Here is a 230,686-nt window from a genome sequence, read left to right on the forward strand (position 1 = left end):
CTGGCTTTACACTTCCGGCCCAATGCCTTATACTTGCGGTCCCTCTGGCTGAACCCCCACCGTTTTGGCGGTGAAACGGCCGGCATCTTAACACCTTGCGCAACATCCTATGATGCTTTTTCCGGACGAGAAGAAAGAAAAGAAAAGTGCTGAGCGCCCCAGACTACCGGCAGGCACGGTAGTCGATTATGAAATAGGTTTTTTATTTAACCTGGTATCCGGCAAGTCTACGCGCTTCGACCTGGAACCGATGCTGATCTATCGCAAAAACGGAATTCCCGAATACCGCCGTATTTCCATCAACACCGAACGCGGACTGGCGCTGTTGCAACCGCTGAGCGATGAGTTTTACAAAGATGTGCTGCAGTTTTCCGACAACCAATTACTGGACTGGATGACGCGCACGGGCAATCGGTTTATTCGCAATCATTCCGGCACGTGGGCTCACGTGTCTATTAAAGAGCTTGCCAACCTGCGCAAGCACTACGTAGAGTTGCTGCAAAAACTGTGGCCCGCGTTGCGTGCGTGGCCGCAACTATATATGCTCCGGTCATACGGACGCTTTAACCACAACAACGTTAAGCCGGTACAGCTGGCGGAGGCTCCTGCGAAGATAATGATCGCTGCCGACAGCAAAGGCAACGACATTGTGTTGCGCCTGAAACTTTTTCTCGATGGCGAAGAGTCCGAGCTAAAAATAGCGGGCGGCTGTTTGCTAGAAAAGGACGGCACGTTTTACCTGCCGCCGGACGCCGCAACGCTGGCCATCATCGACCAGTTTAAGAGTGGCCCGCTGGTATTCCCTAAGGAAGAGAAGCGAGACATCACACGTCGTTACCTGGTACCGTGGATGGAGAAATACGAAGTCACCATCAGCGACAAGCTCAATATCGACATCGTTCAGCCAGAGCCGCAGCCAAGCGTGTTGCTCAGCGAGCTGAATGAAAGCAACCTCATGCTGCGTCCACAGTTTGCGTATAACGAGGAGGTGATAGATTACAGTGATGCACAAAGTCACGTAACCGAGATCAACGGCGAAGTCAAGATCATTCAACGCGACACCCCGCGCGAAAAGAAACTATACGAATACCTGCGCTCACTGCACAGCGCATTTTCCAACCAGCGCAACAACCAGTATTATTATCTGCCTTTTGCCGACGTGATGAAGAACGGCTGGTTCATCACCATGATGCGCAAGGTGCAACAGGAAGGGTACGCCGTGCATGGCCTGCACGAGCTGAAAAAGTTTCGGTATAATACCAATCACGCGCAATTCATTATCCATGCCAGTACGGGGACCGATTGGTTTGACCTGAAAGTTACCATACGCTGGGGCGAGCTGGAGGTGACGCTTAAAGAGATTCGTCGAGCCATTCTCAACCGGCAGGATACGATCATGCTCGAAGACGGCACCCTGGGTCATATACCAGACGAATGGGTGAGTCAATACAGCTTGCTGTTGCGTACAGGCAGCGAAGACAATGGCACGCTACGCGTCAGCAAAATGCACTATACGCTGCTGGAAGATATCCTCGACAAGATCGATGGCGCCACCGTGCAACAGGACATTGAAGCCCGGAAACGTAAGTTGCTGGCATATGACGAGATTGAAAAGGTGCCCCTCTCGTCGCAGATCCAGGCCACGCTGCGTCCGTACCAGCAATCGGGATTCCACTGGCTGCAAGCACTGGACGAACTGGGCTGGGGTGGATGTTTGGCCGACGATATGGGTCTGGGAAAAACCTTACAGACAATATCCTTCCTGCAATTTGTAAAAGAGAAATACGTGGGTTGTACACAATTGGTGGTATGCCCCACGTCACTGATCTTTAACTGGGAGAATGAAATACGCAAGTTCTGCCCATCGCTGAAGTTTTATACCTACTACGGACTACAACGCGACTTTAAAGAAGAGCATTTCAAAGAATACGACGTCGTGCTCGCCACCTACGGTGTGGTGCGCAATGACCTGGAGCGCCTCACCGACTTCCTTTTTCAATATGTCATCCTCGACGAAAGCCAGGCCATCAAAAACCCGGATGCACGCGTAACGCGTGCCGTCGCGCAGTTGAATGCCGTGAATCGCGTCATCCTCAGTGGTACGCCGATTCAGAACAATACGTCCGATCTGTACGCGCAGTTCAACTTCCTGAACCCAGGTCTGTTGGGCTCACGCGAATACTTTAACCGGGAGTTTGCAAACCCCATCGACAAGCAAGGCAACAAAGAGAAAACGCAACACCTCAAACGCCTTATTCATCCTTTTACGCTACGTCGTACCAAAGAGCAGGTGGCGAAAGACCTGCCCGATAAAACCATTTCTGTGTTGTGGTGCGTCATGGAAGCGGAGCAGCGAAAACTTTACAACGCTTACCGCGATAACTACCGCAACCTGCTGTTGAAAAAGATAGACGAAGAGGGACTCGAGAAATCGGGTATATATGTGTTAGAAGGTCTGCTTCGCCTTCGACAGATCTGCGACCACCCGTCATTGATCAAGAACGCAGGCGACGACCTGAAAGCGTCTGTAAAAGTAGAAGAGTTAGTGCGCGAGGTACAGGAGAATGCGGGCATTCGCAAGCTGCTGGTGTTCTCACAATTCACAGAAATGCTGAACGTCATTAGTGAGGCGTTCGACGAGGCGGAGATCAGCCACTGCCGTCTCGACGGTAGCACGTCCCTGCCGAAACGCAAGGCGGAAGTAGAGCGCTTTACAGAAGACGAAAGTATAAAAGCGTTCCTGATCTCGCTCAAGGCTGGTGGCACAGGATTGAACCTGACGGTCGCCGACTATGTATACCTGGTCGACCCATGGTGGAACCCGGCCGCCGAACAGCAGGCTATCGACCGGGCACACCGGATCGGTCAGACGCGCAAGGTGTTCGCCTATAAAATGATCTGTAAAGACACGGTAGAAGAAAAGATACTTCAGTTACAGGAGCGCAAAAAGATGCTTGCCGACGAGCTCATTCACGAAGACGCCGGCTTTGTCAAGAACCTGTCGCGCGACGATGTTGAATTCCTCTTTGGCTAAGCCTTAGGATTGCCGGGATTATTTGGCCGGCGCCTGGTTTTGATTTTTGGCAAACACGCGGATGTTGCCGGCCAGCGAGCGGTGATACTTTCTTTCCTGCGGACTCATTTGCAGGAGCTCCGTCATAAGCTCCCGCACGAGCTCTTGCAGCTTTTCACGCTGCCCGGTCTCGCGCAGAAATTGACAGTATGCCAGGCGGTGGTCGTAGTTGGTGAACGTTTTGTTGAGATCTTCAAATATTGCCGCAGCAGTATCCGACTGGCCGGCATAATGATGCGACCAGGCATAGGCAATACGCGCCTGCGAATTCCGGAAGTCCTTTTCCGATTCCACCAGGCGGCCGACGGCCAGCACCTCGTCGAACGCTTTGTTAAAGAAGTAAGCCTCCATCAACTTCATGCGTAGCGTAGGGTCGTCTGCCATAAAGGCGCCGCTCAGACAGTCGTTGTACAACGCAATAGCCTCTGGCAACCGCCCGACAGAAACATAGGCGTCGGCCAGCAGGGTTTTATTGGCAACGTTGTCGACAAATTTTACTTGTTTTTCCAGTTGCTCGATGCGGTAATTGCTGTTTACCGCTTCGTTCAGTCCTTGCTTGAGGGTCTGTAAGTTATTCCGGTTATAGAAATTGTGCGCGAGGTAAAAAGCACAACCAATGCCAGGAACTAAAACAATGAGCCAATACCAATACTGGTCCGCACGGCTACGGTAGGCGTGATACAGGCAAATGGCCTGAAAAATGAGTAACGGTGTATAGAGTCCAACCATACCGCAATATGGTATAAATTTGCGAGATTTTTTACAGGAGCTTTGACTTCAACTCTTCTACGATGCCCATCAGCAACTCATCGAGTTGAACAATACTTTTTTGATGTTTTGGAGGATCGTTTTCCAGGCTGCCTTTTTCCAGCTCTTGCAAAATTGTTACAGCGTCGGGAATGTGCAGAAAACTAACGGGTGATTTTAGACTGTGTGCCTTATGACGGAGCGACGCCAGATCGTTTACAAGGGCGTAATCTTTAATTTCTTGTAAATGCTGCGGTATGCTTTTCAGGAATTTGCCCAACAGTTCCTGATACACTGCCTGATCCCCGTCGCTCAGGCGGATCAGTTGATCCAGGCTATACCGCGCACACTCCGCCGCAGGCGTTGTTACCGGCGATGTGGCAACCGTATCGCACCGCAGTTGTAACAGCCGTAATATCTTACGCAGCAACACCATCTCTTCAAAGGGCTTGGCCACGAAGTCGTTCATGCCGGCTTCTAAACATGCGTCCTCCTCCTCCTTGAGGGCGTTGGCGGTGAGCGCGATAATGGGCAGATTGTTGTGCAGCGCGTTCCGGATATAGCGTGTGGCTGTCAGCCCGTCCATCTCCGGCATTTGCATATCCATTAATACAATATCGTACGGATAATTTTTGATCTTCTGAATGGCCGCCTTCCCATTGTGGGCGACATCCACCGTAGCTTTCCAGCCCTCCAGGCACATCTTGGCCAAAAACGTATTGATCTCGACATCATCTACCACGAGTATGCGCAGACCGTCCAATACTTCGTGTGTGGGGATATCGTCGTCGTGCCGGATAATGTCGCTTTCGGAGCCTACTTGTAGTGGTAGCACTACGATAAAAGTGGTACCCTTACCGTGCACGCTCTTCACATCAATGGTGCCATGAAACTGGCTGATCAATTGACTGCAAATGGCGAGCCCTAAACCTGTACCGCCGTATTTACGAGTAACGGTGTTGTTCTCTTGCTCGAAGGAGTTAAAGATGCGTGAGGTATCGCTCATGCCGATGCCCGTGTCGGCCACGGTGAACTGTACAACTTCTATATCTTCATTTTTCTCCAGGAGCGAGCACGTAACCGATACATAACCTTTATCGGTAAACTTGGTAGCGTTGCTCACCAGGTTGTTTAAGATCTGCCCGATGCGCACCGGGTCGGATAGGTGTATCGGACTGACGCGTGGGTCGATACTATACTTGAGGGCTATATTTTTTTCTTCCGCCTTTTGTTGAAAGCCCGCGATGGTCATCGGTAACACTTGCCTCAGCTTCATGCCGATCTTTTCAAAGCGCAGTTTTCCGGATTCGATCTTCGAGACGTCGAGTATATCGTTGATAATGACGAGCAGGTTCTGCCCGGAAGAGACAATGGTTTGCAGGTAGTCGCGCTGGGTGTTGTCGAGCGAGGTCTTCATAAGCAACTTGCTCAACCCGAGTATCGCATTCATGGGTGTGCGTATCTCGTGGCTCATATTTGCCATAAACGTTTGCTTGGCGCGCAAGGCGTGCTCGGCTTTCTTTTTGTCGGTAATATCGCGAGACACGCCAAATGTGCCCATGATTTCCTGCCGCTCGTTTAGCAGGGGCCACTTGGAGCTTGTGATCCACCGGCTCGAGCCGTCCTCAAAGGTTTCGCGCTCTTCAATATTAATAAGCGGAATACCTGTGGCAATGATCCGCTGTTCATCAAAATAGGCCTGGTGGCTATGCTCCGCCGAAAAGAAATCAAAATCTGTCTTGCCCCACAGCTCCTCTTCATTCGTAGCACCCAACCAGGTGGCCTGCTTTTGACTACACCGTAAAAACCGGCTATTCCGATCTTTGAAGTAAATCTGATCCGGTGTCGTCTTCAGCAGGACGTCAAAAAGCATATTTCCCGAAAAATACGCTTCATTAATGTCCGCCGTGTCCATGTAGTCTGGGTAAGTACGTAAGGGTGCGGCAATTTTATCGCCAATGCTCAAGATAAGGTTTTTTCACCCTCTTTACGCATCAGAATTCCCAAAAATGGAATTCTGCATAGAATAGCATAATCGGTCTACACCTGTAGAAACCTACTTGGATAACTAAAATACAAATTTTATTCGTTCTTTTTACACCTAACAATCAGAGCGCATTCTCGTCGGTGTTCACCATAAACATTGCGGTAGGCACAAAACGTTTGAACAGGGAATCTTTCAACGCCTCGTCTATGGGCAATGTGCCGATTGCCTTGGCCATACACGAGAGCCAGGCCACGGCATCGTCTTCGGTAATGACATGGGGCATGTGGCGGGCTCGCAGCTGTGGGTGCCCGTGCTTTTCACTATATAGCGATGGGCCGCCCAAAAACTGCGTAAGGAACAACCGCTGCTTTTCTTTAATCTCTTCTTTATCGCTCTTAAACAAATGTGCGATCTGCTCGTGTTCAAATACCAGGTCGTAGAACCGGTCTACCAGTATGCGTATATTCTCCTCGCCCAGCAGTTCGAAATAAGTCGTTTGCATGCGGCAATATTGGAAGATTAAACATCGAAAAACAAGACATTTGTCATCTCTACCCGAGGCGGCACAGGTCGCTGAAATTATTGTTTACGATTTTTAATCAGTTGCCGCTCGAAGGTCTATAGGATGGATATCATAGCCCCGCCCGTACAATGTCTTTTGACAGATGTGCAGTTCGCAAATATCCGTGCGCGTTGCCGCGAAACAGTAGTTGTTTTTAGTATCTTGCCTGGCGTTCGAAAATCAGACACGTTCGCCATGCAATTTATGAACCGATACAAATTGTTTTTAGTAGCCGTTGTCAGCATGCTGATAAGCGCTTGCAGCGGACAGCGTGAGCGGGCGTTATCGCCCGCCGATTTTGACGAGGCCATTCGCGACGATGCGGGGGCTGTGGTGCTGGATGTCCGTACGCCCCGCGAGTATGCGGAGGGCTTTATTGCCCGGGCACAGAATCTGGATTTCAACAACAGCAATTTTACCGCAGCGGTAGAAGAGCTGGATAAAAACAAAACGTATTATGTATACTGCCTCGTAGGCGCCCGCAGCGCCGACGCAGCCACCTATATGCGCAGCCACGGCTTTAAATCAGTATACGAATTGAAGGGCGGCATTACCGCCTGGCAGCGGAGTGATTTGCCACTGGTGCAGGCCGGACAAGCCAACTTGCGCACGGATGCTATATCGATGGAGGCGTATCGCGCCATCATTGCATCGGACACCGCTGTACTCATCGACTTCTATGCGCCGTGGTGTGGCCCTTGCAAAAGGCTGGAGCCCATTCTGCAGGAGTTTGGCCGAGAGCACACCGGCCGTCTGAAAATCGTCCGATTGAACATCGACGAGAGCAAACAACTCGCCGGCGAGTTAGGAATAACGCAAATTCCGTTGCTAAAGCTCTTCAAAAGCGGTGAGGAGAAATGGTCTTACCTGGGGTTGCTGGATAAGGCAACGTTAGAAGCCGGCGCCGTACAGCATCTATAAGTGAATTACTATGGCCGAGTTAAAGACAAAGAAAACTGAAAAGTCGGTAGAGGAGTTTCTGGATGGCGTGCCCGCGGAAGATGTGCGCGACGATTGTTTTGCACTTGTAAAACTGATGACGAAGGTGACCGGCGAAGCACCGCGCATGTGGGGACCAAGCATCATAGGCTTCGGTCAATACCACTATCGCTATGACAGCGGCCACGAAGGCGACATGTGCCTGGCCGGCTTTTCGCCACGCAAGCAAAACATCACGCTATACGTTACGCCCGGCACCAGCACGGTCATGGAAAAACTGGGTAAACACAAAGCAGGCAAAGGTTGTATCTATATCAAACGCCTGCAGGACATCGACGCAAAGGTGCTCACAACCCTCATCGAGCAGTCGGTGAAGAACATCAAAAAACAATATCCGAGATAAAAAAAAGAGACCGGCGCCGCCGATCTCTTTTTTAAGAAGGCGTCAGGGGCGAGCCTTCAGACTCCCTGGTGCTCTGGTTACGACTCCGTAGCGACCTTACCAGACTCGGTCTTTGTATTCTTCGTTGCCAGTGTCGATACAAACTGCCAGTCGGCTTTGCATTGTTGTTGGAGAATGTAGGCATCACATACGAAGCTTCTGCGACTAAGCTTTGTAAAAAGCTTTTCCTTTTTCATAGTAGAATTTATACGGTAAAGTAGGCTTTATAAATTCATCCCGACGGCCGCACGCTGTAATGGTTTATTAAATCTTCTCCCCGAAAGTAACGCGCCGGGAATTGTGCAAATACGGTATGGGCTTACACAGGGTGTGGAATTTTTCATCACCGGGCAGGCCGCTAACCCTCATTTTTGCCCTGTTTACGCGGTTTTTTGAAAATGGCATTATTGTTCTAGGGTGGGTAAATACGGCAACGGACTAAGCCAACGCCGCGAATGATATGAAGAGACAGCTTGTACTTTCCATTAGCCTGTTGCTCGCAGCAGCAGCCACTCAGGCACAGACCCTGACCCCGAACGACCAGCCCACCCAACAATATCAGTATCAGACCAGCGCCACGCCCGTAGACTTGCAATACATGTCTTCGTCTGCGGAAGGTGACTACCGTATACGACAACTTGCTGCGCAAACGTATACCACAGCACAACCCGACAGCACCAAGCGACTCGCGGAACGCGAGATCCCCAATAGACTGCGCAAGGTGCTGCGCAAAGACGATCAATATGCGGGTTGGAACGACGCCGGTGTGTACCGCGACAGTCAAACCAATCTTTATGTGATCAGCATCGAAAACGAAAATCGCTCGATTACGTATAACCTGAATGAAGAAGGCAAAGCCGTGTTGGTCACGCAGTCTTACCGCTAACCCCGACTTCAACGACCGCCCTAACCGGCGACTATTCATATATATAAATAGGGAAAGGCCGTCCAGCAGGACGGCCTTTCTGGTTTAGCGAGTGCCTGCTTTGCCGTATCAGCAGGCATGTTGTACTTTTACGCGCTGCCGGGTACGGTGCCCGGCATAAAGTTTACGGATGAACGATAACCAACTTGCGCTCCGCACGGTCAACGTCTCCCGGTATGTCACGCCGCTGCGCGAGGGCGGATCGATGCCAGGCCTGGTCGAGGCGGATGATCAGTTTCTATATGTGTTGAAATTTCGCGGCGCCGGTCAGGGCACCAAGGCCCTCATTGCCGAGCTCATCGGTGGTGAAATCGCCCGCCTGCTGGGATTCCGCGTGCCTGAGATCGTCTTTGCCAACCTCGACATTGCGTTTGGCCGTATTGAAGGCGATGAAGAAATACAGGACTTGCTAAAAGCCAGCACCGGTCTCAACCTGGCGATTCATTACCTGTCGGGATCGATCACGTTTGATCCACTGGCTACTCCCGTTGATGCACGGCTAGCCTCACAGATCGTGTGGCTGGACTGCTTGTTAATGAACGTCGACCGTACCGCGCGTAACACCAACATGCTTTGGTGGCACAAAGAGCTCTGGCTGATCGACCATGGTGCCGCGCTATACTTCCACCATTCGTGGAACGACTGGCAAGAACCGCGTCGCCCGTTCACGCGGGTCAAAGACCACGTATTGCTACCGCAGGCAACGCTTCTGGAAACCGTCGATGCCGAGTTCCGGCAGAAGCTCACTTCCGAATACATCCTGGCGATCGTGCAGTGTATACCCGACGAGTGGCTGACCGACGATACCGTTTTTAACACGCCCGAAGAGCAGCGCCAGGCATATGCTCAATTCCTGGAAACGCGGCTGGCCCATTCATCATTCTTTGTAACAGAAGCTCAGCATGCAAGAGAATCGCTTATTTGAGTACGCCGTCATTCGCGTGGTACCCCGCGTGGAACGTGAGGAGTTCCTCAACGTTGGCGTGATCTTGTGGTGCTCCGCCGAAAAATTCTTACAGGTGCGCATTTCGCTGGATGAAACTCGCCTGAAGCTGTTATGCGCCAAGCTTGATATGGATGAGCTGCGTGCCTACGTGCGTTCCTTTGAGCGCATCTGCCAGGGGGGCCCCGGCGCCGGTCCTATTGGCAAGCTTCCACCGGTGGAGCGTTTCCGTTGGCTCACCGCCACGCGCAGCACGATAGTGCAATGCTCGCGCGTCCATCCCGGCCTATCGCCGGATGCATGCCAGATGCTGGACCGGTTATATGCCCAACTGGTACTGCCGGAGCATTAGCCGTTTATCAATTCTTGTAATGTTTGGGCATTGAAGGCAGCATACCCCGCCTGGTCGTTATCGAAGTAGATATAGCTGTCAATACCCTTGTCACGCCAGGCGAGAAGTCGCTTGGCCCATTTTTTCAGCATCGTGCGGCGATAGCTTCCCTGATATTTTGCGCCCGGACCGTGCAGCCGGATGTAGACAAAGTCGGCTGTCACCTCCAGCGGCGACAAATGGCCCGCTAATTCATACATGCAAAAGGCACAGTCGTGCGCCCGCAGGGCCTCATATACTTCGGGGGTATACCATGACATATTCCGGAATTCAAATGCTACACGCAACGTAGGTGGGAGTTGCTTCAAAAACGTTTGTAGCCGCTCGAGGTTTAGTTTCCATCCCGGAGGAAGCTGAAATAGCACGGGACCAAGTTTACGTCCAAGTCCGCGGGCGTTGTGTAGGAAAGCGCGCAACGGTTCACGGGCATCCGAGAGTTTTTTCATATGGGATATATACCGGCTGCCTTTCACAGAGAAGATAAAATTCTCCGGCGTTGCCTCTTTCCACTTCCGAAAAGTGGTGCGATCCGGCAGATGATAGAAAGAATTGTTAAGTTCTACCGTGTCGAAATAGTCCTGGTAATATGCGAACTGCTTGTCTGCCTTAATATCCTCCGGATAGAAAGTTCCCGCCCAGTGTTTATAGCTCCAGCCCGATGTGCCGATATAGATCTTACCTTTTCGCATTAGTGAAATACGGTTTGCTCATCAATCGCTCGCTCCAAAACCTTGCCGGTACACCCGTGTTGATAAAAATACACGCTAAAGCTCTTCGTAGCACCGTTACAGGAGCATTAGTCTTTCAACACACCAGCAGCGATCAGCGACCCAAAGAAAACAAACAGTAGGCCTGTTCCCAGATAGATGTAGGCCCAGAGCTGCATAGACAAGAAGAAAAAGGAATTGTCTTCTCCCATGGCTTCCCGCCGGCCGTTGACAATGAGGTAACTATCACGCGTCAGGTGGGTCCAAACACCTGCCCCTATAAATGCTAGGCCATAAATAACACTATTGTAAGTCACCGGCACTTCTATACCTGCGTATGAACTCAAGAGTGCAGTAATGCAAACAACGGCCAGTATGCTGGCCACCAGGTATACCGGAACAAGAATGCCTTTGTTTTTAAAAAAGAATATCATGGGGCATCAAATTTAATGGGATAACTCCAGTACTTCCGTCATTTCTTCCTTGTTCAAGCCTACCGGATTATTTTTATTATCAGTACTCGAAACAATTCTTTCCGTATCGGCAGCGGTCAGGCCGTATTGACCGAGTGTCGGTATGTGCATATCGACTGCCCAAATCCCGATGGTCTCCAGGAGATGGTCTGCATAATATGCGTCAGGCTGGTTTGCAATGGAAGTAAAAAGCTTGCCGACTGTGGTATATCGAGTCAGGGCTTCTTTATTTCCCGTCGTCCGCAGTTTGCGTACGGTCACCTGGTTGGTGACTCGCATTAACGCGCTGCAAATCACTCCGTGCGGAATAGGGAAGTATCCACCAATAGATGAGGCAAATCCATGTACCACACCCAGGCCGGCGTTTGCTAAGGTTACGCCTGAAAGATATGCCGCCAGCGCCATGTCTGCCCGGGCCTCGGGATCTTCGCCTTGCTGGTAGGCTCGGCGCAATGACCGGGCGACCAGTCGCAACCCTTCCAACGCCCATGCATCCGTCAGCGGGTTGGCTGCTGTGGACAGGTAGGATTCCAGTAGTTGGGTAAAAGCATCCATACCACTGGCGGCGGTCGTTGCCGGCGGACAGGTGATGGTTAAAAGCGGGTCGATAATCGCTACATCAGGCACAAAGTTGTTGTGGCGGAGCGACCGTTTATAGCCGTGCTCACCTACCTCTGACAATACAGCATTCTTGGTTGCCTCGCTGCCCGTACCCGCCGTGGTCGGTATCGCTACAAAGGGAATCTTCGATCCTGGATGATTGCGTGTACCTACGCCTTCCAGGTAATCTTTTACCGGCTCATTCAACGGGAGCATCGCAGCAATAGCCTTGCCCGCATCCAACACGCTGCCACCACCAATAGCGATGACTGCACGTATACCTTCACCGGCATACCGGCGCACTGCATCGTCGATCATCGTGGGCGTAGGCTCACCGTCAATGCGGTAATGCAGAATCTCACGTCCCGGCGCATCCAGCTGTTGCCGGATTGACGCACCCCAGGGCGAGCGTTCAAACGCCTGCGCACCCGTCACCAATAACACCTTATTACCATATGCCTGGGCGATATCCGATAGCATCGAGATTTTTCCTGCACCAAAGTGCAACTGTGGCGTGGCAGCAAAACTAAAGGCCTTCATAAAACGGCGATTATTTTGCAGCGGGGAAAAGCATCACATGCCTGATACCTTCCCGGGGCTTAGCCATCCAGGGTGCAACGGTATCACGCCACGTCAGGTAGTGGGAAGTCTCCTTGTGCGCAGCGACAGCTTGCTCGTTGGCATAGGCTTCGTAAAATACGAACTTATTTTTATCCTGTGCGTCTTGTAAGATGTCAAATCGAAAGTTGCCCGGTTCTTGAATGGACTGCTCATGGTTGAGGCGGGAAGCTTCAATAAAGTCGGCCACAAACTCGGGCTTTACGTGGACGTGTACGATGGTTGTTATCATGATAATGAAAAATAGGAATTATGTTCGGAGGAGGCTGATCTCGCCGGTCTTATTGTTAAAGACCATCTGCTGTACGGTGATCTGCATAGCAACATCTTCATCCTGGAGAATGTTCAAGCAGGCTTCGTTGTTCTGTGGAATGGCCTCCCGTAAAAGCGTCAGCGCACGATCGTACCGGCTGCAGGATGTCGCCTGCAGGATATTGCCGCCAGTACCATTCTGTAGCTTTTTATAGTCATTGGTTACGGCGATAAACTGCTCGCCTGTCTCACGTACGGCTGCCCGTCGCGGTGTGCGTTCGATGACGATATGTTCCTGCGCACCAATGCCCGACAGCAAAATCAGGCAGTCGCTGACAATCGGTGTTTGCTCCAGCATGGTGCGGGCGTCGGCGTACGAGTCTGCGGAGGTCAGCACGTCGCGCAACAGGAACGAGATCGGAAAGGCAACTTCCGGCGGGTCCTGACTCAGTACAGCATTGAGCGTAAGCGAAAACTTGCCAGGCTTCGTGCCTGACAGTGCACCGATAAATCCAGGCCAGCCAACCGTTTTAAATAGGGTCTCTCCATCGTGACGAAAATCAAAGATCATTGAGTGGCGACTCAACACGTTATTCTCCGTATGCCAATCCAGGTTTCGGCAGTGAAAGGTGGTCTCACCGGTATTCACGGCAAAGGCTGTGCATCCAAAGTACAATTTCAGAATATCGTAATACAGATTGGCCAGTAAAACCTGGTCTTCGCTAAAGCGGGAGAAAGATGCAACGCAGGCAATCTCCTCCAGGTAGTGTGCCGGAAGAATGTTCTTTTTATATTCGATCATCCCGGCCAGCAACATGGACTCCGCACCTTCAAAATCACGGAGGTAGCAGCTCAGCAGCTCGTCCATGTCTGTAATATACCCGGACAAAAACTGCCAGCGTTCGTGGGGTGTCAGATCCAGATCAATGATGTGCTCGCGGATGGGTGTCGTTTCAACGGGTGCCATAAGGCAAAGATAAACGTTCATCCCGTCTTTTTGTTCCCGCTTTTTTTCCTGAACGCGGCCGGTGTGATTTTAAATTCCTTTTTGTATAGGCGTATAAAGGAGCTTTCATTGTCAAACCCACTGCGCACGGCCACGTCGGCAATGGGATGCGCTGTACTGCGCAGCAGTTGAGAAGCCTTTTTCAGACGCATGTGCGTCAGGTATTGTATGGGAGTGACCTCATAAACGCTTTTAAAACACCGCAGATAGTGATAGGAAGAGAGGTTGGCGCTGTCCGACAGTTGTGCCAGGGTGATCTTGTCGTCCAGGTGTTTTTTCATAAAGGCCACCGAACGCCTCAGCTTGGCGGCCAGGTCTTTTTTGGTGGTCTCCAGGGACGCCTCTACCTGGTTGGGTGCCTGGTACCGGGGCAACTCGAACCACGGTTGCGTTGGGCGATTGGCCGGATAGCCGTGCTTCTCGCGAAACGCTTTACGTTCCGCGGTAAAGTCCCACCAGTTACGGTGTACAGTGGGATGTTGAGCATAGTGCACAATCAATCGGAATTGATCCTCCTGACAGGGATCGGCCCATGCCCCCAGGTGTCGCTCAAACTGGTCGGTAAGCTTGGCTCCGTCTTTTCCCTTTATATCGCGCAGCGAATAATATCCCATGGCAATCATATCGTGTGCAAAGCGAATACCGATCGACGGCAAACTCTGAAATTCGGACAGCGCATATAGCTCCATTGCCCGAATCTTCGATACACCCAGCAACGTCTGCAACTCCGCCACAGAATGATGATGCATTTCCTTCACCTTGATACCGTGTGCCCGCAATTTCTTTTTCTCCAGCGGACTAATATCTAATACGTTGGTGGCATCACTCATCTTCCGCGAAAGTTATCATATAGTGGTTGTTGTCCTGGACCGAAAATTCCGTGGCGCCATAAAACGTTTTTTCCAGTGGCGTCAGCACCGTAACGGTATCTTTGATCTGCTCATAAAATACCCGGATATTTTTCATCTTGACATATAGCAATAACGATCCACCATTCTCCCGGCGTACAATGGGATGTTGCCCTTCAATACTACGAAAAGTCTGAAACATAAACGTAGCCGTCCCACACGTCATCATCACAAAGGTCAGCCCACCGTCGTCGTCAGGCACCGTAACGGCCACAGCGAACCCCAGCTTTTTATAAAACGCCACCGTGGCGTTGATGTCATAAACAAAAATATTCGGTGATACAGACTCCATCATACTGTTAAAGGTTAATAAGACGTTCATCGCATGCGTACACAAAAGTACCACGCTCTGCCACGCGCCAATGTGCCAAAATTGCTAAAGTACAAGGCCTGACTCGAACTGTTGGCGAGGCCTGGGATCAGCCGCCACGTGCACAAATTAGAAAATGAACGACAATGACGCTCCGCGCACTGCCGTTCATTTTTGTTAAGAGATAGTTACCGCTCCGGCTCGGGTTCCCGCTTAATCCGCCGTATATAAAGATATCCTGCAACCAACACAACGGCAGCCCCCACCCAATTCCATGGAAACGGATTCCTCCGATCCAGCTCCGCCTCCTGATACGCCAGCACCCGCTCCATCTGCTTCTCCGACGAGCTATACTGCGTGTCATGATCACGAATCAACGGAATGCTATCCGCCCGCGGAAAGAATCGCCTTAATTCGGCGGCGGTCGGCACTAAAATATTAGCCTTCTTCATTGCCTCCGCAAGGGCGTGCTGCTTCGCCCGCATACCGTAGCGATCACTCGTATCATACTGCATACCTATATAATAGAACTTATACGCCTCCAGCATGGAATACTCAATCGCAATCGCGTCACCTAACTCGTTCAGAATATTCGCAAGAATCGGATCTGGCGCCGGGGTAAAAGGAAGACGTTCGTGCAATTGATACGTGGCATCCCACAACTTTTTCATATTCACTATAAATCGCTGTGAGGTGTCGGGCGATGCTTCGGTAATGCCGAGGTCAAGCACACGGTGCTGTTCCAGCCAGTCCGGGTCATTGCGTACGTGTAATTTCGCCTCCAGAACCTGCAGGTGAAACCACTCACTGCCATGGTGCCCCTCTGGAAAACGTTTGTTGGTAGCGCGCAATATGCGCAAGGCCGAGTCCGGCATATTGTTTAGCTCGTATACTGTGCCAAGGTTTGACAGGATGTTATACTCATGCGGATAATGTTTCACAAGACTCTGTAGAATGGCGAGCGACTCCCGGTAGCGTCCCGGCCGAGTCAGGTGGAAGGCTATATCCGAACGCGTTTTATAGTCGTCGGCGGGCACTGCGGATAGATCGTGTGAAGCAACAAAGTTTTCAGAAAAGACCCGGTTGAACGACCGGAAATAGGGTGGCTCGGCAAATGGATATGTCTGGGCAATATCGGTTCCGGCGAGGTCCCTCCCCGAAAGATTTACGGCACCATATTCATTCATGCATGCCTGCGCTCCTTGCCAGGAGATCAGCAGGAAAAGAACAGTGAGCTGTTTGCACATAGTTGTTAGGTTTAGGTGATCGTCCGCACCGGCTCTGACGGTCGGGCAACGCTTTTGGCTGGCGACCCTACCAGTGTCGACGGCATAATGTCCGCTAAGGCGCGAAAGTCACGGCTATAATAAAGATAATTATGGCAGACTATAAAAAGAAGCCCCGGCGGCTGCCGGCTATAGATGGGCTAAAAGTAGGCCCAGATAAAGTATTTTTGAATTAAAAAACGAAGAGGGCGCTTAGTATTTACGCACATAGAAGGTAATGTCCTTCAACATAATCTTCGTAAAGGCGAACGACAGCCCTTTGGCCACAAACGAACGACCCGGTTCCGGCAGGAAAAAAGATGCCGTATTGGGCACATTCAAACCCCAGGAGCCCGAAGGCTCCAGATCGCCCGGCAGGACCAGCGCTACGTGACCGACCGCCGAAGCGTTTTGATATATAGCCACCACAGCTTTGTTTTCATTCGCGGCCTGCTGCGCTTGCGTCAGTGTCTCTTGCAGGTAAGCAGGACCGAGTGCCGTCCAGCTACCGTTTTTTTTCAGGAAGCCCGCGATCTCACTCACTGTCATATAACGACCGGCCTTTTGCGAGAAAAAGTCGTTTACTTTATATACCGTATTTAACGTCTCTCCTTGCAGCTTGGTACAGTTGGTAGGCGTGCCGGTGTTATTTGGAGCACAGCCCTTAAACTCTTCCAACGAAGTATTCAACTCCTTTTTCCAGTTGGGATTCAGGCTTTGTGCTGACAGCGCAGAGAGCAGGGTGAGCAATAAGGCAAGGGTTGCAAACGTTTTCATACAGAGGATTTTGTACGTGTTTAAACCTCAAAGATATTGAGCGTTTGGGCTGCCTCCGTTTCCATGTAGGGTTATTGAACGAATCGCAACAAATCGGAACGAAAGTTGCGCTGCAATCCACTTAGGCCCACAGCGCAACAGTTGTGCGTGTACGGTTCACACTAGCTTCGTGCCCCGTGTTCCTTAGCCTCAGCGGCAAAGTCTTTTTTGGGAACGTTCACCTGGCGTGTTACCAGGGCGCTACGGCCACCCGCCAGATGTCGGTCATGATCCTGGCATCGGACTCTTCAGAATATTGGCGTACGACAAGTATTGCGTATGGAATGCGTTTGTCGAAACCTTTCGGCGGGCATAAATGCCGTCAGGCCAGCCGAGGAACGGCAACGTATAAAGCAGGTGGGAAGGTATTGGGGCAACTGGGCATGGCGTACATTAGTCGACAAACTGGCAAGCCTCGTCTAACAGTTCTTTCACAAACTTGATCTCGGCCAGCAATTGCTCTACCGATTTGGAAGGTTCTTCTTTGGCAAGCTCGTTGGCAGTCTCGCGCACCATGGCCAACTGGTATTTCAGCGCTTCGGTGTAGATCACTGTTCCCATTATCGTGATGTTTTAGAGATATGAATTTAAGGTTAAACTGCTTCTTCTACGCAAGAACCTCAATCTATTTTTAACCTCATTTTTCAGGTATATACTATCGGTCTTTCTACTTACACCGATTAGTTTTTAGAGATTTTTCGGCGTTTTTGAAGAGTATCATCATTTTATCCTTAAAAGTTAAACACATCCGCACGTACATTCTTGCACATAAAAGGTGTGAGGATTGGGGAAATATTAGCAACGTAAACATCCCCAACTTTCGGCTGTTAGCGCGATCGGATACCCCCACCGTCGCCATCGTTCTCGAATCCATGGCCGTCACTGCCTCCTCCTGAAGTCATCTATAGCGTTTATCCTTTCTTGACAGCAATTAAGAGCCCCGAAGCCCAGGCCTGCTTTGTTACCACAAAATCTTTTCGCTCCTCCAATTCCGCCACAAGCCGTATAGCCTTCTGATCATGCCCTTCTGGCCAATTCGCCTGCGGCAGCATATCATCAATAATATAGAGCCCACCCGGTTTCACCATGGCCAGCACTTCCTCCAATAACAAATACTTCCCATGCCAGGTATCGGCAAACACATAATCATATCGCTCCTTCAAATGACTCTTCACCCATTGCTCCCCGTCCGTGGTGACAAGTTTTACGCGCGAATCGCTTCCCAGGAACCGATCGGCAATTGCCAAAAAATCCCCATCGTGATCAATCGACACCAGTGTCGAATCAGCATCCATGCCGTCCAGTATCCAGGAGGTTGAAAGACCCGTGCCAGTACCCAGCTCCAGAAACTTGCCGCCTGGCTTCGATGCCGCCAGCGTGCGCAGCAGCGAGCAGGTAAGTATATCCGAAGCCATGGTAAACCCGGACGCCTTTGTGGCCTCATCGATGGCAGCGTAAGCTGCCGGCAAAGACTGTTGTATTGTTTCGTTCATAGATAGAAGATGTGATATATACACGCTGCGCTTCGCGTGTGCTAACGATCGCTTGCTTTTCACAGTAGAGAAGCACATACCAAACATACAATTTTCTGCGATATCACATACAACGAATGCTATAGTTACACGTATAATATATATCTTGATAACGATCATGTGTTTGTAAACAAGGTTCCATGACACAACAACTCACTATACGCACCGCAACACCCGCCGACCTCCCGACGCTCCGGGCCTTCGAGCAGGGCGTGATCCTTGCTGAGCGGCCCTTTGATCCCACGCTCGGTCCCGACCCCTTACGCTATTATGACCTGGAAGGAATGATCACGGCGACACACATCGAATTAATCGTAGCGCTGTTGGGTGATGAGATCGTCGGCAGCGGCTACGCTCGCATCGAACGCGGAAGACCCTATCTAAACCACCAGTACCACGCCTACATCGGATTCATGTACGTCGTCCCCCAGCATCGAGGCAAGGGCATCGCCAACGCCGTGCTCGAAGCGTTGCAACGATGGTCCGTCAAACAAGGAATCACGGAAATGCAATTGGATGTGTATTATGAAAATACACCAGCTATAAAGGCCTATGAAAAGGCCGGCTTCATCAAACACCTCATCACCATGCGCAAGCCGACGGCGGACGACTAGCCCTGAAACCTACTTTAGTTTATACAGCTCACTCCCGGCCAGCAAAAATGCCCCGGAGCCGTACTCCTGGTAGTTGTCGATCGTCACCTTATCCGGCGAGGCGCCAATGGGCTGTACCCACTGCAACTTTCCCTCAGCCGTTACATACTGATTTAGTCCTGCCCAGGCTTTCTTCACTACCGGTAAATAGTCCTTTGCCGACAACACATCATTATTAATTCCCCAGGTCAACGCATAACAGAAGAACGCCGATCCACTCGTCTCCGGATGCGGTACCTCTTCTTCATCCAATAGGCTCGGGCGCCACAAACCATCCTTCGATTGAATCTTCTTCACTGCGGCGGCCATCTCGCGCAGCAAACTGACGTAGTCGTTATAGCGCGGATCGTCTTTCGGCAGGTACTGCAATACGCGCACCGTGCCGGCCATCACCCAACCATTGCCCCGTGCCCAAAAGGTCTTTTTGCCGCGCGGCGTTTTCTTATCAAAGAAACTCTTGTCGCGATAAAAGAGATGCTCTTCTTTATCGTAAAGGAAGGCGTGCGTATCCCAAAACATCGTGTTTAAATAGTCGCGGTACTTACGCTCACCCGTTACAGCGGCCAGACGTGACAGGACCGGCGGTGCCATAAACAAAGCGTCGCACCACCACCAATCCTCGCGTCCAGGCTTGGCGTCGAGTATAAGGGAGTCAAATGTATGACGGATGTCGGCGATCATAATGGGGTCTTTCTTCTCGGCATAGAGCGCCAGGTATGTTTGTCCCCTGGCGTGATCATCGGCATGGCGGAACCGTTGTGCAAGCTTCCAGTGAAACGATTCGGCCCATGCGGTGGCCGCGTCGCGGTAGTGGGTGTCGCCCGTGGTTTGATAGGTGGCGATGACGCCGGTATAAAAAGCAGCGCGTGCCCAGTCGTTTTCATTCTTTGCGTTAAAAGGGACCGGGTTGGCCAATTGCCAGTCGCATACACGTTTCATGACATTGGCAATGAAGGGCTTGGTCATCACATCGGACGACTTTTGTTGCCCCTGCGTGACAAAGGAGAGGAACAACAGGACGATACAAGCGTAACAGGTAGTAAATCTTTGCATAACCTAACCTACACATTTTGCACATGAGTTTCCAACCGCTCATCATAATAAACGGCATGCCATCCGCTTGTCACAGAACACCCCGAAGGTTGTCATTTTTTGCCCACCCGCATCTGCAAAAAATGTAATAGGTTTGTCCTATCAATATGATTAACAACCCTAAACACAAAATACCATGACAACAGAAAGCAAAGCCATCGCCGTCACCGTAGAAGCCATCGTAAAAGCACCCGTAGATAAAGTATGGACTTGCTGGAACGAACCCAAACACATTACCCAATGGGCTTTCGCTTCGGATGACTGGCATGCACCCCATGCGGAAAACGATCTGCGCAAGGATGGTTCATTCAAAACGACCATGGCCGCCAAAGACGGTAGCATGAGTTTTGATTTTGAGGGCGTATATACAGCGGTAGAAACAAATAAGCGGATCGCCTATACCATGGCCGACGGCCGTACCGTAACGATTGAATTTACCCCGGAAGGGCAGAACACACGTGTAGTAGAAACATTTGATGCGGAGACGCAACACTCCGTGGATATGCAGCGTGCAGGTTGGCAGGCCATCCTCGACAACTTTGCGAAATATACCGAAGCCCAATAATCAAAGATGCGTTCGCTCAAGAGCCTGAGGATATGCGAGAAAGGGCATCGCTACTATAAGAGCACCGACTGCCCTACATGCCCGGTCTGTGCCCAGGAAGCAAAGCCCACCGAAGGATTTATGGCAGGCTTGAGCGCACCGGCACAGCGTGCATTGGCAGGTGCCGGAATCAATACACTCCAGCAACTCGCTAAAAAAAGTGAAGCCGACGTCCTTGGCCTGCATGGCATGGGGCCGGCCAGCATACCCAGGCTGCGACAGGCACTCGCCAATGCAGGGCTCTCCTTTGCAGCCAAAGAAACCCAATCAATAAAAAAGGTGCGCCGTTAACCGGTGCACCTTTTTTATATGCAATGCGATGTAAACTATGCGCTAGTCCCTAATTACTTATTCTTTTCTTTCAGCTTGTTGCCCTGAGCGTCGAACTTCACGATCTTCTTGTCACGGAACAGTTGATGCCTGTACCGCTAATTCATCAGCGACTTTTTCCGGTGTAACGAAGTAGGGTTAGAATGGAACCTTTAACTCTTTGCTTAGCGCTGTCTTAGCGCTGTTGTTCAGCACAAGCTGTATCTTATATGCATACGTGTTGTTGATCACGACCTGACTATCCGAAAATTCCTGTTCTGCCGGGAGAAGGGATTGATACAGACTGAATGGCTCATTATTTTTTCTACGGTATATGTTAATCTTAACGGCAGGCTCATCGTATTGCCATTGCAGTGTGATGGTTTTGTTTTCACGGTTGATGGTGGCGGTTAGCGCTGTTACGGCTTTATGTATTCCCGATTCTGCAACAATCGCTCTTGACGTAACCTTGCTTGAATTTCCGGCACTATCATAAGTTCGGATGGTATACAGGTATTTTTCCCCGGGGGAGATGGTATTATCTACATAGTTTGTCTTAATTTCATGAGCAGACCATGTCAGTAAAAGCAGTTGTGCGGAATCACTCATGGCTGTCCTGAGTAAAGCTGACTTCGCTATATCGCTGCTGGAGCTGTTAATCCAGGTTAGCGTAATTCCTGCTTTGCTCATCGTTATCCTGGAAAACACAGGTGGTGTTGGTGATATCATATCCGGTCTTGTTAATTTGACATAACCGGAATATTTCGATGTGTTATAATTTCGATCGACAGCCACAATCTTGTAGAATATGTTCTTGTTTAGTACATCGATACGGATGGTGTCTGTAAACGTGTTGCCATGGGTAATCTCCTGAGTAACCTCTATAAATTCGTGGCCTGCATCATGTGCGGAAAAGAGACGGTAGCCCAACAAGTCGTGGTCGGCGTTTTCTTTCCAGGTAAGAATCACCAGTCCGGCGGAATCGATATTTCCGGTCAGCCCTATGGGTACTGCGGGCGGTGTGTTGTCTTCAGCATGAACGAAATAGGGGTAAGAATGGGATAGCTCAATACCCTGGTCATCCACTACTTTTATCTGGTAATAATTGCTGGTAGCGGAAATGGCATCGGAAAACTCACGTGTTTTGGGGCTAAGTGCTTTAGACGTTACGCTGCGGTAAGGGCCTTCCGCCTTTTCTGATTTGCTGATGATAAAGCCACCGATACGTGCTTCGAACGAAGCAGGAAATTCCCACTCAATAACAACATTATTCTTTTCGGGTTTTACCTGAGTGATGACGATAGTTCCAGAAAGATCATTTTTCCCTGTACCCGTTACAATATTTGAAGGAGGACCAGTTTCTCCAAAGGGGGTGATTCCCTTCACACGGTACCGGTAAGATAAGGTGTTGTTAGCGAGCGAATCGACAAAGTGGGCTTGTTCCGCAGACGTTGACTCACTCATGGGGATGTACGGCAGTCCGGTGATGGCTGTGAACTGTTTCTCGTTCTCATCATACCGTTCAATAATATAAGCGGAGTATATACCCCGGTGTAACATAAGCGGCCAGGAAAGCGTGACGGTTTTGTCACCGAACGTGGCGCTCAGGTCATTGAAGGGTTGTAATGGTTTTGCTGCCACAACATCAACAACAATCACTCCAGGCTCAATTTTTATTGTTTGTATTGTATTGGCCAATGCAATTTTATAAATGTAGCGGACTCCGGCCTGGGCGGTTGAATCGCTGAAGAATAATCCTGCCGCGTGGGCTATGCCAGGTGTTAAATCGCACATCAGCATCAATAAACCGAATTGATTTTCCAAATCGTTGTGCCTTTGTAAAATAGAAGCCGCATCATTTTCTTTCAAGGTTTTGTCTTCACGATACATCAATTCCTGCAGAACGGCAGCATCTTCATTTATAACAGCAAGCTTTGCTAACCTTTCCCTGGAAAGTGGTTTAATACCAGCCTGTAGTGTCACCGGTACAGCGGATTGCAATGTGCCATCGTCCGTTAATTGAAACCGCTCTAGTGTATAGCCGTATTTGTTGCCGAGTTGCCATACTGTAAAATCTGTAGGTGCCCAGCGTAGCGATACCCGGTCGGGCTTTACATGCGAGAGGACTTTGATGCCATGCGGTACCGGGTGTTGTGCCTGTGCAATATGAAAGCAGAGCAATAAGCAGCAGAACACACCTGATGTAAAATTCAGGAATGATTTTGGTATAGACAGTATAGTATTTTTTTTATTCATTCTTGTAAATAGACGGTACGTTTAAAATTGAATAACAATCTGTTTTTGCGTGGTGATTTGATCTTTGCCGGGTAAAGCGTATGAAATGGTTACCGGATAAGATCCGGACATCAGGTCCGTATATCCTGTGGCCCTGAGCAGCCGGGTTACGGCCTGAGGTACGCTGCCGCCTGCTATAGCCCGTGAGGCGGCTTTGTTCCTCAATTCATCGTAGTCTCCAAAACTGATGAAGGAAAGAAAATACAATATTTTGACCAGACCGCTTTTGGACGTAGATATGCCGGATGAAATATTAATTTCCGTGAGAATATAGTTTTCCTGTTGGTTGTATAACGATACGGCTCGTAGTGGCCGTACACCAAGCGAGTCTGTGTTTCGTCTGGTAATAGATACGCCCGGATCGAGGGGGTAGGTATCATACATCATTGGGGAAATGACATTCTTCATCCAATTGTTTTCATAAGAGGCTGTGAGCTGAACGAGGGGTTTATGATGATTGGGGTTTCCACGGATTTCAAGATTGTCGAATGTCTCCGAAAGAGTCAGGCGTTTGCCGATCACAGCGATATTGCCAATGGCTACATCGAAAAGATTCTGCGAGGTGGATGCTGCAGCCAATTTTTCACTGAAGTTTCGGTATTGGCTGGTGCGAAACGCGCTGGTATAAATATCTTTCTCAAGACTTTGCACAATAGTTCCTTTCAGTGTGTTGGAGCGTGTATTTACCTCATTACCCTCCCCGGCATCTTTTTTGATGTTGTCTCTTTTTATGTTCTTGTCCACCTCATCGCTCGATTCGGGTTTCTTTATGAACGAAAATCTATACACGGTCTCTTTGTTCAATCCTTCCGGGATATTGAAGTCTACTGTTGCTTGAGTGACGTTGTAACGAATCGGAGCTTCGATGACGTTACCGGATGGTTCCTTGAAACGCGCGAGGTAAATCCACCGTACACTGTCGGCGGGTGAAGGTTGAAAAAGGTAGGCTTGTCCGTGGCGGAGTTTTACGTATCCCTGCCCGTATTCATCAGGAAAGAAGTTGTATTGATTTTTGACCGGGTAACTGTACACCACATTTTCTTCGGGAATAAAATCGGGGGCAGCACCGGTAACAAAGTTCACGGCTTTGGTTTCGTAGTCAATTTGGTTGTTTTCTTTTAGGGCTTCCCAGTTTCCATTGTTCAGTTTCTTTTCCCAATGGATTTTTACCAAGGCTTGCAGGGATGCCTGCGGCGGGAGTATTTCTGAGGTACGCAAGGCAAGCGCGTCTTTTTTAGCATTCCACTCCCGGGTGCCCGCTAGATTTTGACCGTTGTGTTTAATATTGAATTCGTCCAGAACGATCCGGTAGGTAGTTAGCTCATCCTGGTTGTTGAGCATGCTAAGCTCAGATTCCATGGCCGTGTTGAACGTTACCTGTGGAGAGGTAAAGACACTTACATCGTTACTCCCGGCGTCGGGTTTTAAATCAGCGATTACTACTATATCGCCCAGTTCGCCGCCCGGTGTCGAGATCTCACACTCGTCGCCAACGACGATTTTTATGTTGAACCTGCCGCTTACCAGACCGCCCAGCACAGAGTACCTTCCCGCCATCTCGCCTTTTAACCAGGTTGGGTTAGGCAACTTGGCTTGTAACAAGGCTGCCGCACCCAGACTAAGGAAGTCGATTTTTTTCCCTCTTACTCTGATGCCAACTTTTCCTTTCATGAAAACATAGGCCTGGCCGGATGCATACCATCCGTCAAAGCCTATTCTATCCGTAGAGCCCAAACAAGTGGCGTTACCGAAATCACGGATCATGACATCGGCTCCGGCACCTATTGAGAACACGGCATAGAATGGCCTGATCTTATCCTTTGAATCGTATCCTGTCTGGAAACGCAGACCCAACGCAAAACCTCTGCCCATTGTCAGCGTTGTTTCATCCTGTACAAGTGCTTCTTCGCGCTCCCCCATGATCTCACGAAGCTCTGGCGGGGGTGGAGGTAATTGTTCCAGTTGTGTTCCCGCCATAAAGTATCCCTGCGCCACGGCAAGGTTCGCCACATCAACGCCTAGCATCTGGGACGGACGGCCCATGTAAATGTACCAGTCGCGCGAATCAACGTGGATGACAGCTTCTCCCATCATGTTGTTGGCACCCGTTCCGCGTACTTTGCCCTCTAGGTTCAGGTACGTTTTCAGGTTGGCATGGAAGACGCCATTGTCCTGGTCGTAGATCATATTGAGGTCGGCAAATACTGGAGCGGGCACGGGTCGTGTATCGGAAGCTCGCCCACGCGATTCTGTGGAAGTGAGGAAATAGCCTGCGCCCTTAAACTGTGCATACCGTAACCCACCGGAGGTATTGAAGGCTACTTCAAGCACGGCATCGGAGTTGAAGGCTTTTTCGTTTCCGGCAATCAGTGTAACTCCTGCCATGAAGGAGAGACCTGCACGGGCATCGGGTATAAATTCACTTTGCGTTATGCTGTTGCCGGCTGAACCAGTTGAAGTTAATTGCGTGAAGTCTGGCGAGAAGGCCTGCTTGCGTGTCATCTTGTACGATGCTCCACCAATAATGCCGTTGATGGCTAATGGAGGAACAATGGGGATGGCTACAGTGGGTACATAAGCATCTAAATGCCAGTAGCGGAAATTATCCTTGCTGCCAAAATATCCATTGACTTGTATGCCTCGCTCCAATACTTTTTTGATCGAGAGGCTTAAGCTGCCACGGAAGCCATCACCAAACTGAGGGTCGTCATCAAACATCGTAAGCTTCCCGGAGATCGCGAATGCCGTGGTATTGCACGCCAGTGCTATTTCACTGACTTTTATACCCGCAAATTTCCATTCTTGCTTTTTAATCTCGCCATTACTGGTTGCAATAACCGTTTCTTCAACTTCAGCAGCGATATGGATTCTTGTACTGGCGGCGAACCCTTTTGCATCTTCTGCCATGAAGTTTATACTCACGCTAAAAGCCAATTCAAACTTGCCATCCACTACCTGCGGTACAATGTTATCGATACGGATAGCAAATCCCACACTTTCTCCCTGACCCTGACCCAGAAGCGAGAATTGTGCTCCATGTACATAAGGACTTTCCGAGGACAGCGCAAGATTCTGGAACTCGATGCCACTGCATTTCATTTTTCCATCCGCTATGGAAATTGATCCATTCAGAATTGCTGAGGGAAGAAGCTTTCCATTCTTTCTTTCAATGGAGATCATGGAGCCTTCGCCCAGTTTAATTTTAGCTTTTAGATGCTTTGTTGTATATTCAGTATCAGCCGATGTAATAATTGAAAATAAATAATTGATGTAATTCTCGGATTGATGAATATCAGCCTTATAAATAAGGGGTTTCTCTTCTCCACCTAAAAAAGGCACCGCGATTTTGCCGTTCATTTCTCCTCCCACGAGTCGATTCTGTACAAACTGCATGGATAAATTTTCCACTGAGAAAGCCCAGCCATCTGCCGATCCTGTTTTTGCAGTTGTTAGTGGTGGTGTTTGTCCGGGAGGGGCATCGGATGGTGGTGTCGGAGACGAACCTGTTCCAAGAGAAAGCACGTTAGTACCGGCAACAGTACCGGAAACACCGGTTTCGTCAATGATGAGATTACGTGCTGCTATTGTCGTGGGCGCGCTTCCTGACAGGCCATCGATGTGCACACGTAACTCTTGTAGATAAAATCCTTTCCATAGATTTTCCAAATCACCATAGGGTTGCTGATACCCGGCGGGGAAAGTGAATGAAGGTGGATTAGCATAGTCACTAAAATCAACTACAGCATTTTTTACTTCAAAAGTAATATCATCAATATTTTTAATCTTAAATGGTAAAATATTAACATTGACCATCCAGTTACTAAGATCCGATACGTTTGTTTCAAAACTTGCAACAACGTATTTTCTGTTCGCAACAGAATCCGGAAAGCTTGTGCCCGGACTGGTTGTGTTATGAGCAGGAATAATGATGTTATCATTAAATACAAAATTACCTTTTATATTAACGGACTTAAATCCACTGCAATCAAACTCAACAAAATTTGATCCGTCAGCAGGAAGCTCCAGCACAGTGTTGTCATTGATATTTACCCATTGAGGTGAAGCAAGAGCAAGTTTTGTTTCTGAGAGCGAAGCAAGACCGTTTTTATTGAACTCCACATTGCGCGCGCGAAAAGCTATTGATCTTGTAGTGCCCGGAATAGTGATGGAAGCATACGCACTGAAGAACCATCCTTTGCCATCCCAGTAGGCACTGTCGATAGCAATAACATAAATTCCGTTGCCGATCTGGCGTGCGATACCGATGGGGAGATCGGCAAGGTCTTCTTCGGCGAAATTGTCTGTTGTTTTATTCTTGTCCACAACATCTTTACATGTTTGGTGTATGTGACGCTCCAGCGGGCTCATAGGCTTGCCTGCATTTATGATCGGGTCGTCCTGCGAGAAGGAAACCGAGTGTATGAAACAAGCAACTAGTGTTAGTACTGGTATAAGACGAGGTATAAAGCACTTCATCGGCCAATGAGATACACAATGGAGGCGCGTAGGCAATCGGCTAAAGAAATTCAATGGCGGTTTTTCTACGTGAAAGAGTAAAGGCATGTTTGTACATGTTAAGGGTGATCTGAGCAAGGACTACAAACATCCTGATAATATAGAAAGGGTGAAGTGTAATTGCGTCGAATACCTTACCGGTAATTATGTAATATCAATTAGTAAACAGGTATCATCATCCGTTTGCAATGGATGGATTTAGTTATAAAGGAATGGTGATTACCAGAAAAAGATACATACAGAAAGCAGCCACCTGTTGTTATCGTAGCTTTGTAGAATCGCAATCTGTAAAAAAATCACTCCATGCTTACATGCAGGCATAACAAACCATACTGGCATATCCTCGTTATTTTCTGTGTCTTTTTGTGTTGTAATTCGCACATCATACGCGCGCAGGAAAAAACTGCAGCGGTTCATTTACTTGAGGTCTTCAGGGTTCATACCACGGTGAATGAAGATCCTGCTAATGATGATGAATTTCGCTGGAAGCTATGGTTGAATGACCGGTATCAAGGGTGTATTGAGGTTAATGGTGATAATGGATATCATGACAGGTATATGACTTTCCTTACGGATTCTCGCTATGATGTCACACAGCCGTTGGTATTTACCCTTGAAACCTGGGAGAATGATGGAGGAGGCTCATGTGTTTATGAAAGCAGTGATGAGGCGCACTGCGGTCCTACAAATTTTTACCTGACACTTGCGAACTACGAGCCTGGAGTGATGCGAACTTTCGAAATGAGCCCTTGCAGGAGGTTCACACTATGGATAAGATTTATCTATGGTGTTCCGATACCGAAAAATGTCACGGTGTTGCCGTCAGGTGAAACTTCTATATGCGATGAAAGACCGTGGATTACATTAAGCTCGGACAACTTCATTAATCCAGACTATCTTCCAAATACTACGTTTGTCTGGCAATACCGGTCAAATAGTACCCGGATATGGAGGGAACTGGGCAGAACTATAGGAAATCCAACGTATTCGTTTAATAATATACGAGACCTCAGGTTCATTTCTCAACAGACGACGAATGATGTGGAATTCAGCGTGAAATTGATTTATCGTACCAGTGAAGGCTCCATACGCTATGGTGAGCCCACGCCGGCAAGCGCAGCCATTCATATAAGCCCGGTAGCACCGGATATCGGTGGTGAGATCTCAACCTATCCCACCTGCTTTGGAACAGATACCGGGAGGATAGAGGGCTATGTCAGTGGATTATTCTCCAGCTATAATTATATTCTGCGCAATACTACACCCTGTAACCCCAACATACCCGGCAGTTGCGGAGGGGATAAATCAGGAACGATAGACCTGGAAAATGTTACGTCCGGATCCTTTTCAATTGAGGATGTTCCTAAGGGAAGTTACACCCTCCTTATTACAAATCCGGGTGGCAGTTCCGGTGTATGTTATAATACGCGCGATGTAACGATAGATGAGCGGCCCTCCCTGCAATTGGTCGTAAGCGGTGTTGATCCGGTTTCGTGTTACGGAAGTTCTGATGGCACAATACGGTTATCGGCTACAGGGGGAAAAATTCCCTATGGAAATTACTCGCTCTCAAAAGCAAGCGGAGAATTTCTTTCAACCAATTCAACCGGAGATTTCACCGGGCTAACAGCAGGTACGTATATAACAAACATTACCGATGCCTGTAACCAGCTAGATCCTTCTACCATTGCTACTGTGGTGGTTCCTGAACCAGTTCGTGTAAACGCTGCGGTCACGGTTACATCACCAACCTGTAACTCGCCTGCCAATGGCGCTGTGCAAGTGGCGATTAACCAGGGAGAGGGCGACTATGTATTTAAAATCCTGCAAAGCGCCGAGCCCGTGGTGGAGGAGAACGCTTCAGGAGTGTACTGGTCCGCCGCTCATCTTCCAGGCGGTACATACACGGTGGAAATACGTGATGCCCAGCGGTTGCAGTGCGAAGGCTTTGCGGAAGAGATCGTTTTATCACCACCGGAAAATTTTGAGCTTACGCTACCCAACGCTGCCAAAGACGATGTCGATTGCTACGGCCGCAACAATGGCAGCATTTCCCTGCACAATGTTGATCTGAGCGGAGATTATAAATATAGTTTGCTGACATCCGTACAAGCAGAGCTGCGCGTCTTAACCACGACACCTACTTTTGACAATCTCTCCGCCGACCGTTATACCCTGGTGATGCAACGAACCATCGAGGGCTGCAGCGACCGCGCAGAATACCCGGCCGTACTGGAAGTAACACAGCCCGAACAACCGGTAATTACGCTCGACAAAAAAGATATAAGCTGTCATGGTGAAATAGACGGTGCCATCATTGCCTCGGTAGCCGGGGCAACGCCATCCGACAAATATAGCTGGGAAATGCAATTAGGAAATACCTGGGCTTCATTAAATCATTCGGAACGCACGCTCACCCATCTTGAAGCCGGCACCTACCGCATGCACGTAACCAACGATTATAACTGTACCGCGACCGCGCCGGAGGTGACGGTCGTTGAGCCGGCTGTGTTGTCCATCTCCAGCGTGAGCACGCAGGATGTAGTCTGTTTTGGAGAAAAGGGACAGATAGCAACTGTTTTACAGGGTGGCGTCGCACCGTATGTGTACGAGTATACATCCGCCACCGGGGAGGTTGTTAATGCATGGTCGTCGGTAGCGTTAGTCGGTAAAGGTGTTTACACCTTGCGTGGCCTGGATGTAAATGGTTGCGCTGTGAATCTTGCAACACCACTGACCATCACGGCTCCGGATGTTCCGCTCAGCATGTCTCTTTCGCCTTCCGACTACAACGGGTTCAATATTTCCTGCACGGGTGCTTCCGATGGCAATGTGACGATTGACGCCAACGGTGGTAACGGAGGCCGTTATTCAGGATATGAATACTCGTTGGATAAACAGGTGTTTCAAGCCAGTGCTCACCTGGCAAACATCGATGCCGGCAATCACACCTTTTTTGTGCGCGATGAACGTGGCTGTATCGTCCATTCGGATATTCTTATGACCGCCCCTGCATCATCCTTACAGGCACAGTTGCTTGGCAAGAAAGATGTACGTTGTGCAGGCGATATCGATGGATTCGTTTCCATCGATGTACAGGGAGGTATTGCCCCCTATACCTATACAATGGGAACCAGGTCGCAATCAGATGGGACATTTTCTCCGCTTCCTTATGGGAACTACACGATTCTTATTACAGACCGGAACCATTGCGAATTGGAGTACCAGGCTTCCGTTGACGTGCTGATTCCTCCCATGGATGTGCAACTACAACATACGGATGTGACCTGCCATGGAGGGAATGACGGATCCGCACAGGCCTTGGTTACGGGTGGTATGCCTCCGTTAAAATATATGTGGAGTGGACTGACCGCTGAAACCTCCGGGCTTTCAGCCCTTGCAGCCGGTACCTATCAGTTTACTGTAACAGACCAGGCGGGTTGCATGCAGCAGCGTGAACTGATCGTTCGTGAACCCGACCAATTGATTGCGCGGGCATCCGCTTTTTCCGTGTGCCCGGCCAAAATCAATGGCGAGATACGACTAGCAGCGGAAGGAGGAACGCCTGCATATCAATATTCTTTAAACGACGGCTTGCTTTACCAGCAGGAATCGCTTTTCGTGGTGCCTGCAGGTACTTATGCCTTGCGTGTCAGAGATCAGCATCATTGCGAAGTTGCGCTTCAGGCCGAAGTAACAATGAGCACGAACGCTGCGCCCGATCCTAACTTCATTGTAGCGATGACACAACAGGCCTCTGATACATTACTGATCAAAGAAATCAGTGCGCCTAAGCCTGACAGCACATGGTGGACGTTTGATCCTGCTATTAACGTTGTGAATGAAGATCGCGAGTCACCGCTCATCACCGTCAGCGATCCGGGTAGTTACGATGTTACAATGCAGGGTTTTTTTGGAGGGTGTGATTACATCAAAACGCTTACACTCACCATTAGCCCCTTTGATCCGGAAGCCAAGGTGGTGAGCAAAATTCCAGTAAGGGTGATTAAGACTTTGGTAGTCACGCCAAACTCCAACAACGGGCAATTCGATGTTACGGTGGAACTGGACGCCAGGCAGCGGTTGACCGTAACGGTATATGATATGCTGGGGGTGGGCCATTATCGACAGCATTGGGATAAGACGTCCGGCATTGTTACATCTGTAGATATATCCGGCACAGCGGCTGCCGGTGTGTACGTACTTCAGGCCGTGACAGACACGGATGTCCGGGAGATTCGCCTTGTCGTGAACAAGTAACGTGTAACCGGTAGACCATGCACAGGATGAACACAAGCGCTACATCAACCCCGGGTCGTGCGGGATTATGTATGAAGTTGTTGAAATTTACTTTCATAAGCGCGATGCTGGCCCTGGCGCCATCATATGTCACAGCCCAGTTTTACCCCGTTCAGGTCACCACCCAACTGGCGCCACCGTATGCGGTTTACCTGGCTGATTATGCCATGCCCGGTAATGATAAACTCAGCCTGGTGGTGTTGCAGCGTGATTTGACCAAGGCGTCTTATCAGATAAGACTCCAGGTTTCTATCGCGCTTAACGGAAGTGTAATCATGCGGACTTCCAGGACATTCAATCCTCCCCCTATTACACTGGATCCGGGTATTCCCATGGTCATCCGCGGAGCCGACCTGCAGCCGTATCTCGACAGCCGTAACCTTGATTTTATAGGTTACAGCCGCACGGAGTATGAACGAACCAGGGCATTGCCGGAAGGTAGTTATCAGATCTGCTTTACCGCATACGACTACAGGCGTCAGGATGTGCCGGTGAGCGATCAACAAAATTGCAGCTTCTACTGGCTGGCTAAAAGTGAGCCACCGCTTATTAATTTCCCTGCGTGTGGCACAAGCTTGCCATTGAAAAATCCGCAGCAGATTGTTTTTTCCTGGTTACCGCGAAATACGTCATCGCCTAATTCATCTGCGGAAACCGAATATGATTTTGCGTTGTATGAGATGCGTCCTGACGGGAGAGATCCAAATGACGTTGTGCTGAGCTCACAGCCCGTCTATCGAACCGTCACCGAAATGACCCAGGTGGTGTATGGCCCCGCCGAGCCGGTTTTAATTCAGGACCTTACGTACGTGTGGCGTGTGCGGGCCATCGATAAAAATGGAAGAGATCAGTTTCGTAACAGCGGTTATTCGGAAGTATGCACGTTTACGTATGGTGGAACAGACATAGCGGCGTGGCAACCCATTAGGAAAATAGAAGCAGAAGGTGAAAGCGAGAGCAAGGGAAAGGCCTGGTGGGAGCCGCAACAGGTGGATGGCTATAGAGTAAATTACAAAAAAACGGGTTCTTCACATCAGTGGTTTTCTGCAAATTCCGATAAGCCTGAAGTTTTACTGTTTGATCTTGAACCCGATACCCGCTATGAAGTGCGTGTACAACCGCGTGTTGGCAAGGTATATGGACCATACAGCGACATAAAAGAATTCAAAACATTACCGATCCGTGTATATGAATGCGGAGAATCACCCGGTAATACACTGCCACTGGGCAAGCCCTTACTGTTTGCTACCATCGGGATGACAATCGATGTACAGGGAATTACCATGACCATCAAAGACGTGAACGTACCGAACGCGGACGGTATATATAATGGTCTGGGCGAAGTGAGTATACCGTATTTCGGTGGGGCGTCATTTAACGTAACCTTTTCCGGTCTTTATATCAATGAAAACAGGATGGCTCAGCAGGGACGCATCGAATTCATGACCAAAGGTGTAGAGGCTATGATCGAGGAGCAGCTCGCTGAGCAAAAACGCAAAGAGCTTGAAGAGCAACAAGAAAGGAATCGGGAAGATTGGGCAGGCACCGACTTTTATAACAAAATATTCTACTACGATGAGATTGTCATCGACAGCATGTACGCCAATGACCACGGCGAAGTTATTGTTGTTGATGAGAAAGGAACTGCCTATGTGAACAAAGATATCTCCGCCATTCTTGCCGATGCCCCGGACAAGGCCATTATCATTGAGGATAAAAATGGCGACCAGTGGGTGGTGCAGAAAGATGGGAAAATAACAAGAGTGCCGGCGGGTGGTCTGTCGCCTGCGATGGATGTAGTGGTGAGCGAGGAAGCATTAGACCTGGTGAAGGAAGCGTTGCACGCACTGCATCTTGAATACAACGGTGAAACCATGGCAACCATCGAGCGCGATTTGACCAATCGCAGAACTACCCTGGATGATTACACCAAAGAGTATAATCGCAACATTCTAAAAAGTGCTTTAACGATAGGAGAGACTACCCCACAAGATACCAGTGCGGTATCGGGCGGTCCTCTGTTCTTTGATTTTGAAGAGGTCGACCCTTCTCCGGGCGGATCAACCGACGAGGAATTTACACGATTGTCTGTTGCAGCCGAAGAGAAGGAGCTTGAACGAAACCGCGGCGTGCTCCTGAACTTCCTGGGAAATAATGACAACATAGATCAGGTGAACAAGCTTGTGGCCCAGGAGCTGGAAGTTAAGGGCAGTCCCGTATCAGAATACATAGAAAAAGAAAAACAGAGCCAGACTTCATCCGATAATATGAAAAGTAATATCCGAAGCGCCATTATCGGGTTGATTGATAGCGTATTGAAAGAGACAGCCAGGACCAAAAGTAAAGCCGAGTTATGATCAGGAGTATACTCTCAACCACAGCGTTGATTTTGTTGTCAGTGTTTTCATTGCGGGCTGGCTACAACCCGAACACGCTGGCCAAACAACTGAAAACAAAATACGAACAACTGGAAGCGTTTAACGACCGGAACGACCGCGAAGGCCGCCCGGAGTTGAATCAATATATCATCGAGCTGAACCCCGATTGGATAGAAGAACGGGGATCCAGCTGGCTCCAGTCGGAATACACATCGCTGGCGAACATGCTTCGCGGGTTCAACAATGGCCGTAAAGATAACCTGAGGTTTTATGTAGTAGCAGTATTCGGCATCGGCTTTCCGATCAAAAAGGATGTCAACCTGCAAAAATTGCCTCAAGTCCTTAGTTCAAAAAAATACTATCAGCTCCGGGGCCTTTTGAACGAGTCGGATTTCTATGCGTCACGTGATATTGTCTACCGAAACGATGAAATGGGTATTGGTATACGAAACGATATCCTGGATGCTATGGAAGCCAAGGGGCATACAGAACGTGTATTGTATTATTATACCGAGATACAGTTCTATGACCAAAAGGGTGAGAATCGCTACTATTCAATAGATCATCTAACTGTAACCGGAGCCCTGCTGCCCTTCGATAAGAAAATCCGCTCCAAGGCTCACCAGGGCTGGGCTCATCCTGATGACCCTTCTTTTCCTCTTGCTTCAAAAGGGCTGGACGCCGGGAGTCGGATAAAATTATCCGTAACCAACCTCATCACGGCCATTGGTGTGGAGTATGACGCAAAGGGTTCGTCAACCACGGGCATCGTGAATTGCGGGAAAGATACGGAAAGAGCGTTTACTCGTGGTACGGAATATCACAACGCAGTAAAAAGTATGGCGCAGTTGCTCGATGCCCCCACCGGTGAACAACAGGTTAATTCCAGGTTTTGCGTCGTAGACAAGCCCAATAACTTTAAGGATCCCAGGCTCCGTGACCTGGTTCTGCCCGATGTTGTGTTCAACACCGAGATTCTTCCGGATAAGCTCAACCTGCTGGAGAAAAAAAGCGATTACAGAATGTACGTTGTCTTCAAGGAAGTACCGTTTGTCATCCCGGAGGATAAACGGGAAGAATTTGCCCAGGCGGTAAAAGCGCAGTCTGTTGTTGTGGCACAGCAGCCCAAAGCAGTTGTTATCGTCGTTCCATATTATTCATGTACTGACAACGAGATCTATGTAGGAGCTGATGATCGGAACGTAATGGGGTTAAAGGTTGACCAGGAGTATGTCTACCCTATGCTGTTGATGCCGGCCTCTTTCGGCAAGAGCGAACAGATGAATTTGTTAATGAACGCAGCCCTGATACGCGAAAAAAGTTTCCGAAGCGGTTTCGAGCAAGCCTTCAGGCAGATACCGAAAGACCACATGACCTATTTGGGCTACCTCTTATGGAACGGTCAGCATATTTATAAGGAGTATCCCGAGAACGGGGTTACCGGGTTTTCAAATTTTGCAGACGTTCAGCTTTTGGTGGACGACCGTATGGAGAAAATTATGCCGTACCTCAACTGCTATCAAACTTTAGAAAATGACCTGCAGTTAGTGGATCCCAAATTGAACCCCTACCGTGATCGTAACTTTTATTATAAAAAGTACCATAAATGCCTTGAAGAAAACGGGGAGGCTATCGGCAAAATCCTCTCTCAGCAACCAGTCGTCGGATTCAAAGAATTGAATGCCGGCTTGTGTACCATTCGCCAACGCATATTGGCCGGGGAAGACGGCATGCTCGCCGCCATGAACTATATTCAGGCATCGTTTCACAGCAAGGGCGTAAAATTCTGGGTTAACAACAAGGGCGAAACTACACTGGAAGATGTTGACCTGGATAATGACATTTTTTACGGGAATAAAAACCCATACGCCAAGAAACCCTGGATATTGACCGCGATCGATGCAGGTTCGTTTTTGGCTTCTTTTGTCGGCCTGGATTTTATTTTCGATGCGGCCGGTGGTGTTGTTTGCCTGGTTATTGACGATGGCAACGGAGCGGCGGTGTATGCGGCCAGTATATTCGTGCCGGCAGCCATTATCAAAAGCTGGAAATACATAAAAGAAGTAAGAAAGATTGGCTCGTTAAGCGAAGAAGCATACAAGCTATCGTCAAAGTCCGGAGTTGTTGTGCACACACCCACGGGCCCGGTAGTGGCTCAATTGGGTGGCTCGGTGAATATGGTGCCCACAGCCAACGATGGAACCGATCTTCTCCGCACCCTGGGCATCGCGGACGATGAGGTGTTGACCATGGCCAAGTCAGATCCATCTGTTGCGAAGGCATTGGAGGAAAGCATGACTGCACGCCAGGGGGATGTCGTAATTTCTCGCCCGGAGCAGCAGATACAGTATAGTGTAGACGAGCTAAAAGTAAAGGCAAACGACAAAGCGCTGGTGAAACAATACAAAGAAGCTCGCAGGGCCGATCCTTCTCTTGATTTTATTTCCTTTCTGCGCCAGATAGAGCCAAAAGTAATATTCCAGGTTGATCCGGTGCTGGCGGATGTTGCTAAACACGTAAAGTACGATCCGGATTATTTTTATGTATTTATACACGGCACGGAATACGATGGATTTGCCCTTCATTTGGCAGACGGAACCGGAGTGTTAATTCCTCACGAAGAGGTTGCCGATTGGCTTATATTACAAAAGAACTTTGTTGACGCCATAACAAAAGAGGGCAAGAAGATCAAGCTTATTTCGTGTTGCGCCGCGGCAAACAGATCGGCTCAGGATCTTTCAGCCAGGCTACATGAACTTTCTAAAACGGAAGGGTCTTCCATTAAGGGAGCGTCTCCGCTCATTGAAGCGCCGGATGTTGACTATGGGGTGAATATACGCTATAGCGACACCGGCACTATTGAGCTGATTGAAGAAGGGTCTACGCTTCCAAATGGAAAATGGTATGCTTACAAGGACGGAAAGGCTCTTGGCCCTATTAAAAAGAACCCAGATATACCGCAGTATACCGGCAAAATCAATGTTTTGACAGTAGGGTTCAGACAAGTTCCGGATATTAACGTAGCTTCTTTAGGCAGAGACGCTGACATACTTACTTCTATCAAAAGAATAAAGCCAGTCACAGGCTGGTTTGATGTAGTTGTTCATGCAACACCTGACCGATTCTGGGTTCTTCATAATGGTAGTTGGGTGGGTATTACACATCGCGATCTCTTTAATTATCTAAAGCAATTTCCGGCTTTTGTTGAAGCTCAGGGTGTACGTCTTATCTCGTGCGAAGCTGGAACAAAAGAATTAGCTCAGAATTTTGCAAACAAAGCCAAGAAGAACGTACGGGCTGTATCTGGTTCCAGGATAGGTGTTGCTGGAAACGGAGATGTCGTATCCCTGTCGGGTGAAGGGCATTGGGCCGAGTTTAAAAAAGATGAATGGGTCATATCGTTTGATCATGCTTCTAACGTCCCGGCAAGCTATAAAATCAGGAAAGCAACTTCCGCGGACGATGCCACATCCTTGGGAATATTCGATGATGCTGTTGCAGAATTACCGGTCGCTTACAGAAATCTTAATTTTGATATCACCAAATTTCTGGATCATCCGGATGTGATTAAGGTCAAAAATGAAATACAGAGTAAAAATATACATCAGGCGTATCCTGATTTAACAGTTGATGAACTGACCGCCATTCGCCTGTATTCCAATCATAGTACTGAGCTCAATGGCAAGTTGGCCGCCGGAGGTACGCTGGATGAGTATCATAAAGGCTTTTATCATTTGCTTAACAGTGGTAGAGAAAAATTGGCACGCCCCATGGCGGGAACCTTTTATTCAGGGGTGAGTGGAGCCGGGGTTGACAAAGCAATGAAATGGGAGTTGGGCGATAATGTAAGCCAGCCTATTGTCACTTCAGCCTCAGTTGATCCCGGCATTGCTGCAAGATTTACCTCTGATGTAATATTGCAAATCAAAAATCCTATGGGTGCCGACATAGCGGGAATTGCATCGTTGGAAGAAAAGGAAATACTTATTCAGAAAGGATATGAATTTACCGTTACAAATATAGAGTACAACGTTTCTTTTCTGGAAAGAGTATCCGGCGGGCTTGTAGACCATGGCAAGTCAGGCCGGAAAATTTACCTTGAGCCCTCCAGTGCAGTCAGTGAGCTTGACAGGAATATCTACAAATTCAATGGGTCGGATGCACCTGATCTATTGAAGAAATGGGTCAACGATGCGAAAGCCGATAACGACCAGGGGCTATTGAAGGATCTCCTGGAGAGGAAAAATCACCTTCCCGGGCAATTTATAGGGTCTTCAGGCAGGCAATATCAAGCTTCATTGCCTAACCGCTTCAGCCAAACTGAGAAAGAAGGAGTGATTTGGTTCACAGAGCAACAACGTGCACAGTATGAGATTGTAGTAAAAGACGGTAAACCATACCAAAATGGCATTAGACTCAACGAAGGTGCAACAGATCCGAACGATCGGGATAAATATAAATTTGTTATGGCTTCTAATGGTAAAATATACGGAGCCCGGGAAATGGATTTTCCAGGGGGAGGGCTTGCCCATTCTTCCTTCTTGGGTAAAGATATAAACGTAGTGACGGCCGGATACTTAACCGTAGATGGTGGAAAGTTGGTCATTGAAAACTATAGCGGTCATTTCCATCCCCCCATTGATTCGCTTATGCACATGGCGCGTGAGCTTGGGGCAAGGGGAGTTGATATTAAAATCATTGATATAGTAAAACGTGATTAATGCGGTTATATAAGCATATATTTCTTTTTATTGTAGCTTTACTAGTAGGAAATTGTACTTTTCTGATCGCTCAAAATCTCGAAGTCATCAGCCTTAAGAAAGGAGGGGAAGTATCCGGTTCGCTGAACGTAAATGCAGTTGGATATAAAGCCTTTGGTATTGAGCAGCGCAGAGACCCGTTTGCGTGGTATCTTTCTGGCGGCCTTAACCTGACCCTTTTTGGTTATGCAGCGCCTTTCTCTTTTAGCTACAGCAATACGAACAAGAGCTACAGCCAGCCATTCAATCAGTTTAACTTTGCCCCGCAATACAAGTGGATAAAGACATACACCGGTAACACCTCTATGACCTTTTCTCCCTATACCCTGGCTGGTCATGTTTTTTTCGGTGGAGGTGTTGAGCTCAGTCCCGGTAAATGGCGTGTGGCCATCATGTATGGACGACTTCGCAAAGCAGTATCCATTGATATCGCTGATACACTACACTATGCGAATGCTGCCTATAAACGTATGGGGTACGGCCTTAAGGTGGGCTATGAAGCGAATGGCAATGCAATAAGCTTTAATATTTTTAAGGCAAAGGACGATCCGGCTTCGTTGCCTTTTTCCTTGCCTGAACATGTCATTACACCACAGCAGAATGTGGCCCTGGGTATATCGGGGCGTAAAACTTTGTTCAGGAATATTTTTGTGAATATCGAATACGCTGTATCTGTTCTGAACAACAATCAGCATGCCAACATTGACAGGGTAGACAGTATTGGTACAGGCAAAAATATCTTACAGAGCTTACTGCCCGGAAATACAACCAACCGGTATTTCGATGCTGTCAATACGAGTATAGGGTATCAGGGAAGAAGCTACACGGTTCAGTTCAAATATGAGCGCATTGCTCCGGAGTATCATACGCTGGGGGCTTATTATTTTAATAATGATATGCGCAACATCACGGTAGTTGCAAATACCCGATTGCTAAAGAACAAGCTGACACTGGGCAGCAACGTTGGCGTACAGCGAAACAACCTGGATGGCACCCGTGCTTCTACCAGCAGCCGGGTTGTGGCGTCTGTAAATGTTCAAATAGCCCCGACACCCCAATGGAACGCGTCTGTCAACTACTCGAACTTTTCATCTTTTACAAAAGTCCGCCCGCGCTCCGAGCCATTTTTCCATCCGGAACAGGACTCCCTGAATTTTTACCAGATCAGCGAAACCATGAATGGCAGCATGGCTTATTCTTTTGGTAGCGAGAATGTCAAACATAACATCTCATTCAACGGGAGTTTTCAAAAAGCAAGCAATGCAGCTTCCGGAACCGCACCTCCGCAGCTTTCCGATTTTTTAAACGGCTCATTGTCGTATGGGTTCGCATTAACTCCAGCTAACCTGGCTATGTCTGTTGCATTAGCTGCCAGTACAAACAATACTTCGGGCACCACGACATCATTCTTTGGCCCTGCCATAAATGCATCAAAATCAATTTTCGGAAAGTCATTAAAAACATCCTGGTCTGCCGCATACAGTGAAACCAAAGCAGCAGGCAGTGCTGCTTCCAGCCCTATAGTGAACAGTCAGTTAAGTTTTACGTATACTCCGGCGGGTAAAGAAGGTGATGGAGAAGACAAAAAATCAAACGTGTCGTCAAAGAGTAGTTTTAGCGTAAGAGCCAACATGCTGCGTCAATTGGGGGGGAATAATGCGCGGAACGCTTTTACAGAATGGACAATCACATTTGATTACTCTTATTCGTTTTAAATAGAGGTTTCGGTGTGAATATTTTTACAGTTCAAGTGCATTGTCATGAACGTAAGTTCCAAGTGTATAAAAGTAAGCCGGACGGTACACACTGCTGAAAAACCCGCGACTCGGATTCATCGTGTTGCTTCCCTTCCATAAGGCTTCGTGCAGTTCAAAGCATGGTTAATCCCATAATCAGAAGACTTAATCGGTGAATTGATTTTCATTGTGGAACGGGATTAATAATTTTGTATTGGAACTATGCCGTATGCCGGTGTCACATCGGAGTTTACAGGTATCAAAACCGGGTAGTTTTTTCAGGCTCAGCCCAGGCCTATTGTTTGTTGCCAAAAGCCACTTTCTCATTTTTAGTCTACGGAACTTACTTAGGATGCATAAAAAATTATATCTTCTATTGGTACTGCTTAGTGGATCGTTCCTCTGCCCGGGCCGTGACGTGTTATCTGAAGATACCCTTAAATACAATGAGATTGGCAATCCATATATCATGGACCCAATGCAGGAACTGCAAGCCGGCACACCACAAACCTGGTTCATCTGGCAGAGCCGGGAAAAGATTGTATATATAAGCAATACTGCTCTTCTTCTGGAGTATGATGGCACAAACTGGAAGAAAATAAACATCAATAATGGCAGGGTAGTGAGTATGGACAGTGGCCCCGCCAACACAATCTATGTCGCAACGGATTATGATTTTGGCTATTTAAAAGCCGACAGCAGCCGGAAGTTTGTCTTTGCGTCCTTGCTGGCAACTTTGCCGGAGCAATATCGCGAAAATATAAAAATGTTATCCTGCATCGCTACCAGCAAAGGCGTTTATTTTATCTCGAAAAGCTTTGTTTTATTGTTTAAGGGCAACACTGCGCAGCCCGAAGTCAGGAAGGCGCAGTCCGAAATCATACGCACCTTCAGGATTGGAGATGAGGTTTATGCCTTGCAAAAAGGTATCGGTCTGACACAGATTTCAGAAAAAGAACAGCGACCAATCCCGGGATCAGAGTTTCTGGATGATGAAGGCATGATTGGCATGTTTAAACAAGTTGACGGAAGTTTTTTGATTTGCACCCGGATTGGGAAGTTCTATCGCTATGATGGCCACACCTTCCGATTTTCATTCTCTCTCTCCCGGACGTATGATATTAACCACCGCTGTTATCAACCCGTAGTACAATTACCGGATGGCAGGTTTGCCTTTGCAACCCGCACGCAAGGCATTGTCTTGTTTTCCAAAGATGGAACATTTATTTCCTCAATCGATAGGTCTTCTGGGTTGCGGACCAATTTAGTGAATGCACTGAAGGTCGACAGCGATGGATCATTATGGGCTGCGCTGGATAATGGTGTGAACAGAGTAGAGATATCCTCGCCACTCACATTCATGGATGAAAGGTCGGGCCTGGAGGGCGCGGTGCTCCGGATTGTCCGTCATAAAGGGGTGTTGTATTTCGCAACGATGACCGGCCTATTCAGGCACGTTACCGATCAGCCCAGGTTCACGGTGAAGCCATGGAAGAATCTTCAGCACACAATGTGGGATATGTATTCGGAAGGCGACTTACTTCTGGTGGCAACAACGTTTGGAGTTTACCAGGTGACGGAAGGTGAGCCAGTGTTGTTGACCAGCAAAGATCATTACTGTAGAAGCATTGTCCGGTCAAAGAAGATGCCGGATGTATTTTATGCAGGCACATCAACCGGTATTCTAATTATCAGGCGCATATCCACTATAAAATGGGAGATGATCAGGGAGATCAACTTTGCGCGTGGTTTTGTTCTGGATATAAAAGAAGATACCCGGGGCGATCTCTGGACAACGGCCTACAATGATGGTTATTACCGGATAAAGGAACCCGTGCCGAATGACAGCAGGCAAACGGATGTTGCGCCGGCGGCGGTGCAACGATATGACCTTTCTCACGGGCTTCAGCTGATGCAGGGGAATAAAATCTTCGAAATAAATGGTGAGCTGGTCTTCAGTTCCGGCAACAAGCTTCTGCAATACGACGATCAAAAAGACAGGTTTGTTCAACAACGGGTCGTTCCCGACAAGGAAGATACTATCAAGTTCCAGGTCTTCCGGGTAAGAGAAGATAAGAACAAAAATATCTACATCAACCTCGGTTTTGGCGACAAAAATCGCGTAGTGGTCATTGATAAATTCGGGAATCTAATTCCCAATCCTTTTTTTGCCAAGTTGGAGAAAAGAACGCTGTACGACATCCTGATAGATTCTGATAGTATTGTCTGGTTGGGGGGACCATCGGGTATTACCCGGATAGATTTACATTGTTGGAACGGCACAGTCATACCGGCTTTCGAGACGATGGTGCGAACCGTTACCCTGAACCAGGATTCTATTCTCTTCGGCGGTCGCCATGACGATAACTTTAGCATTTTGCTGCCGTATCAGAAAAGTAATGTGTTGCGCTTTGAGTTCGGAGCACCTTCTTTCGATGATGTAAAGGAGAATCAGTTTCAATATTTTTTAGAAGGATACAACCAGGATTGGTCTGAATGGACCCACGAATCCTGGAAAGATTATACCGACTTGCGGGAAGGCAATTATCGCATGCATGTGCGGGCAAAGAATGTTTACAACATGATAGGAAAGGTGGCTATTCTGAATATAGTCATTTTGCCTCCGTGGTATCGCACCTGGTGGGCGTATCTTTTTTACGCTGCTCTTGTATTGTTTGCTGTCTGGGGCTTTGTGCGGTGGCGGCTCACGCGATTATACCGGGAAAAAGCCCAGCTCGAACAAATTGTGTCGGACCGAACAAAGGAGCTTGCCACCAGAAATGTACTACTGGAAGACCAGACGCAAAAGCTTCAGGCACTGGATAACGTCAAGTCACAGTTCTTTGCCAACATTTCGCATGAGTTCCGCACGCCGCTTACATTAATCCTGGGGCCTCTTGAACAATACATCAGCAAACCAAGTGACACAATGCCCAATGAGACTATGCGTATGATGTACAGGAATAGCAAAAGACTCCATCAGTTGATCGACCAGCTTTTGGATATTACGAAACTGGATAACGGATCCGTCCGGCTGACCGTGGTGCAACACGATATCTGTAATTTTATGCGAATGCTATTGCCCGGGTTCAACGTGCTGGCGATACAGAAGAAAATCGACTTTCAATATGCTCTCCCTGAAACATCCTGTTTGCTGTTCTATGATTCAGACAAACTGGAGAAGATATTGTACAACCTTTTGTCCAATGCGTTTAAATTCACACAAGAGGGTGGCACGGTTACTATAGCCGTATCGTTTTCCGAAAAAGACAAAAACTTTACGAAGAAGATCGATGCCGTCCCGGAATGGATGCAAATTATTGTGCGAGACTCCGGCATCGGGATGCAACCAGGCGAGCTGCCTAAAATATTTGACAGATTTTATCGTGTTAATGCATCGGGCACCAGTGAATATAGTGGAACCGGCATTGGCCTGGCGCTGGTGAAGGAGCTGGTAAAACTCTACGGCGGCACGATTGAGGTATCAAGCGAAGTGGGCAAGGGATCAATCTTTACCGTTATCCTGCCGGTAGCAGAACACACGCTACCACAACATGAAATCTCGGATTTTACGCTTATTACCGAAAAGACAATTTTTACGGATCACTTGCTTACGCCTGAACGGTATGACGATGAGGAAGAAATTGTTGATCCTGATACTGAGGATGAAAAAGTCACGGTGCTTGTAGCGGAGGACAATGCGGATCTCTATCATTACATTAAAAATGCGTTGAAAGACTATTATGATTGCATCCCGGCTCTAAATGGAAAGGAAGGCATGAGTAAGGCGTTGGCCATAATCCCCGACCTCGTGATTACCGATATCATGATGCCCGAGGTAGATGGACTGCAATTTTGCCATCAACTCAAAACGGATGAACGTACCAGCCATATTCCGGTAATCATGCTTACGGCAAAGGCAGGTCAATCTTCGAAGATAGAGGGTTTAAAGACAGGAGCCGATGATTACATCAGCAAACCATTTGATATAGAAGAACTGAAACTAAAGATTCAGAATCTTATTGCCTTGCGTAATTCGTTGCGGATACGCTACACAAAAAAGGTGGGCGTAGAACCTGGCGAGATTACAGTAAATTCACTCGATGAAGTCTTTCTGAAAAAAATCTTAACCCTTATAGAAGAAAAAATGACGGATTCCACCTTTAGCGTGGAACGGCTTGTGGACGAATCAGGTGTAAGCCGTATGCAATTACACAGGAAACTTAAGGCGCTTACGGGGCAGTCGGCAGGCGACCTTATACGGACTCTTCGCTTGAAAAGAGCAGCACAATTGCTCCGAATGAACAGCGACATTATATCGCAGATCGGATACCAGGTTGGCTTTAGCGATCATTCGTATTTCGCAAGATGTTTTCGTCGTCAATTTGGAATGTCTCCGTCAGATTACGCCGCTCGCACCTTCGCCGTTTCCAACGTATACACGGAGTCAGGGGAAATTTCCTGATGTTGGAGTCTCTTCGATTTTAGAAGTTTGGTTCGTTGGGAAAAGTTAAATTTCTATTTTGTTGTTTTTCTAAATTCAAAAGGAGTGGCTCCATAGTGAGAACGGAAGCATTTTGAAAAGTAAGAGGAGTCGGAAAATCCAACCGCAAACGCAACACGGGTTATCGGTTCATTGCTCGTCTGCAATAAAAACGCAGCCTTATCCATGCGCATTCGTTTTAACAGATCGGCAGGCGGAACATTAAAGATGTTTAGAATTTTACGGTATAGATGCCCGCGACTCATGTTCATTTTATCGGCAAACCCTTCAATCGTAAACCCGGGGTTCCCTAAATGTTGTTCAATGCACTGAACGGCCTTGGTTGCCAGTGGTAAGTCGCCAAGGTTTATTTTTCCCATGTCGGCCCGTGATTGGCTTCCGGCTGCTTGCTTGAAAAGAATTTTATGAATTTCTATTTCGTATTTCACCTTCGCAGCCAGCTGCTCCATGTTGACGATGCTTATTCGTGGAACCCCGGAGGTGTTTATGTGTACGCGATCCGATTGCGTGTGAGGAAAAATCTCGAAGTACAATCGCTTTATCTCAATCAGGTGATCTTCTATTTTGCGGGTAAGTTGGATGCTCTCCTTTTTTATAGATTCGTTCCCGTTTTTGCGTGATGACACATCCTGGTAAACCCCCAGACCCAATTGAAACTCTCCTTGATCACTATATTGTAAAATCACACCGCTGAATTCCATCGTCTTGTATTGCCCCGTAACACAACGCATGCGCCCCAACAATTTCATAACATGCGGCCCTTCTTTATCATACAACGGATTGTTCACCTCCATCAGGTAGCCTGACATTTTTTCATTGATCCTGAAAATGTCGTCCGGGTGGGTGATGAAAGAGATAAATTCATTATCCCAGCATCCCCGGGCATGTCCAAGAATCTCCTTTTGCCTTTTATCTACATAGGTACATTGTGTGTTAAAATCATGCACCATTACGATCACATAAGGCCATAGCTCCAGGTCACGTACAAGATTTTCAAGACGAACTTTGCTAGGATGCTCAATTAGTTGGAGGCGGGATGTTAACGATTGCATAAAGGGTTAAGATGGCTTTTGCTATTGCTTTTGCAACATTAATTTTACCGCCACAAATTTCCTTTTAGTGGTACAAAATTGATAGATTTTGGTACATACGTACCGGCTCCTAATGGCTTAGTATGAGATTTTTGCAATCAAATACGTGATCAAATCTCTATATGGTAATCAACAGCCACAGGCGTGACCATCACAGCCGGAATACTAAGGAAAGTCCAATCCTGCCACCACCGCTATTGGTAACGCTGTTACAACAGCCACATCGTATGCTTCTCGAACGATCGTTTGGAATGCCCGTGCGCACGATTCGTATTCCGTAGCCGAAGCCGTATTCGATTTTGGAAACATCCTGGACCGTTCCGTCTAATGTGGTACCAGGACAACGGGAGCTATAACCATAAGTCTTATTGCCAACGGACTAATTACAAGTCCTTCGGGTTATTGCGGGGGTGGTAACCTGGAAAAGCAGAGTAAGTTTTAAATAATAATATATGGAAGTAGGAAAAAAATCAATGCTAATGAAAACTAAACCTTTGTTAAATGTCCTTCGCGCATGTCATGTTTTTGTGAAAAGAACTTTTCCGGTAATCATTTTGTCGGCTATATTTCTTTCTTGCAGCGACCTGAATATGACAGATGTTGAGTCGCAAAAATTGAACAATGATAGAGCAGCATCTAACAATGCGGTAGATGTTTACACTCCGTTGGTATCGAATGATACGTTGAATTTTCGAAGACTGGATCTTTACCTGGAAAAAGGCCCGGCTGCCACAGGTTTCATTTTAGTGGTGGTACGTTCTGTTCCATACCACTATAGGGTTGACAGTGTGGCGGTACCGGTGAGTAGCCTGTCAGCCGGATCATCCTGGAATTCGTTCGTACTTTCAGGGAGAAAGATTCGTAAGGGAGAGAAGTATAAAATATATGTTACGCGTTCGAGCCCACATAACATAGCTACTGGCGATTACATCGCCTGGCGGTGCAGCCCCAACAATAGAGTAGATGCCTATCCCCCTGGACTCAGTGACGTTAATCCTGATCGTATCTCGGATTATGCATTTCGCACGTACGCGGATGATGCCATCGATCAGGAGCAATCGAGCGCATCAAGTCGTTTTTTTGTAGGAAACAAACAACCCCGTTGGCAGGAGTTTGTGGCTGACTACCCCAGGGTGAACCTCACCAGTGTGCAACTTTACCTTGGCGTCGGACCTGCCATAGCGTTAGCCGATTCACTGGAAGTGCAGGTAAGAGGTTTAAGAGATTCAAACGCACTGGATTCTGTTATATATAGAACTGTCGTTCCCACAGCGTCATTATTAGTTGGTCGCCATTGGAACACCATTCCGATACAAGGGCCTCTTCGGCGCGGTCAGCGTTTTGATATTGTACTGAGAAGGCGAGGGGTGCATAATGCCCCGTGGGGTAATTACATTTACTGGTATCGCAGTACCGGGGTGCAAGACCTCTATCCGCTTGGCAGTGCCGGCCCTTTTGTCAACCGCAACGTAGATTTTACCTTTAAGACCTTTTCAAAAGGTGGCGTTGATCAGCAGCAAACGACCGCGTATGATAGTACGGCAGTCAATAATTCTAGTGTGCTTTGGCAAACATTTACACCCATGAACCAATAATCGAAATGTTGATACATCACTAAGAAATAGCTTGAAAATAGAATAGTCAGGCATCAATGCCTGACTATTCTTACATGGCCCATAGGCTATGCGTTAACCCCTAATTACTTGTTCTTTTCTTTCAGCTTGTTGCCCTGGGCATCGAACTTCACGATCTTCTTGTCGCTGCCTTGTGTTAACTCAACAGCGTACATCATCTTGCCATCTTTTGTTTTGCGATAAGCTTTGCTTACCGTCCAGCCAGAGTAATCCTGACCTTGGATTTGGTCCTGCACAGTTTTCGGCAGGTCGCTGGTAGCGATTACTTCCTTGTCTGTGTACTCGTCTTTTTGTTTGTCTTGTTGTGTGCTGCGGTACTGGTCGCTGCTTTTTGATGTAGAAGTGGTGTCCTGTGCATACGTAGCTACTGCACTTCCGAGCAGTATGCAGAATCCAAACATTACCTTTTTCATACGAATTGTCTTTTTAGTTTCTTGTAGATAATTAAACCTACTCAGCATACTGTAAATATTGTGCCCCTGACGAATTCAGGGAGATAACGGCAATTGAGGTTCCCTGTGGACAAAAAAGCTGTGGTATTTATCCTCAACTATCCCCAAATTGAATCATGCAGCACAGCGCAGTGTGGCGGATCGCGTTATGATTGCTTGCGTGCCCGCTTGTTTGGATTGTATGACGTACGCTTTTGCAATTTGCCAGTCTTCTTTTGTACTGTCAAGGCAGCATTCGCCTCCTTCGCTTCACGCCGCCCCAACTCCACCGCATCGGTCTTTTTATCAAAAACTTTCTCCGCTTTTGCGGCGCCTTCTTTTTTTACAGCCCACTGGTCACCGTGATATGGAATCACATACCGATCTTCTCCGTGATGCTTTACATCCGTCGAACGCGAATCCGGCGAAAGGCTATCAGTCTCTTTCCCCCGATTAGCGGCCCAATCCTTGGCACGACTCGTGGCCGTAGCGATCGCAATACCTTCTGGCATATCAGTTCCCGCAAGCAGCGCGTTGGCGATTTCAACGGCCTTATTGCGCACTTCCGCCGGCAAATTCTTCATCGACGGTGGATAATTTTTTTTATTCCATGGCATACGCGTAATATTTAGTGTTACCAGGAAATGCCTAAAATTGTGCCAACTGCTATTTATACAACGCCACAAATGCTTTTAACGCCGCCGACTGCGGCACATCCTTCCGATAGATCAGCACCGTGGATAATGTATCCAATCCTCTTCCCAACGGAAAAGTATTGAGCTTCCTCCGCCCGTAAAATTGCTTCACCAAATCCTCCGGCAATACACTGATTCCTACACCCGCTTCCACAAAATTTACAATACCCTCCATCGTATTCATGATGGTACAAGTATACCTACTCACACCTCTGGCGCTCAACCAGGCCTCCAACCGCCCCCGGTAACTACACCCCTGATCAAACACCACCACCCGCACTGCCTTTGCTGCCAATACCGTTTTAATGTCTGTATTCGCAGCCGTGATCAACACCAGCTTATCTTTCTTTACGTGGCGCTCCTCCAACTCCGGTATATCAATTGGCGCAGAGACAAAGGCTGCGTCCAGCTTGTAGTGCAATACATCCTGAGCCAAATCACCGGGAAAGCCCGATTTAAATTCCAACAACACATCGGGATATTCTGTTGCAAACTGGTTGATCATCCCTGGCACCTTCAACGCCAGCGTCGTTTCAATACACCCAATCTTGAGCTCGCCCACTACCTGCCCCGCAGAACGTATCTCATGACGGGCTTCTTCCAGCAAATGATTGATCTGCTTGCTATAGTACAGCAGCTTCTCGCCCGCGATGGTAAGACTCACCTTTCGCGGACTGCGCGATAAGAGCTGCGCATCAAAGGTTTCTTCCAGCGCTTTGATCCGTGCCGTCACATTCGATTGCACCGTATGCATCGCATCGGCTGCCTTGGTAAAATTTCCATGAAAGACGACAGCTTCAAACAGTTTTAGGTCGTGGATATTCATAGATCATAAATAGTGATAGTTAGCATAAATATTAATCGTTTCTAAAGATTGATTAAAGGTACTTCTTTTGACCATGCAAAACACATTTTCGCTATGACACAACGAAATCCTATTCATTACCGCACCACCCAGGCCGACGGCCTGAACATCTTCTACCGCGACGCCGGAGCTCCCGAGGCACCCGTCATCCTGTTACTTCACGGGTTCCCGACGTCGTCGTTTATGTTCCGTGATCTTATTCCTGCCGTAAGCGACCGATATCGGGTCATCGCCCCGGACTTGCCAGGCTTTGGCTATTCCGCCATGCCGCCACGCGAACAGTACCCTTACACGTTCGACAACCTCGCCCGCACAATGCAGTCCTTTGTCGACACGCTGAAGCTTAAGCGGTTTGCGATTTATGTCTTCGATTATGGAGCACCGGTAGGCTATCGGCTGGCATTGGCGAACCCTGAAAAGATCGCCGCCATTATCTCCCAGAATGGTAATGCCTATGAAGAAGGACTCAGCGAGGGCTGGGCACCCATTCAACGTTATTGGCAGGATCCCACGGCCGTCAATCGCGAGGCCCTCCGGCAATTCATAACGCTGCAACTAACGCGATTCCAATACGAAGAAGGCGTAACCGACAAATCCTTGATCGCGCCGGAAACCTATACACTGGATCAATACTTTCTCGACCGCCCCGGAAATGCTGACATTCAGCTTGATCTGATGGGCGACTATAAAAACAACGTAGCCCTCTACCCTGCATTCCAAAAATATTTCCGCGACAAGAAGCCGCCAATGCTTGCCACCTGGGGTAACAAAGATCCCTTCTTCCTACCTGCCGGCGCCGAAGCCTATAAACGCGACAATCCAAACGCCACGGTTCATTTTTACGATACGGGTCATTTCGCGCTCGAAACACACAGCGCTGAGATTGCCGGAGCGATCATAAACTTTCTGAAACAGGTGCCGTGGTAACAACGTCCTAATACAGAATCTGCAGCCAGCCCTTCACTTTTTTTGTGATTGGCTGACTGCCTGGCCCCATGTAGGAGAACTCGATCATATAATAGTACACCCCGGCGGGTGGTATGTCGTTTTTAATGCGGCCGTTCCACACAGGTGAATTGGTGCTGTAGAGTCTGTGGCCCCAGCGATCATATAGGTTCATGTGGTACGACAGGGACGGACACTCGACAGAGAATACAAACGAGTCGTTCTCGTCATCGCCATTCGGCGTTATAACGTTCGGAGCGAAGTAAGGACAGACAGAGCAATCAAACGTTGTGACGGTGATCTCGTCACCGGTAATACAATCGTCCTGAACGAGCTTAACGGAATATTGCCCGGCGCTTGCTATGCTTACGACACGTTCGTCAGAACCGAAGTTCCACTCCACAGAGCCGGGAATGTCGTCTGGAATCTGCAACAGCAACACATCGCCCTGGCACAGTTCCGCCACCGGTGCGCCGAGGTCCAGCAAGCCGTGCACGTGAGCCTCGAGCGTTTGCGTGAGCGTACCACAGTCCGTCTCGGCCGTGAGCGTAACTGTATAGTCTCCCGGCCGGGTATACTCATGTATTGGATTTGCCTCCGTGCTGGGGGTGCTGCCGGTGTCACCAAAATCCCATTGGAAGGTAGCATTCGGATCCTCCGGGATAAGTCGGGTGGCAAATAATACACCCAGGCCCGCACAATCCTGGTCAACATCGATCACAGCCTGCGTGCCGCCTACCGCGATTTCCTTTTGCTCCACATCGGCATTGCAGTCGTGTTGGCGGTAAGCCATCTTTGGGCGATATGTACCTGGTTTTTCGTATGTATGCGCGACACGCCCCATCGGCTCATAGGTAAAAAATGGTTCAGTACCGTCACCGAAATCCAACTCCCACCATACATACCAGCCATTTGGGTTACTCGGGAGCTCGTATTCCTGATACGGCGAGATGTTTTCAAAAACAACCTCCAGGCCAGAGCAATCCGCCTGCATCGTGAAGTCCACATGTTCGGCCAGCGAGGCACCGATCGTGGGGCAGCCCGGTGTGCCCGGCACAGCAGTCTGAAAGTAAGACTCGATGAAATTGGGTAATCCCCACGAGCCACGTATGTAGCAGGGGAGTTTGATGTAATTGTGAATATGGCCGCTCGCGGCGCCGATATCGTTAGGATTGGTAAATACGCCAAAGTAAAAAGTAGTAAAGAACCCGTCGCTCCCTTCATATACATAGTAGAGCTGTCCGTCTGGGCCAAGCTGCATAGCGCCTTTGGTGTTCGAATCGGGTACAAAGTAGCGCTGGTCGATTATCTCTTCCGGGGTGCCAGCTTCCAGATTATATTGTATAATGCCCGCGTAGGTAGCAACCCCTGCCAGGCAATGCTGGTATAAAGGCGTTTGCTATCGGGCGAAAAGGACAGCGCATACGAGATGTCGCCGGTTAGGACAAAGTCCGACTGTACTTTGCCCGTGAGGCCGTCGAACCTGAAGAGCTCGGTATCGATCCCGTCCGCATAGTAGGTCATGAAACTGGCGGCAGCAAGCCGTTTCCCGTCGGGCGAAAACCGGAGGTAGCCCCGTCCGCCGCGATGGACCTGCCCCGTGCGCGATGTGACCGGCGTCGGATTCAGACCGGCATCGGTAACGGCATACGCAAAAAAACGGTTTGACAGCGTCTCGTGCGCCACCACCCATACATCGTGTCCGTTTGGATGATAGACTGCCGCGATCTTTTCCGCTGCCGGATACAACAGCTGTTGTTTCTTCATGGTAACGTCACCATAGCCATCGTTTAAAGACATGTCCACGATCGAGTAGCTTAGGCCATCCCGGAAACCGTCTTCGGCGCAATCGGTGGTAAAAATATAATACAGATTTGCATTACCGGGGTGCGGTACAATCAACGCTGCCTGAGTAGAAGAGATGCTTCCCCAGCCTTCGCAATTTGCACCCAGGCCACGCCCGTTGGGCAGTATGCGGCCCTTTCGATCCCAGACAATATCCCCATCCGTACTGAGAAGCCATTCGCCTGTAGGCGTGCTGATCGTGGCATTCCCCTCCAGCCCCTGGTGTGGCGATGGTATAACCCGTGGCGGCGAACAGGAAAAGTCGAGGCCGCCCAGTCCACCGAAAATCCAGTGTGTGGCCTCACGTTGTGACAACGCTACGGTGCCGCTGAGCGTAAAAAGAATTGTCAGGATGTTACGGAGCAGGTACATTTTAATCAATAGAAAGACATTTTGGATGGCCATAAAAATGCCACGTACCCGCTACGAGTGTGAAAAAGGCACAGGTGGTTACGGGGCATGGACAATTTTTTGAACGAGCACAGCGTTCTCAAACGAAGTATAAGCAAATACTCGGCCGTTTTATATCAGCCCGGAAAGGGGCGTAACCAGAACAGTTACACTCGATTCCAACCCTTTCTTTAAAAAACAGTACTGGATAGTATGCACCTTAAAATGCTATAGAACGAAAGGTATTAAGCCAAAATGGTACGAAATACAACGCGGTGGCGCAGTGGCGCATGTAACACCGGGTTGTGTGAGCCGGCATAATCCTTGTTGATTAGTCCGCACTGAATGTTAAGTTTACGCCGAATTTTACACGTGTATAGTAATGAGCTTTAAATTTGAGACGGTCGCACCACGCGAATCGCTGAGCGCCGTCGTAAAAAATTTTTTCGTACTTGAATTTTCCAACGACACTCCCATAACAGATTTATTGTTGCCCGATGGTCTTCCCTCGTTCTTCTATATAGAAGCCGATAAAGCCGTCGAGACCTTTTTCGGCGACGACACCCAGCTTTTTCCGTTGCAAAACGGCTTTTACGTCGGCTACTCCAACACCGCTGTCAGGTTTATCCACACCGAAGCCAAAATTGCCGGCGCGTCCATCTACCCGGTGTTTTTTAACCTCATTTTCGGCAAAAGCCTGATGAGCATTCTCAATCAGTTCCAGCGCCAGGACGAACCCAATGTGCTCATTCCCGTCTCATCCCTGATCGCCGGCTCCGGGGATAACTATAAAGAGATCTTTGGACTCTTCGAAAATTACATGGAGCAGCAGTTGGCCAATCATCCCTTCAACAACGAGTTTTTGCAGATTTATCGGGAGCTCACCAGCCCTGGCGGCTACCGCCTGAAGGTAGAGGAGCTGGCCGAACACGTCGGTTATTCCACCCGCCACCTGCACACCCGCTTCCAGCAACATTTTGGCATGGCACCCAAACAGTTTATCAAGCTGGTGAAGTTTAACCACGCGCTGAAATATATCTATGAAAAAGACGAAGCCAGCAGCCTCGCATCCATTGCCGAGGTCGTAGGGTACCACGACCAATCTCACTTCATCCGCGATTTCAAGGCTATCTGCGGCAAAACCCCCAAGGAAATTGCTTCCGCTCCCGGGTCACTGGCAAACAAATTCCGGTTGTTCTAAAAGACTTGATACTATTGTAATAGATAGAGAGTACCCCTGAAAACCTTTTCAGGGGTGTTTCGTTTCTACGGGATAACAGATACCTTTGTATCGCAATACATGTACAACCCTTAAAAAAGAGGGACTATAAACGTGCTCGCCTTTTAATACCATATCCTCACAAAACTCTCCCGCGCCCGGGAGCTGAAATGGTATTTCCTTTTCTGTACTGCCAGACTATATAAGCCTCCCTACCGGGAGACCGGGATTGTTTTGTTCTTTCACATTTGCCGCCGGTAGATTCGGCTGGCCCACCGGAGCGTTGGCGTAGGCGGGTTGGTCCGGCAAAGCCATGCTGTTTTTTTACTCAAACGAAAGTACATATGACAATATCAAGAAAATATGGGCGGACCTATCACTATCCTTTCTCGCCAGGCACAACAAGCGACGACCGCATCAGTCACCACTACTGGGCAGACATACGCAGACTAAAAGCCATTGTGCATACGGAGAAGCTGGACGGCGAGAATAATTGCCTGAGCCGGTATGGCGTCTTTGCCCGCTCGCACGCCGCGCCGACAACTTCCGCGTGGACGAAAGCAATACGCGAACGATGGGCGCTGCTGAAGAATGACCTGGGCGATCTGGAGATTTTTGGCGAGAACCTCTACGCTGTACACTCGATTGAATACAGGCGACTGGAACATCATTATTATGTGTTTGGAGTACGTATACTCGACACGTGGCTGAGCTGGGAGGAAGTAAAGTTCTACGCCGCAATGTTTGACTTTCCCACCGTGCCGGAGCTTTGCATTGTCTCGCCGTGGAAAGAAGAGGTATACCGGCAGGAAGTACTGGAACTGGTGTCGCAACCCAGTCTGCTGGACTCCCGCGACATCCATACCCAAGTCCCCTGTACATGCGAAGGCGTAGTAAGTCGGAACGCTGCCGAATATGCAGTAGCCGACTTCCCGCACCACGTATGGAAATACGTCCGGAAAGGACATGTGAAAACCGACGAACATTGGACACGCCATTGGCGACGTGCTCCGTTCGCCTGGGAATATCGGATCGGATCGTAAATAGAATACTGTATGGAATGGTCAATAACAACAAATAAAGACTGGTCGACCCTGGAACAAACGTTCCCGTGGGTGGCCGATATGCAGCACGTGCCGCAAGACCCCCTACACCATGCCGAAGGGGATGTAGCCATCCACACACGCATGGTACTGGAAGCGCTGCAGGCAACGGCACGATACCAATCGCTGGCACCACAACAACAGCAGATTCTGTGGGCGGCGGCGCTGTTGCACGATGTGGAGAAGCGCTCTACTACCCAACAGGAGGGGGACCGCATTATCTCGCCGGGTCATGCACGCCGTGGCGAACGCACGGCCCGTGAAATACTATATACCCAGGTGCCCACGCCGTTTGTTATACGCGAGCAGGTTGCGGCCCTGGTACGGTACCACGGTCTGCCCTTGTGGATCCTGGAGAAGCCCGATCCTCTCAAGAGCTTGTTGGAAGCATCCTTGCGCGTACAGATGCCGTTGCTGGCGCTGTTAGCAGAGGCCGACGCTCGCGGACGCATCTGCGCGGATCAGCAAGACCTGCTGGAGCGCATTGAGCTTTTCATCGCTTTCTGCGAAGAACAGCACTGCTGGCAAACACCGCGTCGCTTTGTCAATGGACTGGCGCAGTTTACCTACTTCCAAAAGGAGAATGGTTCGCCGGAATATATTCCGTATGACGACCTGAAAGGTGAGGTAATGATGTTGTCGGGCTTACCCGGCATGGGCAAAGATACTTTCTTACAGAAACACTATCCGGGCCTGCCCGTGGTCAGCCTGGACAACATTCGCCGCCAGCACAAGCTAAAGCCTGAGGACACCGCTGCCACGGGCTGGGCGGTACAGCAGGCAAAAGAGCAAGCCCGGGAATACTTGCGCCAGGGGCGGCCCTTTGCCTGGAATGCTACCAACATCACCCGCTCGGTGCGCACCCAGTGGATCGACCTCTTTGTGACATACAAAGCACGGGTTCGGTTGGTCTACATCGAGGTGCCTTACAAAGACTGGCTGCACCAGAACAAGAACCGGGAGCACGCCGTGCCACAAAAGGCGCTGATGCACCTACTGCAAAAACTGGAAGTACCCGCGCCGCACGAAGCCCATGAGGTAACGTATGTCGTATAGATGCTTCTGGAAATAAAGAGCCTCGAACATCTGTTCGGGGCTTTTTCCATGAAAAAAATTTCACGCAAAATCTCCTGCGCAAAAAGAGTGCGTAGTCCTGTATTTCCTTTGTAGCGAGGAACACGTACGACATGCGTGACAATGATGAAAGAGGTTATTTTGAACAAGCTGAAAGACCTGGAGCAGCAATTTGATGTAAAGATCCTGCTGGCGTGTGAATCAGGAAGCCGGGCATGGGGTTTTGCTTCGCCTGATAGCGACTACGATGCCCGGTTTATTTATGTGCACAAAAAAGACTTTTATTTGTCGATCGACGAGCGGCCGGATGTACTGGGCCTGCCGGTCGATGCGGTGCTCGATATCGGCGGCTGGGAGCTGCGAAAAGCATTACGACTTTTTCGCAAGGCCAATGCCCCCTTGTATGAATGGTTACAATCGCCGCTGGTATACACCGCACAGGACAACTTCGTGGCCGACATGAAAGAGCTGATGCCGCAGTATTTCTCGCCACGGGCAGCCATGCACCACTACCTCAGCATGGCCAAGGGTGTTGTTGAATACGAGCTTGCTGCACCGGAAGTACGGCTTAAGAAGTATTTTTATGCACTCCGGCCCATCTTGGCTGCCCGGTGGATTGCCGAACGGGGTACTGTGCCGCCCATCATGTTTGCGCAGCTGCGGGCATCATTGCCGGCGGCGTTGAACGACATAGTAGACGACCTGTTGCGGCAAAAAGCTATAGCATGCGAAGGCCACACCATCGTGCCGGTACCAGCGCTGAACCAATACCTGCTGGAAGAAGTAAAGTTTCTGAAGCAGGCGGTGCCGCCGGCTACAGAACCTGTCGCCGACAGCGAGCCTTTGCACACACTCTTTCGAAAATATGTAGTATGACTTTACAAGAATTAGAATATGATAGGGCACATCTCTTACTAAAATGTGTCAGCGGCAGCCAGGCATACGGCCTGGCGCTGCCGCATTCTGATACTGATATCAAGGGAATTTTTATACTGCCCCGTCGTGCATATTACGGAATGACGTACATCGACCAGGTTAACAATGAAACCAACGATGTCATGTACTATGAGATCGGCAAGATCGTCGACCTTCTGGTAAAGAACAATCCTAACATTCTGGAGCTGCTCAGCACACCAGACGACTGTGTAGTATATCGCCACGCTGTGCTGGCGCAATTGCGCCCGGAAATGTTTTTATCGAAGCTATGCAACCAAACCTTTGGGCAGTACGCGTATGCACAGATCAAAAAAGCGCGCGGTCTCAACAAAAAGATCTTAAATCCTGTCGCGGAGGTACGTAAAACCATCCTTGACTTTTGCTATGTATTGGTAGGTCAGGGCGCATTGCCCCTTGCCACATGGCTAGCCCAAAAACAATACCGGCAGGAAGATTGTGGCCTTATGCGCGTAGACCACATGCGCGAGGTATATGTCTTATTTCATCAGTCGCAAACCGGGCGTAAGCTTTCCGGTATTTTCTCCAGCCCGGCGGCCGACGAAGTATCGCTCAGCTCGATACCGGCTGGATCAGAGCCTCAGGCAACGGTATATTTTAACAAAGACGGATATTCGGTGTACTGTAAAGAATATCGCCAATATTGGGAATGGGTGAGTACGCGAAACGAAGCCCGTTATGAGAGCACCCTCAACCATGGCCGTCATTACGATGCCAAAAACATCATGCACGTATTCCGGATACTGAACATGGCCGAAGAAATTGCCCGCGAAGGACGCGTGAATGTTCGTCGTCCGGACCGTGAGCAGCTGCTGCGCATTCGCGCCGGCGAGTTTGCATATGAAGACCTGTTAAAACAAGCCGAAGAAAAGGTGCACCTGGTAGATCATCTGTTTAAAATGGCAGATTTACCCGACGCACCGGACATCCACCATGCCGAAGAGGCGCTCATAGGCATCCGGGAAGAGTTTTATACACAGTCATTCGACTAACGTCACGGATGAACCGCGTCGCAGTGTATTCTGTATCTCCGAGACCGTATCGGTGTGCCGGATGAGGGCGGCGATCTGCTCGTCGGTGGCCTCGCCCTCGACCTCAGCTTTATACTGAAAATTATATCCGGGCTGGCCCTCGGCGCTGAACTCGGCCGAAGCTTCCACCGTTACGCGGCGGATCACGAGGGCTTGCCGATGGGCCTCCCGGTAGAGATCGTTGCAAAAACACGTAGCCAGGGCCAGGCACAACAACTCGCCGCCGTTCACACCCGATCCAAGCCCGGCAACTTTACCTGGAATCGAAAGGTCACGCGCAACACCGTCCGATTCAACCGTTACAGCGTGGTAATTAAAATGATTTTCAAGCTTTGCCGTCACTTTCATAAACTGTGCTACAACGAATATACAAAAATCCAGGCTACCGCTCTTAAAAAAGAAGAACACCCATAGGTTCCAAAATAATATTATTTACATTTATGAATTATATTAAGATATAGTGCTTTGTCCCGGATTATATGAAAGGAACTTATCTCGGTGAATTTGAGGAGATCGTCCTCCTGGCCGTCGGAATCCTATACGACGAGGCGTATGGCGTCAGCGTGCGAGCGGAGGTAGAGCAGCACACCGGCCGCGTGATCAGTATTGGCGCGGTTCACACGGCCCTGCACCGGCTTGAGGAGAAAGCGTTTTTACAATCGCGGTTTGGCGAGGCCTCCGACGTGCGTGGTGGCAAACGCAAGCGCCTTTTCCGAATCACCGCCGAGGGCCTCCAGACCCTGCGCGACGCCCAGGCCCTGCGCAGCCAAATGTGGTCGCTCTTGCCAAAAGCTGTACTCAAAACCATCTGACCACATGAAACACACGCCACCCACGCTTATTAAGAAGATGCTCCGCTGGTTTGTGAACGTCGACTTTCTCGAAGAGATAGAGGGCGACCTCGACGAAATGTTCCAGCAACGTGTCACGTCTCATGGCATTTGGTGCGCTCGCTGGCACTATCTGCTCGAAGCCTTTCAAACCTGTCGGCCCTATACCATGAAAAAGAAAAGCCATGTGGCCCACGAAGTTGTACACCTGGTTTTTTTAAAGCTCGCCTGGCGCAACCTGGAACGGCGCAAAGGGTATGCGTTGCTAAACATCACGGGCCTGGCCGTTGGGCTTGTCAGTTTTATGTTGATCATGCAGTACATCGTGTTCGAGCAAAGCTATGATACTTTCCACACACGCGGCGAAGATCTTTACCGTGTCGCGTTCGATTGGGGAGAAACGGATTATACAGGAAACAACTCCAGCCGCTATGCGGGAAACGTACCAGCCATGGGACCGGTCTTAAAAGAAGAGCTACCAGGCGTGGAAGCCTATACGCGCTTTGTACCCGTCAACACGTTCAAACCCTATACCACAGTCACATACCGCGTCAACGATCGTATTCTCTACAACGCCAGCGCCGAGAACGGCTTTTTCGCCGACAGCGCATTCTTACAACTGTTCTCGTTCCCGATCCAACAGGGCGATCGTCATCCACTCACCGAGCCTCATGCCATTGCGCTGACACAATCCTTCGCCACGAAAATATTTGGCACGGCTATGCCTAACGACATAATCGGCCAGACACTTGAAATCGACAATGGCGAACGCGCCCGTTATACCGTAACCGCTCTTTTGCAGGATGTACCGGCTAATTCGCACATCCGTTTCGATTACCTGATCTCCTACGCCACGATCCAGTCCGCGCGACTCGACGAAAATAAATATTGGAGCCAGTTTTATACCTACGTCCGCTTTACCCCACAGGCGGCGAATAACCCACTCACGATTGATACGAAGCCACTACTGCACAAGCTATACGGCGACGACCACCACATCTCGATTTTCTTCCAACCCCTTCAGAAAATACACCTGCACTCGCACTTACGCGAAGAGCTCTCCCCAGGCATCTCCGCGCAGCACCTCATGTTCCTGACCATCATTGCGTATGCGATAATCGCCATGGCTTGGGTGAACTATGTCAACATGTTTCTGTCGGGATCGTTAGAGCGTGCCAAAGAGATCGGAATCAAAAAAATCTTAGGCTCTACCCGTGCACATCTCGTGGTGCAATTTCTCGCGGAGTCCGTTGTGATTCACATGGTCAGCATCGCACTCAGCGTGTTGATGCTCTTGTTGATCCATCCCTCTGTAGAGGCGTGGCTGGGTGTTGACTTGCCGTTGCCCTTCCTGGAAGACACGCAGTATACCTGGATCACGGGGCTCAGCATCGCCGCGGGCTGTGCTGTAACGGGGCTGTATCCTGCGCTCATCGTCTCGGCACAACCCATACAGGCGCTGGGCGCAAGGGTGGTACGTTCCGCGCAAGGCACCGGCATGAAAGCCGGTCTGGTATACTTTCAATTTGTAGTGGCATTTGTAGTATTCTCCAGCGCCGTCATAGTGGGCCGCCAGGTACGGTTCATGAAACAGGCCGACCTGGGCGTCGCCCTCGACAACCGCATTGTGGTACGCAGCCCGGGTACGACAGACTCCGCCTATGCAGGCCATGTGCAGGCATACAAGGAACGCCTGCAGGCATACCCCTTCATTCGCTCCGTTTCCTTTGCTTCGGCAGTACCGGGAATGAAGCTGAACGAGTCCGGTTATGTACGGCGCGTACAAGGACCCTCGATCGACGATAATAATGTCTTTAAACTGCTGGTCGACCAGGACTTCTTTCGCACGTACGACGTCCGGTTGCTGGCGGGTCGTCCTTTTTCCGATACCTTCTCCACCGAGACGCAGGCTGTCATTATCAACGAAGCCGCGCTCAGCATTCTGAAATTCTCTACGCCGGCCGAAGCCCTGCACCAGCGCATACGCTGGCGACGCGAGGAGTATGAAGTCGTGGGCGTATGCTCGAACTACAATCATCACTATCTGCAAACAATCGTCGAGCCCTTAGTCTTGTGTTACAACCCGGCCCCTGGAGGCTTTGTCACACTCCAGGTAAAACCTGGCCACGATGCGGCCGCAATAGCGAGTGCAAAACGCGAGCTGGCCACCCTGTTTCCCGATGCGCCGTTTGAATACGAGTTTATCAAAACGTCATACGATAAACAGTATGCCGTGATCGACCGCTTTGAAACCGTCGTTCAGTTTTTTGCAGCCATTGCCATCGTGATTGCCTGTGCGGGTCTGTTTGCCCTGGCGGCGCATCACGTCCAATATCGCACCCGTGAGATTGCTGTACGCAAGGTCTTTGGTGCACGTACTGCGCAAGTCATTACCTGGCTCACTGCGAAGTATGTACGGATTGTGTTGGTCAGCGCCGTGTTGGGAAGCGTCATTACATTTTACGCCATGCGGCAATGGCTGCAAAACTTTGCTTTTGCCGTCACGCCGGGAGCAGGCGACTTTATCGGACCACTGCTGGCACTCCTCACCATTACGCTGGTAGCGGTGGCTTATCCCTGTGTCAAAGCCTCGTGGAAAAACCCTGCACGTACGTTGGCGCACGGATAAGAAGAAAAGCAACGTGCTACTTTCCGCCATCATCGTGTGGGAGGGGTTGAATCCGATCAAAAAAGCACCGATATTGATCGGCGCTATGAATTATCTCAAGATTGCCCTACGACTGCAAGCCCGCTACAAGTGGTTTACACTCCTGAATATCACAGGGCTGGCCCTGGGCATGCTATGCAGCTTGCTGGTCTTTCTGTATGTCGGCAGTCACCTCGAGACCGACCGGCATCATGAAGATGCCGAGCGCCTATACCGTGTCGTACTGGACATTCATACACCCGCCGGTCCCATCGAGCATGAAGAAGGCACATCGCTGCCCCTGGGCCACGCGTTGCAGTCGACGTATAGTGCGGTGGAAGCCGCGGCCTTTTGCATGCGGTTCTATGCCGCGCCGACTATTACCATCACCACACCTGCGGGCAGCGACCATTACCAGGAGGACGGAATCGCGGCGTATGCCGACAGCACCTATCTTCAACTATTTCATCACGAATTTGTTCAGGGTGATAAACACACGGCACTGACGCGGCCCAAAAGCGTCGTGCTCTCGCAACGGCAGGCGCTCAAATACTTCGGCCGAGCCGATGTCGTCGGTCGTACGCTCAACATCAACCACACCGTCGACCTTACGGTGACGGGCGTCTTCGCCAATGCCGGAGATCGTTCAGCTCTGAACGTTGACGTGTTGGTTTCCCTACCCACACTCAAGATACTCAGCCCTCAATATCAGGATCAGAACTACACGTGGATCGGCGGTAGCAAGTGGACTTTTATAAAACTGAAAGCGGGGCAGCGGCCTTCTACACTCGAAGCCCAGTTACCGGCCTTTGTTGCAAAACACCTCGGTGCCGATTTCCGCCACTGGCAATTCCGCTTGCAGCCTTTGGCTGAAATACACTTCGATACCCGCTATGATGGCGTCGTCAGCAAGCCGGTAGTATGGACCCTGGCAGTGGTAGCCCTCGCATTGACCGGACTGGTATGCATGAACTACGTCAACTTGTCTATCGCGCAGTCGGGGTCGCGTGCAAAGGAGATCGGTGTACGCAAATACCTGGGTAGCAGCAAACGCCAATTGTTCATTCAGTTTATGATAGAGACAGCCATCGTCGTGTTGGCCGCCGCGGGCTTGGCGTTAATCGCAGTCTACATCACATTGCCATTCATTAATCTTTGGCTGCAGGTGGATCTGACGTTGACGCAATTGGCATCCTTTGGAGAGATTGCCACGATACTGTTCTCCTGTCTGGCGCTTATATTCCTGGCCGGATACTATCCTGCTGTAGTATTATCGGGCTTTAATCCTATCCGCGCCCTGGCCGGAAAGGCCGGTGTCCTGAACGGTAAACAGCAATGGCTACAACAATCGCTGATCTGCTTTCAATACACCGTCGCCTTCCTCTTTATGGCGGCTACGGTCGTTATGCTGCATCAAATACACTTTCTTCTACAAGAAGACCGTACAGGCGTGCCTGCCGAGGCCGTTGTAACGATAGGCTTACCAAAAGCCGACCTCTCCCGGCGGCAGGCTTTTCGCGATGCCTTACTTACTATACCCGGCGTGGAGGGAGCCACACTGCAACATCAAGGTCCACTGGCCGCATCGTTAGACGGGGGTTTTATAAAGTACGATAACCGTTCCACGTGGGAAGAATTCATCGTACGCGACCGCTGGGCCGATGATCACTTTATGGAAACCTATAAGCTGCCACTGGTCGCAGGTCGTAACATCGTGCTACAGGATTCCACTACCGAAACCCTTGTCAACGAAGCGCTGCTCCAAAAACTAAACATCACGAACCCTCACGACGCCCTGGGAAAACAAATCGTGCTGGACAATGCCGGCCTGACGGCGACCATCGTCGGTGTCGTACAAAACTTCCATCACCGATCCCTCCAACATGAAATTGAGCCCGTAGCGATCTATCCGCTTCGGGCAGCGCTTAGCCAAACCGGCATTCGATTGTCGACCGACCATACCCAGGCGACACTCGAAGCGATCGCTGTTGCCTGGAAAAATATATTTCCCGACGACGTGCTGCGCGTCTCTTTTCTCGACCAATCCATCGCCAATCTATACCGCACCGAACGCATCACGGGTAAGCTCATGACCATCCTGGCCGTTGTATCCGCGATTGTTTGTAGTATTGGTATACTGGGTTTATCAGCCTGGTCGGCATTGCGTCGCACACGTGAGATCGGCATACGCAAAGTACTGGGCGCTTCCACCGCCGACATCCTCGTGATGCTGGGCCGGCAATACCTGGTGCTGATGGTCGTGGCCATGATGCTGGCACTTCCGGTGGCCTATAGCATGATGCATCGTTGGCTCGAAGGTTTTGCCTACCATGTGCCGCTTACGTGGACAGCTTTTGTTATACCGTCAGTACTTCTGGTCAGCGCGACGCTGGTGTTGGTAGCCGGGCAATCACTGCGAACCGCCCGCACCAGTCCCAGCCATTCGTTGCGGAATGATTAAAAAAGAATTATACCGCCGACATGTGTACAATTAAAAAAGTCGACGTACCTTTGCCTTGCAATTACCTCTTGTATCACCCTATAATTATAGAGGATTATGTTTGCCCTGAAATTACATATCGCCCCGATCCGGCAACGGTAAGCTCTCTTACCGGCATATACTGCCGTGTTTTCTTCCTTTAACAAATTATTATTCTAAAAACTGGCTGTAAGCCTGCCCGTTTGTACGTGCATTGTTTTTTGCGATGTACACAACCGGAAAGAGATTGTCTTGTCCCGTTCGTAACAACGGGACCGGCACCCACTTTGCGCAGGCCCGGGCCGTATATCCCTATGGGCAAACAAAAATTAACGATAAAAGACCTCGCGGTCATCGACTTCCCAACCGATGTGACACGAAGCCTGGCGCTAAACATTATGAACCGCCACTTCAAGCACACATCCAACGACGAGAAGTTAAATCTTATCCTTGACGTGCTGCAAAACCCCGGTAATTATACCGACCACAGTACGTTAAGCATCCTGGCGCTAAAACTTGTCGCCAAGGTGCCGGTAGTACAACCGTTTAATACCTATACTCTTGCCGACGAACCGGCACACTTCGACATGTTTGGCAGCAAACACATCGAGCTCAGCGCCGTGCAGCAAATGGCCTTGGCGATGCGGCTGCCGATCGCGGTAAAGGGTGCGCTCATGCCGGATGCCCACCAGGGCTATGGCTTGCCGATTGGCGGCGTACTGGCCACAAAACAGGCCGTTATGCCGTACGGCGTCGGTATGGATATTGGCTGTCGCATGGCGTTGACCATCCTCGATGCGCCGGGCAGCTATATCGACCGACATGTATACGAGCTTAAGAAGGCCCTTGGCGCTGAAACACACTTCGGCAACGACGGTGCGCTCGAGACGATGCAAGATCACGCCGTGCTCGACCATCCGGACTTTCAGCTTACGGCACTACTGCGCAAAATGCACGGTAAGGCTGTACGCCAGTTGGGCAGTTCCGGCTCGGGCAATCACTTTGTGGAGTTCGGCACGTTGACAATTGAAGAAGGCAACCGTCTGCAGCTGCCGGCGGGTACATACGGTGCACTGCTGTCACACTCGGGCTCCCGCAGCCTCGGTGCGAACATCGCGCAGGCGTATACCGCCATTGCCATGGACCGCTGCCGCCTGCCGCGCGAAGCCAAGTCCCTGGCCTGGCTCGACCTCGACAGCGATGCCGGCCAGGAGTATTGGCTGTCGATGAGCCTGGCCGGTGCCTATGCACAAGCTTGTCACGATCGTATTCACGCCAACCTGTGCCGGGCCCTCGGGCTGTCGGCACTGCACACCGTGGAGAACCATCACAACTTTGCCTGGAAGGAAACCTTGCACGACGGCGAGACCTACATCGTCCACCGCAAAGGCGCAACGCCTGCGGCACCCGGCGAGATGGGAATCATTCCCGGCAGCATGACCACACCGGGTTATGTTGTAAGCGGTAAGGGTAACGAAGCTTCGCTCAACTCGGCCGCGCACGGCGCCGGTCGGCAGCTGTCGCGCCAGCGGGCCAAGAACTCGATCACGATGAGCAGCTTGCGTAAGACGCTACAGCGTGAGAAAGTTACGCTCATCGGAGGCAGCGCAGAAGAAGCACCCGAAGCCTACAAGGACATCGAGCTGGTCATGAGCAGCCAGGCTACACTGGTAAATGTAGAAGGTATATTTCAACCCCGGGTCGTTCGTATGGCCCGGGACTAAACCTTAAAACAATGGAGATAGCAATAAACGATATAGAAGATTACAGCGGGCGCTTCCGCGTGCGAAGCGAACGACGCCGGAAGCGGGCGGTGAAGGAGGCGTACGACAAGAATCTGCTGCGGTTAGGACGGGAGTGGGACGCCATCCGCCGTAAACGCTATAGCGTAGGATGGGATGAGCTAAATCCGCCGGTCCAACGAGGCTATGTACGTTTCTTTGTGCTGCGCGACGATATAAAACGTACGAAGCAGGCTGGTTTTTTTGAAAATCTGTTGGCAAAGATTAACGTCAGGCAGTATAGCCACCGCAAGGATTTTTTAGTGAAGCGGAGACGGTATGGCAAGAAAGTATATGCATCGCGCGAGCATACATTACCCCTGGTGGAATCCTGGGAACTCCAGAGAAAAAAACTGACAGCGGAAGAGTTGGCGTTCTTTTCGGAAGAAACGATATACCATACCCGACAGCATTGTTCGCGGATAGCCTATCGCTTTACAGAGCCCTGGCGGTTTATCTTGCGCATCCAGCCCAACATGATTACGAAGGTTCGCAAAATGAACGTGGACCTTGATCGTCGGGAGGCCGATTTGGATCGCTATTTCTCGTTCGATAACCGCCTGGACCACTGGGTGAAACTATTGAATGGGAATGCATATAAATGGCATAGCGGTCCGCCGAAGCAGCCCAACCCATTTCTCAATCGCTCCTTCGCTGACATCCTGTCGGAATATTATCCGGAGCCAATGCTTCGGATTACGCATAAAGATTCCCAGACCCCTGGGAATCTTTATTTTTATCAGGCGAATGTACCCCCGCCAGTGAGCCGGCCGTTTCCCCGCGAAGCGGGCCTTCCGCGCCATTTTAGCTCTATTTATATAGAGAAGATCGAGCCTCTTTCCCCTGACCGCTTTCTACCAGTAAAATTCATCAAATTGAACCGTCAGGTCCACTAGTCACTCCTGAAAAATCCGGTACGATGCCCATTAAATACCAGAATATAGAATAGATATTCAATAGTTTATCAATTCTTAATCAATAGATATTAAAATACTATATAACTATTGAATATGTCCTGATAAATTCCTTTTCCTTATAATTTTAATTATTCAATATATTGACAGCTGCCTCTCTTTTCGTAAATTCGATTCAGACACTGTTGCAATTTTGAATGTTGTCGAAAATCCCTCTCGTTACCCTAAAACCAATCAAATATGCCTTTTCTCGAAGGACCATTCGCCTTTACCGGTAAGTTAGACATGCTGAGCGCCTACCGCATGCGCGGCGTCGACAAGATTGTCGTTCGTCGCAAGGGCGGGCCCAGCGCCGAAAAAATAAAAACGAGCCCGAGTTTCAAAAATACGCGCCATACCATGTCGGAGTTTGGCGGTTGCTCACGCCACGGCAGCTATGTGCGGATGGCGATGCATCAACTCCGGCGTTTGTCAGACTATAATTTCGGCAGCGATATCAATAGTGTCATGCGCCAGGTACAACTCCGTGACGGCACGGGTGAATGGGGTCGCCGTCGTATTACGCTCTCCGAAAATACGCGTTTGCTCGAAGGATTTTCAACCACTAAAAAGGCGCCCAGCTTTGACTCGATTGTTCGCACGCCGGTATATTACACCGTAGATCGCGTCAATCGTTCAGCGCGTATTGAAATTCCCGAGTTGTTGCGTGATATTAATTATTTCCCACAGAACAACCATGCGATGTTTCGCCTGAAGGTTACGTTGGGTATTGTGCCGGATGTGACGTTTGATGTGGCCGCGAAGGAGTATCTGGCGCCGACATGGTATGATCCTTCCTACTATTCGATCGCTCGTTCGACAGATTGGAATCCTTCGTTGAAAGGAATGCAAAGTACGGTACTGGAATTAGCCATGGATGTTCTTCCGCCCGATAACCGGTGGACGTTAATGTTATCGATCGGTATTGAATATGGAGCCTTTCGGGAGAGTGGAAAGATTGAAGAAGTGCCGCGATTTGGAGCGGCAAAGATCCTGGCATTGCGCGGGAAGGACGATGCGTCTGGGGATGGGGCTGGAGATGGAGAAATGGGGGAAGAAGAAGTGCCTGTGGTGGATGAAACGGTGATGGAAGACGTGCCTGTGGTGGACATCGGTAAGAAGTCGGAAGGGTATCGGAGAGCGGAGGTGCAGTATGTGTATACTATGAAAGAAGCTGTTGCAGCGAAGCCGGAAGTTAAAGTTTATAGTTATGCTATATCAGTCGCGTGGCATGCAGATACAGATTTCGCAACAGACAAGATGCCAATGCTTGCGCCGGCAATTTCAGGTGACCAGCGCAAGCTTAGGCGTACTAGGCGTTCAGCGACCGATAAATATTCTTCAATTGCCGTAGGTGTCGTTGCGTGTGCACAACAAAAAAATTCAACCACTCATAACGCGTCATATATCCCAGTGTCGGAAAATCGAAGTCCATACACAATACAGTTAAGTCGAGATCGGTTGCCGCCCTGGTATGCTTCGCCTCTAAAGCACGTAACGTCTTTATTAACCCCGCTTTATCATGTGTCACCTGTTTGGGTAATACAAACTCCGGCGATTCATATTTTGCTTCGAAGTCCAGAAAAATATCGTTAATAGGAATCACCTTCTCGTCGATGAACCGGTTGGCCGCCGCCGTATGTCCATCGGGCATAGCTTCGATTGAAATGGAAATGTGCTCCGCCACCTGTCCCGCGTTCCAACCGCCTTCAGGAGGTGTCTGATCTATTTGTGCATCTGCAAACTTGCTCAACGTTTCACAAAAATCATCCAGCACGTCAGTAATTCGTTTCGTGAGTGATACAGGCTGTGCAGGAACATACCCGGGGCGCAAAGGCACAAAACAGCGCATCGTGTCGCAGCCATATTCCTCCAGGCAATACCCTTCAGGGTCGATGTCCGCGTGCTTCATCAGCGTATCAAAGGTGGTCGTTATCGCTGGAATGTTTTCGCGCCATTTGCGTACAGGTAAGGCAATAAAGTACCCTTTACGAACGGTAATGGATCTTGTACCCGGTACTGTTTGTTGAGCGTCGACCAGGCTCGCAGCGGCGTAATACAAGATACGCCCTTGAGGATCAGCATGGGATACGCCATAAAACGTTTGGGTGGGAATGTCGCCAAGCATTTCCCGGAGGGCATCAAAGGTACCCTGGATGCCGTCGGGGAACGAAGTAGCCTGCAGTGTTACAAGTTGAATATCGTGGGGAAGGTGTATGATGTCCATAGTGGTGCGTTTTGTGTCATGACAAATCTCCGAAGAACGGCCTGCCCTTGCGCGGTGCAAAAAGGACTATTGCAGGGGGATGACGCGCCGCGGCGGTACAATTCATGCAGCATACTCGGTGCCATAACGCCCAACATCGACTCGCCGGCGCGTCAAGGTATACGTCAAAAAAACCGTCCGGTGATTGTTCGTTATCGGCCATTAAAGAATACACAAAGGGCCATTTTTTGGCGGCCAAACGCATTTATTTTTTTGGCACAATAATTATACTACGTTTAGGAAATAATTCTGTCGCCATGAAGAAATACCAGCTGGGCGAGTTTGAAGAGATCGTGATGCTGACCGTAGGTGTTCTGTACAATGAAGCTTACGGCGTGTCTGTCAAAAAAGAAATCGAAACCAGGCTTTCCCGTAAGGTGAGCATGGGGGCTCTGCATACGGCCCTGAAACGTCTGGAAGACAAAGGCTACCTGCGTTCGTTTGAAGGCGAGGCCACCGAAGAACGGGCGGGTCGTCCCAAAAAGTACTTGCAAATTACCGCCCTGGGTAAGCGGGCGATGGAGTATACGCGCAGCACGCGCGAGGAGCTTTGGAATGCTATTCCGAAGATTGCCTTTAAAATTTCGGGTTAGTATATGAAGCCCACGCCCCGGCCGCCGCATCTCTTTCTGCGTTTTTTTCGCTGGTACTGCAACCCGCAATTGCTTCGCCATATCGAGGGCGATTTGATAGAAATATTTCATGAGCGGGTGACGCAGCAAGGGGCGCGCCGTGCGTCACGGCAGTTTATGATCGACGTGCTGTTACTTTTTCGGCCGGGTATTGTCCGGCCCCTCTCATTACAACAAACTCTAACTCCTGGCTATATGTGGAAGACCAATATGACGCTGGCGTGGCGTAACCTGTTGAAGGGCCGCGGCTATTCCTTTATCAATATCTCGGGTCTGGCCGTCGGTATCGCGGTGGCGATGTTGATCGGACTATGGGTGACCGACGAGCTTTCATTCGATCATCACTTTACGAACCACGAACGGCTCATGCAGGTCATGATGCGACAGTCGAACCAGGGAAAGACCTATACGGGGGTGGTCATTGCGCCGAATGTATCCGGACCGCTGCGCACGGAGTATCGCGACAAAATAGAGTCCGTAGCGCTGGTAGGCTGGAACGTCGACCACATTGTGGCGGATGGCGACAAGAAACTTGTGAGCGAGGGAATTTGGGCCGAAGCCACGTTGCCCGATATGCTGACATTGGAAATGGTGCATGGCAGCCGTCAGGCATTGCGCGATCCTTCTACGATGTTGATTTGCCGTTCCCTGGCCCAGGCGTTGTACGGCGACATCAACCCGGTAGGAAAACTGTTACGCCTGGACGACAGCCAGGAACTGACGATCGGCGGCGTATACCAGGATCTTCCAAACAACACGTCTTTTGGTGCCACGCGGTTCATGCTGCCATGGGAGAACAAACACAATTGGATCACCGGCGTGACGACCTGGGACGACCATGTCTGCTCGCTTGTCGTACAACTGGCAGAAGGCGTCGACCGGGCACAGCTTAGTGACCAAATCAAGACTATCCCCACAGCGCACATTCCCGACTGGCGTGAAGAAATCATGCTTTACCCCATGGAGCGCTTGCACCTGTACGGCGACTTTAATGAAAGCGGCGTGCAAGACGGCGGGCGGATCGAGTTTGTGTGGCTCTTCGGTACGATCGGTGCGTTTGTACTGCTGCTGGCATGTATCAACTTCATGAACTTGTCTACGGCGCGAAGCGAGAAGCGCGCCAAGGAGGTAGGAATTCGCAAAACGATTGGCTCGGTGCGACGGCAGCTGATCAGTCAATTTCTGACCGAGTCGATTGTAACGGCATTTAGTGCGTTGCTGGTGGCACTGATACTTGTGCAGTTGTCGTTGCCGTCCTTTAATACCCTGGCCGGTAAACGTATTATACTGCCCTGGGGTGATCTAAACTTCTGGATGGCGACACTGGGCTTCACGTTGCTCACCGGCGTCCTGGCGGGTAGTTACCCGGCATTTTATTTGTCGTCGTTCAAGCCGGTGAAGGTACTGAAAGGCACATTTAATGTCGGTCGTTTGGCCTCGGCGCCGCGGCGGGTGTTGGTCGTTGTGCAGTTTACGGTATCCATCACATTAATCATCTGCACCGTGGTGGTCTTTCAGCAGATCCAATTTACCAAGGACCGCCCGGCAGGGTATAATCGTAACGGGTTGATTTCCGTCCCCATCAGGACGCCCGCACTTGGCAAGCAATTCGATGCTGTACGTCACGAGCTGCTGCAGACGGGAGTTGTGGAGAATCTCGCGCAGTCATCGCAGTCGGCTGCCAGTTTCGGCAACAACACCGGTATTGAATGGCGTGGAAAAGATCCCGACGAAGTAATATTCTTTTTTAACGTCACGATCAGTCCGGAATTTGGTGAAACGATTCAGTGGAAGGTCAAAGAAGGCCGGGACTTCTCGCGTGCGACACCGGCTGACTCGTCTGCCGTCATCGTAAACGTCCGCGCCGCCGAGATTATGAACCTGCAACCTTCACCGATCGGCGAAGTCATCAAACATGGCGACCAGGAATATACCATCATTGGTGTAGTCGATAACATGGTAACACAGACACCCTATGAACCACTAAAGCCCGCCATATTCTTTATGCGCGGCTGGATGGGCACGATCACGATACGGCTTAATCCCCAGGTACCCGTGCAAGAGGCGCTCGCGAAAATTGCTCCCATCTTCAACAAGTATAATCCGTCCGCGCCATTTGACTACCGCTTTGTAGACGACCTTTACGCCGACCAGCTGGAGGCTGAGCAGCGCATCGGTACACTATCCGGTATATTTGCCGGCCTCGCCATCTTCATCTCCTGCCTTGGATTATTCGGCCTCTCGTCCTTCGTAGCCGAACGCCGTACGAAAGAGATCGGCATTCGCAAAATCCTCGGTGCCACGATCACCAATCTTTGGCACCTGTTGTCAAAAGAGTTTGTGGTGTTAGTGGTCATTTCCTGGCTACTTGCCATTCCGTTGTCGGCGTACTACATGTACGACTGGCTGAAACAATTCCCATATCGCATCACACTGTCCTGGACCACCTTTGCGCTCGCGGCCCTGGGGGTAATGGCCCTAACGTTGATGACGGTAAGTTACCAGGCAATACGAGCGTCGCTGGCGAAGCCGGTGAATAGCTTACGGTCGGAATAACAGAGATTGGGTAATGAAGCGATAGGGTTGAGCTTGGCGATTGCTTGGGATTTGCTGGCGCAAGTTTAAGCACCGAGCGTTAGCGCAGGTGCGGAACTTGCGCCAGCCCCACATACCCCATTTTGTTTTGTCGAAAATACGGGGATTTTCCCGTGGTACAGACGTGTACAATCCCGTGGCGGCCTGGCTGTACGGGCTCTAAATTTGAGCCATCAATACAGTCAGGAACAAGCATAGATGGGCTCTGTTCCTATAGTAGGACTGGGGGAGAAGTACTCAGGTGGAGTAGCTCTCCCTTTTTTTGTTTGTCGGTTTTGTTCTATTTCCCGCAGACGGGGGTGGGTAGTTTTGGTGTATCATTTAAACATTAAAACTTTATGAACACGACAAAAGAAACAAAGACGGTTTTGGTTATTGGCGGTAATGGTAAGACCGGGGCGCGGGTAGTGCAGCGGCTGGAGGCGTTGGGGTATGCGGTACGCGCGGCGTCGCGGTCGGGAAAGACGCGGTTTGATTGGAACGATCAGCAGACGTGGCAGCCGGCGATGGAAGGTGTACAGGCGATGTATATTACGTTTCAGCCTGACCTGGCGGTGCCAGGATCAGTGGAAGCTATTCATGCCCTGACACAGATGGCGAAACAAAATAATGTGCAACAGGTGGTGCTGTTGTCGGGGCGTGGTGAAACGGAAGCCCAGTTGTGTGAAAAAGTGGTGATCGATACCGGTATGCGCTGGACGATCGTACGGGCAAGCTGGTTTAATCAAAACTTCAGCGAGGGACATTTGGTGGAGCCGATTCAGGCGGGATATGTCGCGTTGCCGGCGGGCGATGTGAAGGAACCGTTTATTGATACAGACGATATTGCTGATGTGGTGGTGGCAGCGTTGACGGATAGCCGCCACGATGGCCAGGTATATGAAGTGACGGGGCCGCGCCTGTTGACATTCCGCGAAGCAATGCAGGAAATTGCTGTTGCCACCGGGAGAGAGATCGTGTTTGAACAAATCCCGATGGAGTCGTATGCGTCGACGTCGGGGCAGTATGGTTTACCTGACGATTTAATCTGGCTGTTGCGCTATTTGTTTACCGAGGTACTGGACGGCCGAAACGAGTATATTTCCGATGGCGTGGAGCGCGCCCTGGGACGCAAGCCAACAGACTTTAAAGAGTTTGTGCGCAAGAATGCTGCTACAGGTATATGGAACCCGGTACCGGAGGCTTAATGCCGCGCCGGGTTTCAGGATGGTTGTTGCCGCCGGGCGATAGCTTCCTTGATACTATATACCACAATGCCCAGGCCAATGACAGTCAGGCCGCTAAGTACCATTTTATACCCCGTTGAGATCAGGATGCCGGCCCACATGGCAATGGCAATATATACCGGTATGGGGAAGAATGGCATTTTGTAAGGAAAGCTCTTGCGTTTTTCACGTAGCCATAAGAGTCCGATAGCCTGTCCGATAAATTGTATGAGAATGCGCATCGCCAGAATAGCGCTGATGACGTCGTGTAGTTTAAAGAGCAAGCTGAACACAAAGGCTACGGCACCCAGTGACAAAATGGACACGTAGGGAAAGTTGCCCCGGGGGTGCAGGCGTGCAAAGGGTTTGAAGAATGCACCATCGGCCGCGGCAGCGTACGGTATACGACTGTAGCCGAGGGTGGCCGAAAATACAGATGCGAAGGCGACCAGTAGTATGAGGCACGTGGCAATGTTGGCAGCATTCGGGCCGAGCAGCCTTTCCATGAAGAGGCTCACCACAAATCTGCTGTCTTTGGCTTCCTGCCAGGGGATAACGCTGACGACACTGATGTTCATCGTCATGTACAAGACGAAAATGCCGGCAATGGAGAGGAACATGCTGCGAGGAATGTTGCGCGAAGGATTGGTAATCTCACCACCCAGGTGGCATACATTGTAATAGCCGAGGTAGCTGTACACGGTCTTGACAGAAGCAAAGCCAATGGCGGAGACGAATGCAAAATTAAACGTGAGGCCATCGTTGAGGTGTTGTATTGGTGCGATGAAGTTGCCGTGGGCAATACCGCCACCGATAATCCACAGCATGGTGCCGATGACCACTACCCATAGGAATACGCTGATCTTGCCGATGGCTTCTATGCGGCGGAATAACAGGAAGACAATCGCAGCGACTACGGTACCGCTGACGGCTTTCGCGGCGAGTGGCGAAAGGGGAACGAGGTATGAGAAATAGTCGGAGAAACCGATGGCGGCGGAGGCAATGACCAAGGGCGCCTGAATCATGGTTTGCCACACAAACAGAAAGCTCATGATCTTTCCTGGACCGCGGGTGCCGTATGTTTCTTTGAGAAAGTTATAAGAGCCTCCGGCGCGGGGAAAGGCGGCGCCCAGCTCGCTCCAAACCATGGCGTCGATACACGACAGAAATGCACCAGCCAGCCAGGCGTATAAGAAATAAGGGCCGTTCATGGTAGCAATGACCATCGGCAGCGTAATGAACGGGCCGATACCGACCATGTCGGTCATATTGATGGCTGTGGCTTGCAGCAGTCCCAGCCGTCGATCTTGCGCCTGTTCAGCCATGGTAAAGGTTTAACCGCATAGGGTATGGGTTTGTGTAAGATTTCTATAACTACAAAATATAAATTATCGTTCACGGGCTTGCCGCTGTACGTCAAAAACTGCCGGGACAATCACAACTAACTTCCGGGAAAGTCGAAAAAGAAGTATATTCCATCGTTTCCGGAACCTACAGCCAGCCATGATATCCCATTCCCACCACCACCCCCGGCATCGCGCCGCCCTGACAATGTTGTTCTACCTGGTATTGCTGTTGTGGCCGGTGTGGTATGGATGCAGCCGACCGGACGAGGGCTATTCCCGATGGGATGTCGTAGGTGGAAATTTCTCAGGGAATAAATATTCGTCGCTGACGCAGATCGATACCACCAACGTAGACCAGCTGCGTGTGGCCTGGCAGTACCATGCCGGCGATACCGACACGGCGGCACATTCGCAGATACAATGTAATCCCATTATTGTAGACGGTGTATTGTATGGCACTTCGCCGAAGCTGACATTATTTGCTGTCGACGCAGCGACAGGACAAGAGCGGTGGCGGTATACACCTTTTGACACGATTGCCGGCGACAAGACCGGACACTTTATTCTCAACAACAACCGTGGGGTAACGTACTGGTCCGACGGTCAGCACGATCGCCGTATCTTTTATACTGTGGGGCCCTTTTTGCAGGCTGTCGATGCTACGACCGGCAAACGCATCATGAGCTTCGGCCGCGATGGCCAGGTGGACTTGCACACGGGGCTCGGCGAGGCTTTTCAAGAGCTCTTCATCACGCATACGTCGGCTCCGTCTATCTACAAAGATCTGATCCTGACGGGAACGCGCGTATCCGAAGCGATGGACGCTGCACCGGGTCATATCCGCGCGTTTGATGTACGCACAGGCGAGCTAAAGTGGATCTTTCACACCATTCCGCAACCCGGAGAGCCTGGTCATGAAACGTGGGACAATCCTGACGCCTACACGCTGACTGGCGGCGCCAACAACTGGATGGGCATGACCATCGACCATGCGCGTGGCATCGCCTATGTGCCGACCGGCTCTGCCTCCATGGATTTCTATGGTGGCAAGCGCACCGGTTCCAACCTCTATGCTGATTGCCTGTTGGCATTGGATGCCAACACGGGCCGGCGCCTGTGGCACTTTCAATATATACATCACAATACATGGGATTGGGATCCGTCGTCCTCTCCGGTGCTGGTCACGGTAACACACGGGGGTAAAAAGATCGACGCAGTTGTACAGACGACGAAGACCGGCTTTGTTTTTTTGTTTAATCGCGAAACCGGCGAGCCGTTATTTGACATCGTCGAAACACCTGTCGATACCGTGACTCAACTGGAAGGCGAGAAGCTCTGGCCGACGCAGCCGATACCGCAAAAGCCGGCCCCGTTCATTCGACAGACTTTTACGGAGAATGACATCAATCCCTTTCTGCCGCCGGCCGAGCAACAAGCCATACGCGAAAAATTAAGCAAGCTGCACACAGGGCGCATGTTTATGCCGCAATCCAAGGACGGCACCATCATCTTCCCCGGACTGGATGGCGGTGGTGAGTGGGGTGGCCCTGCAGTAGATCCGACAACGGGTGTGCTGTACGTCAACGCCAACGAAATGCCGTGGGTGCTGCATATGCTCGATGCTGAAAAGACGGAGGCCGTCGAAAACTACGGTGCTGCCGGCCAACGCCTTTACCGGCAACATTGTATGGCGTGTCACGGCACCAACCGGCGGGGAAGTGGTAATTATCCCTCGTTGTTAGAAGTAAGTAAGAAATATACACCGCAGACGCTGGTGGAGTTTGTCAATACCGGCCGTCGTATGATGCCCGGCTTTCAGCATCTCAGCACGGAAGAGAAAAATGCTATCGCGGTGTATGTTCTCAACCTGAAGGAGCGGCAGGAGCAGCCTTATGAGAAACAGTTATCGCCGGCAGAAGCTTTTCGGAAGCTGCCCTATAACATTTCTGGGTATAATAAATTTGTAACATCGGAAGGATTACCCGCCATTGCGCCGCCCTGGGGCACGCTTACGGCTATTGATCTAAATACGGGCGAGCATGTTTGGAAAAAGGTATTAGGGGAGGATGAGGAGATGAAAGCATGGGGGGCTACGGTCACGGGTACAGAGAACTATGGGGGCCCCGTGGTGACGCAAGGTGGATTGTTATTTATCGGTGCGACCAAGGATGGAAAGCTACGGGCATTTCACAAACGCACGGGCACACTGTTGTGGGAGGCTTCCTTGCCGGCGCCAGGCTTTGCGACACCGGCTACGTACGAAGTGAATGGGAAACAATACGTCGTTATTGCTTGCGGGGGAGGGAAACTGGGTACGAAGTCGGGTGATTTGTATGTAGCGTTTGCGCTGCCTTAGTCGCTGCTACCGCCACATCCGCTGCAGCCGCTGGAACATCCGCTGTCGCCACCGCTGCTGTCGCTGGAACAGCCACTGTCACCCCAGTCGCCGCCGGACTCATTGTGATGATGCGCGCTATGATCATTGTCGTTATCGCTACCGAAAGAATAGTAAGGGAGGCCAATGGTCGTATAGTCCGTATCGTCGTAGAGAACTGGCGTGGCTTCTGCTAACGCAGCAATGAGGATCGACAGAAGCTACGGGACTGCTCCTTAACGATTATGGTCTTGTATCGTGAGATCGCGTAGAATCGATTTTGTCAAGCTCCATAGTTTGATTGCCTCGTAGTCTTTTGAGGAGATTCGGGTGTGGATGTCAGGGGTATTGGTTTTGTAGATGGTGAAATAGCTGTGGTAGTCTTTTACGCTGACATCGTTCCAGTTTAGCTGGCTGCCATTTGGAAAGATAATACCTTGTTGATTGAGCGTGTGATTATATAGAATAACGTCTTGGTCATTGTAGAATGTGTCGGCGAGATTCTCCACCAGCGGAGCGCAGTAATTATCCCAGCAGATATTTAGGATATCGTTGAAGATGTCCAGTTGTGATGCTCTGAAGTAACTTCGAAGGGTGACCTTAAGTTCGGTGTTGTTTTGGGTTTTAAAGGCAATAACATAACGTGTGCCGACCGATATTTCATACCAGATGATTTGTTCTACGCGCCACCGAAAGTCGATGATGTCTGCTTTCTCTATTCGCGTAAATTCCTTGCCTTTCAGGTCTTTGTTCTCAAAGGCAACATAGTCGGGGGCCAGGATCAGCTTTCTTGACCGATCGAGTAAGTGAGTTTTGAGTATGAACTCTTTCAAGCGAGTATAGATAGAAGATCAAATATAGCCTAAATGTTAGAGGATTTTAATCGCCTCATTTAAAATACTCGAAAAGAAAGCCTTCGTATAATGCTGTCCGGCGCCGTTGGTTAAGAGGATGATGGTGGTGCCGGTGGCGGGTTCAATGAAAACGAAGGATTGGTATTTGAGCGTACCGCCGGGGTGACCGACGAAGGTACGGTCGCCAAGTTGGAATTGCATGAGTCCGAGACCGTAGCGGTCGATGGTGACATCACCGTAACGGAGGGAGCGATCGCCCATGGTGGTCCAGGTGGTCATTGCGGTCATGCTTCCTTCCTGGAGAATGGTTTTCCCGATGAATACTTTTTTTAACAGGGTGGCAAGATCATCTGCGGAAGCGTAGGCGGCGCCATCGAAGCCATAGTGTTCCTGCCACGCGGAGACGTTTTGGGAGGATAGGGCGTTTTGGGCGTAGAAGGCCTGGCCATACATGTCGCCCGTATCGAGTCTTATGCCGGGTAGGCCTATTGATACATAAAAGTCGTTGAATATTTTCTGAGCGGGTTGGCCGCTTGCCTGTTCGAGAATTTGTTGTAGCAGGATATAGTTGCTGTTGCTGTAGCGAAATTGTCCGAGTGTATAGTTGTTGTCGGATGGGATGAGGGCAATTTTTTCGCGGGTCGTGGCCAGGGCAGTGCCGTTGAGAGTGGCTTCAAGCCAGGTGGGGTTTTGTGTGTAATCGGGAATGCCGCTGGTATGATTAAACAAGTGGCGTAATGTGATGGCGGAGAACCAGGAGATGGTGGTAAGATCTTTTGCTGCAATATAGTGGCTGATGGGCTCATCCAGGTGGAGGTGACTCTGTTCAACGTATTTCATGATCACCAAGGCAGATAAAAATTTGGTTGTGCTGCCGATGCCGTACGTTTCGATTTCTTGAATATCGGGATGTGGACTTTTGTAATGAAGGGCATATGTACCGGTATCTTTTTGAATTAAAACTGTGAGCGTGGGCAGATTGTTTTCGCGCGCCAGTGCTACTATCCGCTCTTTGGGATCGCTGCTGGTGGCGGGATTGTCATCGTGGCAGGCAGACAGCGATATGAGTAGGGCGAATGTGGGAAAGCATATGCCTCGTTTGATGCTTTTAAGGGGGGAGCGGTGTGTCATGTCGTGAAGATGTTCCTACACGCGCAATAGTTTCAATCGTTCGTCAACTTGTACGTTGACGGACAATCTTACAGTAATACAAATCGTAGTGTTATTCGGGGAGCAGGGCTTGCTTTTCGAGGTTGTCGCGTAACTTCCGTATGCGTGCCTGTAGTGAAGGTATAGGCTCGTGTGCGACGACTGTCAGTGTCTCCTGAAAAGGATCCCTGAATTCCGGATATATGCGCGAGAGATCGTAAAGGCTCTGCAGGGCGTGCACGCGGACCAGCTTGCTTTCGTTGGGGTTTCGTGCCCAGTACTGCAATATTTTCCAGACTTCGTCCGCTTCGTCCGGTAACAATGTAACGCGTACGATGAGCTGAGCCAAATGCCATCGTAATTCCGGATGATCGGACGTTGTAAACAGTCGCAGCAGGTCGAGCTTATGGGGGCGTAGAAATTCCTGATGTTTGACTGTGACTTTTTCTATGGCGTCGGCCGCCCGGAGTACCAGGGGTCGTTCATGGTGGTATAGAAGCTCAAACAGCGAGTCGAAGGAAAGCTGGTCTTTGATGCGCGCGAGCAGCACCTTGTTTTGGCGGTTTGTGCGCATGAGCAACGTTGTCAACGACTGGTCCATAGTTTACAAAAGGGCATTGTAAAAATCGTGCCGTGTTACCAGTAGCGTCACGCGTTTTTCCAGTGGATGACCACGTGTTTGTTGCAGCGCCGTACGGCGTCGATAAACCGCTCAAGATCTTTTTTTCTGAGCAGTAATATTTCCTGATCGTCAAGATCAATAGCAGGATCGAAAGCAATCGAATAGCGATCGAATCGCATGCCGCCGATCAACGTTGCGCGATAATTCAATTGCATATTATGGACATGAGCAATGCGCTTGATGCTGGCCAACGGTACCGATTTATTTTTTCGGAATCCTTTCAGGTATACAAATTGCTGATCGTAGTATAGATCATATGTTCGGTTGATCACACCGTACATCCAGGCGAGCAGGACAAGCAAAAAAATGAATGCTACGATGTTTGCCGAGCTTGAATGTTTGTAGTCGGTGGCGGAGAACAAAATCATCAGAACCAATAACAAAGCCACGGGCACCGCAAGCGCGTTTAGAATATTGATGGGGCTTAACAGTCGCATAATCTTTGTCGTCTAATAATACCGAAAAATTGATGCAGGTAACTTCCGGTGTTTTTGCATTCACCTGGAAAATTCCCCAAAAAGGGTATTGTCACATGTTAGTGGACGGACTTTTTTTGTGTTGCGTTAAAAGACACCGCATCTTTGATACAATTCCTTTGACTATGTCGGCTAAAACTCTCTCTGTCAAAACACGTCATCTGTTTCGCTTTGTTCTTTTTGTCACGTTCAGCGTGGGCCTATTGACAGGTTGCCAGGATGACGGACCCGGGGCGTTTGCCACAGTCGAGACATCGTCGATGTCCGACGTGACGCCAATTTCCGCGACGGGTGGCGGTACCGTCGTTGACGCGGGCGGATCGCCCGTTTCCTCGCGTGGTGTGGTATGGAGCACGCAGCACAACCCCACGGCTGATCTGCCCACCAAAACGGATGATGGCACGGGTGAGGGCGGCTTTGTCAGTCTGTTAACAGACCTCGTGCCGGGCACGACCTACTATGTGCGCGCCTATGCCACCAATGGTACGGGCATTGCGTATGGCGAGGAAGTGACATTCCTGGCGAACGAGCCGTTCACAACATTGGATAATGCGCTGAAGGCTAAAATGAATGAGCTTGCCATACCCGGGGTGTCGCTGGCCATCGTTCGCAACGAACGGCTTGTCTACGCGCAGTCGTACGGTTACGCCGACAAGGAAGCAAGCCAGGTGGCTGTAAATGTAGATCGTTATCGCATTGCCAGCCTGTCAAAACCGATCACGGCCATTGCCATCCTGAAACTATCGGAAGCAGGTTTGCTTTCGTTGGACGACGCTGTCTTCGGCGCTAATGGCATCCTGGGCAACGACTTCGGTGCACCACCCGTGGGTTCGGACAAGGATAAGATCACCGTGCGGCATTTGTTGAATCATACCTCCGGATGGATCAACTCACCCGATGATCCCATGTTTCGGGCGGTTAATCTGACGCAGGCACAGCTGATCAGCGACCTCCTGGCGAATCGACCGCTGGCCTATACTCCCGGCACGCATAATGAGTATCTCAACTTTGGATATTGCGTACTGGGCCGCGTAATCGAGAAGGTTACCGGGCAGTCCTATGAAGTTTATAGTAAAGCGATGCTCGCGCCCATGGGTATAGCAGACATGCAGATCGCCGGTAATACATTGGAGGCACGGCTGCCGGGGGAAGTGAAGTATTATCAGGCTGAGTTCAGCCCGTATAGTATGAACGTTGCACGCATGGACTCACATGGCGGCTGGGTGGCATCGGCAACGGACCTGGCGCGTTTTATGGTGCGTATCGATCGGGGGACGCATGTACCCGATATCGTTTCGTCGTCGTTGCAGACAATGTACTTTAAAGACAACTCCTGGGTGCATGCTGGTTCGCTGCCGGGGACGTCGTCGCTTCTGGTGCGGTTGGATAATACGTTTAGTTTTGTGGTCCTGGCGAACACGCGCACGGAGGACAATTACAATCGGATTCTGCAGGATCTTTATACGATTGTCCGGGAGCAGATTTTAATGCGGGACGTATGGCCCTCGTATAATTTGTTTGAGAAGTAGATGTTGCGACAGGTAGCGGTGGTGTGTCGGGAATGGTTTTTTCGCCGTATAGGACACAACCAAGACGAGATATGAAAGCAGTTACGATCCATGAATTTGGCGGCCCCGAGGTGCTGCAGGTGGAAGAGGTAAAAAAGCCTTTGCCACGCGATAATGAAGTGCTGATCGAAGTGCATGCTTCGAGTTTAAATCCGGTAGATGCAAAGTCCATTGAGAAGGATTCCTACTACCGATCGCAAATGCATTTACCGACCACATTGGGTATGGATGTGGCAGGTGTGGTGGAAATGGTGGGTGACAAAGTGAAACATATTCAGGTGGGCGACCGGGTATTTGGGCAAGCGAGTGTTTTGCGGGAAGGCTCCGGAGCATTTGCAGAATATGCGGTTACGGCGGAAGATTCGGTTGCTGTGATGCCGGAATGCCTGGGGTTTTTAGAAGCGGCGGCGGTGCCGTTAGCGGCGACGAGCGCATACGAGGCGATCTTCGAACATATGAAGCTGCAGGCCGGACAACGCGTGTTGATTCACGGCGGATCCGGTGGCATCGGTTCGTTTGCGATTCAGCTGGCCAAGCATGTAGGTGCATACGTTGCGGCCACGGCTTCAGGCGATGGTGTGGAATTTGTCGAAAGCCTGGGCGCTGATGAAGTGATCGATTATCGTAAAGATGCCTTTGAATGGAAGTTGCGCAACTATGATGCCGTGCTCGATACCGTCGGCGGCGGCATCTATAATCAATCGTTTCATGTACTTAAACGCGAGGGCATTATTGTGTCGATGTTAATGAAGCCCGACGAAAATGCGATACGGCAATTTGGCGTGCGGGCCGTATTGGAGATGACCCATATCGACCGAAAGGTGCTTACAAAAGTGGCGAAGCTGATCGACGAAGGCGTTTTGAAAGTGCACATTTCGGCGATCTATGCGCTAACGGAAGCAAAAGAAGCTTACCGCGCCAAGGACAAGCACCAGGTCCTGGGCAAAATTGCCATTGATGTGAAACGAGGTAATTATGTAAGTGTGTAGCGATTTGTAGAAGATCGGAAGCAGCCGGGAAAAGCACTACACGGTAACCGTGCCTGTATGAATTATTTTTGCAGGCACGCTATTTATGTCTGTACGAATGTCGATCTGGAAAATAGTGTGGGTAAAACATCCCGAGATGTGAATTTCCGGATAACTGCCGCCACTATATTTGACAGCCTTGCCGATCAATGATGGGTAAGTGTGCGATCGATACCAGAGGCTGTTTTTTTGAAAAAAAAGAACAGCCTCTTCTTGTTTTTATACCGTTCAGCGTTCAATTCCAGTAGACATCAAACTACTCCAGGAAACGTTGATAAGCTTCGATCTTCCTCGCCAAACGTTCTGCCAAATAGCGACTTCCGGCCTTCAGCTCATCGTAGATCAACTGAGCTTCGGCTCTATAGGCTTTTTTCTTTTCATTGTCCCAATAGAACGGTGGCGCGTAGAGGTTGGTGATGCGGTCAGCCATTTTTACAGCCCAGACTTCCTTTGGTTGCTTTTTGATGCGGGTTAGACTGTCGAGCATTTTGGCTTGCTTGTCGGCAATGGCATCACTTTTGGTGAGTGCGAGCACACCCTCGGCAATCGTGGGACCGAATTGGCTGGACAGCTCGCCGTACGTCAGCGCAGTATCCTCCAGCGTGTCGTGCAGAATGGCGCAGTGTATGGCGAGGTGGATATCGAGGTCCTTTTCGATTGCTGAAGCCGTGAGTACTTCGAATGCCACGCTTCCGACATGGTTCATGTATTCGATTTGTTCGCCCGGGTTGGAGCCGCCGTACTTTTGTCCGTTGTGCATGCGGGTTGCGAGCTGCCAGGCGTCCTGCAGCGCGTCAATGGGCCATGGGTTGGTCATAGTTGCGAAATGATAAAAGTGTGAAAATTTGTGAAAGATCTGTCGGGAATTGCCACGGTCTGGGTCGAATGCCGGTCGGCGGGGAAGATATCGTATCTTCGTATAACAGGGTATACGGAAAAATGCACTATGGGTTACATTCGCGAATATTACGAACGCATCATCCAGTTGAGCGAACCGGAGTGGAGCTTTATTGCTTCACATTTTCATCAGCACGTCTTTGCCAGGGGTGCCGTGATCACCCAACAAGGTGAGCTGGAAAACTATCTCTCTTTTGTCGAGCGTGGTGTCATACGGTTCTATATACCGGGCGCTGAACAGGAGCTTACCTTCAATTTTAGCGTGGACTCGCGGCATCACAAGTGGGCAGGCGCTGCAATTATTTGTAGTAGACAGTAAGAGCACATATGATAGTATGGATGCCGCCCGGCGTCAGGAGTACTTCCCAGAAGATGATACTGGCATTGTCGAAACATTTATCAACGCGCAGGTCGTGGCACAGTCGGATAAAAATTGGGATGACGAAGAGGGGTGTTTGAGTATACCTTCATTGAGTCGTGGCGTCTCACGACCGTGGTCGATTACGGTTGACTATTTCGATCGGTCGTTTATAAAACAGACACACACATTTGCAGGTGCCACCGCGCGGATGATTCAGCATGAATATGATCACACGCGGGGGGTATTATACCTGGACTATCTGAGTGTCTTTACGCGACAGCGAATGCAGCGTAAGTTGCGAGCGATTGTGCGCGGGCATATCGAAGTGGATTACCCCATGCGTCGGGGCCTGTGACAAGCAGGCGTGTGCTCTCTCGACTCCGATAGAAATATTTTGTAGAAGAGCGAACCTTGATAGTAAAATTACGTTACCTTTGTTTCATGAAGTCCGCAACACGCCTTATTATTAACGTAAAAGATTTCGCAGATCAATTCTGCGAGTGGACTGTTCGTGCCCGGCGATATCGAAGTCTATAAGCAAAAAATATTACTGAACATAAACCCGGGTCTATAAAGCCCGGGTTTTTTGTTTTAGGGCAGAATTTTATACGGAAGTAAAGCAGTGTTTAAATAGAAATGTAAAACGATGATGACACCTGTAACTTTGTACAGGCCGGTAGGCGGAAATGAGCTGATGCGTATTATTGAAACTGGCATGGCCGCCTTTCCACCCAGGCTTTATTGGCAACCTATTTTTTATCCGGTATTGAACGAGCAGTATGCTTGTGAAATCGCAGAACGTTGGAATATGCGCGATGCTGATGGCGACAGTGCAGGCTTTGTAACGGCATTTGAAATACCAGTGTCATATTTTAAACAATTCGAAGTGCAGACAGTTGGACTTGCCCATCACCAGGAACTGTGGGTTCCGGCCGAAGAGCTGACTGTATGGAACAGTCATATACTATCCAGTATTCGCGTGACAAAATCTTATTGCGGAAAACAGTACACTATGCCGCAGGAGATTCGTGTTTGTTTAATTCAGAATGGACTTTTATGATATCGGTATTTGCGATATTGCGTTCATACTGATATCTTTGTATTGAAGTTAAAAATCGACAGCCATGTCAACTATTCAAAAATTCATTATTGCTACGAGCCACATCATCTTAATAGTAGATGGGGAGGCACGGGTATTTCCGGATGAACGAGGATAGTTGCTACGTTATAGCATACTGCAAAAGCCTCTCCCATCCGGAGGGGCTTTTTTGTTGCTTCCCCGGTAATGCAGTACAATCCATCACAGAGCATCATACGATGAAACGTATCTTAAAATTTATAGTCGAAGACATTAGAAACAAGCCGGAGCGATAAGGCTATTGGGAAGATTCTGTGCTTACCCGAAAGCCCCTCACTGCCGGTGAGGGGCTTTTTTCTTGTGTTTTTGGCAACGCTTAACATTTATTACAATTATGAAACGACATACACACATTCGAAATATAGGGATCATGGCACACGTTGACGCGGGTAAGACGACCGTTACGGAACGCATGCTGTATTATACCGGCATGATTCACAAGATGGGAAATATCGACGACGGAAATACGATGATGGACACAGACCCGCAAGAATCGAAGCGAGGTATTACGATCTCCTCGGCTGCTATCACTACGTTCTGGTCGGTTGATAGTATACGGTATCAGGTTAACCTGATCGATACGCCCGGTCACGTTGATTTTACAGCAGAGGTAGAACGATCGCTACGTGTATTGGACGGTGCTGTGGCCGTATTTTGTGCGCGCTCGGGCGTACAGCCACAATCAGAGACAGTATGGCGTCAGGCGGATAAATACAACGTGCCGCGGATCATCCTGGTGAATAAGATGGACCGGCAAGGTGCCGACTTCCTGCGTGTCGTACAGGAGATTGAAACACGGCTTCCTGCGTTGCCGGTGCCAGTACAGTTGCCCCTCGGGGCGGAGGATTCCTTCTCGGGCGTGATTGACTTGATTGCTTTGAAGACACTGGTGTGGAACGGTGACGATGGTAAGTCGTATAGTGTGACGGCTATTCCCGCAGCATATGTTGCGGAAGTGATGCACTGGCGTAAGAATCTGCTGGAACAACTTTCGTTAGTGGACGATGCGATCTTTGCAAAGTACACCGCGGGAGCTGAGGTCAGCGAGGTGGAGATTCGTCAGGCTTTGCGCCGGGCTACTATAGGCTTGCAGTTGGTGCCCGTATTATGTGCAGCAGCGTATCGTAACCGTGGTGTGCAACCTTTACTGGATGCGATCGTGTCGTATTTGCCGGCACCCGCCGACAAGGGTATTGTGCATGGCGTTGCGCCGGATAGCGACGATCAGGTTATCCGTGAAACGACGCTCGACGCACCCGTGGCAGGATTGGTCTTTAAGGTCGTGACGGACGACTATGTCGGCCGGTTGGCGATGGTGCGGATTTACACGGGCGTGTTGCAAAGTGGCAGTTATGTTGTCAATAGTCGCACGGGTAAGCAGACGCGTGTCAGTCGACTATTGCGTGTGTTATCCGACCGGTTCGAGCCTGTCGAATCACTGGATGCCGGCGATATTGGCGCACTGGTGGGCCTGAAGGATGTGAAGACGGGCGACTCGTTGTCGCATGCGCTGCATCCGATTCAGCTTGAGCGTATGGATTTCCCGGTGCCGGTGTTTGGCTATGCCATTGAGGCAAAGGTTTCGAAAGATGTAGGCAAGCTTAGCGAGGCGTTGGCCCGGTTGCTGGACGAGGATCCAACCCTGGCGTTGGAAGTCGATCCGCAGTCAGGACAGACCATCCTGCGGGGCATGGGTGAGCTTCACCTGGAAGTCGTGCTGGAGAAACTCGCGGCAACGTATGGCGTCGAGGTTAACAAGGGTGAACCGCAGATTGCCTATCGCGAAGTATTGACACATGCCGTTATACACCGTGAGGTATTTAAACGCCAGAATGGAGGAAGTGGCAATTTTGCCGAGATACAGTTTGAGCTATCGCCTGCAGCCGACGGCGCGACGGGGCTTGAGTTCGTGAGTGACATCAAAGGTGGTGTTGTTCCGAAGGAGTTTGTGGCCTCCGTCCGAAAAGGTTTTGAGGAGGCAATGAAAAACGGTGTGCTGGCAGGCTATCCTGTCGAATCCATGCGCGTGCGATTGTTCGACGGCAGGATACATGAGAAAGATTCTCATGCGCTGGACTTCGAAATGGCCGCAAGCATAGGCTTTAAGGAAGCCGCCCGGCAGGCCCGGCCTAAATTGCTGGAGCCAATCATGCTGGTCGATATTCTCACGCCAGAGGAGTTTACCGGTGCGACAACGGGTGACTTGAACAGACGGCGCGGTGTCATCCTGGAGATCGGTACAAAGGCCGGTACGCAATGGATACGCGCGGAGGTACCGTTGGCCTCTTTGTTCGGGTATGTTACGGCCCTGCGTACGCTGTCATCCGGACGAGCATCGGCCTCCTTAACGTTTAGCCGATATCAATTGGCGCCGGAGAACGTCTTGGACAGGGTGCTGCGTGGTTGATACATTGGTGAACAGGCTTCCAATTGGGAGCCTGTTCTTTTTTAATGCCGGGCATAGTATTTAATGGCTCATAACGGCTATGGCAAAACCTGGGGAGATGCAGGAATGGACAAATTGGTCGGGGTCGTTACGTTTTACATCCCAGGAATATGTGCGTCCGGAAGATGAAGATATGCTGGCTGCAGTGATTCGCCGCAGCCATGCCGCCGGGAAAAAAATACGGCTGGCGGCAGCGGGACATTCGTCCTCGCCGCTGGTAGCGACTCCGGACACGTTATTACACTTACATCATTTTAAAGGACTGGTGTCTTACGATGCCATCAGGCGAACGGCCACATTTCGTACGGGCACTACCATACACGAGGCAAACATGGAATTGCAGCGGGTCGGGCTGGCATTGTTCAATACGGGTGATGTGGATGTACAGACGCTGGCGGGCGCTATTGCGACCGGTACGCATGGCAGTGGCCGGGCCTTGCAAAACCTGGCGTCGATATTACAGGGTGTGCGGATGATCGATTACGAAGGAAATGTCCAGGTGTTTTCGGAGGAGACACATGCTGATGTGATGCGCGCGATGCGCGTGTCGTTGGGGGCGTTGGGTATCTTTACGGAGATCACCGTTAGTGTGCTGCCGTTGTTCCGGCTTCGACGATTGGAACTGTGTACCGATGTCGAGACGTGTCTGGAACATTTTGATGCCCTGTCCGAGGAGAACCGGAACGTGGATTTTTATTGGTATCCGCGCAGCGATGAAATCAAGGTGCGGGTGCTGAATGAACCGGGACGTGGCACCAGGTCCTTTCCTGTTAGCTTTCGCTGCGTAGACGAAGAAGAGGGATTCGTGGGCGAGATATTGCCGCGCAAACGTACCCTGAAGTTTGATGAGATGGAGTATGCGTTGCCACGCGAGCGAGGTATGGCATGCTTTCGTGAAGTGCGGAAGCGCATGAAAGATAAACACCGGCGAACGGTGGCATGGCGTGTGTTGTATAGAACAATTGCAGCAGACCAGAATTATCTGAGTCCGCACTACGGCCGGGACAGTGTATCAATATCGCTTCACCACAATGCCGGCCTGCCATTTGAAGCGTTCTTTAACGACATTGAACCGATCTTTCGTGCACACGGCGGCCGACCGCATTGGGCAAAGAAACATAACCTCCGGGCGGAGCATCTCCAGGGTTTATATCCGGAGTGGAGTACTTTTCGCGCCATACGGAAATCATTTGATCCGGAAGGATGTTTTATGAGCGATCATTTGCGCGAATTGCTTAATCCTGAAGACAATGGCTGAACAAGCGCTAGGTAAAAAGACATGGGCATTTGCGGCCGGGCATATTCCGTTGACGTCGACGGGTCATGAACCGACTTTTACCAGTCATGATAAAATTGCAATTCTAAACACGTCGGCGCAGGATGCTGACATTACGATCACGATATTTTATGAAGATGAAGGCCCCGTCGAAGATCATGTACTATGTGTGAAAGCGCGGCGGATCCGCAAGATTCGTTTTAATGATCTGATCGACCCCCTTCCCCTTCCGTTGGATAAACCGTTCGGATTTATTGTACAATCCAGCGTCGCCGTGGTTGTACAGTTTAGCCGGATGGATACCCGTTCACGCAGTGCGGCGGTTTTTTGTGTAACACCTTTTCACGCATCCGCGTAATATACTTATGGACGAAACAAACGGTGCCCTCGGCATTCTCACCAGCATGATCACCCCGGCGGTATTGATCATGGCAAGCGGATCCTTAATCATGACAACCTCCCAACGGCTTAGCCGCGTTATTGAACGTGTGCGAAAAACGTCACAAGAGTTTATGCAGATCGAAAAGAGTCACGATCCGGAGTCGGCCAATGAGGCCAAACGCCGGATTCTCTATACGTTATTGGAAAAGAGTGCGCGGCGTAGCAAGCTGCTGACACGCGCCATGACATTTTTATATCTCAGCCTGGGGCTTTTTGTTACAACCAGCCTAGCAATCGGTGTAGTCGCCATTACACATCTCCGGTACACCTGGATTCCGACCGCGCTGGGCATGATTGGCGCCAGCTTTTTGTTTTGCGCGTCGGCCATCCTGATCATTGAATCACGGCTTACATACAGCGTCATTGCTGATGAGGTGGATTTTGCGATCGAAACCAGCCGGCCCAATGCGCCGGAGTTTGTAAAAAAAGCGGTGCGCAAAAGCTGGCGTAATTTGTTTAAGCTATGAGATTCCGGATATCAATCTGCCCCGCATACGGGTATAGGTGCTCCCGGCAATGAAGGTGATGCGCCCACAGGTTCTGTGGGCGCAAACCAATAAGAAACAATCAGCAGGCTCACCATAAAGAGCAATACGACAAAGAAAGTTTTCAGTGTAGGCCTCATATTCCCTAAATCATCATTTACGAATATCTATTTTACCGCATAGGGTAAGGACAGATTCCCGGACAGCACACTGTAGACCGTGTAGACACCTAGCATCGGCAGTGTTTTGCCGTGGCCGCCTTCGGGTGCGCTGATCTGCATGTAACATGCGACGGCATCAAACTTGAAGTTTACTTTGTTGTTTACCCGATACGTCGGCACGGCCATGCGGATGGTATTGCCTTCGGTCACAATCTGAAAGCCGGGTGAGTCCATATACATGTGCATGCCGGGTGCTGCCGTAGAAGGGCGTTTGATGGACTTGTCGCTGGGGTCGAATTCTTTGACGGACAGGCCACCTTTTACACGGTCATCTTTTACCAATATTACCCAGTGCGGATGCCAAACAATGCCTTCACTGGCATTGGTATAGTTGCCGTCCAGATCTTCGTCCCATAGCGGAGTGTCGTCGAAGTCGGGGTGCGACGTGAGTGCCATGGCGACAATGCCCTCGGTCTTCGAGAAACCGATGTCTTCCGCCGACAGCGTGGTAGGGAAAACATAGCCGAGCACGGGTGCGCCATCCAGTTTACCGACGGGCTTCGGTACCGTTTTACCGGCGCTGCCTTTTACAATGATCTCAAATTCCAGCTGTCCCCATTTTTTGTTGTGGGTGACTGAGGCCGATGTAATAATGAAGTCTGGGTTTTCTTCGGCAGATTTACATTTTTCGCAGGCTAGTGCGGTGGAGAATGTAACGATGGCATATATGCATGCCAGTGTCCTGAGAGCATAGTTCATGATCTTGAATGTTGAGGTGTTAAGAAGAAATTATAGGATAACGTCTGTAAAAGTAGTGTGTTACAGGTGGGCCTGTAAAGGAAGAAATTCGTGTGAAAGCTGTATAAATGCTAGGGGTTGCGCCAGCTTTCCGGGCTCGCGAGATTTACAAATACCGAGCCGGACGTATGAGATATAGCTGCTATTTTTCTGCCGCCGTAAAATCATTATTTTAGAGCATGGTAACATTTGATTATTTCCGTGACGTCGCCTTGTCTTTTCCGGAGGCTACAGAAGAGCCGCATTTTGAAAAGATATCGTTCCGCGTGCGGAAGAAGATTTTTGCCACCTACGATGCCGGCAATAACCAGGCGTCACTTAAGTTGTCGGAAATGGACCAGGACATTTTTTCGACGGCCGATAAGGCTATCTATCCGGTCGCGAATAAGTGGGGAAGGCAGGGGTGGACATTGGTAGAGTTGAAGAAGGTGAAAAAGAAATTGTTTCAGCAGGTTTTAATGACCGCCTACTGTACCGTTGCGCCCTCAAAATTGGCTGAACAGGTGGTTGGAGAATGAGCTGTTCCAGAAAAAGTTAAAGATTTTTGAAAAAAAATGCCGGAATATGTCCAGAAGCGCTATGTCGATTGTCAACTGGGCATACAATCAAAATTTCAACATTATGAACAATCGACTTAATCTCTGGGAAAAAGGACAAGCAGCCGTAAAAACGCTTTTTGGTATGGGCGGTTATCTAAAAAAATCACCCATTGGCGCATCTCTTCGCGAGCTGATAGAATTTCGTTTGTCGCAGATTAACGGCTGCGCCTACTGCCTCGACATGCATTATAAAGATGCACGTGCGCACGGCGAGACGGAACAACGGTTGTATGGCCTGAGCGCATGGCGTGAAGCTCCTTATTATACCGACCGCGAGCGTGCCGCATTGGCTTGGGCCGAAGCTGTTAACAAGTGCGATGTGTCTGACGCCGTGTATGCGGAAGCATTGAAACAGTTTTCAGAAGAAGAGCTGGTAGACCTTACGCTGGCAGTGGCGTCGATCAATGCCTGGAATCGTTTCAATATTGCTTTCCCGCAAAATATTGGGACCTACCAGGTAGGCCAATTCGGTTAATTTTGAGTTTTTAGTGAAACATAAACGAGAACCTTAACCTTAAACGTATGAACGAGTTCTTATTGATCATTCACCGGGACCTGACCAGTAAAGACGCAACGCCGTCGCCAGAGCAAATGCAGCAATCTATCAAACCCTTCCAGGATTGGATCGGTGGCATTGCGGCGCAGAATAAACTGGTGACGCCGCCGCGGCGCTGGGATCTGACGGGTCGCGTGGTGAAGCAAGACAATGTCGTGCTGAACGGACCGTATGCTGAAATCAAGGAGTCAGTCGGTGGGATGTTGTTTATACGCGCGAACGACTACGAAGAGGCGGTGGAGATAGCCCAGGGATGCCCTATTATTAAATGGGGTGCTGTAGTGGAAGTACGTATGGCGGCGCCCACAATGTAAGTTGCAGTAAAAGAATGTCTTTGTAGTTTTACCCGGGCATTCCTACTGAAGATGGACGATAAAGCCTTGATACCGCATTTGTTCAGAACGGAGTACCGGAACATCGTTTCGGTACTTTCGTATTTGTTCGGTATTCAGCACATCGCGGTTGCCGAAGACCTTGTGAGCGATACATTTCTGACGGCCACCGAACACTGGAGTTTGCATGGCGTGCCGGACAATCCCACGGCCTGGCTATATACGGTCGCCAAAAACAAAACCCGGAACTACCTCAAGCGGAATACGCTCTTCGAGAAGCAACTTTCGCCAGAATTACGCTATACCACGGAGAAGGTGGAGGAGCTTGACCTGGATCTGTCTCATAAAAACATTGCCGATAGCCAGTTGGCGATGATGTTTACTATCTGTAACCCTGTAAACTCAACGGAGGCGCAAGTGGCTCTCGCGCTAAACCTGCTGTGCGGTTTTGGTACACAAGAGATCGCCGATGCTTTCCTGACAAACAAAGAGGTGATCTACAAACGCCTGAGCCGTGCCAAAGAGAAATTGAAGGAATCCAATATCCGGATTGAGCAACCTACGTTGACGGAAATACATGAACGGCTTGATACGGTCCTTACGGCGTTGTATCTGCTGTTCTCAGAAGGATATTACTCCACGTCTCAGAACACCACGCTACGCAAAGATCTCTGCGTGGAGGCTATGCGGTTGTGTGCATTGTTGCTTGATAACGACATTACCTGCAAGCCGCCGGTAAATGCGTTGCTGGCATTGATGTGTTTTCATGCTTCGCGATTCGACGCACGGGTAAATGAGCAGGGAGAATCAATTTTGTATCAAGACCAGGACGTGGGATTGTGGAATCGTGAATTGATCGCGCGTGGCACCTATTTTTTAAATGCCGCTTCGATCGGTACAGCGGTAACGCGTTACCACTTAGAGGCCGGAATTGCTTACTGGCATACGCGGAAAGAAGATACTGTCGAAAAATGGGAGAACATTCTAAGCCTGTATAACGATGTGTTGATCCTGGAGTATTCGCCCATTGCTGCCTTGAACCGTACGTTTGCGTTATCAAAAGTACATGGTAGGGAGGTGGCGATTGTAGAGGCGGAGAAACTAAAGCTTACGACCAACCCGTTTTACTACTCTTTGTTAGGCAATCTATACACCGGTATCGACAATCGTAAAGCCTTGCAACACTTTGAGACGGCGGCGAATCTGACTATTTCTGCCGCAGACAAGGCAACCCTGCAACGCACCATCGCGCGACTGCTGGAATTGTCACGGTAGGCATATATTTAAACAATATGGAGTGGCCTTATAACCTAAACTTCAGCCGGCGTAACAAGAAACGATGGAAGGTCTCGTAGGGGCAAAAAGTACCAGTCGCGTACCGTTTTTGCTAATTCGCGACGTGTGTCGATGCCATAGCTTTGTATCATCAACCAATAACAAACAAGGTTATGAAATACAAAGCAACAGCACTCGCATTATTGATACTGGCAGTGATTTTTTCTGCCGGTGCACAAGTGAAGCCCGAAAACGATCCGCACGTTTTTGTACAGGTACGTGACTTTTTGAAAGCCTTAAATACAGGTGGTGGAAAGCCGATAGAGCAATTAACACCAGTAGAAGCACGGGCGGTGCTGGTCGGTGCGCAGAAGTCGGTGACAGTAGACTATTCCGGTATACAAGAGTCGGAGCGTAAGATCACGCAGGATGGTCAGACGGTCAACATTCACGTGGTAAAGCCGGTGGGTGTTAAGGCCAATGCGCCGGTTTTTATCTTTATACATGGTGGTGGCTGGGTATTGGGTGATTATCCCACACACCGCAGGCTGGTGCGCGACCTGGTAGTCGGCAGCGGCGCCGTGGCGGTATTCCCCGATTATACGCCGTCACCGGAAGCGAAATACCCGGTCGCGATCAATCAGATCTATGCTGCTACAAAATGGGTGGCTGAACATGGCCATGAAATCGGCGTAAACGGTCGCAATCTGGCGGTGGCCGGAAACAGCGTGGGCGGTAACATGGCGGCGGTGATCGCGCTGATGGCGAAGGATAAAAAAGGTCCGGCGATCAAGCTACAAGTGTTGCTCTGGCCTGTTACCGATGCGAGCTTCGAAACAGCTTCGTATAACGAACTGGCCGAGGGTTATTTCCTGACGAAAAACATGATGATCTGGTTTTGGAACAATTACACAACTGATCCCGCACAACGCAAAGAAATCTATGCGTCACCCCTGCAAGCCACCGTCGCACAGTTAAAAGGACTGCCGCCGGCCCTGGTACAAACGGCTGAGAACGATGTGTTGCGCGACGAAGGCGAAGCGTATGCACGCAAGTTGGATGAAGCCGGTGTACCCGTAACACTCACCCGTTACCACGGACTGATCCATGATTATGGACTGCTCAATCCCATTGCCCATGTACCGGCCGTTCAGACGGCTGTACTGCAGGCTGCTGCGACGTTGCGTAAAGCATTGGCAGAATAAGGAAAATAAGTCGGTTGAAAGAAGGCTGTCTACGTAGGCAGCCTTTCTTTTTGTCATCGTTTTGCGTAATATAGATGGTGGTTGTGTGCGATACGTGTCAGCGGTGATTTTCCTTCAAGGGTAATGCACAAAGTGCCCTACGTTTTATCAGAATAGGATATGGCTATCGAAGAAGCATTGATTCATATTGCCGAAGGTCTTACGCGGACGAACATCGCCAGCAGGATGTCGCTGGCGGTAATCAGCCTGCCAAAAACATTGGTGGAGCGAGCAGACCTGGTAATAGTTCTTTCCAACGAAGCGTATGAGCTGTATATGTTGCGCGTGATGCAGGTATCATTGATGATGGAGTACAATTACCTGGAATATTGTGGTATTCCGTTGTTGGCCAGTTCATGCGTAAAACGCGACGATATTGTTATCAAAGTGGCAGCGGAACACGAGCGCTGCGAAATAGATCGGTTGCGTACATTGGGGAATCGGTATGTGGTCGTATCGGAGCCTGTGTTGCGTACAAGTTATCTACAAGACGACGATACGGGCGACCTTTCCTTGTCGGTCCTGGTGGGCTTCGTCATGGACGCTATTTTGCTTTCTCTCCTGGTCATTTTCACTTAACCCGTGTCATTCCTGACGTTGGTAGAAGCCGGTTTTAGGAATTGAACAGCAAAGTTTGAATCTTTGACTGAATTTTCATTTTTATGTACTCCAAAAACTGGCTGATATTAAAAGACGACGCTAAGAAGACCTTTGAAGTCTGCGGACAGGACGGCAATACAAATGCCTTCATGAACCGAACGATCGGCATGCAGCGCCTGGGCATGCTGGTGAGCGGTATTACACCACCGGTCAGCAATACAAACTCAAACCGGGTTTCCATAAAGGTGCAGGGCTATACGCCGGAAGAAGGATTGGAAGAGCGGTTGATGGTTCAATACCGTGCGCTAATGAAGGGATCAATCGACGAGGAATAGACGACGATGAAATTGACTGCGCTATTCGACGACTTTTTTCATAGCGAGAAATCGTCCGGGTTAGTACTCATGGGGTGTACAGTGGCATCGCTGGTGCTGGCCAACTCGGCATGGCAAGGTGGATATTTGGCTTTTTGGGATTATCCTGTGTTTGACCACAGCGTTTCACACTGGGTCAACGACGGATTGATGGCCATCTTTTTTTTGCTTGTCGGACTGGAGTTGGAACGGGAAGTCTACATTGGAGAACTCTCCACGCTACAACAGGCTTTGCTGCCGGTAGTTGCCGCCCTGGGCGGTATGCTTGTGCCGGCCGGTCTTCATTTTGCTATTAACTATGGTACGCCTACGCAGGCAGGCGCGGGTATTCCCATGGCAACCGACATTGCTTTCGCACTGGCGGTGTTGTCGCTACTGGGAAGCCGTGTGCCGGTATCGTTGAAGATTTTTTTAACAGCATTGGCCGTGATTGACGATCTCGGTGCCATATTGGTTATCGCCATTTTTTACACGGGCTCGCTGGCCTGGACAAACTTATTGATCGCGCTCGGCGTATTTGGTGTATTGTTAATCTTGAACAGATGGAAAGTTCGTAACCTCATACCCTACCTGATTGGCGGTATCGTGATGTGGTATTTTATGTTACATTCAGGTATTCATGCAACCATTGCTGGCGTGTTGCTGGCGTTCGCCATACCCTTTGGAAATGGTGATGAAAAATCTACTTCGTATATTCTACAGCGTTTTTTGCACAAGCCTGTTGCATTTTTCATTTTACCGGTTTTTGCGCTGGCCAATACAGCCGTGACGCTTCCTGCAGACTGGATACATTCATTGGTAGAGGCCAATAGCCTGGGCATCTTTGTCGGCCTGGTTGCCGGCAAGCCGTTGGGGATTTCAATATTTTCATATGTCTCGTCGTTGGTAAAGCTGACGCGTCTTCCGGAAGATCTTTCGATGGGACAGATTATCGGCGCAGGTTTTTTAGGCGGTATTGGATTTACGATGTCGATTTTCATTACGTTGCTGGCGTTTGATGAACCACGCTTTATCAGCGAGTCTAAGATTGTTATTCTTCTTTCGTCGGTGTTGGCGGGTATCGCGGGATTTTCGCTTTTGAAGCTATTTTTGCCAGATGCAACCAAGCGCAGCGCAAAGCGTTAAAGTGTAGATGTAATCTGGTTACCGGCAATATGTAGGAACCGAGGATGAATGATGCAAATGGTACATCCGACAGGGGGTGATCTAAAACAACTTATCTTTGTAGACTAACCATATCCTAATTCATGAACCGCAGAGCTTTCATCGGCCGCTGTATGGCAGCGTGGGCCACGTTGCAACTTCTTCCGCAAAATCTGTTTGCTGGAATTACCAACGCAGGAAGTAATTTCAAACGGATCTACTCCAGCAACGAATTGAAGAGTGAGTTCTTCAAGTTTTTCAAGAATGTATTTAACCTTTTTCCGGAAGAAGAGATCCACAAAATGATCTCGGATGCAACAACAAAGAAACCAGATGACAAAAGTATTTACCTGACGGTACAATCGAAGCTCGGGGATATTACTCCGATGTTTTCGTCCTTCCGGTATGCACTGCCAGCACTCAACAAGCAGAAGGACGAAATGGCGCGAGAGACCCTTGACCTCCTTGGTAAAGAAGGCACCTATAACGGCTACCTGGAGATCGGATCATCCGGCCGTTACCTGGACTACCTCGAAGAAGAAGTAGACATCGAAGGGAAGCGTTACTATGCCGACGGCAAAGAACCCGGATACGGCGTAACAGAAATGATCGACCGGGGTCAGGTAGCCATTGGCGCAACGTATATTCCACTGGCAAATTATCAAACAAAATACGCGGAGATTATTCCGAAGGAAAGTCTTGACCTGGTCACCATTTACATCGGCTTTCATCATTGTCCGCTGGAACTTCGCGAACCCTTTATTTCCTCTATCCGCGATACTCTACGTGTGGGAGGAAAACTTATCCTGCGTGATCACGACTGCGATACTGAAGAACAGATGACGCTGGTGGCATTGGCCCACGATGTCTTCAATATGGGCACGAATGAATCGTGGGAGTATAATAGCAGCGAAACCCGAAATTTTTATTCCCTTGCATTCATCTGCGGGTTCGTTGAAAAGATCGGTTTCCGCTTTGACAAGCGCACGTTGTTCCAGGAAGGTGATCCTACCAAAAACGCCCTGATGTTATTTACTAAAATCTGATTCATGAAGAGAGTATGGAAGCTGTTGCGGTTTATCGTTGATAAACTGCTTCTGGTTTTGTGCGTGCTGTGGCGCCTTTTGAAACGATTTATCCGGTGGATTCACAGCCGTAAACGGTATGCCATTCCGTTTTATTCATTGGCGGCATACACTGTATTTGTTGTTCTCCTCATCAAACTTTCCGGAGATTCTGGCTATAAAAAAACTATTTCCAATAAACGTGTCAACGATGTGACCGCCATCAACCCTATACACGTAGGCCGGGAAATACAACCGCAGACAATAGAAGAAATTGTAAAAGCAATTCGGGAATCCAGCGGACCCATCTCGATTGGTGGTGGCCGTTTCAGCATGGGCGGACAGACTGCTTATGAGAACAGCCTGCACATTGACATGCGGGAATTCAATAAGGTATTGCATCTTGACACGATCCACAAACAGGTTACGGTACAGTCGGGTATTGCGTGGCGAAGCCTGCAACAGGTAATTGATCCGTACAATCTTTCCATCAAGATCATGCAGACGTATGCTAACTTCACGGTAGGAGGTTCGATTTCCGTTAACTGTCATGGGCGGTATATTGGACATGGCCCTATTGTATCGTCTGTATTGGGAATCAAACTGATTACTGCATCGGGTGAGATCGTAGCCGCAAGTCGTAATCTTAATCAGGGCGTCTTTGCCGCGGCGATCGGAGGCTATGGAGGTATTGGCGTGATCGCGGAAGTAACGTTGCAGTTGGCGGATAACGTAAAAGTGGAACGTCAGGTTGCTGAGGTTAGCCCAATCGATTACAATTCTTTCTTCAATTCTACCATTCGAAACGACTCCACCGTAATCTTTCAGAACGGAGATCTTTATCCACCGGACTTTGACTTGATCAACAGTGTGGCCTGGCGTGCTACGGAGAAAGCACTTACGGACACCGTGCGCGTTACCCCTGCCGGGGAGAAATACTGGCTCGAAGCGCAGATGATGAAGATTGTTTCCAGGGGGCATTTCGGAAAATGGATGCGGCGAAACATGGTTGATCCGTACCTCTACAGTGATGAAAAAGTAGTTTGGAGAAACCGGGAGGCGAGCTATGATGTCGCGGAACTTGAACCCGCTTCGCGCGAAGAAGATACGTATGTGTTACAGGAGTATTTTATTCCCGTACGCAATATCAATTCTTTTATTCCGAAAATGAAAGCGATTTACGATCGCTACGATGTGAACGTAATCAATGTATCTCTACGTCATGCGTATGCGGATACGTTAACATACTTGTCGTGGGCTCCGGAAGAGGTCTTCGCATTTGTGATCTACTACAAGCAAGGGACGGATGACGCTTCACGGGAAGAAGTGAAACAATGGACTGTCGAAATGACGGATGCTATCCTGAGTGAAAATGGCCGCTGGTATTTGCCGTATCAGCCGCACGCATCGACCGAACAATTTAAGAAAGGCTATCCGCGCGCAGCCAATTATTTTGACCTGAAAAATAAACTTGATCCACAGCATCGTTTTACGAACAAGCTGTTGGATAAATACAATCCGTATGTAGAACAGGCCATTGAAAAGCAACGCGCTGGAATCAAAGGCTACTACAAAGACGAGGCGCAGTCTTTTCTTACAGTGCCTGAGTGGTATCTGGTGTTCAATCCGAAAGAGTATGCTGACTTCCTGGAGGCTGGGAACGATCCATCCGATTTCCCATTCTATCGGTCCATCGATGAATATTGGACGCTCTACGACCGTTCGATGAAGCTGGTATCCGAGGCGTATCCATACAATGATGAGTATGTCACGATGCTCAACGTAATAGGAGCGAGCATAACCATGGAGTATGCTGCCAAGATGATCTATGAAAATACCGTGGGCCGGGTGTTTTCCTGGTTTTCGAATGGAACACTATCGGATCAAGAGAAAGTGATTATCGAAGCACAGCGCGCCTACAGCGACATGATCTACGATAAAGCGTGGTATGAATTCGGGTTCATGCCATGGGTGGGGAAAGTATGGGCTACGTCAAATACCGCGAACAGCAATTGGTTTAGAAAAGTTGAACGCATGTTGTTTTTTACAGCGGAGTTCGCTTTCAAAGCTGTGTATGCAGAACTTATTGAATGGGCTGCGAAGGCCAATTATGAAGAGCCCGTTACGGAAATCTATCTCCTGACGTCAGTAGCCGATTCTTTACAGACTTCCGGGTTAAAGGTGGTTTACGAGCAGGATGATAAAAAAATTGTTTCCATCAAGCGATGGGGTGATTTCACAAGGCAAATTTTACGAATAGCGAACAGGGATATAAAGATTATTGAGGTTGCAGGGAATGATGAAATTGTAGTTTCAATATTGGGAAGAAAAGATACAATGCCAGATGTTAAAGCCGAATTGCTATATACCTCTGAGGTCGTGACGGATGAAAGTCGCGCGCGGTATGTTTATTTGCTGCCGGTAAATGAGTTGCTGGTTTTTGTTGGTGAAGCGAAAAGGAAGGGGTTTGAGATAGAGCATGTTTTTGATTATTGAAAATGTCTTGTGGGGCGTTCCGAAAATAATGATTTAGACCAGTAAAGAATGGAGATATTCGGATTTGTATTGATGGAGATTATATTCACGGGCGTTGGATGGGCGTGTCTTCATGTATGGTATAGGGACAGGAAGAAGGTTGAAGAGATAAAAAATGAAGAATATGCGGGCGAATATAGTTCAGTAGGCAGAGTAATGGTCTTGAATTTAATTGCAGGTATAGGCGCGCTAACGATGTTTGGGATGGTGATTTTTTTGTTGGTTACTTGGATTTATGAGGCAGTAGCAAATTGAAGTTAAAGTGAATAGCCCCGGCAAGAATCGAACTTGCACCACAAGGTCCGCATCCTTGTATCCTGATCCATTAGACGACGGGGCAATGAGAGAGTGTGAGTGTGGGCGTGAGAGCGAAGAAGAAACAGCATGAGTGTGTTCGCTCTCGCTCTCACACTCACGCTGTTTCTAGTAGGGTAACCCGGATTCGAACCGGGGAGCTCCTGCGTCCAAGGCAGGCGAGGACGGCCTGACTCCTCCATTACCCTATGTATTAAAAATAAAAAAGCCTCCCGTTAGAGGAGGCTTTTTGTGATGAATGCAGTGCTGTTACAATGTCATTGATCCAGTATACACAATAGTGTAGCCTCCCGGTCCGGTAGAAAGGGTCGGCGCGGTTGACGTACGATATGTATATTGGTTGTTTTCATGATTCAACTATACGAGGTTGTATTGTTTGGGTTGCCTGTTTGATGATATTTTTTTATTCTGCTGTTTTTTTTATTCCTAATTTTTCCACGGCATCACTAAGCGTTGAAGCAAATACAACGGTATTACCCCGATTGCTTTCGCGAACAAAATCGTGGAGGCTTTTGCTGGTGTAGTGTGTGAAGTCGCCAATGATTGCCATACGCCGTGAGTAGTTTACAACTTTTTGCAGAATTTCACCGGCTAGTCCGCTGCGGAGATCGAAGAATGAGTCGTGCAGCGTCGCCTGGTGGACGACGATGACGTCGGCTGGTAAATTCATCATGGCTTCCAGGAACTCCTGGGCGCTTTGGATCACTGGATTGTCGGTCGATATTTCAGCGACAGGTTCGCGATGATCAATGTGCAATACGTGGTTCATTTGTCTCTTTCAAATTTAAATGTATTGTGGCGCGGAGGGCTTTAACCTCGATCTTCCACTCCGTAGTGTAAGTGGACGCATTTTTCAGCGACTATGCTATCGCGCCACCGGCATAACCTAAGCGCTGGATATAATTACCCAGGCATACGGGCTGCCCTATGTGGAGATTTCTGGTAACGCTCCAGTCCGTCCCGTCCCGATTGCTATCGGATTAACGGGATGCTTCTACTTAGTTAGCTTAATCCCCATTTAAAACTGCTGCAAACAAAAAAGCCCCGGGAGCAGTACCCGGGGCTTTTATATTTATTAAAACCTGATGCGATCTACAATAAATAGTATTTCCCCGAATGGGCATGACAATCCGCAAAGTCGCAGCTGCTGTTGAATCGCAGTTCGATTGCTAAGATGTTGTTACCCGGTTTCATACTCGTGTTAGCGCTGTTATCTTATGTTGTCTGATGCTTTACGGAAAAGCTGACGGCAGGGTTTTATAATTGTTGTGATTTCTCTCACAAAGGCACTCCTGCCGTACAGGCGAGACACGCATTGGCAAAGGCATCATATTCGTCGTACGCTGCGCCTGGCTTGCCGAACAAGGTGATGATGCGGTCGATCCGGACTTGTGCACCGGTGTCGAGCGTAATGAACATGCCCTGCCCGGGAATTTCTTCCAGCTTTTCCACGCGGCCGATCTGTTCCTCGACTGTTTGGCCTTCGCCCCAGTAAAAGATCTTACCGTGCGTGCGCCTGGTCATCTGTTCTTCAATGACTTCGCGGACGTCGTATGAAACAGGTGTGTATGAAGTGCTCATAATTGTATTATTCTACAGTGATAACGGCGAAAGTATTGAAAAAATTCCATAGCGGCCATATGGCCTCATGCCGCCGCCACGCGTTTCAGAATGTATCCAACGGCGCGGATATTTTCAATGCGCAGGGCGGTATCGTGGCTGAGGTATTTGCGCAGTCTGGATACAAACACATCCATACTACGGGCCACAAAAAAGCCGTCGTCTTCCCAGATGGTTTTAAGAAACACATCGCGCTCGATAACCTTGTCCGGGTGGCGGAAAAACAGTTGGAGCATGCCACACTCTTTGTAGGTGAGGCGCGTGGAGACACCGCCCGCGGTGAGCAGTAAATTGTGAATGTCAAGGGTGGAGTCGGCGATCTGTAGCACGGAGGATCTGTCGGCCGAAATTGTTTGGTTGCTGCCGGTGCGTTTCAAAATGGCCTCAATGCGGTATTTAAACTCTTCCAGGCTGAAGGGTTTGCTGACGTAGTCGTCAGCGCCGATCTGGAATCCTTTGATGCGGTCTTCGGTCTGGTTTTTAGCCGACAAAAATACGATGGGTATACCCTGGTTGTATTTGCGGATTTCGCGGGCCAGGTCGAAGCCATCTTTCTCGGGCAGCATGACGTCGAGGATGCAGAGGTCGAAGATGTGGTTGTGAAAGGCAGTCAATCCTTTTTCTCCCGTAGTATACAATTGAACGGCCCAGCCATGGGTACTGAGCGAGTCTTTGATGAGGAAGCCCAGGCTTTCGTCGTCCTCGACGACCATGATCTGTTTGGCGATGCTCATGCGGCGGGCAGAATGATTTGTACGGCGGTTCCTTTATGCAGCTCACTCAGGAGGTTGACTTTTCCCCGGTGTGATCGGATAACGCTTTTTACAAAGCTCAATCCCAAGCCAAAGCCCTTTACGTCGTGTACGTCGCCCGAGCGCACGCGGAAGAATTTCTCAAACACTTTAGTTCGCATGCTTCGGTCTATGCCAATGCCTTCGTCGACAATGTGGATGGCGATGCCTTCCCGGCAGTCACTGGTGCGTATGAGGATATTGGGCCGCTGCCGGGAGTATTTCTCGGCGTTGTCGATCAGGTTACTGATGGCCTGGGCCAGCAGCTCGCGGTCCGCGAGAATGGCGGTGTTACGTTCGGCGTGAAGCTCGACGATCAGTGATCCGTTGCGCTCCTGCACTTTGAGTTGAAAGGCTTCGACACACTCGCGAATCAGTTGGTGTACGTGCACCACCTCGAGCGTGGGTCTACGGACGTAGTCGACGGAAGCTCCCAGCAATACCTGGTCGATCTTTTGTCGCAGGCTTTCATTTTCCTTTAAAAGGATGTCGACGTATACGTGCAAGTTATCAGGTTCGGGGATTTTTTTCTTGAGGATCTCGCCGGCGATGCGCACGTTGGTTACAGGAGTTTTAAACTCGTGCGTCATGTTGTTGATGAAGTCGTTTTTCAGGGCCGCAAATTTCCGTTCGCGTAATAGCGAATAGATCGCATACGCGAAAAATCCCATCATCAGCAACAGGGCGAGCGTGGAGAAAATCCAGATATCGAGTTGGGCGGCGACGAAGCTGTTCTTTTTCGGAAAGTATACGGCAAAATTCTTTTCGTCGGTAGACGCTTCGCGCGCTGTGTCTTCCGGGGCGGACGTGGGCTGCGTTGCGGAGATATAATTGCCATACACCAGCGTGTCGTCGTGGGCATTGTAGACGCCAAGCTCGTAGTCGAGGTTGAGGCTTCGGACGAGGAACTCCTTTTGAAGCTGGTCGTCGAGCAGCTCGCTGTCGAGTTGGCTACTGGTTACAACGAAGTAAAAATTGGAGGAGAGTTTCTTGACCTCGGGGTTGCGGGCTACGGAGTCGGCTACCCGTTTCAACGCCACTTGTACACTGTGATCGAATTGCTTTTCGGCTACGTCAAAGGCTTTGCGGAACCAGTATACCTGTAGAATGAGCAGGCAGGCCAGTACGCAGGTGCCAAAAAGAATAATGCGGCCCAGATGTTTATTATTCATACGTCAAGATACTCGTTTATTGTGCCCGTTGTATACCGCCGCTACCTCCTTAACACTCCATTAACACTTATTTACACTCCTTAACGCGGCGGTCCGTTGCGTTTTGCTAGCCTTACAACATAATTCAACTCCCTATGTTTACGACTAAGGACTACCGCATATTGTTTTTGTCATTGGGGCTTCTCGTGGCCGGGTATGGCTGTATGCTGTACGATCCGGTTGCCCAGGGTTTTGGCCCGCTGACCCGCTGGGTGGCACCGCCGCTGTTGCTGGTCGGGTTTGTTTTACCTGTCTTCGCCATTCTTGGCACAGGATTTACCAGCCCTGTTTCGTGGTCCTCCCTGCGGAAAGAAACGTGGAAACACCTGTCGGGGTTTATGGTTTTTGTCGTGGCCCTGACGACCTATTTGGTGACGCTGGAGCCGACGGCGAGCGTGTGGGATTGCTCGGAGTTTATTGCCACTGTCTACAAGCTTCAGGTGCCGCATACTCCCGGTACACCGCTGCTGTTGTTAATCGGCCGGTTGTTTTCAATGGCCGCCGGAAGCGATGTTTCCCGTGTGGCGGTATGCGTGAATGCCATGAGCGCACTTTTTTCCGCACTAACGATATACCTGGTCTTTTACCTGATCTTCTATTTTGGTGAGAAGATGGCTGCTACGTGGAATGTTTCGCGCGGTGTGATCGCCATGGCTGCGGTGGGAGGTAGTTTATGTCTGGCCTTTTCAGATTCTTTTTGGTTTTCGGCAGTAGAGGCGGAAACGTATGGACCCGCGTGTTTTTTTCTCGCGCTGCTGCTGTGGCTTATGCTGCGAAGCTATGACATACCGGAGGCGCTACGCGGTCGGTGGCTTGTGTTGATCTTTTATATTACCGGGTTGGGGTATTGTATCCACCCGATGAGTGTGCTGATCCTGCCCGTGTTGCCGTTGGTGTGGTATACACGCACGCGCCCGCTCACAGGGTGGAAGGTGTTGGCGACAATGATCGCGGGGCTTGTTCTGATTGTGGTTATTAACCGCGTGGTGGCCATTGGTATTTTTGAATTTGCGTTCCGGTGGGACCTGTTTCTGGTCAATGTATTGCATCTGCCATTTTATACCGGTGTGTTTGCATTGCTTGCTGTGATTACGGGTGCGGTGGCGTGGGGTGTGCGGCGATACCCCGCCATTCGCCCCTATACCTGGGCAACCGTGTTTTTGCTGTTGGGTTTTACGCCGTATCTCATGCTTTTTATCCGGTCGAGCCATAACCCGCCGATCGACGAAGGCAATCCTGAAAACCTGCCGCTCAGCAAAGCGTATATGAACCGCGAGTCTTACCCGACCAGTCCGTTGCTGACAGGGCCGTATTTTGATGCGCAGGTCACCGAGGTTACTGCAGGTCGGAGTATGTATTACAAAACGCCGGCGGGTTACAGAGTAGCGGGCACGTTGTCTGATTATCGTTATGATCCGGCCCGGACAACGTTTCTACCACGGATGTATAGCAACGACCCCGACCATATCAAAAATTATCGCAGATTGGCTGGCTTGGCAGAAGGAGAGGTACCTCACTTCCGCGACAACGTCAGGTTTATGTTTTCGTATCAGCTAGGCTACATGTACTTCCGCTATTTTCTTTGGAATTTTTCCGGTCGGGAGGGCGATGTACAAGGAAGTGACTGGTTAAAGCCGTGGGATGCGTTGCACGTGGCCGCGGAACCCCAGTATGAGAATAGAGCCCGCAATCAATATTGGGCTATACCGCTGGTGCTGGGCATCGTGGGACTGATTGTGCAGCAACGAACCGACCGCAAGGGGTTTGTCGTAAACCTTTTCTTTTTCCTGTTGACAGGGATCATTCTGGTACTTTACCTCAATTCGCCACCCAGTGAACCGCGCGAGCGCGACTATATTTACGTAGGCTCGTACATGGCCTTTGCGCTCTGGACAGGACTGGGTATGCTCGCCCTGGCACGTATTCTGCCAGCAGGACCTGCCGCGATGGTATGCGTCGGTGTGCTGGCCTTGGCTATGCCTGCGTGGATGGCCTGGCAGAATTGGGACGATCACAACCGCGCGGGTAGAACCTTTCAAATGGCCAACGCCCGTAACGTATTGGATAGCTGCGCGCCAGGCGCAATCTTGTTTACCGGCGGTGACAACGATACGTTTCCATTGTGGTATTTGCAGGATGTGGAAGGCTTCCGCACAGATGTGCGGGTGGTGGTGCTGAGCTATTTTAATACGGACTGGTATGTCAACCAGTTGCGGCGTCAGTATTATGACTCACCGCCTTTTGCGCTTACCCTCACAGAAAAGGATTATTTACAATATGGCATCAACGACGTGCTGTATGTCCGTCAGTCGGTGAAAGGAGCGATCGACCTTCAGAAATACCTGCAGCTCTTGCACGAAGAGCACACGGCCCTGCGCGTGCAGTCGGCTGGTGGTGATGCATATAACATACTGCCTTCTTCGGCTATTAAATTGAGGGTGGATACAACGGGCATCATCAAGCAGGCGGGATATACACCGTTGCCCGAGGTAATATTTAACGTTAAAGGTAGCTACATGACTAAGAACACGTTAGCGTTTTTAGATGTTGTGGCGTCGAATCACTGGAAGCGGCCAGTCTATTTTAACTTCACTTCGTTGCACTCGCTCGACCTGGAGCTGGAGGAGCATGTGATTCAAGAGGGCCAGGTATACCGGCTGGCACCGATCGAGCAAGCAGGAGACGAGCCCGTAGTAGATACAGAACTTAGTTATCGAAATCTGATCGAACGGGCCGATTATACAAACCTGGCGGACGCCCAGGTCTATTTTAATACGGAAGACTACCAGGCCCGCATGATTGCGCCGGTGCGTATGTCTGTGAATACGCTGGCGACAACACTGCTTCGGCAAGGCGACCGCGACCGTGCAGGCGATGTATTACAAGCGGCACTTGACAGACTATATCCACCACACCTCGATCCGGGCTACGCAGGTCTGCAAGCTGCAGACCTGTTACAGGCCGTCGGGAAGACTGACTCGGCCCGGACACTGTGTGCCAGTTTGTTTAATTTTCAGTATGACCGTGTGCAGGCGAGTCTGCGGGAGCATCGCACGGTGGATCAGTTAGATCGTTATCTCGCGTGTCAGTCGGCAGAACTGCTGCATCAATTAGGGCAGGAGGAGTATAAAGCCAGACTGGCGGATTTAGGCGTATAGGTTTTAATCTATATACTTTTATTTATACACTTCCGTATCGGGATGAAACTGTTTCCAGCTATGCCAAAACTCCTGGTACGCCGGGAGTGACTTCAGTTCAGCCTGGCCTTGATCGGAGATCAAAGAGTCGTTTTGCATGACAAATTGTGCTCTCGCGGGTCGTTGAAATACGGCGAAGGACTGATTATCGGACGCTAATGTCACCACAATGGGGATACTGCCGAGGCTGTCATGCACGATGCGGACTTCCTTGAGTTGATTCCAATCATATGCTTTGGCGTGACCGTTGACGACGACGCCTACCACCCACGACTTGGCATTCCACGAACCTGAATCTGTTCGTGTAAGCTCTCCTCTGCTTTTGCCTTTTTCAAAGCGGCCGAGCGTATCATAGCTGTCCTTAAAAACAACATCTGCCTGCATCACTTTTCCAAAAGGGTACAGGTAGAAGAATCTCTGTAACGTAAGCTGCGTAGAATGCACAGCGGGCAATACAGTCCCTTTTAATGGACCAGCGACGGCTTCGCCGGTTGCCTGTCGCCACCAGCTACCCGTGGAATTGTCTTCAAACATGGCATTAAAATGATCCATGCCTACCAGGCGGAAGTTTTCAGGCCGTCCGTCTACAACGGGCTGGAATACCCGGCCTGTACGGCACACATTGCAATAGGTGACCATAATGGGGGTGCTACCGAGCGAGTCGCGGACCTGGTGATGGTATTGGATGTACCGGATGGGATATGCCTTTGCCTCGCGGCCGTCGCTCACGGCGATGACCAGGCTGCTGTCGCTCAACGCGCTTTCGGCTTTTGATCGGAAGGTAAGCGTGGCAGGTTGTAAAAACATGTGGTCTGCCGTCATTTGAAAGTTAAAGAAGTAGACAATCAACAGAACCGGTAGTGCCGCCACGATGGGTATCCAGCGTTGCAGAGTACGAAAGGCTGATCGGGCGCTGATGAGGATCAGCAACAGGAATAATCCGCGGAAGAACCAGCGACTGGTATATAAGAAATAAGCCACGTCGAGCGTCTCCCGTTGTTGACTGCCGGGCATGGGCATGATGAAGTATACATTGAGAATCTCAAAGAGGCCGAGGGCGATGAGGCCGGCGTAATATAGTTTCTTCATCGGAGGTTGATGGTAGGGGTTGTAGTTTGCGTGGCTGTTCCGCGTATGCCGGGTAAATGGATGTGTGCCATGATGGTTATGCTGGTTGGGGTGGAACATAGCCCTGGGTGGCGAGTCGCTTACCCATGGGCTCGTATTCGCGCGGGTCGGTGGGCGTGAGTGTAGCCAGTCCGTCGACGTAGCGGTTAAACATTGAAAAGGCAGCGGCGATCAATACGGTGTCGTGTATGTCGCGGTCCGTGGCGCCATGTTCGCGGGCTTTACGCACATCGTCGTCGGTTACGTGTTTGCCATTTTGCTGTACTTTGCCGGCAATCGTGAGCAAGGCTTTCATCTTGGCAGTTAGCAGGGGGCTGTCCTGTTGGTTGATGACGCAGTCGACAATTTCCTGTTGGTCGGCATAGAGCTCGCGTGCCGCCGCGGCGTGACTGCTCATGCAAAACATGCAGTTGTTCCGGGCTGACACATGGGTAGCGATAAGCTCCCGCTCGGCAGGGGTTAGCGGCGAAGGGTCGCGGAGCAGGACTTGCGCCAAGGCATATAGATGCTGCGCGGTCTCGGGGCGATACAGTGCCAGGCTTCGAATGCCGGGTATGCCTTCTGGTACGGCGATGTGTGCCATGGGTTAATCGGTTTGGGGTTTATGGGAAGAAAAAGAGCGTGACAAATCCAAGGATAAAGATACCAGCGAATGCCAGGAGGGTATTGCCATAGCCATGCAACGCTGAGACAAAGACGCCTACAAAAAAGATTGCAATGGCCGTGACAATGCGCCCGATATTAAAACAGATGCCAGTATAGGTGCCGCGGATGTGTACCGGGAACAGCTGTGGTATATAAATGGACAGCAATCCCTGGCTGATGCCAAAGAATAGCGACAGCGCGGCCAGTTCAGCATAGATAACCGGCGAGAATGTTTTGTTTAGACCAAACAAGATTCCCGAAAGTATAATGCAGCCGGCGAAGCAGAGCATCATGGCACGGCGCACACCGAGGCGGTTGCAGACCCAGCCGGAGATAAAACCACCGGTCAGGCCACCGGCTCCCAGTAACATCATGGCCATGCCACGTTCGGCCTGTCCGGTGGAGGTCGTGAGCAGGCTTTGTACCCACGTGGGTATCCAGGAGAACATGCCCCAAAGTCCCACCAGCATAGACCCGAAAATGGCAGCGCCTTTGAACAGGTTACTATGGTCGGCCGGTGTCGGCCTCAAACGGAGAGCTCCCGTCGGAGATTTTGATTGTTTCCAGTGCTCAGACTCCTTTACTAATAATAAAGACAAGATGGCAACGGTAATCGGCAGCGCGCCCAGCAGGAACGCCATGCGCCAGTCTTTAACGAGGTAGTTTACCAGTCCCGCGGAGAATATCCCTATGGGGAAGCCGATGGAGTCGATGCCGATCATGACGGCGCGGGTCCGCTCGGGCCAAATTTCAAACAGCAAAGTAGGAGTAATGACAAGAATACCTCCTGCGGCAAATCCCGATAATAGCCTGAACACAACGACCAGCTCCCAGGACGGAGCGGAGCTGATCAACATGGTGAAGATTCCGTATACGCCGACAGAAAGGGCAAGGCTTTTCACGCGTCCGATCCGGTCGCTGATCCATCCCCACATAAATCCACCCGCGGCCCAGCCCGCGATGTAGAGCGAGTTAATATACGCGCTGATGTGATTAAACTCGTCGCCCGTTACCTGGCCCGACAGGTCTTTTACTACGACGGGCAGATATACCGACATGAGTGTCGAGATCAATCCTGCCGCCACGTTACTCAACAGGCAGAGCGTAAACGAAATCCAAAGCAGCATGCCGATCTTACCGGTGCCCGCGCGTTCCTGTGTCATGATATTATCCATTATCGCAACAGTTCATACATGATGTCTATGGCGTAGGACTTATCTTTTTCAGATGGCTATATCCCTGTGGGAGTCGCCGATAGCCGTTTGTTACCAGGCGCTCGGCAAGGGTGTTATAGTAGTCGGTCGATTCTGGCAGGCGTGTGGCCATTCCATCGACATACCGGTTGTAAAGACAGAAGAGGGAGGCAATGAGTACGGTGTCGTGTATTTCGACGTCGGTAGCGCCGGCATCTTTTGCCTGTTGAATAGATTGCGTGGTGACACTCTTGCCACTTTGTTGTACGTGTCGTGCGATGACCAACAAGGCTTTCATTTTTTCACTCACGGGTGCGGAGCCGATGTCGGTTTTGATGGCACGGGTGGTGTTGCTTTCTCCCAGCAACTTGTCGGCAGCAGCGGTGTGGGCCGTGGTACAAAAGGTGCATTCGTTACCGTAAGAGACGATCGTGGCAATGAGCTCGCGCTCGGCTTCGGTTAACGTCGAGGGTCCGCGCAGGAGCAGTTGGGTCAGCTTGCGTATAGGCTGTGCGCTGTCCTGACGATATTCCAGCAGCCCCGTAATGCCGGGCAAGTGTTCTTCCAGGGGTATATGTGGCATAAAAATGTTTTTTAGTGTGCAGGGTTGATGCTTCTGATGGCATGTGCAGCAGGCGCCTGGAGATGGGTTATCCGTAGTACCTCATGGGATGTGGGAGTATAACAACAAACGGGATTACGGAGCGAAGGCGATTCATGGCTCACATCATTAGTTTAGGTGTAGTTAAACTAGCCAGAATATAGCAGAAATCAAAATCTGACACGTAAACATCCGCCGATTGCAACGGCTTCCCGGTAAGGTTGCAGCGGAGCATTTTTTTGTTGACCGGTAGAGCGCAAAAATGCCAATTCCGTATCTTTCGCCTGCAAATTATTAAAGCCAAAGAATCATGAGCATCAAAAGAATGTCCATTGCCCTCCTGTCCGCGTTGGTATTGTTGGCGGCTTGTAGCCGTCCGAAGCCTGCCGAAGAGGCTGCCCCACAGCCGGTAGAACCGAGCTATACCCAGGAAGCGGTGAGCTATAGCCTCGATACAACAACCATGAACGGGTATGTTGCTTACAATCAAACAGATTCGACCAAACGCCCCGGCATCATTGTCGTGCCGGAGTGGTGGGGTGTATCCGACCATGTAAAGACGAGTGCCAACGAGCTGGCGAAGCTGGGTTACGTAGCCCTGGTGGCCGATGTATACGGGAACGGCAAAACGGCCGATAACCCGACCGATGCCGGCGCACTGGCAACTCCTTTTTATCAGAATCCTGTATTGGCAAAGGCTCGTATCGACGCCGCGATTGCCAAACTGAAAACGTATAGCCAGGTAGACACCACCCGGATCGGTGCAATCGGTTACTGCTTTGGCGGTGGCGTATTGCTGAACACAGCCCGGTTGGGTGATGCCGATCTGAAAGCTGTTGTGAGCTTCCACGGTACCCTGATGGGTGGCGTGCCGGCTAAAAAAGAAACGCTGACGGCGAAGATCCTGGTGTGCCATGGTAACGCCGACCCGCTGGTGAAGCCAGCAGAAGTAGAGGCCTTCAAGAAAGAGATGGATGGCATCGGTGCTACCTATACCTTCAAGGCGTATGACAGCGCGCAACACGCCTTCACCAATCCTGCTGCTACCGAGCTTGGCAAGAAGTTTAACTTGCCGATTTCGTACAATGCGAAAGCAGACTCTGCTTCCTGGATCGAAATGAAGACGTTCCTGGCAGACGCACTGAAATAATCGGGGCATTACCCACGTAAACAAAAGGCCGGATCGTACCGGCCTTTTGTTTTTTTAAGACATCTGAATCCTTCCGCGTATTTTTGTATCATGTTTGCACGGGATGAAGCATCACGTACCAAAGAGGAGTTCTGGACTACGTTTGGGAAGTATATGAGCCCCATCCCTTCTGCCGAGGGGTTTAAGATCAATTGGGTGAACTATCACACCAGGCTCAAAGACGTTTACTTCCGGATGGACATCGGGCGAAAGGCCGCGATCATCAGTATATCCATTGAGCACCGGGATCCGGCGCTTCAGGAATTGTACTTTGAGCAGTTCCTGGAACTGAAAAGTCTTTTGCATGCTACGCTGGAAGAAGAATGGCAGTGGCAACTGCACGTGCCCTTGGAGGAAGGGAAAGTGATTAGTCGAATTTTTATGGAGCTGCCGGGTGTTTCCGTTTTTAACAGAGACCATTGGCCAGAACTAATCTCGTTTTTTAAACCCAGGATTATCGCCCTCGACCGTTTCTGGGAGGATGGAAAATATAGTTTTGAGATGTTGAAATGACTACGATGGTAAAGCCTGGATAATGAAAGTACTCCCGTGCATCGGTTTGTTGGTATTTTTTATAGCGGCTCCCGCGTTTGGGCAGCGGCCCGATAAAAGATTATTGGTGCGTATTCTACAGGTGCCCCAACGCGTAATCATCGACGGCAAACGTGTAGTCTATTATGAATTACAGCTCAAGAATATCTCGTCCGATACATTTCATTTAAGAAGGGTAGAGATTTCCGGTGCGGGCCCATTGCTTTCGATCGAAGGAAGTGATCTGGATGAGAGAATGAGTGACGTGGTTCTTACTCCACAACATACGTCCACACTTTATATCGAGTTGGAAAATTTGCAAGCTGACGACAGCCTTCTAAACCATCAGCTGGAGTATGCGTTTCCAATTAAAGACAAAGAACCCGGTGTCTTTCGTTTGTCGGTTGTTACTTCCATTGCAAAGGCTCCTGCTCCTGTTTTATCCGCCCCGTTGCGCGAAGGGAATTGGGCGGCCATCTATAGCCCTGTGTGGCAGCGTGGCCACCGACGAGTATGCTTTACCTTCGACGACACAGATTATCTGCCCGGACGTTTTGCCATCGACTTTGTACGACTGGATTCCGTCGGGCGCTATGCTTCAGGAAATGAGGACAGTGTGGCCAACTGGTATGGATATGGTAATGCAGTGTATGCCGTTGCCGACGGCGCGGTCGTTGCCATGCGGACCGATTTTACAGAGAGTCCGACGTTGTCGGGGCATCCCGCGTATGCGGCGGCGGATGCGACGGGTAACTTTGTTGCGGTCGACATCGGGCACGGCCAGGTTGTTTTTTATGAACACCTGAGGCCGGGAAGCATTCCTGTATCGCGAGGTCAGAGAGTTCGTAAAGGACAAGTGCTCGGCGCGATTGGCTTTACCGGACAGTCAACCGGGCCGCATCTTCACTTGCATGTTGCCAATGCGCCCTTGCCGCTGCGCGCGGAAGGTCTGCCATTTGTATTTCTGGATTTTCAATTAGTAGGACGCTATCCGGATTTCGGTGTATTTGGAAAATCAGTTTGGTCATCTGTAAAAGCTTCAGCCCGCGTGGTGCGCGAACGTCCAGCGCCCAACACTGTCATTCGTTTTACGCAAAGGTAATAATTGACAGAAGCCTGCTTGTTGAGAGCAGGCTTCTTTGGCGATCGTTACTCTTTATTTTGTCAAGGTCAACAAGAGGTCATCCAATCTTTCGAGGGTTGACATCATTCCTTCCTGCATACCCATGTTGAGGACGGTCTCCAGCGCTTCGAGCGACTTGTATTTGACCACGGTTTGCACGAGAGTCTTATCGCTGCCCGCCGGGGTGAATGTTACCACCCATTGAGCACGCGGGAGGTCGGGGTTTATAGCGCCGGTCTCATCGCTGAACGCATCAACCGTTTCGTAGCTTTCGATCGGTGTGATCTTCGTATACTCCGTGCGGCCCCAATACTCCGGTCCTTGCGGGTCGATCATGGCGTATAGCCAATAGCCGCCTTCACGGAAGTCCATGTGTTTTGTTTTTGTTTTTAGTGGTTTGGGCGCGAACCATTGGTTAAGGAGCTCGGCCTTTGTATGGCAATCCCACACCAGTTGACGTCCGGCGGCAAATTCTCTTCTGATGGTGAGTGTGTTTTTTTCTTTGTCAGCAATGAAATCGAATAACAGGTTGTTTTTCATGGTTCGTTCTTTTTAATGATGGATAATAAATTGTCTAATTGATTATAGCGGTCCTCCCAAATCTTTCGAAATTGAGCTAACCAATGATCTATCTCTTTCATCTTGTCAACTTTTAGTTCGTAGTAAATCTCGCGTCCCTTTTGCGTGGCGGTAATGAGCTCGCATTCATTCAGTACCTGCATGTGTTTGGAGATCGTAGGACGAGCAACATCAAAGTTGTCAGCAATAGCGCCGGCAGTCATGGTTTGTGACGCCAGCAGCACCAGTATCGCCCTCCGCGTGGGATCGGCAATAGCTTGAAATGGGTCTCTTCTTAGTTTCATTTTTCACCTGTTTACTGGTTATGTAGCTATGTGGCTACAAATATAACGTAAGTTGAAGTTAAATGGCTACATATTTATTGAATTTTTTTTAAAACGTCCAAAATAGGCTAAAAAGCAACTTTTTAATCGATTTAGGTACTAGCCTAACGGGATGCGAGGGCTGTCTTCATCTTTGAAATTGATAATGAAACCTGTGTTATCGCTATAGAACCGCCATCCTGCCTGACCCAACTTTACATCATCAAACAAAATTTAAGATCATGAAAACCAATATGGAGATCAGTCTGATGACAGCCATGTTCGCATTGTTCATCACGATAGCGAATGCACAGCACAGCGATGAAACCGGCTTTAAAATGCCAGCCTTGAACCCCCAAAGTAAACTCGCCGGACTGAATGGTAATCACGTCGGAGTACGGGTGCCGGATTATGCGGCGGCCATTAAATGGTACACTGAAAAACTTGATTTCCGGGTGATCCATCAATGGGACTACGCTGATGAAAAACTGGCTTACTTGGCACCGGCCAACACCAATGATTTCTGGTTGGAGATACTGGCCGGCGGCAAGCTTGTTGAAAATACCAAGTATGATGATCTGGGCAAAAGCCTGGAGGAAGCCGGCTATCACCATATCTGCATGCACGTGACGAACCTCGATGCAGTACTGGCAGAAATGAAAAAGCGTAACGTGACCATTGTTGGTCAGACGTTTTACCTGGAGGCAATCACGCGCAGGCTGGCGTTCATACAAGACCCATGGGGAAATATGATCGAGCTTGCCGAGGTTGTTAAGAAATAATAGGAGTTACGTTCCAGTCTATTCGTAAAAACCTGCCTGCGGTATCTACTATATCACGGGTAGTAAAAACACCCCCAATACCAATGGATATCAAACAAACACAGGCTTTTTCAGCTATAAATAAGGCTACCGAAAAGGCACAACAATTAGGCGTTAACGCCAATATTACCATCCTGGATACCAGCGGTCATCTAAAGGCATTTCTGCGTATGGACGACGCGTTCCTGGGCTCTATAGACATTGCTATGGGCAAAGCCAAAACTTCCATGTTGTTCCGCATGAACTCTGAAGCTGTTGGTGAATTCCTAAATCCCGAGAACGGGACTTACGGAATGACCAACACCAGCGGCGGACTGGTAGGTTTTAAAGGTGGGATGGCGGTAAAAGCCGCCGGAGAAATCGTTGCATACATCGGTGTATCGGGCGGTAGTCCCGATCAGGACTTTGTGATTGCAACCGCCGGAAGTGAATTATAAACAATACAAATCCATTAAATCATGTCAAACAAAAAAACAATTCTGATTACTGGAGCGGGCTCTGGTTTTGGCGAAGGAGCAGCATACGGTTTCGCAAAATTAGGCCATAAAGTTATTGCCGGTGTCCAAATATCCCCACAGGTAACAGCCATGCGCAAAAAGGTTGAAGAACTCGGGCTTCAAAACAATATCGAAGTCTTTAAACTGGACATCCTCGACAAATATGATATCAATGTCGCGTTGAAATATGATATCGACATCCTGTTTAGCAACGCCGGCATAGGTGAAAGCGGTCCGGTATTTGAAATACCTGTAGAGCTGGTGCGAAAGAACTATGAAACGAACGTCTTTGCTCCGCTTGAGCTTACCCAACAATTTGTAACCAAATGGATAAATGCGGGTAAGGGCGGCAAAGTTGTATTCACCTCGTCCATGGGTGGACTGTTCACGCCATCAGGGTATGGCATTTATGTTTCAACGAAACATGCGTTAGAGGCCGTTGCCGAAGCATTGGCCGATGAGCTGAAACCGTACAATATTAAAGTACAAACCATTAACCCAGGTGCCTACTTGACCGGGTTTAACGAGACCATGGCTGAAAATGCCTTCCGTTGGTTAGATGATAAAAAGAACTTCACCAAACGTGCCGATATGAAAGCAAATTTTGATTCGCTGTTAGGTACGCCGCAAGGCAGGCTTGACCCGACCGAAATGATCGACGCCATCATCAAGATTGTTCCTTCCGATACCGGCAAGTTCCGCAATGTTGTACCTCGGTTCGTAGAAGATATGCTGAAAGAGCATCAGTTGAAGGCCTGGGAAAACATCATTTAATACGACTACTCCCTTAAAATTTTTGGCAGTCGGCCATTGGCCGGCTGCCTTAGGGGTACGCGGCATAAGCGGTAAACAGGCCGGCAATCCGATACTGGCCGCGCAAGCCATTATCAAGATCGTTGAAACTGGAAATCCGCCATTACGTCTGCTGCTCGGGAGCGATGCTTTGCAGGGAGCGAGAGAAAAACTGGCTAAGCTGACAACCGACTACGATGCCTGGGAAAAGACCACGCTCAGTTGTGACTTTATCGATTAACGTATTGATAAGAAGTATACTATGAATAGATTTGTGTAAACCAATCATTGCTGCTCGTATGGCAAAAACAAGTCTCGATAGCAAAGTAATAGATACCTTGCGTGACCTGCCGGATATGATCCCGGTGTTTAGAGAATTTTATCAGGACTGGACGATTCGCGTTTTTAACCGCGAACAGCATGAATGCCGCAATTACTTATCGCCCAATCGCCGCGAATTTTATAAGGCACTTTTTATAACCAAAGGCTCTGGTGTATTTACAATGGGATTGAAAACCTATTATATTGATGAGCCGACCCTGCTGTACATTCACCCCAACGATATCATTTCGTGGAAGAACTTATCAGAGGATCCGGGCGGTTATTATGTTCTTTTTAAAAAGGATTTCATAAATCATCATTTACAGCTGAAGGCTGTTATCGATAAGTTTGGTTTGTTTACACAAAAAGATAGAAGCGTTATCCGTTTAACCGAAAGTGAGGTGCCGCGTATTACCCAGTACTTTGAGAAAATGCAGGAGGAAGAATTGTCCGGAGGCGATTTTAGGGAAGATGCCATGCAGGCTCTCTTGCAATTGCTAATGGTGGAAAGTATGAAACTGGCCCGTTATCCTAAGCCGGATTCGGTCACCGAGGATTATACCCATGTTCATCATTTTTTTAATTTACTGGAGACAGAAACTGCAGGCATTAATTATAGCGCTCCCATACGGATTAAAACAGCCAAGGAGTTTGCGGGAGTCTTGAATATGCATCCTAATTATCTGAATGCCCTGCTAAAAAAACATACCGGACAAAATGCAAGTACGCATATACGCAATCGCATATTGGATGAGGCCAAGGCGCTGCTTATACAAACTGACTGGAGCTTACAAGAAATTGGTTACAGTATAGGCTTTGCGGAGCAACCTAATTTTAACCAGTTCTTCAAAAAAAATACGGGATTTACCCCTGCCGAGTTTAGAAGAAATTCCTAACGAAATTCCATTTTCTTTTGTCACGGCAGCAACGTGTGATTGCTTTGATCCGAAAGCTGCCGGAACCTGGCATTGTCTTATCCGGCAGCGTAGATCTGGAGTTGATGGTGGTCGACTTCGTCGGAGAGGGGAGAATCGAATACCCAAGGCCTAAGCGCCGCTTTTACAGTCCCGACTTGTCGGGATCCACTTACGATCTACTCTCCGATATATAGTCGAGGTGGTTGGAGTCGAACCAACGTGCAACCAGCTACGGTTCCGACACGGTATAAGCGTGAGCCGATACACCTCGTATTTAGAGTCAGCGATCCCGACTCTGTCGGGATGAATATCTGCTTTGCAGGCAAACCCCTTAAACCTATTGGGTACGCTGACGTATAGGCAATACATTGCCAGGCTTCTTTCAACAGTATATAGTGCAGTTGAACAAAGCGACTAAAAAACAAAAGCCCCAGGCGGAGGCCCAGGGCTTTTTGTTAAGTATCTATAGTGTTGCTATATCATAACAATTTTTCCGGGCATGTCCATACCTTTTGCTGATAGCATATATGCTGATAACAGTTGTTGTTCGATATGATGTGACCCGTTTTCATTTTTGAATTGCTGATACAAAGATAAAGTAACTTTTTTTCGATAAGACAAAATATTTATTAAAAAAAGTTAACCGTCCTTTGTTTAATGATGTCAATCTTCCATTGGCCGCGGAGCCGAGGTAGCTCGACGGGCAATAATTTTTTTGTCGCCCTGTTGAATAAAGAATCCTGCCGGGTTTTCATCCTTGTCACGTTCAAACGTTATTTCCATGTCCGTGCCTTCGATAAGGAAGTGATCCTTTTTTATAGGGCGTATGGGTGACTTAGGATTTGACCCTGCCTGGATTGTTAATGCGCCGCCTTCGAGTGTAATATCGATTGGAAATTTTGGTGATTCATAGTGCCCGGTATACTCCCGTTGCTGTGCAGGAGTTAATGTGATGAACGACTTTTCAAACGGGAGAACATAGGCGGGATTCAGGACGACGTTGGTGGTATGTTGGATGATGCTTTGCATCGGATACCGGGCGCCGTTGGTGCAATAGGCGATGGCCAACGAGTCTTGAGGGTAATAGACCAGCATGGCGTGCGAGGCGATGTATCCGCCTCCATGGCCCCAGCCTTGCAAATCGTTATAGGGCATTTTCATAATACCCAGACCGTAGAACCCGTCTGTGGCTGCCATTTCTGTTAGTCTCGGGGATGGGATCAGTCGACCGGAGAACAGCGCAGTAATAAAAAATGCCATGTCGGTGGGTGTGGATACGATGCTGCCCGCGGCGCCCGGTACGTTCGTGCCGAATGATCCTTCCTCGACAGATTGCCAATGGTTATTGTCAAACTGAAAAGCTTGTGCTCTATTTTGGATAGTGTCGGTGGTATTCTTTTGGTAGAATGTATTCTTGAGTTTCAGACGATTTAAGATTCGCTTTGATAGTATAGTTGCGAACGGGGCTTGCTCCAGGTCTTCCAGGATGTACCCCAGCAGCAGGTAATTGGAATTGCTGTATTGGAAGCGCTCGCCGGGTACGAATTCAGGTTGTTGCGCTGCAATGGCGGATACCATTTCCTGACGGGAGTCATCCCGGGGCCGGGCGGAGGAATCGCTGATTTGTGTAAAGTCGTGAATGCCGCTTTGATGCGCTAGCATTTGCCTGATCGTGATGGATGACGCGTTCGCCACTTGCGGAAAGAACCGACTGAGCTTGACTTCCAGCGAAAGCTTGCCTTCGTCCGCCAGTTGCAAGATCATCGTAGCGGTATATATTTTTGTAATCGACCAGGTATGATATTTCGTATTGACATTGGGTGGAAGTGGACGGTTGGCGACGTGCGCGCGGTATCCAAAAGCGTTGGCATATATAATTTTCCCGTTTCTGGCCACCGCGATGCTTCCCATTCCCTGGGATTGATCGGCGAGCCAGGTACAAAGCCGGTCAAGTTTTTTGTTTTGTTCCAGTTGCGCGTAGGTAGTGGTGCTAAGGCATAGCGCGGTCAGGGCAATAAGGCATCCTGCCCCTCGCCGGGCGATTTTTTTATTTCTCATGATGTATTAAATTTTAATTGTTGCGGGTTGGTTTATGCCCTTAGAATTTTTTCGACGTCTTGCAGATAGCCGCTTCCCACAGGAATTTCATGGTGTGATATCCAGAGCGATCGTTTTTCGATCGTGGTTATTTTGTGTTTTGCAATAATGAATGACCTGTGTACGCGTATAAAATCTCTGCCCTGTAACAGGGTTTCCGCTTCGTTCATAGTCAGGCGGGAGAGGATACGCTGCTTTTCGGTTACAAAGCGTACATAGTTCCCATCGCTCTCGGCAAAGAGAATTTCATTCGTATCAACTTTTAGCTGCTCATAACCGCTTTTGATGAAGATGGTGTTGACGCGGTCGGTTGCATGTTTGCGCAGGGTAAGTTGTTGTTGCGCTTTGTTACAGGCTTTGAGAAAACGTTCTAATGAAAACGGTTTGAGCAGGTAGTCGATGGCATCCAGTTCGAAGCTCTGCACGGCATGCTGGCTGTAGGCTGTTGTAAAAATGGCCATCGGTGGGTCGGGCAATGTGCGGATAAAATCGGTGCCCTTGACGTTGGGCATTTCGATGTCCAGGAAAAGCAGGTTTATGTTGTTGGGTTGAATGAACGCGGCGGCTTCAAAGGGATTGACAAAATATCCTTCCATGCGGAGAAAGGTGACCTTCTCGGCGAGTGACCGGATAACTTCCAGGCCGATGGGTTCGTCGTCGATGGCGATAGCACGTAGCATCAGGCAGTCGTCAAAGGTAAGGTAAGCGAAACTACATATTCATTGCCACGGATGCCGTATTCCAACTGGAATTTATCTCCAAACATTAGCTTCAATCGTTCCATCACATTCGGGATGCCAACACCCGACTTCTCGCGCACGATGTTGTCGGGATGTACGCTGTTGCGCACGTTCAGGTACACATGCTTCCGATCGCATCGCACGACAACGGTCACCCAGGACTTGCCCACATTGCTGATGCCGTGTTTAAAGGCGTTCTCCACAAAGGCTATCAACACCATTGGCGGAATATCACCCTCGCAGGCCTCGTCGTTGATGTCAACCTGAACATCGACATTCTGTAAAAGATGTGTCCGCAGGTTTTGAAGCCCAACATAGTTTCGCAGGTAGCTCAATTCTGATTTCAGCGGAATATAGTCCAGTTGGTTTTGATGGAGCATAAACCGCATCATGTCGCCGAGCTGCTGGATGCCTGAGGCCGTCGTCATGGCCTTTTCCATGAGCGCATTGCCATAGAGTGTGTTCAGGCTGTTAAACAAAAAGTGGGGATTGATCTGGTAACGAAGGCTATTGAGGTCTTCCCGTGATTTTGTCAGCGCCTGGCCCACCTTTACGATGGCCAATAACTTATCCTTTCGTTGTTGGAACAGCAGCCAGCTAATTGGCGAAATCACCAGCAAGTTGATCATAACCATGGAGCCATAGATATGTATTCCGTTGCCGCGTAAACCGAAGGTCGCAATAAAGGGCGCTGTGATGACAAACGCAGCCGCAAGCAATGCAGTCAATATCCACCATCCGGGTTTTACCGACAGTCGCGGGAAAAGGTAGTATATATTGAAAAGGAACATGAGCAATGCGCTTGGGATAAAGGAGAATCCCATAAACAGGAGGGCGTGTTTTCCGGGCGTGCCGGGCAGGAGTATCAGGAATGGGAGCAGACACAAATACACGGTGATGATGGAGGCGATCTGGTTTGCCATGATCAAACGCGCTTCTTTTCCGGGCGAATCCCGTTCGAGGTAGTGTATTCCGCCCTCGCGAACGGCCAACAGCATGGCGATTATTCCCACCCAGGCCAGGGAACGATTGAAGCCTGTCCAGAGATTGGTCATAGGCCGGTCATTATACCCAAACCAGGCGAGTATGTCAAAGCCAGCACCTCCATAGTTGAAGACATGGGGATGTGCTACCCAGGTTAGATAGTCGATGGCCCGCCCCAACATGAATGCGATACCGGCTAACAACAACAAGGTCACGGGTATGACTCGTATGATATTTCGCTTGGGCCCGGCAATGTGTTGGGCGGCATATAGCACAGCACCGGATATCGCGAGGTACGCCAGAAAAACAAATACGATCTGGGCGATCTGCGGGAAGAGAATATTATGATGATACGAAAAGCCCTGTATGTTATTTTCGAGGTACTGGGTTTCATGCCATTGCCTCCTTTCTTCCGTCAGACTTTGATTGATCCAGAGGAATTTGATGATAGAGGCGATCACCAATAAGAAGACAAATACAAACTCATATGTCCTAAAGCGTATTTTCATGGTGCTATAAAAATTACACAACAAGAATAACGGGTTTACCTGCGCGTCGCTGTAAAATGTTACGAACACCGGGAAAAATGTGACTAACCACCCGTATAAAACGAAAAACCGCGCCGGAGCTATGTCCGACGCGGTTTTTTTATGGGTCTATCGCTGTAGTGCCGAGGCTTACAGGCTGCCCGATTTCTTCACGATCTTGCCCAGTCTGCCCTTCAGATCTTCGAATAATGCTTCCGTTGCGTCCTGGCAAAGCGGCTGGATTTTTTCTACGTTCATGATCGGTATACCGGCTGCCGCAGGTACTTTACCTTTTGATACAGCGCGCTCGCGGATGCGGAACACTTTGTCGCACTTCTTGTCGTAGAGGAACATGTTAAGGTATGCTACAGCACCGGCAGCAAAGCCCATGGCGCGTGACTCGAATTCATAGTCCATGCTTACAAACAGGATACCGTCGGCGTTCGGGAAGATCTTTGCCAGATTGCAAGGGTCTTGTTTTGCCTCGCTCAGCAGACCCTGTTTGTCACCGTAGGCCCAGATCATGCCAGGTATGATCGCATACTGGATACCCATGGCTTTGTTAAATCCTTTGGAGGTATCGGCGAGCATAACGGACTTGTACGCCTGGTAGTCGGCGTTACTGCTGATCTCTTTTGCTTCGATAAGTTTGAACGGAAAATCTTTTGCGAACTCGTTCACAAAGCGATCGTAAGCTTTTTCAACCAGGGGCTGCAGGTTGAAGGCCGGGTCTTTCATCAGCGATTCGCCGATGGTGGACATGCCGGTACCACCGATTTTTTTGTCACCAAAGAAGGTCACCAGCGCCACCTTTTTTTCCTGGGCAAAGGATGTTGTGAAGGCCAGTAACAACAGGAGTACTGGTAAAGTGCTTTTTTTCATGCGGGTTAGGTTTAAAGATGATATATTGATCAGGCGCAATGATAGAGAATTGAGTATATTTTACTACAGCAAAAAAGAGGTAAACCTTACACGTGCCAGGAGCGTATACGTTCCATAGAGGGGTAGTTGTACGCCCCAGGTCTCGCCTGGCTCGATTTTTTTTAGACGAAGCTAAAAGGATCGAATGGGCTTCAAAATCGGCATTAATTTATATGAAAGAGAATAGGCTTGTCGTCGTAGGGGGCGGTTTCGCCGGAATAAACTTAGCCAAAAAGCTTGCCGGCAAGGATCAGTTTAAGGTCACAATTGTTGATAAAAACAATTACCACTTCTTCCCCCCTTTATTGTACCAGGTTTCCACTGCGTTTATTGAGGCGTCGAATATCAGTTATCCCTTCCGTAAGCTGTTTCAGGAACGGGACAACATCCGTTTTCACATGGGCAGTCTGATAAAAGTGAATCCAGAGAATAATACTATTGAGACAGACACCGGGATATTGCCCTATGATTACCTGGTGCTGGCCGTGGGTACCGAGACCAACTTCTTTGGGAACCAGAACGTCATGCGCTGTGGCCTGCCGATGAAGACCATCGACGACGCATTAAACATCCGGAACCACGTTCTGCTCCGGCTCGAGGAGGCGGTTCGCGCTACCGCCCTGGAGGACAAGGCACGGCTCAGCAATATCGTTTTGGCGGGCGGTGGGCCCACGGGAGTAGAAATGGCTGGTATGATGGCGGAGCTTGCCCATAAAATTGCGGCTAAAGACTATCCTGAAGCAGCCTCCCGCATTGGCAGCATATACCTGATCGATGGTTCGCCCACGTTGCTTGGGCCGATGAGTAAGATGGCACAAGAGGAATCCTTTAAGGTACTTTCTAAGTTCGGTGTAAAGATCATGCTGAATACGTTGGTGAAGGACTACGTGAATGAAACTGTCATTCTTTCCAATGGTGAATCGATCAAAGCGGCTACGCTTATCTGGACATCGGGCGTTATCGGGCGGGAAGTGCCGGGTCTCCCCCCTGAAGTAGTGGCGAGGGGCCGACGCTTACTAGTAGACGAAATAAACAGGATAAAGGGCTATACTAATATTTTTGCCATCGGCGACATTGCTTATCAGACTGCCGACCCGGACTATCCCAACAGCCATCCACAGTTGGCGCAGGTGGCTATTCAACAGGGTACGCTTCTGGCAGAAAATCTGTTGCGTATAGACCGCGGCCAGACGCCGAAACCGTTCCGGTATAATAACAAAGGCAGCATGGCGATCATCTCCAAGTTCAAAGCCGTGGTAGATTTACCGAAAGGATCTTTCAAAGGATTCTTTGCCTGGTTGGTGTGGCTGTTCATTCACATCATTCCGCTGGTAGGCTTCCGCAACCGGGTGAAGCTGGCGTTTAACTGGTTGTTTAGTTTCCTGACAGATGATCCTACGTTACGCCTGATCATTCGACCCAGGAAAAAGGAGATATCCACACAGCCTTGTGTGAAGTAGCCGGTAATTCTTACATTGACTGGGCAGCGTCGCCCTACCAGGTGGGAGCTTCGCAGCAGATTTGTACAATTCCGCAAGGGAAAGGTAAATAGAGGGCACTAATATGATCCTGTGTAGGACGCTATTAGTGCCCTTTTTTGCGGCTACTAAAAAGGACTTTGTAGCAGGTTGAGATTTTTACCGACTACGCAAAAAGACTGCGTAGTATACCCGCAGCTTTGAGCCATTATGTTATTGACCATTACAACAACGCGCACACCCGCAACCGATCTTAGCTATTTGCTGCACAAACATCCAGGGAAGCTACAAGCCGTGGAGCTGTCGCAAGGAGTTGCCCACATTTTTTATCCACACGCGGACGACGACAAATGCACGGTTGCCCTACTGTTAGATATCGATCCGATTGGCCTGGTCAGGAAATCGGGCGAGGGTGGGCCGGACTCCTTTACACTGGGGCACTATGTAAACGACAGGCCGTATGTAGCATCCTCCTTTATGAGTGTAGCCATTGCCAGGGCTTTTTCCACGGCCATGAATGGCACGTGCCAGAAACGCCCCGAGCTGGTGGATGTAACGATGCCTTTTGAGGTGACTATTTCCGTTCTGTCTGCCGCCAGGGGCGGCGAGCTCCTAATCAGACGGCTGTTCGAGCCGCTTGGCTACGCCGTTACAGTAGAACAGTATGTCCTGGACGATAATTTTCCGGAATGGGGTCAGAGTAAATATTTTACGGTGACCCTGAAGGCCGACCTGAAGTTAAAAGATTTATTGTCTCATGTATATGTATTAATTCCTGTGTTGGACAATGAAAAGCATTACTGGGTTAGTCAGCAGGAAGTTGAAAAGCTCTTGCAAAAAGGCGAGCGCTGGTTGCGAGATCATACGGAGAAGGAGCAGATCATTAAACGGTATTTACGAAATATAGGGGGCCTGGCAAAAAATGCCCTGGCCCGGTTGACGGATGATGCACCTGAAGGAAGCGCGCATGACGATGGCGAACGGGATATTGCTAAAGAGAAGCTTCATGATAAGCGGTTGAAAGTCGTACTGGATGAATTGGTGTCGTCTGGTAGCAATACCGTCGTTGACCTGGGATGTGGCGAAGGCAAGCTGCTGAAGATGCTGCTACGGGAAAAGCAGTTCAAAAAAATTCTCGGTGTTGATGTTTCGTATCGTACGTTGGAAAAAGCGGCCCGCCGTCTTGTCTTTGATGAGATGCCACCGAAGCAAAAGGAGCGGATTGAGATCATGCAAGGGGCGCTTACCTATCGCGACAAGCGATTGGTGGGCTTTGATGCTGCCGCTATTGTGGAGGTTATCGAACACCTGGACCTGAATCGCTTGAAAGCCTTTGAACGCGTTGTCTTCGAGTTTGCAAAACCTGGGACAGTGGTGTTAACAACACCCAACCGCGAGTACAACGAACTTTTTGAAACGATGGAGGCGGGAACCATGCGACACACGGACCACCGGTTTGAATGGACAAGAGTCGAATTTGAAACCTGGGCGACAGACGTTGCGAAGAGAAACAACTATAGTGTATCGTTTAAGCCGGTTGGCGATGTCCATGAACGGGTTGGCGCTCCCACACAGATGGCAATTTTTAAAAGAAAAGTTGATGGAAACGAGGAGTAAAGAATTAAAGATACCAGAGCTTTCACTGGTGATGCTGATTGGCGTTAGCGGTTCGGGGAAGTCTACCTTTGCGAAGAAACATTTTAAAGAGACGGAGATCGCGTCTTCGGATCGTTGCCGTGCGATCGTATCGGATGACGAAAATAAACAGGAAGCAACCGATGATGCCTTTGCGTTATTGCATTATATCGCAGCCAGGCGATTAAAGAATGGTTTGCTGACGGTTGTGGATGCTATCAATGTTCAGCCCGAGTCGCGGGCATCTTTGGTTCGCCTGGCGCGTGAATACCATTGTATCCCTGTCGCTATTGTGCTAGACGTGCCGGAACGAGTATGTGAAGCACGAAATGCTCAGCGTCCTGATCGCAATTTTGGTGGACACGTTCTCTATCAGCAACGGTCGCAGCTGAAGCGGTCGCTGCGGAAATTGAAAGATGAAGGGTTTCGTCATATACATGTATTAAAGTCGACAGACGAGATTGAAGCGATTTCGCACATTGCACGTGAAAAGCTGTATAACGACAGGAAGGAACTTGGCGGGCCGTTTGATATCATCGGCGACATCCATGGATGTTTTGATGAACTGATGGAACTGTTGACCAAACTTGGCTACGCCGTTGTGCGTGTGGCGGTACAGCACCGGAACTTTGGCTTTCAGGTTATTCCACCTGCGGGGAGGACAGTGGTTTTCCTGGGCGACCTCGTGGACCGCGGACCCAAGTCGCCGGATGTATTGCGACTAGTCATGAGCATGGTACATGCTGGTACTGCATTTTGTGTGCCCGGGAACCACGATATTAAATTGCATAAGTATCTTCAGGGAAAGAACGTACAAGTACAGCACGGCCTGGAGAAAACGGTTGAGCAGCTTGCGCAGGAAGACGATGGTTTTCGCAGTGATGTCAAAGAGTTTTTATATGACCTGGTAAGCCATTATGTATTTGATCGTGGCAGACTGGTCGTTGCGCATGCCGGATTAAAAGAAGAAATGCAGGGGCGGGGAAGTGGCGTCGTGCGCACATTCTGTCTGTACGGGGAGACTACTGGTGAGATCGATGAGTTTGGTCTGCCTGTCCGGTATAACTGGGCTCTGGAGTACCGTGGCAAAGCTATGGTTGTATATGGACACACGCCAGTGCCAGAGGCCCAGTGGCTCAACCGGACCATCGACATTGACACGGGATGTGTTTTTGGAGGTAAGCTTACGGCCCTGCGGTATCCGGAAGAAGAACTTGTTTCGGTACAAGCCAAACAAGTATACGAGACGCCCGTCCGGCCAATCGACTTTGAGCTCCACCAGCAGATGCTGACCCACCAGCAATCGCACGACGACGTGTTGGATATTGAGGATGTCACGGGCAAGCGCATCATTGCCACACGCCTTCGAAACAACGTAACGGTAAAGGAGGAGAACTCCATTGCCGCGTTGGAGGTCATGAGCCGGTTTGCCATCAATCCAAAGTGGTTGATCTATCTACCACCCACAATGTCGCCTTCCGAAGCCAGTGAGCTGGAAGCTTATCTGGAACATCCCGTGGAGGCCCTGCAATATTTCCGCAGTCAGGGAATTGAAAAGGTGATCTGTGAAGAGAAACATATGGGTTCGCGGGCGGTGTTGATTGTAGGCAAAGACGAAGAGGCCATCCGAAGCCGGTTTGGCGTCGAGCACGAAGGCATCGGCGTGTGTTATACCCGCACGGGTCGGAATTTCTTTAATGACCCACGTCTTGAGAAAGAATTTTTGCTGCGGGTGAACCAGGCGCTTACAACGTCCGGATTTTGGGACACGCTGAATACCGACTGGGTTTGTCTCGATGCTGAGTTAATGCCGTGGTCGGTAAAAGCGCAGGCGCTGCTAAAGGATCAGTATGCTGCAGTAGGGACTGCCGCAACGGCTTCGCTGCGGAACGTCGTAGATGTTTTGGGTCAAACAGCGTCCCGGAACATAGACGGTATTGAGCAACTGTTGTCGAGGTTTCAACAGAAGCAAGATTTGATTGACGACTACAAAACGTCGTACCACCAGTATTGTTGGCCGGTAAACGCGGTAGACGATCTGACGCTGGCGCCGTTTCATATACTGGCGACGGAGGGTGCTGTGCATACAGACAAGAGTCATGCCTGGCACATGAATACCATTCAGGTGATCTGCGATGCCGACCCTGCGTTGTTTTTGGCAACTACGCACAAGATCATCGACGTGTTTGATGATGGGCAGGTAGACGAGGTGGTTCACTGGTGGACCAATCTTACCGGACAAGGTGGCGAAGGAATGGTGATCAAGCCGTACGATTTCGTTGCCATTGGCAGGAAGGGTTTGGTACAGCCGGCGATCAAGTGCAGGGGCAAAGAATATTTGCGCATTATATACGGCCCTGAATATACCGAGGCGGAAAACCTGGACCGGTTAAGGAACCGGAATCTTTCGTTTAAGCGATCCCTGGCGTTGCGTGAGTTCGCCCTGGGTGTAGAGGCGCTGGAGCGGTTTGTACGTAAAGATCCACTGCGAAAGGTGCACGAGTGTGTGTTTGCTGTTTTGGCGTTGGAAAGTGAGGAGGTAGATCCCAGATTGTAAAAAGTAGAGCCCTGGCAAACGTTTACAGGGCTCTCTTTTTTAGAAAATTCTTGTGTGCGACAATTAACGCTGTACTTTTGCGGCCGACATGAGTAATACACTGAAAAATCAATACGACAGTATAATCTTCGACCTCGACGGAACGCTGTGGGACAGTACCGCGAACGTGGCGCTGGCCTGGCAGGATGCCGTGAACAAGGTCGACTACCTGAAGATAGATATGACACAGGAGTTAGTGCGATCGATCACCGGCATGACATACGATGCCATCTTCGATAAACTCTTTCCAGATTTGAATGACACGCAGCGCGCCGAAGTAAAGGCACAGTGTGGTGAGAGCGAGCTGCGAATCTTGCACGCCAAAGGTGGTGACCTTTACCCACAGCTGGAAGAAACATTAAAAGATCTGAGCGCACGCTATAAACTATACATTGTAAGCAACTGTCAGTGCGGTTACATCGAGTTGTTTTTGGACTTGAACAACCTCCATCAATACTTTTTGGGGCATCAATGCTATGGAACGAAAAGCCGTCCCAAAGCCGACAATATTGTTGACGTTGTAACCGATCACGGCTTAAAAAGATCGGTGTATGTCGGCGATACGATGGGCGACTACAACGCCGCTACGCAAGCCGGTGTGCCCTTTATTTTTGCCAACTACGGGTTTGGCAAAGTTCCAGACGGCATGGTGGCGACGATCAGCAGCATTTCAGAAATGAAGACCTTGTTATAAGTCCGCCTGATCGATATGAATTATGGAAGGTAATTCATTGCTGTCTTCGATATGAAGCGTACTAAGAAGAAGCATCATTGACAGGGCGCTCTTAGCTATTGTTTTCCGGCAATGCGTTGAAAGCATTCCGCTTATCGTTCATCCATGCGTCTGCCGCTTCTGACGATGTCATGGCTTTTCGCATTTCATTCATGGCTTCGATGTGTGCGACATCGCCTTGCTGGACTCTTTCGCGGGCATGTTTGCTCACCATCATGGCGATCTCGTCAAAGCTACTGGCGCTAAAGGTCTGGTCGCAGGCGCCGCCTAATTGTTTGCAGGTCATTGTCTTCATAAGGTGACATTTAATGCCTGTAAGATCGAATATTTTGTCGGATTCACCATCGCACGTTGGCAATAAGGCGATGCGCTATACCTCGTCGAGTAGGCTAAGGAATATGTGGTCATTGAAATGTCAGGCTTCTTTTTTGTGGGCAAAGAATGACCGCGTGCGCGCATACGGAGTCACGTCTTTCGCAATGTATGTGTCAGTGAGACATTTATAGGGTTCGATTTAGCAATTCTATCAGGAGAATATTATCCTAACGGAGAAATTTCCTGGGAGAGCGTGGTATATATAACAAGTTAAATATCCGGCCTTGGTACTCAGCATATACGTTCAGAGCTCAGCCTGTCGGTTTGTGCGATCTCTTCGTTGCGGATTCATGCAACGCATCACTACTATAGATGGCGAATCTTGCAGCTGGATAGAGAAATATGTCAAAACGAACGGTCTTATTACAAGGCCAGGCGCCGAATATTATTTTCCCGATGCACTGGAAACGCTGTAGAAAGCAATTGTTCCCGAAAAACACGCATCAATACGCGAAATCCTTGCTGACAGTAGATTATGGCATTTCGTCGAGGTGTGTAAACGTTGGACGCACAATAGCTTTGCTGCCAACAAAAACATATTCTAACCATGAAAAAAATTTTTACAATCTTGATGTTCTGCTTTTTTGCTGCAGTTGCTGTTCAAGCACAGGACTACAAAAAATTCAGAGTAGGCGTTGGTGGCGGTTACGCTAGCCCCAGCGGCGAAGGTGCTAAGGGCGGCGTGCTCTTTTACCTCGAACCTGGCTACCGTGTGTCGGACGATCTGATCGTAGGTCTTCGCATGGAGTGGGCATTGATGGCCCGTGGCTATTCTGAGTCTCTTGGTAGCGACGAAGCAGATTTTGACATCGCTTCTGCCAGCTCATACACCGTAAACGGTCAGTACTACTTCAAAAAAGGTGGCTTTCGTCCTTTCGTGGGCCTGGGCTTGGGTATCTATAAATATTCCGCTGTTGAGTTTGATGGCGATGATGATGAGTCTGTAGAACTGACAGGTTCTGACGGAAGCAAATTCGGTTTCTACCCACGCGTAGGTTTTGACGCTGGCCACTTCACACTTTCTATCGACTACAACATTGTTGGCGCAACGAAAGTCGATGGCATCGAAGGTGACTTCAAAAACAGCTACCTGGGCATCCGTGTCGGTGGCTTCTTCGGCGGTGGAGCAAAATAATTTCCGCTGTCCATAAAATTAAAGAATAGAGTTTGGAAGAGAGGCTGTCGCAAGGCAGCCTTTTTTTTGTGCACGAGGTAATTTCAATTGGATAAATCGGAAGTTGTGCCGGGTATATAGCCATGCAGCGATCATTTGCAATTCTCGCTGAGAATAAGGACATTAAGTCGCGAATAGCCATCACTCGGTAGACGGGGATGGCTATCTTTATTATTCCACTACAAATGAATATGTTGATCAGAAAATCTATCGCGCCTTTATCGTTGTTTTTTCTGGCGCTGGTGACTACTGCTTATCCCGCAATACCGCGCCAAAATGCCAAAACAGTTATTATCGCGGGTAAAGTAATTTCGCCGAAAGCGAACTCATCTATCGCGCTATTTATTAACCGGGTCGGGTTTGGGCAGGAGGAGCTCAAGGCTTCCGTCGATGTCGCCGGAAACTTTATGTTTAAATTCGAGGCGTATGTGCCTACCGATGCCTGGGTAGCTTATCAAACGAACTTCCTGATTTTATTTCATCCCGGTGATAGTATTTACCTGGAATTCGATGGTACCACGAGTGACCGTACTGCTGCTTTGAAGAGTGCAAAATTTAGCGGTGATGCGGCCGCGAGCAATAAAGGCGTAGCCTTGTTTCAGCAGGCATATGCTGAAAATCCTGTTTCTTGGTATAACTATGAAAAACATACAATCAGAATAAAGAATTCTACGCCATCGCAGTTTGTTCAATACTGTGATTCGCTAAAGAACGAGATACTTAATTTCTACGCCGCTTTTGTTAAAAAGCAAGGGCTTAATCAGGAAGCTGCCCGTTGGTCAAAGCTTTATGCAGGTAATCGATACTATCATGATCTTACATATTTCCCGGGTGACCATCGAGCTGCCCTGGTGCTGAAAGAATCTGAATGGGATGTCCCCTTAAAGTATTATGACTATCTGCAGACTTATGATGATGTAAAACTAGCGCTTGTCAGTGGAGATGCTATTAGTAATTATATCAACCACTACGCATATACGTATATACGCGGGCATTCGTCGGCTGACGCTGCCGCCTTAAAAAGATCGCTAACAAAAGGGCAACAAGATTCTATAAAGCTTCGGAGCATTGTGCGATACTCTAAAGACCCCTTAATCAAGGAAATCGCCCTTTGTTATTTTCTAAACGGTTGGCTGGAGCAGTCGGCGCTTGGAACATTCGAGAAAAATCGGAGCCTGATCGATGCGAACCTTACGCAACCATTCTTGCGTGAACCCTTATTTAAAAAGTATGCACTGAAGAAGAAGGAGGTGGAAGGTCTGCCGGCACCCGCCGTGGAGCGGTTGGTGAGTGGTGTTTCTTTTGTCGACAGTGTTATTCAACAGAACAGAGGGAAAGTGATCTATATTGATATCTGGGCTACGTGGTGCGGCCCTTGCCGACAGGAATTTCCGTACGCCAGAAAGCTGGAGGATGCTTTCGGCGACAACGTCGTGTTTTTATACCTGTGCCTGGAGTCCAGTGAGGATGCGTATCAGAACCTGCTTAAGAAGTATGCACACAAAGGAATTCACAAGTTTTTAGATGAAGAGCAGAGCAAAATACTACGGGCGAAATATAAAGTCCAGGGTGTCCCCCACTACATGTTGATCGACAAAGATGGGCACATCGTTACCATGGACCATTCTATCAAGCCCAGTGCTGATGAGACACCGGCGGCCATACGTGGCTTATTGTAAATAAGAATCAAGCCGGAAGGTGGCGGCAACCATGCTGTAATGGTGCGGAATTCGGCGATTTTTGCATGTATCAGGCTGGAACAGAGGCTCCCCTGTAATTATGAGTAGGATTAAAACTTTTTTTCGGTTACCTTTGCAGAAATCAATTGCGGATACCCAATTCTCAGATCGTTTTCCATTTGGCGCGGTCTTTAATTCTCTCCTCAGTTAATTCGGGAAATAGTCTTTGTTTGTACTGCCTAATCCGCACGACTGGCTTGTTTTCTTTTAGATTTGTTTAACGCAATGTGCTGAATACACAGTCATGCAGGAGACACGTCAAAACAAAAGATAACGTCAAAATTTCGTGTGGAAGGTCGGGATTCATTGCTGATTGCAAGTCAAAGAGCAAAGATCTAAGACATAATTCTCATGAATATTCACCTGAACAAGCCGTACAGCATTAATACGGACAAATTAAAGCGTTATCAGGCCCATTATCAGATATCGGCCACTGAGATGCTTATTGTTCCGCAGCGGGCCATGGGTGAAGAGTCGGCCTGTGATGTACGATGGGAAGACATTGATGGAGCACGGCATGTAATGCACAATGTTATGTTCCGAAATGAAAATCTTGTGGCGTTAGATTTTCTGCTTTATGATAATTTGTATAAGTTGTGGAAGCACTACTACTAGTACCGAATTTAGATGACGGTAGTCGTGGCATACTTTTTAACGAGAAATATTTTTAACATTCGAAATATTTAAAACAATGAACATTTATGTAGCAAACATCCCTTTCAAAGCCTCGGAAGGCGAGTTGAAAGAATTATTTGAAGAGTACGGTGACGTGACCTCTGCAAAAATCATTTTAGATAAGGAAACACAGCGGAGCCGTGGTTTCGGCTTTATCGAAATGCCTGACGACGCTGCGGCGCAGCAAGCAATAACAAGCCTTAACGGCTTTAGCTTTCTTGGAAAAGAACTGAGCGTTAACGAGGCACGGCCGAAAAGTGACAATCCACGCGGCGGTGGCGGCGGCTACGGTGGTGGCGGCGGCAGACGCGGTGGTGGCGGTGGCTACGGCGGCGGTGGTGGCGGTGGCTACAATAAAGGCTGGTAAGCATTTTAAAGAGGCCCTTCGTAAAAGGGCCTTTTTTTATCTTTTATCCCAGGTACGTTCGTAACTGTTGTGCCTGGCGGGACCGCTGTAGTCGCTGCGTAGCATGGTCTTTAATTTGCCGTACACGTTCGCGTGTAATGGAGAACCGCTCGCCGATTTCGCTCAGTGTGAGTGCCTGCTGATCATTCAGACCATAAAAAAGTGTCAGCACCTCGCCTTCGCGGGCAGTCAATACCGACAATGCCAGTCGAATTTCGACCTGCAAAGCGGCGCTCATCAGCGATGCGTCGGGTGCGCTGGATGTTGCGTCAGGCAACGTGTCGATCAGCGATAAGTCATCGGTGTTTAGTACCGGTGCATCTGCCGAAACAGACTTTTGTGAGATAATAAGTGTATCGTCCACGGTGTGTACCGTGACGTTTAGTATTTCCGCGAGCTCATTGTTGCTTGGCTCGCGCTGCAGGCGCTGCTCGAGCTCTGCTTGCGCCTTCAACAGCTTGATGATAGAACTGACGCGGTTTAGTGGTAGTCGCACGATTCTGGCTTGCGACGCCAATGCGGAGATAATCGCCTGACGAATCCACCATACAGCATAGGAAATAAATTTGAATCCGCGCGTTTCGTCAAATCGTACGGCGGCCTGGATCAGGCCAACATTGCCCTCGTTGATCAGATCGTTCAGCGCCAGGCCGCGGTTCTGGTATTGTTTTGCGACGGAGACGACAAAACGCAAGTTGGCTCTTGTCAATTTCGCCAGCGCCACCGCGTCCCCTTCGCGTATTCGTTTTGCCAGCTCCACCTCTTCGTCCATTGTTACAAGTGCCACTTTGCCTATTTCGGATAAATAGCGGTCCAGCGACTGACTTTCGCGGTTCGTGATCTGCTTACTGATTCTTAGTTGTTTCATTTCTCAGAGTTGCTTGACGAAAGTGTGCGGCCGCGGTGCGATGGGCACGATCGAGGCTACCGTTTTGCCTGTTTTTGGCGTGCCTCGGAGATAAACATTTTGCGGCCGAAAAACTCTACATTTTTTAATTGGCGAATGGCCTCCTTTGCTTCGTTGTCATACGGCATTTCCACAAAGGCAAATCCCCGAGATTCACCCACTTGCGGGTCAACAATGACGTTCGCGGATGACACTTTTCCAAACTCTCCAAACAGTGCCTCGAGTGCCTGGTCGTTCACCTGGCGGGCAAGGTTTCCTACATATAAATTCATGTGAATACTACTAGTTACAATAAAAAATAGAGAACCTCCCGCACAGTTGCCTATGCGGGAAATCAGAAGACGATCAGGCAAAAGGATGCGCCAGCACTTCGATCTTACCGGGCGAAATGCGGTTCAGGTTCCGCAGCTGTCCTTTTTCCTCGTGGTCGCAAAACGAAATAGCCGTGCCCGAATTACCCGCGCGGCCGGTTCTGCCAATGCGGTGGGTGTACGTCTCGACTGTATCCGGCATCTCGTAATTAATGACAAAAGGAAGATTGTTGATATCGATCCCCCGGGCGGCAATATCTGTGGCGACCAGTACCCGTGTTGCGTTCTTTCTGAAATTGGTCAAGGCACGTTGCCGTGCTCCCTGCGAGCGATCGCCATGAAATGCCTCTGCCGAGATACCGGCTTTCACCAGATTGCGCACGATTTTGTCGGCGCCATGCTTGGTCCGGGCAAATACCATGACATTTCCCATAGCTTCGGCAATGACGTGGTGAAGCAATGCTTGCTTGTCCTGGCGGGAGACATGGTATACACCCTGCCGTATGACCGCGGCCGTTTGCTGCGTTGCCACCTTGATAGTAATCGGTGTGCGAAGCATGCTCGTTACCAGTGATTGAATTTCCGCGGGCACTGTTGCCGACAGAAAAATGCGCTGGCACTCACGTGGAACGAGTGAAAGTACCTTCCGCACGTCGTGAATAAAGCCCATGTCAAGCATACGATCGGCTTCGTCGAGCACGAGAATCTGCAAGTCGCTCAGTTTTATTATCCGTTGGTTAATGAGATCGAGTAATCGGCCGGGCGTGGCAATGACAACATCCGCTCCCTGGCGAAGCTGTCTGACCTGGTGCATCTGAGAAACACCGCCGTAAACAAGGACACTCGATAGGCGTAGATTCTTTCCATAGAGCGTCAGGTTATCCGCGATCTGAATAGCCAGTTCGCGCGTAGGTGTAAGAATAAGGCCGCGAATACCATTCGATGGCTTTGCCTCTGAGAGTCGTTGCAGCAGCGGGATGGCAAACGCCGCGGTTTTACCGGTGCCTGTCTGTGCGGAAGCGAGTACATCGCGTCCCGTAAGAATGGCAGGAATGGCCTGTTCCTGGATGGGTGTAGGTTGATTGTAGCCTTTTTTCTGGAGCGCATCCAGAATAGGTGCACTTACCTGAAGTTTTTGAAATGACACGTAGAATGTTGTTAAGATATAGGAATGCCACACCGATCCTTTCGATGCGCTTATCCAGGGCATAGCGTTAACAAATTCAAAAACAAAAAGCCTTTTCGGCGGTCCGTTAGCAGTGTAACAACGACGTATCTCCTGGATTAATTGGGGAGAGAATTAGTGACCGAGCTTCTCCGAGGAAGAACCAGCGAATAAGAATATCCACAATTGACGGTGCAAAGGTAGCCTTTAAAAGGCTGTAAACCAATCTGCGCATGTGCCGTGCCTGCGTGCATCTCTGCAAATCAGCTTAAAAACACACAATAAGCCCTGCATTGCCTTAAAAGGCGTTGCTAAATTATTTTAGCGATGCCACATGATCGAGTAATTTAGCGTACCTTTGAAGACTTATTCAGCGCTACCATGGTCCTTTTGCATGAAATGCTTCCTCAAGGGCTTTGTTCTGTCGACACTCGATAAGGTAACTTTACATGCTAATCTCGTCCTGTTTAATGACTATGTGTGACGAGCGAATAGTTTTTTACACATATAAATAAGAATCATGAGCTACGATCTGCCCAACCGAAAATATGCACCTCTTTGGAGCAAGTATCGCCCGGTTATACTGAAAATGATGATCGACTCGCTTCAGGAGCCGCAACAGTACCAGCTTATGCGTCATGAATTTCAGGCGCTTGACGAGGGTAAGAAGAAGAGCATAGGTTTCAGCTTGCAGGTTTTCAAAAACAAGGCGCTGAACGATATCAAAAGTTCTGAAGTAGCCCAGGATTTATTGCACATGCTGCTGCAATCCCGTAAGGGTATTGAATTGATGGATAGCAATACGTTCGAAATTTCCCTTGACCGGCAGTTGATCTTGCACGTCAGCAAAGCGGCGTAATAAGGACGAACCTCACTTCACTTTCTTTCCGATGATTTCGCGCCCGCCCTGGTGGAGGGTAACGCTTTCGATGGCCCCCGAAGCATTTTGGTGGAACGTTAGCTGTGCTTCTACTACTTTGTAGAAGAAGACGTTCTGTGCCCTGGCGAATATCGGAAAATTTCCCTGGCCTGTCGCCTGGGCGAACAGTTGCTTTTCTTCTCGCGTTACTGTTAGGATGAAGCCGGGTGCAAGCTCGTATTGGCCAATGTAAGTTTCCAACACGGCTATATCAACAGGTATTTCTGCTGTTTCGATCACGGGGGGCTTGCCGTCTGTTACGGGGATGTTCGTGTCCAGCAGGTGCAAGCCGATGTCGTCGACACCGATCGCTGAATTTGTGAGGACCACGACGCCTTTCTTACCATTCTTTTGGAAGCCAGAAAATGTGCGGTAGCCGCCGGTGCCGCCGCTGTGCGTGATGATTTCTACGCCATTGACATTAGCAATGTGCCAGCCCAAGCCTACTTGTGGTGCTGCGTCTGCCGGGCGTGTGTTTGTCTGAGCCAACTGCATGGCTGAATACAACTTGCTCTTCCCCTGTCCCATGTTAGCGCGTATATACCGGACCATGTCCACGGCGTCGGACCGGATGCCACCGGCCCCTGCCAAGATTGGGAGATCCCAATTCTCGACTGCCACGCCTTCGCTGTAACCCTGTGCCAGGTTCTTTTTCATGGACGGCGTTAAGGTAACGCGCGTATTGGCCATGCCCAGGGGGGTGGCAATAACGTCGACCATTAACTTTTCATATGTAGTTTTCTTCTGCGTTGCCAGGATGTGCCCCAACAGGCCCACGGCATAATTCGAATATTCGTATTGTGAGCCGATGTCGCGTGGAAGAGTATAGCCTTTCAGGAAATCATATAATTGCTTCTCGGTATAGTCGGCGTATGGGTTTGCCGGGTTGGCGGGGGTAAAGTTGTCCGGAAGCCTGGGAAATGACGAAGTGTGATTGGAAAGATTAACCAACCTGATCACTTCGCCATTCCGGGTGGGAGCGGTGACTCCGGTGGGCAGATATTTTTGCAGGGGATCGTCGAGCTTGATTTTCCCGTTGACGACTTCGTTGGCGAGCAGAATGCCGGTAAATGTTTTAGAGATTGAGCCGATCTCGAATATAGTATGCTCATTGACGGGGTCGGTCGTGGTCAATGACTTCACGCCGAATGAATAAAAACGTACATCATCGCCGTTGATCAGTCCGATGACGATGCCCGGGTTGGTGTGATTGTCGACGCGTAGTTTGATTTTGTCTTTGACGTCCTGAGGGAGGTCGCTTTGGCAGCTGGCATTGCTATAGCAGGCGACGGCGAGTATGAACGGTAGAATTTTCGTTAGCATATCCTTAGTACGTCCTCTGTACGCCTTTTGTTTTTGGTGATCATGTTATTTTATACTTACCCAAATCGAAACTTGTGGTTTCATCGACAGGGTATTTTGATCCCCTGTGAAGGGTATTTTCTTCTTTACCATGCTGTTGAGGTTGTGATAAACCCGGATTCTTCCGGTAGTTATTTGGAACTATTCTAAACGAGTTCTAATATCGCACAAAATAAAGCCGTACAGCGGCAACTGTACGGCTATCCCGGTGAACCGGGAGCGATTAAACGGAACATTTAAAAGCAATGCAAAGTAGACAAATTTTGCTCATGGCTTTGCTATGTGCGTGCGGTATTTTTGCGCAAGCACAGACAGGGTCGATTCGCGGTACTATACTTGACAAAACAGGTGAGCCCGCTATAGGTCTGATGGTCAAAATTCAGGACCTTGCCCTCGGCGCAGCGACGAATCATGCGGGTGCCTTTGTCATCGAAAATGTTACAGCGGGCAAGCATATACTTCTCGTTACCGGTATAGGTTTTCAATCCTTACAGCATACTATACATATAGAGACCGGCAAGGAAGCTGTTGTTTCGCTCACCGTGGAGTCGTCGTCCACCGAGTTGGAGGAGGTCATGGTGGTTGGTCGCTCCGAAGTGCAGGAGACCAACCGACAGGCTTACAACGTCACGGCCGTCGATGCCAAACAATTATACAACACCACCCTTGATCTGGCAGGCGCGTTGGACCGTGTCGCAGGCGTTCGTGTTCGTGAATCGGGCGGTGTAGGGTCAAGTTTCAACCTCTCTCTGAATGGTTTTTCCGGCAACCACGTGCGTTTTTTTATCGACGGAATACCGATGGATGGATTCGGTTCGTCTTTTCAGATCAATAATATTCCCATCAACTCTGCCGATCGAATCGAAGTATATAAAGGTGTTGTTCCGATATCCCTGGCTTCCGACGCACTAGGCGGCGCCATTAACATTATCACCAATGATCGTTACCGAAACTATGTGGACGTATCATATTCCTATGGCTCATTCAATACCCACCGAAGTGTGATCAATGCCGCGGCCACATCAGAACGTGGTTTGCAAGTGCAGTTAAGCGCATACCAGAATTACTCCGACAATGATTATAAAGTAAAGGTGGATGCCGCTGACATCTGGACCGGGGCATATACTCCGGGCGCCTGGGTCCGACGTTTTCACGATGTTTATCACAATGAAGCCCTGATTGCGCAGGTGGGCGTGGTCAAGAAGAAGTATGCCGATAAATTGTTGTTGGGCATTACATTGGGGCGCAACTATAAAGAAATTCAGACTGGTGCGAGAATGGTGTCAGTGTTTGGCAAGTGGCACCGACGCGGGGATGTCGTGACGCCGACTTTTAAATACAGAAAACAGGACTTGATCAAAGGCCTGGATGTCACCCTCAATGCTAACTACAACCTGGGAAGCGAGCAAAATATCGATACGATGAACGTCCGGTATGACTGGTATGGTAACAGTAAACCGAATGGGACCAGTGGCGAACGGTCCAGAAGCTTATACAAGTATAAAAACAATACTGGTGTCGCGACGGCGATGGCTAGTTACCGCATCAATGACCGTCAATCCATTGCGATGAGCGATGTGTTCAATACCTTTAATCGCAAAGGGTCGGATGTGTTAAATCCGGATGCGACCAACCCGCCGAGTAAAACTCAGAAAAATGTATTAGGGTTGAGCTATGCCTACAGTAAGGAGGATGCTTTCGGCATCACCTTGATCAGTAAGTTCATCACTCAAAAGAACGTTGTCGCTGCGCAAGAGGCCCGTGCTACAACAGATAAGATTGGCTACGGTATCGTGGGGACGTATTTTTTCTCGACTTCACTACAAGTGAAAGCATCGTATGAGCTCACCAATAGAATGCCGGAAGCACAGGAGATATTCGGGGATGTTGAGAATTTTGAAGGCAATCCGAGCCTTTTGCCGGAGCAAAGTGATAATATAAACGTGGGCCTGGCGTACACCTTTGCCGCTGATGCAAACAATAAGTTCCTCTTGAATGCCAATGGTGTATATCGATACTCCCGCAATTTCATCTACAACCGGTTAAATAACAATCAATCGAAGCTCATTCCAGATAACCGCGAGGGGGTGCGGACCTATGGAGGTGATGCTGAGCTCCGCTACTCGCACAAACGACTGATATCGGCAGGAGTTACGATGACCTACCAATATCTGCAGAACATGCAGAAGATCGAGCCCGGATACACAGGTGTAAGTCCGGTTTACCTGGATCAGATGCCAAACATACCTTACCTGTTCGGTAACGCCGACGTCTCGGTATCGCTTCGCGATCTGGGCGCGAAAGGTAATAATATGAGCATTGGCTATAACATGCTGTATGTTCACGCATTTTACCTGTACTGGCCCAGCCGCGGCAGCGACAAGCTGGACATTCCCGAGCAGCTGAGTCATGATGTGAACATTGTGTATAGCCTGAAACAAGGTCGCTATAATGTCGGCCTGGAAGCCCGGAATGTTACCGATGCCTTACTGTACGACAACTTCAGTCTCCAAAAGCCGGGCCGAGGATTTTATGTAAACGTTCGGGCTTTCTTTCATAAGACTAGTAATAATTAACAATCTATTTTAATATGAATATCAAAACCACACTGGCGGCCCTGTTTGTTGCCGTAACATTTGCCGTGTCATGCTCTGACGACGACAACGCTCCTGCGAACCCCGGCAATTTCATTCTGGCCGTAACGCCTGCCGCATCTACCGGCGTTGCTGACTACCTGCTCACTGCCAGCAGCCTGGATACGGGAAGCGTATCCACTGCTGAAAATGGTGTTGAACAAGACGGAACATATCGCTACTACGTAACACATAATAACAAATTCTTTAGTATGCTCTACGGGCAGGGCAACCCCGGCGCGGTAACGGCCTACGATATACAAGCCGGTGCGCTGAATAAATTGACAAATTTTCAAACCGAAACGGTGCAGTCATTCGCTCCGGTAAACAACGACCTGCTGCTTGTTAAGATTGCCCGGAACCTAGCGACTCCTACCTCTTCGTGGTATAAGGTCAGCACAGAAAGCCTGACCATCACTTCCGAAGGTACGATGAACACCCTGGATATAACGGGCGACCTGGGGGAGTTGGCTCACTTTACCTGGATCAAACAGGTGGGTGATAAAGTGTATGCACCTTACCAAACTATTAAAGACAGAAGTTTCAATACGGACTATCCTGACCAGGCATGGATTGCCGTGTTCAATTACGCCGACATGTCTCTTGATAAGGTAATTGAAGATAATCGCACCAGCTTCATCGGCCGGTATTTTATGGACGGTCTTTCAATAGCTGAAAACGGCGACATCTATGCTTTCTCTCCTTCGGCGGCAACAACTGGCGGTGCACTTTCTTCTACGAAGCATTCTGCTATTACCCGTATCAAGTCCGGCACTACTGAATTCGACGAATACTATTTTGATGTAGAAGATGCCAGCGGCGGTAACAATATTACTTCCTGGCTGTATGTGGGTAACAATAACTACATCGTTCACTCACAGGCAAAGTCGGAAAGAACATCATTTCCTTCAGGTCGTCGTGTGGCAGTCGTGAACGTTATCAATAAAACCTATGATATCGTTTCAGGACTTCCTGCGTTTGACGATATCGCCAGTCTTACTACGAACAACTATACCCCCAAAGATGGGCGCACTGGCTATATCGGTGTAAACCTGAAAGATGGTACCGGTTACGTATATAAGATTGATGTCACCACTAAAACAGCAACGCAGGGCTTGAAGGTCGACGGTGGAACGCTGACAGCGATCCAGCATCTCGACTAACGGTTGCCTGAGAAGATGATATAAAACTCGTTAGCACGGGCCTAAATGCCCGGCTAACGAGTTATCCATTAAGCACTATTTCGTATGATCACCACATTTTACTTCATCCAATTGATTGCTTTTCAGCTTCTGTATGTTACTTCGGAGCAAGTAGAACATACGGATCCGCCGTCGTACCTGCTCAGTATCTTGCGCCACAGGCAAACGTACCGAATGATTGGAGGAGCACTGATGCTGTTGGTGACGATAGCGTTTGTCGTGCAATGGGGGTGGATGACAGGAATATGCGCCAGCCTCGTGGGCTTGATGGGAGTAGGATGCCTGGTGGTTTCGCTTAATCCGTTTCGGTATGTAAACGAAACGGGAGTGGTTGTGCTGTATGTGTTTTTCCTGACGCTGGAATTTTTAGTTTGATCATTATGCCTGCCAACAAGAAATACCTGACGAAATCACCGTGGCTACGATTGGCCAAGATACTGGCCGGCGTTGTCGGCGGGTATACGGTTATGTTTAGCTTCCACATGTTGCTGACAAAGCTGTTTCCGAAAGAGAATGTTATTGCCACTTCTTTTTTCACTGGCTACATTCTGTGGGCTATTCTTTTACTTGTGGCATTCCTTGTTAGGAATGTTTGGAAGGTGTGGGCGGCTTACGTCATTCTTACTCTTTTGTTTTTGCTTCCTTATTTGATCTCTTAAGTGCCAGCCATGGATAATCGCAATTACAATATTTACTTCCATACGCATACGATCAGCGGCATTTTCATTTGCGCGTTGTTATACGTGATTTTTTTTGCGGGCTCGTTCTCCTTTTTTAAGGATGATATTGCGGCGTGGCAGAAGAATGAATCGATCACCGCACAACGCGGGATTACAGAAAGAGATTTTAACCATGTGCTGGATTCGCTTGCGGCGAATCATACGTTGAAAGGCCGCGATATTGAGTTTTCAATGCAACGACACGGTATGGGTGCGTATGTGTCCATGTCGGCTTCGCATGATAGCACGGTGAAGGCGAAAGTGGAGAAAAAGCCGGAGGAGCAAAAGAAGGGTAGAGGCAGAGGTCGCGGAAGGCGTGGTGGAGATGATGACTCGGCTTTCTTTACGTACAACTTTGGACAGAAGAAAGAGGTCGAATATCAGGCGGGGTACGATATGGGAGAGTTTTTGTATCGGCTGCATTTTCTTGCTCAATTGAATGCTATTCCTATTTACCTGGGCGCGCCGTTTGGCTATTTGCTGGCTGGAATTGTGTCCTTCCTTTTTCTGTTTGCGCTTATCACGGGGTTGATGCTGCATTGGGATAAGATTGTTTCTAATTTTTTTACGTTCAGGCCATGGGCGAAGTGGAAGACGGTCTGGACGGATCTTCATACGGGGTTGGGGGTGATTCAATTTCCGTTTCAGTTCATTTTTGCTGTGACGGGGATTGTGCTGATTGCGAATTCGTTTTTGATGACGCCTTATGCTACTTATCTATATAAGGGCGATAGCGAGAAGATGTATCAGAGCCTGGAGTATTCTGATAGCACGAAGTTTCAATATACGTACACTCCGCTGGCTGCGACGTTTGATTTGAACGATTACCTCGCGGGAGTCGAGCAGAAAATTACGGGAGGGGAGATAAGCCGGGTGGCTATTAAGAGTTACCAGGATGATAATATGCACGTAGTTGTGCTGTCCAAACCGCTGGCGGAAGCAAGCTTCGCCGGATCAGGAAAGACCATTTGTCGGGTCCGCGATCAGAAGATCCTGCATGAATCCCTGCCGACGGAGCATGCCAGTTATATCGACAAGGTAAAGGCACTTATTTACCACTTGCATTTTGGTGACTTTGGCGGACGGCCTTTGCGCGTGATGTATTTTGTGTTGGGGGCAACGGGGTGTGTGGTGATTATATCCGGTATCTTGATTTGGCTGGTAGCGCGCGATAAGAATAGTATACCGAAGCATAGGCGGGTGTTTAATTTCTGGACAGCCAATGTGTTTATGGCGGCTTGCATGTCGATGCTGCCGGTAACGGCTTTTACGATGATTGTGCTGTTGTTTCTGAAGAACGCGGGGCAATCGGAGATTTATAATTGGTATTTCTATTCGTGGCTGGTGCTCGGTGTTTATTTTATTGTGCGGAGGGATCTGGAAGTGACGAACCGGCAGACGACGCTGCTATCTGCGCTGACGTGCTTTTTGTTGCCGCTGCTGGATGGTATTGTACGGGATAACTGGTTTTGGAGTACGTATGCGCGACGGGCATATGATATACTGTTTGTTGACCTGCTGTTCTTATCGCTGGCGGTGATTAGTGTGGTGGTGTTGGTGAAGGTTTGGAGAGCGCAGGCGGTTAAGAAAGTTGGAGCGGTCGCCGCAGTGGAGGAAAAGACTCGACGTACACGCGAAGCAGTTCTGTAGCGAGCGGATTATCGCATACGATCGGGTGTGCTGCGCACAACCTACCCACTGGGTAATTATGGACCACGCCATCGGGTTGCTTTAATGGTCTTGTGTATACTGTTACGCTATTTTATTCTGGCATGGATAATGCACTTTTGGAATGCAAACGGCCTTGGCAGCCAGGCCCAATTTATTGTTAAATCAATTATTATGCGGGGAATAAAGTTTAAGTGCAGTATGCTCGAGTATTCGAAGTTGATTTTGTCGAAGATGACATTCGATAAAAAATTGTTCAGAAAGGAAGTTAGAAAGGCTTTTCGGTATTTAAATGCGGAGGAAAGGAGGCAGCTTATCGAATGGGTTCGTTCCAAATCCGAAATGCTGCGTATTGCATAGCAGTAATTTCCTGAAGGAGTACTTGCGTAAGGTCAAGTGCTTTTTTATTTACTTCAGGCGTGATCAAGCGCCGGTTTTTCGGTGGGTGGCTCTTTCGCCCATGGATATACGCTCGTCGCTGTCTTCGGTTAAGATGTTGTTGATGAAAAACAGGTTTCGTACGTTGTTTCCTTGCTCATCGTATACTTTAAAGCGTCCTTCCCGTAAGCCGTTAAAAAATTGGCCCTTACTAAATACCTGACCATTCGGATAAAAGGAGGTGTACGGGCCATGCTGGATTCCGTGTTTGTAACTCTCTTCCAGCATTATACTGCCGTTCTCATCATAGTACTCGCGCCAGGCTCCGTGCTTTTTGCTATCCAGGTAAAACCCTTCTGCGATGAGCACGGCGTGTTTATTGAACTCCTTCCATTTTCCGTTTTTGATTAGTTTCGTTTTAATATTTTCGTGCGTTTTCATAATAATGCTTTTTGGTCATTAGCTGAATTCGGGACAGCGCCAAACACCATCTTTTCTTCCGGGTAAGGTGCAATTATGGGCGTGGTCGCAGGCTGTGCATAAACCACGTGTAGCATCGGAATCGGTCATATGTTCCCGGTTAAGTTTGAATAACTCGCACTGAATGATTGCTTTGGTGGAGGTCTTATGATAAATACATTCATACTCATGAATGCACGTTCTGCACAGTGCCCGTAGCTCCCGCTTCAATAGGTCTTCGATGATGGTATTCGTTTGCATGGTGTTGCACCCCGGGGGAGGTGTTTCCAAAAGGCATACCATTTAATTTGTGCGTAGCAGCGGCGAATTCGTCGAATGGATCAACGAAGGTTGGAGCAAAGACGGCCGACCGGGGAAATTCTCCCCAGCCTAGTCCTTCGCTTTTTTAAGCTTTTCACGAAGCGTTTTGCGGTCAATACCAAGTATCTGCGCTGTGTGTGAAATGTTGTTTTTGTTTGCGGCTAACACATCTGAAATATAGTCCCGCTCGATGTCGGCGAGTTTTCGATTCAAGCCCCGGCTTCGTGTGGCTGAATACCGAAAGCTCTCCGGAAGGTCGGGGGTGTCGATAGTGTCCTCGTCGGCCATGATCACCAGCCGATGCACCAGGTTTTGCAACTCCCGCACATTGCCGGGCCAAGCATATTCCGTGAGGGATTTTAACGCTTTCTTCGAAAATTGCATGGGCCCTTTCGCCAATTCGCGGACGTATTTATTCAGGAAGAAGTCCAGCAATAGCATAATGTCTTTGTCACGCGCACGGAGTGGTGGCAGGTCGATGCTAATGATATTTAACCGGTAATACAGGTCCTCCCGAAATAGTCCTTTCTTTACAAGTTGCATCAGGTCGACATTGGTGGCGGCAACAATCCGGATATTTACCTTCATAGGTTTCTTCGAACCGACCATATAGAACTCTTTTTCTTGCAGGACACGCAAAAGTTTTGCCTGCATGGCCAGGCTGGTATTGCTGATCTCATCCAGAAAAATGGTTCCGCCGTCCGCTGTCTGAAAAAAACCTGCACGCGTTTCGGTTGCGCCCGTGAACGCACCTCTCACATAGCCGAACAATTCACTCTCGAGTAGTGCGTCGGGAATGCCGCCGCAGTTTACCGGGACAAACGGGGCAGCCGATGCGTGACTACCATAGTGCAGCGCCCGGGCGACCAGTTCCTTTCCAGTTCCGCTCTCGCCATTGATCAGCACAGTAGCGTTTGTATTTTTTGCCTTATTAATTGTTTTGAAAACATCGTGCATGCCTTCTGAGCTGCCGATGATTCCAAAATTGACGGGGGCAGTTGAAACAACTTCTTTTTTATACTTTGACGTTTTCGCCAGTACACGTTCGACCGATTTAAACAATTCTTCGTCTGTAAAGGGCTTTACAAGATATTCCTCGGCACCGATCTTGATAGACTCAACAGCACCCTGAATGGACGGAAACCCGGTAATGACAAGTGTGCCCGCTCCCTTATAGTTTTCGGAAACGTGTCGCACGAGCTCAATTCCACTTTCGCCGGGCATTTTCAAATCGGTTATCACCAGGTTGACCTGTAAAGTCTCCAATAACTTCACCGCAGATTGAACATTGTTAGCGCTATAGACCTGATAGCCGACACTCTCGAGGTTTCGCTTGATTAACTCGACGGTCTCCGGTGAGTCATCAACGACAAGAATATTTGTTTTACCTGCGTGTTTCATGATGATCGCTTTTTCTTTTCTTGTTTTAACGGAAGCTGGATTTCAAACTTTGTTCCTTTACCAGGCGAGGTATTTACGATGATCTGACCGTTGTGTGAGTCAACGATGCCCTGCACCACGGACAAGCCCAGGCCCGTTCCCTGTCCAACCTCTTTCGTGGTGAAGAACGGTTCAAAAATCCGATCTTTAACTTCTGCAGTCATTCCTATACCCGTGTCTTTCACAATAAGTTTCACGTTTGCGGTGGTGCTTTTGGTTATTACATAGATGCTCCCGCCACCCGGCATCGCATAGACGGCATTGGTGATAAGATTGACAAGGACCTGACTCATCTGAACCTCATCGGCCATCATTTCGGGCAGGTTTGGTTCCAATTGTTTTACAATGGTAATCCCGCGGCTTTGGAATCGCACGTCAATAAAATACAGAATATTGTGAACGATAGCATTCAAATTAACTTTCGTGATCTGTTGTGGCATTTGCCTGGAAAAGATCATCAGCTTCTTAATGATCTCCCGTGAATAGAGCGATGCCTTGATAATACGTTCAAGATCTTGCTCCTGTTGTTCGTTTAGACTCCCTGCCTTTTTAATTAGTTGCGCGAAGCCCAGTACCCGGCCAAGCGGTTCATTCAACTCGTGCGCGATTCCAGCAGACAACTCTCCCACGAAGGCGAGTCGCTCTGCATGCTGCAACTGTGCCTGGAGCTTGTATTTATCTTCTTCAATCGAAGCGCGGTGTATCACGAGCGATAACTCCTGGGCCACGGCTTTTAGGAGGCGACTTTCTTCCGGAAGGAATTCCATTTTCTCTTTATTCGACCGGGAACTCCTATAACCAATTTGGATAGTCCCAAATTTCTTCTTGTCAAACCGTAACTCTGCCGCAATCACGGTGGTTGTTTTATCAAAGCCACGTGTTGAATAGTCGCGGGAGTCGATTGATATACTTGCCTCGGCAGCGTCAGGATGTTGCAGGGCGGTGGGTAAGATCTCCAGTGTCTTTGATACGATCGCATCAAAATCATTCTTAGCCTCCCAGGCAACTCTGGATAACTTGTAAAGACAGTTCAATTCTTTTACACGTTCCCGTAATTTAAATTCGTTGGAATTCATTTGGATCCATTTCATGCAAAGGTATTAACATAAACAGGAAAGCGCGGTAAAGGTTCGACTTTATTGGTGAGCGGGTGGGTAATTTCGCCCGGTGGGGAGTTTCGCCCCGTTTGCATCTCCGGAAAAGCGGCACTGCCGGTTAAATTGTACGAAATTATATGGCACAGGAAGTGCATGGTAATATACATGAACCGTATACCAACACATAAAAAAGATAGCGCAGAGGATGCGAGCGGAACAATAAGTACGTTGTGTGTTTTCTGCCTTGCTATCCTTTTGTCAGATTATTGCGCGGATGCCGTTGCGTGGCCCTGGATAGAATTTACGGCCGCCGTTGTTATCAGCTTTTCGATTGTTAAACCCTTGCTGCTTCACGACAACTGTATTAAAGAAAGTGAAGGTTCATCGGTCGGGTGAAACCCCAGGAACACTCACCCAGGCGCTTGTCTGGAACACGTTTCTAAAAAGGGCGTGATGATGTATAATATAATTATGGCAATCATGATATAATCAATGCCTGAATTTGTAGTTGTTTTCATAGTATCGAACGTTAGGTGTTGACATATAAAATAAACAGCAAAGTTCGGTCCAATTATAGTGTCCAGATCAACTATTAAGGGTAACTTTAACTGTGAACACTTCGTATTGTCAAGTGACGGGTGTAACGGAATACAGCGGTTTGCCTGTGTCCAGGATTGAACAACAACAATCATGAGTGAAGAATTTATACTTTGGGGCTCGTTTAGCCTTTTTGTGATCGGTATGCTGGCATTGGACCTCGGGGTCTTTCATCGAAAATCACATACGGTATCCGTAAAGGAGGCGCTCACCTGGACTGCTGTCTGGATTGTTCTTGCAATGCTATTTAATCTTTTTGTCTATCATTATTTTGATAAAGAGAAGGCGCTTGAATTCTTTACTGCTTACGTAGTAGAGAAGTCATTAAGCATTGACAATATATTCGTCATTATTATGATCTTCTCGTACTTCCGGGTGCCCGATGCTTACCAGCATAAGGTTCTCTTCTGGGGCATATTTGGGGCCCTGGTGATGCGCGTGATTTTCATCTTCGCCGGCATAGAGCTTATTCACAAGTTTCATTGGTTGATTTACGTCTTTGGGGGCTTTCTCATTTTCACGGGTGCCCGTATGCTTTTCGGAGAAGACAAACCCCTGGACCCCGAGAAGAATCCAATGGTGAAATTCGTTCGAAGGATGTTTCCTGTTACTGAATCGTTTGAAGGCGATAAGTTTTTTGTCAAGCGTGATCACCGGATCTGGGCAACACCTTTGTTCATCGTAGTCATGTTGATAGAGGGTACTGATCTCATTTTCGCTGTGGATTCGATCCCGGCAATCATCTCCATATCGGACGATACCTTCATCGTATACACGTCAAACGTATTTGCCATACTGGGTCTGCGATCCTTATATTTTGCCCTGGCTGGAATTGAGAAGTATTTTACGTACTTAAAGTATGGGCTGGCAACGATACTCGTATTTGTTGGTGTGAAAATGGTAATCGTGGATTTCTACAAGATTCCGATAGAAATCTCCTTGATCATCATTGCTTTCCTGTTGGCTATCTCGATGATCGTATCGGTGGTTCTAAAAAAGAAATAGCTGCCCCGGCCGACAATGACGCGGGTCTTCTCATTTTAAATGGAAGTACCCGCGCTAAATCACAACTACTATTTCATCAAAAGCCCAAACTGCTTCGGGCGGACCATACTTTCTGTATAAACGTTTCCAAACCGGTCGGTGATGTAAATCTCCAGGGTCGTATCGGGTGCACTGGCCGTGACGCTGAACATGTGTGCTGTCTCGGTCGAGACAAAGGCATCGGTTGGCTGAGCGCCTGCGTTCAGTCGCAGTGCTTCGTAGGAAACGATGTGCAGCGGGTCGAGCACCTTCACACGACTCACGGCGAGACTTTTTCCGTTCTCGGTAACCTCGATTTTCCACTGACTGTCGTAGCCCCATACGTTGATCAGGATTTCGTTGCTGGCATGTTGCGCGGCATAAGGACCTGCAAATTTAGCGAGTGCACTGTCGGTCGAGTTTGGGGCGAACGCGGCAGCGGTAATGTGTACAGCATTCAGGTCGTACGCACGGAACTGGTAGTTCTCCTGGTAGCCGATGCTCTTGTATAGCCACGTTATGTCGCGGCCGTTCATCTTCCAGATGCCGTATCCACCCGGACTGCCGTCCCGGCAAGTATGGTTTCCGGCGTAGCCGTTCTTACCGGTCCACCACCAGGTAGCACAGATCGCTGCGATATTGTGCTCCATTATAGAAGCCTTTTCTTCCACGGTGTAATTGATATGCGTGTGTCCGGTCAAGACGTGCACGGTAGAAAAATCCTGGAAACAGTCGGTCAGGGTATCGCCATTCGTCATATCGATCTTGTTCACTTGCGTACCTGCCGCGCCGAGCGAGGGATTTGCATACAACGGCGTGTGCATGGCCAGTACAATCGGTGTGTTCTTGTCGGTGACGGTGGCCAGGTCTTTTTTCAACCATTCGATCTGGTCGTTATGGACGGTGTCCCGGTAGCTGCGGTCACCAATGGTTCCCACGGTGCCTCCGTTGTTTACGTACTCTACATTGTCCAGCACCACGTAGTGAATCTTTCCAAGGTTAAAGGAGTAATAGGTAGGACCGATGATGTCGCGGTATTTTTCTTCGGCATCCCAGTCATTGGCGTAATACGGATCGTTATCGTGGTTTCCCATCAGGTTAAAGACCGGGCTCTTCAGCTTGTTCATGTACGGAATATACTCGTTCAGCCCAAACCCGTTGCTGTACCAATAAAGCTCCCAGGTCATATCGCCCAGGGTGAGCACGTATACTTTTGTGCCGTCGGCGGCGTATTGCTCGATGGTTGCGTTGACATCGGGAAGAACCTTGCTGTTGAATTGCTCCAGGTCGTTGTTACGGTTGGCCAGGTGCCAGTCGGCCATGGGTATGACGACGTGTTTTTCATTGCTCACCTTCATCAGTGAAAAGTCCTTTTGCTCTACAGCAGTGGTATTATTGCTTACCCGCTTGAAGAATTGTGGTGCATTGCCCTGGTTGGCCACCTCGTAGTTCGCAGGAATAGAAATGAAAACGAACCCGGTCTTCTTGAGCGAAGGCAGGTAGTATATGCCTTTGCTGTCGGTAACGGTTACTTCAGATCCATCCGATACAACCACGCCGGCAACGCCTTTGCCATCGCAGTAGACAATACCCTTTACGGTCATGCCCGCGACATCCGGAATGTCTGTGTCGGCTACGACGTTTAGCAGTGTACGGCCGAGCGTAAGGCTGTCCGCCCCTCGGATAACTTTTATGGAATAAGTTCCGGTGGTGATTCCGTCGGGCATCGGGAAGGTCGCGGAATTATTCGTGATGGCCGTAACGCTCACGGTAAAGATTGTCCCGTCGGACGAGCGCATCAACTCGATCGTGTCGCCTGCCTGAAATCCCATGCCTTGCAGGGTTATATCGGTTCCTGCTGTAACGTCCAGGCTGGAGGGAATAGAAACACCCCGGATGCCCAGGTTGTTATTTTCATCTACCGGACCATCTTCCTGACAGCCGGCAAAACTGAATCCCAATCCACCGAGTCCTGCCAGCGTCGTAACGCTTCCCAACTTTATAAAATGCCTTCTTGTGTACTTCACGTTTCGCTGTTTATATACTTCTTTTATTATTACGTTCGCGCCTATTCATACTTCGAAAAGATGACGGCAAATATGCATCTGTTCACCTGGCTGCCGTTGTCGGCTCCACTATTGGGGGCATGCTCGGTCAGACTCCACAGGTAGTCCAATTCGGCTTCATAGTATAATGCTTCGGCGCCATAAGGCCATCGATACCGCACGGTGTTGTCGTCGCCGTCGGTGTATCGTGCCAGTCGCGCTTTCGAGCCGTATGACTCCGACGGTGATCCGGTGCATGACAACCATGTTCTCGAACCCTTTCTAAAAATTCCCTGCATGCCATGGGCGTGGTTGCCGTCAAAAAGTGAGTTCTTTGGGATGACGTACTGGATGCCGGAATTAAGCACCGTGCCGCTGGCGTTTATCGGGAAGCCGTAAATCTTTGGAACAACGGAGGCTGCTGCACTTCCGGTAGAGTATTGTGCGGTCCATAACTCGGTTCCTTCCGCATTGATCTGTATCGTGGAAAACGGATCGGCCCCACCGTTGATATCATAGTATCCTACTTGTGGCAGAATGTACCGGTAGTTAAACGCATACAGTGTTCCGTCGGGAGCTTTGCCACATCGGTTTGTAGTTTCATCGCCGGTCGCCACTTCTATAATCTTGTTGAGGTCGAATACACGGATGCCGAGGTTTGTACTGGCCACGTACAATTTGTCGTTGACGTATGCCACGCCACCGGCGTGTATGTTCAGAGGCGCATACGTTCCGTATTGTGTATAGTCGGACACTGATGCCGGTACAGTGTGCTGGACCAGCAGAATATGGCGGTACATCAGGTATGTGCTGGAGCTCGGGCTGATGTCCATCAGGGTGATGCGCGACCCTTTGTATTCCGCACCATCGGTGCCATACCAGGTCACCAGCAGGTAGCGTATGCCATTCTTCTTAAATCCCGTGATCCCTTGTGGTATCCAGATCTTCGTGGTCTCATCGTCGTCGTTCCAACGGATGCCTCTCGCCCGGTTCTCTTCCGGAACATTAAAGCCATACACTGCCGTGTAAGAGCTTCCTCCGATGGCCTCGCGGTTCTTATTTACCTGGGTGGGGTTCAGAAATGAAAATCCACTGTTGATGTAACTGCTGGTGTTTACATAAGGGTCAACGGTAATGGCAGTGGTGCCGGTCGCCAGCGTTCCAATATCCGATGTGTTGAGTGTATAAGGTATTGTGCTTTCTGTAGTGGGTTTTACACCCAGGTCGGCACAGCCTGCCAGGAGTACACCTGTCAACAGGCATACTGCCAATGATCTATTTCTCATGACTGCGTATTAGTTTATAGGAGTGTTTTAAAAAAGTCGCCACGACCTATGGAGTCGTGGCGACTGCGGTTTATTCGATAATTTCGATGTTGATGTCATCGATAAAGATGCGATTCTTCCCTAGTCCGACACCGGTCAGGTTGTAGTCGCCGCCGAGGAACTTTATCTGGGTATCGGCCGTGGCACCTGTAACGGTAAAGCTATAGGCTCTTTCGGCAGCCCAGATATTGTTTACCACGCCTGCGTTGTCCTGTGCTTCCGAATTGGGCACGTTGTCGATCGTAAGCTGCGAGATGCTTGTCGCACCCGCACCCAAGGCGTATATCTTCAGAAGCTTGTCGTCTATCGCTCCGCCGGCGGAGATATATGCAGCTGCCTTGAACGTTACGCGAATATTTGCCGTGCCTTCAATGTTGAGCCTGGGTGAAATAAGGTCGCCACCAAAGCCGGTTTTGCCCAGCTTCACAAAACCCTGACGGGCGTAGAGGAGCGGTTGATTGCTTGAAGCTGCTACCGGGGTGCTGTACCATCCATGGTTTATTTCGTCCTGCGTCCATGTATCGAAGCGCGTCTCGCCGGTGGTATTGTAGGGCTTTTCGTTGCCATACGCCAGCCAGCTGAAGTCTTCCCGCAAAATGATATTGCCTGGCAGCTGTGTGATGACGATCGTCTTGTCGAGCTCCGGGTGTTCGGAGGACTGTATAGTTACCGTTGCTGAGCGGTCGGCGCCATTGTTCTTTTCCGCGCGCAGTCTGATCTTTGTAGCGGATAATTCCAATTGCGTTAACCACGTAGCATCGTCGTCGAGTTTGTAGGTCCAGGCCACATTAGCGTCTACGTCGATCGTAACATCGCCGCCGGCGGCCAGAACCTCGGCGCCGTTTTGCGCGCCCGGAAGGTTTATATAGGGCACATTGGCGGCCTGCTCCACACGGAAGAGCACGGGTTGCTCCGTTCCGTTTACGATAAACGAAAAGTTTATCGTGCGGGCATCGAATGTTTCATTCTCTTTTACAATGAATTTAAAGGTTCCGTCTTCGCTTCCTTCTGCCGGAAACGCGCGTACCCAATCATTATCTTCCTGTGCCACGACCTGCCAAGACCGGTTAGAGCGTACTGTATAGCTCACGGTTGAGCCTTCGACGCCTGCTGTAAGACCGGTAGGGCCGTCTTCTATGGAGAAATAGGGATCACCTGAAAATTCCTCGTCATCATCGCTGCAGGAAACAAACAGCAGCGACAGGACCGCTACCATTATCAACAGGATGGCAGTAAAATGTCCGGATCTGAACGTTATAGTGCTTTTCATGTTATGCATTTTTATGCGTTAGTTCGCTTCAATAGCCTGTTTACTCCACCATACGGGAGTCTTCATGGTATTATCACCACCCATTCTTTCGAGGGCCTCACGCGCATGTTTTTCGTTGGTCGCGATCGTGGTGTTGGGAAATGCAAAGCGCGTGGGAAGTGTATAGTCGTTGAAGACTGTACCATCGCCAATTGTCAGCTCGGGGTACCCGGTGCGACGGTATTCGTGATAGGCTTCCATGCCGGTCCAAAACAGCGCCAGAAATTTTTGGTTGGCGATCAGTTCTTCTTTGTTACCAGTATTGTCCCATGAGGCTAGCTCAGAATCCAGGAAGGTGGTGATGTCGCTTTCGGAAATGGTCACGGGCACGGCGCTGAATTGTCCGAGTGGCGCCCATTTTTCCAACGAGGCGGTTATTGCTTCTGTATAGTACTCGCTTGCCGCTGGTTCGCCGCCAGCGATATACCCTTTCAGGGCGGCTTCGGCCAGAATGAACTGCACTTCCGCATAGTCCATAAACCAGGCCGGCGCGTCGGCACGGCAGAATACGGCGGCGTTCAGCCATGATGTTCCTCTGTCGACGATGCTTTGCTCTTCGGCCGTACAACCCGATACCGTGCCGATCCAGATGTTGGAGGGGTTCGTCACGGCGTCCGGGTTCTTCCTGCCGATGATCGGGAGGCGAGGATCTATGTATACCTGTGCTCCACCGCCGTCGGTAACAACCGTCATGCCGATGAGTTGCCGCGTGAGCTTGCGTCCCGAGCTGGTAAATTCTCCCTGACTGGTCAAGGCGAATTGGTTGAGATACGGATCGCTGCCCGAAAACTTAACCGTGGCATTGTCTGCATTCGATGTGAAGATAGGGTAGGAAGCCGGCGCGCTCAGGATCTCGGTCATCTTCGATCCGGCTTGCATTTCGGTGCGCCCGCTTACGCGGCAGAGCAACCGCAGATAGAGGGAGTTGTTGAATTTACGCCATGCTTCCATCGAGCCGCCGTACATGCCGTCAAGGGCCGGCTTTAGAAATACGGGCTGCGATGCGTAGAGCTCGTTAGCAGCTTCGAGGTCGGCAAACATCGCTTTGTACGCATTCATCTGTGAGTCGAATGCCGGCGTAGTGGTACCGCCGGGTTTGTTGGCTGTGAAGGCTTCTGCATACGGTATATCACCGTACATATCCGACAGGTTCGACATGTACAATACTTTCAGTGTTAACGCAACGGCCTGAAGCGCCCGGTCTTCCTGCTCAACACTCAAGTCGTACATATGCACGGCATTGTTGGCGTAGCTGGTGTACAGGTTCCATACACCTTGCCAGTTACCATCGGCAATGGAGTAGCGGTGCTCCTGACGTGTCACTCCGCCGGTAAACGCCGTGAATTGAATGAGCTCGTTGTTCCAGAACCAGGTTTGATTTAACCAGGCGTTGGCGCTGCCGTACAGCAACGGCTCGAACATACCGCTTGCACGTACATTCCCAACCGTGGTAAGGTTGGGGTTTTTATCCGTCTCTTCAAATTCAGAAGTACAGGCGAACATGGCAATGGCCATCATCCCTGTTATCAGTATTTTGTTGAATGTTTTCATATCGGTTCGTTTAGAATGAAACCTGAACATTGAAACCATAGGTGCGTGTCATGGGAAACGCCATGGATTCGATGCCTGAGTATATATCCGATCCGTTCAGCAAACCCGTTTCCGGATCAAACTGCGGAAAGTCGGTAATACAAAACACGTTGGTGGCGTACATGCCCACGGACGCCTTCTGTAAGAAATGTGTTTTTGCCAGGATTTTCGAAGGAATCTGATAGTCGAGACGCAGCTCGCGCAGTTTTATGAAGTCCGTGCTGAACGTGTTCATTTCAGTATTGTCGCGGGTCCACATATAGCTGCTGTAATAGGTCTGGATGTTGCCGGTTACGGTTGTATTCTTGGTATAGGTAACCGATCCATCGTCATGGGTCACGGCATTTACCCCTTTGTGTACTAAGCCATCGTTACGGCCCGCCAGCGAGTTGGTAAGCTTGCCCTGATACGACAGCGAGAAGTTCGTAACCGAATACGAGTGTCCACCGTATTGCGCGGAGAGTGTTGCCGCCAGGGAAAAGTTCTTGTACTGTAAGCGTTGCACCATGCCCGCACGCCAGTTGGGATTTACCTTGCCGATGCGGCGATCGGGAGACTCGTCGAGTACCGGATATCCATCGGCATTGACGATGTGCATGCCGGAAGCGTCCACCTTGTTGCCATTCTCATCGAGATAAGAAGCGCCTTCCGGTGCTCTTTTGAAACCTCGTCCGTAGAGCACGTGCATCTCTTCTCCTACATACGAATACACAAAGGTGCGGCTGCCGATGGTCGTTCCGTTGTCGGTCTGCAGGGGTTGGGTAGGGTCCCAGCCATCTTGTAGCTTCACCAGCTTGTTGATATTCCTCGCCCAGTTCACATCAAACGACCAGGTAAAGTCTTTGGTCTTTACCGGCATGAGCGTCATGGCCGCCTCCACGCCTTTATTGGTAATCTCGCCTGCGTTTATCCGCATGGAGGTAGCCCCTGTCGCCTGATCGATGGCCACTGGCACGATCTGGTTTTTGGTGGAGGCCGAGTACAGTGCCAGGTCGAATGACACGCGGTGGAGGAGCTTACCTTCCAGGCCCACTTCCCAGCTGGCGGTCTTTTCGGGCTTGATCAACGGATCGGGTATTACACTCGGCAGGGTATATCCTCCGGGATATGATGTCGCGTTATAGTACTGATCGCGCGAATAGGCTTCCGTGTCGTTTCCGACATTGGCCCACGACGCCCGCAGTTTTAACATGTCCACCCACGACGTGCGGGTGTGAAGGTCCAGCACTTCATCCAGCAGGACGCTGGCCGCCACGGACGGGTAGAAATACGACCAGTTGGAAGGCGCCAGTGTGCTCGACCAGTCGTTACGGCCGGTGATGTCGAGGTAGTAGGTATCATTCCAGCTAAGCGACGCCATGCCGTAAAAGCTATTGACGATCTTCTTGATCCGATAGTTATACGGATCGGGATTTATACCTGTCGGCAGATTCGTGGTATGGTAGATGCCCTCTTCGCCCAGCTGGCTGAGTGTGATTTTGCTGTTGAAATTTTCGTACACCCGGTTGTTGCCACCCACCATCACCGAAAGGCCCAGTTGCCCGTTGGCTACGTCGTTATTCTGGTAGCGCAGCATGAAGTCGTTGTTGTTCTCCATTTCGCGTATGGTTTGCTCGCGGTAGAAACCATTGGTATAATCGGTGGTATAGAACGGCCTGCGCTGTGTGCGGAAGTTATTCGACCAGTCCAGTCCCGAACGAAGCATGAACGAAAGATTTTTCACCAGGTCGGCAGTAACACTGATGTTTCCGAACATCCGGTCGCGGTCTTCCGAGCTCAGGGCTTCGTACAGCGTGCGATACGGGTTATAGCCGGCCGTGCTGGGATATACCAGGCCTTTGCCATCTGTTCCGCCCGCCGACCAGTTGGCATAGTTATAACGTCCGCTGAAATATTCGTTCTTCCAGTCGTTGATGCTGTTTACGTTGAATCCCCACACGAGCGAGTACATCGGACTGCTTTCATCGTAGCCGCCGCTGGGCATGTTGTCGCTTTGTTTGTGATAATAGTTCAGCTTGGCGGCGAGCTTTATCTTTTCCGTTACCGGAGTGTTGACGGTGAGTGATACGGTTTGTTTTTTAAAGCCGGTGTTGGGAAGGATCCAGTCGTTGTTGTAGTTGGTTACAGAGAAACGTGTCGAGGTACCCTGACCGTTGTTTCCGTCGATGGTGATGGTGTTGTTCGTGGTAACGCCCGTTTGAAACAGGCCGGTGTACCAGTCGTCCTGATATACCCAGGGTAGTTTGGTATAGGTGTCGGTGTTCCAGTCTTTGGAAGCGTACAGGTACCGTGTTTTGTTGGCATCGAACTTCTCGCCAAATGTGTAGCGCGAATAGCTTCGCGGCTGTGCGACGCCGTCGGGTGCCATACCGGGAGTGATTTCCCATAGCGAATACTCGTTCAAGCCGAGGTCTATGCCGTTGCCGTATTCCTTCTGGAAGCCGGGGAAGTATCCGGCCTTTTCGAAGGTAACGGAAGAGTTGATCGTAACGCCGATACCTTTTGTTTTCTTACCCGACTTGGTGGTGATGATAATGGCGCCATTGGCAGCACGCGAGCCGTACAGCGCCGCCGCTGCGGGGCCTTTTAGTACCGTAATGCTTGCGATGTCTTCCGGGTTGATGTCGCTTGCACCATTACCGAAGTCTACCGGCGCGTCTTCCTGCGCATAGTTACTCACGCTGCGCGTGGCCGTCATACCCGACGAGATGGGCACGCCGTCTACTACAAACAACGCCTCGTTCCTACCATAGTTCAGGGAGCGGTCGCCACGCAATGTCACCCGTATCGATCCGCTGGGTCCCGTTCCTGCCTGCGCATAGATGAGACCGGCCACCTTGCCGGACATGTTTGTCAGCCAGTTGCCGGAGACAGACCGCGTAAGGTCCTCACCTTCTACTTTTGTCACCGAGTAACCCAGCGACTTCTGCTCGCGTGTCAGGTTCAGCGCGGTTACCACCACTTCATCCATCATCGCGGCATCTTCCTTCATTATGACGTTGACCTCGCTTTGGCTTCCAATCGCTACTTCTTCCAGTAACATCCCGATAAAGGAGAAAGTCAAAATGCCATCGTCGGGGACTCCGGCAATGCTATATTCCCCGTTCGCGTCCGAGATTGTTCCGATCGTCGTACCCTTCAATACGATGTTGACACCCACCATCGGCTCTCCCAGCTCGTTCGTTACTTTTCCCCGTATGGGTTTATCGCTTGGTTTTTCCGCGGGCTTTTTTTTCACCGAGATCACACCGTTCGTCAGATTGAAATCGATCGGAAAATGTGCTTGCAACGTGGCCATGATCTCGGCCATAGACTTGTTTGAAATATCCAACGTAACGGTTTTTTCCAGTTGAGAAATATCCTTCGAATAGGCGACAGCGTAAGAAGTCTGGTCGTCGATCTTTTTCAGGATTTCGGGGAGCGTTGCGTTTGTTACCTTCAGGCTGGTATTCACCGTGCGGTCCTGGGCATGTAGATTCGATATGGCACAGCAGAGACAAAAGAGTAGCCATACCCAACCTTTTTTAGGTTGAATAATTGATAATTGCATTTATTACAATACCTTTAAACAGTTAATAATTGATCCTTGAAATTCAATTTGACTGCCCGAAATCGACTGGCCTTGATCTCGGGCTTTTTTGTTTGTAATGGGTTCTTATAGCATAGGCGCGTGGGGGTTTTAACAGGGGTTTGCTTTTAGACATATCTCTCCGTTCGCTTCAAAGGAATATTCAATTCCATAGATGAACTGAAGGCTTTTCAAAACATCTTCAATATGCCGATCGGGATAGCTTCCGGTAATCGTGCATTTTTCGTCGATGGTCGAGGTCAGTACGATGTTGACGTCAAACCTCCGGTTGAGCAGGTGGATCACCTGCTTCAGGTTGGACGCATCGAACACAATGTTGCCGTCTTTCCAGCTATAGTATTCCTTCGACTCTACGGGCTCTACCCGCGGTATACCGTTTTTATAGTAAACGCGCTGGTCCTTTTCCAGAATGGCAAGCGGCCTGTTGTCGGCTGCTGCCACGCCTACTTTTCCGGACCGCACCACGACAGATGCTTCTTCGCCGGGATAGTCTGATACAACGAAACGGGTGCCCAGCACGCGGGTCTTTAATGCGCTGCTCTCAACAATAAAAGGCTTCGAAGGGTCGTGCTTCACTTCAAAGTAGGCCTCTCCCGAGAGCGTTATTGTACGTTCACTTCCGCGCATGCGGCTGGAATAGGAGATCGCACTGCCGGAATTGAGGTATGCAATGCTGGAATCAGGAAGCACCACACGTGTGCGTTCGCCCTGCTGTGCGAGAACTGTGATTGTGCTTTCTTGAAGAAGGAATATGGGGACAATGGCGGAAAGAATTACCAGCAGCGATGCCGCCGCGACCAGCATGATTTTTCTCCGAAGCCGTTGGCGGTGAATAGTTCTTTTAAATACTTTTTCGTCCAGTCTGTTCAACAGAAGCCGGTCGTGTGCCGCGCGTTCGGGTGTAACGCCACCTTCCTGCATCTTTTCAAAAAACTCTTCTACAACCTGCCGCTCTTTGGCAGAGGCTGTTCCCTCAACATACTTGTTAAATAAATCTCTGATCTTCTCTTCCATCGAAAATACTATGCGTCGTTTTCAGATACATAGTACTGTCCTGGAGTGCAGCACCTACGCGCTTTTATTCATTTAACAATTCGGTAATAGTGACAGGCTATTAAACATAAGGTGATGATAGACTGAGAATATTAAATTAACACAACGGTACTACTGCACACTCAGCCCGATGGTAGCGGCTAATAATACAATACCTGCTTGCTGGCTAAGGGAGAAGCGAAGGAGCTTGAGTGCCTTGTTGACCTGGTTCTCGACCGTACTGACAGACAGACCGAGCTTTTCGGCGATCTCTTTGTTGGTCAGCTGATGATAAAATCGCAGCTCGAATACCTGCCTGCATTTTTCGGGCAGTAGAGAATCTGCTTTGGTGGTAATCTGTTTTATAAGCTCTTCGGTTTCTTCCCGCGAGAGATCGAGCTCGTGCCGGTTGATGATGTCCACCACGGTGTCCAGCTGCACGTGGGTGAATTTGTTACGTTTGAAATATCGGGCACACTGAAACCGCGCAGCCTGCATGAGGTATGCCCGGGGCTCCCGGATATCGAGGTCGTCAAACCGGTCCCATACATTGATAAAAATGTCCTGGGTGATGTCTTCCGCCCGTGCATGATCGGAGATGATATTATACACATACGAAAACAGCAGGTGCCGGTGCTGCATATACAGCTCCTTGAACCTGGCTTCCTTCGTTTCCATGCTTGAATAGAACATGCTGCGGATCGTGCTGATGGGAGATTCCGCAATAATACAAATGGAGCTTTGTGTGGAGGAGTGCGAACTATTAAGTTATGGTGATGTTTTGCAGCTCCCGTACTGTGGGAGGCTCATCTAAATAAGTTCCAGGATCTAACAGGCCTCAAAAAATAGGGAGCAGGAAGTTTTGCCTTTCAGGCGGCTATTCAGGTTATACAGATACGCTTCGAATGACATGCTTGTTTCCGAAACATGTACGGTGTCGATCTCTACATAGCCGCTATCTTCCTCGAATGATTCGAACAAGTCGGTTTTATTGGATGCACCAACGAGTTTAAGCGCATTTTTTCCCAGGAGGAGGTTCAGTCGCAGGTGAATTGCCTCAGACATGACATGTAAAATGTCTTTGTTGTTGCCCAGGGAGGCAACTGAAAACGCAAGTTTATAGGAATCAGGATCATCGGAGATGACCCGGAAGTTGGTCGGTCTGCTCATGGTTTTTTGCACAGGCCGAGTATACGTCGAAAAAAGAAATCGTACGCGCTGTCTTGCATGACTGGTAATTTCAGGTGCGCGAACTGGAATATTTTGGGTGTGATCTGCCTCAAGCGATACCGCCTATTTGCGGCAATGCGTCTTCCGGGGCTGTTTCCGGCTAAACATATTTGTCATTTTGCTGTTTATCCCTCGTATGTCCGTCCGCGTGGTGCACGGGCGGGCATTTTTGCTGATTGCCTGACCATATACTATTATGATACTAATGCGATTTACTTTTACAATCCTGTTATTTCTGGCGCTATCCGGCGCGCACGCGCAGCAGCACCAGGCTGATTCGGTGGTGAGCGGAGAGCGACTAAAAGACGAACTCCTGGCGCTTCGCGCGGATGTGGACAACATTCAATTAAATCTGGGAAGATCGGAAAGGCATTTTAAGGCCGGTATCGCCGTGGCCACCCTCGGCTATTCTGTTACGATCGCGGGCGGCCTCATGTTGGGTCGCAAGCGGGATGATCTTGGAAAAGCTTTGCTGCTTGCCGGTGGCGTCACGGGCATTACGGGTACATTCTTAATGGTCGATGCCTTTAAATTCCTGGGGCGCGCTGCCCGGAAACGGCGTTCCTAGCGTTATCGATCCATCCATTTTTTGAATTCGTGCGCTCGCTCGCGGCTCACGGAAAGGTCATGCTCGCAGGTCTGGTTGAGCTTCACTTCAAGTTTTGAGCTCATCAGTCCTTTCACTTCCCATACGCAGTCGAAGTTCACAATGTATTTCCGGCTGATGCGGAAAAACTGCCGCGGATTGAGCATGTCCTCCAATTCCTCCAGCGTGTGATCGACAATGAATCTTTTGGCATCGCCTTTTCCTACCAGGTAGCTGGTCTTGCCATCGGCAAAAAAATAGCAGACGCTGTCCACGGGTTTATATTGCAGCTTATTACCGGATTTGATCAGGAGGCGTTGTTTAAACCGGCTACCGGCGTTCGCAATGATTTCCTTAAGGGCGGCGATGTCGGAGTGCGTGAGATGCGCATCCGATTGGTAAACCTTTTTGAGTTTTTGGATAGCCGTCATCAGTTCGTTTGCCTGAATCGGCTTGAGCAGGTAATCGACACTGTGAAGCTTAAACGCCTGCAATGCGTATTGGTCGAACGCCGTGGTGAAGATGATGGGAGAGTCGATCTTTACCTTGTCGAAGATCTCAAAGCTTTTGCCATCGGCCAACTGGATGTCCATGAACACGAGGTCGGCACGTTTGCCGGCGGAAAAATACTGTACCGCATCCTGTACGGAATCTATCGTCTGCACGATCCTGATCGAAGGTTCACATTCTTCGAGCAGTGTTACGAGGCGCTCGGCTGCCTCTATTTCATCTTCTATAATGAGCGCTATCATGGATTAACTGGGATCTACCTCTACCAATGGAACTGTAACAATAAACTCGTTGTCTGTTTTTTTGATCTCGACGGGCTTACCGCTCAGGAATTCGTATCGTTTCTGAATATTTTTCAAGCCTACCCGTGCGGAGGGCTCCTTGATATGCTTCTCCTGAAGGTTGTTCGATACGGAGATCGAGCCATCCACGGCGGTGATGTTGATGCGGAGGGGGGCTTTCCCCGACACGATGTTGTGTTTGATCGCATTCTCAATCAGCATTTGCAGCGTAGCCGGTGCGATGTGGAACTTATACACATCGGTGGCAATGCGTTTAACGATAGAGAGGTTGTCTCCGAACCGGATCTTAAGCAAGAACAGATACGAGTCGATGAAATCGATTTCTGCCTGAAGCGATACGATCTTTCGTTCCTGGCTGTAGAGCAGATATCGGTATACATTCGAGAGTTGCGCGATGAACCGGGCGGACGTGTCGGCATCCTTATAAACCAGGTTGGAGAGGGCGTTCAGGCAGTTGAATAAGAAATGCGGATTGATCTGGTTTCGGAGCGCTTCGAACTGCGCTTCGATGCTGTCCTTTTCGAATTGTTCAGCGCGCAGCTCGGCAACCCGGTAGCGGTCCACAAAATACCAGATGGCATTCACACAGTTCAGAAAGAGATTGACGCGAAAGCCGAACGCCACCACCAATGTGTAATGAGCTGCATTCCAGGTCAGCTCCCGGCCGAGCACAAGGTATGATGCAGCAAGGGCCACCGCCGCCGCGATCATGGCGTTCAACTGGCTGAGGATAAAGAGTACAATCAGGGGGTGAATCTTGCCTGCGAAGCGTTGATATAGCGTGTCGAGGTGGTGATCGATGAGCCTGTTCAGTTCCCAAATCCCAAGCACAACCACCAGTAATAAACCAAACAGTACGGGTACAGGGACGGTGAAATCGAACAGCCTGTCGCCTACGACGAACAGAATATTAACGAGCGAGTACGTGGCCAGGAGCAGAATCAGCAGGTACCGGTATTTTGTACGAAACATAGTTTTGTCCGTTACGCTAATTCCAAAGCTCTGTGAAAAAAAGCTCACACCCTGCTAACAAGGTGTGAGCCGATTTGTTTGCTCCTTACTGTTAATCAGGGATCAATACCCGATCAATGGTATGGATCACGCCGTTGGTTGCCAGCACATTGAGCAACGCTGCGTTGGTGTTCAGATTGGCCACGTTGCCGCTTCCGTCGGTAATTGTTTTATTGGTGGCACTAACCGTTACGTTTCCGTTGAGGGTGGGCACACTTCCGTCTTTCAGGTCGGTGGAAAATACACGGGCGGCTACGACATGGTGCTGTAGCACGGCTGTCAGCGTGGCCAGCGGGATGTCGTCGACGCCATCGACCTCCAGTGCCTCGTACAGCTGCGCGAAGGCAGCATCGGTCGGAGCGAACACAGTGAGGTTAGCGTCTCCATTACTCACGGCGGCGAGCAGGTCTGTCTCTGTGCCGCTGGTTCTGGCCAGGGCGGCTACGAGCTGCGTAAACTGCGGGCTGCCGGCGGTCGATAAATCGGAGGCAATGCCGGCGATGGTCTTTGACGGCGGCATCAGCGTGCGATCGATCACGTGCACCACGCCATTCGAACCCAGGATATCCGTGGTGGTAACTTTCGTTGTTCCATTGATGAATACGCCGGCGGAGCCGTTATTACTCAGGTAAAAATCACCGCCCAGGGTAGGGATTGTTGCGCTACCCGAAGGGAGCTCAGCAGCACGCACCTCGTCATCGATAACGTGGTATGCCAAGACCGCGCTCAGCGTCTCCTTACCCGGCAGCGTAGTAATACCCGCAGCCGTGAACGCTGCATTTGTCGGGGCAAACAACGTAAGTTTCTTGTTCGAAGGGCCATTGCCCAGCAACGTTGTCATGATCGACGCATCAGCGGCTTTCACGGCGGCGATCAGCGTGGTGAAATTCTTGTTGAAGTATGCGGGGGCCACAATGGTGCCTACAATTGGCCTGACCGAAGGCGGCACCAGTACGGCGTCGACTACGTGTACAATTCCGTTGGACGCTGTGACGTCGGCGGTGGTCACTTTCGTGGCGCCGTTAAGTTTTACACCGCCGGTGACTGTCACGGCAATGTCTTCACCGTTGGCGGCTTCCACATTGCCGTCTTTCAACTCACTGGAGCGTACCGCGCCGGACGTGACGACGTGATACTGCAGTACATTTTTGAGCACGTCCTCCGGAATGTCATCCAGGGACTGCTGGCCGATCGCCGTCAATAGATTCGTGAACGCGGTATTGGTGGGAGCGAAGACCGTATAATTGCCGTTACCGCTGAGCGTTGAGACCAGGTCGGGATACTTCGTCAGCGCAGTGACCAGCGACGACAGGTTGCTGTTACCCTGGGCTATTGCAACAATCGTTTTTTCGTCCGTCGACGGTGAGTCATCGTCATCATCGCTACAACCCGAGATAAATACGAGTGATGCTACCAATGTGAGCGCCATCGCTGCTTTGCGCATGGCCGGCTGCCATACATGTTGTTTACTATTTACTTTCATATGCGTTAATGGGTTTTGGTCATTACCAACCTATTAACCCGTTCACGGCTGATTTGATTAGCGCATGGGCGCCGGGGAGGGGACTATGTGGTGTGAATCGTCAGTTTTTTGGCGTGAACGGCCGGCGTGCCGGGAGACCGATTTACTTAAACATGACAAGTTTTTCGCCATCGAATGAGGCGAACACCATGCGGGGATGTGAGTCGATGTAAAATACGTTTCCGTCTTTATCTAACGCGATGGCGCCGGCAAAACCGTCGAAGGGTTTTAGCTCGGCGAAGGTTCTTTTACAGGCTTCGTGAAGCGGTACGCCGTCGGTAACGCGGGTTACGATCTTGATCGCTACCGCGCCGCTCACGATATCTTCTCCCACTCCGGTGCATGACACGGCACACGCTGCATTGGCGAAATTACCGGCGACGGTTGCAGAGTCGGATACTCTTCCGGGTAATTCAAATCCTTTTCCACCGGTCGATGTTGCAGCCGCAAGATTGCCGTGGCTGTCGAGCACCACACAGCCAACCGTTCCCACGCCGGTGGAGGCGAGTTTGGTTTCGTATTCTTGTCTGCGTTGTGTTGTTTCGGTGCTGAAGTGTTTGAACCCGTGCACGCGCGCAAAGCGGGTGGCACCTTCACTGCTCAGAACCCGGTCGTCGACCTCCAATAAACATTCGGCTACGCGAATTGGGTTTTTTACATCCTCTATATTAATGACGCCTGAGAACTTCAAACTTACACCATCCATCAGGGAGGCGCTCATGCGGATCTTTCCGTCGCGCTGAATCTGCGAACCGGTGCCTGCATTAAAGAGATCGCAATCTTCCAGTAATTCAACAGTATATACGACAGTTTCAAGCGCGCTATGGTTCTGAACAAAGAGATATGCTTTCCGGATGATATCTGCCAGGGCATCCTGCTTGGCTTTCTTTATATGATCTGTAGTACCTGCCTCGCTGAAAAAGCCACCGTGAACGATAATTTTTGCCTGGGTCATGGATGATGGGATATATTTTTTGCCAGCACGCTTTTTGTCGCTTTGTGTACGATGAGCTTGTGTGTTTCAAGGTCGTACAAACTTCCCTTCGCCATGACATGTACCACGAGGTGCTCGATGGAGATAGGCTCGCCCAGTTCAATTTCAGTGAGATTGGTGTCATTAATAAAGCGGCCATCGACCAGGATTACAAGCCCCGATCCGAGCGCTTCCATTTTTTTGCCATCGATGATGAGCAAGCCTGTATCCTCGCCCAGTCCGATTCCCAGCACCATGGGGTTGCCGACCACGGCCTGAAATAGTCTGCCGATCCGGCCACGGTGGACAAAATGGGTATCGATGATAACATGATTGATCAGGCCCAGACCGCTGGTAATCTTTACTTCTCCCTTCAACAAGGCCTCTGTTGCCGAGCCCTGGTAGATCATATTGTTAGAGCATGCTGCTGCACCGGCAGACGTACCGGCGATGACAACCGACTCATGCTGATACTTCGACAGCAAGTTGCGATGAAAGGCTGTACCTCCTAAAATAGAAGTAAGGCGCAGCTGATCACCACCGGTGAACATGACAATGTCGGCTTTTGCCAGGCGATCGTTGATCTCCTCGCTGTTCGCTTCTTCACGTGTTTTGATACCCAGTATGCCGAGGTTCGTAGCGCCCAGATGCTGGAACGCTTTTTCATATTCATGGCCTACTTCTTCGGGTACCTGCGAGGCGGTGGTGATGACTTCAATACGCGAATTGTTGTTGTGCGCAGATTCTGTAACGATTCGCCGCAGGATGCCGCGTTCGAAAAAATTGAAATTCTTCTGAACCTCCTTTTCGTCGTGCTCTTCGGTAAAACTGCCCTTATCGACTGCTCCCCCGACCACAATGAGTTTACCCTTCGGTACCATATCGATCGATTGTTTCAAAATTCCTTCAATGTTAGCCCATTCAGACCTATAATCAATTTGAATTCACTAATTACTTTGCTTAACCTTATCCGGTGAAGCAGAAGCGGATCAGTCCCCATCATGAAAATACTGAAGATTCAGGCCCTGCGCGGGCCTAATATATGGAGCGTTAACCGTAAGAAACTGATCCAGATGCGCCTGGATATCGAGGAGCTGGAAGATCGCCCTACCAATATGATCGATGGATTTGGAAAACGCCTTGAAGCGATGTTTCCGACCATGTATGAGCACCGCTGCTCAGAAGGACGACCGGGTGGCTTTTTTTACCGCGTGGAAAAAGGAACATGGATAGGACACGTCATTGAGCACATTGCACTGGAGATCCAAAGCCTGGCGGGGATGGAGACCGGTTTCGGACGAACGCGTGAGACGAAGACCCGGGGCATCTATCATGTAGTGTTCAGCTATGCGGAAGAAAATGTGGGACTGTATGCCGCGGAAGCCGCTGTGCGTATAGCCGAAGCATTGATTCAGAACGCCGAATACGATGCCGGTGCCGACATTCGTACGATGCGGGAGATTCGCGAAGATGTTCGTCTCGGTCCGAGCACGGGATCGCTGGTGGGTGAGGCCGCGTCACGTGACATACCCTGGATCAGGCTGGGCACGAACTCGCTGATACAACTTGGGTATGGTGTGAACCAGGTTCGGTTCCAGGCCACCATTACGCAAAATACCAGTCACATTGCTGTCGATATTGCGGGAAACAAAGCACAGACAAAAAAGCTTCTGAAGATGGCCGCTATACCGGTAGCCGTGGGAGACATCTGTTCTTCGGAGGAAGACCTTCAACGAATCATCGAAGAGATCGGCTATCCCATTGTGATCAAGCCCCTCGATGGTAATCATGGTAAAGGCGCTTCCATTAACGTGAACGCCTGGGAAAAGGCGGTGGAAGGGCTTCACCATGCGCAGACATATTCGAAGCGGGTTATCGTGGAGCGATTTATTACCGGCAACGATTACCGGATACTCGTGATCAATAACCAGGTAGTTGCGGCGGCGCAGCGCGTTCCTGCCCGCGTCATCGGTGATGGCGCGCACACGATACAACAACTCATTGATATCGAAAATAAAGATCCGCGCAGAGGATATGGGCACGAGAACGTACTAACGGAAATTGCTGTAGACCGGGATACCCTGGACCTCCTCGCGCTGAAACAGTACACGCTGGACACGGTGCCGTCACAAGACGAGGTGGTATACTTAAAGTCCACGGCCAATCTGAGCACCGGGGGTACATCGATTGACGTCACCGACAAGATGCATCCGGAAAATATCTTTGTCGCCGAGCGCATTGCCCATGTCATTGGACTTGATGTCTGCGGCATTGATATTATGGCGGCAAACCTCACGCTACCATTGAAGGAAAGTGGTGGTGTTGTACTGGAGGTAAATGCAGCGCCCGGATTCCGCATGCACCTTGCGCCTTCCGAGGGCCTGCCGCGCAACGTAGCGGCGCCTGTGATTGATATGCTGTATCCTCCCGGTAAGCCATCGCGAATTCCCATTATTGCCGTGACAGGAACCAATGGTAAGACGACGACGACGCGTCTGCTTGCGCATATCATTAAGAACGTAGGGTACCGTGTAGGATTCACAACCTCCGACGGAATTTATGTTCAAAACCATTTGCTGGAGAAAGGTGACACCACGGGACCGCTCAGCGCGGAGTTCATATTAAAAGATCCCACGGTTCAATTTGCCGTACTGGAAACGGCCCGTGGTGGTATACTACGTTCAGGTCTTGGCTTTAGCTTGTGTGACATCGGTATCGTGACCAATATTACCGAAGACCATCTTGGCATCAGTGATATCAACACCCTCGAAGACCTTGCCATGGTAAAGTCCGTGGTGGTACGTAGCGTTAAAAAAGATGGCTGGGCTGTATTAAACGCGGAAGATGAAAATTGCGTCGGCCTCGCGAAAGGCCTGGATTGTAAGGTGGCTTATTTCAGCATGAATGAAGCACATCCCGTTATTGTTGAACATTGTAAAGCCGGCGGGATCGCTGCGATCTATGAAAATGGATATGTTACCATTAAAAAAGGTGACTGGAAGATCCGCATTGAGAAAGTCACCACGATTCCGCTTACGTTCGGTGGAAGGGCGAAATTCATGATCGGCAATATCCTGGCAGCATCGCTGGCTGCCTATCTATTCGGGTTTAAAACCGAAGGCATCAAGCTCTCGCTCGGAACGTTTATTCCTTCGCCGGCGCTCACCCCGGGGCGGATGAACATTTTCAACTTCAAGAACTTTACGGTGATGATAGACTTTGCGCATAATCCTGCGGGGTTCATTGCTATCGATGAGTTCCTGAGCACCATCAACTCGCCAAAAAAGATCGGCATTATGGCGGGTGTGGGCGATCGCCGCGATCAGGACATCGTAGAGATCGGAAGGCTTGGGGCGAAGATGTTCGATCACATCATTATACGGCAGGAGAAGCATTTGCGTGGACGACTGGAAGAGGATATTGTTGCGTTAGTGGTGGAGGGGATTAAATCGGTTGACAAGCATGTTACTTATGAGACCATTCCCAAAGAAGTGGAAGCCATTAAACATGCCATCTCCATTGCCGAGCCGGGTACGTTCATTGTGGCGTTGAGTGATGTGGTGACCAACGCTATTGATATTGTACAAGAGTATCTGGATAAAGACTCTGAACCCTTCTTGTAATACGGCAGCCCCGCCTGCCTTTTTACTCAGACGAATGATACCGACGGATGCACGTCCGTATGATGCGCCGGGCATTCACTATGTATGTACTGGCTGGTGCCTCACGTGAAATTCACTCCAAATTTTGAGATTATAGTAAATTTTCTGTGCACACACAGGTCCTTCCGGTAACATTTCCATAGCCGGCGGTGAATTATCCTAAATACTTGTTAACATCACTAAATATTTAGTAAGACAATCATTTAACGTCAATCTTATGATACGCTTAAATAAAGCATCAACGCGCTCAAAAAAGACCAGTCCGCTTTCCACATTTTCGAGCTATCGATTGTTTACCCTGTCAATACTAATTGTTTTTGTACTTTTCGTCAGTAGGCAGGCGGTTGCTCAGCAGGTGGCGCTTTCGCGCGAACAGGTTATTGCATTGACGTCAGAATGGAAGGACGAACGCTTATCCGACGGACGCCCCAATGTACCGGATCGCCTCCTGGCGCGACTGAAAAATATTTCACTTGAAGAAGCATGGGGTGTGCTTCGTAATGCCGGGTACAACAATCAATTCGAAGGCGATTGGATGATTCTAAAGCCTGGACAGACGCTTGTAGGCCGCGCACTCACGGTACAGTATCTACCCAAACGGCAGGATTACGATAACGCCATCAAAGCGAAAGGAAAAGCGGAGAAACGCATTGGCGGATTTAACTCTTGGGCAATCGACATGCTTAAGCCAGGGGATATTTATGTGGCAGATGGTTACGGGAAAATTATTGACGGTACCCTGATCGGCGATAACTTGGGAAACTCCATCTATACTAAATCAAAGAATGGCGTTATCTTTTATGGATCGGTTCGCGATGCCGAGGGCCTCGAGAAGATCGAGGGCTTCAACGCGTGGGTTAAGGGGTATGATCCTTCCTACATTCAGGAGATGATGTTGGGAGGGATCAATGTTCCCATTCGTATTGGGCGGGCTACCGTGCTTCCTGGTGATGCTGTGCTGGCAAAAAAAGGAGGTATTGTATTTATTCCGGCCCACATGGTAGAGGATGTCGTGATTAACGCGGAGTTTATTGCCTTACGCGATATGTTCGGCCACCAGCGTCTCCGCGAGGGAAAATATACTGCTGGCCAGATCGATCAGCAGTGGTCTGACGACATCAAGAAAGATTTCCTGCAATGGCTCGACCAGAACCCTGATAAGCTCCCGATGTCACGGTCCGAGCTTGATGTCTTCATGAAAAAAAGGACCTGGTGATGAAAAACACCTTGATCCAGAAAACCAAGTTAGGTTGCTCCCACTCCGGAGTGGGACAAACAACCAGCAGCCATAGAAATTTATTTAAGGCTAAAAGTAGCAGGCCCCGGACCGGGTCTGCTACTTTATTTTCAGCAGCCGCCGTTCTTGCGGGCGACTAATATTCCAAACGGCGTTACGAGTATATTGTTGAAAGACATATCGGCGGGAAGGCCGGTGTTTTGGAATGGCCGATTTTCACGTAGGGAACGGAAAGAATTCTTCCATGGGGTCAGCAAAACAGGGGGGCTCGCGGGCGTGATGCGGAAGGTATGGGACGCGGACAGCATGTCAGGCATGAATGATCTCTTGTCATTGACCTGGCCCAGATAGACACTGTCACCGTCATTTCTGGAAAGAGATTTTGTGCTGTCGGTGCAATGAGCATACGGTGCACTCCACGACTCGCCACGATCTTCGGAACGCAATTCGCCGAGATTTGTGCTGGCAAACAGTACGCCGTCGGCTTCTCTAAAATCGTTGACCCGCATGTTTCCGGTGATATGTGTCCACGATGTTCCCTCGTTTCTGGACGCATAAATGCCCTTGTCTGTACCGGCAAACAGTGTGTTATCCTGTGCGTAGAAACAATGTATGTTCAGCGTCTTGAGCCCGGTGCTGGATTCTTTCCATGAGTTTCCATGATCGCGCGACGAAAAAATGCCCTTTCCAAAGCTTCCAATAAAAAGCATGTTACTATGATCGGCAATGGATGAGGTTAAGATGTCCTTCGGCAACCCATGTCCGGCGCGATTCCACGATTTTCCATCGAACGATTTGAAAACCCCATAATTCAGGGTAGTCATCACTATTGCATTGTTCCGGGTTACTACCCACGAGCTGATATTAGCATCGTCCGGGAGACCTGTGCTGGCGGGTTTCCAGGTTTCACCCTGGTCGGTTGTTAAAAACACACCTGCCTCGTTTTTTGGCGGTTGACAAAAGCCGGTTGTGGCCAGCACGAGCGCGGCTAAAAGAACTTTGATACGTTTCGCTTTCATACGGTTTGTTTTTGTATAGCCAAACCTATCCACACACGTTACCTTCTTTGTAAAACGCATGTAAAATGATGTTAATGAAATGTAAAACCTTCTAAACGCATCCGTTAAGCCCGTATCTTTGTTTTCTTGTTTCTCGTTAACATCGTAAAAGCATGGTGTACCTCCGTTCCATTAAACGATATCGCCCTTTTCTTACCGTTGCCATTGTCGTGTTGGCGGGGCTGTTGATCTTTCAATTGTTCCACCTTACCCGGCGGTCCGTAGGCGTTGCGCCTTCCGCGGCAACGATCAATTTGGCACTACGAAGCGTGAGTGATAAACTTCTGACCAGCGAAGGACGGCCTACGCAGCGCATCAGGCCTGTGAAGCAACTTTCGCTCAGCACATACCGCGTACAATTAGACGCGCCGATTTCCTACAACGTCCTGGACTCGCTGGTTAAAACAGAGTTTCGTTCCCACGCCATATTAGCGCCCTTCGAATTGGCAGTATACGATCACCGGTTTGATTCATTGTTGTTCGGCAATCTCTATGCTAACGGTATTCGTTCGGAAGGCACACCGGTTTGCCTGGGACGTGAGCAGATAAGTGTTCCGATGGATTTCACGGCTAAGTTCTATGAACATACAACGGAGGCTGCCACCACGGAGAATATGTGGTGGCTTGTGCTGCTGAATGGCCTATCGATCACGGGCGTAGCCTATTGCCTGATGCTTACCAATAGGAAAGAAGAAAAATCCGTTGTTACGGATGCGTCGCAGGTATACGCCCTGGGCTCCCTCGCCTATGATTTTACCAATCAGCAGATCACGTCTAAAGCCGGTGTGGTGGAGCTTACCTACAAGGAAGCAAAGCTGCTGAAGTTATTCTGTGTAAATCAGAACCAGGTCATCTCGCGCGATGCCATACAGAAAGCAATCTGGGAAGATGAAGGCTATTTCGTTGGCCGGAGCATGGACGTGTTTATTTCACGGCTTCGGAAATTACTGAAGGAAGACCCGGCTGTTTCCATTGTTACCATTCATGGCGTTGGCTATAAACTTTCAGTTAACGCGCAGTAGATGTTATGTTGTTCAGCTCTTTGCTGCAAGAAGTGTCTTTCTTTTTTGTGATCGCCGGCAGAACTATTTTCTTGATTTCAAATGAATTACTTACTTTCTGATTCTTTCACGCTAAATGTCCTGTATCTTTGCGTGCAATTAAGTTTGAATCATGAGAAAAGTGTTCCTCTTTGCTATTTCGGTTTTGCTTGTACTCTCATCGTGTCGCACGACTAAAGTGCCGCCAGGCCAGGCGAAGAAAGTAACTAACCCGCCTCCCGGGCAGGTGAAAAAGGTCACGGGTAGTAAGTCTGCTGCGCCGTATGCGCCCGGTCAACAGAAGAATAAATCGAAGGGGAAGAAGAAAGGGTAGTGGCTCCATTTAGCCCGCGGTAAAACGTGCCGTAGAATATAGAGACATCTGCCGTACTTTTTAAGTATTCATTGGCGTTTTTCCGTTGTTGTGTGTAAGCATACCCTCCATCACAGGAAAAAATCCATGTTGCATTATTCGTTCAGTTCGAAGCTATTACAAAAATTTCGCGCTATAAAATTACGTCGTTATCAGTAGCGGGATCAGCAGGATGCTCTCTGTCAAAGAGACAATTATTTTTTCTGAACCAGCATACATCGAACCGGAATACTCGTCACCATAACGTTTGCGCATCGCCGCGGCGTGATACGTACTTACTGTAACCTGCATCAGCCTATGGAATGCCGATGTGTATATGATACCCTTATTTATCACCTTAGCAAAAATCTATTTTATGAATATATATACCGTCCTACACGTAAGTAGTGCTACTGACTTATAGAGGACAATTTGACAATTATAGAAATACACTGTGTGAAAAAATCCTTGCATGTCACAAAAAATGCGGGGTTCTTATTTCGTATTCTATTTTCATTGTATCTTCTCATGAGTCTTTGATGCAACGCTAACATCACCTATTATCACCATGCACGTATCCAGGTATTCTCTCCTGCTTGCCACTTTGATTTTTAGTACGCTCCCTTCCTTTAGCCAGACCGCAGGTTTAATCTATAAAACTGCAGGTACCGGATCGCCCATACTGGATCCTAACGGAGATGGCTACACGTCTGCGACAACTTTCGGTTTTACAACCAATGATCAGGTGCAAAGTGAAATTCCATACAAACCAATTCCAGTGCCATCTGTGGAGCCCACGGCTGATCCAGGTCCGGGCCCGGACTGTGGATTTACGGATTTTGTTGACTCGGGAGTAGAGGATCCGGAGCTAACCTATTTCGACGGCACCAATCTGCTCTACCGGATGAGGATCGGAAATACAGCTCCCAATTCAAAAGGATATAGCATCCTGATCGACACCGATCAAAAATTTGGATTTAGCGGCCCCAATGCCGACCCCAACGCCGTCGTCGGAAACCCCGGGTTTGAAATAGAGATTTCCCTGCAGACCAATTTTTTTGTAGGGCTATATGCTGTTGACGGCACGACTACCCCGTCATTAAAAACAAGCTTTCCGTACGATAATTATGCGCAGAAGTCCATCGCATTAACAACAAACTGCGGAACGCCCGACTACTTCTATGACTTTTTTATTCCGTTCGCGGCGATTACGGCAAACTTCCCGTCTGTCACGACGGCAACGCCGCTGCGGATGCTGGCGATCACAACCATGAACCCATCTCCGGCCGTCGGGAACAATGCTCAGTCAGATGTGGGCGGGATTGACGATGCCGCCTATGGGTATAACTACGACAATATCTTTCAGGCAATCATTAACAATTTTTACCCAACGCCGGTAACCGGAATTAATACCGGCTTCCCTGCCGACAGAACTTCATGCCCCTCCATAACCAGTTCACTGAACGTTAATTCAACGAGCATTGGTGGAACTTCTTCCGAAGTCAACGGGACTATCATTAAGGTCTATAAAAATGGCACCGTATTAAATACGACGACGGTAAGCTCCGGCGCCTGGACACTGTCGGGCGTCTCCGGCCTTATTGCGAATGATGTCATCACCGCGTCAGCAACGGCACCTGGCAAAACGGAATCCGTTATAAACTGCAGCAATGTCATTGTAGCGATTAGCTGTTCTGCCGACGTTACTATCAATGCCACGAACACCAGCGCAAAAAACATCGGCGGAAGTGGTGTCGTCGGAGCAACCATAAAAATCTACCAAAATGGTGTTGCTCTAACGCCAAACCCGGTCTCCAGTGCTACCGTGGCAAGCGATGGCACGTTTTGCTGGAAGAATAATGGAAATACAGGAAGCTGTAATGGTGGTACCAACTCACTCTCGGGAGGATACCGGGTCACCCAGACCGAACCTTCAAAATGCGAATCAAGTGGACTATATGTCTGCGTCGGATCATCACCCACTCAGACCGCGGCACCGGTCATAACAACGAGTCCTATTACGACCAGCACAACTTCCGTAACCGGAACATCCGTATCAGGGGCCGTTATTGAGCTGTATGCGGGTACCACTGCTATTGGAAGAGCCACCGCTTCCGGAACAAGCTGGACCATTACCGGGCTAACCTTTGCCATCGGGCAGGCGATCACGGCGAAAGCCATTTCAGGAACGAACTGCCTTTCGAACGCTTCCAATACAGTAACCGTCACGTCGCCATCGGGCGGCGCGACGTTGGCACCTATCATCACTGGCTCGTATTGTACGGCCAGTACCATCTCTGCTGTGTCCGGAACGTCGGTGGAAGCAACCGGAACGACCATTCAGGTATATAATGGGGTTACCTTGCTGGGTTCTACTACAACCCTGGCCACAGGCACATGGACTGTCACAGGATTGACCATCGCTTCAGGAACAACCATTACAGCGAGGGCAACGGCTGTGGGGAAAACACAAAGTGCCCCGTCGAACAGCGTTACGATAAAAGGCGTCTCCAGCAACGCCGGGTTAACTGTAACCGGGCCGATCGTCGAAAATCAAACTCCTATCACGGGCACATTGTCCACGCCGGGAACGGTAAACGTATATGCAGATGGGTCATTCCTGGGCACCGCCACGGTGACAGGAAGTACATGGAGCTATAGCCCGGCTTTTCCGGCGACTGAAATTTATGCGGGCGCATCCGTCACGGCAACCGTCACCATTGGATCAAATTGTGAAAGCCCGGCCAGCACGGCGGTAGTCGTGCAATGCGCGGCGCCATCCACGGGGTTGACAATTTCTCCTTCTTCTGCCATTTGTGCGGGGACCACCGCTACCGTCACGATTACCAGTCCCGAAAGCGGCGTAACCTATCAGCTATTTGACGGCAGCAGTAGCTCCGGTTCTGCGAAAATAGGCACCGGAAGTTCCATTACTCTAACCTCAGGAGTATTGACGTCCTCCACTACTTTATCGGTGAAAGCCGTTAAAATATCTGCGGTGCCCTGCGCCAGCACACTGACGTCAACGCATGCCGTAACGGTCACGCCGGTCATCGCTACGAATACATTAACCGTGCCGGCGGTCACCTCGTTTTGTGGGAATGGTGACGCCACCGAGATCACCGGCTCGGCACCGTCTGGAGGCAACGGAACGTATACATATCAGTGGCAGTCCAGTGCGGACAATATTCTTTTCAACGATATCGCCGATGCGACGTCGCAGCATTATGATCCGCCGGCTGTGTTGGCAACGACATATTTCAGGAGAACCGTTTCCAGCGGCGGATGCGCCAGCAACAGTCCTTCCGTCACGATTACCATACAACCGACGGACCTGACCAATACGATCACAGCGCCGGCAGTCACCTCCTTTTGTATTACAGGTGACCCGCTGACGATCACCGGATCTTTACCTACCGGTGGAACAGGCACCTATGCCTATCAATGGCAAAGCAGTACCGACGACATGGTATTCAACAACATAAACCTTGCTACCGCCCAGCATTATGACCCGCCTGTTACCGCAGCCACCACGTATATCCGAAGATCGGTGACAAGCGGACCATGTCTAAATTTTCCCAGTCCGTCTATTAAGTTTAGCGTAGCTTCTGTGAGCAAAACGCTCATCACCGCCACGCCGTCATCCATTGCTGCGAATGGTACCAGCGCAGCGTTTATCATTGTACAATTAAAGGACGCCGCCGAAAACGACTTAACGACCAGCGCCTGTACCCCGCTCCTGTCTACAACAGCAGGAACACTTTCCACGCTCACGGATAATGGAGACGGTACCTTTTCAGCCACGCTAACGTCCACCGTTTCGCCGGCAACCGCTACAATCTCCGGGTCCTTAAATGGCAGCCCCATTACGGATACAGAAATCGTCACGTTTGTTTCCAGCGGGATTCCCAGCACAGCGACGTCAACGATAACCGCGGCGTCCGCATCGATCACGGCCAATGGCGTAAGCACGTCGCTCATCACTATACAACTGAAGGATGCCGGGGGCACAAACCTGGCAACGGGAGGCGCCGTAGTAGGGCTGTCAAGCACCGCGGGAACACTCTCCTCCATCACCGACAATGGTGACGGAACCTACACGGCAATTCTCACCGCTGAAGCGACGCCCGGCATCGCTACGATCACGGGAATAATCGGTGGTGTTGCGATTACAGATAATGAGGTTGTAACATTCGTACCAGGTCCCGCCGATGCCACTACTTCAATCATCACCGCATCACCGACGTCCATACTGGCTAACGGGGTAGCTACATCTACCATTACAGTCCAGCTGAAAGATGCTACCGGAAATAACCTGACGAGCGGTGGTGCCACGGTTACACTAGCGAGAACGTCTGGAACCCTCAGCCCGGTAACTGACAACGGCAACGGAACCTACACGGCTACCCTCACCTCTTCTACGATTGCCGGAAATTCCTCCATCACCGGTATTGTTGGCGGTGTCGCCATCACAGATGACGAAGTAGTCACCTTCACGCCCGGTGCAGCCAGCATCGCGACGTCAATCATTACCGCTTCGCCAACATCCATAGTCGCCGACGGATCGAGTACATCGACCATCACAGTCCAGCTGAAAGATGCCAATGGCAATAATCTTACAACAGGAGGAGCGACTGTCACACTGGCGAGAACATCAGGAACCCTCAGTGCAGTAATTGACAATGGGAACGGAACCTATACAGCTACCTTAACGTCTTCGACTACAGCAGGCAACTCCACGATCACTGGCACCATCGGGGGTGTTACTATCACCGACAATGAAGTAGTCACCTTTACGCCTGGTGTAGCTAGCGTAGCAACCTCAACGATCATTGCTTCGCCAGCATCGATAACCGCCAACGGATCCAGTACTTCTACAATTACGGTTCAGCTGAAAGATGCGAACGGCAACAATCTCACAACCGGAGGCGCTGCTGTCGTGTTAGCAACAACAGCAGGAACACTGAGTGCAGTAACCGACAACGGCAACGGAACCTACACCGCTACGCTGACCTCTTCGACTACAGCAGGGGCCTCCACGATCACCGGAACCATCGGGGGTGTTACTATCACCGACAACGAAGTAGTTACCTTCACACCAGGAGCAGCCAGCACGGCAACTTCAATCATTGCGGCTTCGCCAACATCCATCCCGGCCAACGGAATCAGTACATCTACAATTACCGTCCAATTAAAAGACGCCAATGGCAATAATCTTACGGCAGGAGGAGCTACTGTGACACTGGCGAGAACATCCGGAACCCTCAGTGCAGTAACTGATAATGGAAACGGAACTTATACAGCCACCTTAACGTCTTCGACCACAGCAGGGAACTCTACTGTCACAGGCACCGTCGGTGGTGTCACCATCACCGACAACGAAGTAGTCGCCTTCACGCCGGGAGCAGCCAGCGTGGCAACTTCGACCATTACGGCTTCGCCAACATCCATCACGGCCAACGGAATCAGTACATCTACAATTACTGTCCAATTAAAAGACGCCAATGGCAATAACCTCACCACAGGTGGTGCTACGGTAGTGTTGGTACGGACATCCGGAACCTTAAGCGCTGTAACCGATAATGGAAATGGAACCTATACAGCCACCTTAACATCTTCGACTACAGCAGGGAACTCTACTATCACAGGTACCATTGGGGGTGTCGCCATCACCGACAACGAAGTAGTCATCTTCACGCCGGGAGCAGGGAGTATAGCAACTTCGACTATTACGGCCTCACCAACATCCATAACTGCCAATGGATCCAGCACTTCTACGATCACCGTTCAGCTAAAAGACGCCAACGGCAATAATCTTACGACAGGGGGTGCTACGGTGACACTGGCGAGAACATCCGGAACTCTCAGTGCAGTAACTGACAATGGAAACGGAACCTATACCGCTACGCTGACCTCTTCGACTATAGCAGGGAGCTCTATTGTCACAGGCACCGTTGGTGGTGTCGCCATCACCGATAACGAAGTAGTCACCTTTGCACCGGGAGCAGCCAGCGTAGCCACTTCAACGATCGTTGCTTCGCCAACGTCGATAACTGCCAATGGATCCAGTACTTCTATTATTACCGTTCAGCTGAAAGATGCCAATGGCAATAACCTCACAACCAGTGGCGCCGCTGTCGTGTTAGCAACAACAGCAGGAACATTGAGTACAGTAACCGATAACGGAAACGGAACCTATACCGCTACGCTGACCTCTTCGACTACGGTAGGGAACTCCACGGTCACCGGAACCATCGGTGGTGTCACCATCACCGAGAACGAAGTAGTCGCCTTCACGCCAGGCGCAGCCAGCGCGGCAACTTCGACCATTACGGCTTCACCAACATCCATCACGGCCAACGGAATCAGTACGTCTACAATTACTGTTCAACTAAAAGACGCCAATGGCAATAATCTTACGTCAGGAGGTGCTGCTGTGACGCTGGTGAGAACATCCGGAACCCTCAGTGCAGTAACTGACAATGGAAACGGAACCTATACAGCTACCTTAACCTCTTCGACTACAGCAGGAAACTCTACTATCACAGGTACCATTGGTGGCGTCGCCATCACCGATAACGAAGTTGTGACCTTCACACCGGGTATAGCCAGCACAGCAACTTCGACTATTACGGCCTCACCGACATCCATAACCGCCAATGGATCCAGTACTTCTACGATCACTGTTCAACTGAAAGATGTCAACGGCAATAACCTGACAACTGGCGGCTCTACCGTAGTATTGTCAACAACGACTGGAACCCTGGGCGCTGTAACCGACAATGGTAATGGCACGTACACTGCTACGTTGACTTCTGCGATTACGGCAGGAACCTCCACCATTACCGGCACCATCGGTGGTGTTGCCATCACCGACAACGAAGTAGTCACCTTTGCGCCTGGTGCAGCCAGTGTAGCAACCTCAACGATCGTTGCTTCGCCGACGTCGATAACAGCGAACGGGTCCAGCACCTCTGTCATTACGGTTCAACTGAAAGACGCGAATGGTAACAATCTTACAACCGGTGGCGCTACAGTCACATTAGCAGCAACTGCCGGAACCATCAGCGCTGTAACCGACAACGGGAATGGGACTTATACCGCCAGCTTAATTTCGTCCACGACAGCAGAAAATTCGACGATCACAGGTGCCATCGGCGGTGTGGCCATTGCCGATACGGAGGTGGTAACGTTCACCTCCGGTATCGCCAGTGTGGCAACTTCGACTATCACGGCTTCGCCAACATCGATCACCGCTAACGGAAGCAGCACTTCTATCATTACCGTCCAGTTGAAAGATACAAACGGTAACAATCTCACAACCGGTGGCGCAACGGTGGCACTGGCAACAACTTCCGGATCGCTTTCTTCCATAACCGATAACGGAAACGGAACGTACACAGCTACATTAACTTCTTCAACGACCGCCGGAAGCTCCACGGTCACGGGTACCCTTGGTGGTGTCGCGATTACCGACAACGAAATGGTGGCATTCACGCCGGGAGCGGTCAGCACAGCAACGTCAACCATTACCGCCTCGCCAACATCCTTAACCGCCAATGGATCCAGCACTTCTATCGTTACTGTTCAGTTGAAAGATGCCAACGGCAACAATCTTACAACGGGTGGCGCTACCGTAACGTTAGCAGCAACTGACGGGACCCTCAGCACCGTAACTGACAATGGAAACGGAACGTACACGGTTACATTAACTTCATCAACAACCGCCGGAAATTCGACCGTTACAGGTACTGTTGGCGGTGTCGCCATCCTCGACAACGAAGTGATAACGTTCAGCCCCGGTACAGCAAGTATAGCAACGTCAACCATTACGGCCTCGCCAACATCGATCACCGCGAATGGAGCCAGTACTTCCACCATTACAGTCCAGCTGAAGGATATCCATGGCAATAACCTCACCACGGGTGGCGGTGCCGCCGTCGTATTGGCAACAACGGACGGAACGTTGAGTGCGGTGACTTACGCTGGAAACGGGACCTACACCGCGACGTTGACCGCCCCAACGATTTCAGGAAACGCTACGATCACCGGCACGATCGATGCAGTCCCAATAACCGACAACGAGGTCGTAACCTTCACGCCAGGAGCAGCCAGCGCGGCGACATCAATCCTTGCGGCGTCGCCTACATCGATCACGGCGAACGGATCCAGCACGTCTACCATTACGATTCAACTGAAAGACGCTGATGGAAATAACCTCACCACTGGTGGCGCCACCGTTGCACTAACCACGACTTCCGGATCGCTTTCTTCTGTAACCGATAATGGAAATGGTACTTATACCGCCACGTTGACCTCTTCCACCACCACCGGAAATGCCACGATCACCGGCACCGTCGGTGGTGTTACAATAACCGACAACGAAATAGTAGCCTTTATCTCTGGCGCAGCCAGTGTCGCGACGTCAACGATCACCGCTTCGTCCTCTTCGATCGTAGCGGACGGCGTCACGACCACTACCATTACCGTGCAGCTGAAAGATGCCAATGGAAATAACCTCACCGCCGGTGGCGTGGCTGTCGCCCTGACGGCAACTTCCGGAACGTTATCCTCCCTAACCGACAATGGCGATGGGACCTATACGGCGACATTAACCGCACCGGTCACTACCGGAAGTACTACGATTACGGGTACGATCGACGGGGGAGGGATAACCGATACCGAGGTAGTGACTTTCGTGCCGGGTGCCGCGAGCGCAGCCACGTCGACCCTGGCCGCCTCACCGACATCCATCACGGCCGACGGGGCCAGCACGTCCACCATTACTATCCAACTGAAAGATGCCAACGGCAATAATCTGACAGCCGGTGGTGCTACCGTGGTGGTGTCGGGAACTTCGGGGACCCTCAGCGCTGTGACCGATCATGGAGACGGAACGTATACAGCCACGCTAACATCATCGGAAACCGCAGGAAACGCCACGATCACCGGTAGCGTTGACGGCGTAGCGCTAACCGACGACGAAGTTGTAGCCTTCACGCCCGGTGCAGCCAGTGCAGCCACGTCTACGATAACCTCTTCTGTAACATCCGTGCTGGCGGATGGCGCCACGACCACCATGATTACTATCCAACTGAAAGATGCCAGTGGCAATAATCTTACCGTGGGTGGTGACGATGTGGCCCTGTCGACAACGCTGGGTACGCTTACAGGTGTGACGGATCATGGCGATGGAACATATACTGCTACGTTTACGTCATCGCTCTCCACGGGTATGGCCGTTATCTCAGGGACTGTAAATGCCGTCGCGATAACCGATACAGAAACGATCTTCATCACAGATCGTTTAGCCAGTGCGGTAACGTCTACGATCACAGCGTCTCCCACCTCGATTGCTGCGGACGGGACTTCCACAAGCCTGATCACCGTACAACTAAAAGATGCCGCGGACGATCCGCTTACTTCGGGCGGCAACACCGTCGCACTCGCTTCAACCCTGGGAACACTCTCCGCCATAACCGACAACGGCGACGGCACCTATTCGGCGGTACTCACGTCGTCTCTTCAACCGGGTCAAAGTATCATTACGGGAACCGTAAATAATGTCGGCATGACAGACGATGCCACGGTTACGTTCACCATGCTACCAGACGAAACGCTTATCAGTACTATCACGGCCGATCAGCTGACCCTTCCCGCAGATGGTGCCAGCACGTCTATCATTACGATTACCGTAAAAGACAGCGACGGCAACATGGTCAGCGGTGTTGAAATCGCAATCAGCACAACCGCTGGTGTAGTTTCCGACGTCACCGACCACCAGGACGGAACGTATACGGCCGTCCTTACGTCGTCTGCAACACCCGGCGAAGCGATACTGTCCTACAGCCTGAACGGGGAACCCGCTTCGAATTCCCTCAGCATCACGTTTACACCGCCAACGGGAGGCTTTTTTATACCGGAGGGTTTTTCGCCGGATGGAGATGGCGTCAACGATACTTTTATTATTCAAGGCATCGAAAATAAGAAGGTGACCTTACAGGTATACAATCGCTGGGGTGAGCTGGTATATCAGGCAGACGAATATAAAAATGACTGGGACGGGCTTGCTACCCGCGGGATTGTTCTCGGCGACAAACTTCCTGACGGAACCTATTTCTATGCCATCGACCTGAACAACGGTGACAAGCCGTTGGTACGCTACATGACCATAAAAAGAAAATGATATTTAACCGAACCAAGTATAACAAGATGAATACCATGCGACACAATACCGGAAAAATGCTAGCGCTTCTTTTTATGACGGTTGCGTATAGCGTGCAGGCGCAGCAGGACCCTACGTATTCGTTATTTATGTACAATGGCCTAGCCATTAATCCGGCGGTAGCCGGAAGCGCCGAAACGCTGAGTGCTACCGCCCTGTACCGCAAGCAATGGGCAGGTATTAAAGGCGCGCCGGAGACACTGACGCTGAATGTCGACGCGCCGTTCTGGAATAAAAGGGTCGGGCTGGGCCTCTCCGTCATAAACGATAAGATCGGCGTTATGCAGAACCTGAATATCAACGCGCTCTACGCGTACCGCATCCGGTTTGAAACGGGTACGCTTTCTATGGGTATACAGGCGGGTATGAATAAGTTTTCGGCGGATTATTCGTCGGTCGTAACCAACCCTCAGAATACCACTGACAACTCCTTTACGGAAAATACAAACCACACTGTATTCAACTTCGGTTCAGGCTTTTATTATTATTCAGAAAAGTTTTATGCCGGTATTTCCTGCCCACATTTTATTAATCAGCAGCTCGATGGCATCAAGGATACAAACGGAGAACAAGCACACCAGTATCGCCACTACTTTTTAACCGCCGGATATGTGTTCGACGCCGGCGAAATGTTTAAAATCAAACCTTCGACCCTTGTGAAGATCGCCGAGGGAGCGCCGCTTCAGGTTGATATCAACTCCAACTTCTGGTATGACGAAAAGATCGGCCTCGGCTTTTCATACCGTACCAATGACTCGTTCACCACGTCGCTTCAATTCCAGATCGACAAATTCAGGATTGGCTATGCGTATGATCTTATTGTTTCATCTTTTAAAAGATACGCTACCGGCAACAATGAAATTATGGTCAGGTTTGAGCTGGCCGAAAAACATAAAAGAGTTCTGACGCCTCGTTACTTCTAATTCCCATCGAATCATGAGAACGTTCTTCTTCCTGCTGTTTTCGGTTCTTTTCCTGCAACAGACGCTTGGCCAACAATCAGATCTTAAAAAAGCAGATACATACTTTGATCGGTTTCAATATGCATCTGCGGCCGCCGCCTACGAAAAGATATTGGCCCTGGATACCGCGAATGTTAATGCCCTTAAAAATATAATTGTTTGTTACCGTAAATTAAACGACTCTGCCAACGCTGAAAAGTGGCTTGCCAGAATGTGTTCGCGGGACGGCGTGGACGGCAACTATTTCCGACAATACGGAGAAGTTCTGGCGGCGAACAAAAAATATGAGCAGGCTGTAGTCTGGTATAAAAAATATTTGGGAAAGACACCTGACGACGCCATCGCGAAGCTCATTGCCAGTTACAAAACAATGAATGATTTTTATAGAGACTCGTCACTTTATACCATCCGATCACTCCCCTTCAATTCAAAGCAGGCAGACTTCAGTCCTGCTTATTACCAGGGAGGTATCTTATTCTGTTCGGCCAGAAGCGGCAGCTCAAACGGGGCGACCTATGCCTGGGACAATTCCGCATATATAGATTTATATTATGTGATCCAACTAACCGACTTGCCACTGCCTTTTGCGAAGCAAATAAACTCCTCGTTACACGAGGGCCCGGCAACGGCCTCCTCCCGTGGAGACACGTTATTTTTTACCCGGAATAATCAATCTGGGAAGTCATCAAAAAGCAGTGATGGGATCACACGGCTCAGCATTTTTTACAGTGTGCAGAAAGACAGCGCGTGGCAAAAGGCACAGCCCTTCGAGTTGAATAACGATGGCTACTCCCTGGGGCATCCTGCACTCGCGCCGGATCACAAGCTATATTTTGTGTCAGATATGCCCGGGGGATTGGGTGGTACCGATTTATACTGGACTCGGTACGTCAACGGTCATTGGTCGGCCCCGATAAACCTGGGTCCTGGCATCAATACATCAGGGAACGAAATGTTTCCCTATATAGATCAACAAGGCAACTTATACTTTGCTTCCACGACACATGCCGGGTTGGGCGGCTTGGATAACTTCCGGGCCGAGGCAACAGCCGGCGGCTTCAAGTCGCCTTCGAACCTCGGCTACCCGATCAATTCTTCAAAAGACGATTTTGGGTTCATTATTAAAAACGATCAGGGATATTTCAGCTCAAATCGCGGTGCCGACGCAAAAGATGACAATCTCTACGCTTTTACGATAGATTATACTCTTTACTTAACTATCCGTGCGCAACGCAGCGATGGTAAACCGGTAGATCATTTCACACTTGAACTCACCGAAAATGGCGCGGCTCCCATAACACTGCCAGTGGACCAGGTCGCCACCCGGCCATTTAACAGGCAACGCAGTTACGACCTAACCTGTACCAAAGACGGCTATCAGCCGAAGCATCTTACCCTGACCGCGGCCGACCTGGCAAAGTACCGGTCGTATGAGACCATTGTCTTTCACCTCGAGGAAACTTTGCCAAAGCCCATCGCGGTAACACCACGCGGCCAACAGGTGCTTCCGCCAGCGGTGTCGTTATTCGAAAAGAATGAGATCGGTCAACTGATCGAGCTCGATATCCGGTACGATGTAAACAAATCCAACATTCGTAAAGATGCGGCGGCCGAGCTCGACAAGCTGGTTATTTTCCTGCAAAAAAATCCCACCGTAACGATTGAGCTAGGCTCGCATACCGACAGTCGAGGAAGCGAAGACACGAACCTGGCGCTTTCCCAAAAACGTGCTACCGCCGCTGCGCTTTATGTCACCTCGAAGGGAATCAGTATCCAACGAATTGTTCCGGTTGGTTATGGTGAAAACAATCTAAAAATCCGCAATGCAAAAAGCGAGGAAGAGCACCAGCAAAACCGCCGGACTACTGTAAAGATAATTCGTAACTGAAGTTCTTGTTAACCCAGAAGGAGCCGGCAAAAAATAGAGATGTTACTATGGGATGAGCACTGGTCGGATCTCCTGTTTATATCGTAATCATCCTTTTACTATCAGGCCGTCTTTGTGGGACTCGATATATCATTTAGTCCTGAATTACCCTCTTAAATAGTACACCATCTTTGTAGTAAACGATCATCGTTACACCTTGGCCGGTTCGTTCATAGTAACGGGGTTTGTCGGTTGTCTGCCAGTTTACCTTTCGGTGTTGTGTGATGGCTTCCGTCCAATGACGGCTGGCTGTATCGGCGGGTACCTCCGTCATTCCAGCACACCATTTGGACACGTCAGTGGTGTCTATTTTAACGACAAATTTATAGTCCCAGGAGGATGCGCCAGGAACGGACAGGGACCGACTGCTAAATCCGTTGACATTGAACAATTCAAATTCGGCGTCTTTAATGGCTGAAAAGGGCTTTATCGCATGGCTTAAAATTTCCACCCGCTCTGTGCTGTTCCTGTAATTGTCGCTATCGAGCTTCGTTTCAGGATCGCATTGAGTGAGGCAGAATAGAAATCCGATGGATAAAAGATGATAGGTTTTCGTCATGTTATAGGCCTGTTAATGTAACAAAGTTTGGTAATCCGTTCAATAGATGGATATGTACGGTGCTCAGGTCGATCTTTGAAAGTCACAAGCGTCCCTTTGATAGGAATAAGCGGTGGTCGCGCCTATTGATGTTTATTTGCGGGGGGCAAATGCTGGAGACGCAATGTGTAGTGGGTCAGAAGAACATCATGGATATGTGGGCATTTAATATTTCGCTTCCGGGCTGGGGATCGTATGCTTTCAAGGCGGATCATTTCATTATTAAGGACTGGAAACAACATGCGCTTGCCGCGTACCTGTCGGCAGCATGCGCACCTTTTTATAAAGTTTTTCATGTGACCGCCGGAAAGGGACTTTTGATTGCCGGTGTGCATCACTATGTACTAGGACCGGGGAATGTCGCGTTCATTCGTCCGGATGAGTTCATTGCATGGAGAACACTCTCCGGTGACATCGACGGGCACTTCTGTTTTGTTCATCCCAGCTTCTTCAAGGGTGCCAGCCATGTACTCGACTCGTTCCTGACCTTTCCACACGCGCACCCCGCAACGGCCGTAGTGCCGTTAAATCAAATTCAGTCCGGGAACGTCCAACAATCGTTCGAACTGATGCGCCAGGAAGCGGCGGGGCATTTTGACGATAAAAAGCAGGCTATTTTACTACACCTGCAAATGATATTGCTAAAGGTTCGTCGGGCAGGCAGAGAATACTATTGAGGTTCTCGTCTATTTCATTATTAAAAAGGTTTTTATAATTTCGATTGTATGGAAAAAACAGCTATTCCCCGTTTCGCGTTGGAACCTTTTGCTGTGGCAAGTTACCAAGGTCCGGTGATGCAAGTACAACATTACCCGATCGACACCAGTTATTTCGTAATCGAGAATAGAGCAACTTATCCCATCATAGACTATATCTCTCCGAACCGGAGGGATTTTTACAAGATTTTTCACATGACTTCCGGCACCGGTGTGCTCACGGTTGGCTTATATCGGTACGAAGTCGGACCTGGAGACATCGCCTTCCTACATCCCGACGAGATCATGTCGTGGCACACCACGTCGCCGGGAACCGGCGGTCATTTTTGTTTGATACATCCCCGCTATTTCGACCGCGACGCTGAGCACGTTCATCAACTCATGAAGAATTGCCCGTACTTCAAAGCGCCGAACGCCGTGGTGCGGTTAACTGCCGGACAGTCTACTGCGGTAAACCAGCATTTCGAAAACATCTTAAAAGAAGCGAGGAGCGACAACGACGACAAGAAACAAGCACTGCTTCTCTATCTGCAAATGATGCTGGTGGAGGTTCAGCGTGCGGGTAAAAACATGAAGAATGCAGCAGTGTCAGAGAGCTATGGCTATATCTATAATTTTCTTTCGTTACTCGAATCGTCGTTTCAGCTCAACGATCGCCAGACATCGGTGAAGATCAAGACGGCCACCGAATTCGCTGATCAACTGAATGTCCATCCTAATTATTTAAACGCCCTTGTGAAGCAGAACACCGGAAAGACGGTTCGCGAACATATCCAGGAACGGCTGTTGTACGAGGCTAAAACACTGCTTCTGCGGACGGACCTTACCATTCGTCACATCAGTCATGGGTTGGGATTCTCCGATCCCGCCGCATTCACCTCTTTCTTTAAAAAGAAAGAAAATGTGTCTCCCTCAACTTTCAGGAAAGACGGTTTGGCCCAGGCCAATACTTAACAAACAACGTAATTTCATAACGTCGATTTGTTACACAGGTGTTTCGACACTATGGAACGTGCAATAGTATTGCTTTTAGTTCCGTTGTCTGTATTCTTCCAGCCCGTGCCATCCAATCTTTGAAACTCACAAGTATCCCTCTGATGTGCGTAAGGCCTGGCTACCCCCTGTAGCCGTTATTTGTATCATAATTCAATGCACAAAATTATGAATACAATGAAAGCTTCTATTTCAAAATTCCTGGCAGGCCTGTTGGTGTTGATAGCAACCCTGGCAACAAATACATGTACGTATGCTAACGGCAACAACTCAAATACACCACCCAGGAAGAAAATTCTGATCGTCCTTTCAGCCGCGAGCGAATGGACACGCGCTGATGGATCGAAATATCCTTCCGGATATTGGACGGAAGAGTTTGTCGATGTACATGAAAAATTTGTTGCAGCTGGCTTTGACGTTGACATTGCCACTCCGGGTGGAAAGAAACCAACGGCCGACCCGCATAGCCTCGATCCCAAGTTTGCGGGAGCAAGAGTAGACGCGTTCAAAAAGTACCTGCAAGATCTTTCGGGTGAAATTTCTCATCCACTTGTACTCGGTAAGATAAATATGGCAAAGTATGATGCCGTAGTGATTCCCGGTGGCCATGGACCTGTGGAAGATCTTTATAAAGACAAAGACATGGGTCACGTGCTTTTCGAAGCCGAAAAGACGAATAAGATCATCGGTGTCATTTGTCATGGTCAGGCTGCCCTTTTAAGTGCAGTCGACGAGAAAGGTAACTGGTTGTTCAAAGGTACAACGCTGACTTCCTTTAGCGATGAAGAAGAAATCGAGTTCGGGACGGCAAGCAATGCGCCCTGGCTCCTGGCGTCGCGGCTTAGACAATGTGGCGCAAACTACCAGCGTGGTGAAAAGAACTGGGAGGCGTTCGTGGTGACCGATGGCAACGTCATCAGCGGTCAGAATCCAGCATCGAGTATCCCAATGGCGGAGGCCATCATTGTGGCGCTAAACAAGTAACCCTTAACAATTAGAATTCAGGAGCGATAAGCATGCAGTATGTGTTGTGCTTATCCTCCGAATACACGGCTAGAAAACATCATTAATAATTTGTCAACCCTAAAACAAACATGTATGGAAACGAAAAAAGTATGGTACGTTACGGGCGCCTCAAAAGGTTTAGGCCTGGCTCTGATCAAAAAACTTATTCACGACGGATACCGCGTCGCGGCAACATCACGGAACGTAAGCGACCTGGACAAAGAAATCGGATCGAACGTTAACTTCCTGTCTCTTGGCGTGGACATCGCGAACGAAACGAGTGTTCGGGCGAGTATCGAAAAGACTTTACAGAAATTCGGAACGATCGACGTGGTGGTAAACAACGCCGGCTATGGACAACTCGGAACCCTGGAAGAAACCAGCGATGAAGAAGCGCATGAAAATTTTAATGTCAACGTGTTTGGAACATTGAACGTTATTCGCGCGGTGATGTCGCATTTCCGTCAGAAAAAATCCGGTCGGATCATCAACATTTCATCTATCGCCGGCTTCCTGGGTGGCTTCCCTGGCTGGGGTATTTACAACGCCACGAAGTTTGCCGTGGCAGGCTTAACAGAAGCGCTCGCCGTGGAAGCGAAGTCGCATGGCGTCACCGCGACAATTGTTTATCCTGGTTATTTTAAGACAAACTTTTTAAAGCAAGGATCGCTTCGCCTCGCCAAGAATCGGATTGCAGATTACAAGGAAGCACGCGACCTGGAGGTAATTCACGATACACAAATAATCGGAAACCAACCGGGTGATCCTGAAAAAGCAGCCGCAGCGTTTGTAACCCTTGGCGAAAGTAAAAACCCTCCGCTGCATCTGTTCCTGGGGACCGATTCATTCAACATGGCGAATGGAAAGATTGAGACCCTGCAACAGGAGTTACGTACAAATGAAGCACTGAGCAAGTCAACAGACTTTGTAGCACAGACAGTAGCATAAGAACATGCCTTCATAGGCTCCCGGTTACTGCTTCCTCTGTTGGGAGGGTTGAGCAGGAGGCGTGACCGGGCTATGGAGGTAATTTTCTTTTCGCAAGCTAGCGGATATGGCCAGGAAAAAATAAGCTTAACGGTTGAGCGACCGTTAACGGGTTTTTGCTTCGGTCAGTTTTTCTTCCAGCGCCAACGCTCGCGGAATCAAGACGTGATCTTCAATCAAGGCATGAACAGCGAGGTCTCTTTCAAACACGTGCAACTGCGTGAGTAAGATTCGGTATGGAGTCTCATTTGTGACTGGTGGTTGGTACTGCAAAATCGTGTTCCTTACATTTGATAGGTCCTCTTCGGTGTCATGGTGATTATCGACGAAGCTTTTCAATGAGAAGTTTTTGGATTGATGCGTGCTGTCTAACGGCAAGGTCTTTTCATGCTCTGACTTTAGAAGCATATCAATGTAAGGCAGTACATGAACTTCTTCTGCCTTGATGTGTTCAATTAAATCTTTCTTATAGTTGCTGTAAAACCTGTCCAGCACGGAAAGGAGCGGATGGTTGCCATCGTAATTCTTCAAGAGGATACCGATACTTTGCTCGATTTCAAGTAATTTTTTTGACAAGTAGTAGCGATGCGTCCTTCTGATATAATCTACTATTGTCTGAAGAGAAAACCGCTCGTATTGTGCTGGTGCGAAATCGTTGAGATTTTCAAAGGATTCAAGTAATACGTAAATGAATTCACGGTCAATGTTTATGTCCTGTAATTCGTGATAAGAATGTAGAATATTGCTATTGAGCGGAATGGCATACCGTTGAACAATTTGATCCACTTCAAAAGGCTGCTCCATGACTATCGTATTTTTGTAATAAACCGACAATCTACCACCCGGCGTGATTTTAAAAAATGATAAAAATCATTCGTTACTTAACTTTTAGATCTACTTCGGCTGTGAGCTCTTTTTCAGGTTTTATCTTATCCCATACCCGTATTTTTACATGATATGTTTCACCGGAGACCATGGGTTGCGCAACGGTAACAATGCTGCGCAGGGACGAAGCATCGGCAGGGGAATAGCCTTCCTTTCCTTCAGAAAACAAATCGGCTTCGCTGATCACGGCCACGCCAGCCTGATCCGTCACCGTCATCGCCATCCCCGGGAAAGCCTTTTCATTCTTCAATTCATAGTTGGAAAGGCCTTGTACCAGGATGGTAACCTGCGAATTCAGCACCACCTCGTTGCTGCTCATGGCCGCGTTGTCGGGACCGACAAGGACTACACGTTCGGCTCTGAATCCCCTATAGGAATAGGATAAACCCGTAACGAAGTCTGTGTTTGTGCCAGCGCTAAAATTACAAGCACTGCATAGTGATGCTACGACTACAAATAGTGCGTAAGGGCTCTTTTTCATTTAGGTTTAAAGTTTTGAAGAGGGCAAAAAAAAGGAAAGCACATCCACCGCGCAATGCCCTATTTGGGTAGTAAACCGCTGTACCGTGGCCGGATAGTACCCGATGCATACGTCCTAATTGTAGCTAATTCGATCCGTTTCCACGATTTACTTATCATTTGCGTTGTTTCAGGTGAGTAGTTAAACAAAACGCTCGCTCAATTGTTTAACTCGCATAAAAGCGTTCTAAATCAAGGAAATCATTTATGCTATCACAACTTGTCTATGTCAGCAATCGGAAAGCGAATTGTACAGCCGAAGAAATTGAAAAAATTCTTGCGTCCTGTAAGCAAAATAACCCTTCGCTAAACATTACCGGGGTTCTGCTTTATTCCGAGGCTAAGTTTATTCAACTGGTGGAAGGAGAAGCCAAAGTTATTATGAGCTTATATGACAAAATCAAAAAAGATCCACGTCATTCGAATGTCATGATGATTTCGTACAATCCCATCAAGGAAAAGTCTTTTCCCAGCTGGCACATGGGTACGCGCGATATCTCGAAGACTGATGTTCAGTTCAAAACCGATATTTCGACTGAGGACAAGAAGGTATTTACTGAAATATTAGGAGGTAAGGAAGAAAACGGACAGAAAGTATTAAACCTATTGAAGCGATTTTTCTAGCGAAGCATTGTGAGCGGAGGGCATACCATCTCCGCTTCTATGAAGGATTTGTTTAGACGGGGCCGGGTTATCACATCAACCTAATGGACATTATGATATATCTTTCTGCTTCCTCTTCCATTGTTTTGGCATTCTGTTCCGTAATTTCGCAATAGCGGGGACGGTCTCATGCACACCCCTGATAACGCTATGCTAACCATCGATAACTACCTGGACAGCCATTTCATACATCGGAGTAACTGGCTGCGTGCCGCGGTGCTCGGGGCCAATGACGGAATCATCTCTGTTGCCAGCCTGGCCATCGGCGTGGCTACGGCCAGCAGCACCCGGGAACCGATCTTGCTGGCAACCGTCGCGGGACTGGTAGCAGGTGCCCTGTCGATGGCTGCGGGTGAGTATGTATCTGTTAGCTCACAGACCGACATAGAGGAAGCCGACATTAAACGAGAGGCCGAAGAACTTCACGCAATGCCCGAGGAAGAACTGCAAATCCTCGCGGAGATTTATGAACGGAGAGGTTTGAAGAAAGAAACGGCGTTGCTGGTGGCGCAGGAGTTGACCGCTAAAGATGCCCTGGCTGCTCACATCAGAGATGAGTTGGGAATCAATGAAATCAGCAAGGCTAACCCGATTCAAGCTGCTTTCGCTTCCGGAGCGGCCTTTACCGCCGGAGGAGTCTTGCCGTTGATCGTAACGCTCGTTGCTTCTGTGAGTAGCATGGAGTATTTTCTTTACGGATTTACCATTATATCGCTGGTTATCCTCGGGATTGTATCCGCTAAAACGGGTGGTTCCAGTATCGGCAAAGCGATTCTGAGAATAGTCGTTTGGGGTACCCTTGCAATGGGATTGTCGGCCCTGGTCGGTTATCTGTTTAATGTGAATGTGTAATGGTGCGCGCGCTCGAGGACTGCAATCGCTGGCTTTTGAAACACTACCATTGCGTTCGCGATACCCAACCAGCTGTTTAATCTATTACGGCATTTATTTTTTGCCAGAGGGCATCATCAAATCCGGAAAGCGCAAAATTCGGGTTTGATGGATCGGATGCATCTCCCATTCGTACCACCACCATATTCTTGCTTGGAATCACATAAATCCTTTGATCTTCTGCGCCCATAGCGGCATACATATCACTCGGTGCGCTTGGAACTAAGTGCCCCTGGTAGACAGTTTGACCACCTGGTACCCTATAGCTTGTCTTTCCATTTAACCACCATAGATATCCATACGCTGGATTTATGCTTTGGGATGTGCTGATACTTTCGTTAAAAAATGCTTCGTCTATTATTTGCTCGTCTGCCCATTTCCCTTTGTTCAGGGCAAGGAGTCCAAACCTCGCCATACTACGAGTGTTGCTATGATAAATCTTATAGATAACACCATTATTCCAAAAGCCGTCCATTGCTATTTTGCTCTCTAATTTCGCGTTGAAATAGGATTCGAACTCCTGGTTACTTACCTCGGCCACCACATCCATCAATTTTTGAAAAACATTGTGATAAGACCATCTCAGACCGGCATCTTCCAGATATGTTAAGTTCGCTTTAATTACCAAATCATTTTCATCATTTATCCCCGAAGTCATGGTTAGCAAATGCCTTGAGGTTATTAAGTTTTCTTTTGCTATGGATTCACTAGTCCACCCTGTACCTAAATATTGAGATACTTTGTTATTAATATTTACGAGTCCCTCCTGTTGGGCTATTCCGGTTGTGGTAGCTACCAATGTTTTGCCAGCGCTATTCCAAGGCCAGGAAGAGGTTGATGTATGGCCGTTAAAATACTCTTCCAGAACAATCCTGCCGTTCACGAGAATCATGAACGATTTTGAGTTCTTTTCAATAAGATAATCCTTTAAAGGCTGGACCGCACTTTCATTCCAGCCCAAACTGGAAAGTGATTTTGTTTCCCAATCAGCGGCCGTGTCTGAAGGATAATACATTGCTTCATCAGGGGCGGGTTGTGGCTCCTCATCGTTGCCACAACCCGAAAAAAGCAATGCAGATGCTAAAAGGAGGTTCAAATACTTCATCATAGGTGTATTAGACTTCCAATTTCTCGAAAAGTTTAATCAACGCAATGACTTTTTTCGATGTTTCTGATCGCTTTTTCGGTCACGGGGGCTAGCCCTTCCTTTTCTCCTTTGCCCTTGCCTTCAGTTTTTCTTTCATTGCCTCTTTATTCCTGGTGTATAGCTCGTATTGGGTAGGTTCGAGCACTTTTTTTAATGCGCTATCCTTTTCGTCAGCCACGCTCTTTAATTTTTTCAGGCGTTTAAATTTTCCGGTTTCGCCCTCGTAGGCAGCTTGCATTTTTTTTGAATAGGCCAGGTTAATTTCGCTCACCAGGGGCAGCTGCATCCCGGTAAGCGAAAGGTTCTCCTTCATGTATTCAGTCTGCATTTGAGCCCTTTCCTCGGGAGACGTTTGCGTCATAAATTCGTCGAGCTTTTCCTGCGCAAAGGATGCGCTGCAAACTGCTAACAGACTAAAAAGTAGTACGGTAACGAACGTTATCTTTTTCATTCTTTGTGTGTTTTGTTTTGTACAAAAGAAAGCGATGGTGATGGACCATACGTAATAAGATAAGTGAAGCTGAAATATGGGTGGGTGAAGCCGCTGTGTACCTGGGCAAAATTTTGTGGACGTCTTCCTAGATCACAGTACCTTTTTTGATCCAGTCCTTAAATACCGGAACCCTGATTTTACTGATCAATACTTCTTCTTTGGACTCCGGCATGAGTCGGAGCAAAAGCCTGCCGTTGAAGTATAATTCCGCTTCTTTAATGGCCAGGCGGTTGACAATGTATTGACGGTTGGCGCGGAAAAATTGCTCCTCGTTTAGCTGGAGGCTAAGCTCCTCCACGGTCTGCTCCATAAGATAAACTTGATTTGTGGAGGTGCAGCCGTGAACCAGTCCATTGTTGATATAGAAATAGGCGAAGTCCTTTTCTGCTATCGGAATTAGTTTGTTTTTATGATGGATAAGAAAACTCGAAAAGGACTGGCGGGATCCCATTGTGCGCATGATTTTATCAATGATATTTCGATCTATAGGGGTGCTGACCGACTTCCGGTACTTAGAGAGGCTAAATGTAAGAGCATCACTTGTAATGGGTTTCAGCAAGTAGTCAATGCTGTTCACCTTGAAAGCTTCGATGGCATACGAGTCGAAAGCGGTAGTAAAGATGATGGGGAAATCAACGTCGGCTTGCTTGAAAATTTCGAACGACACCCCATCCTCCAGTTGGATGTCAAAAAATGCCAGGTCCGGCGCGGGGTTCGTGGAAAGCCATGACACGGTTTGTTCGATCCCCGGCAGAATCTCCACAATGGTAATATCAGGGGCAATCTCGCCCAGCAACAGTCGAAGGTTCGTCGCTGCACCCGTTTCGTCCTCCACAATTATAGCATGAATGGTATTCACAGCAAGGGAAGTTTAATTTCAAAGGTATGTTCGTCTTTGGTGATGGTTATCTGATTTCCGCCGATAAGCTGGTATCGCTTGGAGAGATTTGCCAGCCCAATTCCATGGCCGGCCATGCGCTGTTTAGGCCTGCAATTATTTCGAATTACAATAGCATTGTCAGATGAAACGATCTCCAGGATCAGCGGATTTTTAATCGACACGACGTTGTGCGTAAGCGCATTTTCAACAGTGATCTGCATGGCAAATTGTGGAATATGTTTTACCAGGTCTGCGTCGACCAGGTTGATCGTAACCTGAAAGCCTTGGTCAAATCGTTGCTTCATCATAAAGATGTACGACTCCAGGAAGTGCAATTCGTCGCGCACCGTGACCATCTTATATTCGCGTTTGTCCAGAATATAGCGAAACGTTTCCGCCAGGTGGTCTACAAATGTCAGGGCGTCTTTGCTGTTCGAACGAATGAGCCCGCTTAGCGAGGTGAGACAGTTGAATAGAAAATGAGGGTCAATTTGGGCACGCAACGCTGCCAGCTCTGTTTCTGTGTTTTGGTTTTGCAGGGTAAGTATTTCGATGCGGTCTTTTTCGGATTTGTGGACAAGCTCGAGCACATAAGTAATCAGCATGACCATTAGGCCGATGCCTGCATTTCGGTATACATAGAAAATTAGAAAGCCACGCCAGGCATTAATATTCAGCACACGTTGAGAGATAATCACTAGCGCTGCGCAGGTTACGAACAGGATCACACCGTTGTAAAAGAGATTGAGCAGGCGGTGAACAGCGCGGCTTTTGGTCGCGCGAAGGGGATGCTTCCAGAAGAAATTGTATTGAAAAAACAGGACGCTGGTGGCAAACACGGAAAGGAAGAGATATGTAACCCGTGTCGCCACCACTGCGCCATCAGAAAAGATTCCATCCGAAGCACGTGATTGCTCATGAAGGGCTATCCACGGCAGCGTATAAAAGATCGCTAGCGCAAGGGAGAAACTTAAAATTACCTTGTATTTGCTACTCATTTGGCCCTCAAAGTTCACATTTTTTTTCTATCCATACGTCATTTCAAGGGTGCTGTGGGTCTGTTCACAGCCTGTTTCAGCCACTTTACGATCAATCGATATTTCCAATTGAGATCGTCAGGACAGTAATGATGGGCTTCTAGCAGCGGTAGATAGGGTAGTCGTTCAATCGGTTCAAGTCAGGCGTCGGAGAGGTCATGCTTCATTTGAGATGCTTCGCTAATAAAGTTGAGATTTCCTGTCGGGCGCTGCTTAATCTTGTCCAGCGAATACGGATTGCCGGGCACGACTGCTGTGCCGGAAAGTGGTTCTGCCCTTCCGGTGGGCAACGGTCCGGACGGCCGTATTTAAATTTTTAAAAACCGTAGAATCATATGACATCTTCTATGAGAAGTTTCCTTTTATTGTTTTTCTTCTTCCCGTTTTCAAATTGTGACAGCAGCGATCCTGCCGTGGCGAATGAATATCGCTTCCATGCAACGCTAACGGTAGGGGGCATAACCAGAACGTACTTATTGGTGCTACCCTCCACTTACTACGGTAGCGACACGACGACGTTTCCATTGGTAGTAGGCATGCATGGGACCGGGGGTAGCGCCAGCCAGTTTGACCGCGATTACGGCGTTACAGAAAAGGCGAACAGCACGCATTTCATCGTCGCGTACCCCGAAGGCGTACAACGCGAGGGGAGGTTTAACGTGCGCACCTGGAACGCGGGCACGTGCTGTGACTACGCCATGGAAAACAACATTGACGATGTGGGTTTTATCCGTGCCCTGATCGATTTAATGATTTCAGACTACCGGGCCAATGCCAGGCGCGTGTATATAACAGGAATGTCTAACGGCGGCATGCTGGCCTACCGCCTGGCGTGCGAAATGCCCGAGAAAATTGCCGCCATGGCAGCTGTAAGTTGTTCCATGATGGTGGACGAACCGTGCGATCCATCGCGAAGCGTACCCATATTGCACATGCACTCAAAGCTCGACACGAAAATTCCCAGCGACGGGGGCATTGGTATTGGTGGTTACCATTACCCTCCAATTGATTCTGTTTTAGATGTATGGTCTCGGTTAAACGAGTGTGAATCGTTGCCACAGGTGGAGGTAGATAATGCGGCCTATAAACTTACAAAATGGTCTACGTGCGATTCAAATGTTACTATCCAATACTACCTTACGCAAGATGGAGGACATTCATGGCCAGGTGGGCTGAAACCACAACCACGGGCCGACGAACCCTCAACGGCCATTGATGCTACGGACCTTATGTGGACGTTCTTTGAACAGTACCAACTGCCGTAACTATTTAATCGTTGCACGTCGAGCATGGGCAACCTGATTTGCCGACAGGCTGGTTTCACTGCCCGGTTCAGGCATTCATGTTGTCATTCTATTTCATTTTATAATCCATTTTGTTTCTTGTACTCACCGGGAGTGAGGCTGGTGACCTTTTTAAAAATTTTTGAAAAATGAGATAAAGTTTCAAACCCTACCTTCTCGGCAATGTCCAGATAAGACAAATCTGTCGTAGCGATTAAATACTGGGCGCGTTCGATTCGTTTCTCGTGCACGTAGCTTAAAGGCCTTTGCCCTGCGTGTTTTAAGAATAGTCTTGAGAAATAATCCTGATGCAAGTTTGCTCTTTCGGCCAGGTAATGGACGGTTAGATTTTCCTTTAAGTTTACTTGAATATGTCGCATGGTTTCTAAGATCCTTGATGGTATAGGGTCTGGGGTCTTGCTTTTAAAGCTACGTGAATCTAAAAACCGGGACATTAATTGAAGTACTATGCCCTGCGTTTCAAAGTAAGTAGCATCACTCACTGTTTTGTTGAGTTCCTGATAGTGTTTGTAATAAACCTGTTTCTCATAGTCCTTCGGATTGTCTGAACGGTTTATGCCCCGTCCAGGGTTGATTTCGTGTAGGCGCTTGAAGTTTGCAATGTCTATGTTGCACGCTGGGACTTTGATCACTTTTCTGGTATTCTCAAACAGTGAAATGCCTTCTGCAGATTCTTCGAAAAAGTGAAGAAAATACTGGCTTACATACGCCTTGCAAAACAGGTGGCACAGGGTAAAGCTCGGGACAATATATAAATAGCCTTGTTCAAGCTTTATTTTATCCTGTTTACTGGTGATAAACCCTTCTCCGTCATCGATATAGTATATTCTAAAATATGGACTGATGACATTGGCGTAGTTCCACTTTTTAGTCAGCTTAACATAGTCAACGTGTAAAAGTGAGAAATTATAACCCACTAAATTCTTTACCATGCGATCCCTTTAAAGTTGGAAAAAGTCGGATTTAAGCAAAATAATGTCTTTTTGGTGTTAACGGCAAGCTTGATGTTGATCCTAAATTGCCGGGATATCACCGGAAAGAGAATGAGAACATTAGTTTGCACGAAACCCGGCGAGTTCAACTACGCAACTGCGGAACGGCCGCAACTAGATACAGGCCATGCCATCATCAAGATCAGGAGAATTGGAATTTGCGGAACCGATTTACATGCCTTTGAAGGAACACAGCCATTTTTTGAATATCCGCGCATTTTGGGTCATGAGCTTTCGGGTGAATTGATTGCCGTGGATGATGCTCCCGATTTTGAGATTGGTGAAGCCGTCACGTTTGTTCCCTATTTCTCTTGCGGCAGGTGTATTGCGTGTCGCAATGGGAAAGAAAATGCTTGCGTCAACATAAGGGTGTGTGGCGTTCATCAGCATGGTGGCATGGCGGAGTATTATTCCGTACCATCTTATTCCTTAATTCATGGTAATGGCCTAAGCCTGGACGTCCTGGCCCTGGTTGAACCTTTTGCGATCGGCGCACATGCCGTGCGAAGGGCTGGAATAACAAAAGATGAGTTTGTTTTAGTGGTCGGCGCCGGGCCTATTGGATTGGGCATTATGGAGCTTGTGCGTGTAGCGGGAGGGAAAGTGATTGCGCTCGATACTAATACTGACCGGTTAAGTTTCTGTAAAAACAGGCTGGGCGTTCAGCATTGCATTAACGCCATGGAGGGTGATGTTACAGCGCAATTAAATTCAATCACGAATGGTGATATGCCAACCGTTGTTATGGATGCAACGGGAAATTTAAAGGCCATCAATAATGCGTTTCAGTACATGTCACATGGAGCGAGGTATATTTTGATCGGCCTGCAGAGGGGTGAGATTTATTTCAGCCACCCCGAGTTTCATAAAAGAGAAGCGACACTGATGAGTAGCCGGAATGCAACAAGAGCTGATTTTGAGTTTGTGATTTCATTGATTAAACGAAAAGAAATAGATCCAACGACCTTTATCACACATCGTGTTCGTTTTGACCAAGTCAAGGATGAATTCAAGGGATGGCTGGATCCAGCCAGCGGCGTCATAAAAGCGATGGTCGAGTTGAATTGATAAATTTATCCGGCTGACGCAATCAGATTAAAATCTTATTCCGGACGACTGAAAGACGAAGACGTCTTGATTCGTGTTAAGTAAATCCATTAATTTCCGTATGAAAGAATCAAAGGATGTAATCGAATATTTTTTTTATGTAGTCGTCTTTTTTCTGTGTGTCAGCTGTAGCAAAACCCATGCCCCGGCACCTCTTTGCCCGGTTCCATCAGAGGACCAAATGCGGTGGCAGGAAATGGAATATTACGCTTTCGTACACTTCTCTTTGAATACGTATACGAATCAATCCTGGGGATATGGCAGTGAAGATGTAAACCTGTTTAATCCCGAAAAGCTCGATTGTCGTCAGTGGGCGCGAATTTGCAAAGAGGCAGGGATGAAAGGGATAATCCTGACGGCAAAGCATCACTCTGGTTTTTGTCTTTGGCCATCCGAATACACGGAATATTCAGTGAAGCATGCGCCCTGGAAAAATGGAAAGGGAGATGTAGTTCGTGAAATGAGCGAGGCCTGTAAAGAATACGGTTTGAAGTTGGGAATCTACGTGTCGCCGTGGGATCGGAATCACCCTGACTACGGCAAACCCGAATATATCACCTATTTTAGAAACCAGATTAAGGAATTACTGACTAATTACGGCCCCATTTTCGAGATCTGGTTTGATGGGGCCAACGGAGGAACCGGGTATTATGGGGGTGCCGATGAAAACCGAAAGATAGACCGTACCACGTATTATGACTGGAAGAATACGTACAAGATGATTCGCGAATTGCAGCCCGATATCGTGATATGGAATGACGGAGGCGACAGGGGTGATCTTCGTTGGGTCGGAACTGAAGCTGGCCTGGTAGGCGAAACAAACTGGAGTTTGTTGAATGGCACTGGAGAAGTGGAATGGGCCATGTTGCATTATGGTTTGGAATCGGGTGATTCATGGGTTCCTGCTGAAGTAAATACTTCCATCCGGCCGGAGTGGTTCTACCATCCTGATGAAGACAGTAAGGTGAAAACTGTGCCTCAGTTAATGGAAACGTATTATAACTCCATTGGCCGCAATGGTACATTACTTCTCAACTTTCCGATCATGCCCAATGGTCTGATTCATGAAAATGACGAAAAAGCAGTATTGGAGTTTGCAGCTACGGTGAAAGCTTCGTTTGCTAAAAACCTTGCGGAAAATCGGAAGGTAAGTGCTTCGAATGTGCGCGGTAATGCAAAACAATTTAGAGCAGAGTATGTAGTGGATAGCAATAAAGATACGTATTGGACATCTGATGATAGCGTGACAACACCCTCACTGACGATAGATTTTGAAAAGCCAACCTTGTTCAACCGTTTCCTGGTCCAGGAATATATCCGCTCGGGACAGCGGGTGAAGTCTTTTATTGTGGAAGCGTTTATCGATGGGGCCTGGAATGAGGTAGCCAGGGGGACGACCATCGGATACAAACGCATCCTTCGTTTTCCGGGGGTAGAAACAACAAAGGTGCGTTTCAGTATTACCGGTGCGAAAGGTAGTCCTGTAATTTCCAATATCGGAATTTACAATGCGCCGGTGTTTTTGAATGCTCCCAGTATTATGAGAAATAAATCCGGTGAAATAACGATCAAGACAAATGACATCGGGCCTTATTTCTATTACACGTTGGATGGCAATGAACCTACGCAGCAATCGAAAAAGTATGAAGGCCCTGTTCCGACAGAGGGAAAAGTGAATGTAAAAGCAATTGCTTACGATCCTGCTACAGACAAGAGCAGCCCGGTGGCGATTGAAAGATTTGATATTTGCCGAAAGGATTGGAAGATCGTTGAAGCAGAAGATGAAAAAGTATATGCCATACTAGATGGAGATGTCTCCACCACCTGGAGTCAACGTAAGGAGAAATTGCCCGTGGATCTTGTGATTGATTTTGGAAGTGAGAAGAATTTAAATGGTTTCAAGTATCACCCCGATCCGGGCATGTGGAATCCTGGGATTACCCAGTACGAGCTTTACGTCTCGGGTGATGGCAAAAAGTGGAAACTGGCAGATCATGGAGAATTCGCGAATATCAAAAACAACCGTGTTTGGCAAATCAAGAAGTTCTCTGCTACAAAGGCTCGTTTCATTAATTTGCGCGCATTAAAAAACACCGAGGGCAACAATACGATAGGGTACGCTGAAATTGACGTGGTTACGGATTAAATATGATGCTGAAATAGATGAGTACGGTATATAGAAGAATATTCCAAATGATTGAATTTTTTAATTTATAGGTTCAATTTTTAATTAGTAAGTACTACAGAATGCGGGAAGTACGAATGCTTTTTATGTGTTAAAGTGCATTATAGCGCACTTTGGAATGTGCTCAATCACTTTATTTTTTCTTTTAACTCTGCTGAGCCGGGATCGAGCGTAGCGGCTTTCTGGTAATTACTCAGCGCTTTTTTCTTGTCTCCTTTTTTATCATAAACATCTCCTAGCGTGAGAAACGTTTTAGAAGAGGTGGGGTATACAGTCGTAAGCATTTCCAAAAGGCTGATGGCATTATCAAGGTAATCAGGTTTGCTCGCCAGCCACAATGCCCAATCGTAGATATTCTTCTCGTTTGGCAAAATGGTATATCCGTACAATTCCGTCAGCTTGGTATAATGCTTTAAGATCCATTCACCACTCACATCTTTTTCGCTTATCGGTGGGAGAGCCCAGGTTTTAAAGATAAATCGCAATGCATCGGCGTAAGCAAACAGGGGTTCGGACATGTGACTCTCCTCCGGATAGTAAACATATTTATAACGCAAGCCGGATAAAGATCGTGTGTTTATTAATGAATCAAATGTTAAAAGGTTTGAATGAAATGCGGATTTATCGGAAGCCCCTTCATTGCCATCGCTGTAAAAAAGAATTTTATTGAGCGCAGTGCCTTTCTTTAATTTTTGATCAGTAAGTTTCAATAAATTACCTCGGTCCCACCAAAAGGAAGGGCTTACGGCAACATATGCATTAAATAATGTTGGCCGCGTCAGTAGACAATTAACCACGGTGATCCCGCCAAAGGAATGCCCTGCAAATATTTTGAATGGCTGTGTTTTATAATGAGAATTAACATAGGGCATCAATTCATTTTGTATGAACTGAAAAAACTTTTCGTTACCTCCGCTTGGTTTCAGCCACGACGTAGCACTCGTATCTGTTTTTCCAAAATAGTCGAGGATGGAATGCGTTGGCGTAAGGTCACGGACACGGTTTGTATTCACAATTCCCACAACGATCATTTCCGGCATGACATTAACATCCCAGCGACTCAAGTAAATACATTGCTGTGAAACGAGATCGAAATGACTTTCGCCATCCAGCAGATACAATACCGGATATGCCGCAGCCGGATTTTTTGGGTTCGGTTTTGGATATTGAATGTAAATAGAACGATTCTCTTCAAGAATTTTGGACTCAAGCGTAATGCGATCAATGCTGACCTGGTCGTTACCTTGCGCGTGGAGGTAGGCTGGAAAGAGCAGGGAAATAAAAAGGATATGCTTCATGGTAACTAAAAATAACGAATTTTCCGGCACTGCCGCCGACACAAGTTCTGGTACATATTTCTGGCCCTGTCTTACACGCCGTGTGTAGTTCGGGTAAACAATACCAGGGCCGGGGTGCAGGTGCTCAAATGAGCGTAAGTACGAGCCGGAATGTGGCGGGTTGCGGATTTTGTAATAATTTGCATGTCTTAAATTTTACCCGACCATGGCTGAGCGTATTTCCAAAAGACTCATGGAGATTGTTGATGCACTGCCTTTGAAAGAGGGAATGCGTGTCCTGGAAATCGGCTGCGGACCAGGCGCAGCGGCACGGGAAATTTGCAGGAGGACAAAGCGCAGCTATGTTCTGGCAATAGATCGTTCGGAGAAGGCGATTCGGCAAGCGATGGATGGATCAACGAGCGAATTAGAATCGGGGCGGATATACTTCCGTCACGTTGCTGTTGAAGATTTTGAATTAGACGCGAGGGACAAACGTTTTGATCTCGCTTTTGCCGTGCGAGTAGGTGCGCTGGATGGACGACGTCCGGAACTTGAGAAACAAGCGTTGGGAAAAATCGCGAAAGCACTTAAAAGCAATGGCAGATTTTTTATCGATGGCGGTGATCCGTTACAGGAAATATCACTGGACGACTTCCGATAATGCTCCGGGAAAAAAGTGCCATTCAAAGGGAAAAGCATCCATGGATGGCCCTGTTAATTTACCCCACCTTTACATCATCAAATTATTCATAACAATTTAAACCTCACGAAGATGAACAAATTCACAGTTAAAGACGGAACAGAAATCTACTACAAAGACTTAGGTTCAGGACAACCCATTTTCTTTCATCATGGCTGGCCTTTGTCATCCGACGATTGGGATGCCCAAATGATGTTTTTCCTTGAAAAGGGATATCGTGTCATTGCGCACGACAGACGCGGCCATGGACGCTCCACGCAAACGTATACGGGCAACGATATGGATACCTATGCGGCAGACGTTGCCGAGCTTACAGCGCACTTAAACCTTAAAAATGCCATTCACGTGGGGCACTCCACGGGCGGTGGTGAAGCCATACGGTATGCGGCAAAATATGGTAAAGACCGCGTTGCGAAAGTCGTGTTGATCAGTGCCGTTACGCCGTACATGATCAAAGATGACAGAAATCCCGACGGCGTTCCGCTGGCTGTCTTCGATGACATTCGGCACAATACCCGACACAACCGGGCGCAGTTTTATCAGGACATTACCGTGCCATTTTTTGGATACAACAGAGAAGGCGCTCGCGTTACAAAAGGAATACAGGATAATTGGTGGAGACAGGGCATGATGGGTGGCATCAAAGCTCACTACGACTGTGTTAAAGTGTTTTCCGAAACAGACTTTACCGAGGACCTGAAGAGCGTGGATATGCCCGTCCTGGTACTTCACGGTGAAGACGATCAAATTGTTCCGTATGCTACGACCGCGGTAAAAGCACACAAGCTGTTGAAGAAGGGCACGATCATTTTATACCCGGGATTTCCACATGGCATGCCGACTACAGAAGCAGAAACGATTAACAACGACATTCTGAAATTCATTAATTCATAGAAAATTGCAATTCAAGGGGGAGCGATGTGGAGTTACATTTCACATCGCTCCTTTATTTTTTCTGATTTTAAGCGTTGCGCGTCATTTTACGGCACGATCCATCATTCGTCAGGAAAGCCTATCCCACGGTCGGTGCCAAAAACCCCGAAACAAGGCTGCAATTAGTGTATGAGATGTTGTAAATTGAGTAAGGCTATTATAGAACCCAAATGACTACAGCAACGGACGGTTTTTTTGGAATCATGGTGTCGTGGTGGAAAAAGGGCCTGAGAATGGGGTACCACGCTACTACTCCCGGGCTGTTACGGGGTCGTGTCATGTTGCTCAATGGACTGTCAATCATTGCTTCGCTTTCGGTGATTGTATTTTCAATTACCTATGCGCTGATTGGATATCAATATTACTATGGTCCGCTTTATATTCTTCCGGTTGCTGTTTTGGTGCTGTGGTTAAATAATCGCGGCCTTTTTGGGGCAGCACGAAACAGTTATCTGATAGGATCACTGATCGTCGTAAGCTATTGGTGCTATGAAGGTAGAGGAAATGGAAATGAGTTTACATTAATTGCCATTGCTACCATGGCAACCCTGATACTTGAAAAAAAGCACATGATCGTCATCAGTAATCTGTTGTGCTTTTTGATTTTTGTACTTTTCAAAGTCTACGACAGTCAAACGCCATTCATTCCAGATCCCCACATCAATTACAACGTCGTACCCACTGTTATTTTGCTGTATACCGTGGGTATTATCTCCTTCCAGATTGCCTTCTTTCGTGACCTGGCGAAACACTATGACGAAAAGTTGACAATAAAGTACAACGAAGTGCAGGCAGTACAAGAGGAGCTAAAATCCAACAACGAGGAAATCAACTCCATTAATGAGAAGCTGCACGGATTGACAGGTCAGTTGGAAGTCATGGTAAAGGAGAAAACACTGGAGCTGCAAACCTACATCGATGCTATTGACGTAAATCTCTACTCTACGATAAGTGATCTCGAGGGCAACTTCGTTCAGGTGAATGATCAATTGGTTAAGGCTTCCGGATATACCCGGGAAGAATTAATAGGGAAACATTATACGCTGCTTGCCACACCGGCACACCAGGAGGCAAATGCCGATCAACGGAGAGCCAGCCTTCTTGCCGGCAAAGCCTGGCGGGGCGAAGTTGAGCATAAAAGCAAGCAAGGGGAGCTCTATTGGTTTGATTGTGTTGTAGTGCCCATTGTATATGAACACGGAAGGGCGAATGGGTTCCTTTCAATCGGCTTGCCTATCACCGAGCGGAAACTGCATGAGCAGCTTCGTGAGAAGACCCATCTGGTACTTGAGTCTATAGCCTTCAATGCGTCTCATAAAATTCGAGGCCCGATGGCTAGAATAAAGGGGTTATCCTATCTCATTCAAAAGGATTTTCTCAATAAGGAGGAATACAGCGCCATCGCCGAAAGGTTTACCGTCTGTGCAGATGAATTAAGCATGGCGACAAGCGAGCTTGTAGATTTTGTGTACAATCATCAGAAGCTGATGAACCATGAGGGTAGTTCTCCATCTACCTCCTGAAGGCTCCAGCTCACAGTAGAAAACGGCAAAACGGTTAACTAGGTAATGAGTAACAGATCAATTTCAACCCAGGGAAAGGCTCTTTCCATTCTCGGGAGACCTTTAATTTCATCGTTGCCTGTCATTTAACCTTGCCCATAATGAAATAATAAGTGGTCCACCTGCACCAGGTCAATATAGTTTCCAATATTGCTGGAGGCTGATGGCAGTGAGATATTACTGACTTTCTATTTTTGTTCGGGCGATTGCGCTGTATCTCAAAATAATGCTATTTACTAATAGACAGCAGTGGTTTACTTTTATCGACGATATAGGTTGCAAGCTCAGAGGCCTGGTCAGTTCCAACGTTTTTCACTGTGTGAATGGCGCCAGCTGGGATGAAGTAAACATCTCCAGTGGTAAGTGTTACTGGAGCCCTTCCATCGATGGTATATTCCAATGAGCCCGTGATTACATATATGATCTCTTCGCCTGGATGAGAATGCCGAGGATACTTTGTATCAGGAGCAATGTCTACCCGTACCTGGACAACTTCTCGTCCAGGAATGCTAAGGTCCTCACGTATGAGTTCAGTACGGCCTAACTTAGGTGCTTGCGCATTTGCAAAATTTGAGAAGAGAAATGTCGATAGGCCAAATGTGGTAATCATACTAACCAGTAATTTCATATAGTTCTATAATATATCTTTTTACATTATCGCTTTCACCGCGAAAACCTTGCTTTTTTGATGTCTGTCTTATCGCGAGTGAGACTTACACATTGTAAGAATTGTTTAAAAGGGACTGTCACAGCTGCGACAGCCCCTGGGAAGTCCTTTACTTCTTATTAATGAAGCTAAGCAACTCGGAATTAAATTTGTCTAATTCTTCGATAAATAGCGCATGTCCACTTTTTTCCAATGGGACCAGGATGGAACCTTTTACCAATGCATGCATTTGTTCTGCGAGATCATACGTGCAAATTTTATCTAGCTTACCATGAAGAATGAGTGTTGGAATCTTGATGCTCTTCAAATCTCCTCTAAGATCACTATCGCGCAAAGTCTTCATTGCCTCTGCCATAGCGTAAGGAGACGCCTGAGATTGGATTGTTCCCAACCATGCGCCATGGCCTGGAGAAACGCTCGTTTCGCTCGCAGGAAATATCTTTCCAAAGTTTTCGAAAAGTTGAGGACGATTGGTGTTGTTCAGTTTGATTAGTCCATCAACATCTGCTTTTGTCCAAGCACCGAAATTAAAGTCATCGCGTTTAGTCCAGATCGGAGCAGCCGCGCCGAACAATGCAAGCTTTGACACATGCGCTGCATTATATTTGGCAACATAATGAATGACAGTTGCTCCACCCATGGAGAAACCACCGATTGTTGCATCCTGAATTTTCAACTTTTCGAGGACAATCTTGATGTCATCAGAGAATACGTCGTAATCATACTTGCCCGCTGGCTTATCAGACAAACCAAAGCCGCGCAACGTGATGCCGATTACGCGGAAACCATTTTCAACAAGTGCCGCGTACTGATATTCGTACATAGCATCGCTTAAAGGCCATCCATGGATGAGTACTACGGGAGGGCCTTGACCCAGGTCAGTAACATGAAGCTTCACATTTGGTTCAACTTCAATAAATTCTTGACGCCCGTAGCTTCCAGGCACCCGTTTGGTCTGACTAAGACCATCGATCGTCATTAGAAATTGACTGAATAATATCCCGGTCAGTGACATAAGGATCATTTTTGTTTTCATGTAAGTAAAAAATTTGTTTGTAAGGTGTATTCGAATACTTAATGGCACTTCCCATTACAATGCCAATAGTTCACGAAATAGAACTTGTTTAGCCCGAATTGCTCAAGAACGCATTCAATCGATTGCAGTTCCAGTAGAAAGCAGAAGCAAAAAGTTAAGGACCAAAATTTCTCCGAATAAGATGGAGCTGCTCGTAGTAACATCCGAACATTTCGGACTTAGAAGCTAAATTCAAATAAATGGGATATCCGCTCTGTTTGACTTGCTCTCTCGCTTTGTAGTAATTTGCAAGAATTCTTATTTTCTGTTAGAACATGTGCATTTTTTTAAAATACTTCTGTTCTGTCCTGGCGTTTACATTGCTTACAAGTGCCTTAACAATACAAGCCCAGACGTTTAAAATTCATACGCCGTTCCAAGAAGATAGTTTGCGCACAGTGCTTCGCCGCAGCGAACCAGATACGAATAAGATAAATACCTTGCTCGAATTAGGTAATCCGGCGATGAATATCACAGGAAAAGTAGTTACAGATCTTGATACTGCTTACAAATACATTAAACAGGCGGAGGCGCTTAGTAAACTAATACAATTTCCTAAAGGGGAAATTCTAGCCAGTTTCAGGTTAGGCTACATTTTTCTTCAACGAGGGGAAGAGGAGGCATCACGAGCCGTTGTGCAAAGGGCAATTGACTTGTCAGGAAAAAACAGCTACGTGAGATTAGAAGCTCAAGGATGGCACTTTCTGGGCGATTCTTACAACGGACTCGATGATAAGAACTTCTTCGAAAAAATTCGATGCTTTTATCAGTCCGTGCAGCTGTTTGAGAAATCTGGAGACATGTTGGGGGCTGCGGACATGATTGCGCAGATTGCTGAAATTGAAAATATGAAGGGCCTGAATACGGCAGCAAAAGGCAATCTACTCCATGCGTTGGAAATATACCGTTCACTTGGTAAGGAGTCTCAGTATATAAATCAAGTGCTTTCACGCGTAGAGAGGTTTTTGGAAAATTATACCGAAGCATTGGACTACGGCCTATCCAGTTTGAGAATCGCTTTAAAAAACAGGGACAGCACAAACTTATCATTTATTCATCTTGGACTAGGCGTAATTTACGCTGATCTAAGGCTGGAATCTGAAGCTTTAAAACATTACGAGGAGGGGCTTTGGTATTCACGTAAGCAAAAAATTGACTATCTCGCTGCAAACGCTGTTGCGCTTATTTCCCAATCGTTCATCAGGGCACATAAGCCTTACCAAGCCCTTGACTATCTAAAAAAGATGGAGCGGGAATTGTCCAACAGTGATGAGGGATCAAAAAGACAATTTATCGAAGCTTATGCGGAATGCTATACCGCATTGAAAAGGTTCGAGCTCGCTGAAAAATTTATTATTCAGCTGATTGACTTTTGGGAGTCGGACCCAGATCAGAGCGTGAGAATGTTTGGCCACCAAACGGCAGGGAGATTATATGCAAATATGAAAATGTACGAGAAATCGCGCGTGCATCTGGAGAAAGCAATAGCCTTAAATGCAAAAATACGATCCTCGTATGCTGCGCAACACCAACAATTATCACTATTTAAACTTGACTCCGCCCGTGGCAAGTATGTCAGCGCTATTGCACATTATCAGAATTACAAAAATCTAACAGATTCCATTTACAACGAGAAACTAAGCAATCAGATTGCTGATTTGCAAATCAAACATGAGACAGCCGAAAAAGAACAACGTATAGACTTGTTAATGAAAGAAAATCTCATTCAGCAAAGCATTTTAAGCGAGCAGAACTTTCGTCAATACGTTGGTGTGACCGGATTAGTATTGTTGCTTTGCCTCCTGGCGATAACTTTCAGCAGGTTTCAAATCAAGAAACGAGGCAACGCTCTTTTGCAAGAAAAACAAAATGAAATAAATCAGAAGAATGAATCACTCCAAAATATCCTACTTGAAAAGGAGAATTTGCTGGGCCAACAGCGTGTGTTACTGGAGGAGAAAGAGTGGTTACTTAAAGAGAATCACCACCGCGTTAAAAACAATCTTCAGATAGTAATGAGTTTACTCAACTCCCAGGCGGCGTATTTACAGGATGAACAAGCGCTTTCAGCAATACAAAACAGTCAACACCGCGTATATGCTATTTCACTAATTCATCAAAGACTGTATAAATCAAATCACGTGGCGACGATTGAGATGTCATCGTACTTAAGAGAAATCGTTGACTATTTAACGGAGTGTTTTAATGAGCCACAAAAAGCGCGATTTGATTTGGATATAGCACCCTTTGAACTGGATGTCAGCGTAGCAGTTCCACTGGGATTAATTATTAATGAGGCTATCACGAACTGTCTAAAATATGCGTTCCCTGATGGGCGGACTGGTATTGTCACCATCAAGCTTTGTCATACGGTAGAAAAAAAATATCAGCTAACGATCGCCGACAATGGTGTTGGCGTTGGTCAGGGTGTCGATAACATAGGGAAACATTCACTTGGTATGAGCCTGATGAATGGCCTCGCTAAACAGTTAGGTGGAGAATTACAAATAGAAAATAGAAACGGGCTGTCGGTTAATGTCGTGTTTCGCATGTGACACATCAATACAAAATGAGGTAGCATTTCTGGAAAGACTCCAATGAAAATGGATATGATCAAATGCATCCGATGCAAGTATTAAAGTCCGAATATTTCGGATATTTATCCCAATAACTCGTAGGTCCTTCGCCTGGTTTTAGAAACATAACGAAAATCTATTGTGTTTACCCTTTTTTTGCCAGCCATTATGATTTTATGCTTCGACTTTTTGGTAGAAAAATTGTCAATGTTACGAATTTGGATCGATGAGTTGATAAGCCAAATACTTCATATTATAATTGAACAGGATGTTAAAAAAACCTCTAAAAAAATAAATGGCGTCTAACACTGAGACCGATGACAAGCAACGCGATCGAAAATCCGCGTTTCGGATATTAATTGTCGAAGATGAATTTGTTGTCGCCAATGACCTACGAATAATTCTTGAACGCGCAGGTTATGTCGTGGTTGGCATCGCTGCGTCTTTCGAAGAGGCGGATATCTCCGTCGGACAGGCGGCGCCCGATATTGTACTCCTCGATATAATGCTACATGGGCATAAAACAGGTATTGATGTCGCGAATATCCTTAAAGCAAGAAATATTCCTTACGTCTATCTTACCGCCAATTCGAATGATACGGTTTTAACAGCAATGAAGGAGAGCAATCCGCAGTCAGTTATTTTAAAACCTTTTCGCGAAAAAGATGTATTGGTGACCTTTGAGATGGCCTTGTACAAGCATGCCCATAGTGTTGAGTCTGCATTAAGACGACAACAGGATTTACAAATGGAACTTCTCGAGATCTTCACAGCGTCACGTACATGGGAGCAGCAATTGCTATCGGCAGCAAAAACGTTTCAGGCGCATATTTCATTTGATTTCATTCTACTAGGTATAAGTAATGCGCCTGATTATCATAAGCTCTGCGGTTTCAACCGCATTGGAGCTGAAGAGTATCAGGCGATTAAAGTTTCAGATCTTCCAACAATGACATCGTTGCCCCTGAGTGAAATATTGACAGCCCTTGATAGCGAGATATTTAGGCAGGGCGTTTTTGTTTCGGAAGACTTCCAAATAATGAGCAGAGGCAAGCAATTCACTTTTGTACTTGCAAAAGTATTCAAATTTGAATCCGCACTGGTGTATGCATTCAAACTCACGCAAGGTGGTCAATTCGTGATGACATTCTATAGCAGGAATTCGTCTGGCTATGGTGCTTCTTCACTGCAGCAGGTGAAGCGGCTTGAACAGCCTTTAGCCCTTGCGCTTGACAGGCTGTTAGCGTTTGATGAGATCGAAAAACTTAGTGAACAGCTCAAACAAGAGAATCGATACTTACAGGAAGAAGTAAAGACTGCCGCAAATTTTGATGAAATTATCGGAAAAAGCGCGCCGTTGAAAAAAGTTTTTGATATGGTAAGGCAAGTATCGAATACTGATACCTCGGTCATTATATTGGGTGAGAGTGGAACCGGAAAGGAACTTATTGCGAGGTCAATACACAACTCATCAGCGCGGAAAGGAAAAATTCTGGTAAAGGTGAATTGTGCCACGCTACCTGCTAATCTTATCGAGTCGGAATTATTCGGTCATGAGAAGGGCGCATTTACCGGTGCAATAGATAGGCGCATTGGAAAGTTTGAACTTGCTCACGGTGGCAGTATTTTTCTTGATGAGATAGGCGAACTTCCAACAGATTTGCAGGCTAAGCTTTTACGCGTTCTCCAGGAGAAAGAATTTGAACGTCTTGGGGGAAAGACCACGCTAAAGGCCGATGTCAGGATAATTGCCGCGACCAATCGCGATTTAGAAAAGGAGGTCTCGGAAGGAAGATTCCGTCTTGATCTTTATTATCGGTTAAATGTATTTCCGATAAAATTGCCGCCGTTGCGGGAACGCATTGAAGACATTCCTCTTTTGGCGAATTTTTTCGCGAAAAAGTTCTGTACAAAAGTTGGCAAGCCCTTTACAAACATCGGCCAGGGTTCGATGGAGGAATTGTTGCGTTACGATTGGCCGGGAAACATCCGGGAACTCGAGAACGTAGTGGAGCGCGCTGTCATTATCCATGATGGCCAAAGCACCTTAGCATGGGCACAGCCGCTCATAAACAGGTTTGCAGTTCCAGTAGTAAAAGAAGAGCATTTACGACCAGTCAAAACATTGCAAGAGGTTAAACAGAAACAGCATGACACGGAACGTGAATATTTAATTTCAGTGTTGCGTACGGCGAATGGAAGAATTCGCGGCAGGAACGGCGCCTCGGAATTGCTTGGACTCAAACCGACAACGCTTGAGTCAAGGATGAAGAAATTGAATATAACAAAAGAAGATATTTTTGATTGACCAGAAAATATAATATGGAATTAAATATTGGACTTACTATAGCAAGTAGAAAACAAGTATGTGCAATGTTATGAACCTTGCTTCCAGATGAGCTTGTCCTTGCGCATAAGGCAAGGCATGCGCACCGGAATGTCACCGGACCGAACTGGCGTAAACTATAGATCAGACAACATGAATAGAGACTTAAATTACGAATTAGTTAAACCCGACAAATCGATTGCCGAGTTCGTAGAAAGTTTTTGGTTGTTGCAAAACCTGTCTGAAAGCGATAAAAAAATTATTGTATTACCTGATGGAAGAATTGACTTGATTTTTATAAAATCTGGAAACGGACCATTTCGGGCTATCCTTTTAGGAATTGAGACTTATCCCGATGAGGTAATTCTTAAAAGCAATACAATAATGTTAGTTATTAGTTTCAAGTTACTCGCCATAGAATATGTATTCAAAAATCCAATTTCTAACTTATTAAACAGCGCTCAAAATTTGCCATCCGACTACTGGGGTGTTAGTCTAACAGAATTGAACGATTTCGTCCTTTTCTATAAAAAAGCGACACGGATAATTCAATCACTTTTACCTTCAGAGATTGACAGTAGAAAAGAAAAACTGTTTGGCCTACTTTATTCTTCAAATGGAGAAATGACTGTAAAGGAACTCTCAGGGAAGGTTTTTTGGAGCAGCAGGCAAATCAATCGCTATTTCAATCAGCAATTTGGACTTTCATTAAAAGCATATTGCAACATCCTTCGCTTTCGAGCTTCTTTTAAGCATATAAAAAAGGGCAAGATATTTCCACAACAAAAATTTGCGGATCAATCTCATTTTATCAGAGAAGTGAAAAAACTTTCTGGTGCATTACCCAAAGAATTGAGGAAAAATCAAAACGACCGATTTATCCAATTTTCTACCCTACAATAGAAATAATCTTGCATCATAGATTTTGAATCCTAAAATGATGCAAACTAAAAGAACAGCAATTGTCAACGTACATGTGTTTGACGGCACTAAAATGCTAGGGCAAAAGAACGTAGTCTTTCAGCATGGTAAAATTATTTCTATTTCAAATGAAGTACCAATTGGTGCTGAAGTTATAGACGGAAGAGGGTGCACATTACTTCCTGGATTAATAGATGCACATGTTCATACATCTGAGGACTCATTGAGAGATGCCATACTGTTTGGAGTAACCACCGAATTAGAAATGCAAGGTGGCATGACGAAGAAAGGTCGTGAATTACAACTAAAGGACAAGTTTAATGTCGCCGATGTTCGTTCATCTGGCATGGCGTTAACAGCACCGGGTGGACATCCCGATGAATTAATTCCCAAAGAGGAGGGTATTCCAAGCTTCATCTTGAAGAAGATGGAGAAAATGACTGAGGAAGAAAAGCAGGAATTCATTGCTTCATTCGAAGAAAGAAAAAGTGAAGATGGAAATAAATTGGATGTTACAACCAAAGATGGTGCTGTGAAGTTTGTAAGACAACAAATGGAAAACGGTGCGGACTACTTCAAAATAATGATTGAAGAAGGAACGGTTATGAATGCTCCAGGTTTACCAATGATACAGCCAGAAGTGATGAGAGCCGCAGTTGATGAAGCTCACAAATTAGGAAAAATAGTAATCGCCCATGTTTTAACAGCCGAAGCTGCAAAAACTGCTGTTGATGTCGGTGTTGATGGCCTGGCTCATTTATTTATCGACAGACCTGATTGGACTCCTGAGCTTATCAAAGCTATTGCAGATAAGGGAATTTTTGTAACACCTTGTTTAGTACTTAATTCATCAATAATAGGAACGTCGGCTTGTCATGTTGCAAAGGATAAACGTGTCGAACATAAACTAAATGAAGACTGGAAAATGACCATGTGTTCATGTTTCAATACGTTTCCCGCTGGCAATATGGAGGATAATTTCAATAACGTGAAGGATTTATTCGATGCAGGTGTTGACATTCTTGTGGGTACAGATGTATCCGTTCCAATGCCACATTTAGGCGGACTTGCACACGGAGTAAGTGTTCATCATGAAATGCAATTATTAGTTGACGCCGGCTTAAGCCCTACGGATGCTTTAAGATCAGCCACCTCCGTAATAGCAAAAAGATTTAGCTTGACAGACAGAGGCCAAATTGCGGAAGGTTTGAGAGCTGATTTAGTATTAGTAAAAGGAAATCCTTCTGAGAACATTTCTGATTCGCTTTCCATACTTAACGTATGGAAAGAAGGTGCCGAAATAAATTTGTGTGTTGATAAGAACTAAAATGTCTCCATCTAGCTCCTGAACGTTTCCTGCTCGCAGTAGAAAACGGCAAGACGGTTAACTAAGGGATGGGCAACTGATCAAATTTCAATTTTTTGTTTTGTACCCTATCCTCATTGAAGCGGGACGCGTCATCGATAATGGGATTGACTGAATGATGTCAGTGAGGGTCAACGGGGAGACGGGGGGACATTATCTGTAGTGCCCATTTTTCCAGGAGCTCTACCAGGTTTTCCAGCTTAATCGGTTTGCTGATATAATCATCCATGCCAGCTTGGAGGCAGATCTCGCGATCGCCTTGCATGGCATTGGCGGTCATGGCCACGATGAGGGGTTGTGAATCTGTTCGTAACCGGATCCGTCGTGTCGCTTCAAGGCCGTCCATAACGGGCATCTGAACATCCATCAGCACCACGTCATAGATTTTTGCATCGAGCGCATTCAACGCTTCCTGGCCGTTCAGAGCCTGGTCGGGACTATAGCCTAGTTTGGTGAGTATCCGTTCTGCCAATTTTTGATTCACCGGATTATCCTCGGTGACCAGTATGCGCAAAGGATACTGTCTGGCAAAGTCAGTCGATAATTTTTTCTTGCTCGTAGTTTCCTCTACCATCGTTTTACCTTTCTGCGGATTGAGTTGTGCGACGATGTGTTTGAAAAGCATAGCTTGCTTAACAGGCTTGGTCAATACCGAAGCAAACAGTTCCGTATACTCTTTGGTCTTATCATCACCCACCGAGCTCAGGAGTATAATGGGAAGGCCTTTTTGTTTCCTCCGGATCTGCCTGGCCAGGTCTATGCCATCCATCTCCGGCATCTGCATATCCGAAAGCACAAGATCAAAATCTGCAACCTGCGAAAGGATCTCCAATGCTTCTGCACCGGAGACGGCCAACGTAGGTATCAATTTCCATTGCTCCAATTGATTTTTGAAAATACTCCGGTTGGTAAAGTTATCATCGACAACGAGAATCTTCCGGCCTTCGATATTCGCCAGGTGATGATGTACATACGTGCGGGAAGACTCCTGGCTTACAGTGGCCCGGATCGTGAACGTGAAGGTGGTGCCTTGGTCCGCCACGCTCTCGACCAGGATTTTCCCGCCCATCAGTCCAACCAGTTTTTCGCAAATGACCAGGCCTAAGCCTGTACCGCCGTATTTACGAGTTGTGGATGAGTCAACCTGGGAGAATGCTTTGAACAGCTGGTTGATCTTATCTTTCGGAATACCTATACCCGTATCGCGAACCTCGAAGCCAAGCTCGATCGCATGGCCTTGTGCATGTAGCAAATGGACCCCCACAAAAACTTCTCCCTTATGGGTGAACTTGACGGCATTGCTAACCAGGTTAAGTATAATTTGCCGAAGCCTTACAACGTCGCCAATAATTTGGGACGGTACATTATAGTCGATTTCGTAGATAAGATCCAAACCGACCTTTACCGCTTTGGTGGCAAAAACATCCAACACCTCTTCAATGCAAGTCCGCAAGTCAAAGTCTTTTTCTTCAAGCTCCATTTTTCCGGACTCTATCTTTGAAAAATCGAGGATATCATTGATTACCGTAAGCAAGCTTTCTCCACAACTTTTAATGGTTTCTGTATACTCTTGCTGCTCGCTGGTCTGCGACGTCTCGGCCAGTAACGACGCCATGCCGATCACGCCATTCATAGGCGTTCGTATTTCATGACTCATGGTTGCGAGAAAAACGCTTTTTGCTTTGTTTGCCTCCTCGGCTTCTTGCCGTGCTTTTTCTGCTTCTTGCCGTTGGCGTTGAAGCTCTTCGTTCTGTTTCGTGATCTCCGCCGTACCTTGCCGTATTTTTTCTTCCAGTAGAACACGTTGCTGTTTGATCGTGTTGATCCGGTTCCTCACAAATGTATAGATACATCCGGTAATGCCGGCGACCATCAGCATTCGGAACCACCACGTAGCCCAGTACGGAGGTGTAATGTAGATCTTGATGGATGTACCTTTTTCGTTCCATACCCCGTCGTTGTTCGTGGCTTTTACCCGGAAGGTATACTCACCCGGATCCAGGTTGGTGTAGGTGGCTTTCCGTTGCGTACCCACGTAATTCCACCCCTTATCAAAACCTTCTAAGATATAGGCATAACGGCTTTTTTCAGGGAGCGTATAATTCAACGCGGCGTAGTCTAAAGAAAATACAGATTGTTTATAGGAGAGCGTCAATTCCCGGGCGTCGTTGATATGGCTTTTAAGCGGCGAATCTTTTTCCGAGGGTTTTACCGATTTGTTAAAGATCTGGAAGTCGGTTATAAAGACTGGCGGGATAAATGGATTGATGCGAATACTATCCGGATGAAAAATAGTAAATCCCCGGGAGCCGCCAAAGAGCATCTCTCCCTTCCGTGTTTTAAGGTATGCCCCGCGGTTGAAGTTGGGGCCCTGCAACCCATCATTTAATTCATAGTTCCGGAAGGTTTTAGCAACCGGGTTGAAACAGGAAATCCCGTTATTCGTGCCCATCCACAAATTTCCATGGCTGTCTTCCAAAATGCTCTGAATGACGTTGCTGGGCAAACCATCCTTCAGGAAGTAGTGCGTAAAGGTTTGGGTATCCGGATGGAAAAGGTTTAATCCATTATTGGTTCCTATCCATAAATTTTTCTTTTTATCCTTGTAGATGGCAAGGACCCTGTTATTGCTCAAGCTCCGGGGATCATTATCATCGTGTTTGTAATGCGTAAACCGGTAGGTGTCTTTGTTCCGGAGATCTAGTCCGCCGCCCATGGTTCCGATCCATAAATTTTCGTTCTCGTCCTGGAAAAGAGTACTGATGTTCATCGAACTGATACGCTGTGCGTCCTTGGGATCTGGCAGATAATGAATAAAGGTGCTGTTGCTTTTATCGTAATAGTTCAACCCGCCCAGGGACGTGCCCACCCACCAATTTCCTTTCTTATCTTCCAGCAAGGCAAGGACATTGTCACCGGCGATGCCACTGTTACCGGCAGTATCCACAGGGAAAGTATAGAACTTTCCGCTTTCGGGATTTGTCAACCGGCTGAATCCACCCCCCCGGTACATCCCTATATAAAACGTTTTGTCGCGGCTTTGTCGGATCGTTAAGACTACATCGCTGGGGAGACTGGTGGGCGTTGATTGGTGGCGATAATGACGAAAGGTATTATTCTTCCGGTCGAACACCGTAATGCCGCCGCCATCGGTGCCGATCCAGAGCTGGCCTTTGTCGTCTTCCGTAAAAGTATTGACGTTGTTATGACTCAGGCTATTGCTGTTGTTGGGTTCTTTTTTGTAGCTGGCAAATTTAGCCGGTTCCTGATCCAGGAAATCGACGCCGCCGCCAAAGGTAGACAGCCATAGATTCCCTTTATTGTCCTTGTAAATATCCTCGAAGGAGTTGGCGCTGATACCCAACGGATCTTTGTCGTCTTGCATATACCGGTAAAACAGCTTCTTCTTTTTATTGTAAAGGTTCAGGCCGCCATTCTCTGTGCCTAGCCATAAATACCCCTTGTCATCTTCGTTAATACAAAGAATTGTATTATGCGACAAGCTATTGGGGTTATCGGGTTCGTGCTGGAAACGGGTAAAGGTATTCGTCTTCCGGTCCAGCAGGTTCAAGCCTTTAGAATCGGTTCCAACCCAGAGATTTTCTTCGCGATCTTCATAGATAGAAAGGACAGCGTTTTGACTGATGCTGTGTACATTGGCCGGATCGTTTTGAAAATGTATGAACCTGTTTCTTTTCCGGTCAAACTGATCCAGGCCTCCTTTTCCGGTTCCCACCCACAAATGGTCGGTCTTGTCTTCCAGCAGGGCGTAAACATCATTATGGGCCAGGCTACCTGGATCTCCGGAATGGTGTTGGTAGTGAATAAATTGATTCTTTTTTGTATCCAGCAGGTCCAATCCACCTTTGGTACCGATCCATAGATTATCCTGCTTATCGACCAAAACGCTCTGGACTGAGTTATGGCTAAGGCTGTTGGGATTCTGGGGATTATTTACATAGCGAATGAATTTATCGCTCTTCCATTCGTATTTGCTCAGACCACCATCGTATGTACCGATCCATAAATTGCCTTGCTGGTCTTCTTTCACGGACAAGATAAAGTTTCCACCGATACTGGTAGAATCCTCATGATTGCGTCGGTATATTGTAAAGGTATACCCATCGTATTTATTCAATCCGTCGCGGGTACCAATCCAGATAAATCCTTTCCGGTCCTGTAAGACGCACGTAGCATTATTTACGGAAAGACCCTGTGTAGAAGACATGTTTTTATACTTGAAAACGAGCTTCTGGGCGTGGATGGCATGCACGATCGACAGCCAGGCCACCCCAATCAGTAAATATTTTTTCATCTATGGAAATGAATTTACCTAACCTGTAAAGGTACAGCTCGGTGACTGGGGGAAAATCAGGTGAATCCTGAATTTGAAAAAATCAGGAGTGGAGTGTATTGAGAATAAGCGAGGGCTTGCGTTCCATTTAGTGGGGTCTCATCGTCGCTGCGTGGCTATTTTTCTTGGTTTTCTTGAAAAGTAGAAGTGCACTTCAAATCTGTTTTGATGATTTGCAGTCTTTTGAATGATTTGATATTGAATCTGGCAGAGGAAGAGAGATTATGAGACATGATCCCTTTGTTGAGGCAGCAGAGGAGGAGGTTCTGTAACCCGTCCTGCAAACTGCTTATTACCAATGTTTTATTTCAAAGCCAGTAAATGACTCACCAATTTCCGCGGCGCATTTCGCGATGCCGCAAGTCTGATCTAAAGATACGTTTTTTGTCCAAGGTCAGAGCTTCGTAGGCCGAAATTCAGTACATGGAAATCTTATGGGCAGTGAAAAGGAAGGGTGGATCAAGGGCACCGCTTCATTTACTTTTGTCGTGGTCTTTCAGCGGGATCGCCCTTTTCCGCGCTTATGACGAATTTTGTCAAGTTCCACGATGTCCGATTGATCAATTTTTCGTTTACGGCCTGTACGTCACTGGCGATCATTTGCCAGAGGCGGTTTTTGGATTTTGGAAGCTTTACCAGTCCGATTCTTAAATGATTCATGGAAAATGTCCATGAGAGCCTGGGAAATGGCAAGCCTTTTTTCAGCCGGAACATTCGCAATAACAGCCTCGTCTATGGCTTGTTTTTCGGAATAGCTGTGATAAATGATCGGCTTAATCATGACAATTAAATGATGAAAAGATATTTACAAGTTTCCTAGAATTGTTGTTTTTGCCTTAAATATCCAGCGCTAATTGCTTACGAAACTTAAAGTCGGTCGCTTACTCGTGCATTCAAATTCTAGATGGATTTAAGTTTCGAATCCTTGTATCCTTTGTTCCGAAGATCTGATAACAGTAGATGTTTTTCTTTTTTTCAATTTGCAATTAAGAGTTCAGCGGAATGCCGTCGGTCTCTTTTAAGCAACTAATTTCCGGCAAAATGCTTCTCTATCTTACATGACGGCACTGAGCATCGTTTGTTTATATTACCGAATATTCCGATGTTCGGCTTTGGGGCCTTCCAGGGGTGTATATAACCCCATTTCTCGGAAGACCTACACTACAGCCGGTCATGAAATATTTCTATCGCACGCTCCTTCTATTTTTCGTAAGTGTTACATCGCTAATTCTCCCTTCATGTGGCCCCAATCTTGGCTCGGGCGATAAAATCATTTTACATAACGACACCTCGTTCGGTACCTCCGTGGATCTTGCCCTCAGCCCGACGGGGAAAGAAGCTGCGCTAGCGAATGAAACAGCTATCCTCGTGTATCAGTTGTCGGATGGTATTGTAGCAGGCTCATTTCCGTATGAATATCCGCACCAGGTAGATAAGTTTTCGTATCAGCGGCCCGCCAAAGTAATCCTGTTTGCCAACGATAGTCAAAATGTGCTTGTATTATCCAATTCCGGTGCCATTGATGTTCGCGAAAAACGGACCGGCGATGTCATACAGGTAGTGAAGGTGCCGGATAGTAACATTACGGCGATGGAGTTCAGTCGCGATAGACAACAGCTGCTGCTCGGTACAGGCTGGGGCTCCCTGTATGTTCTGGACGCTAACGATTATACCATTCAAAAGCGCTTTGCGCTCCCGGCGGGCGCATCTGTTGTGAGCGTCGCCGCGAACAAAAACGTTCTGCTCGCCAGTACCCACGACTCGACCATTCACGTGCTGGATATTCATACCGGCACCGTACAGAAGACGTTGAAGGGCGCTTCGGCCAACATCTATTCGCTGGACATTTCGCAGGATAACCGCACCGTGGTAGGCGCTATGCCGCGCAACCGCGAGAAGTCTTTGTACGGCGAGGCTGTCTTTTGGAATCTGGAGACCGGAAATATTATCTACCGCTCGCACGATGATTACACGCAGGTTCTTCGGGCAAAATTTACAGCCAACGACAAACATGTGATCGTCGGGTTTAGCGATGGTATTATGATATATAAGCCGGATGGAAGCATAGACCAGCATATCGGCCACTTCGTGGATCCCGAAGTGGTGTTCGATCTCCTACCCGATCAGAACACGATTGCCACAATAGAATGCGATTACGGTACCGGAACAGACAACATAAAAAGCATCAACATCGATACCCGTACCATCGAGAACGTCGTGCAGGAGACACCTTCTGTATTGTGGGGCGCGGAGATGAGTCCTGACAATAAAAAGTTCATGTTTATACAAACCGGGTTTGTAAAGTCTTTCGATCTTGAAACAGACCAGCTTGAGCAGCCGTGGATGCCAGGGAGTCTGTCGAATGGCCGCTTCTCCTATCATAAAAAATGGATGATGGCCACTGCGCGCAATCCGGCAGACAATGTAGTCTACCGCTATGTGTTTAGCGTAGCAGATAATACCCGCCTACTCGAAACTGACGCCGCCGACGTCAGTCCTTTGCTGAAATACGCGGTCACTGCTGTCTATGATCAAACCCTGGGGGGTCAGTATATCCGCGTATCGAGCATCAAAGAACCATCCACAACGGTTTGGGACAATATGGCCGAACGTTCATCAACCGGTTATCCAACTTACGAATTCACATCGGTAGATGATATCCTTCTCTACTCGTACGACCGCGGCCAGGACATTACGCTGCAATCGATTATCGATTCCTCGCGTCATATTACTTTTCCGGCCCAGCCACTGGTGTATACCGACGATGCCGTTATCCTATACCAACACAATCACTACCAGACCGAATATAAAAGCATCGTCGTCTTCAACCTCAAAACATTCAAGGTAGAGAACGAAATCCCCATCACCAGCGGCCGTCCCGAGAAAGCTGTGCTGGATAGCAAAAATCAACTCTATCTATGGAGTGGTACCACCGTAGAAATATATGATCTCAACACGATGATGGCTGTCCGCCAGGTGACGTTTGTTCCGGAGTTTCTCAAGAGTGAGCAGGACTTCATGGTATCTCCCAATGGAAAGACCTTCGTGGTTTGCAGCCGCTATGGCGTCATTGAATTCTTCGATGCTCAAACGGGCAAATCCAAAGCAGCACTATTTCCGAAACATTCTGAAAAGAACGACTATGTGTTGATCAACCGCGAATTTCAATGGACCGCCTCCGACCTGGGCATCCGGTACATGCTGCACATCAAAAACGGCGATGATATTGTGACACCCGAAGATCTCCAGGGCTATCGAAAGCCAGGTCTTCTCAAATCGCTGCTGGTAGACTAAGGAGACATTCGTGACGGGAAAATGGATAAATATACGCCAGGAACAACTGCCAGTCGATGCAAACTCTTTGATGCAATTTAAGCTACTGATGTATATGGGTAGGACCCGAGGCCGGTTCGGCCCTTTAATTTAAATCAATACGTAGAACCGTGAAAACGAATCAACAAACGTGAAAGTAATCGATTTGTTTCCTTTTGTAGGGGCAAGCATATTTGCGATATTACACCGTGGAAAGCCGAAAAAGGGAGGTTTTCGAGGTCGGGAGTTTAACACTATTGAAATAATAGAATGTTAGAAATTGGGCAACGTCTCATCTATCAGAGTTTATGGCAAATATGTCAGGCCTAATCATATGTGCATTGCAGGCTATAATCGTATGGACAAGTCTTTTTTCCTGTAAACAAGCCGAAAGGAATAAGCCGGTAGCATTAGTGGAATGGAATGCGGGGCAATGCGATCAGACATATGATCCCTACCGGCTCATAAACCGCATCACAGAAAGCAAGGTGGGGGACGGAATAACGTCCCTGACAGTCAGCTTTCGGGAATCGTGCTGCGCCACCTACGGCTTTAGGCCACAAGTCGATTTTAAGGACAATAAGCTATTTCTATTGTCGTACACAGGCGAATCACCCGACTCGTGTGCATGCGATTGTTGTTTTTCCATTGAATATAGAATAGTCGGCCTTCCCGCCGCCGGATACGAAACCTACTTCCACGAAAAGAAAATTGAAATCTCGAACGATCATTACAAGGTTGTTAAGCCGACGAGCGAATTATACAATGGACAGGAAATCAATCGCACCAATCGTTACGGATTCAAAGAAGGTCGTTGGATGACTTTCTTTAAGGACGGAGGTATTGAGGCAATAGAGATGTACCGTGAACGCGAGCTTTATGAAGAAAAATCTCCCTTATGGCGAAAGGTTTTTTATTCGTCTGGGCGGCTTTCATACTTTTCCCGGAACGACACAACCGAATCCTGGTTTGCCGATGGCACGTTAAAGAGAAGAATGGCAACGTACACGGTTGGAGATACGACGTATCAAAAAGTATTTGCACTTCACGATAATCGACGCCTTTATAAAAGATCCCTGGAAAGAAGTTACCCGTCCCTATCCCGCAGTGAAAGCAAGCCAAAAAATGAAGAGGAGTCGATTACCCAGGTTTTATATGACGAAGAATATAATACAAATGGACAACTACAACGCCGGGTTACGAAAGACACAACCTACACCTGGCATGGCAATGGCCGAATTGCTTCGCTCGAATTTGGCAACGGTAGTATAGACTATGATGAAGGCGGAATTGTGATCGAACGAGCGTTTTACTGGACTATTGAGGGACCGGTACAATGGCCTGCACTACACCATTCGCTATACGCTGATATTGGTCGTAGCGGAAAAGTATTAAAGGTGCACTATGTACGAGAAGAACTGATCCAGGATGGAATAGTGCCGGGCGAACATTACTACTGGACATGGAATAAAGCGGGGAAGCTGATCGAATCGCCGGAGAACTGGGAGGAGCCGCTACCCTGGAAGGGATTTAATCAGCTTACCATTCCATAACTTAACCCTCGCTAAAGTCCCTGCGGCTTTGCAGCTTAGCCAAAATTGTATACGGTAGTTCTAACTCCTGCCATAGTTAATCCCATGCTCGACACGTCGTTGATCCAAACCAAAAAATAATCAACAATTCGTTAAAACGGGCGCGTTTTACTCTCCGCCTGGCAGGTACAGAAGCAATATATTGTACTGGATGGGCTGTTTTCAGGTGGCTCGCTGCCGCGATGCACGCGCAAATTGCCGTGGCATGATAATTTCCGGTTTCAGTAGTGATCAATCATGTGAAAATGAAAATTGAATTCCATACAGAGAAAAGTGCCAATGGAGGCAAGAAATCCGCTGATTCTTATATCTATAAGATTGAGTCGGCACTGGAACCGTTCCGCGAGGTTATTACACATCTCGATGCGCATCTTTCAGATGAAGACCCTGCCCATACCGGTGTCAACACTAAAAAATGCAAACTGGAAATTAGGCTGGAAAATAGAAAACCGATTGCTGTTACTGACCAGTCCGACACCTATGAAAAGGCTATCGATAACGCGCTGATTAAATTAACGGCATCGCTGAACGATTTTGGATAACCCGTTATCGATTCGCTATGAAAAAACAAGATTATCAACATCATGTGCGCTATTATACGCCGCATCACTTCGTTTTTTATCCACTGAGTTTTTTTGTCTGTCTGACCTGCGGCTGGTTTATTTTTATTGACCCCGAGCATGCGTTGCTATGGTCCGGATTAACGGCAATTTGCGCGCTGATGATCATGGTAGCATTTATGCTTCGCCAGCATTACGCGCTGACGAACCAGAATCGTATCGTGCGACTGGAACTTCGATTCCGGTATTACCTGCTTACCCACGAGCGGCTAGAACCATTGGAAGATAGACTTTCGCTAAGCCAGTTGTTTGCACTACGCTTTGCTTCAGATGCCGAACTACCAGCGCTTGTCAATCGCGCACTGAGCGAAAATCTCTCCCCAGATGCCATCAAACGGGCTATACAGCATTGGAGACCAGATCATCTGCGTGTATAGTGTGACAGAAAAACCGGTTGATCTACTGTGCAGCCAACACCAGCCGCATCGACGCCTTTCCGCTACTGATCACTTCAATGGCGTTGTTCACGTCGGAGAATGCTACATAAAAAATTGCCTTGATCGAAACAAATTCACTGACAGAATCCCGTATCAAGTCAATTACTGAAACATGCCGATTGAAACTATGTCGCGGGGTTGTAGTCCAGTAAAGCAAATTGGGCATTGTTTCATGGCTAAATTCTTCTAATTCATTTCCCGGTAGTAGGGGCCTCAAAAAACTCAAAATGATCGGCAACAAAAAAGCTTCGCCCTACAGTCAGGACTTTTAGATTTTTACTCTCAGGCTCATAGCTTGCTCCATTCCATTTTTGTTGGTGCTCTATCCAATACAAAATTGGTAATTATACCAGGCGTTGTTAAAACACGAGCATAGGCCTCCAAAATATCTTTAGGCCCCTGCGCGAGCAACCCGTTTCTAGACGACAATAATTTTACTAAGTCCAATCCTCCGTTAAAGTAACAACCAAACCGAATCCAGTCCCCGTATTTTTTCCCATGAATTCTGTAGAGTTTGTGAAAAATCACCTCCGGATTTGCAGCGTCACCTTCAAAATACAAACTGGACTGAAGTTGATTAAATTCAGAAAGTAAACAATGCGATTCTTCAAGCGTAATCGATCCGCCCCAATCCATATTGATTTCTGATTTTCGTAAGTTCTTTGTGGTGATAGTCCAGCTCCGGTTGGCAATGCTGGGACTTCCCGTATCGACACAGACCTCAAAAATTAGCTCTTCACCCTCCCGTCGAAGGGAATTTATATACAAGCCTATGTCTCCCTGGATTTCAACGGTTTCGATGAAGTCAATAATTTCTGACGGGATCATTCTGTATTCTGGGTTTCTAAACTAATTAATACGTTTTAAATCTTCTTCGCGGGATCGCTGCTAGGGCGGTCAGTTGGAGGCAGTATAAGAACGAGTTTCAAATTTATGCACCCTGAGGACGAATAGCAATGAACCTGGGATATCCTGAATAACTAAATCCTTAAGGAGAATGACCTGGACCTGCCGTGAGCAGGGTCGTTGATCAGCGCGGAAAGCTTTACGCAGCAATGTGCGCAAATAGGTTGCGGCTGAAGTGATTTTTGGCGATGGTGTCAGACTAGTATATTTGCGTACACAGATAAAGCTTTGATCGAAAATGGAAATAAAGTACATAACTGGCGATGCGACCGAGCCGATTGGCGATGGTAATAAGATCATTGTACATGTATGCAACGACGTTGGAGGTTGGGGGAAGGGCTTTGTCATGGCTATTTCAGAGAGATGGAAAGATCCGGAGAACAAGTACCGTGCGTGGGCCAGCAGTAAGGAAAATTTTGAACTGGGAGAAGTCCAGTTTGTGCAGGTAGAATCCACGATTTGGGTTGCCAACCTGGTTGGTCAACGCGATGTTAAGCGAGGGAAGGATGGCACGCCGCCTGTCCGGTACGAGGCTATTAGAAGGGGGCTGGAAAAGGTCAGTGTTTTTGCCAGGCAAATAAATGCCTCTGTGCACATGCCCCGGATAG

188 protein-coding genes, 2 tRNA genes and 1 pseudogene (1 of these 191 cut by a window edge) are annotated in these 230,686 nt (G+C 48.8%); 104 read left to right on the forward strand and 87 right to left on the reverse strand.

The window, feature by feature from the left end; genetic code table 11:
• Window positions 1-109 precede the first annotated feature (109 nt).
• Window positions 110-3,034, forward strand: a complete 2,925-nt coding sequence (locus K7P01_RS13505; protein ID WP_267293792.1) for a DEAD/DEAH box helicase — start codon at window positions 110-112, stop codon at window positions 3,032-3,034.
• An 18-nt stretch (window positions 3,035-3,052) separates the two neighbouring features.
• On the opposite strand, the gene K7P01_RS13510 is transcribed toward K7P01_RS13505, so the two are convergent.
• The 3 genes from K7P01_RS13510 to K7P01_RS13520 all read right to left on the reverse strand — a co-directional run bounded on the left by K7P01_RS13510 (window position 3,053) and on the right by K7P01_RS13520 (window position 6,309).
• Window positions 3,053-3,802, reverse strand: coding sequence for a hypothetical protein (locus K7P01_RS13510; protein ID WP_267293794.1), 750 nt, complete (start codon window positions 3,800-3,802; stop codon window positions 3,053-3,055).
• 31 nt (window positions 3,803-3,833) lie between these two features.
• A complete protein-coding gene (locus K7P01_RS13515; RefSeq protein WP_267293796.1) occupies window positions 3,834-5,735 on the reverse strand; it encodes a response regulator in 1,902 nt (633 codons plus the stop codon).
• Window positions 5,736-5,928: 193 nt separating this feature from the next.
• Entirely contained in the window at window positions 5,929-6,309 is a 381-nt protein-coding gene (locus K7P01_RS13520) for a globin domain-containing protein (protein ID WP_267293798.1), read from the reverse strand.
• A 264-nt stretch (window positions 6,310-6,573) separates the two neighbouring features.
• On the opposite strand from K7P01_RS13520, the gene K7P01_RS13525 reads away from it, so the two are divergent.
• Together K7P01_RS13525 and K7P01_RS13530 are read left to right on the forward strand one after the other, a co-directional pair.
• Window positions 6,574-7,290 (forward strand): thioredoxin domain-containing protein, encoded by a 717-nt coding sequence (locus tag K7P01_RS13525; protein WP_267293800.1) that lies wholly within the window; start codon window positions 6,574-6,576, stop codon window positions 7,288-7,290.
• A 10-nt stretch (window positions 7,291-7,300) separates the two neighbouring features.
• Complete coding sequence (locus K7P01_RS13530) at window positions 7,301-7,711, forward strand: DUF1801 domain-containing protein (RefSeq protein ID WP_267293802.1); 411 nt, start codon at window positions 7,301-7,303, stop codon at window positions 7,709-7,711.
• A gap of 77 nt (window positions 7,712-7,788) precedes the next feature.
• On the opposite strand, the gene K7P01_RS13535 is transcribed toward K7P01_RS13530, so the two are convergent.
• A complete protein-coding gene (locus K7P01_RS13535; RefSeq protein ID WP_267293804.1) occupies window positions 7,789-7,947 on the reverse strand; it encodes a hypothetical protein in 159 nt (52 codons plus the stop codon).
• A gap of 263 nt (window positions 7,948-8,210) precedes the next feature.
• On the opposite strand from K7P01_RS13535, the gene K7P01_RS13540 reads away from it, so the two are divergent.
• From K7P01_RS13540 to K7P01_RS13550, 3 genes are all read left to right on the forward strand, one after another.
• Window positions 8,211-8,636, forward strand: a complete 426-nt coding sequence (locus tag K7P01_RS13540; protein WP_267293806.1) for a hypothetical protein — start codon at window positions 8,211-8,213, stop codon at window positions 8,634-8,636.
• Between the two features lie 169 nt (window positions 8,637-8,805).
• A complete protein-coding gene (locus K7P01_RS13545; protein WP_267293808.1) occupies window positions 8,806-9,600 on the forward strand; it encodes a HipA family kinase in 795 nt (264 codons plus the stop codon).
• Window positions 9,578-9,970 (forward strand): DUF3037 domain-containing protein, encoded by a 393-nt coding sequence (locus tag K7P01_RS13550; protein WP_267293810.1) that lies wholly within the window; start codon window positions 9,578-9,580, stop codon window positions 9,968-9,970. The genes K7P01_RS13545 and K7P01_RS13550 overlap by 23 nt, the downstream gene beginning before the upstream one ends.
• On the opposite strand, the gene K7P01_RS13555 is transcribed toward K7P01_RS13550, so the two are convergent.
• The 11 genes from K7P01_RS13555 to K7P01_RS13605 form a co-directional block, all read right to left on the reverse strand.
• Complete coding sequence (locus tag K7P01_RS13555; protein WP_267293812.1) at window positions 9,967-10,698, reverse strand: DUF72 domain-containing protein; 732 nt, start codon at window positions 10,696-10,698, stop codon at window positions 9,967-9,969. The two genes, K7P01_RS13550 and K7P01_RS13555, sit on opposite strands and share 4 nt — an antisense overlap.
• Before the next feature lie 107 nt (window positions 10,699-10,805).
• Window positions 10,806-11,150 (reverse strand): hypothetical protein, encoded by a 345-nt coding sequence (locus tag K7P01_RS13560; protein ID WP_267293814.1) that lies wholly within the window; start codon window positions 11,148-11,150, stop codon window positions 10,806-10,808.
• A 12-nt stretch (window positions 11,151-11,162) separates the two neighbouring features.
• Window positions 11,163-12,329, reverse strand: coding sequence for an iron-containing alcohol dehydrogenase (locus K7P01_RS13565; RefSeq protein WP_267293816.1), 1,167 nt, complete (start codon window positions 12,327-12,329; stop codon window positions 11,163-11,165).
• 10 nt (window positions 12,330-12,339) lie between these two features.
• Entirely contained in the window at window positions 12,340-12,639 is a 300-nt protein-coding gene (locus K7P01_RS13570) for an antibiotic biosynthesis monooxygenase (protein WP_267293817.1), read from the reverse strand.
• Window positions 12,640-12,657: 18 nt separating this feature from the next.
• Entirely contained in the window at window positions 12,658-13,626 is a 969-nt protein-coding gene (locus K7P01_RS13575) for a C45 family autoproteolytic acyltransferase/hydolase (RefSeq protein ID WP_267293819.1), read from the reverse strand.
• Between the two features lie 17 nt (window positions 13,627-13,643).
• On the reverse strand, window positions 13,644-14,495 hold the full coding sequence (locus tag K7P01_RS13580; RefSeq protein WP_267293821.1) for a helix-hairpin-helix domain-containing protein: 852 nt from the start codon (window positions 14,493-14,495) through the stop codon (window positions 13,644-13,646).
• Window positions 14,488-14,868 (reverse strand): VOC family protein, encoded by a 381-nt coding sequence (locus K7P01_RS13585; RefSeq protein ID WP_267293823.1) that lies wholly within the window; start codon window positions 14,866-14,868, stop codon window positions 14,488-14,490. The genes K7P01_RS13580 and K7P01_RS13585 overlap by 8 nt, the downstream gene beginning before the upstream one ends.
• A gap of 203 nt (window positions 14,869-15,071) precedes the next feature.
• Window positions 15,072-16,130, reverse strand: a complete 1,059-nt coding sequence (locus K7P01_RS13590; RefSeq protein WP_267293825.1) for a tetratricopeptide repeat protein — start codon at window positions 16,128-16,130, stop codon at window positions 15,072-15,074.
• 231 nt (window positions 16,131-16,361) lie between these two features.
• Window positions 16,362-16,925 carry a hypothetical protein gene (locus tag K7P01_RS13595; protein ID WP_267293827.1) on the reverse strand — a complete coding sequence of 188 codons (564 nt, stop codon included), beginning with the start codon at window positions 16,923-16,925 and terminating at the stop codon, window positions 16,362-16,364.
• A 432-nt stretch (window positions 16,926-17,357) separates the two neighbouring features.
• A complete protein-coding gene (locus K7P01_RS13600; protein ID WP_267293829.1) occupies window positions 17,358-17,525 on the reverse strand; it encodes a hypothetical protein in 168 nt (55 codons plus the stop codon).
• 350 nt (window positions 17,526-17,875) lie between these two features.
• Entirely contained in the window at window positions 17,876-18,457 is a 582-nt protein-coding gene (locus tag K7P01_RS13605; RefSeq protein WP_267293831.1) for an O-methyltransferase, read from the reverse strand.
• 179 nt (window positions 18,458-18,636) lie between these two features.
• On the opposite strand from K7P01_RS13605, the gene K7P01_RS13610 reads away from it, so the two are divergent.
• Window positions 18,637-19,110 carry a GNAT family N-acetyltransferase gene (locus K7P01_RS13610; protein WP_267293833.1) on the forward strand — a complete coding sequence of 158 codons (474 nt, stop codon included), beginning with the start codon at window positions 18,637-18,639 and terminating at the stop codon, window positions 19,108-19,110.
• 9 nt (window positions 19,111-19,119) lie between these two features.
• Here K7P01_RS13610 and K7P01_RS13615 read toward each other — a convergent pair whose 3' ends face one another.
• Window positions 19,120-20,202, reverse strand: a complete 1,083-nt coding sequence (locus K7P01_RS13615; RefSeq protein WP_267293835.1) for a glycoside hydrolase family 88/105 protein — start codon at window positions 20,200-20,202, stop codon at window positions 19,120-19,122.
• A gap of 175 nt (window positions 20,203-20,377) precedes the next feature.
• On the opposite strand from K7P01_RS13615, the gene K7P01_RS13620 reads away from it, so the two are divergent.
• The gene (locus K7P01_RS13620; RefSeq protein WP_267293837.1) at window positions 20,378-20,806 is read left to right on the forward strand and encodes an SRPBCC family protein; all 429 of its coding nucleotides are present in this window, start codon (window positions 20,378-20,380) and stop codon (window positions 20,804-20,806) included.
• Between the two features lie 6 nt (window positions 20,807-20,812).
• Entirely contained in the window at window positions 20,813-21,136 is a 324-nt protein-coding gene (locus K7P01_RS13625; protein WP_267293839.1) for an RNA polymerase alpha subunit C-terminal domain-containing protein, read from the forward strand.
• Window positions 21,137-21,313: 177 nt separating this feature from the next.
• Here the strand turns inward: K7P01_RS13625 and K7P01_RS13630 are convergent, their stop codons facing one another.
• Together K7P01_RS13630 and K7P01_RS13635 are read right to left on the reverse strand one after the other, a co-directional pair.
• Window positions 21,314-23,410, reverse strand: coding sequence for a fibronectin type III domain-containing protein (locus K7P01_RS13630; protein ID WP_267293840.1), 2,097 nt, complete (start codon window positions 23,408-23,410; stop codon window positions 21,314-21,316).
• 21 nt (window positions 23,411-23,431) lie between these two features.
• Window positions 23,432-27,817, reverse strand: a complete 4,386-nt coding sequence (locus tag K7P01_RS13635; RefSeq protein ID WP_267293842.1) for a hypothetical protein — start codon at window positions 27,815-27,817, stop codon at window positions 23,432-23,434.
• Between the two features lie 1,200 nt (window positions 27,818-29,017).
• Between K7P01_RS13635 and K7P01_RS13640 the strand changes: the two genes are divergently transcribed.
• The 5 genes from K7P01_RS13640 (at window position 29,018) to K7P01_RS13660 (ending at window position 45,602) form a co-directional block, all read left to right on the forward strand.
• Window positions 29,018-32,224 carry a T9SS type A sorting domain-containing protein gene (locus K7P01_RS13640; protein WP_267293844.1) on the forward strand — a complete coding sequence of 1,069 codons (3,207 nt, stop codon included), beginning with the start codon at window positions 29,018-29,020 and terminating at the stop codon, window positions 32,222-32,224.
• A 71-nt stretch (window positions 32,225-32,295) separates the two neighbouring features.
• On the forward strand, window positions 32,296-34,620 hold the full coding sequence (locus tag K7P01_RS13645) for a fibronectin type III domain-containing protein (RefSeq protein ID WP_267293846.1): 2,325 nt from the start codon (window positions 32,296-32,298) through the stop codon (window positions 34,618-34,620).
• A complete protein-coding gene (locus K7P01_RS13650; RefSeq protein WP_267293848.1) occupies window positions 34,617-39,362 on the forward strand; it encodes an ADP-ribosyltransferase domain-containing protein in 4,746 nt (1,581 codons plus the stop codon). The genes K7P01_RS13645 and K7P01_RS13650 overlap by 4 nt, the downstream gene beginning before the upstream one ends.
• Window positions 39,362-41,116, forward strand: a complete 1,755-nt coding sequence (locus K7P01_RS13655) for a hypothetical protein (RefSeq protein ID WP_267293850.1) — start codon at window positions 39,362-39,364, stop codon at window positions 41,114-41,116. The genes K7P01_RS13650 and K7P01_RS13655 overlap by 1 nt, the downstream gene beginning before the upstream one ends.
• 319 nt (window positions 41,117-41,435) lie before the next feature.
• Window positions 41,436-45,602: a hybrid sensor histidine kinase/response regulator transcription factor gene (locus tag K7P01_RS13660; protein ID WP_267293852.1), complete on the forward strand. Its 4,167-nt coding sequence runs from the start codon at window positions 41,436-41,438 to the stop codon at window positions 45,600-45,602.
• A 53-nt stretch (window positions 45,603-45,655) separates the two neighbouring features.
• Here K7P01_RS13660 and K7P01_RS13665 read toward each other — a convergent pair whose 3' ends face one another.
• A complete protein-coding gene (locus tag K7P01_RS13665) occupies window positions 45,656-46,693 on the reverse strand; it encodes a helix-turn-helix transcriptional regulator (protein WP_267293854.1) in 1,038 nt (345 codons plus the stop codon).
• Between the two features lie 491 nt (window positions 46,694-47,184).
• Between K7P01_RS13665 and K7P01_RS13670 the strand changes: the two genes are divergently transcribed.
• Window positions 47,185-48,327 (forward strand): hypothetical protein, encoded by a 1,143-nt coding sequence (locus K7P01_RS13670; RefSeq protein WP_267293856.1) that lies wholly within the window; start codon window positions 47,185-47,187, stop codon window positions 48,325-48,327.
• 104 nt (window positions 48,328-48,431) lie between these two features.
• On the opposite strand, the gene K7P01_RS13675 is transcribed toward K7P01_RS13670, so the two are convergent.
• The 3 genes from K7P01_RS13675 to K7P01_RS13685 all read right to left on the reverse strand — a co-directional run bounded on the left by K7P01_RS13675 (window position 48,432) and on the right by K7P01_RS13685 (window position 50,318).
• A complete protein-coding gene (locus tag K7P01_RS13675) occupies window positions 48,432-48,779 on the reverse strand; it encodes a hypothetical protein (RefSeq protein ID WP_267293858.1) in 348 nt (115 codons plus the stop codon).
• 185 nt (window positions 48,780-48,964) lie between these two features.
• On the reverse strand, window positions 48,965-49,414 hold the full coding sequence (locus K7P01_RS13680; protein WP_267293860.1) for a DUF2188 domain-containing protein: 450 nt from the start codon (window positions 49,412-49,414) through the stop codon (window positions 48,965-48,967).
• Between the two features lie 49 nt (window positions 49,415-49,463).
• Window positions 49,464-50,318 (reverse strand): LysR family transcriptional regulator, encoded by an 855-nt coding sequence (locus tag K7P01_RS13685; protein WP_267293862.1) that lies wholly within the window; start codon window positions 50,316-50,318, stop codon window positions 49,464-49,466.
• Between the two features lie 93 nt (window positions 50,319-50,411).
• On the opposite strand from K7P01_RS13685, the gene K7P01_RS13690 reads away from it, so the two are divergent.
• Window positions 50,412-51,284 (forward strand): alpha/beta fold hydrolase, encoded by an 873-nt coding sequence (locus K7P01_RS13690; RefSeq protein WP_267293864.1) that lies wholly within the window; start codon window positions 50,412-50,414, stop codon window positions 51,282-51,284.
• Between the two features lie 7 nt (window positions 51,285-51,291).
• Here the strand turns inward: K7P01_RS13690 and K7P01_RS13695 are convergent, their stop codons facing one another.
• Together K7P01_RS13695 and K7P01_RS13700 are read right to left on the reverse strand one after the other, a co-directional pair.
• The gene (locus K7P01_RS13695; protein WP_267293866.1) at window positions 51,292-52,563 is read right to left on the reverse strand and encodes a PKD domain-containing protein; all 1,272 of its coding nucleotides are present in this window, start codon (window positions 52,561-52,563) and stop codon (window positions 51,292-51,294) included.
• A gap of 44 nt (window positions 52,564-52,607) precedes the next feature.
• On the reverse strand, window positions 52,608-53,552 hold the full coding sequence (locus tag K7P01_RS13700) for a YncE family protein (RefSeq protein WP_267293868.1): 945 nt from the start codon (window positions 53,550-53,552) through the stop codon (window positions 52,608-52,610).
• Window positions 53,553-53,919: 367 nt separating this feature from the next.
• Here K7P01_RS13700 and K7P01_RS13705 point away from each other — a divergent pair, with 367 nt between their 5' ends.
• The 5 genes from K7P01_RS13705 to K7P01_RS13725 all read left to right on the forward strand — a co-directional run bounded on the left by K7P01_RS13705 (window position 53,920) and on the right by K7P01_RS13725 (window position 58,879).
• A complete protein-coding gene (locus K7P01_RS13705) occupies window positions 53,920-54,738 on the forward strand; it encodes a helix-turn-helix transcriptional regulator (RefSeq protein WP_267293870.1) in 819 nt (272 codons plus the stop codon).
• Window positions 54,739-55,100: 362 nt separating this feature from the next.
• A complete protein-coding gene (locus K7P01_RS13710) occupies window positions 55,101-55,799 on the forward strand; it encodes an RNA ligase family protein (protein WP_267293872.1) in 699 nt (232 codons plus the stop codon).
• Window positions 55,800-55,811: 12 nt separating this feature from the next.
• On the forward strand, window positions 55,812-56,915 hold the full coding sequence (locus tag K7P01_RS13715) for an AAA family ATPase (RefSeq protein ID WP_267293874.1): 1,104 nt from the start codon (window positions 55,812-55,814) through the stop codon (window positions 56,913-56,915).
• Window positions 56,916-57,056: 141 nt separating this feature from the next.
• Window positions 57,057-57,809, forward strand: a complete 753-nt coding sequence (locus K7P01_RS13720; protein WP_267293876.1) for a nucleotidyltransferase domain-containing protein — start codon at window positions 57,057-57,059, stop codon at window positions 57,807-57,809.
• Window positions 57,806-58,879, forward strand: a complete 1,074-nt coding sequence (locus K7P01_RS13725; RefSeq protein WP_267293878.1) for a nucleotidyltransferase domain-containing protein — start codon at window positions 57,806-57,808, stop codon at window positions 58,877-58,879. The genes K7P01_RS13720 and K7P01_RS13725 overlap by 4 nt, the downstream gene beginning before the upstream one ends.
• On the opposite strand, the gene K7P01_RS13730 is transcribed toward K7P01_RS13725, so the two are convergent.
• Window positions 58,868-59,266, reverse strand: a complete 399-nt coding sequence (locus K7P01_RS13730; RefSeq protein ID WP_267293880.1) for an OsmC family protein — start codon at window positions 59,264-59,266, stop codon at window positions 58,868-58,870. The genes K7P01_RS13725 and K7P01_RS13730 overlap by 12 nt on opposite strands.
• A 131-nt stretch (window positions 59,267-59,397) precedes the next feature.
• Between K7P01_RS13730 and K7P01_RS13735 the strand changes: the two genes are divergently transcribed.
• The 5 genes from K7P01_RS13735 to K7P01_RS13755 all read left to right on the forward strand — a co-directional run bounded on the left by K7P01_RS13735 (window position 59,398) and on the right by K7P01_RS13755 (window position 67,551).
• Window positions 59,398-59,730: a PadR family transcriptional regulator gene (locus K7P01_RS13735; RefSeq protein WP_267293882.1), complete on the forward strand. Its 333-nt coding sequence runs from the start codon at window positions 59,398-59,400 to the stop codon at window positions 59,728-59,730.
• A gap of 4 nt (window positions 59,731-59,734) precedes the next feature.
• Entirely contained in the window at window positions 59,735-62,377 is a 2,643-nt protein-coding gene (locus K7P01_RS13740; protein ID WP_267293884.1) for an ABC transporter permease, read from the forward strand.
• Window positions 62,328-64,856 (forward strand): ABC transporter permease, encoded by a 2,529-nt coding sequence (locus tag K7P01_RS13745; RefSeq protein ID WP_267293886.1) that lies wholly within the window; start codon window positions 62,328-62,330, stop codon window positions 64,854-64,856. Before K7P01_RS13740 ends, K7P01_RS13745 begins: the two co-directional genes overlap by 50 nt.
• A gap of 332 nt (window positions 64,857-65,188) precedes the next feature.
• Window positions 65,189-66,598, forward strand: coding sequence for an RtcB family protein (locus K7P01_RS13750; RefSeq protein ID WP_267293888.1), 1,410 nt, complete (start codon window positions 65,189-65,191; stop codon window positions 66,596-66,598).
• An 11-nt stretch (window positions 66,599-66,609) separates the two neighbouring features.
• Window positions 66,610-67,551 (forward strand): hypothetical protein, encoded by a 942-nt coding sequence (locus K7P01_RS13755; protein WP_267293890.1) that lies wholly within the window; start codon window positions 66,610-66,612, stop codon window positions 67,549-67,551.
• Between the two features lie 1,369 nt (window positions 67,552-68,920).
• Here K7P01_RS13755 and K7P01_RS32110 read toward each other — a convergent pair.
• Complete coding sequence (locus K7P01_RS32110) at window positions 68,921-69,520, reverse strand: DinB family protein (protein ID WP_397311108.1); 600 nt, start codon at window positions 69,518-69,520, stop codon at window positions 68,921-68,923.
• Window positions 69,521-69,540: 20 nt separating this feature from the next.
• Window positions 69,541-69,705, reverse strand: coding sequence for a hypothetical protein (locus tag K7P01_RS13765; RefSeq protein ID WP_267293894.1), 165 nt, complete (start codon window positions 69,703-69,705; stop codon window positions 69,541-69,543).
• Between the two features lie 426 nt (window positions 69,706-70,131).
• Here K7P01_RS13765 and K7P01_RS13770 point away from each other — a divergent pair, with 426 nt between their 5' ends.
• The 4 genes and pseudogenes from K7P01_RS13770 (at window position 70,132) to K7P01_RS13780 (ending at window position 74,288) form a co-directional block, all read left to right on the forward strand.
• Complete coding sequence (locus K7P01_RS13770) at window positions 70,132-70,467, forward strand: PadR family transcriptional regulator (RefSeq protein WP_267293896.1); 336 nt, start codon at window positions 70,132-70,134, stop codon at window positions 70,465-70,467.
• 3 nt (window positions 70,468-70,470) lie between these two features.
• Window positions 70,471-70,653, forward strand: a pseudogene (locus K7P01_RS32115) (permease prefix domain 2-containing transporter); the annotation flags it as partial.
• A gap of 48 nt (window positions 70,654-70,701) precedes the next feature.
• Window positions 70,702-73,062, forward strand: a complete 2,361-nt coding sequence (locus K7P01_RS13775) for an ABC transporter permease (RefSeq protein WP_267293898.1) — start codon at window positions 70,702-70,704, stop codon at window positions 73,060-73,062.
• Between the two features lie 377 nt (window positions 73,063-73,439).
• Window positions 73,440-74,288: an SDR family oxidoreductase gene (locus K7P01_RS13780; RefSeq protein WP_267293901.1), complete on the forward strand. Its 849-nt coding sequence runs from the start codon at window positions 73,440-73,442 to the stop codon at window positions 74,286-74,288.
• A gap of 14 nt (window positions 74,289-74,302) precedes the next feature.
• On the opposite strand, the gene K7P01_RS13785 is transcribed toward K7P01_RS13780, so the two are convergent.
• Window positions 74,303-75,631, reverse strand: a complete 1,329-nt coding sequence (locus K7P01_RS13785) for an APC family permease (protein WP_267293903.1) — start codon at window positions 75,629-75,631, stop codon at window positions 74,303-74,305.
• Window positions 75,632-75,809: 178 nt separating this feature from the next.
• On the opposite strand from K7P01_RS13785, the gene K7P01_RS13790 reads away from it, so the two are divergent.
• Window positions 75,810-78,008, forward strand: coding sequence for an outer membrane protein assembly factor BamB family protein (locus K7P01_RS13790; RefSeq protein WP_267293905.1), 2,199 nt, complete (start codon window positions 75,810-75,812; stop codon window positions 78,006-78,008).
• A gap of 254 nt (window positions 78,009-78,262) precedes the next feature.
• Here K7P01_RS13790 and K7P01_RS13795 read toward each other — a convergent pair whose 3' ends face one another.
• The 4 genes from K7P01_RS13795 to K7P01_RS13810 all read right to left on the reverse strand — a co-directional run bounded on the left by K7P01_RS13795 (window position 78,263) and on the right by K7P01_RS13810 (window position 81,148).
• Window positions 78,263-78,859, reverse strand: coding sequence for a hypothetical protein (locus tag K7P01_RS13795; protein WP_267293907.1), 597 nt, complete (start codon window positions 78,857-78,859; stop codon window positions 78,263-78,265).
• Between the two features lie 36 nt (window positions 78,860-78,895).
• Complete coding sequence (locus tag K7P01_RS13800) at window positions 78,896-80,011, reverse strand: serine hydrolase domain-containing protein (RefSeq protein ID WP_267293909.1); 1,116 nt, start codon at window positions 80,009-80,011, stop codon at window positions 78,896-78,898.
• Between the two features lie 91 nt (window positions 80,012-80,102).
• A complete protein-coding gene (locus K7P01_RS13805) occupies window positions 80,103-80,630 on the reverse strand; it encodes a hypothetical protein (protein ID WP_267293911.1) in 528 nt (175 codons plus the stop codon).
• A gap of 47 nt (window positions 80,631-80,677) precedes the next feature.
• Window positions 80,678-81,148, reverse strand: coding sequence for a hypothetical protein (locus K7P01_RS13810; protein WP_267293913.1), 471 nt, complete (start codon window positions 81,146-81,148; stop codon window positions 80,678-80,680).
• Between the two features lie 164 nt (window positions 81,149-81,312).
• Between K7P01_RS13810 and K7P01_RS13815 the strand changes: the two genes are divergently transcribed.
• Together K7P01_RS13815 and K7P01_RS13820 are read left to right on the forward strand one after the other, a co-directional pair.
• Entirely contained in the window at window positions 81,313-82,716 is a 1,404-nt protein-coding gene (locus K7P01_RS13815; protein WP_267293915.1) for a serine hydrolase domain-containing protein, read from the forward strand.
• Between the two features lie 71 nt (window positions 82,717-82,787).
• Window positions 82,788-83,744 (forward strand): NADP-dependent oxidoreductase, encoded by a 957-nt coding sequence (locus tag K7P01_RS13820; RefSeq protein WP_267293917.1) that lies wholly within the window; start codon window positions 82,788-82,790, stop codon window positions 83,742-83,744.
• Window positions 83,745-84,039: 295 nt separating this feature from the next.
• On the opposite strand, the gene K7P01_RS13825 is transcribed toward K7P01_RS13820, so the two are convergent.
• Complete coding sequence (locus K7P01_RS13825; protein ID WP_267293919.1) at window positions 84,040-84,600, reverse strand: HD domain-containing protein; 561 nt, start codon at window positions 84,598-84,600, stop codon at window positions 84,040-84,042.
• A gap of 129 nt (window positions 84,601-84,729) precedes the next feature.
• On the opposite strand from K7P01_RS13825, the gene K7P01_RS13830 reads away from it, so the two are divergent.
• From K7P01_RS13830 to K7P01_RS13860, 7 genes are all read left to right on the forward strand, one after another.
• The gene (locus K7P01_RS13830) at window positions 84,730-84,999 is read left to right on the forward strand and encodes a cyclic nucleotide-binding domain-containing protein (RefSeq protein ID WP_267293921.1); all 270 of its coding nucleotides are present in this window, start codon (window positions 84,730-84,732) and stop codon (window positions 84,997-84,999) included.
• A 16-nt stretch (window positions 85,000-85,015) separates the two neighbouring features.
• Window positions 85,016-85,396: a peptide deformylase gene (locus K7P01_RS13835; RefSeq protein ID WP_267293923.1), complete on the forward strand. Its 381-nt coding sequence runs from the start codon at window positions 85,016-85,018 to the stop codon at window positions 85,394-85,396.
• A gap of 291 nt (window positions 85,397-85,687) precedes the next feature.
• Window positions 85,688-86,101: a hypothetical protein gene (locus tag K7P01_RS13840; protein ID WP_267293925.1), complete on the forward strand. Its 414-nt coding sequence runs from the start codon at window positions 85,688-85,690 to the stop codon at window positions 86,099-86,101.
• Window positions 86,102-86,513: 412 nt separating this feature from the next.
• Window positions 86,514-88,586 (forward strand): elongation factor G, encoded by a 2,073-nt coding sequence (fusA, locus tag K7P01_RS13845; protein WP_267293927.1) that lies wholly within the window; start codon window positions 86,514-86,516, stop codon window positions 88,584-88,586.
• Between the two features lie 79 nt (window positions 88,587-88,665).
• Window positions 88,666-89,883 (forward strand): D-arabinono-1,4-lactone oxidase, encoded by a 1,218-nt coding sequence (locus tag K7P01_RS13850; RefSeq protein ID WP_267293929.1) that lies wholly within the window; start codon window positions 88,666-88,668, stop codon window positions 89,881-89,883.
• Entirely contained in the window at window positions 89,876-90,259 is a 384-nt protein-coding gene (locus tag K7P01_RS13855; protein WP_267293931.1) for a sensory rhodopsin transducer, read from the forward strand. The genes K7P01_RS13850 and K7P01_RS13855 overlap by 8 nt, the downstream gene beginning before the upstream one ends.
• A gap of 7 nt (window positions 90,260-90,266) precedes the next feature.
• Entirely contained in the window at window positions 90,267-90,809 is a 543-nt protein-coding gene (locus tag K7P01_RS13860) for a DUF2721 domain-containing protein (RefSeq protein ID WP_267293933.1), read from the forward strand.
• Between the two features lie 185 nt (window positions 90,810-90,994).
• Here K7P01_RS13860 and K7P01_RS13865 read toward each other — a convergent pair whose 3' ends face one another.
• Window positions 90,995-91,747, reverse strand: a complete 753-nt coding sequence (locus K7P01_RS13865) for a hypothetical protein (RefSeq protein WP_267293935.1) — start codon at window positions 91,745-91,747, stop codon at window positions 90,995-90,997.
• A gap of 218 nt (window positions 91,748-91,965) precedes the next feature.
• Here K7P01_RS13865 and K7P01_RS13870 point away from each other — a divergent pair, with 218 nt between their 5' ends.
• The 11 genes from K7P01_RS13870 to K7P01_RS13920 all read left to right on the forward strand — a co-directional run bounded on the left by K7P01_RS13870 (window position 91,966) and on the right by K7P01_RS13920 (window position 101,763).
• Window positions 91,966-92,304, forward strand: coding sequence for an MmcQ/YjbR family DNA-binding protein (locus K7P01_RS13870; RefSeq protein WP_267293936.1), 339 nt, complete (start codon window positions 91,966-91,968; stop codon window positions 92,302-92,304).
• A gap of 46 nt (window positions 92,305-92,350) precedes the next feature.
• Entirely contained in the window at window positions 92,351-92,860 is a 510-nt protein-coding gene (locus K7P01_RS13875; RefSeq protein WP_267293937.1) for a carboxymuconolactone decarboxylase family protein, read from the forward strand.
• A gap of 47 nt (window positions 92,861-92,907) precedes the next feature.
• Entirely contained in the window at window positions 92,908-93,255 is a 348-nt protein-coding gene (locus K7P01_RS13880) for a YciI family protein (protein ID WP_267293938.1), read from the forward strand.
• A 51-nt stretch (window positions 93,256-93,306) separates the two neighbouring features.
• Window positions 93,307-94,548, forward strand: coding sequence for an RNA polymerase sigma factor (locus K7P01_RS13885; protein WP_267293939.1), 1,242 nt, complete (start codon window positions 93,307-93,309; stop codon window positions 94,546-94,548).
• Window positions 94,549-94,721: 173 nt separating this feature from the next.
• Window positions 94,722-95,753: an alpha/beta hydrolase gene (locus K7P01_RS13890; protein ID WP_267293940.1), complete on the forward strand. Its 1,032-nt coding sequence runs from the start codon at window positions 94,722-94,724 to the stop codon at window positions 95,751-95,753.
• 159 nt (window positions 95,754-95,912) lie between these two features.
• On the forward strand, window positions 95,913-96,371 hold the full coding sequence (locus K7P01_RS13895) for a hypothetical protein (protein WP_267293941.1): 459 nt from the start codon (window positions 95,913-95,915) through the stop codon (window positions 96,369-96,371).
• Window positions 96,372-96,454: 83 nt separating this feature from the next.
• Entirely contained in the window at window positions 96,455-96,727 is a 273-nt protein-coding gene (locus tag K7P01_RS13900) for a hypothetical protein (RefSeq protein ID WP_267293942.1), read from the forward strand.
• 6 nt (window positions 96,728-96,733) lie between these two features.
• A complete protein-coding gene (gene nhaA, locus K7P01_RS13905) occupies window positions 96,734-97,891 on the forward strand; it encodes a Na+/H+ antiporter NhaA (RefSeq protein WP_267293944.1) in 1,158 nt (385 codons plus the stop codon).
• A 122-nt stretch (window positions 97,892-98,013) separates the two neighbouring features.
• Window positions 98,014-98,955, forward strand: coding sequence for a hypothetical protein (locus K7P01_RS13910; RefSeq protein WP_267293946.1), 942 nt, complete (start codon window positions 98,014-98,016; stop codon window positions 98,953-98,955).
• Window positions 98,956-98,958: 3 nt separating this feature from the next.
• Window positions 98,959-101,469, forward strand: a complete 2,511-nt coding sequence (locus K7P01_RS13915) for an FAD-binding oxidoreductase (protein ID WP_267293948.1) — start codon at window positions 98,959-98,961, stop codon at window positions 101,467-101,469.
• 48 nt (window positions 101,470-101,517) lie between these two features.
• Window positions 101,518-101,763, forward strand: coding sequence for a hypothetical protein (locus tag K7P01_RS13920; protein WP_267293950.1), 246 nt, complete (start codon window positions 101,518-101,520; stop codon window positions 101,761-101,763).
• Between the two features lie 12 nt (window positions 101,764-101,775).
• Here K7P01_RS13920 and K7P01_RS13925 read toward each other — a convergent pair.
• The 6 genes from K7P01_RS13925 to K7P01_RS13950 all read right to left on the reverse strand — a co-directional run bounded on the left by K7P01_RS13925 (window position 101,776) and on the right by K7P01_RS13950 (window position 105,406).
• A tRNA-Arg gene (locus K7P01_RS13925) sits at window positions 101,776-101,847 on the reverse strand.
• A gap of 88 nt (window positions 101,848-101,935) precedes the next feature.
• Window positions 101,936-102,011: transfer RNA gene (locus tag K7P01_RS13930), tRNA-Pro, on the reverse strand.
• A gap of 215 nt (window positions 102,012-102,226) precedes the next feature.
• A complete protein-coding gene (locus K7P01_RS13935; protein WP_267293952.1) occupies window positions 102,227-102,592 on the reverse strand; it encodes a DUF4180 domain-containing protein in 366 nt (121 codons plus the stop codon).
• Window positions 102,593-103,101: 509 nt separating this feature from the next.
• Window positions 103,102-103,404 (reverse strand): hypothetical protein, encoded by a 303-nt coding sequence (locus tag K7P01_RS13940; protein ID WP_267293954.1) that lies wholly within the window; start codon window positions 103,402-103,404, stop codon window positions 103,102-103,104.
• Window positions 103,405-103,469: 65 nt separating this feature from the next.
• Window positions 103,470-104,177, reverse strand: coding sequence for a response regulator transcription factor (locus K7P01_RS13945; RefSeq protein ID WP_267293956.1), 708 nt, complete (start codon window positions 104,175-104,177; stop codon window positions 103,470-103,472).
• Entirely contained in the window at window positions 104,174-105,406 is a 1,233-nt protein-coding gene (locus K7P01_RS13950; protein WP_267293958.1) for a sensor histidine kinase, read from the reverse strand. Before K7P01_RS13950 ends, K7P01_RS13945 begins: the two co-directional genes overlap by 4 nt.
• 134 nt (window positions 105,407-105,540) lie before the next feature.
• Here K7P01_RS13950 and K7P01_RS13955 point away from each other — a divergent pair, with 134 nt between their 5' ends.
• Window positions 105,541-108,603 (forward strand): glycosyltransferase family 117 protein, encoded by a 3,063-nt coding sequence (locus tag K7P01_RS13955; RefSeq protein ID WP_267293960.1) that lies wholly within the window; start codon window positions 105,541-105,543, stop codon window positions 108,601-108,603.
• An 18-nt stretch (window positions 108,604-108,621) separates the two neighbouring features.
• Here K7P01_RS13955 and K7P01_RS13960 read toward each other — a convergent pair whose 3' ends face one another.
• The 4 genes from K7P01_RS13960 to K7P01_RS13975 form a co-directional block, all read right to left on the reverse strand.
• Window positions 108,622-109,731: a DUF3179 domain-containing protein gene (locus K7P01_RS13960; RefSeq protein ID WP_267293962.1), complete on the reverse strand. Its 1,110-nt coding sequence runs from the start codon at window positions 109,729-109,731 to the stop codon at window positions 108,622-108,624.
• 76 nt (window positions 109,732-109,807) lie between these two features.
• A complete protein-coding gene (locus tag K7P01_RS13965; protein ID WP_267293964.1) occupies window positions 109,808-110,353 on the reverse strand; it encodes a carboxymuconolactone decarboxylase family protein in 546 nt (181 codons plus the stop codon).
• A 19-nt stretch (window positions 110,354-110,372) separates the two neighbouring features.
• On the reverse strand, window positions 110,373-111,590 hold the full coding sequence (locus K7P01_RS13970) for an MFS transporter (protein ID WP_267293966.1): 1,218 nt from the start codon (window positions 111,588-111,590) through the stop codon (window positions 110,373-110,375).
• 25 nt (window positions 111,591-111,615) lie between these two features.
• On the reverse strand, window positions 111,616-112,191 hold the full coding sequence (locus K7P01_RS13975; RefSeq protein WP_267293968.1) for a carboxymuconolactone decarboxylase family protein: 576 nt from the start codon (window positions 112,189-112,191) through the stop codon (window positions 111,616-111,618).
• Window positions 112,192-112,519: 328 nt separating this feature from the next.
• Between K7P01_RS13975 and K7P01_RS13980 the strand changes: the two genes are divergently transcribed.
• The 3 genes from K7P01_RS13980 (at window position 112,520) to K7P01_RS13990 (ending at window position 115,031) form a co-directional block, all read left to right on the forward strand.
• Window positions 112,520-113,359, forward strand: a complete 840-nt coding sequence (locus K7P01_RS13980; protein WP_267293970.1) for a dienelactone hydrolase family protein — start codon at window positions 112,520-112,522, stop codon at window positions 113,357-113,359.
• 90 nt (window positions 113,360-113,449) lie between these two features.
• Complete coding sequence (locus tag K7P01_RS13985; protein ID WP_267293972.1) at window positions 113,450-113,911, forward strand: DUF4268 domain-containing protein; 462 nt, start codon at window positions 113,450-113,452, stop codon at window positions 113,909-113,911.
• A 22-nt stretch (window positions 113,912-113,933) separates the two neighbouring features.
• The gene (locus K7P01_RS13990; RefSeq protein ID WP_267293974.1) at window positions 113,934-115,031 is read left to right on the forward strand and encodes a M23 family metallopeptidase; all 1,098 of its coding nucleotides are present in this window, start codon (window positions 113,934-113,936) and stop codon (window positions 115,029-115,031) included.
• 54 nt (window positions 115,032-115,085) lie between these two features.
• Here K7P01_RS13990 and K7P01_RS13995 read toward each other — a convergent pair whose 3' ends face one another.
• On the reverse strand, window positions 115,086-115,592 hold the full coding sequence (locus tag K7P01_RS13995) for an SRPBCC family protein (protein WP_267293976.1): 507 nt from the start codon (window positions 115,590-115,592) through the stop codon (window positions 115,086-115,088).
• A complete protein-coding gene (locus K7P01_RS14000) occupies window positions 115,589-115,915 on the reverse strand; it encodes a metalloregulator ArsR/SmtB family transcription factor (RefSeq protein ID WP_254082809.1) in 327 nt (108 codons plus the stop codon). The genes K7P01_RS13995 and K7P01_RS14000 overlap by 4 nt, the downstream gene beginning before the upstream one ends.
• Window positions 115,916-116,175: 260 nt before the next feature.
• On the opposite strand from K7P01_RS14000, the gene K7P01_RS14005 reads away from it, so the two are divergent.
• The 5 genes from K7P01_RS14005 to K7P01_RS14025 all read left to right on the forward strand — a co-directional run bounded on the left by K7P01_RS14005 (window position 116,176) and on the right by K7P01_RS14025 (window position 119,260).
• Window positions 116,176-116,715 (forward strand): VOC family protein, encoded by a 540-nt coding sequence (locus K7P01_RS14005; RefSeq protein WP_267293980.1) that lies wholly within the window; start codon window positions 116,176-116,178, stop codon window positions 116,713-116,715.
• A gap of 83 nt (window positions 116,716-116,798) precedes the next feature.
• Entirely contained in the window at window positions 116,799-117,191 is a 393-nt protein-coding gene (locus K7P01_RS14010) for a GlcG/HbpS family heme-binding protein (RefSeq protein ID WP_267293982.1), read from the forward strand.
• Window positions 117,192-117,212: 21 nt separating this feature from the next.
• The gene (locus K7P01_RS14015; protein ID WP_267293984.1) at window positions 117,213-118,025 is read left to right on the forward strand and encodes an SDR family oxidoreductase; all 813 of its coding nucleotides are present in this window, start codon (window positions 117,213-117,215) and stop codon (window positions 118,023-118,025) included.
• Between the two features lie 22 nt (window positions 118,026-118,047).
• Window positions 118,048-118,284, forward strand: a complete 237-nt coding sequence (locus tag K7P01_RS14020) for a Rossmann-fold NAD(P)-binding domain-containing protein (protein ID WP_267293986.1) — start codon at window positions 118,048-118,050, stop codon at window positions 118,282-118,284.
• 58 nt (window positions 118,285-118,342) lie between these two features.
• Window positions 118,343-119,260: an AraC family transcriptional regulator gene (locus tag K7P01_RS14025; RefSeq protein ID WP_267293988.1), complete on the forward strand. Its 918-nt coding sequence runs from the start codon at window positions 118,343-118,345 to the stop codon at window positions 119,258-119,260.
• A gap of 684 nt (window positions 119,261-119,944) precedes the next feature.
• On the opposite strand, the gene K7P01_RS14030 is transcribed toward K7P01_RS14025, so the two are convergent.
• From K7P01_RS14030 to K7P01_RS14045, 4 genes are all read right to left on the reverse strand, one after another.
• Entirely contained in the window at window positions 119,945-121,339 is a 1,395-nt protein-coding gene (locus K7P01_RS14030) for a beta-lactamase family protein (protein ID WP_267293990.1), read from the reverse strand.
• Window positions 121,340-121,371: 32 nt separating this feature from the next.
• A complete protein-coding gene (locus K7P01_RS14035; RefSeq protein ID WP_267293992.1) occupies window positions 121,372-122,058 on the reverse strand; it encodes a LytR/AlgR family response regulator transcription factor in 687 nt (228 codons plus the stop codon).
• Entirely contained in the window at window positions 122,058-123,611 is a 1,554-nt protein-coding gene (locus K7P01_RS14040; protein ID WP_267293994.1) for a sensor histidine kinase, read from the reverse strand. Before K7P01_RS14040 ends, K7P01_RS14035 begins: the two co-directional genes overlap by 1 nt.
• A 168-nt stretch (window positions 123,612-123,779) precedes the next feature.
• Window positions 123,780-124,511, reverse strand: a complete 732-nt coding sequence (locus K7P01_RS14045; protein WP_267293996.1) for a hypothetical protein — start codon at window positions 124,509-124,511, stop codon at window positions 123,780-123,782.
• Window positions 124,512-124,723: 212 nt separating this feature from the next.
• Here K7P01_RS14045 and K7P01_RS14050 point away from each other — a divergent pair, with 212 nt between their 5' ends.
• The 4 genes from K7P01_RS14050 (at window position 124,724) to K7P01_RS14065 (ending at window position 130,953) form a co-directional block, all read left to right on the forward strand.
• On the forward strand, window positions 124,724-126,010 hold the full coding sequence (locus tag K7P01_RS14050) for an NAD(P)/FAD-dependent oxidoreductase (RefSeq protein WP_267293998.1): 1,287 nt from the start codon (window positions 124,724-124,726) through the stop codon (window positions 126,008-126,010).
• A 228-nt stretch (window positions 126,011-126,238) separates the two neighbouring features.
• Window positions 126,239-127,645 (forward strand): 3' terminal RNA ribose 2'-O-methyltransferase Hen1, encoded by a 1,407-nt coding sequence (locus K7P01_RS14055; protein WP_267294000.1) that lies wholly within the window; start codon window positions 126,239-126,241, stop codon window positions 127,643-127,645.
• Window positions 127,629-130,220, forward strand: coding sequence for a polynucleotide kinase-phosphatase (locus tag K7P01_RS14060; RefSeq protein ID WP_267294002.1), 2,592 nt, complete (start codon window positions 127,629-127,631; stop codon window positions 130,218-130,220). Before K7P01_RS14055 ends, K7P01_RS14060 begins: the two co-directional genes overlap by 17 nt.
• Before the next feature lie 88 nt (window positions 130,221-130,308).
• Window positions 130,309-130,953, forward strand: a complete 645-nt coding sequence (locus K7P01_RS14065) for an HAD family hydrolase (protein WP_267294004.1) — start codon at window positions 130,309-130,311, stop codon at window positions 130,951-130,953.
• Window positions 130,954-131,044: 91 nt separating this feature from the next.
• Here K7P01_RS14065 and K7P01_RS14070 read toward each other — a convergent pair whose 3' ends face one another.
• On the reverse strand, window positions 131,045-131,287 hold the full coding sequence (locus tag K7P01_RS14070; protein ID WP_267294006.1) for a DUF1059 domain-containing protein: 243 nt from the start codon (window positions 131,285-131,287) through the stop codon (window positions 131,045-131,047).
• Between the two features lie 627 nt (window positions 131,288-131,914).
• On the opposite strand from K7P01_RS14070, the gene K7P01_RS14075 reads away from it, so the two are divergent.
• The 4 genes from K7P01_RS14075 to K7P01_RS14090 all read left to right on the forward strand — a co-directional run bounded on the left by K7P01_RS14075 (window position 131,915) and on the right by K7P01_RS14090 (window position 135,322).
• Window positions 131,915-132,502, forward strand: coding sequence for a porin family protein (locus K7P01_RS14075; RefSeq protein ID WP_267294008.1), 588 nt, complete (start codon window positions 131,915-131,917; stop codon window positions 132,500-132,502).
• Window positions 132,503-132,732: 230 nt separating this feature from the next.
• Window positions 132,733-134,220, forward strand: a complete 1,488-nt coding sequence (locus K7P01_RS14080; protein WP_267294010.1) for a TlpA family protein disulfide reductase — start codon at window positions 132,733-132,735, stop codon at window positions 134,218-134,220.
• A 411-nt stretch (window positions 134,221-134,631) separates the two neighbouring features.
• Window positions 134,632-134,895: a hypothetical protein gene (locus K7P01_RS14085; RefSeq protein ID WP_267294012.1), complete on the forward strand. Its 264-nt coding sequence runs from the start codon at window positions 134,632-134,634 to the stop codon at window positions 134,893-134,895.
• Between the two features lie 76 nt (window positions 134,896-134,971).
• A complete protein-coding gene (locus tag K7P01_RS14090) occupies window positions 134,972-135,322 on the forward strand; it encodes an RNA recognition motif domain-containing protein (protein WP_267294014.1) in 351 nt (116 codons plus the stop codon).
• A gap of 43 nt (window positions 135,323-135,365) precedes the next feature.
• Here K7P01_RS14090 and K7P01_RS14095 read toward each other — a convergent pair whose 3' ends face one another.
• The 3 genes from K7P01_RS14095 to K7P01_RS14105 form a co-directional block, all read right to left on the reverse strand.
• Entirely contained in the window at window positions 135,366-136,229 is an 864-nt protein-coding gene (locus K7P01_RS14095; protein ID WP_267294016.1) for a sigma-70 family RNA polymerase sigma factor, read from the reverse strand.
• A gap of 56 nt (window positions 136,230-136,285) precedes the next feature.
• Complete coding sequence (locus K7P01_RS14100) at window positions 136,286-136,540, reverse strand: RNA recognition motif domain-containing protein (protein ID WP_267294018.1); 255 nt, start codon at window positions 136,538-136,540, stop codon at window positions 136,286-136,288.
• Between the two features lie 73 nt (window positions 136,541-136,613).
• Window positions 136,614-137,789, reverse strand: coding sequence for a DEAD/DEAH box helicase (locus K7P01_RS14105; RefSeq protein ID WP_267294020.1), 1,176 nt, complete (start codon window positions 137,787-137,789; stop codon window positions 136,614-136,616).
• 475 nt (window positions 137,790-138,264) lie between these two features.
• Here K7P01_RS14105 and K7P01_RS14110 point away from each other — a divergent pair, with 475 nt between their 5' ends.
• Window positions 138,265-138,603, forward strand: a complete 339-nt coding sequence (locus K7P01_RS14110; RefSeq protein WP_254082827.1) for a hypothetical protein — start codon at window positions 138,265-138,267, stop codon at window positions 138,601-138,603.
• A gap of 12 nt (window positions 138,604-138,615) precedes the next feature.
• Here K7P01_RS14110 and K7P01_RS14115 read toward each other — a convergent pair whose 3' ends face one another.
• Window positions 138,616-139,986 carry a serine hydrolase gene (locus K7P01_RS14115; RefSeq protein ID WP_267294023.1) on the reverse strand — a complete coding sequence of 457 codons (1,371 nt, stop codon included), beginning with the start codon at window positions 139,984-139,986 and terminating at the stop codon, window positions 138,616-138,618.
• Window positions 139,987-140,294: 308 nt separating this feature from the next.
• On the opposite strand from K7P01_RS14115, the gene K7P01_RS14120 reads away from it, so the two are divergent.
• From K7P01_RS14120 to K7P01_RS14140, 5 genes are all read left to right on the forward strand, one after another.
• Window positions 140,295-142,601 carry a TonB-dependent receptor gene (locus tag K7P01_RS14120; protein ID WP_267294025.1) on the forward strand — a complete coding sequence of 769 codons (2,307 nt, stop codon included), beginning with the start codon at window positions 140,295-140,297 and terminating at the stop codon, window positions 142,599-142,601.
• 14 nt (window positions 142,602-142,615) lie between these two features.
• Window positions 142,616-143,821, forward strand: coding sequence for a DUF4374 domain-containing protein (locus tag K7P01_RS14125; RefSeq protein WP_267294027.1), 1,206 nt, complete (start codon window positions 142,616-142,618; stop codon window positions 143,819-143,821).
• Between the two features lie 84 nt (window positions 143,822-143,905).
• Window positions 143,906-144,235 (forward strand): hypothetical protein, encoded by a 330-nt coding sequence (locus tag K7P01_RS14130; RefSeq protein WP_267294029.1) that lies wholly within the window; start codon window positions 143,906-143,908, stop codon window positions 144,233-144,235.
• Window positions 144,236-144,240: 5 nt separating this feature from the next.
• On the forward strand, window positions 144,241-144,519 hold the full coding sequence (locus tag K7P01_RS14135; protein WP_267294031.1) for a hypothetical protein: 279 nt from the start codon (window positions 144,241-144,243) through the stop codon (window positions 144,517-144,519).
• Between the two features lie 9 nt (window positions 144,520-144,528).
• Entirely contained in the window at window positions 144,529-146,229 is a 1,701-nt protein-coding gene (locus K7P01_RS14140) for a PepSY-associated TM helix domain-containing protein (RefSeq protein WP_267294033.1), read from the forward strand.
• Between the two features lie 441 nt (window positions 146,230-146,670).
• On the opposite strand, the gene K7P01_RS14145 is transcribed toward K7P01_RS14140, so the two are convergent.
• The 3 genes from K7P01_RS14145 to K7P01_RS14155 all read right to left on the reverse strand — a co-directional run bounded on the left by K7P01_RS14145 (window position 146,671) and on the right by K7P01_RS14155 (window position 149,936).
• Window positions 146,671-147,066 (reverse strand): toxin-antitoxin system YwqK family antitoxin, encoded by a 396-nt coding sequence (locus K7P01_RS14145; protein WP_267294035.1) that lies wholly within the window; start codon window positions 147,064-147,066, stop codon window positions 146,671-146,673.
• Between the two features lie 408 nt (window positions 147,067-147,474).
• Entirely contained in the window at window positions 147,475-148,806 is a 1,332-nt protein-coding gene (locus K7P01_RS14150; RefSeq protein WP_267294037.1) for a sigma-54-dependent transcriptional regulator, read from the reverse strand.
• Window positions 148,803-149,936 (reverse strand): sensor histidine kinase, encoded by a 1,134-nt coding sequence (locus K7P01_RS14155; RefSeq protein WP_267294039.1) that lies wholly within the window; start codon window positions 149,934-149,936, stop codon window positions 148,803-148,805. The genes K7P01_RS14150 and K7P01_RS14155 overlap by 4 nt, the downstream gene beginning before the upstream one ends.
• A gap of 696 nt (window positions 149,937-150,632) precedes the next feature.
• Between K7P01_RS14155 and K7P01_RS14160 the strand changes: the two genes are divergently transcribed.
• The gene (locus tag K7P01_RS14160) at window positions 150,633-151,544 is read left to right on the forward strand and encodes a TerC family protein (protein ID WP_267294041.1); all 912 of its coding nucleotides are present in this window, start codon (window positions 150,633-150,635) and stop codon (window positions 151,542-151,544) included.
• A 68-nt stretch (window positions 151,545-151,612) separates the two neighbouring features.
• Here K7P01_RS14160 and K7P01_RS14165 read toward each other — a convergent pair whose 3' ends face one another.
• From K7P01_RS14165 to K7P01_RS14200, 8 genes are all read right to left on the reverse strand, one after another.
• Window positions 151,613-153,589 (reverse strand): calcineurin-like phosphoesterase family protein, encoded by a 1,977-nt coding sequence (locus tag K7P01_RS14165; protein ID WP_267294043.1) that lies wholly within the window; start codon window positions 153,587-153,589, stop codon window positions 151,613-151,615.
• 41 nt (window positions 153,590-153,630) lie between these two features.
• The gene (locus K7P01_RS14170; protein WP_267294045.1) at window positions 153,631-154,893 is read right to left on the reverse strand and encodes a hypothetical protein; all 1,263 of its coding nucleotides are present in this window, start codon (window positions 154,891-154,893) and stop codon (window positions 153,631-153,633) included.
• A 70-nt stretch (window positions 154,894-154,963) separates the two neighbouring features.
• Entirely contained in the window at window positions 154,964-156,202 is a 1,239-nt protein-coding gene (locus tag K7P01_RS14175; protein WP_267294047.1) for a BACON domain-containing protein, read from the reverse strand.
• Window positions 156,203-156,220: 18 nt separating this feature from the next.
• Entirely contained in the window at window positions 156,221-157,792 is a 1,572-nt protein-coding gene (locus K7P01_RS14180) for a SusD/RagB family nutrient-binding outer membrane lipoprotein (protein WP_267294049.1), read from the reverse strand.
• 10 nt (window positions 157,793-157,802) lie between these two features.
• Window positions 157,803-161,381 (reverse strand): SusC/RagA family TonB-linked outer membrane protein, encoded by a 3,579-nt coding sequence (locus tag K7P01_RS14185; RefSeq protein ID WP_267294051.1) that lies wholly within the window; start codon window positions 161,379-161,381, stop codon window positions 157,803-157,805.
• Window positions 161,382-161,510: 129 nt separating this feature from the next.
• Window positions 161,511-162,434, reverse strand: a complete 924-nt coding sequence (locus tag K7P01_RS14190; RefSeq protein WP_267294053.1) for a FecR family protein — start codon at window positions 162,432-162,434, stop codon at window positions 161,511-161,513.
• Between the two features lie 150 nt (window positions 162,435-162,584).
• Window positions 162,585-163,130, reverse strand: coding sequence for an RNA polymerase sigma factor (locus K7P01_RS14195; protein WP_267294055.1), 546 nt, complete (start codon window positions 163,128-163,130; stop codon window positions 162,585-162,587).
• A 150-nt stretch (window positions 163,131-163,280) separates the two neighbouring features.
• Window positions 163,281-163,622 carry a hypothetical protein gene (locus K7P01_RS14200; RefSeq protein ID WP_267294057.1) on the reverse strand — a complete coding sequence of 114 codons (342 nt, stop codon included), beginning with the start codon at window positions 163,620-163,622 and terminating at the stop codon, window positions 163,281-163,283.
• Between the two features lie 256 nt (window positions 163,623-163,878).
• Between K7P01_RS14200 and K7P01_RS14205 the strand changes: the two genes are divergently transcribed.
• Window positions 163,879-164,250 carry a hypothetical protein gene (locus tag K7P01_RS14205; RefSeq protein WP_267294059.1) on the forward strand — a complete coding sequence of 124 codons (372 nt, stop codon included), beginning with the start codon at window positions 163,879-163,881 and terminating at the stop codon, window positions 164,248-164,250.
• A gap of 2 nt (window positions 164,251-164,252) precedes the next feature.
• Here the strand turns inward: K7P01_RS14205 and K7P01_RS32005 are convergent, their stop codons facing one another.
• The 5 genes from K7P01_RS32005 to K7P01_RS14235 form a co-directional block, all read right to left on the reverse strand.
• On the reverse strand, window positions 164,253-165,020 hold the full coding sequence (locus K7P01_RS32005) for a LytR/AlgR family response regulator transcription factor (protein WP_317987618.1): 768 nt from the start codon (window positions 165,018-165,020) through the stop codon (window positions 164,253-164,255).
• 3 nt (window positions 165,021-165,023) lie between these two features.
• The gene (locus K7P01_RS14220) at window positions 165,024-166,052 is read right to left on the reverse strand and encodes a sensor histidine kinase (protein WP_267294061.1); all 1,029 of its coding nucleotides are present in this window, start codon (window positions 166,050-166,052) and stop codon (window positions 165,024-165,026) included.
• A 91-nt stretch (window positions 166,053-166,143) separates the two neighbouring features.
• Window positions 166,144-167,574 carry a fasciclin domain-containing protein gene (locus K7P01_RS14225; RefSeq protein WP_267294063.1) on the reverse strand — a complete coding sequence of 477 codons (1,431 nt, stop codon included), beginning with the start codon at window positions 167,572-167,574 and terminating at the stop codon, window positions 166,144-166,146.
• A gap of 142 nt (window positions 167,575-167,716) precedes the next feature.
• Window positions 167,717-168,568, reverse strand: coding sequence for an isoaspartyl peptidase/L-asparaginase (locus K7P01_RS14230; protein WP_267294065.1), 852 nt, complete (start codon window positions 168,566-168,568; stop codon window positions 167,717-167,719).
• On the reverse strand, window positions 168,565-169,467 hold the full coding sequence (locus K7P01_RS14235) for a cyanophycinase (protein ID WP_267294067.1): 903 nt from the start codon (window positions 169,465-169,467) through the stop codon (window positions 168,565-168,567). Before K7P01_RS14235 ends, K7P01_RS14230 begins: the two co-directional genes overlap by 4 nt.
• Window positions 169,468-169,587: 120 nt before the next feature.
• Between K7P01_RS14235 and cphA the strand changes: the two genes are divergently transcribed.
• Window positions 169,588-172,209: a cyanophycin synthetase gene (gene cphA, locus K7P01_RS14240; RefSeq protein ID WP_267294069.1), complete on the forward strand. Its 2,622-nt coding sequence runs from the start codon at window positions 169,588-169,590 to the stop codon at window positions 172,207-172,209.
• Between the two features lie 256 nt (window positions 172,210-172,465).
• Complete coding sequence (locus tag K7P01_RS14245; protein ID WP_267294072.1) at window positions 172,466-173,464, forward strand: RraA family protein; 999 nt, start codon at window positions 172,466-172,468, stop codon at window positions 173,462-173,464.
• 131 nt (window positions 173,465-173,595) lie between these two features.
• On the opposite strand, the gene K7P01_RS14250 is transcribed toward K7P01_RS14245, so the two are convergent.
• Window positions 173,596-174,504 carry a WD40/YVTN/BNR-like repeat-containing protein gene (locus tag K7P01_RS14250; protein ID WP_267294074.1) on the reverse strand — a complete coding sequence of 303 codons (909 nt, stop codon included), beginning with the start codon at window positions 174,502-174,504 and terminating at the stop codon, window positions 173,596-173,598.
• A 152-nt stretch (window positions 174,505-174,656) separates the two neighbouring features.
• On the opposite strand from K7P01_RS14250, the gene K7P01_RS14255 reads away from it, so the two are divergent.
• From K7P01_RS14255 to K7P01_RS14275, 5 genes are all read left to right on the forward strand, one after another.
• Window positions 174,657-175,565 carry a winged helix-turn-helix domain-containing protein gene (locus K7P01_RS14255; RefSeq protein ID WP_267294076.1) on the forward strand — a complete coding sequence of 303 codons (909 nt, stop codon included), beginning with the start codon at window positions 174,657-174,659 and terminating at the stop codon, window positions 175,563-175,565.
• Between the two features lie 151 nt (window positions 175,566-175,716).
• Complete coding sequence (locus tag K7P01_RS14260; protein ID WP_267294078.1) at window positions 175,717-175,917, forward strand: hypothetical protein; 201 nt, start codon at window positions 175,717-175,719, stop codon at window positions 175,915-175,917.
• 796 nt (window positions 175,918-176,713) lie between these two features.
• Complete coding sequence (locus K7P01_RS14265) at window positions 176,714-186,121, forward strand: invasin domain 3-containing protein (RefSeq protein WP_267294080.1); 9,408 nt, start codon at window positions 176,714-176,716, stop codon at window positions 186,119-186,121.
• The gene (locus tag K7P01_RS14270; RefSeq protein ID WP_267294082.1) at window positions 186,118-187,083 is read left to right on the forward strand and encodes a PorP/SprF family type IX secretion system membrane protein; all 966 of its coding nucleotides are present in this window, start codon (window positions 186,118-186,120) and stop codon (window positions 187,081-187,083) included. Before K7P01_RS14265 ends, K7P01_RS14270 begins: the two co-directional genes overlap by 4 nt.
• Window positions 187,084-187,096: 13 nt before the next feature.
• Window positions 187,097-189,010 (forward strand): OmpA family protein, encoded by a 1,914-nt coding sequence (locus K7P01_RS14275; protein WP_267294084.1) that lies wholly within the window; start codon window positions 187,097-187,099, stop codon window positions 189,008-189,010.
• Between the two features lie 133 nt (window positions 189,011-189,143).
• Here the strand turns inward: K7P01_RS14275 and K7P01_RS14280 are convergent, their stop codons facing one another.
• Complete coding sequence (locus tag K7P01_RS14280) at window positions 189,144-189,608, reverse strand: hypothetical protein (protein ID WP_267294086.1); 465 nt, start codon at window positions 189,606-189,608, stop codon at window positions 189,144-189,146.
• 149 nt (window positions 189,609-189,757) lie between these two features.
• Between K7P01_RS14280 and K7P01_RS14285 the strand changes: the two genes are divergently transcribed.
• From K7P01_RS14285 to K7P01_RS14300, 4 genes are all read left to right on the forward strand, one after another.
• Entirely contained in the window at window positions 189,758-190,324 is a 567-nt protein-coding gene (locus K7P01_RS14285) for a hypothetical protein (RefSeq protein ID WP_267294088.1), read from the forward strand.
• A 48-nt stretch (window positions 190,325-190,372) separates the two neighbouring features.
• Window positions 190,373-191,317: an AraC family transcriptional regulator gene (locus K7P01_RS14290; protein WP_267294090.1), complete on the forward strand. Its 945-nt coding sequence runs from the start codon at window positions 190,373-190,375 to the stop codon at window positions 191,315-191,317.
• A gap of 216 nt (window positions 191,318-191,533) precedes the next feature.
• Window positions 191,534-192,340 (forward strand): type 1 glutamine amidotransferase domain-containing protein, encoded by an 807-nt coding sequence (locus K7P01_RS14295; protein ID WP_267294091.1) that lies wholly within the window; start codon window positions 191,534-191,536, stop codon window positions 192,338-192,340.
• A 114-nt stretch (window positions 192,341-192,454) separates the two neighbouring features.
• Complete coding sequence (locus K7P01_RS14300) at window positions 192,455-193,309, forward strand: SDR family oxidoreductase (protein WP_267294093.1); 855 nt, start codon at window positions 192,455-192,457, stop codon at window positions 193,307-193,309.
• A 144-nt stretch (window positions 193,310-193,453) separates the two neighbouring features.
• Here K7P01_RS14300 and K7P01_RS14305 read toward each other — a convergent pair whose 3' ends face one another.
• Window positions 193,454-194,152 carry a hypothetical protein gene (locus tag K7P01_RS14305; protein ID WP_267294095.1) on the reverse strand — a complete coding sequence of 233 codons (699 nt, stop codon included), beginning with the start codon at window positions 194,150-194,152 and terminating at the stop codon, window positions 193,454-193,456.
• A gap of 73 nt (window positions 194,153-194,225) precedes the next feature.
• The gene (locus tag K7P01_RS14310; protein ID WP_267294097.1) at window positions 194,226-194,714 is read right to left on the reverse strand and encodes a hypothetical protein; all 489 of its coding nucleotides are present in this window, start codon (window positions 194,712-194,714) and stop codon (window positions 194,226-194,228) included.
• 245 nt (window positions 194,715-194,959) lie between these two features.
• Between K7P01_RS14310 and K7P01_RS14315 the strand changes: the two genes are divergently transcribed.
• Both K7P01_RS14315 and K7P01_RS14320 read left to right on the forward strand, forming a co-directional pair.
• Entirely contained in the window at window positions 194,960-195,376 is a 417-nt protein-coding gene (locus tag K7P01_RS14315; RefSeq protein WP_267294099.1) for a BLUF domain-containing protein, read from the forward strand.
• Window positions 195,377-195,565: 189 nt separating this feature from the next.
• Window positions 195,566-196,267 (forward strand): VIT1/CCC1 transporter family protein, encoded by a 702-nt coding sequence (locus K7P01_RS14320; protein WP_267294101.1) that lies wholly within the window; start codon window positions 195,566-195,568, stop codon window positions 196,265-196,267.
• A gap of 76 nt (window positions 196,268-196,343) precedes the next feature.
• On the opposite strand, the gene K7P01_RS14325 is transcribed toward K7P01_RS14320, so the two are convergent.
• The 4 genes from K7P01_RS14325 to K7P01_RS14340 form a co-directional block, all read right to left on the reverse strand.
• Window positions 196,344-197,414 (reverse strand): serine hydrolase domain-containing protein, encoded by a 1,071-nt coding sequence (locus K7P01_RS14325; protein ID WP_267294102.1) that lies wholly within the window; start codon window positions 197,412-197,414, stop codon window positions 196,344-196,346.
• A gap of 88 nt (window positions 197,415-197,502) precedes the next feature.
• Window positions 197,503-197,904, reverse strand: a complete 402-nt coding sequence (locus K7P01_RS14330; RefSeq protein WP_267294104.1) for a hypothetical protein — start codon at window positions 197,902-197,904, stop codon at window positions 197,503-197,505.
• A gap of 127 nt (window positions 197,905-198,031) precedes the next feature.
• Window positions 198,032-198,805: a LytR/AlgR family response regulator transcription factor gene (locus K7P01_RS14335; protein ID WP_267294106.1), complete on the reverse strand. Its 774-nt coding sequence runs from the start codon at window positions 198,803-198,805 to the stop codon at window positions 198,032-198,034.
• A complete protein-coding gene (locus K7P01_RS14340; RefSeq protein ID WP_267294108.1) occupies window positions 198,802-199,824 on the reverse strand; it encodes a sensor histidine kinase in 1,023 nt (340 codons plus the stop codon). Before K7P01_RS14340 ends, K7P01_RS14335 begins: the two co-directional genes overlap by 4 nt.
• Window positions 199,825-200,210: 386 nt before the next feature.
• Here K7P01_RS14340 and K7P01_RS14345 point away from each other — a divergent pair, with 386 nt between their 5' ends.
• Window positions 200,211-201,128 (forward strand): extracellular catalytic domain type 1 short-chain-length polyhydroxyalkanoate depolymerase, encoded by a 918-nt coding sequence (locus tag K7P01_RS14345; protein ID WP_267294110.1) that lies wholly within the window; start codon window positions 200,211-200,213, stop codon window positions 201,126-201,128.
• A gap of 98 nt (window positions 201,129-201,226) precedes the next feature.
• On the opposite strand, the gene K7P01_RS14350 is transcribed toward K7P01_RS14345, so the two are convergent.
• Window positions 201,227-202,099 carry a helix-turn-helix domain-containing protein gene (locus tag K7P01_RS14350; protein ID WP_267294112.1) on the reverse strand — a complete coding sequence of 291 codons (873 nt, stop codon included), beginning with the start codon at window positions 202,097-202,099 and terminating at the stop codon, window positions 201,227-201,229.
• 111 nt (window positions 202,100-202,210) lie between these two features.
• Here K7P01_RS14350 and K7P01_RS14355 point away from each other — a divergent pair, with 111 nt between their 5' ends.
• Both K7P01_RS14355 and K7P01_RS14360 read left to right on the forward strand, forming a co-directional pair.
• Window positions 202,211-203,227, forward strand: a complete 1,017-nt coding sequence (locus K7P01_RS14355; protein WP_267295342.1) for a zinc-binding alcohol dehydrogenase family protein — start codon at window positions 202,211-202,213, stop codon at window positions 203,225-203,227.
• 100 nt (window positions 203,228-203,327) lie between these two features.
• Window positions 203,328-205,412, forward strand: a complete 2,085-nt coding sequence (locus K7P01_RS14360) for an alpha-L-fucosidase (RefSeq protein WP_267294114.1) — start codon at window positions 203,328-203,330, stop codon at window positions 205,410-205,412.
• A 167-nt stretch (window positions 205,413-205,579) separates the two neighbouring features.
• On the opposite strand, the gene K7P01_RS14365 is transcribed toward K7P01_RS14360, so the two are convergent.
• On the reverse strand, window positions 205,580-206,749 hold the full coding sequence (locus K7P01_RS14365) for an alpha/beta hydrolase-fold protein (RefSeq protein WP_267294116.1): 1,170 nt from the start codon (window positions 206,747-206,749) through the stop codon (window positions 205,580-205,582).
• A gap of 205 nt (window positions 206,750-206,954) precedes the next feature.
• Between K7P01_RS14365 and K7P01_RS14370 the strand changes: the two genes are divergently transcribed.
• The 3 genes from K7P01_RS14370 to K7P01_RS14380 all read left to right on the forward strand — a co-directional run bounded on the left by K7P01_RS14370 (window position 206,955) and on the right by K7P01_RS14380 (window position 209,887).
• A complete protein-coding gene (locus K7P01_RS14370) occupies window positions 206,955-207,392 on the forward strand; it encodes a class I SAM-dependent methyltransferase (protein WP_267294118.1) in 438 nt (145 codons plus the stop codon).
• Window positions 207,393-207,503: 111 nt separating this feature from the next.
• Entirely contained in the window at window positions 207,504-208,325 is an 822-nt protein-coding gene (locus tag K7P01_RS14375; protein ID WP_267294120.1) for an alpha/beta fold hydrolase, read from the forward strand.
• A gap of 209 nt (window positions 208,326-208,534) precedes the next feature.
• Complete coding sequence (locus K7P01_RS14380) at window positions 208,535-209,887, forward strand: PAS domain-containing protein (protein ID WP_267294122.1); 1,353 nt, start codon at window positions 208,535-208,537, stop codon at window positions 209,885-209,887.
• A 268-nt stretch (window positions 209,888-210,155) separates the two neighbouring features.
• On the opposite strand, the gene K7P01_RS14385 is transcribed toward K7P01_RS14380, so the two are convergent.
• Complete coding sequence (locus tag K7P01_RS14385) at window positions 210,156-210,554, reverse strand: cupin domain-containing protein (protein WP_267294124.1); 399 nt, start codon at window positions 210,552-210,554, stop codon at window positions 210,156-210,158.
• Between the two features lie 148 nt (window positions 210,555-210,702).
• Entirely contained in the window at window positions 210,703-211,629 is a 927-nt protein-coding gene (locus K7P01_RS14390) for an alpha/beta fold hydrolase (RefSeq protein WP_267294126.1), read from the reverse strand.
• Window positions 211,630-211,943: 314 nt separating this feature from the next.
• Between K7P01_RS14390 and K7P01_RS14395 the strand changes: the two genes are divergently transcribed.
• The 4 genes from K7P01_RS14395 to K7P01_RS14410 all read left to right on the forward strand — a co-directional run bounded on the left by K7P01_RS14395 (window position 211,944) and on the right by K7P01_RS14410 (window position 218,818).
• On the forward strand, window positions 211,944-214,223 hold the full coding sequence (locus K7P01_RS14395) for a sensor histidine kinase (protein WP_267294129.1): 2,280 nt from the start codon (window positions 211,944-211,946) through the stop codon (window positions 214,221-214,223).
• 316 nt (window positions 214,224-214,539) lie between these two features.
• Window positions 214,540-216,552 (forward strand): sigma 54-interacting transcriptional regulator, encoded by a 2,013-nt coding sequence (locus tag K7P01_RS14400; RefSeq protein ID WP_267294131.1) that lies wholly within the window; start codon window positions 214,540-214,542, stop codon window positions 216,550-216,552.
• Between the two features lie 171 nt (window positions 216,553-216,723).
• Window positions 216,724-217,473, forward strand: coding sequence for a helix-turn-helix domain-containing protein (locus K7P01_RS14405; protein ID WP_267294133.1), 750 nt, complete (start codon window positions 216,724-216,726; stop codon window positions 217,471-217,473).
• Between the two features lie 34 nt (window positions 217,474-217,507).
• Window positions 217,508-218,818 (forward strand): metal-dependent hydrolase family protein, encoded by a 1,311-nt coding sequence (locus K7P01_RS14410; RefSeq protein ID WP_267294135.1) that lies wholly within the window; start codon window positions 217,508-217,510, stop codon window positions 218,816-218,818.
• Between the two features lie 160 nt (window positions 218,819-218,978).
• Here the strand turns inward: K7P01_RS14410 and K7P01_RS14415 are convergent, their stop codons facing one another.
• Together K7P01_RS14415 and K7P01_RS14420 are read right to left on the reverse strand one after the other, a co-directional pair.
• Entirely contained in the window at window positions 218,979-223,172 is a 4,194-nt protein-coding gene (locus tag K7P01_RS14415; RefSeq protein WP_267294137.1) for a hybrid sensor histidine kinase/response regulator, read from the reverse strand.
• A 625-nt stretch (window positions 223,173-223,797) separates the two neighbouring features.
• On the reverse strand, window positions 223,798-223,992 hold the full coding sequence (locus K7P01_RS14420) for a hypothetical protein (protein ID WP_267294139.1): 195 nt from the start codon (window positions 223,990-223,992) through the stop codon (window positions 223,798-223,800).
• Between the two features lie 392 nt (window positions 223,993-224,384).
• Between K7P01_RS14420 and K7P01_RS14425 the strand changes: the two genes are divergently transcribed.
• The 4 genes from K7P01_RS14425 (at window position 224,385) to K7P01_RS14440 (ending at window position 229,112) form a co-directional block, all read left to right on the forward strand.
• Window positions 224,385-226,505, forward strand: a complete 2,121-nt coding sequence (locus K7P01_RS14425; RefSeq protein ID WP_267294141.1) for a WD40 repeat domain-containing protein — start codon at window positions 224,385-224,387, stop codon at window positions 226,503-226,505.
• 359 nt (window positions 226,506-226,864) lie between these two features.
• Entirely contained in the window at window positions 226,865-228,076 is a 1,212-nt protein-coding gene (locus K7P01_RS14430) for a hypothetical protein (RefSeq protein WP_267294143.1), read from the forward strand.
• A gap of 284 nt (window positions 228,077-228,360) precedes the next feature.
• Window positions 228,361-228,657, forward strand: a complete 297-nt coding sequence (locus K7P01_RS14435) for an HPF/RaiA family ribosome-associated protein (RefSeq protein ID WP_267294145.1) — start codon at window positions 228,361-228,363, stop codon at window positions 228,655-228,657.
• A 17-nt stretch (window positions 228,658-228,674) separates the two neighbouring features.
• Window positions 228,675-229,112: a DUF6526 family protein gene (locus K7P01_RS14440; RefSeq protein ID WP_267294147.1), complete on the forward strand. Its 438-nt coding sequence runs from the start codon at window positions 228,675-228,677 to the stop codon at window positions 229,110-229,112.
• Window positions 229,113-229,134: 22 nt separating this feature from the next.
• Here the strand turns inward: K7P01_RS14440 and K7P01_RS14445 are convergent, their stop codons facing one another.
• Together K7P01_RS14445 and K7P01_RS14450 are read right to left on the reverse strand one after the other, a co-directional pair.
• Window positions 229,135-229,269, reverse strand: a complete 135-nt coding sequence (locus K7P01_RS14445) for a hypothetical protein (RefSeq protein WP_267294149.1) — start codon at window positions 229,267-229,269, stop codon at window positions 229,135-229,137.
• 191 nt (window positions 229,270-229,460) lie between these two features.
• Window positions 229,461-230,000 (reverse strand): hypothetical protein, encoded by a 540-nt coding sequence (locus K7P01_RS14450; RefSeq protein WP_267294151.1) that lies wholly within the window; start codon window positions 229,998-230,000, stop codon window positions 229,461-229,463.
• Between the two features lie 316 nt (window positions 230,001-230,316).
• On the opposite strand from K7P01_RS14450, the gene K7P01_RS14455 reads away from it, so the two are divergent.
• Window positions 230,317-230,686 carry the 5' portion of a macro domain-containing protein gene (locus K7P01_RS14455; RefSeq protein ID WP_267294153.1) on the forward strand. Its footprint extends 101 nt past the window's final position, so only the first 370 of its 471 coding nucleotides appear in the window; it begins with the start codon at window positions 230,317-230,319; its stop codon lies off the right edge, out of view.

This window comes from Parachryseolinea silvisoli, from assembly GCF_021190955.1.
In the GTDB taxonomy this organism is placed as follows: Bacteria; Bacteroidota; Bacteroidia; order Cytophagales; family Cyclobacteriaceae; genus Ohtaekwangia; species Ohtaekwangia silvisoli.

What these genes read in the sequence shown, in the direction of transcription:
- K7P01_RS13505 (WP_267293792.1), top strand. Translation starts at nt 110, where the DNA reads ATGATGCTTTTTCCGGACGAGAAGAAAGAAAAGAAAAGTGCTGAGCGC.
- K7P01_RS13510 (WP_267293794.1), bottom strand. Translation starts at nt 3,802, where the DNA reads ATGGTTGGACTCTATACACCGTTACTCATTTTTCAGGCCATTTGCCTG.
- K7P01_RS13515 (WP_267293796.1), bottom strand. Translation starts at nt 5,735, where the DNA reads ATGGACACGGCGGACATTAATGAAGCGTATTTTTCGGGAAATATGCTT.
- K7P01_RS13520 (WP_267293798.1), bottom strand. Translation starts at nt 6,309, where the DNA reads ATGCAAACGACTTATTTCGAACTGCTGGGCGAGGAGAATATACGCATA.
- K7P01_RS13525 (WP_267293800.1), top strand. Translation starts at nt 6,574, where the DNA reads ATGAACCGATACAAATTGTTTTTAGTAGCCGTTGTCAGCATGCTGATA.
- K7P01_RS13530 (WP_267293802.1), top strand. Translation starts at nt 7,301, where the DNA reads ATGGCCGAGTTAAAGACAAAGAAAACTGAAAAGTCGGTAGAGGAGTTT.
- K7P01_RS13535 (WP_267293804.1), bottom strand. Translation starts at nt 7,947, where the DNA reads ATGAAAAAGGAAAAGCTTTTTACAAAGCTTAGTCGCAGAAGCTTCGTA.
- K7P01_RS13540 (WP_267293806.1), top strand. Translation starts at nt 8,211, where the DNA reads ATGAAGAGACAGCTTGTACTTTCCATTAGCCTGTTGCTCGCAGCAGCA.
- K7P01_RS13545 (WP_267293808.1), top strand. Translation starts at nt 8,806, where the DNA reads ATGAACGATAACCAACTTGCGCTCCGCACGGTCAACGTCTCCCGGTAT.
- K7P01_RS13550 (WP_267293810.1), top strand. Translation starts at nt 9,578, where the DNA reads ATGCAAGAGAATCGCTTATTTGAGTACGCCGTCATTCGCGTGGTACCC.
- K7P01_RS13555 (WP_267293812.1), bottom strand. Translation starts at nt 10,698, where the DNA reads ATGCGAAAAGGTAAGATCTATATCGGCACATCGGGCTGGAGCTATAAA.
- K7P01_RS13560 (WP_267293814.1), bottom strand. Translation starts at nt 11,150, where the DNA reads ATGATATTCTTTTTTAAAAACAAAGGCATTCTTGTTCCGGTATACCTG.
- K7P01_RS13565 (WP_267293816.1), bottom strand. Translation starts at nt 12,329, where the DNA reads ATGAAGGCCTTTAGTTTTGCTGCCACGCCACAGTTGCACTTTGGTGCA.
- K7P01_RS13570 (WP_267293817.1), bottom strand. Translation starts at nt 12,639, where the DNA reads ATGATAACAACCATCGTACACGTCCACGTAAAGCCCGAGTTTGTGGCC.
- K7P01_RS13575 (WP_267293819.1), bottom strand. Translation starts at nt 13,626, where the DNA reads ATGGCACCCGTTGAAACGACACCCATCCGCGAGCACATCATTGATCTG.
- K7P01_RS13580 (WP_267293821.1), bottom strand. Translation starts at nt 14,495, where the DNA reads ATGAGTGATGCCACCAACGTATTAGATATTAGTCCGCTGGAGAAAAAG.
- K7P01_RS13585 (WP_267293823.1), bottom strand. Translation starts at nt 14,868, where the DNA reads ATGATGGAGTCTGTATCACCGAATATTTTTGTTTATGACATCAACGCC.
- K7P01_RS13590 (WP_267293825.1), bottom strand. Translation starts at nt 16,130, where the DNA reads ATGTGCAAACAGCTCACTGTTCTTTTCCTGCTGATCTCCTGGCAAGGA.
- K7P01_RS13595 (WP_267293827.1), bottom strand. Translation starts at nt 16,925, where the DNA reads ATGAAAACGTTTGCAACCCTTGCCTTATTGCTCACCCTGCTCTCTGCG.
- K7P01_RS13600 (WP_267293829.1), bottom strand. Translation starts at nt 17,525, where the DNA reads ATGGGAACAGTGATCTACACCGAAGCGCTGAAATACCAGTTGGCCATG.
- K7P01_RS13605 (WP_267293831.1), bottom strand. Translation starts at nt 18,457, where the DNA reads ATGAACGAAACAATACAACAGTCTTTGCCGGCAGCTTACGCTGCCATC.
- K7P01_RS13610 (WP_267293833.1), top strand. Translation starts at nt 18,637, where the DNA reads ATGACACAACAACTCACTATACGCACCGCAACACCCGCCGACCTCCCG.
- K7P01_RS13615 (WP_267293835.1), bottom strand. Translation starts at nt 20,202, where the DNA reads ATGCAAAGATTTACTACCTGTTACGCTTGTATCGTCCTGTTGTTCCTC.
- K7P01_RS13620 (WP_267293837.1), top strand. Translation starts at nt 20,378, where the DNA reads ATGACAACAGAAAGCAAAGCCATCGCCGTCACCGTAGAAGCCATCGTA.
- K7P01_RS13625 (WP_267293839.1), top strand. Translation starts at nt 20,813, where the DNA reads ATGCGTTCGCTCAAGAGCCTGAGGATATGCGAGAAAGGGCATCGCTAC.
- K7P01_RS13630 (WP_267293840.1), bottom strand. Translation starts at nt 23,410, where the DNA reads ATGAATAAAAAAAATACTATACTGTCTATACCAAAATCATTCCTGAAT.
- K7P01_RS13635 (WP_267293842.1), bottom strand. Translation starts at nt 27,817, where the DNA reads ATGAGCCCGCTGGAGCGTCACATACACCAAACATGTAAAGATGTTGTG.
- K7P01_RS13645 (WP_267293846.1), top strand. Translation starts at nt 32,296, where the DNA reads ATGAAGTTGTTGAAATTTACTTTCATAAGCGCGATGCTGGCCCTGGCG.
- K7P01_RS13650 (WP_267293848.1), top strand. Translation starts at nt 34,617, where the DNA reads ATGATCAGGAGTATACTCTCAACCACAGCGTTGATTTTGTTGTCAGTG.
- K7P01_RS13655 (WP_267293850.1), top strand. Translation starts at nt 39,362, where the DNA reads ATGCGGTTATATAAGCATATATTTCTTTTTATTGTAGCTTTACTAGTA.
- K7P01_RS13665 (WP_267293854.1), bottom strand. Translation starts at nt 46,693, where the DNA reads ATGCAATCGTTAACATCCCGCCTCCAACTAATTGAGCATCCTAGCAAA.
- K7P01_RS13670 (WP_267293856.1), top strand. Translation starts at nt 47,185, where the DNA reads ATGGAAGTAGGAAAAAAATCAATGCTAATGAAAACTAAACCTTTGTTA.
- K7P01_RS13675 (WP_267293858.1), bottom strand. Translation starts at nt 48,779, where the DNA reads ATGAAAAAGGTAATGTTTGGATTCTGCATACTGCTCGGAAGTGCAGTA.
- K7P01_RS13680 (WP_267293860.1), bottom strand. Translation starts at nt 49,414, where the DNA reads ATGCCATGGAATAAAAAAAATTATCCACCGTCGATGAAGAATTTGCCG.
- K7P01_RS13685 (WP_267293862.1), bottom strand. Translation starts at nt 50,318, where the DNA reads ATGAATATCCACGACCTAAAACTGTTTGAAGCTGTCGTCTTTCATGGA.
- K7P01_RS13690 (WP_267293864.1), top strand. Translation starts at nt 50,412, where the DNA reads ATGACACAACGAAATCCTATTCATTACCGCACCACCCAGGCCGACGGC.
- K7P01_RS13695 (WP_267293866.1), bottom strand. Translation starts at nt 52,563, where the DNA reads ATGCAGCTTGGCCCAGACGGACAGCTCTACTATGTATATGAAGGGAGC.
- K7P01_RS13700 (WP_267293868.1), bottom strand. Translation starts at nt 53,552, where the DNA reads ATGGCCATCCAAAATGTCTTTCTATTGATTAAAATGTACCTGCTCCGT.
- K7P01_RS13705 (WP_267293870.1), top strand. Translation starts at nt 53,920, where the DNA reads ATGAGCTTTAAATTTGAGACGGTCGCACCACGCGAATCGCTGAGCGCC.
- K7P01_RS13710 (WP_267293872.1), top strand. Translation starts at nt 55,101, where the DNA reads ATGACAATATCAAGAAAATATGGGCGGACCTATCACTATCCTTTCTCG.
- K7P01_RS13715 (WP_267293874.1), top strand. Translation starts at nt 55,812, where the DNA reads ATGGAATGGTCAATAACAACAAATAAAGACTGGTCGACCCTGGAACAA.
- K7P01_RS13720 (WP_267293876.1), top strand. Translation starts at nt 57,057, where the DNA reads ATGATGAAAGAGGTTATTTTGAACAAGCTGAAAGACCTGGAGCAGCAA.
- K7P01_RS13725 (WP_267293878.1), top strand. Translation starts at nt 57,806, where the DNA reads ATGACTTTACAAGAATTAGAATATGATAGGGCACATCTCTTACTAAAA.
- K7P01_RS13730 (WP_267293880.1), bottom strand. Translation starts at nt 59,266, where the DNA reads ATGAAAGTGACGGCAAAGCTTGAAAATCATTTTAATTACCACGCTGTA.
- K7P01_RS13735 (WP_267293882.1), top strand. Translation starts at nt 59,398, where the DNA reads ATGAAAGGAACTTATCTCGGTGAATTTGAGGAGATCGTCCTCCTGGCC.
- K7P01_RS13740 (WP_267293884.1), top strand. Translation starts at nt 59,735, where the DNA reads ATGAAACACACGCCACCCACGCTTATTAAGAAGATGCTCCGCTGGTTT.
- K7P01_RS13750 (WP_267293888.1), top strand. Translation starts at nt 65,189, where the DNA reads ATGGGCAAACAAAAATTAACGATAAAAGACCTCGCGGTCATCGACTTC.
- K7P01_RS13755 (WP_267293890.1), top strand. Translation starts at nt 66,610, where the DNA reads ATGGAGATAGCAATAAACGATATAGAAGATTACAGCGGGCGCTTCCGC.
- K7P01_RS32110 (WP_397311108.1), bottom strand. Translation starts at nt 69,520, where the DNA reads ATGAAGCACGCGGACATCGACCCTGAAGGGTATTGCCTGGAGGAATAT.
- K7P01_RS13765 (WP_267293894.1), bottom strand. Translation starts at nt 69,705, where the DNA reads ATGGCGTATCCCATGCTGATCCTCAAGGGCGTATCTTGTATTACGCCG.
- K7P01_RS13770 (WP_267293896.1), top strand. Translation starts at nt 70,132, where the DNA reads ATGAAGAAATACCAGCTGGGCGAGTTTGAAGAGATCGTGATGCTGACC.
- K7P01_RS13775 (WP_267293898.1), top strand. Translation starts at nt 70,702, where the DNA reads ATGTGGAAGACCAATATGACGCTGGCGTGGCGTAACCTGTTGAAGGGC.
- K7P01_RS13780 (WP_267293901.1), top strand. Translation starts at nt 73,440, where the DNA reads ATGAACACGACAAAAGAAACAAAGACGGTTTTGGTTATTGGCGGTAAT.
- K7P01_RS13785 (WP_267293903.1), bottom strand. Translation starts at nt 75,631, where the DNA reads ATGGCTGAACAGGCGCAAGATCGACGGCTGGGACTGCTGCAAGCCACA.
- K7P01_RS13790 (WP_267293905.1), top strand. Translation starts at nt 75,810, where the DNA reads ATGATATCCCATTCCCACCACCACCCCCGGCATCGCGCCGCCCTGACA.
- K7P01_RS13800 (WP_267293909.1), bottom strand. Translation starts at nt 80,011, where the DNA reads ATGACACACCGCTCCCCCCTTAAAAGCATCAAACGAGGCATATGCTTT.
- K7P01_RS13805 (WP_267293911.1), bottom strand. Translation starts at nt 80,630, where the DNA reads ATGGACCAGTCGTTGACAACGTTGCTCATGCGCACAAACCGCCAAAAC.
- K7P01_RS13810 (WP_267293913.1), bottom strand. Translation starts at nt 81,148, where the DNA reads ATGCGACTGTTAAGCCCCATCAATATTCTAAACGCGCTTGCGGTGCCC.
- K7P01_RS13815 (WP_267293915.1), top strand. Translation starts at nt 81,313, where the DNA reads ATGTCGGCTAAAACTCTCTCTGTCAAAACACGTCATCTGTTTCGCTTT.
- K7P01_RS13820 (WP_267293917.1), top strand. Translation starts at nt 82,788, where the DNA reads ATGAAAGCAGTTACGATCCATGAATTTGGCGGCCCCGAGGTGCTGCAG.
- K7P01_RS13825 (WP_267293919.1), bottom strand. Translation starts at nt 84,600, where the DNA reads ATGACCAACCCATGGCCCATTGACGCGCTGCAGGACGCCTGGCAGCTC.
- K7P01_RS13830 (WP_267293921.1), top strand. Translation starts at nt 84,730, where the DNA reads ATGGGTTACATTCGCGAATATTACGAACGCATCATCCAGTTGAGCGAA.
- K7P01_RS13835 (WP_267293923.1), top strand. Translation starts at nt 85,016, where the DNA reads ATGGATGCCGCCCGGCGTCAGGAGTACTTCCCAGAAGATGATACTGGC.
- K7P01_RS13840 (WP_267293925.1), top strand. Translation starts at nt 85,688, where the DNA reads ATGATGACACCTGTAACTTTGTACAGGCCGGTAGGCGGAAATGAGCTG.
- fusA (WP_267293927.1), top strand. Translation starts at nt 86,514, where the DNA reads ATGAAACGACATACACACATTCGAAATATAGGGATCATGGCACACGTT.
- K7P01_RS13850 (WP_267293929.1), top strand. Translation starts at nt 88,666, where the DNA reads ATGGCAAAACCTGGGGAGATGCAGGAATGGACAAATTGGTCGGGGTCG.
- K7P01_RS13855 (WP_267293931.1), top strand. Translation starts at nt 89,876, where the DNA reads ATGGCTGAACAAGCGCTAGGTAAAAAGACATGGGCATTTGCGGCCGGG.
- K7P01_RS13860 (WP_267293933.1), top strand. Translation starts at nt 90,267, where the DNA reads ATGGACGAAACAAACGGTGCCCTCGGCATTCTCACCAGCATGATCACC.
- K7P01_RS13865 (WP_267293935.1), bottom strand. Translation starts at nt 91,747, where the DNA reads ATGAACTATGCTCTCAGGACACTGGCATGCATATATGCCATCGTTACA.
- K7P01_RS13870 (WP_267293936.1), top strand. Translation starts at nt 91,966, where the DNA reads ATGGTAACATTTGATTATTTCCGTGACGTCGCCTTGTCTTTTCCGGAG.
- K7P01_RS13875 (WP_267293937.1), top strand. Translation starts at nt 92,351, where the DNA reads ATGTCCAGAAGCGCTATGTCGATTGTCAACTGGGCATACAATCAAAAT.
- K7P01_RS13880 (WP_267293938.1), top strand. Translation starts at nt 92,908, where the DNA reads ATGAACGAGTTCTTATTGATCATTCACCGGGACCTGACCAGTAAAGAC.
- K7P01_RS13885 (WP_267293939.1), top strand. Translation starts at nt 93,307, where the DNA reads ATGGACGATAAAGCCTTGATACCGCATTTGTTCAGAACGGAGTACCGG.
- K7P01_RS13890 (WP_267293940.1), top strand. Translation starts at nt 94,722, where the DNA reads ATGAAATACAAAGCAACAGCACTCGCATTATTGATACTGGCAGTGATT.
- K7P01_RS13895 (WP_267293941.1), top strand. Translation starts at nt 95,913, where the DNA reads ATGGCTATCGAAGAAGCATTGATTCATATTGCCGAAGGTCTTACGCGG.
- K7P01_RS13900 (WP_267293942.1), top strand. Translation starts at nt 96,455, where the DNA reads ATGTACTCCAAAAACTGGCTGATATTAAAAGACGACGCTAAGAAGACC.
- nhaA (WP_267293944.1), top strand. Translation starts at nt 96,734, where the DNA reads ATGAAATTGACTGCGCTATTCGACGACTTTTTTCATAGCGAGAAATCG.
- K7P01_RS13910 (WP_267293946.1), top strand. Translation starts at nt 98,014, where the DNA reads ATGAACCGCAGAGCTTTCATCGGCCGCTGTATGGCAGCGTGGGCCACG.
- K7P01_RS13915 (WP_267293948.1), top strand. Translation starts at nt 98,959, where the DNA reads ATGAAGAGAGTATGGAAGCTGTTGCGGTTTATCGTTGATAAACTGCTT.
- K7P01_RS13920 (WP_267293950.1), top strand. Translation starts at nt 101,518, where the DNA reads ATGGAGATATTCGGATTTGTATTGATGGAGATTATATTCACGGGCGTT.
- K7P01_RS13935 (WP_267293952.1), bottom strand. Translation starts at nt 102,592, where the DNA reads ATGAACCACGTATTGCACATTGATCATCGCGAACCTGTCGCTGAAATA.
- K7P01_RS13940 (WP_267293954.1), bottom strand. Translation starts at nt 103,404, where the DNA reads ATGAGCACTTCATACACACCTGTTTCATACGACGTCCGCGAAGTCATT.
- K7P01_RS13945 (WP_267293956.1), bottom strand. Translation starts at nt 104,177, where the DNA reads ATGAGCATCGCCAAACAGATCATGGTCGTCGAGGACGACGAAAGCCTG.
- K7P01_RS13950 (WP_267293958.1), bottom strand. Translation starts at nt 105,406, where the DNA reads ATGAATAATAAACATCTGGGCCGCATTATTCTTTTTGGCACCTGCGTA.
- K7P01_RS13955 (WP_267293960.1), top strand. Translation starts at nt 105,541, where the DNA reads ATGTTTACGACTAAGGACTACCGCATATTGTTTTTGTCATTGGGGCTT.
- K7P01_RS13960 (WP_267293962.1), bottom strand. Translation starts at nt 109,731, where the DNA reads ATGAAGAAACTATATTACGCCGGCCTCATCGCCCTCGGCCTCTTTGAG.
- K7P01_RS13965 (WP_267293964.1), bottom strand. Translation starts at nt 110,353, where the DNA reads ATGGCACACATCGCCGTACCAGAAGGCATACCCGGCATTCGAAGCCTG.
- K7P01_RS13970 (WP_267293966.1), bottom strand. Translation starts at nt 111,590, where the DNA reads ATGGATAATATCATGACACAGGAACGCGCGGGCACCGGTAAGATCGGC.
- K7P01_RS13975 (WP_267293968.1), bottom strand. Translation starts at nt 112,191, where the DNA reads ATGCCACATATACCCCTGGAAGAACACTTGCCCGGCATTACGGGGCTG.
- K7P01_RS13980 (WP_267293970.1), top strand. Translation starts at nt 112,520, where the DNA reads ATGAGCATCAAAAGAATGTCCATTGCCCTCCTGTCCGCGTTGGTATTG.
- K7P01_RS13985 (WP_267293972.1), top strand. Translation starts at nt 113,450, where the DNA reads ATGTTTGCACGGGATGAAGCATCACGTACCAAAGAGGAGTTCTGGACT.
- K7P01_RS13990 (WP_267293974.1), top strand. Translation starts at nt 113,934, where the DNA reads ATGAAAGTACTCCCGTGCATCGGTTTGTTGGTATTTTTTATAGCGGCT.
- K7P01_RS13995 (WP_267293976.1), bottom strand. Translation starts at nt 115,592, where the DNA reads ATGAAAAACAACCTGTTATTCGATTTCATTGCTGACAAAGAAAAAAAC.
- K7P01_RS14000 (WP_254082809.1), bottom strand. Translation starts at nt 115,915, where the DNA reads ATGAAACTAAGAAGAGACCCATTTCAAGCTATTGCCGATCCCACGCGG.
- K7P01_RS14005 (WP_267293980.1), top strand. Translation starts at nt 116,176, where the DNA reads ATGAAAACCAATATGGAGATCAGTCTGATGACAGCCATGTTCGCATTG.
- K7P01_RS14010 (WP_267293982.1), top strand. Translation starts at nt 116,799, where the DNA reads ATGGATATCAAACAAACACAGGCTTTTTCAGCTATAAATAAGGCTACC.
- K7P01_RS14015 (WP_267293984.1), top strand. Translation starts at nt 117,213, where the DNA reads ATGTCAAACAAAAAAACAATTCTGATTACTGGAGCGGGCTCTGGTTTT.
- K7P01_RS14025 (WP_267293988.1), top strand. Translation starts at nt 118,343, where the DNA reads ATGGCAAAAACAAGTCTCGATAGCAAAGTAATAGATACCTTGCGTGAC.
- K7P01_RS14030 (WP_267293990.1), bottom strand. Translation starts at nt 121,339, where the DNA reads ATGAGAAATAAAAAAATCGCCCGGCGAGGGGCAGGATGCCTTATTGCC.
- K7P01_RS14035 (WP_267293992.1), bottom strand. Translation starts at nt 122,058, where the DNA reads ATGCTACGTGCTATCGCCATCGACGACGAACCCATCGGCCTGGAAGTT.
- K7P01_RS14040 (WP_267293994.1), bottom strand. Translation starts at nt 123,611, where the DNA reads ATGAAAATACGCTTTAGGACATATGAGTTTGTATTTGTCTTCTTATTG.
- K7P01_RS14045 (WP_267293996.1), bottom strand. Translation starts at nt 124,511, where the DNA reads ATGAAAAAAAGCACTTTACCAGTACTCCTGTTGTTACTGGCCTTCACA.
- K7P01_RS14050 (WP_267293998.1), top strand. Translation starts at nt 124,724, where the DNA reads ATGAAAGAGAATAGGCTTGTCGTCGTAGGGGGCGGTTTCGCCGGAATA.
- K7P01_RS14055 (WP_267294000.1), top strand. Translation starts at nt 126,239, where the DNA reads ATGTTATTGACCATTACAACAACGCGCACACCCGCAACCGATCTTAGC.
- K7P01_RS14060 (WP_267294002.1), top strand. Translation starts at nt 127,629, where the DNA reads ATGGAAACGAGGAGTAAAGAATTAAAGATACCAGAGCTTTCACTGGTG.
- K7P01_RS14065 (WP_267294004.1), top strand. Translation starts at nt 130,309, where the DNA reads ATGAGTAATACACTGAAAAATCAATACGACAGTATAATCTTCGACCTC.
- K7P01_RS14070 (WP_267294006.1), bottom strand. Translation starts at nt 131,287, where the DNA reads ATGAAGACAATGACCTGCAAACAATTAGGCGGCGCCTGCGACCAGACC.
- K7P01_RS14075 (WP_267294008.1), top strand. Translation starts at nt 131,915, where the DNA reads ATGAAAAAAATTTTTACAATCTTGATGTTCTGCTTTTTTGCTGCAGTT.
- K7P01_RS14080 (WP_267294010.1), top strand. Translation starts at nt 132,733, where the DNA reads ATGTTGATCAGAAAATCTATCGCGCCTTTATCGTTGTTTTTTCTGGCG.
- K7P01_RS14085 (WP_267294012.1), top strand. Translation starts at nt 134,632, where the DNA reads ATGAATATTCACCTGAACAAGCCGTACAGCATTAATACGGACAAATTA.
- K7P01_RS14090 (WP_267294014.1), top strand. Translation starts at nt 134,972, where the DNA reads ATGAACATTTATGTAGCAAACATCCCTTTCAAAGCCTCGGAAGGCGAG.
- K7P01_RS14095 (WP_267294016.1), bottom strand. Translation starts at nt 136,229, where the DNA reads ATGAAACAACTAAGAATCAGTAAGCAGATCACGAACCGCGAAAGTCAG.
- K7P01_RS14100 (WP_267294018.1), bottom strand. Translation starts at nt 136,540, where the DNA reads ATGAATTTATATGTAGGAAACCTTGCCCGCCAGGTGAACGACCAGGCA.
- K7P01_RS14105 (WP_267294020.1), bottom strand. Translation starts at nt 137,789, where the DNA reads ATGCCCTGGATAAGCGCATCGAAAGGATCGGTGTGGCATTCCTATATC.
- K7P01_RS14110 (WP_254082827.1), top strand. Translation starts at nt 138,265, where the DNA reads ATGAGCTACGATCTGCCCAACCGAAAATATGCACCTCTTTGGAGCAAG.
- K7P01_RS14115 (WP_267294023.1), bottom strand. Translation starts at nt 139,986, where the DNA reads ATGCTAACGAAAATTCTACCGTTCATACTCGCCGTCGCCTGCTATAGC.
- K7P01_RS14120 (WP_267294025.1), top strand. Translation starts at nt 140,295, where the DNA reads ATGGCTTTGCTATGTGCGTGCGGTATTTTTGCGCAAGCACAGACAGGG.
- K7P01_RS14125 (WP_267294027.1), top strand. Translation starts at nt 142,616, where the DNA reads ATGAATATCAAAACCACACTGGCGGCCCTGTTTGTTGCCGTAACATTT.
- K7P01_RS14130 (WP_267294029.1), top strand. Translation starts at nt 143,906, where the DNA reads ATGATCACCACATTTTACTTCATCCAATTGATTGCTTTTCAGCTTCTG.
- K7P01_RS14135 (WP_267294031.1), top strand. Translation starts at nt 144,241, where the DNA reads ATGCCTGCCAACAAGAAATACCTGACGAAATCACCGTGGCTACGATTG.
- K7P01_RS14140 (WP_267294033.1), top strand. Translation starts at nt 144,529, where the DNA reads ATGGATAATCGCAATTACAATATTTACTTCCATACGCATACGATCAGC.
- K7P01_RS14145 (WP_267294035.1), bottom strand. Translation starts at nt 147,066, where the DNA reads ATGAAAACGCACGAAAATATTAAAACGAAACTAATCAAAAACGGAAAA.
- K7P01_RS14150 (WP_267294037.1), bottom strand. Translation starts at nt 148,806, where the DNA reads ATGAAACACGCAGGTAAAACAAATATTCTTGTCGTTGATGACTCACCG.
- K7P01_RS14155 (WP_267294039.1), bottom strand. Translation starts at nt 149,936, where the DNA reads ATGAAATGGATCCAAATGAATTCCAACGAATTTAAATTACGGGAACGT.
- K7P01_RS14160 (WP_267294041.1), top strand. Translation starts at nt 150,633, where the DNA reads ATGAGTGAAGAATTTATACTTTGGGGCTCGTTTAGCCTTTTTGTGATC.
- K7P01_RS14170 (WP_267294045.1), bottom strand. Translation starts at nt 154,893, where the DNA reads ATGAGAAATAGATCATTGGCAGTATGCCTGTTGACAGGTGTACTCCTG.
- K7P01_RS14175 (WP_267294047.1), bottom strand. Translation starts at nt 156,202, where the DNA reads ATGAAAAGCACTATAACGTTCAGATCCGGACATTTTACTGCCATCCTG.
- K7P01_RS14180 (WP_267294049.1), bottom strand. Translation starts at nt 157,792, where the DNA reads ATGAAAACATTCAACAAAATACTGATAACAGGGATGATGGCCATTGCC.
- K7P01_RS14185 (WP_267294051.1), bottom strand. Translation starts at nt 161,381, where the DNA reads ATGCAATTATCAATTATTCAACCTAAAAAAGGTTGGGTATGGCTACTC.
- K7P01_RS14190 (WP_267294053.1), bottom strand. Translation starts at nt 162,434, where the DNA reads ATGGAAGAGAAGATCAGAGATTTATTTAACAAGTATGTTGAGGGAACA.
- K7P01_RS14195 (WP_267294055.1), bottom strand. Translation starts at nt 163,130, where the DNA reads ATGGAAACGAAGGAAGCCAGGTTCAAGGAGCTGTATATGCAGCACCGG.
- K7P01_RS14200 (WP_267294057.1), bottom strand. Translation starts at nt 163,622, where the DNA reads ATGAGCAGACCGACCAACTTCCGGGTCATCTCCGATGATCCTGATTCC.
- K7P01_RS14205 (WP_267294059.1), top strand. Translation starts at nt 163,879, where the DNA reads ATGATACTAATGCGATTTACTTTTACAATCCTGTTATTTCTGGCGCTA.
- K7P01_RS32005 (WP_317987618.1), bottom strand. Translation starts at nt 165,020, where the DNA reads ATGATAGCGCTCATTATAGAAGATGAAATAGAGGCAGCCGAGCGCCTC.
- K7P01_RS14220 (WP_267294061.1), bottom strand. Translation starts at nt 166,052, where the DNA reads ATGTTTCGTACAAAATACCGGTACCTGCTGATTCTGCTCCTGGCCACG.
- K7P01_RS14225 (WP_267294063.1), bottom strand. Translation starts at nt 167,574, where the DNA reads ATGAAAGTAAATAGTAAACAACATGTATGGCAGCCGGCCATGCGCAAA.
- K7P01_RS14230 (WP_267294065.1), bottom strand. Translation starts at nt 168,568, where the DNA reads ATGACCCAGGCAAAAATTATCGTTCACGGTGGCTTTTTCAGCGAGGCA.
- K7P01_RS14235 (WP_267294067.1), bottom strand. Translation starts at nt 169,467, where the DNA reads ATGGTACCGAAGGGTAAACTCATTGTGGTCGGGGGAGCAGTCGATAAG.
- cphA (WP_267294069.1), top strand. Translation starts at nt 169,588, where the DNA reads ATGAAAATACTGAAGATTCAGGCCCTGCGCGGGCCTAATATATGGAGC.
- K7P01_RS14245 (WP_267294072.1), top strand. Translation starts at nt 172,466, where the DNA reads ATGATACGCTTAAATAAAGCATCAACGCGCTCAAAAAAGACCAGTCCG.
- K7P01_RS14250 (WP_267294074.1), bottom strand. Translation starts at nt 174,504, where the DNA reads ATGAAAGCGAAACGTATCAAAGTTCTTTTAGCCGCGCTCGTGCTGGCC.
- K7P01_RS14255 (WP_267294076.1), top strand. Translation starts at nt 174,657, where the DNA reads ATGGTGTACCTCCGTTCCATTAAACGATATCGCCCTTTTCTTACCGTT.
- K7P01_RS14260 (WP_267294078.1), top strand. Translation starts at nt 175,717, where the DNA reads ATGAGAAAAGTGTTCCTCTTTGCTATTTCGGTTTTGCTTGTACTCTCA.
- K7P01_RS14270 (WP_267294082.1), top strand. Translation starts at nt 186,118, where the DNA reads ATGATATTTAACCGAACCAAGTATAACAAGATGAATACCATGCGACAC.
- K7P01_RS14275 (WP_267294084.1), top strand. Translation starts at nt 187,097, where the DNA reads ATGAGAACGTTCTTCTTCCTGCTGTTTTCGGTTCTTTTCCTGCAACAG.
- K7P01_RS14280 (WP_267294086.1), bottom strand. Translation starts at nt 189,608, where the DNA reads ATGACGAAAACCTATCATCTTTTATCCATCGGATTTCTATTCTGCCTC.
- K7P01_RS14285 (WP_267294088.1), top strand. Translation starts at nt 189,758, where the DNA reads ATGCTGGAGACGCAATGTGTAGTGGGTCAGAAGAACATCATGGATATG.
- K7P01_RS14290 (WP_267294090.1), top strand. Translation starts at nt 190,373, where the DNA reads ATGGAAAAAACAGCTATTCCCCGTTTCGCGTTGGAACCTTTTGCTGTG.
- K7P01_RS14295 (WP_267294091.1), top strand. Translation starts at nt 191,534, where the DNA reads ATGAAAGCTTCTATTTCAAAATTCCTGGCAGGCCTGTTGGTGTTGATA.
- K7P01_RS14300 (WP_267294093.1), top strand. Translation starts at nt 192,455, where the DNA reads ATGGAAACGAAAAAAGTATGGTACGTTACGGGCGCCTCAAAAGGTTTA.
- K7P01_RS14305 (WP_267294095.1), bottom strand. Translation starts at nt 194,152, where the DNA reads ATGGAGCAGCCTTTTGAAGTGGATCAAATTGTTCAACGGTATGCCATT.
- K7P01_RS14310 (WP_267294097.1), bottom strand. Translation starts at nt 194,714, where the DNA reads ATGAAAAAGAGCCCTTACGCACTATTTGTAGTCGTAGCATCACTATGC.
- K7P01_RS14315 (WP_267294099.1), top strand. Translation starts at nt 194,960, where the DNA reads ATGCTATCACAACTTGTCTATGTCAGCAATCGGAAAGCGAATTGTACA.
- K7P01_RS14320 (WP_267294101.1), top strand. Translation starts at nt 195,566, where the DNA reads ATGCTAACCATCGATAACTACCTGGACAGCCATTTCATACATCGGAGT.
- K7P01_RS14325 (WP_267294102.1), bottom strand. Translation starts at nt 197,414, where the DNA reads ATGATGAAGTATTTGAACCTCCTTTTAGCATCTGCATTGCTTTTTTCG.
- K7P01_RS14330 (WP_267294104.1), bottom strand. Translation starts at nt 197,904, where the DNA reads ATGAAAAAGATAACGTTCGTTACCGTACTACTTTTTAGTCTGTTAGCA.
- K7P01_RS14340 (WP_267294108.1), bottom strand. Translation starts at nt 199,824, where the DNA reads ATGAGTAGCAAATACAAGGTAATTTTAAGTTTCTCCCTTGCGCTAGCG.
- K7P01_RS14345 (WP_267294110.1), top strand. Translation starts at nt 200,211, where the DNA reads ATGAGAAGTTTCCTTTTATTGTTTTTCTTCTTCCCGTTTTCAAATTGT.
- K7P01_RS14350 (WP_267294112.1), bottom strand. Translation starts at nt 202,099, where the DNA reads ATGGTAAAGAATTTAGTGGGTTATAATTTCTCACTTTTACACGTTGAC.
- K7P01_RS14355 (WP_267295342.1), top strand. Translation starts at nt 202,211, where the DNA reads ATGAGAACATTAGTTTGCACGAAACCCGGCGAGTTCAACTACGCAACT.
- K7P01_RS14360 (WP_267294114.1), top strand. Translation starts at nt 203,328, where the DNA reads ATGAAAGAATCAAAGGATGTAATCGAATATTTTTTTTATGTAGTCGTC.
- K7P01_RS14365 (WP_267294116.1), bottom strand. Translation starts at nt 206,749, where the DNA reads ATGAAGCATATCCTTTTTATTTCCCTGCTCTTTCCAGCCTACCTCCAC.
- K7P01_RS14370 (WP_267294118.1), top strand. Translation starts at nt 206,955, where the DNA reads ATGGCTGAGCGTATTTCCAAAAGACTCATGGAGATTGTTGATGCACTG.
- K7P01_RS14375 (WP_267294120.1), top strand. Translation starts at nt 207,504, where the DNA reads ATGAACAAATTCACAGTTAAAGACGGAACAGAAATCTACTACAAAGAC.
- K7P01_RS14380 (WP_267294122.1), top strand. Translation starts at nt 208,535, where the DNA reads ATGACTACAGCAACGGACGGTTTTTTTGGAATCATGGTGTCGTGGTGG.
- K7P01_RS14385 (WP_267294124.1), bottom strand. Translation starts at nt 210,554, where the DNA reads ATGAAATTACTGGTTAGTATGATTACCACATTTGGCCTATCGACATTT.
- K7P01_RS14390 (WP_267294126.1), bottom strand. Translation starts at nt 211,629, where the DNA reads ATGAAAACAAAAATGATCCTTATGTCACTGACCGGGATATTATTCAGT.
- K7P01_RS14395 (WP_267294129.1), top strand. Translation starts at nt 211,944, where the DNA reads ATGTGCATTTTTTTAAAATACTTCTGTTCTGTCCTGGCGTTTACATTG.
- K7P01_RS14400 (WP_267294131.1), top strand. Translation starts at nt 214,540, where the DNA reads ATGGCGTCTAACACTGAGACCGATGACAAGCAACGCGATCGAAAATCC.
- K7P01_RS14405 (WP_267294133.1), top strand. Translation starts at nt 216,724, where the DNA reads ATGAATAGAGACTTAAATTACGAATTAGTTAAACCCGACAAATCGATT.
- K7P01_RS14410 (WP_267294135.1), top strand. Translation starts at nt 217,508, where the DNA reads ATGATGCAAACTAAAAGAACAGCAATTGTCAACGTACATGTGTTTGAC.
- K7P01_RS14415 (WP_267294137.1), bottom strand. Translation starts at nt 223,172, where the DNA reads ATGAAAAAATATTTACTGATTGGGGTGGCCTGGCTGTCGATCGTGCAT.
- K7P01_RS14420 (WP_267294139.1), bottom strand. Translation starts at nt 223,992, where the DNA reads ATGATTAAGCCGATCATTTATCACAGCTATTCCGAAAAACAAGCCATA.
- K7P01_RS14425 (WP_267294141.1), top strand. Translation starts at nt 224,385, where the DNA reads ATGAAATATTTCTATCGCACGCTCCTTCTATTTTTCGTAAGTGTTACA.
- K7P01_RS14435 (WP_267294145.1), top strand. Translation starts at nt 228,361, where the DNA reads ATGAAAATTGAATTCCATACAGAGAAAAGTGCCAATGGAGGCAAGAAA.
- K7P01_RS14440 (WP_267294147.1), top strand. Translation starts at nt 228,675, where the DNA reads ATGAAAAAACAAGATTATCAACATCATGTGCGCTATTATACGCCGCAT.
- K7P01_RS14450 (WP_267294151.1), bottom strand. Translation starts at nt 230,000, where the DNA reads ATGATCCCGTCAGAAATTATTGACTTCATCGAAACCGTTGAAATCCAG.